A 229,558-nucleotide genomic window follows, 5' to 3' on the forward strand; every position below is an offset into this window, starting at 1 on the left:
AAAAGCTTATGACAGACATCTGCAAGATTGGACTTGTCCACTCCTGCAGGCGCCCGCACAAATTTCCTGCGCACACTGTCAAAGATCAATCGCTTGGAATGCTTTCCGCATCCCGCCCCAGAGGACCTTTCGTCCGAGGGAGCCGCACATTATACGGCGCTTTTGCCGAAGGTCAACACCCCAAAACCACCAGGATCTCCACCTCCCCCGCCCATCAATACCCGCCCGGCCGAGGGACGCGAATCCTAGCCCCTCGTCCCCTAAAGAAACAGTCTTGACGGCGGCGTCAGGCCGCAATAAGGCGAACGCGCTGGAAATTGCGCTTGCCGATCTGCAGCACACCTTCGAAGCCCGGCGCAAACAGGCGCTGCGAATCTTCGAACATCGCTCCGTCGATACGCACGGCCTTCTCGGCCAGCTTGCGGTTCGCTTCGCCATTGCTCGATGCCAGGCCCGCCGCCTTCAGTAGCGCGGCGATGCGCAGGCCCTCGGCCGGCACGGCAATCTCCATCTGCGGCAACAAGGACAAGTCGCCCTCGCCACTCACCGCCGCCTGCCAGCCCGCGATCGCCGTTTCAGCCGCTGCGGCGCCGTGGAATCGCGCGGCAAGCTCGCGCGCAAGCCGCAACTTCGCGTCACGCGGATGCAGGCTGCCGGCGGCGAAGTCGCTCTTCATGTGCGCCAGCTCGTCCAGCGAGACATCGAAACTCAGCAACTCGAACCAGCGCCACATCAGCTCGTCGCCGATCTTCATGGTCTTGGTGACGATGTCGATCGCCGGCTCGTTGATGCCAATATAGTTGCCTAGCGATTTCGACATCTTGTTGACGCCATCGAGCCCTTCGAGCAACGGCATCGTCAGCACGATCTGTGGCGGCTGACCGAAATGTTCCTGCAGGCCGCGCCCCATCAGCAGGTTGAATTTCTGGTCGGTGCCGCCGAGCTCGACGTCGCAACGCAGCGCGACCGAGTCGTAGCCCTGCACCAGCGGATAGAGGAATTCGTGGATGGCGATGGATTGTTGCGCGGCGTAGCGCTTGGCGAAATCGTCGCGCTCCAGCATGCGCGCCACCGTGTGCTGGCCGGCGAGCTTGATCATGTCCGCCGCCGACATCTTGCCGAACCACTCGCTGTTGAAGCGCACCTCGGTCCGGTCCTTGTCCAACACCTTGAACACCTGGTCGGAATAGGTCTGCGCGTTCGCGAGCACGTCTTCGCGCGTCAGCGGCTTGCGCGTGACGTTCTTGCCGGTCGGGTCGCCGATCATCCCTGTGAAGTCGCCGATCAGGAAGATGATGTGGTGCCCCAGGTCCTGGAACTGCCGCATCTTGTTGAGCAGCACGGTGTGGCCGAGGTGTAGGTCGGGCGCCGTCGGGTCGAATCCGGCCTTGATCCGCAATGGACGGCCGAGCTTGAGGCGAGCCTCCAACTCATCGAGCTTGAGAATTTCGTCGGCCCCGCGGCCGATCGTGGTTAGGGCTTCGTTCAGCTGGCTCATTCGTAGGTGTGTAAAAGAGGTGATTCTGTGACAGGGCTCACGCAACAAGAGTGCGGTCGAGGTTAATCCGAAGTTAAACGTCGCTGAACAAAAAAGCCAGTCCAGACAAGGGTTTGACGCGCGTATTTCGAGCTGGTTATGGTAGCGCATCTTCACTTGGCCTTGACCTGCCACGGAGTGCGTTTTGTCCCCCCACAGCCACCCCGACCATCCCCTCGCCCGCTGGACCCGTGAGCATTGGCTGCTCGCCGGCCTCGGCGCCTTCATCGGCACCGCCCTGATCGCGATCATTCCGGGCTTCGACCACGCCATGCGCGAACCGCTGGCGGCCACGAGCAAGGAGCTGGTCTCCCGGGACCTGCCGCTGCCCACGCCCTCGACCTCGACCGGGTCCCTCTCCGGCTGGCAGTTCGTCCGGGTCAAGCGCGGCCAGCACCTCGGTTCCATCTTCTCCGAACTGGGCGTGCCCGACAGCCTGATGCGCAAGATGCTCGCCGCGTCTTCCTCGTCGGCGCTAACCAAGCTGCGCGAAGGCCAGGAGCTGGCTTTCGAGTTCGGTGCCGACGGCGCTCTGCAGACGCTGCGCTACGACCGCGACGGCAGCAACCGGGTGAACCTGCGGGTCGACGGCGACGAGGTGCACGAGCAGGTGCAGCCGCGCGTGGTGGAAACCCGCGTCGAGCTGGCCGCCGGCACGATCACCAGTTCGCTCTATGCCGATGGCGCCCGCGCCGGCCTGTCGAACGGCGCCATCAACCAGATGGCGAACATCTTCAAGTACGACATCGACTTCGTCGAAGACCTGCGCGACGGCGACACCTTCCAGGTCGTCTACGACGAGTTGTGGCGCGACGGCCAACGCGTCGGCAACGGCGAGATCATCGGCGCCACGTTCACCAACCGCGGCAAGCGCTATACGGCGTTCCGTTTCGAACACAACGGCAAGGCCGAGTATTTCGACGAGAACGGCCGGCCACTGCGCAAGACGCTGATGCGCATCCCGATCGAATTCGCCCGCCTGAGCTCGACCTTCGGCATGCGCAAGCATCCTGTGCTCGGTCGCATGCGGGCGCACAAGGGTGTCGACTACGCCGCGCGCACCGGTACGCCGATCATGGCCGCCGGCGATGGCAAGGTCTCCTTCGTCGGTTGGCGCAATGGCTACGGCCGTGCCGTCATCATCGACCACGGACAGGGCCGCAGCACGCTGTACGGCCACATGTCGGCCTGGGCGAATATCCGCGCCGGCCAGCGCATCGGCCAGGGCAAGACGATCGGCTACGTCGGCGCCAGCGGCCTCGCCACCGGTCCGCACCTGCATTACGAATTCCGCATCAATGGCACGCAGGTCAATCCGTTGACGGTCACGATGCCGAAACCCGAACCCCTCGGGGGCGCCGAACTGGTGCGCTTCCGTGCGGCGACGGCGCCGGCGATCGCCAAACTGCAGATCGCCGAAAAGAACACGCGGCTGGCCGTGCGCTGAGTCATGGTTTCCAGCCCGTTCCACGATCGGGAGCCCGCCGGCGACGGCGGGCTTTTTCTTGGCCTGATTTCCGGCACGAGCGTCGACGGCATCGATGCCGCGCTGGTTTCTTTCGCCGGCGCGCCGAAGCTGGTGCATGCACGCACCTATCCGATGCACGTTTCGCTGGCCGAAGAAGTGCTAAGGCTGTCGCAAGCGCAACGCCCGCTGATGCTCGACGATCTCGGGCAACTGGACACGCGCTTGGGCCAGGCATTCGCGGAGGCGGCGAATGCGCTTCTGGGCGAATGCGGCATCGCACCGGCGCGCGTCGCCGCGATCGGCTCGCATGGACAGACTCTGCGCCATCTTCCGAGCGGAGATGCGCCCTTCACGATGCAACTCGCCGACGCCAGCCAGATCGCCGAACGAACCGGCATCACTACGGTGGCGGATTTTCGCCGCCGCGATGTCGCGGCGGGCGGCCAGGGTGCGCCGCTGGTGCCGGCGTTCCACGCGGCCGTGCTCTCGGATGCAGGCGAGTCCCGCGCCGTGCTCAATATCGGCGGCATCGCCAATCTGACGTTGCTGCCCGTCGAGGGCGCGGTCCGCGGCTTCGATACCGGCCCCGGCAATGGCCTGATGGATGCCTGGTGCCTGAAACATCGCGGCGAACGCTTCGATCGCGATGGCGCATTCGGAGCGCAGGGAACGATCATTCCTGAGTTGCTGGCAAGCTTGCTCGACGATGCTTGGCTGGCCCTGCCGCCGCCCAAGAGCACCGGTCGCGACCATTACCACCTGCCTTGGCTCGAAGCGCATTTATCCGGCTTCGGCGCACTCGCGCCGCAAGACGTGCAGGCCACTCTCGTCTCGTTCACGGCCGAAAGCATCGCGCAGGCACTGAAGCGGGAGATGCGCGACTGCCGGCGCGTCCTGGTTTGCGGGGGCGGCGTACACAATCCAGTGCTGATGCGCGAACTCTCGCGGCGACTGCCCGGCACCGATGTCGGCAGCACCCATACCTTCGGCATCGATCCGGATTTCATGGAGGCCATGGCCTTCGCCTGGCTCGCACGCGAAACCCTGGCGGGTCGTCCCGGCAATCTGGCCAGCGTCACCGGTGCCCATGGCCCGCGCATCCTGGGCGCCGTCTACCCGGCATGAACCGCCGACGCTATCGCGCGACTTCGTCGTCCTTCATATAGGCAGGCGCATCGTCGGGCAGATTCGAGAACGCGCGCATCGCGGCTTCGAACGCCTTCGATTCGTCATCGCCCCAGGCGCCCGCCAATCGTGCGATATCGCCCGGCACCGGCGGCGGATCGGGTTCCGCCAAGCCCAAGGCCTGACGAATGAGATGCAGGATGACGTCGTTCAACGGCCAGCCCTTCTGGCGCGCCATTTCCTTGACGCGCTCGGCCACTCGTTCATCGATGTCGCGAAGCAGGAAGTCGGCCATGGTCTCTACGGGCCCGGGGGGATGCCCAGAGGGAGAGAGTACCGTCCTGGCTGCCGGTCGGGAAGCCGGGTCAGGCCTGGCCCGTTGCCGACGGTTTACGGAAGCCCCGAGCCAGGCGGAACCAATCGGGTCGGTCGCCCGATCAACGATCTCCGGCAGCCGACGCGGCGGCGGCACCGGCCCGCCTGGCGTCGGCACGCATCACCCAAAGGATGAGCAGCACGGCAGGCAGCGCCACGACCGCCGTGTAGACGAAGAACGCCGGATAACCGATGGCGTCCACGATGCGTCCCCACTGACTGGCGATGGTCTTGGCGGGCAAGCTCCACAAGGTGCCGAACAGCGCGTATTGCGTCGCCGTGTACTGCTTGCTGGTCAGTGAGGACATGTAGGCGATGAACGCGGTGCCGGCGATGCCGTTGGCCACGTTGTCGAGACTGATCGCCGCCGCCAACCACCAGATGCTCGGTGCGACCTCGCCGGCCAGCGTGGCGACATGCGCGTAGAACAGGTTGGCGCCGCTCAGCAATACAACGCCCAGCAGCATGCTGCGCATGAAACCGAGGGCACGCACCAGCCAGCCAGCGAAGACCGCACCCACCAACGTGAGGATGACCCCGTAAACCTTCGACACGGCGGCAATCTGGTCGAGCGTATAGCCCATGTCGACGTAGAACGAATTTGCCGCGACGCCCATGGTCGTGTAGTTCAGGCGATAGGTAACGATCAGCAAGAGCATCGGCACGGCCAGGCGCCAGCCGAAACGCAAACCGATGTCGCGAATCGGCAACACGGTCGAGACCACCAGCTTCTCACGCAAGCCACGGAGGCCGGGCAGCAGCAGCACGGCGAGCAGCAACAACTCAACCAGGCCGACGGCGGCAAAAATGCTGTCGAGCGCCAGCGTGGAATCGCCCTTCGCGGCGAGCGGGCCGCGCAACAGCAACCAAAGCAAGGCGGTGGCGAGGAAAGAGATCACCAGTACCAGCGGACGCATGCGGGCGATGGTGTCCGCGACCAACTCGTGGTCTATCGAGGCGGCGACGGCCGTTCGTTCCGGCTCGCGAACACGCAGGGTCGTGAATACGCCGACCAGAAGCAATCCCGCGATGAGAAAGTAGGACTGCGTCCAATCGGCATGACTGGCGACCACCAACGCAAGAGCGCCGCTGCATATAAGCGCGACCTGATAGCCGACCTGATAGGCCGCCGACGAAGATCCTTGCAAGCTCGCGTCCACCGATTCGATTCGATAGGCATCCACGACGATGTCCTGGGTGGCCGAGCAGAAAGCCGTGAAGACCGCGAGAAGCGCGAATGCCTGCACGCCTTCGGTCGGCTCGTGCATGGCCATCAGCAGCAAGCCCACGATCACGCCAAGCTGCGCCAACAGCAGCCAGCCGCGTCGCTGACCCAGCCCGCCGACGCCTGGCAGGCGGTATCGGTCGACGATGGGCGACCACAGGAATTTCATCGAATAAGCGAGGCCGACTAGGCTGAACAAACCTATGGTGGTGCGATCGATGCCGTCGAGGCGCAATCGCGCCGAGAGCGTGGTCAGCACCATCGGCAGAGGCAGGCCGGACGCGAAGCCCAGGAAAAGCATTTCGCGCACACCGGGGCGCCAATAATCGGCCAACGATGCGAAAAAGCGCGGGCGCGCCGCTACCTCAGAACTCGTAGTCATAGTCGACCGTGTAGGGGGCGTGATCGGAGAAGCGCGGATCCTTGCAGATCGCGCATGCGCGCAGGCGATCGCGCAGCGACGGCGTGACCAACTGGTAGTCGATGCGCCAGCCGACGTCCTTCGCACGGGCCGCGCCGCGCTGGCTCCACCAGGTGTAGTCCTGTCCTTCCGGTCGCAGCATGCGATAGGTATCCAGCCAGCCCCTCTCATCGCGACACAACGCGTTCAGCCAATCGCGCTCGGGCGGCAGGCAGCCTGAGTTCTTCTGGTTCGACGTCCAGTTCTTGATGTCCAGGCGGCTGCGCACGATGTTCCAATCGCCGCAGAGCACGTAGTCGCGACCGCTCGCCAGCCATTGCTCCAGCACCGGTCCCAACCAGTCCATGACCTTGAACTTGAACGCCTGGCGCTCGTCGCCGGACGAACCGGAAGGGATGTAGAACGACACCACGCTCAGGTTGCCGAACCGCGCCTCGAGATAGCGGCCTTCGTCGTCGAACGGCGCCCAGCCCAGCGCCGTGCGCACTTCGTCGGGTTCGTTGCGGCTGTAGATCGCCACGCCGCTATAGCCCTTCTTGGTGCTCGCGTCGCGGAACCACGCGCGATAACCGGCCGGACGGAATGTCGCTTCGGCCAGCTGGTGCTCCTGCGCCTTGGTTTCCTGCACGCAGAGCACATCGGCGCCCTGCGTCCCGAACCAGTCGAAGAACCCCTTGGTCGCGGCTGAACGCAGGCCGTTGGCGTTGAAGCTGATGATGCGCATGGGGATCGGAATCGTCGGCCGGGACTCGCAGATTAGCCGAATCGGATGGCGAATGACTGTTGTCCCGGCCTGTCGCCGGGCCCGCCATGTTGCACAATCCACAAGTCCCGTCGCCGGCCTCGATCTCCATGCATCCTCATCAACGTCGTTTCCTCGATCTCGCGCTCGAACGCCGTGTCCTGCGCTTCGGCGAGTTCACCCTGAAGTCGGGACGGGTCAGTCCCTACTTCTTCAACGCCGGCCTGTTCGATTCCGGCGGCGCGCTGGCGCGCCTGGGCGAGTGCTACGCCGACGCGCTCGAACGCGCCGGGCTGGAATTCGACATGCTGTTCGGGCCGGCCTACAAGGGGATTCCGCTGGCCACGGCGCTGTCGGTCGCGTTGGCGGCACGCGGTCGCGACGTTCCCGTCGCCTTCAACCGCAAGGAAGCCAAGGCCCATGGCGAAGGCGGCACCCTGATCGGCGCGCCGGTCCGCGGCCGCGTCCTGATCGTCGATGACGTGATCACCGCCGGTACGGCCATCCGGGAAGCCCTCGAAATCATCCGCTCGGCGGGTGGCGAGCCCTGCGGTGTGGTGATCGCCCTCGACCGCCAGGAACGTGGCCAGACCGGAACGCGCTCGGCCGCGCAGGAGGTCACGGCCGAGTTCGGCCTGCCCGTGCATGCCGTGGCTGGGCTGAACGAACTGCTGCTGATGGCCGACGATCACGCCGACGTCGGCGCCCACAAGGCTGCCTTGTTGGCGTATCGTGCGCGCTATGGCAGCGCCTGAAAGGGGGGCGGCATGAAACTCTCTCGATTGATCCTCGTCCTGGTCGTCGCCGCGCTGGCCGCCGGCACGGTCGACGCGCAGCGCAAGAAGGAAAAGAAGCTCTATCGCTGGGTCGACAAGGAGGGCAAGGTCCATTACGTCGACGCCCTGCCGGCGGATGCGGTGGACCGTGCGCGCACCGAATACAACTCGCGGACCGGCAACACTACCGCCGAGGTTTCGCGCGCGCTGACGCCGGAGGAAAGAGTTGCATTGGCAGAACAAATGAAGTCCGAGGCCGAGGCAAAAGCATTGGCCGAGCAGCAGCATCGCAGCGAAGAAGCGATGCTCAGCAGTTATGCCACCGAGAACGACCTGCGCGGCGCCTACGATGAACGCATCTCGCTGCTGAAGCAGACGCTCGAGTCCACCGATGTCGGCATGAAGGCGTTGCGCGGCAGCCTCGCCAGCCTGCTGGCGGAGGCGTCGGAGTCGGAGTTGTCCAGTCGCGCGGTAAACAAGAAACGCGCCGGCACCATCCGCGACCTGCACAACGAGCTGGTCAAGCAGCAGGTATTCCAGAAGAATCGCCAGGCGGAACTGATGAGCCTGGATGCGGAATTCGTTCGTGTGCTCGCGCGTTATCGCGAACTGCGTGCCGTCCAGACTACGCCGCCGGCCACGTCGCCGGCAGCTCCTCCGGGCGGCATGCGCTGAGCTCGGAAAAGGAAAGGGCCGCATCGCGGCCCTTTCCTTTTCCAACCGTGGTCTGAGCGGCGTCAGAACGGCAAAGCCAATCCCGGATCGACCGCCAGCAACTGTTCGCGGAACAGTGCCTGCACGCGCTGCAGGGCCGCCGCATCCTTGGCGTCGAATCGCAACACCAACACCGGCGTCGTGTTCGAGGCGCGCACCAGACCCCAGCCGTCCGGCCAGTCGGCGCGCAAACCATCTACCGTCGCGATCCGCGCGCCTTCGAACCGCGCCTGGGCGACGAAACGTTCGACGAAAGCATGCTGCTCGCCTTCCTGCACCGGAATCTTCAGCTCCGGCGTGGAAACCGACTGCGGCAGCGACGCGAATACGGCCTCCGGTTCATCCGGCGATGCGGCCAGGATCTCGAGCAGGCGCGCGGCGGCGTACATGCCGTCGTCGAATCCGTACCAGCGCTCGCGGAAGAAGAAATGTCCGCTCATCTCGCCGGCCAGTTCCGCCTCCGTTTCCTTCATCTTGGCCTTGATCAGCGAATGCCCGGTCTTCCACATCAGCGGACTGCCGCCGTGGCGGAGGATGTGCGTGGCCAGGTGTCCGGTGCACTTGACGTCGTAGATCACGCAGGCGCCGGGATTGCGTTCCAACACGTCGGCGGCGAACAGCATCAGCAAACGGTCCGGATAAATCAGCTCGCCCGCCCGCGTCACGACGCCCAGTCGATCGCCATCGCCATCGAAGGCGAGGCCGATGTCGGCGTTGATCCGCTGCACCACGCTGACCAGATCCTTCAGGTTCGCCGGATCGCTGGGGTCCGGGTGGTGGTGCGGGAAGCTACCGTCGACTTCGCAGAACAGCGGCTCGACCTCGGCGCCGATCGATTCCAGCAGCTCCGGCGCGAAACCGCCTGCCACGCCGCTCCCGCAGTCGACCACGACCCGCAACTTGCGCTCGATCTGCACATCGCCCGAAATGCGGTTGATGTAGTCGGCCTTGATGTCGCGCGACGACAAGTTGCCGGGCGCGTCGGCGCGGAGAAGCCGGTTCTCGCTGATGCGCGCGTACAGCTCCTGGATCGCATCGCCCGCCAGCGTCTCGCCGTCCACCACGATCTTGAATCCGTTGTAGTCCGGCGGATTGTGGCTGCCGGTGACGGACACGCCGCAACCGGTGCGCAGATGGAAACAGCCGAAATAGACCACGGGCGTCGGAACTTCGCCGATATCGATCACTTCGCGCCCGGCCTTGCGCAGGCCTTCGATCAAGGCGGCCGATATCGTGGGCGAGGAAAGACGTCCATCGCGTCCGACGACGATGCTGCGCTGGCCCTTCTCCGCCATCACGCTACCGATGGCCTGGCCGATCATGCGGGCGATGGCGACGTCGAGCGAGGAACCGACGACGCCGCGAATGTCGTAGGCGCGGAAGATGCTGCGGTCCAGGCTCAGTTTGGGTGCGGCGGGTTGTTCGATCGTGACTTTCGCCGCCGCGCTGGCCGCGTGATCGGTTTCGCCCTGCTGCAGCTGCTGGGCCATGGTCGGCGCCGGCGCCGGCGCGGCCTGCGCCGTTGCGACGGCTTCCTGAGCCGCTGCGCCGCCGCGCCGCAGGCGCGGGAACAGCAGCACGCCGCCAGCCAACAGCAGCAGCAGGCCACCGATGCCCATTTCGGCGGTGCCGCGCAGGCCACCCAGGCCTTCCGCCGCCAACGGCGAGGTGGCGACCACGCGCATGGTCGTGCCGGCGAATTCGATCGCCCCGGCTTCGGCGCGGATCTTCAGCTCCTTGAGGTTGCCGTTTTCCTCGGCGAGGTTGTGATTGCCCTGGCGCAACGACAGATAGGCGCCCGACGGCGCCGAGTCCTTCACGGGCGCCAGCAAGGGCGCCAAGGCGGTGCGGACGTAAACGACCGTCAGCAATTGACCGTCTTGGGCCTGCACCGGCACGGCAACGGCCAGCACCTTCTTGCCCGCATCCTTGACGACGGCCGCATGCGCGCGGTCGTCCTGCAAGGCGCGTTCGATCACGCCGAGCTTGCCGTAACCAAACGCCTCTGGGTCGGCATAGGGCACGGTGAGGTCGGGTGGAATGAATTCGGTCGCTTCGATACCGCTCCAACCCTGGGAAACGACATCCTTGGCCGCGTTGATGTCCTGGCGCTGCAAGGCCGTGCTCAGCGCCGCGCGTTGTCGCAGGCTCTCGCCATGATCGAGCAACTTCTCCAGGATCGGCTCGATTTCGGCGGCGACCCGTCGCCGCGCGTCTTCCGTCTCGCGATTCAGGGCGTTGGTCGAATGCAGCTTCCAGCCATTCCATATCTGCCAGGCTCCCGCGAGGGCCAGCAAGATCGCGATGACCGGCAGGATGCCGCCCGGCTTCAACCCACCCATACTCGGTTTCATGCTTCCCCCTGTCGGAACCGAACGCATCGCATGCACTGCATCTTCAATGCTCTCATCGCAAGCCGGTGTGGCCGAATCCGCCCTCGCCACGGGCACTGCTCTCGAAAGCATCCACCACCCGGAACCCGGCCCGAACCACCGGCAGCAGGACCAGCTGCGCGATGCGGTCGCCCGGCGTAATGGTCTGCGGATTCTGCCCGCGATTCCATAGGCTGACCATCAAGGGCCCCTGGTAATCGGCGTCGATCAGTCCGACCAGGTTGCCGAGGACCAGGCCCTGCTTATGCCCCAGGCCGGAGCGTGGCAGGATGACCGCGCACAGGCTCGGGTCAGCGATGTGGATGGCCAGCCCGGTCGGCAGCAACTGGGCCTCGCCTGGCGCCAGCGACAGCGGCGCGTCGCACATGGCCCTGAGGTCCATGCCAGCCGAGTGGGCGGTGGCGTAGTCGGGCAGCGGGAAATCGCGACCGATCCGCGGGTCGAGCAACTTGAGTTCGATTTCGCGCTTCATGCCTTGCTTTCCAGGAAGTCCGCAACGAGTTCGAGCAATTGTCGCGCCACCAGCGACTTGCGTCCGGGACCGAGCTCGTGGCTCGCATCGGCGGAAAAAACGCTCAGCGCATTGTCGTCGCTTTCGAAACCGATGCCGGCGCGCGCTACATCGTTCGCGGCAATGAGGTCGAGGCCTTTGTCGCGAAGCTTGCCGCGTGCGTACTCGGCCAGTTGTTGCGTCTCGGCGGCAAAGCCGACGACGCAGCGCGGTCGCTGCGCATGACGCGCGACCTCGGCTAGGATATCCGGCGTGCGCCGCAGTTCGAGCGTCAATACTTCGCCGGACTTCTTCATCTTCTGCTTCGCCGTTTCCGCCGGCATGTAATCGGCGACGGCGGCGGTGCCGATGTAGCCGTCCTGGCCCGGCAAGGCCGCCAGGATCGCCTCGCGCATTTCCAGGGCTCGGCGCACGTCGATCCGGCGCACGCCGACCGGCGTGGCAAGACCCACCGGGCCGGCGACCAGGGTCACGTCGGCGCCCATCGCCGCAGCTTCGGCCGCCAATGCAAAGCCCATTTTTCCGGAGCTGCGGTTACCCAGGAATCGCACGGGGTCCAGATCTTCATAGGTCGGGCCGGCACTGACCAACAGCCTGCGTCCTGCGAGGCGACCGGTCTTGCCGCTCTCGCTCAAGCAGGCGACAAGCTCCAGCGGTTCGAGCATGCGCCCGGCGCCGACCTCGCCGCAGGCCTGGTCGCCCTCGGCCGGTCCGAATACCGCGACGCCGCGGGCGCGCAATGTTTCGATATTGGCTTGCATCGCCGCGTTCGCCCACATCAACCGATTCATCGCCGGCGCGATCGCGATCGGAGCATCCGTCGCCAGGCAAAGGGTCGTCAACAAGTCGTTGGCGAACCCGTGCGCCAGGCGCGCAATCAGGTCCGCGCTCGCCGGCGCGACCAGGACACGACTGGCCCAGCGCGCGAGTTCGATATGGCTCATCGCCGCTTCCGCCGCCTCGTCCCATAGCGAGCTGCGGACGGGTCGGCCGGAAAGGGCCTGGAAGGTGGTGGCGCCCACGAAATGCCCGGCGCCTTCCGTCATCACCACTTGCACCTCGGCGCCGGCATCCTGCAAGCGCCGCACCAGATCCGCCGCCTTGTAGGCCGCGATGCCCGCGCTGACGCCGAGGAGGATTCGTTGGCCGGCCAGGTCGCTCAAGGCGGTTTCCTACGTCGAAGTGGCGTCTAGCTTACCCGATGCCACGCGTTCTCCCGACGCCAGGAATGCGTTCCGCGAACGAGACTGAAACCGTGCAGATCCGCGATTGGCCCGCCGACGAAAGACCTCGCGAAAAGCTGCTCAGTCGCGGCGTCGCGACACTGTCCGATGCCGAGCTGCTGGCGGTGTTCATCGGCTCGGGCCTGCGCGGCGAATCGGCGGTCGCGACCGGTCAACGGCTGTTGCTTGAAGCCGGCGGCCTGCGCCCCCTGCTCGACCGTCCGCCGGGCGAACTGGCGGGCTTGCGCGGCCTGGGTCTGGCGCGGGCCTGCAGCCTGGCCGCTGCGCTGGAGCTGGGCACGCGCCACCTGGCCTCCCAGCTCGAGCGCGGCGAGGCGCTGGCCGATCCCGGGCAGGCGGGTCGCTACTTCGCCCGCAAGTTGCGCGCGCTTCCGCACGAGGTGTTCGCCTGTCTGTTCCTGGACACACGCCACCGAGTGCTGGCCTACGAAGAGCTGTTCCGCGGCACGCTGGATGGCGCCGAGGTGCATCCGCGGGAAGTGGCCCGGCGCTGCCTCGCGCTCAACGCCGCTGCGGTGATCTTCGGTCACAACCACCCGAGCGGGAACGGCGAAGCCAGTGCCGCCGACCGGGCGGTGACCAGTCGGCTCAAGCAGGCCCTGAACCTGATCGATGTACGGATGCTCGACCATTTCGTCATCGGCGACGGCCCGCCGTTGTCGATGGCGGCGCGGGGCTGGGTTTGAGGCCCGGGGCCGCCCGCCGGGTGCATTTGCGTATACTCGATGACACTCCTTCGCGAGACCGGCTTTTTGATCCTCGGTTACGCCAATCGCTACTCGCCCGATGCGATCGAGAGCGCCCTGCCCGATGTCGCCGCTGCGCGGGCGGCGTGGAAAGCCGCCGGAAGGGATATCGCCGAACGCCTGAGCCGGGTTGCCGGGACACTCGGTCTCGACGCACGCACGCTCGATGCCGCCATCCTGGCCTGCGCCCGGCTTGGCATGCGGCATGGCCGCCTGGGCCAGGACTTCCACGCCTATCACAACGAACTGCACGCGCTGGAAGTGGCGGAACGGCGATTGCTGCGCCTTTCCGGCGCGCTCGGTCCCGACGCGCTGCCGAAGGAAGACGCTGCCGCCCTGTTGCTGTTCGCCTGCGGGCACGACCTGCGCCAACGGGAATCCGTGGATGTCCCGGGCCCGGTAGGCGGCAACGAGGCAGCGAGCGTCGCCGAGACCTTCCGTGTGCTCGACGCCTGCGGTTTCGATCGCGACCAGGATCGCAACCAATACGTCGCGCTCGAGCTGATGATCGCCGGCAGCACTTTCGACGCCAGGCCCCAACCCCTGCCGGACCCGCACACGGACGACCTGCCGGTCGTGGCCGGCGGCGCCCTGGCGCGCGGCCTGGCGCTGTGGCTGGACAGCGAACATCCGCACTGGCGCGAGGACGCCGCGGCCCGCCGAGGCGAGCGGCTTTCGCGCCTGTCGGCAGACCTGGACACGGCCAATGTCGGCGAGGATTTCCCGCTGCTTTGCGAAACCGCGATCCGATTGTGTCGGGAACGCGAGATGCGCTCGGGCCGCGACACGGATTCGGCGGCCTCGGCGGCCCCCTGCCTCGGTTTCCTTGGTCCGGGCCAGCAATACTATTTCTTCGAACTGCACCACTTCAGCTCGCGCGAAGGCGAACGCGTCTTCGGTCCGCAGAAGGCGCTGAACGGGCCGCGCGTTCGCGAGACCACCGCCGCATTGCAGGCCCTGTTCGCCACTGAACCGCCGGAAAACGGCGAAGCGGTCATCCGGGCATTCGCGGGGCTCACGGGCGCCTGAAAAAAATTGCCGGCCAAGTCGCCCTGGCCGGCATTGCCCTGATCCGGCGTGTCGCCGTTGGTAAGCCTCTTTTCCGGGACCAGTATGTCCAGGCCAGATGACGACGGCGTGACAAGGCCGGTCCGCGACCGGATGCCCGCGCTACAATGGCAGGCTCGTTTCCCCGAAGCCCAACCGTGAAAGAACATCTCCGCGAACTCGTGGCCCAGGCCCTGCTGGATCTGCGCCGCCACGGGCGCCTGCCCCAGGACCTGCCGACCCCGGACTACGTGATCGAGCGCACCAAGTCGCGCGATCACGGCGACTACGCGACCAATATCGCCCTCCTGCTGGCCAAGCCGGCCGGCATGAAGCCGCGCGAACTGGCCGAGGCCCTCGTGGCGACGTTCGGCGACAGCCAGCATGTTTCGAAGATCGAGATCGCCGGTCCGGGCTTCATCAACTTCACCATCTCGCAACCCTGTCGCCTGGCCACGATCCGTCGCGTATTCGAAATGGGCGCCGAGTACGGACGCCAGGTCGCGGACTCGCGCGAATCGGTCACGGTCGAATTCGTCTCGGCGAACCCGAACGGGCCGCTGCACGTCGGCCACGGGCGCGGCGCCGCCTACGGCGCTTCGGTGGCCAACCTGCTCGAAGCCGCCGGCCACAAGGTGCAGCGCGAGTACTACGTCAACGATGCCGGCCGCCAGATGGACATCCTCGCGGTGTCGGTGTGGTTGCGCTACCACGAGCTCGGCGGCATCAACGTGCGTTTCCCCGACAACGGCTACAAGGGCGACTACGTCGTCGACATCGCGCGTGGCCTGCGTGCGAAGGAAGGCGACCGCCTGCGCCACAGCGCGCTGGAGATCAGCGACGGCCTGCCGGCGGACGAGTCGCAGGGCGGCGACAAGGAAACCCACGTCGACGCGCTGATCGCGCGCGCCAAGCAATTGCTTGGCGAGGCCGACTACCGCGTCGTGTTCAACGCCGGCCTCGCCTGGTGCCTGGCCGACATCCGCAACGACCTCGCCGGTTTCGGCGTACTGCACGACAATTTCTTCTCCGAACGCTCGCTGATGACCGACGGCTACGTGCAACGGGCCATCCAGACGCTGCGCGAGCGCGGCCATCTGTACGACGACGGCGGCGCCACCTGGTTCCGCGCCACCGAATTCGGCGACGACAAGGATCGCGTGGTCGTGCGCGAGAACGGCGTGACGACCTACTTCGCTTCCGACCTCGGCTACCTGCTGTCGAAGTTCGAGCGCAGCTTCGAGCGCGCGCTGTACATCCTCGGCGCCGACCATCATGGCTACATCGCGAGGTTGAAAGCGGCCGCCCAGGGACTGGGGCTCGACCCGGCGAAGATCGAGATCCAGCTGGTGCAGTTCGCCATCCTGTTCCGCGGCGCCGAGCGCGTGCAAATGTCGACGCGCGCCGGCAGCTTCGTGACCCTGCGCGAACTGCGCGAGGAAGTCGGCACCGACGCGGCGCGCTTCTTCTATGTGATGCGCGGCAACGACCAGCACCTCGACTTCGACCTCGAACTGGCCAAGAGTCGCTCGAACGACAATCCGGTCTATTACATCCAATACGCGCATGCGCGCGTGGCCAGCCTGTTCCGCCAGCTGAAGGAAAAAGGCCTGAGCTACAACGACAGCGCCGCGCTGTCGGCGCGCAAGCTGCTGACCGAAGCGCACGAGGACGCGTTGATCGGCGAACTGATGCGTTTCCCGGAAACGATCGAATCGGCCGCCGTCAACCGCGGTCCGCAGATACTGGCCAATGCGCTGCGCGAACTGGCGGCGGCTTTCCACGCCTTCTACAACGCGCAGCCGATCCTGACCGCGCCGGAAGAGCTGCGCAACGCGCGCCTCGGCCTGGCGAAAGCGACGCAGCAGGTGCTGGCCAACGGCCTGGCCCTGCTCGGCGTTTCCGCTCCGGAGAGCATGTGATGGCGGCGAAACGTTCGAAGAACCAGGCGCGACGCAACGGCGGCAGCCCGATGCCGGGCTGGATGTGGCTGTTGATCGGCCTGATCATCGGCGCGGTGGCGATCGGCGGCTGGCTGCTGCGCGATCGCTGGCAGCAGAACGGCAGCTTGCTGCCGCAGCCCGACCCGAACGCGAAAGCGCCGGCGGCGACCGATGCAGGCGTCGTGGCCCCGCCGGCCATCGAAAAACCGAAGCCGAAGTACGATTTCTACACGCTGTTGCCGGAGAAGGAGGTCGTCATTCCCGACGCCGAACTCGCCGAGCAGGCGCAGGCCGAAGCACGCAAGCAGGCCGAAGCGCAGGCCAAAGCCCAGGCTGCGGCGGCAGCCGCGGGCGATGCGCCGCCCGTCGCACCGCCGGCTGCACCGACAGCACCGGTCGCAACCACCGCCACGCAAAGCGACGGCAGTCGCTATCTGCTGCAGGCCGGCGCCTTCCGTGGCATCGACGAAGCGGAAGCATTGAAGGCGCAGATCGCATTGAGCGGCGAAATCGCGCGCATCGAGACTGCCGAGATCAAGGGCACGACGGTGTATCGCGTGCGCATGGGGCCGTATGCGAGCGCAGGCGCACTGGCGGCCGCCAAGCAGGCGCTGGTCAGCCACGGCATCGAAGGCGCGCAGGCGATCCGCGCGAAGTGACGATCGCATGGCGACTTCCGCTCCCGCGAGTTGGACGATCGTTCCGGAACGGAGTTTCGTGCGCGTCACGACGTCGGGCGTTCTGACGCTGGCCGATCTGCAGGCTTTCGGCCTGGAAGCCCTGGCCTGTGGCCGTCGTCATGGGCTGCGCAAATACCTGATCGATCACCGACTGGCCGTTACCGACCTCAACATCCTCGACGTGCTCGAGCTGCCGGCCTGGTACGAAAGCATGGGTGTCGGACCTGATCTGATGATTGCTTCGCTACTGGCCAAGGACGCATTGCGTCGCGAGGATTTCGATTTCTTCCATGCCCGCACCAGCAGTCGCGGCGAGCACGGCTACCGCCTGTTCGGCGAGCTCGACGAAGCCCTGCACTGGCTCGAACAAACCGCCTGACCCACGACCAGGAACGACGATGTCCACCCGAACTTTCCTTGCCGGCTGGGGCGACATGGATTTCAACTCGCACATGCGCAACACCGCCTATCTCGACAAATCGGCGGACATGCGCATGCTGTTCTTCGCCGAACAGGGTTTCTCGGCGGACACCTTCGCGCAACGGCGCTTCGGTCCGGTCGTGCGCAAGGACGAGATCGACTACTACCGCGAGTTCGGCTTGCTGGAGGAGATCCGGGCCAGCCTGTCGCTGGCCGGGCTGTCGGAAGACGGTTCGCGTTTCCGCCTGCGCAATGAGTTCCATCGTACCGACGGGCAGCTCGCGGCGCGCGTCACCAGCCTGGGCGGCTGGCTCGACTTGAACGAGCGCCGGCTTATCGCGCCGCCGGCGGAACTGCTCGCGGCGATGCGCAAGTTGCCGCGCAGCGAGGACTACCAGGACCTACCGTCGAGCTTGAAGTAGGCTGATGCGATCAGCCGCCGCGCTTGAGTGATATCAGCGCCGACGTGTCTTCGTCGCCGCGGCCCTGCTCCACCAGTTCGGCGTAGTCCGCCAGCGCCTGCTCGATGACGTTCGCACGGACCCCGACCTCGTTCGCCATCGCGCGAACGATGCGCAGATCCTTGAGCAGGTGCGCGCACTTGAATCCGGGCACGAACTCGTCGCGCATCATCGTTGCGCCGCGCTTGTCGAGGAACCAGTTGCCGGCCGCACCCGACATCAGGGTCGGCAGCAGCTTGTCGGCTTCCAGACCGAGTTTCTCGCCGAGAGCCAGGCCTTCGCAGACGGCTTCGTTGATGCCGGCCACCAACACTTGGTTCACCGCCTTTGTCGCCTGGCCAGCGCCGCTGGCGCCCATGTGCGTGATGCGCAGCGCATAGGCTTCCAGCGCGGCTCGGGCTTTTTCGAGATCGGATGCCTCGCCACCCACCATGATCGACAGCTTGCCGTTGCGCGCGCCTTCGACGCCGCCCGACACGGGCGCGTCGAGGAAGCCGATGCCGCGTTCGGCGAGCATCGCTTTCGCCGTGCGCGCGGTCTGCACCGACACGGTGGAATGATCGACGACCACGCTGCCGGGCTTCATCGCGGCTACCAGCATCGCCACGTTCTCCAGCACATCGGCGTCCATCGAGACGCAAAGCATCACGGCGTCGCAGTCTGCATAGGCTGCCGGAGAATTCGCCGCAACGACACTGCGCGCGAGCGCGAAAGCCTCTGCCTTCGACTGCGTGCGATTGCCGACCACGGCAAGCAAGCCCTTGTCCGCCAAATGCCCCGCCATCGAATGACCCATGGCGCCGAGGCCGATAAATCCAACTTTCATTCGGGTTACCCGGTTATGTTGTGGTTTCAGGGAACCGTCGCGAGCGATGGCAGGCCGTCGTCGGTGGAGCGCAGGAACCGGGGTGTATGTACGAGTACATGAGGATTCCGAGCACCGCACGGCGGCGGCCTGTCGAGCGCAGCAGGTTCCTACTCGTACGGCGTTTCGTGCAGATACGTGTAACCGGTCAACCCGGCTTCGAGGGCCTCGATCAACGCCGTCGATTCAGTTTCGCCAAGCGCAGCCGCCGCTACTTTCGCGGCGTACGTCTCGCGCAGCTCCTTCAGCGAATAGCCGACGTAATCGAGCATCACATCGGTCGTGTCGCCCTTGCGCTGGCGCACGAGCGTATAGGTTCCGTCGTCCTGCAGGCGCAGATTGGCGGTATCGGTATCGCCGAACAGGTTATGGATGTCGCCCAGCGTCTCCTGATAGGCGCCCACCAGGAAGATCCCGAGGCGATAACTTTCACCAACGCGCGGCGAATGCAGCGGCAGCGAACTGCCCAGCGCCTCCGCCTGCACGTAGGTGTCGACGCGACCGTCGGAATCGCAGGTCAGATCGGCGATCACGCCACGGCGATCCGGCATCTCGTCCAGGCGCGCGATCGGCACGATCGGGAAGACCTGGTCGATCGCCCAGACGTCGGGAATGGATTCGAAGACCGAGAAGTTGACGAAGTACTTGTCGACCAGGCGCTCGCTCAGTTCGTCCAGCGCTTCGCGGTGGCTCTTTTCCTCGCCGGTCAGGCGCGAACGCACCGCATGCGCGATCGCGTAGAACAGATCGTCGATGAGCGCGCGCTGCGCCAGGCTGATCTGGCCAAGCGAATACAGGGCATAGCCTTCCGAAAGCGCGTGCAGGGCTTCGTGATAGAGCTCGAGCGCCGGGCGCGAATCGAGGTCGGCATGGGTCTCGCGCAGATGGCGCACGACCGGAGGCTCCTGCGCACCGGGCGCCGGCACCGCGCCCATCGGCGCACGCTCGACCTCGGACACGTTGACCACCATCACCGCGTGATGCGCCGTCATCGCACGACCGGCCTCGGTGATCATCATCGGCGGCGGCAGCTTGTGTTCCTCGCAGGCCTCGGCCAGCGGCTGCACCAGCGTGTGGGCGAACTGGTCGAGCCCGTAGTTGATCGAGCAGAAGCCGCGCGAGCGCGTGCCTTCGTAGTCGACGCCGAGGCCGCCGCCGGAATCCATGTAGCGGATCGTGCAGCCCAGGCGCGAGAGCTCGACGAAATACCGCACCGCCTCGCGCATGCCGTTGGCGATGTCGCGTACGTTGGAGATCTGCGAGCCCATGTGGAAATGCAGCAGCTGCAAGGCATCGAGCATGTCGGCGGCCTTCAGGCGATCGACGAGATCGAGTACCTGGCGCGGCGAGAGGCCGAACTTGGCCTTGTCGCCGCCGCTGTTCTGCCACTTGCCGGCGCCGAGCGTCGCCAGGCGCATGCGCACGCCGAGGCCCGGACGCACGCCGAGCGCGTTCGCTTCCTCGATGATCAAGGCCAGCTCCGACGGCTTTTCGACGACGAGGAAGGTCTGCAGGCCGAGTTTGCGGCCGATCAATGCCAGTCGGATGAATTCGCGGTCCTTGTAACCGTTGCAGATCACCACGCTGCCGGGCCGCGCCAGTCCAAGCACGGCCATCAGCTCCGGCTTCGACCCGGCTTCCAGGCCGAAGCCCTCGCCGCCTTGGCGCGCCAGCTCGCCGGCCACGCCGTAGTGCTGGTTGACCTTGATCGGATAGACGGCGGTGTAACCGCCGGCGTAATCGAGCTCGTCCATCGCCTTGCGGAAGGCCGACTGCAGCTTGCGCAAGCGGTCGCCGAGGATGTCGGAGAAGCGCAGCAGCAGCGGCAGCTTGAGTCCCGCCGTCGTCGCCTGTTCGATGATCTCCGGTAACGGCAACACCGGGCCGCCGGCGCCGCGCGGCAATGCGCACATGCGGCCCTGCGCGTCCACGTCGAAGTAGCCGTCCGCCCAAAAGGGCACGGAATAGGTCTGGCGGGCGCGGTCGAGTGACCAGGCGGACATGGGCGGCTTTCCTGTCGGCAGGCTGAAAGGACGCGTATTGTAACCCCCGCGCGCGTCGCTTCCGCTACAATGCGCGCCCTCTCGACCCTCGGCCTGACGGAGATCCGCCATGACCCAGTCCACGTGGCTCCATGAAAATTTCGAACACACCGGCTCCGCCTTCGGCCTGCGCATCGTGCGCAAGCTCGACGAGGTGCAGTCGCCGTTCCAGAAGATCGAGATGTACGAGAGCAGCGACTGGGGCAATGTCATGCTGATCGACGGCGCGATGATGGTCACGACGCGCGACAATTTCTTCTATCACGAGATGATGGCGCACGCGCCGCTGTTCACCCATCCGGCGCCGAAGAACGTCGTCATCATCGGCGGCGGCGACTGCGGCACGCTGCGCGAAGTGCTCAGGCACACGAGCGTGCAGACGGCCGTGCAGTGCGATATCGACGAGCAGGTCACGCGCATGGCCGAGAAGTATTTCCCGGAGCTTTGCGAGTCCAACAACGACCCGCGCGCGACGGTCATGTTCGATGACGGCATCGCGTACATGGCGAACGCCGCGCCGGAGAGCATCGATGTGATCATCGTCGACTCGACCGATCCGGTCGGCCCGGCGGAAGGCCTGTTCAACCGCGCCTTCTACGAGAACTGCCTGAAGGCGCTGCGCCCGGACGGCCTGCTCGTGCAGCAGAGCGAAAGCCCGCTGGCCCTGATGCACCTGATCCTGGACATGCGCAACGCGATGCGCGACGCCGGCTTCAAGGACTTCCGCGTGCTGCCCTTCCCGCAGCCCTGCTATCCGACCGGCTGGTGGAGCTGCCTGATCGCTTCGAAGGGGTCGCGCGACCTCGCCTCGTTCCGCAAGGCCGATGCCGCGGCAAAACCCTTCGAGACGAACTACTACACCGCCGATGTGCACCAGGGCGCGCTGTCGATGCCGCCGATCATGAGCAAGGCGCTGGGCGATTGAACATCGATGCAATGCAGGAGCGACGCAAGTCGCGACCGTTCCAAGAACAGGAAGCCCCGCGATGCGGGGTTTTCTTTTTCGCGCCGTGCGGTGGCCGCTACAACGCATCCCCGTCCAATTCTCCGGTGCGGATGCGCATCACGCGTTCGAGTTCGTAGACGAAGATCTTGCCATCGCCGATCTTGCCGGTATTGGCCGCGTTCTGGATGGCTTCGACGACGCGGTCGAGCTGGTCGCCGGTCACCGCCACTTCCAGTTTGATCTTGGGCAGGAAATCGACGACGTATTCGGCGCCGCGGTAAAGCTCGGTATGGCCCTTCTGCCGGCCGAAACCCTTCACCTCGGTGACGGTGACGCCGGTGACGCCGACCTCGCTGAGCGCCTCGCGCACGTCGTCGAGCTTGAACGGCTTGATGATCGCCATGACCATTTTCATCTGTCGACTCCCGATTCCCTGATGCGAAGCATAACGCGTTGTGAGACCCCCCTTGAGTCAAGGGGGCGGCCGGCGTGCAACGACGGCCGGGGTTGTGGCGAACCGGACATGCAAGCCCTGAGCGGGCACCGCCCGTTCAGAGGTTGTAGCCGCGTTCGTCGTGCAAGGCCAGATCCAAGCCCTGCGTCTCCTCGTCCGCCGTCACCCGCAAGCCGATCGTCCAGTCGATCAACTTCAGCAGTACGAAGCTGACGATCGCGGTATAGACCATCGTGAAGCCGATGCCCTTGGCCTGGATCCACAACTGCGCCGGGATGTTTTCCACCGTACCGAAGCCCCCGAGCGCGGGCGCGGCGAAGACACCCGTCAGCAAAGCGCCGACGATGCCGCCGACGGCGTGCACGCCGAAGACATCGAGCGAATCGTCGTAACCCAGGCGGCGCTTGAGCGTGGTCGCGCTGAAGAAGCACAGGGCCCCGGCGATCGCGCCGATGACCAGCGCACCGCAGGGGCCGGCGGTTCCCGACGCCGGCGTGATCGCCACCAATCCCGCCACCGCACCCGAGGCGATGCCGAGCACGCTCGGCTTCCGATGGATCGCCCACTCCACGAACATCCAGGCCAGGGCCGCTGCCGCCGTAGCGATCTGCGTCACGAGCATGGCCATGCCGGCGGTGCCGTTCGCCGCGACGGCCGAGCCCGCATTGAAGCCGAACCAGCCGACCCAGAGCATGCTGGCGCCGATCAGGGTGTAAGCGAGGTTGTGCGGCGGCATCGCCGTGTTCGGATAGCCCTTGCGCTTGCCCAGCACCAGGGCGGCGACGAGGCCGGCGACGCCGGCGTTGATGTGCACCACCGTGCCGCCGGCGAAATCGATCACGCCCCAGTCCCAGAGCAGACCGCCATCGCCGCTCCAGACCATGTGCGCGACCGGCGCGTAGACCACGGTGAACCACAGCGCCATGAACAGCAGCATCGCCGAGAACTTCATGCGCTCGGCGAAGGCACCGACGATCAGCGCCGGCGTGATGATCGCGAAACTCATCTGGAAGGTCACGAAGACGCTTTCCGGAATGGCGTAGCTGAGGCTATCGACCTCCAGGCCAGCGAGGAAAGCCCTGTCGAACCCGCCGACGAAGGAGTGCCAGTTCAGCGTGCCCTTGGCCATGCCGGCCGTGTCGAAGACCAGGCTGTAGCCATAGGCGACCCACAACACGCTGACCAGCGCGGTGACCGCGAAACACTGCATCAACACCGACAACACGTTCTTCGAACGCACCAGCCCGCCGTAGAACAGGGCAAGGCCGGGAATGGTCATGAACAGCACCAGGGCGGTGGCCACGATCATCCAGGCGGTGTCGCCGGTGTTCAGCGTGGGCGTCTGCGCGAGTGCCGGCGTGGCCGGCAACAGCATGGCGAAGGCAAAGGCTCGGGCGGATGTCCGACGCATCGGCGAGTTCCTGGGCGGTTGAGGCAATGAAGCCCGATGACGCGCGATTGAAAGCTCGCCGCCGCCATGGTCTATTAATGCCCCCACGCTTCGGCGATGCGGCCGTCGGAAAAGTCCCACTTGCGGACGCGCCAGCCCCCGACAGCGTCGGAATCCCTGCACGGGCATGCTGGCCACGACCTTCCGGAGACGAATCCATGATCGACCTCAAGGCCATCGATGACCTCGCACGCCGACTCAGCGAACTCGTACCGCCGGGTTTGAAGGACGCGCGCGACGACCTTCAACAGAACATGAAGGCCACGCTGCAGGCCGGGCTCGCCAAGCTCGACCTGGTGACGCGCGAGGAGTTCGAAGTGCAGCGTGCCGTGCTGTTGCGCACGCGCGAAAAGATCGATGCGCTCGAGCGCGCGGTAGAAGTGCTGGAAGCCAGGCTAGCTTCGCCTCCGCCCGAAAAGCACTGATCGCGATCCACCGCAATGAGTCTGGCGCTGGCCCACAGCCGCGCCCGGACGGGCGTGCACGCGCCGGAAGTCCGGGTCGAAGCCTATCTTTCGCCGGGCCTGCCTGCGGTACAGGTGGTCGGCCTTCCGGAAGCGGCCGTGCGCGAGAGCCGCGATCGCGTGCGCGCCGCGATCCAGTGTTCGCAACTGGAAATGCCGCAACGGCGCATCGTCATCAATCTCGCGCCGGCGGACTTGCCGAAAGACGGGAGCCGCTTCGACCTACCCATCGCCATCGGCATCCTGGCGGCGCAGGGCGACGTCAGCCTGGACGCGCTGTCCAGGTACGAATTGCTCGGCGAACTCGCCCTGACCGGCGAACTTCGCCGCGTCGATGGCGTGTTGCCTGCCGCATTGGCGGCGGCGCGTTCGGGCCGCGCGCTGATCGTGCCGGTCGACAATGGCATCGAGGCGGCGCTCGCTGGCGAAGCCGAGGTCTATACCGCGCGCACGCTGCTTGAAGTCGTCGCGCATATCAACGGCGTGAAATCGTTGCCGCAGGTATTGCCGGAAACGGGCACGGCCGCTCCGCTCGCCTATCCCGATCTCGCCGACGTGCGCGGCCAACTGCAGGCGCGACGCGCACTGGAGATCGCCGCCTGCGGGCAACATCACCTGTTGCTGATCGGCAGTCCCGGCTGCGGCAAGACCCTGCTCGCCTCGCGCCTGCCCGGCCTGCTTCCCGATGCCAGCGAAGCCGAAGCGCTGGAGAGCGCGGCCATCGCGTCTTGCAGCGGTCGCGGCATCGACCTTTCGCGTTGGCGGCTGCGTTCATTCCGTTCGCCGCACCATTCGGCCAGTCCGGCGGCGCTCGTAGGCGGCGGCGCCGAGCCTCGTCCCGGCGAAATCTCGCTGGCGCACAATGGCGTGCTGTTCCTCGACGAATTGGCCGAATGGGACCGGCGTTCGCTCGAAGTGCTGCGCGAACCGCTGGAATCGGGCGTGGTGACGATTTCGAGAGCGGCGCGCGCCGCCGAGTTTCCTGCGCGCTTCCAGCTCGTCGCCGCGATGAATCCCTGCCCCTGCGGTTGGGCCGGCGATCCTTCGGGACGCTGCCGTTGCCCGGGAGAAACCGTGCAACGCTATCGCGCCCGCCTGTCCGGCCCTCTGCTCGACCGCATCGACCTACATGTCGGCGTACCGCGTCTGGCGGCGCACGAGCTGCGCTCCGACGCACCCCGTGGCGAGACCACCGCGATCGTACGCCAGCGGGTCCTGGCAGCCCGCGAACGCCAGCTGCGACGCGCCGGCAAGACCAATGCCCTGCTGGATCAAGGCGACCTTGAGAAATATTGCGCCTTGTCCGACGGCGACCAACGCCTGCTTGAGCGTGCGATGGACGGCTTGCAACTGTCGGCGCGCGCGACCCATCGCATCCTGCGCGTCGCCCGCAGCATCGCCGACCTGGAAGGCCATCCGAACATCGGCACCTCGCAGCTGACCGAAGCCATCGGCTATCGGCAACTGGACCGTGGTCAGGGGCTTGGCGCCTAGGCGCTCGCGCGGTTTTGCGAACGCGCGGCACCCGGTGTTCGGTAAGATCGGCAGAACCTCGCTCCGCGCCGATCCCCTGCCCATGAACGCTGCCCATGGCCGCTGTCTTTGCGGCGACGTCCGCTTCGCCGCGAGCCTGCCCAGTCGCTGGGTGGCGCATTGCCATTGCACGATGTGCCAACGCAACAGCGGTTCGGCCTTCGTCACCTGGGTCGGATTGGACGAAACGCAGTGCCGGATCGACGACCCGGACTCCCGTCTGCGCTGGTACGAATCTTCGGCCGGCGCGCAGCGCGGTTTCTGCTCGCGCTGCGGCTCGACCTTGTTCTTCCGTTCCGAACGCTGGCGCGGCGAGCTGCATGCGACGCTGGCCAACTTCGATGGACCGGTCGATCGCCTGCCGCAGGCGCACGTGTTCTGGGATACGCACGTCGACTGGGTCGTGCTGGACGAGAGCGATGGCTTGCCGCGCAAGCCCGCACCCGAGGTCGACTGAAGATCGTCAGCCGCGCGACGATTTTCCCAAAGGATCGAACTCGGTCGTCGCCTGATCCGCAGTACGGCGGCCGAAACCGCCGACGACGATGGCGCCGGTGGTGATGCCATCGATCTCGAATAGCCGCTCGGCGCATTCGTCGTTGATCGCGCCGGTGACGAAAGCGCCGTATCCCTGCTCGGTCGCCGTGAGATACAGGTTCTGCGACAGATGCCCGGCATCGAGCTGGATTACTTTCCAGGCCTTGCTGTGGTTGCGGTATTTCCAGTAGTTGCGACGGAAACGCGCCGCCATCAGCACTAGCACCGGCGCGTTCGCGAACCAATGCTGGCCGGCGACCAGTTCGTGCGCCATCGCGGCCAGCTCGTCCGTCGGCGGCAGGCGCATCGGCTCCAGGGCATGAGCGACGGGTTGATAGTGGTACAAGCCCGGGGCGAGGCCATGCACCCGTTGCACGAGCAGATAGGACTCGATCGGATGCAAGCCGCCGCCGGATGGGCTGTTCTTCTTCAGCGCGACGATGCCGGGCGCAAGCTCCTGCGCGGCCTGCGCGCCGAAGACACGATGCATCAGCGCACTGAGGTCTTCTAGTGGCAGGTCGAACGACGGGTCGAAGTTCCTGCAGGTCGCGCGCCTTTCCAGCAACTCGTCCAGCGCGGTCTTGCGCGGAACAGGCAAGTCGCGCCATGTCTCGCGCGGCCGCATCGCCACCGTTTCAGGCGGCGGCATGCCATTGTCCTCGACCATGCGCCGCAAGGTGCGCTTGCCTTCGCGCGCCTCGTCCTCGGCGATATCCACGCCTTGCCAGCGTCCCAGACGCTGCACCAAGGTCGCGATGCCCCACCATCCGTCCTGCTGCAAGTCCGCTTCCGACCGTCGGAGTGAAGCGTGTTCGTCATGGTCCCCGATCAGCAGTCCCGTCGATACCAGTCGCCTGATGCGCGCTGCACCGAACTTGGCCTCGAGCTCCGATGCCTGCACCGCTTCGCTGTCGACGGCGGAGAAGATCGCCAGATCCTCGGCGGCGATGACAATCTCCTCGCCAAGGTGCGGAGCCATCGCCAACCATTCGTCCTCGGATACCACGCCCGCACCGCCCCCGACGAGGTCTTCCAACGAAAACCGCGGATGCTCGCGCAACTGGAAGTAAAGCAGTCTGGGGCGTTTCAATCGCATGGCCACACAGGATCGGTTCGGACGGTTCCTACAGGATAGAGGTTAGCGGCGCTGTTGCGTTCGACTGGGACAGCCGTTAGCCTGCCCTCACCTCCATCCGGGGTTACAGGGGAATCCTCATGGCTAATGGTTTTTCGCCCGATGTCGCCGACAAGCTGCTCGACAAACTGTCCAGCGACGACGATTTCCGCGAGCTGTTCCAAAAGAACCCGCGCGCCGCGCTACGCCAGGTCGGGCACGAAACACCCGACAACACGCGCGACGTCAAAGGTTCCGATCCGGTGCTCTGCTGCTACAACCTCAATGGCTTGGCGAGCAAGGAGCAGATCCGCGCCGGACGGGAGAAACTGCGCGGCTTCCTGACTAGCGCGCTGCCGCAGGCGAGCTTCGACCTCTGCGCGACGCGCTGATCGCGTCCTTCAAGCGGCCCGCGCGCTTGGCGGCAAAGCCCGGCGCGCTCGGCCAAGCCTTCGTGAAGTTCGCCAGCCAGCGCTCGGCGACTTCGGGTTGCCCCTGACTCGCAGCGATCTCGGCCGCATGAAGCAAGGCGAGGTCGGTTTCCACGACGTTGATGGGCTGCAGCATGAACTGGCTGTTCCATTCCACATAGGATCGTCCACGCTGCTTGGCCAGCCATTCGGCTTCCTGCAAGGCCTTCTCTTCGTCGCTGCCGCGCAAGTAGGCGCGCAGCAGCGACGAATGCACCAGCGCCAGCTCACTTCCGTTGACGCGCCCCTTCATTAGCGCGACCGCGCGCGGCACATCGCCCGCGTTGAGCGCGAGCTCGGCCTTGACCACGTAGGTCAGGTCGGCGATGGCCGGATAGGCCAGGCGCTCGCCCGACTGGCCGATCGCATCAAGGACGCGCATCGCCAGCGCACCATCCCCATGTCTGGCCGCGAGCACCGCACCGTACAGGGCCGCTACGTGCGCGTGCACGATATCCGCATTGTCCTTGTCGTTGGCATGGCGCAGCTCTTCGTCGACAAAAGCGCCGAGTCCCGGCAGCGCAACGCCATTGCCCTTCTCGTAAGACTGCAGACCCAGGCGCGTGCCGCGATACACCCGCGCCATCAACGGCGCCGATGCGGCCGCTTCCGACTCGAGCGCATCGAGCGCCTTCATGCCCTGATCCCAGCGCCCCTGGTCGAGCGCGTAGGTCACTTCCGGCAGGCGCATATCGAGATCCAGGCCACTGGCGCCGCTGCGCTCCTGCTTCTTGAGTACCCGCGTCGCTTCGGCGAAGCGTCGTTGCGCGGCGTAGACATCGGCATAGTCGCGATTGAACCCGCGCCCACCGAGGCTCTCGTACTTGCCGAAGGCCGATCTGGCCTCCTCGTAATGGCCCAGGCCCAGGTGGCTCATGCCGACGTTGTACATGACCGAAGCCATCGCAGGGTTCTGCGCGTTGATGGCCGGCTGCAGGGTTTGCAAGGCCTTTTCGTAGCGTTGCAGGAAATAGATCTCGACCTGCGCAGCGCGCAGGTAAGCCACGTAGGCGTCGGGGTAAGAGCGAGCGAAGGTCAGCCATTGCTCGACCGCCGGCTCCGGCGGTCCGAGCGATGCCAGATTGGCATCGAGCTGCATCGCTTCGCGGGTGGACAAGCGCGAACGATGTTTTAAGGCGATCTCGTAGTTTTCCCGTGCCTTGCCGTTGTCGCTCCCGCGCAGATAGATCTGGGCACGACCCGAATAGGCCATCGCGAACGCCGGGTCCTTCTCGAGGGCCAAGTCCAGCAAGCGCATCGCCTCGGTCAAGCGCGACTTGCGCGCCGCCTCGTTGGCCAGCGTGTATAGACGCAAAGCATCGAGATTCGCCGTCGTGACCTGCGCCAACGGCTTGCCGCTGGCCTGGATGTCGTTCATCGACTCGCCGAGGCGCTCGCGCAGCTCGGTGTTGACGGTGTCGAGTGATGAAAGCGTCGATTCGACGCCGCGCCCTTCGGCCGACTCGGCATAAACGGTAACTTGCGTGGCCGGATCGACCACTTCGATGTTCACGCGCAGCCGACCACCGACTTCCGCCACCGACGGCAACAACAGCGCGCGCGCGCCTTCGCGCAGCGCGATCTCGCTACCGACGGCGCGGTCTATCGTGGTCTGACCATCGCGACCCATGCGTTGCAACGCGGCCTGTACCTTCAACTCCGGCACCAGGTTCACATGGCGCGATTGCTCAAGACTGATGCGAAGCGCCGTGTCCAGCGACTGCTCAAGGCGCGGATCGGCGGTGAAGTTGCTCATGTCGCCGACCACGACCCAGTCGCGCTCATGGAACGCGATCGCCGGCGGGCTCTTGAACACCGAATAGAGGGAGCCGCCGATCAGCCCGCAAACCAGGATCGCTTCGGCCGCCAGTACCGGCGGGCGACGCCAGAGCGGCACTTCGCGCCAGGCCTTCGCGCCGGATGGCGGCTGCCTCAGCGGCGCGACACCCGTCTCCCCGACCTCATGCACCACCATCGGCGCCGGGACGCCCTTGAAGCGATACCGGCCATGCACGAGCCAGCGCAGCTTTTGCGAGCGCTCGCCCAGTTCGGCCTGCGCACGTTGCGCCAGGGTCTGCGCCATGCCCGACAACAGGATCTGCCCCGGCATGGCCAAGGACATAAGGCGCGCCGCCACCGGCTTGGCCAATCCCTCCACTTCGAGCGGCTTGGCACCCGCCGCCACGGCCTGCGGCGGGTTTTCCCAGGTCATCACCTCGCCGACATGGATGCCGACCCGCGCCTGCAGGTTCAGGTTCTCCTGCCGCGCCACATCGGCGAGCGATCGCTGGTAGCGCAAGGCGAAATCCACCGCCTGCACCGGTCGCTCGAACAGGGCCAGCAGGCCATCGGCCTTGTCGATCAGGCGACCGCCGGTGAAAGCCAGCAGGTCGCGGACATGCAGGTCGAGCCGTTGCATCATCGCCGCCGCCGCCACATCGCCCAGGCGCTCGATCAACGCGGTCGAATCCGCGAGGTCGGCCATCACCAAAGTCCGCAGCACAGGCGTGACGACGGCACCGTTGCCGGAATCGGCTTGGCGGGGCATGGCGTTCATCGGCTCGTCGTGCACGTGGGCGGCATCATCATTGGCTGCAACGCAGCAAAGGCCTGCGGCAGGCCACGCAAGAACAGGGGTTCGGTCGACTCAGCGTCGCAGGCGCCACGCACCGCCGCCCTGAGCCTTGGCCTCGTAAAGCGCGGTGTCAGCACTGCTGTACCAAGCGGACCAGCCGCCGGGATCGGAGCAGAATGCGCCCCCGACGCTGACGCTGAGGCGGTGGTCGCGCAGGCTGGGCAGGCGCAACGCATTGATCGCCGCCATCAGGCCGAGCGCGCGGTTGGCCAGTTCGCCGTCGTCGGCGACGCGCAACACCACCGCGAACTCGTCCCCGCCGAGGCGGCAAGGCAATTCCATCGGTCCGGACAGGCGCCGCACTTCTTCGGCAACCGCGCGCAAGGCTGCATCGCCCGCCAGATGGCCGCAGCGGTCGTTGATCTTCTTGAAATGGTCGATATCGATCAGCAGCAGAGCCATCGTCTGCCCCGCCATCGGGAAGCGGCTGCTGTCGTCGAGGTAACGATACAGTCCCCGGCGATTCGCCAGGCCGGTCAGATCGTCGCTGCGCACCAGCTGCTGCGCCACCGACAATTCGCTGCGCGTCTGCCGCAGGGAATCCAGCGTCTGCATCAGGTCTTCGTTGCGGCGGCGCAAGCTTTGCACCAGTTGGTGCTCGCCGGCGACGAGGTAGGCGAAGCTGTGTTGCATGAAGCGCGCCACGATCGCCGGCTCGGCTTGGAACAGGCGCTCGAAGGCCTCGTGACTGACCTCGTAAAGCACGCCCGGCGTCTCGACCACGGCGCGCGCCGACCGCTGGTGCTGCCCAATGAACACCGCCAGCTCGCCGAAGTACTGCCCCGGTCCCAGCAGCTTGTCGGCCAGCCCGTCGTCGAAGCTCAAGCGCACTTCGCCGGTATCGATCAGATACATGCTGCGGGCGGCGTCGCCGCGCAGGAAAAGCTCTTCACCGGGCAAGACAGCGCGACTTACCGCCACGCTGGTGAGCACGCGCTGTTCTTCGGGCGTCAGGACGGCCGGCAGCCGGGCATCGCCGCTGCGCAGGGTCTGGCTTTGCGAAAACAGGTCGGCGGCGGCCACGCTGCGCTCACTGGCTGGGAAGGTGGAGTGTAACGAAACTTCGCCCGCCCACCAGCTACCAGAGTGCGAATTCGCACAAGGGCCGGACAAGCCGGCCCTTGTCTTTCGGTCAGGCCGCCTTGACCTCGGCGTCGCCGTGGAACTGCTCTTCTTCGGTGGAGCCCTTCAATGCCGTGGTCGAACTCTGACCGCCCTGAATCGCCTGGGTGACCGAATCGAAGTAGCCGGTACCGACCTCGCGCTGGTGCTTGACGGCGGTGAAGCCCAGTTCGGCGGCGGCGAATTCCGCCTCCTGCAGTTCCACGAACGCGCTCATCTGCTGACGCGCGTAGCCATGCGCAAGCTTGAACATCGAATAGTTCAGGGCATGGAAGCCGGCCAGGGTGATGAACTGGAACTTGTAGCCGTAGGAAGCGATTTCCTTCTGGAACTTCGCGATCGTCGCGTCGTCGAGGTTCTTCTTCCAGTTGAAGCTCGGCGAGCAGTTGTAGGCCAGCAACTTGCCCGGGTACTTCGCATGGATGGCTTCGGCGAACTTGCGGGCGAACTCCAGATCGGGTTTGCCGGTTTCGCACCAGACCAGGTCGGCCCAAGGCGCGTATGCCAGGCCGCGGCTGATCGCCTGGTCCAGGCCATTGCGCGTCTTGTAGAAACCTTCGACGGTGCGTTCGCCGGTGACGAAGGGCTTGTCGTTGTCGTCGATGTCGGAAGTCAGGAGGTCGGCGGCCTCGGCGTCGGTGCGCGCCACGATCAGCGTGGGCACGCCCATCACGTCGGCGGCCAGGCGCGCGGCAATCAGCTTCTGCACCGCTTCCTGCGTCGGCACGAGCACTTTGCCACCCATGTGGCCGCATTTCTTCACCGAGGCCAGCTGGTCTTCGAAATGCACGCCGGCGGCGCCCGCCTCGATCATCGACTTCATCAGCTCGAAAGCATTGAGCACGCCGCCGAAACCGGCCTCGGCATCGGCCACGATCGGCTGCAGCCAGTCGATGCTGTCGTTGCCTTCGGCATGATGCAGTTGATCGGCGCGCAGCAGGCAGTTGTTGATGCGCTTGACGACCTGCGGCACCGAGTTGGCCGGATACAGCGACTGGTCCGGATACATCTCGCCGGCGAGGTTGGCATCGGCGGCGACCTGCCAGCCGGAAAGATAGATCGCATTCAGCCCGGCCTTGACCTGCTGCATGGCCTGGTTGCCGGTCAGTGCGCCGAGCGCGTTGACGAAGGGCTTCTCACCCAGAGACTTCCACAACTTTTCGGCACCGAGGCGCGCGATGGAGTGATCGATGGCGACGGTGCCGCGCAGGCGCACGACTTCCTCGGCACTGTAGCCGCGCGAAATGCCCGCCCAACGCGGATCGGTCGCCCACTCGTTCTTCAGTTGTTCGGCGCTGGGGAGGGTCTTACTCATGGCGTTTTCCTTGGTGGATTGCTGCTTGTTTCCCTGCCCGATGTTCGGGAAGGGCCGGGGTGGGGGTTAGGGAGCCGATGCTCGACTACAAGCGCTCATAAGCGGCTTCCGTCAGGAAGTCGGCCAGTTCGTCGGCATGCGTCAACTGGTCGAGCAGGGCGATCGCATCGTTGATCTTCGCGCCGCCCGGCAGGCGCATGCGGTCGGCGAGCTTCGACGGCAACGACATCAGGGCGCGATCGAACAGGGACATGTCCACCGGCGTGCCATCGTCGAGGTGCAGCGGCTCGCGGCCATCGTCGGCGTAGTGCATCCACTGCCAGAGCTGGGCGCGGCAGATTTCCGCCGTCGCGGCGTCTTCCATCAGCCAATGGATGGGCACGCATCCCTGCCCATCCAGCCAAGCGGCGAGATAACGCACGCAGACTTCCACGTTGCCGTCGAAACCGGCGCGGGTGATCGTGCCGACGCTGGGGCGGATCAGGGTGTCGCGATCGGCGATCGCATCCTCGCGCAACACGTCGCGCTGGTTCGGCCCCGGCATATGCGCGTCGAAGATGTCCTTCGCCAGAGGTATCAATGCCGGGTGCGCGACCCACGTCCCGTCGTGACCGGCCGTGACTTCACGCAATTTGTCGGCACGCACGCGGTCGAGCGCGCGCTCGTTGGCCTCCGTGTCGCCGCTGATCGGGATCTGCGCCGCCATGCCGCCCATCGCATGCGCGCCACGACGATGGCAGGTGCGGATCAGCAGCTCGGAATAGGCCTTCAGGAAAGGCTGCGTCATCGTGACCTGGCCACGCTCGGGCAAGACGCGATCGCGATGCCGGCGGAAGGTCTTCAGGTAGGAGAAGACATAGTCCCAGCGCCCGCAGTTCAGGCCGGCGATCCGGCCGCGCAGCGCGTGCAGGATCTCGTCCATCTCGAACACGGCCGGCAGCGTCTCGATCAACACCGTCGCCTTCATCTGGCCGATCGGCAAGCCGAGGCGCACTTCGATGAAAGCCAGCGCCTCGTCCCACAGCGCGGCCTCCTCCATGCACTGCATCTTGGGCAGGTAGAAGTACGGGCCGAGATCGCGCGCCGCGAGCGCATTCGCGTTGTGGAACGCGAACAGGCCCAGGTCGAACAGGGAACCGGACATGTTTTCGCCGTCGACCGACACATGCTTCTCGTCGAGGTGCCAGCCGCGCGGACGCACCATCAGCACGGCGAGGCCATCGGTCTTCAGGACGTAATGCTTGCTGCCGTCCGGCGCCATCCAATCCAGCGAACCGGCGACCGCCTTGCGCAATGCGCGCTGTCCGGTCAGCAGATTGATCCAGGTCGGCGCCGTCGAATCCTCGAAGTCGGCCATGTAGCAATTCGCGCCCGAGTTCAGCGCATTGATGACCATCTTCGGCTCGACCGGCCCGGTGATCTCGACCCGCCGGTCCAGCAACGCCGCCGGAAGTTCGGCCACCCGCCAGTCGCCCTCGCGAATCGCCCGGGTGTCGGGACGGAAATCCGGCAGCTCGCCGGCATCGAATCGGGCCTGGCGCTCGCGGCGGGCGGCCAGGCGCTGCCGGCGCACCGGCTCGAAGCGGCGATGCAATTCGGCCAGGAAACGCAGGGCCTCGGGAGTCAGCAGGTCTTCCTGGCCGGCCATCGGCGGCGCGGTCAGGCGCAGGCCGGAGGCATGGGCGGCGTCGGACGGGAGTGGCGTGGAGTTCATGGTTCGACCGTAGTTCCTGTGGTTTTATTTGACAAAACAAATATTTGAATAGATTGTATTAACAATCAATATAAACAATCCGATCAACTGCTTAGGCAGGAGCGTTTGTTCTAATCACGGCCCCCCTGCCGGCTTGCCTGCTGCAAGCCCGGGCCTGCAACAGAGGCGACCCACCGCAGGCGAACCCATGGCCGATCGACCAGCACGTTTCTACTACAAGGGCGATCGGCTCAAGCCCCTGAAGGCCTTTTGCCAGGCGGCCCGCCTGGGCTCCGTATCGCGCGCGGCCGAAGCCCTGTTCCTGAGCCAGCCGGCGGTGACCCTGCAATTGCAGGCCCTGGAGCGCGATCTGGGGGTGGCCCTGTTCGAGCGCATCGGCCGGCGCCTGTCGCTGACCCGGGAAGGCGGCGTGCTCTACGAGTTGGCCCGGCCGCTGATCGAGGGCTTGGATGGGCTGGAAGGCGAGTTCCGCAGCCGACTGAAAGGCCTGCAAGGCGGCGAACTGCACGTGGCCGCCGGCAGCTCGACCATCCTCTACTTGCTGCCGCCCCTGGTGCAGGCCTACCGCGAAGCGCATCCGGAGGTGCAGTTGGTGCTGCACAACGTCACCGGAAAGGACGGCCTGGCCCTATTGCGCAGCGACACCGTCGACCTCGCGGTCGGTTCCATGCTCGATGTGCCCAGCGATCTGAGCTATGCGCCGGTGTATTCCTTCGACCCGATGCTGATCATGGCCAAGGACCACCCCCTCTCGCGCAAGCAGCCGCTGCGGCTGGAAGATCTGTCGCCGCACGGCCTGATCCTGCCGCCGAAACGCCTGACGACCTGGCGCCTGGTCGATCTCGTGTTCCAGCAGCGCCGCGTGCCCTACACCGTCGCGCTCGAGGTCGGCGGCTGGGAAGTCATCAAGCAATACGTCGCGATGGGCCTCGGCATCTCCATCGTCACCGGCATCTGCCTGACCGAAGCCGATCGCCATCGCCTGGAAGTGCGCAACTTGCGCGAGTATTTCCCGCCGCGCAGCTACGGCGTCGTCGTGCGCAAGGGCAAGTTCCTTTCGCCGCAGGCGCGCGCCTTCGCCGACCTGGTCAAGCCCGGCGTGTTCGAACGCCAGGACTATTTCGATTCGGGGCCATCCAATCGCTGAACGCCGCGCTCAGAACACGTCGCGATTGCGGCCGCGATACGGCCGGAACTGTTCGCGCGCGCGCAACAGGTCGGCCTCCAGATCGTCGCTGAGTTCGAGCAAGGGGCCGAGACCGATGGTCTTCTCCGCATAGTTCAACCAGGCGCAGAACACCGGTACGCCAGCGCCGCGCGCGATCTTCCAGAAGCCGGGCTTCCACTTCTGCACGCGGCGGCGCGTGCCTTCCGGCGCCAGCACGAACCACATGCGCTCGGACGCGATGATCTTCGCCACAGCCTGCTCGACGATGCCCGCCGGCGCGGCACGGTCGACGGGAAAACCGCCGAAGCGGCGCAACAGCCAGCCCAGCGGGCCCCAGAACGCTTCCTTCTTCGCCATGAAATGGATGTCCACGCCCATCGCGACTTTCGCAGCGATGCCCCAGATCGCATCCCATATGGAGGAATGCGGCGCGACGATGACCACCATCTTCGCCAGATCGGGCCATTGGCCCGTCACTTTCCAGCCGCCGATGCGCAGTACGCTACGGCCGATCCAGCGCGTGAACGCATTGCCGCCGCTGCGCGCCGCCTGCGGCGGAAGCTCCGGAACGACGGCGCTCATGCCTCGCTTTTCCAGCTGGAAGACGAACGCCCTTTCTTGACGCCCGAACGCTCCTTCTTGCCGGTGAGCCGGCGCTCCTTCGATGCGCGCGTCGGTTTCGTCGCAACGCGTTTCTTCGGCACGACGAGCGCGGCGCGGATCAGGTCCGCCAGGCGTTCGCGTGCATCTTCGCGGTTGCGTTCCTGCGTGCGGAAGCGCTGCGCATTGATCACGATCACGCCGGCATCGGTGATGCGTCGATCGCTCTTGGCCAACAACCGCTCGCGCACCGCCTCGCTCAACGCCGACGACGTCGCCGCATCGAAGCGCAGTTCGACCGCCGTCGATACCTTGTTGACGTTCTGGCCGCCGGGACCGGCGGAACGCACGAAGCGCTCGACGAGCTCGTGCGCAGGGATGATCAGCGATGGCGTGACGTGCAGCATGCGTACTTCGGCGTAGGGATGCCGGCATCTTAGCAAGCCGATCGGGGATACCGCGGTTCCGGGGCCGGCTTTTCGCGACAAAAGATCAGGGTCGGGGCAGGCCGAAGAACCGCCTCGCCGTCCCGGTCGTGATGGCGGCGGTCTGCGCCGGCGTCTCGCCGCGGTCGCGCGCCAGCTCCTCGACGATGTGGCGCAGGTACATGGGCTCGTTGCGCCGGTGCGACGGCGCCGGTTTGACCGTGCGTGGCAACAGATAGGGCGCATCGGTTTCGATCATCAGGCGATCGGCCGGGATGTGGCGGACGATCTCGCGCAGATGCAGGCCGCGACGCTCGTCGCAGAGCCAGCCGGTGATGCCGATGTGATAGCCGGCGTCCAGGCAGTCCCGCATCTCCTCGTAGGTACCGGTGAAACAATGCACGACGGCCGGGCCGAGACGGCCATCGAAGGACTTCATGATGGCCATGAAATCGGCATGTGCTTCGCGCTGGTGCAGGAACAGCGGCTTGCCGGTTTCGGACGCCAACTGCAGCTGGCGCTCGAAGGCGCGTCGTTGGGCGGGACGCGGGGAGAAATCGCGGAAGTAGTCCAGTCCGCATTCGCCGACCGCCAACACCTCCGGCGCCGCATGCAGCTCGCGCATCTCGGCATCGCCTTCGTCGGTGTATTCGAGCGCGTGGTGCGGATGCACGCCTGCCGTCGCATACAGGAAGCCGGGATGCGCGCGGGCGATTTCCAGCGCGTGGCGCGAGCCGGCGCGACTGGCCCCGGTCACCATCATCTGCACGATGCCCGCAGCGCGCGCGCGCGCTAGCATCGCGTCGAAATCGTGCGCGAAGCTTTCGTGGCCCAGGTTGGCGCCGATGTCGATGAGTTCGAGGGGAGCGGACATGCTTCTGATGCGTGCGGTGCGTGCCCGATTTTAGCAGGCGCATCGCCATAGGCGGACGGCAATGGCTTGCAGACCGTAGAATCCTCCGGTGCGTCCCGCCGATTTCCCCATCGCCCCGCTGCTGCCCGAAATCCTGCGCTCGCTCGACGCGCATCCCCGTCTCGTGCTCGAAGCGCCCCCGGGCGCAGGCAAGACCACGCAGGCACCGCTGGCCCTGCTCGATGCCGGGTGGCGCGGCGACGGCCGCATCCTGATGCTGGAACCGCGCCGCGTGGCGGCGCGCGCCGCCGCCGGCTTCATGGCCAGGCAACGCGGCGAGGCCCTGGGCGAAACGATCGGTTACCGCATCCGCTTCGAGAACAAGGTCTCGCCGCGCACCCGCGTCGAGGTCGTGACCGAAGGCATCCTGACGCGACTGATCCAGGACGACCCGACGCTCGAAGGCGTGGCGGCGATCGTCTTCGACGAGTTCCACGAACGCCATCTCACCGGCGATCTCGGCCTCGCGCTCGCGCTCGACGTTCAGGCGCAATTGCGCCCCGACCTGCGCCTGCTGGTGATGTCGGCCACGCTCGACGGTGAGAAGCTCGCGCGTTTCCTCGACGCACCGCGCCTGACGTCGGCCGGGCGCAGCTTCCCGGTGGTCGTTCGCCACTATCCGGCACGGCGCGACGAGGCCCTGGGATTCCAACTGCGGCGCTGCGTGGAATCCTCGCTGCACGAACACCCCGGCGACATGCTGGTCTTCCTGCCTGGCCAACGCGAGATCCAGGACGCCGAACGGCAACTCGGCGCGAACCTCGGCGACGATGTCGTGCTCGTGCCCTTGCATGGCGAACTGCCGGTGGAAAAGCAGGGCGAGGCCCTGGCGCCCGATCCGCAAGGTCGCCGACGCATCGTGCTAGCGACGAACGTTGCCGAATCCTCGGTCACCCTGCCCGGCGTGCGCGTGGTGATCGACAGCGGGCTCGCGCGCGAACCCCGCTTCGATCCGAACAGCGGCTTCTCGCGCCTGGAAACGGTGAACATCTCTCAGGCCTCGGCCGATCAGCGCGCCGGCCGTGCCGGCCGCGTCGCCGAAGGTTGGGCCTATCGCCTCTGGCCCGAATCGCAGCGACTCGAACCGATGCGCACGCCGGAGATCGCGCAGAGCGAGTTGTCGTCGTTGGCGCTGGAACTCGCGGCCTGGGGCAGCGACGCCCTGCGCTTCGTCGACGCGCCTCCCACCGGCGCGATCTCCGCCGCACGCGACCTGTTGCAGCGGCTGGGTGCGCTCGATGGCGATACGCGCATCACTGATTTCGGTCGCCGTGCATTGCGGATCGGCACGCATCCGCGCCTGGCCGCGATGTTGCTGTCGGCGCGGGGCGAGGACGAACAAGCGCTGGCCTGCGATCTCGCGGCACTGCTGGAAGCACGCGATCCGCTGAGACAACGAAGCGACGATTGGGCTTCGCGCTGGCGCGCCTTGGCTGCGTTGCGCCAAGGCCGCGCACCGCAAGACGCGAGTCGCGGGGCGCTCGCGGCGATCGACCAGGCGGCGAAGCAATGGCGCCGCCGCATTCGTTGCGAGCGAGCGCCTGCCGATTCGGTGCCGGCGCATCTGCTCGGCGATCTGTTGCTGCATGCCTTTCCCGATCGCATCGGTCGCCAGCACGCCGGCGATCCGCGTCGCTATCAACTCGCGAACGGCCGCATGGCCCGCATCGCCGACGACAGCGCGCTGTACGGCGAGCCCTGGATCGTCGCCACCGAGCTGCGTTATGAAGCGAAGGATTCCTTCGTACAGCGCGGCGCGCCCTTGGACGAAGCGCGACTCGAACGCGACTTCCCGGCGCGTTTCGTCGAACAGGACATCGTGCGCTGGGACGCCGACGCGCGCGCCCTGGTGTCGCGCCGCGAAAAGCGCTACGACCGCATCGTGCTGGAAAGCAAACCCGCGGGCCGACCGGATCCCGCCCTGGCGGCGAAGGCGCTCTGCGAAGCCGTCGTCGAACTTGGGCTGCAGGCCTTGCCGTGGACCGAGGCCCTGAAGCAGTTCCGTCAGCGCGCGATCTGCCTGCGCGAATGGATGCCGGAACTCGGACTGCCGGATTTCTCCGATGCCGCCCTGCTCGCCGCGCTCGGCGACTGGCTGGCGCCCGCTTTCGCCGGCAAGACGCGGCTCGATGCGCTAAGCGAACAGGAGCTCGGCGATGCGATGCGTTCACGATTGGACTGGTCGCTGCGGCAAAAACTCGACCAGTACGCGCCGACGCGCCTGAGCGTGCCTTCGGGCATGGAACGCAGCGTCGAATACCTGCTGGACGATCACGATCGCCCCGCCCCTCCGGTGCTGGCGGTGAAACTGCAGGAACTGTTCGGACTCGCCGATACGCCGCGCATCGCCGACGGGCGCGTGCCGGTGCTGTTGCATCTTTTGTCGCCAGGCGGAAAGCCGTTGCAGGTCACGCAGGACCTGCGGGGCTTCTGGGAGCGCACCTATCCCGAGGTGAAGAAGGAAATGAAGGGGCGGTATCCGCGGCACCCCTGGCCCGACGATCCTTGGACCGCCACCGCCACGCATCGAGCCAAGCCGCGCGGCACCTGATTCGCGACCCAGTGTTTACCTCCTGCCCTGTCCATCCGTCTGTGTATCAACACAGGCGAGGAAGGCGGATGCGGATGAAACGGTTCTTGATCGCGACGACGGTGCTGACCGTACTGCTGCTCGGTGGCGCGATCGCCGTCATCTATCCCGCGCAGCGCGCCGATCTCGGCTGGCGCCCGGCGGTACGACCCGCCAGTTTCGCCGGCGAGCATTCGCCGAACGTGGTGATCGACGCCGCGCATCACAACGCGTCGGATGCGCGTTGGTGGGGTCGCTACTGGCCGTTCGCAAAACTGCTGCGTTCCGACGGCTACCGCGTACGGACCGGCGAGAGCCGTTTCGATGCGTCATCCCTCGCCGCCGTCGATGTGCTGGTGATCGCCAATGCGTCCGGCGGCGCCAAGCCGCAGTTCTTCGGCATCAACCTGCCCGTCGGTGGCGCGTCCGATCGCGCGGCACCGGCGTTCACCGCGGCAGAGATCGCCGCACTGCGCACCTGGGTGGAACAAGGCGGCAGCCTGCTGCTGATCGCCGACCACGCGCCTTTCGGCGCCGCCAATCGCGAACTCGCCGCCGTGTTCGGCGTGACGATGGGCGCTGGTTTCGTCGAAGTGCCCGATGGAAAGTCCGATCCCTTGCCGTTCTCGCGCGGGAATCGTCGCCTCGGGTCGCACCCCATTCTCGACGGCGGCAGCGGCCTCAAGCGAATCGATCGGCTCGAAACCTTCACCGGCCAGTCGCTGCAGGGCCCGCCGGGCGCGACGATCCTGATGGCGCTGCCGCGCGGCAGCGAGGAATACATCGACGACGGCAGCGGCGCGCTGAAACCCGTGCCCGCGCTTCCGGCGCAAGGGCTTGCCTTCGCTTTCGGCCGCGGTCGCATCGTCGTGCTCGGCGAAGCGGCGATGCTGACCGCCCAGGTCGCCGAAGGCGTTCCTTTCGGCATGGATACGACGCGCAACGACAACGAGGTTTTCGCGCTCGCCGTGCTGCACTGGCTATCCGGCGCGGACAAAGAACACACTAGACAAGACGCCACGAGGTAATGCCATGAATCACGAAGAAATCATCGTTGCGCTGCTCATCGCCTTCGGCATCGTCGCCGTCGCCTTCGTGCAGCTCCGTCGCCACCGGCTGCGCGCCGAGGTGGCGGCGAAGAAGGCGCAGATGGTCGCGCGCCTGTCCGAGCGCTTCGGCAGCGACGCCGAATTCATCGCCTTCCTGCAGACGCCGGAAGGACAGCTGATGCTGGAAGGCGAATACTCGTCCGCCGCGATGGGGTATCGCCTGATCGGCCTGCTGCAGGCCGGCATCGTCGCCATCTTCATCGGCCTGGCCTTTCTCGCGAACTCGTTCCCGCCGCCGACGGGGGCCGACATCAACCTCGTGCGCGAAGCCGATTTCGCACGCTGGTGGGGCATCGTCCTGCTCGGCGTCGGCACCGGCCTGATCGTCGCCGGTTCGATGAGCGCGAAGATCGCGAAACGCTGGGGCGTGCTGGGCCGCTGAACGATGCGCGACTACGCGGCCTTCGCCGACGCTTACGCAAGCCATCGCCCGGCTGTGTGGGCCTACCTGCGCCGCCTGGGTGCCGGCCCCGAACTTGCCACCGACCTGGCGCAGGACAGCTTCCTGCGTTGGCTGGAACTGCCGCCCGACCATGGCGACATCGCCCATCCGCGCGCCTGGCTCTACACCACTGCTTCGCGCCTCTACGTCGATCATCGGCGCCGCCTCGGACGTGAAGTGGATTGGGAATCACAAGGGGCCGAACCGGTGATCGAAGAGGATCGCGAGGCGAAGATTCCCGTGGCGGTATGGTCGGTGCTCAGCGCGCGACAACGCCAGCTCTTGTGGCTGGCCTACGCCGAAGGTTTCGATCACGAGGAGATCGCGCGCATCGCCGGCGTCGCCGCGAGCAGCGTGCGCGTGCTGCTGGCGCGTGCCCGCGCGCGACTCGCCGAACTGCTCGCGCCGCCTGAAGGAGAACGGACATGAACATCGAAGATCGTTCGATCGAAGAATTGATCTCGGACGATGCAATGCGGCTGCGCGCGCAGGCGCCCGCATCCAGTCCCCTCATGGCCTGGCACGCGGTGCGCGAGCGATTGGCCTGGCGTCTGGCCCGCCGCTTGCGCTGGATCGGCTTCGGTCTGCTGGCGCTGGTCGCGATCGCGATGACGCCGATGCTGTTGCGCGCGCCCGCTACCATCTGGTGGTGTTTGCCGCTGGCGGCGATGCTTTGGCCCTTGCTCGCGCTCGCCGACGCTCCCCGGCGGCCTGACGGGGAACGCTCCTAGACCGTGCGCATCGCGGCTAGCGCGCAGGCCAGCAGGCAGACTTCACGACCATCGCGGGTGCCCATGCGACCGACTTCGGCAAATCCGATGCGTGCGTGGAAGGCCAACGATCCGGGATTGGGCGGCAACAGGTTCACCTCGCAGGCGAGCCCGACCTTGCCCTGTTCGCGCGCCCTGCTTGCCGCAACGCCGTAGATGCGACGGCCCAGGCCCCGTCCTCGCGCTTCGGGCGCGATGGCGATCTGGTCGATGTACAGGAACGGTTCGTGCAAGCTAGCGCGGAACCAGCCGAACTCCTCGCCGTCGTAGTCGGCCTTGTCCTCATACACGATGACATAGCCGGTACAGCGCTCAGCCTCGCGCCAGAGCAGAAGTTCGCCCTCGGAGGCGAAGATCGCCGCCAGATCGGCCTGTTCGAGCACCGCCACGCCCGGTCGCGCCGCCCGATTGATGCGAAGGACGGCGTCGAAGTCTGCTGCCGTTGCCGCAACCAACATTGAGGCTCTCATCCGATGCCCTTGCGCCGAGCTTCGCATGCGGTCGGATGAAGGGAAAGCATCCGCGGCATCCCGTGGGCGTAGAAGGACACCGACGGCCGCAATGACGGACCGTCGAATCCCACTTCCCGTTGTCCTCGCCTCGGGCGCTCGGCGATACTCATCCTCACTCGGGGCGGGGAGGATGCGGATGCATACCATCATGGTGATCGGCGCAGGCCTGGGCTTGCTGATCGTTTTCCTGTTGATCGGTCTCGCGATTGGCCGAACCCGCTACGCAACGGGTACGGGGGCCCTGTGGTTCATCCCGGCCTGGTTCATCGGCGCTGGCGTGAACCTTTGGATCGGGACCACCCATGGCTACAGCGTTGCTGACGAACTGCCGATCTTCGCGCTGGTGTTCGCACCGCCGGCCGCGCTCGCCGGCCTGCTGGGCTGGCGACTACGACGCTTCTGAGTGCCTCGCCCATGAGCCTGCTGCGCGAACGCGACAAGGCCGATAGCGGCCGGGTGGCCATGGTCGAACTGTTCTTCGACCTGGTCTTCGTCTTTGCCGTCACCCAGCTCTCGCATTCCCTATTGGGCGATCTGACGGCGCAAGGCCTGGCGAAAGTCGGTCTGTTGCTGCTGGCCGTCTGGTGGGTCTGGATCTACACCTCGTGGGTCACGAACTTCCTCGACCCCGAACGGCTGCCGGTGCGCATCTGCCTGTTCGCGCTTATGTTCGTCGGCCTCCTGCTTTCGGTGTCCATTCCGCACGCTTTCGACAAGCATGGCCTGGTGTTCGCGGCCAGTTACGCCTTCATGCAGGTCGCGCGTACCGGCTTCTTCCTGTGGGCCGCGCGCGGCGCGCCGGAACGCATGCGGCGCAACTTCCAACGCATCCTGGCCTGGCTGTCGGTATCGGCCGTCTGCTGGCTGATCGGCGGATTCGCCGCGGGCGAGACGCGCTGGCTGTGGTGGGCGTTGGCCCTGCTGATCGAATTCGCCGGGCCCTGGGCTTATTTCTATGTGCCCGGCCTCGGCGCGTCGACGACCGCGGACTGGAGCGTGGATGGCGGCCACCTGGCCGAACGCTGCGCCTTGTTCGTCATCATCGCGCTGGGCGAGTCGCTGCTGGTCACCGGCGCGACTTTCGGCGACCAGGCTTGGAACACGCAGAACATCGTCGCTCTGGTTTCCGCGGTATTCGGCAGCGTGCTGATGTGGTGGATCTATTTCGATACCGGGCAACAGCGCGCGCATCATCGCATCGCGCATTCGAAGGATCCCGGTCGCCAGGGCCGCAGCGCCTATACCTATGCGCATACGCTGATCGTCGCCGGCATCATCGTCTGCGCCGTCGCCGACGAACTGGTGATCGTGCATCCGCAGCACGGCGAGAATCCGGCGCTGATGGCCATCCTCGGTGGCCCGTTCTGCTATCTGCTGGGCGTCGCCTGGTTCAAGTGGCTGACGAACGACCGGCGCACGCCGCCGCTGTCGCATATGGTCGGCATCGGCCTGCTGGCCCTACTGGCCGTGCCGACCTTCCTGCACTGGCTGTCGCCCTTGGCGCTCGGATTGTCGACCACCGCCGTGATGCTGATCGTGGCGGTGTGGGAATCGCTGGCGATCCGTCGCGCCTGAGGTGAGCAGCGTACCGCGACTATCGCTGGTGATCCCGGCCTGGAACGAAGCCGAGCGCCTGCCGCGATTGCTCGATTCGATGGAAGCGGCGCGCGCGGCGTGCCCGGCCGTCATCGAAGTCATCGTCGCCGACAATGCCTCCACCGATGCCACCGCCGAGATCGCCCGCGCCCGCGGCTGCCTGGTCGTGCCGGTCGAGAAACGCTGCATAGCGGCCTCGCGCAACGGCGGCGCCGCGCAGGCGCGCGGCGAATGGCTGGCCTTCGTCGATGCCGATTCGGTGCTGCATCCGCAGGTGTTCAATGCATTGCTGAAAGCCGCGGATGATCCGCGCACGCTCGGCGGCGCCAGCCGCGTGACGATGGAACGCTGGTCGCTGGGCATCGCGCTGGCTTTCGCGTCGATGCTGCCGATGGTCTGGCTGACCGGTTTCGATACCGGCCTGGTGTTCTGGCGCCGGGAAGACCACGAAACGCTCGGCGGCTACGACGAAAGCAAGATGATCGCCGAGGACGTGGATATGCTCTGGCGCCTGCGCCGGCTCGGCCGCCCGCGCGGCCAGAAACTCGTGCGTCTGCAAGGCGTCAAGACGATCACCTCCTCGCGCAAGTTCGACCGCCACGGCGACTGGCACTGGTTCACGCAGATGCCGCGCATCGGCTGGCGACTGCTGCGCGACCCGCGTGGGATCACCGATTTCGCGAGAAGGTATTGGTATGAGGGGCGCTAGGGTCGCGGTGCTGTGATCAGAACGTGTGTTGCAGCAGGTAGTCCACCAGCTCTTTCGCGTTCATCGTCTTGCCGTCCGGGCCGAGGGTGATCAACGCCGCCAACGCCAGCGCCGGCATCGTTGCGAGGAACTGCTGGTAGCGCAGCAGCAGTTCGCGGATATGCCGGCGCATAGCGCGAATCGCATCGCGTTGCTCAGGAGTGGGAGCGTTCTCCTGCATTTTCACGATATCGGCGAACTTCCTGAAAAGGTCCACGATCGCTTGCGTCGCTTCCATTGCTTCGCGTGCCTGCAGGCCGTCCCGGAGCTGCAGTTGTCCGTCGCGCATCTTGGTCCAGATCAGGTCGTACGCCCCGACTTCGCGCTCGATGCGGTCGATGGCGATGAACTTCAGATCTTTCGGGACCTTCCCATCCATGTTCTGCGCCACATGCACGAGTTCGTGCAGCAGCAAAGCCACGAGCTGCTCGGGATCGGCGTCGAGCACGGCATCCCCGTTCAGCGTCATCGTGCTCTTGCCCTTGCCGGTCTCGGGATCGGGCCCGCCCTCGGGCCATGTCCGGCCATCGGCAGGCCGTATTTCTCCCTTGTCGCCCTGGATGCCGCCATGGATGTGGCGGTCCAGGTCGTCCGTGCTCGGGTTGCCGGGCAAGCCGCGCGTCAGTTCACGCTCGCGAATTTTGCGCCAGGCTTCGCGGATGCGCTGGTCACGCTCACGCTCCAGATCAGGCGTCCATTCGCGCTCAGCCACGATGGTGGGATCGCCCTGACGTTCGGCGCCCTCCAGCCCAAGCAGGAAGTATTCGCCGGCGACCGGTGATGGCCCGGGCCATTCGCGGCAATGACGCCACATCGCATTCGGTCCGTCGCAAAGATGCTCGAACCATTGTTGCCGATGCCACAAGGGCGCGTCGTCCGGCAGCGGCTGCGTCGGCAACGAGATGAATTCAGCTAGACCATCGCATTCGAGCAAGGAGCCGGAGGCCGGGTCCGGATCGACCCACTCGCCCCACAAGGGCAGCGGCTCGTCGTTCAAGCGCACCGGAATCCGTCCTTGCGCTGTCAGTCGCCAGGCATAGAGATCGAAGCCGCCAACGCCCGGCCTTGCCGGCCCTTGCCAGGACAGGCGCGTTCCGAATCGTCCGCGATGTGCATGAAGCCGCATAGACCCGGTGCTCGATTTCTTCGAAGCAAGCATGTCCTGTTCGCGCACGACGCTTCCTCCTTGCGTGCTAGTTCGTCAGACGTTGATAAAGTTTCAAGTCGTCGGCAGAAATCTGCGCCGGCGGGCTGAATACCGGTTCGCGCAGGTCGATCTTCGTGCCGGGTAACTGACCGCCTTTCGGCGGCGGTCCGTTCGGTATCAACACTTCGACCTTCAGGCTCCAGGTGAATTGGCCGAGCAGCGCCGGTGCCTGCAGGCACACCGCCCAGGTACGGAATTCCCAATGCACAACGAGGCGATCGCCCGGTCGCGGCGTGAGACGGCTGCCGTCCTCGAGCTGGAATGCGCCCCAGGGATTCACCAGACCCGGCGAGTCGTTCAATACGCGTCCGCCTTCGGGTCGGTCGCGCTGGTAGGCATAGCAACCGGGGCGTTTGTCTTGCTCCGGCAGCAGATCCAAGTGCCAGTCGCTGCTTGCCGCGATCTTGCGGCCGTTCAGGGTCACCGTGCGCCTCACTGCCTGGATGAAACAGAACTGCCGGCAGGCCGGTGGCGGGATGAAGAGCAGGAAGATGTGCGCACCGATGAAATGACCCTTGCCAGGCAGGTCCATTCCCGGGGACTTGCGGTACTCGTGACCATGGCCGCCGCCCGGCGCAAGTTGCGCGTCGCCCTCCGGACAAGGGCGCTCGGCGTCCAGCGCGACGATCTCCAGTACTGGAACTTCGCGTGGTCGCGTGGTCGCGCCCGGCGGCGGCGGCGCTGGCGTGGAGCGAAGGAGGTCGCCGCGCTGATGCGTGTGGCAGCAGACTTCGCGCGAAAGGATCTCGACCCATTCGCCGAGTGCATTCTGTATTTCTACCGTGATGGTGACGCATTGACCCAACCCGCCTGGAATGGTGATGCCGCCACCCTGCCCGTCATCGTCGTCGTTCGTCTGTTCCTCGGCCTTACGGCGCAAGCTGCGCCGCTCGTTCGGCGAGAAGATGTGCGTGGTCGTGGTACCGAGCGCACCGCTGGCGCGAACGCGCGCCGGCACCGCCAGCAGGTTGCGCAAGCGGATGCGCGTCATGCAACAAGGCAGGGGTGCGCGGCGCATTGGCCTACGCTCTTCACCCGGCGCTTCGTCGGCGATCGGACGACCGATCGCTGGATCGTCGATCACGCCCATCAGGGCCCGATCAAGCCCGGCGCTCAATCTGTCGGCATCCTCGTCCTTCGCCGCGTCCAGAACGTCGTATAAAGGCCCGGCGAGTCGCCACGCTTTTTTTGCCAGAGCCTCGCGCTGCGAATGCAGCGATTGACGCATCGCCTGTTGGCGCAGGTCCGTCAGCCCCGCTAACGCCTTCTCCCATCGACCCAGCAATGCGATGTCCAGGCGCGCAGACGCCCGACGACGCGATACCGTTTTCGTTTCCGAACGTTTCATGGCCATGACGACCCCTCGCTGGCGATGGCGGAGTGCGGCCCAGCCGGATCCGACGTCCCTATCGCTTCCGGCAAGGCGGCAGCGTTGCTGACGGCGCCATCGCGCGCATTGCGCGTTGGCGTGTCATCGACAAAAACGCAGCGATGCTCAGCCGCCGGCCATACGTCGAGTCAGCGCCTTCCCACCTTCACCGTCAGCGGCCAGGTGACGGCGCGCACGGAATCGGGATCGCCCCAGGCGGCCTGCATGTCGTCGGCGAATTCGCCGACGATGTCGCGGCCGGTCTGTTTCGCCAGTTTCTGCGAGGCCGACCAGCTGCGCAGGTAGGCGAGGTACTGCGGCAGCGTCCAGTCGCAGCGCAGTTCTAAAGGCGGCGAGTCGATGCGCTCGAACGGGAACGGCAGGGTCGCGTAGCCGGCTTCGACATGCCGGCGCTCCGGCGCCCAGTAGGGGTCGAGTTCGCCGCGATACAGGCGATAGAAAACCTCGTCCACTTGCGGATTCACCGACGAGCGTTCGTAGGTCCAGACGGCGATGCGGCCATCGGGTCTCATCACGCGCTTGGCTTCCGCAAAAAATCGATCGCAGTCGAACCAATGCATCGCCTGCGCGACGGTCACCAGATCGGCGCTGGCATCGGGCAGCGAGCACTGCTCCGCCGGCTCGACGGCATAGCGGATATTGTCGCGCGGCACGCCGGCCTCGATCTGCGTCGCGCTCGGATCGGTGGCGAAAACCTGGTCGAAATGAGCGGCCAGGGCGACGCTGGCCTGGCCGTTGCCACAACCGGCATCCCAGACGAGTCCTCGTTCCTTGCATTGGCTCGCCAGCCAGTCGAACAAGGCCGGCGGATAGGTCGGCCGCGCTTGCGCGTAGAGATTGGCGTGGCCGGAGAAATGATCCTTGAAGCTCATCGCGATGTTTCCTTGGAATAGACGCAAGGCGCCGCGATCCTTCGAACGTCAACGACCGGTGAAAGCGGTCGCCAGCAAGCTGGCTCCTACAACTTTTCTTCGCGCCACTGTCCGGAGGCGAGGCCGTCCAGGCGATGCGGCCCGATCGAGATGCGCACCAGGCGCAGGGTCGGCAGGCCCACTGCCGCGGTCATGCGCCGCACCTGGCGATTGCGGCCTTCGCGCAAGGTGATCTCGATGAAGCTGTCCGGCACCGTCTTGCGCACGCGGATGGGCGGATCACGCGGCCACAACCAGTCCGGCGCACGATCGAGTCGCTGCGCCTGCGTCGGCTGGGTCGGTCCGTCGTTGAGCAGCACGCCCTTGCGCAACTGCGCGAGCTGCTCGTCGGTCGCATTGCCTTCGACCTGCACGAGGTAGGTCTTCGGCCATTTGAACTTCGGCGAGCTGATCTGCGCGATGCGTGCGCCGTCGTCGGACAACAGCAACATGCCCTCGGAATCGAAATCCAGGCGCCCGGCCGCGTAGATGCCGGAAGGCAAGCCGAATTCGGCCAAGGTGCGCCGTGGCGGCTCGCCCTGGTCCGTGAACTGGCAGAGCACGCCATAGGGTTTGTTGAGGGCAACCAGCATCGGGCCAGTGTACGCCCATGCGAGAATGCGTGCTTTCCAACGCGGTTCCGCGCCATGCATCCGCTGCGCCGATTGTTCGATTTCGCCCGCCCCTATCGCCGCGATGCCGGTTTCGGCGTGCTGTTCTCGGTGTTGAACAAGGTCTTCGACGTCCTGCCCGAGTTGCTGATCGGCGTCGCCGTCGACGTGGTGGTGAACCAGAAGGCTTCCTTCCTGGCGCGAATGGGCCTGCCCGACCCGATGCATCAGCTCTATGCGCTGGTCGTGCTGACGGTGCTGGTCTGGGCCTGTGAATCGTTGTTCGAATATCTCTATGCGCTGCGTTGGCGCGGACTGGCGCAGAACCTGCAGCACGAGCTGCGCCTAGCCGCCTATGCGCACCTTCAGGCGCTGCCGCCGGACACGATCGCGCGCGAGCGAAGCGGTCGATTGATGGCGCTGCTGAACGAGGACGTGAACCAGATCGAACGTTTCCTCAACACCGGCGCGAACGACCTGATCCAGGTCTTCTGCTCTACCCTGCTGGTCGGCGCGGTCTTCTTCACCCTCACCAGCAGCCTCGCCGTGCTGGCCCTGTTGCCGATGCCGCTGATCCTGCTCGGCGCCTTCTGGTTCCAGAAGCGCTTGTATCCGCGCTATGCCGCCGCGCGCGAAGCCGCGGCGACGGTGTCGTCGCGCTTGAACAACAATCTCGCCGGCATGGCGACGATCCAGGCCTACACGGCAGAAACCTTCGAAGCCGATCATGTGCGCGCGGCCTCGGACCAGTTCCGCCAGCGCAATGCCGCCGCGATCCGTGTCGCCGCCGCGATCACGCCGGTGATCCGCATGGCGGTGCTCGCCGGTTTCGTCGCGACGCTGCTGTACGGCGGTTGGCTGACGCTGCAGGGCCAGCTCGGTGTTGGCAGCTATTCGGCGCTGGTGTATCTGACGCAGCGCCTGTTGTGGCCGATGACGCGCCTGGCCGACATGACCGATCTCTACCAGCGTGCGATGGCCTCGGTGAATCGCGTGATGGATCTGCTCGACACGCCGATGCCGACGCGCGGCGAAGCCAGGCTCGCCCTGCCCGTGCGCGGCGAGATTCGTTTCGAGAACCTGGTCTTTGCTTACGACACGCGACGTGCTGTAGATCAGGTCAGTCTCATCGTGCCGGCGGGCCACACGGTCGCCCTGGTCGGCGGCACCGGCAGCGGCAAGAGCACCCTGCTGAAACTGCTGCTGCGCTTCCTCGCGCCGGAACAGGGTCGCATCCTCGTCGATGGACAGGACATCGCGGGGCTCGACCCGGCCGATCTACGCAAGCATCTCGGTTACGTGGCGCAGGAACCCTTCCTGACCGACGGCAGCATCGCCGACAACATCGCTTACGGCGAGCGCCAACCCGACTTCGCGAAAGTCGAAGCGGCGGCGCGCGCCGCCGAGGCGATGGATTTCATCGAGGCGCTACCGATGGGGCTGGACAGCGAAGTCGGCGAACGCGGTGCGCAGCTCTCGGGCGGCCAACGCCAGCGCATCGCCCTGGCACGCGCCCTGTATCGAGAACCGGCCGTATTGATCCTGGATGAAGCGACTTCGGCGGTGGACAACGAAACCGAGGCGGCGATCCAGCGGTCGCTGGCGCGTATCGCGCACCAGCGGACCAGCCTCATCGTCGCGCATCGCCTGTCCACGGTGCGCCATGCCGATGCCATCCATGTGATGGAAGACGGTCGCATCGTCGAGTCCGGCACGCACGATCAGTTGCTGGAACGCGATGGCATCTATGCAGCGCTGTGGCGATTGCAGACCGGCGAGACAGTCGCGTAGCGAAACGCGGTGGGCCAAGGCCCACCCTACGATGGGACGCGTGCGCGGCGAAGACCGCGCAGGCCGAACACGAACAGAAGCAGCGACATCGGCAGCGCGATCGCCGCGACGACGCCTTCGCCGCCTTCGATGGGCATGCCGAGGGCGCGGGCGAGCACGCCAGCGTCGTAGGTCAGCAGGGCGAACAGCGCGACACCGGTCGCGACGAGGACGAGCGGCAAACTCGGGGAGTGTTTCATCGGAATCTCCAGCGTCAGGAAATGCAGGGAGTCGGCGAATGCTTCAGTGCATTCACTGGGTATTGGCGAGGCCAACGGACTTGCCGGCGTACTCGCGGAATTCGGGGCCGGCCAGGCGCAGGTTCTCGCGCAGGTAGGCGCGCAGGCGCTGTCCCGGCGGTTCCGGTACCGCGCCGCCCAGATGCTTCTGCAGCATCGCCTCCATGCCGTACAGGTAGGCTTCTCGCGGCACCGGATCGACCGGCGAATGGCCTCCGTTCGGTTCCACCAGCAGGCTCACCGGACGTTTCGCCGCTTTCAGGGTCGCCGTGTAGTTGACCACTTCACGGATGGCCACCGTTCGATCGGCGCCGCCAGCCATGATCAACAAGGGGCGCTGCATCTTCGCGGCATTCACCATCGGCGATTGCGCATGCAGTCGCGCGTAGGTCGCGGGGTCGGTGGAATCCAGCGACAACGCCGCCAGCGTGTGCTTGAGCGAACGATCCGGCATGTCGCCCTGCTCGCCGGCTTCGAGCAACCAGCGCATCGACCAGCCCAGATCCGCCGGCGGCGAACCGGCGACGCCGACCTTGAACAGCTCCGGCTGGAAGGTGAGACCGAGCAACGTCGAATAGCCGCCGAAGGAATGGCCGACGATGCCGACGCGGTCCTTGTCGCCGATGCCCTGCGCCAACAGCCAGCGCACGCCCTCGACGATGTCCTGCTGCACGCGGCCGTTGCCGTAGTCGCCGTTGGAGGAAAAGGTGTAGGTGCGACCGTGGCCGGTGGAGCCACGGAAATTCGACTGGAACACCACGTAGCCGCGATTGGCGAGGAACTGCGCGACGCCGTCGTAGCCGGGACGGAAATGGTTGATCGGTCCGCCATGCACATGCGCGACCATCGGCGCGCGCGCAGCGTCCACGCCCGGCGGAAGCAGCAGAAAGCCGTGAACGCGCACGCCGTCCGAGGCGAGATAGTCGATGGCGATCTTGCGCGCGAGGTTCGACTCCGGCGGCGAGTTCGCGGTGATGCCAGGATCGTCGAGGATGCGGCGCAGGTTCCCGTTGCGCGGATCGTACAACCACCAGCGCGGATCGCGCAGGGTCGGCGCGCGTTCGCTGACCAGCCAGTGCGCGGACGGGCCGCTGCCAGCCTGCAGGGCGATGTCGCGGCCCGGGAATTTCTTCGCGATGGCGGCAACCGTGCCCTGCGCTTCGCCGATGCCGTAGGTCGCGGCGACGGTGCTGCGGTAGCTCGCCGCCAACGGCTCCTGGGTACGCGGATCGAGCACCACTTCATCGAGATCGGCCTCGCCGCGCGGATCCTGGTGCAGGGTCTGCAATCCATCGTTCGCGTCCAAGCGCATCACGCGGCGGAAGTTCCCGTCGGAACCGTCGCCGGGATTGCCGGTCATCAGCAGGCTGCCGTCGGCGCGCACCGCCAGCAGATCCAATCGTTGCATCGGTTGCAGGCGCAGCACTTCGCGCAGGCTGCCGTCCGCGCGCAAGCGATACAGCGCGTCGAATGCGCCTTCGAAACGCGCCAGCGCGACGACGCGGCCCTGCGCATCCAGCGCGACGTCGTGGATCCAGCGCGCGTCCTCGCGCAGCAGGGTGCGCTTGCCCTGCGCATCCATGCGCACCACGCGCCAACGTTCGCCCTTGCCGGCGGCAACGCGTTCGCCCAGCAGCACTGCAGCAGGCTGCGAGGGATCGAGCTTGATCACCCGCCGCCGTTCGCTGCCGCCCAGCGGCACGCGTACACCGGTGCGACCGGCTGTATCGACGATGGTCAGCGAGCGCGACGAGCGCAGGAACAGCCAGCGCCCGTCGTGCGACCACATGAGCTGCTCGGCCTGGGTACTGCCGACCAACACGCGTGCAGGACCAACCTGCGTCGGCAGCAGCCACAGCGCGCGCGAGTCTTTCTGCTCGCGCAGATAGGCCACGAAATCGCCGGCCGGCGAAAGCTCGGCGGCCACCAGCGTGCGGTTTTCGAGGAAGGCCGTGCGCGGCAGGCGCGGCGCGGGCGGCAGGGCGCGCTGTGCGGCTTCCATGCTGCGCAGGCTTTCGACCGTCTGCGCCGGCAGGGCGCGCGACGCCAGCATGAGGGCGCACAGCGCCAGCGTGGCGCACAGGTTCCGGAACGTCGTCATCGTCTGATGTCCTCTGCGTTCCGGCTCAGGCGGCGACCGGCCGCGCACTCGGCGCGGGCATCGGCAACGTTTCGCGACGCGGTACCATCAGCCACAGGCTGGCCAGCGCCGGCAGGCCGATCACGCCGCACAGCAGCACCCAGCCCCAACGACCGCGCACCGAATGCGACTGCTTGCCGGTCATCCAGATCGCGCCGAGCAACGACAGCAGGCCGCACACACCGGCCAACCACAACACTTGTCGCGGCATCGGTTCCGGCTTCGCGCGCAGCGGATCGTTCGCCGCGAACAGATCCTGCGCGCCCAGGCAGATCGCGCGCAGCACCGGCGACAACCAGGTGTTTCGATTGGTGTAAGCGACCGGCAGGTCGATCGACAGCGCGCGGCGTGCGACTTCACGCGCCTGCCCCTTGCCGTCCACGCGCAGCACCTGCTGGTAAGGATGCTGCAGTTCGCCGCTCCACACGCCCCAGGTATAGGTGTACGACACCAGATAACCGTCCAGCAGTTCGATCACGTCCATCCGGCTGAGGTTGCCGACCGGACCCGGCATCGCCACCCGCATCAGCGGTTGCAGCAGGTCGAGTCCATGCATCGTCTCGCGGCCGGGATAGAAATACGCGGCGCGGTCGCTGAGCACCACGATGTTGTCGCCGGCCGGTTCCGGCGGGCTGGCCATCACCTCGCCCTGCGGCAGGCGGATGCGTTCGAACATGCGCTGCTGTTCGCTGTCGTACTGATAAGCCGCGTGCGCGTTGAACAGGTAGGTCGCGCCGTACGGCATGGTCGGCCCGGGGAATGCGGCTTGCGCCTCGCCCACACCCATCTCGCCACGGGCGCGCTGGTCGCGCAGGCCACGGGTGACGAAACGCGAACGGTCGTGGCTATACACAAAGAAGAGGTTGTTGTCGCCATCGCCGAACTCCAGCGGCGACAGGTTGGTCAGGCTGCCCTGCACCGGCAGGTTGCGCAGCGGATAGGTCGTGTACACATCGGACAGCGCGATCTGCTCACGCCACAGAGCCGCCTCGGCATCGCGACTGCCTTCGATGCCGAGCAGCAGCATCTCCTTGCCCTGGACGCGATCGGCCTCGATATGCCCGCCTTTCGGAGGCTCCGGCGTGTTGAGCGGATGGGTGCCGCTCGCCGTCCAGAACAACTCGACACCGAAACCCATCATCCAGATCAGGAAGTAGGCGCCCAGCTGAACCGGCAGTGCCACCGCCAGCGTCGCCAGCGGATTGCGCGAAGGCGCGGCAGGATCCGGCTTGAACGCGATCGCCAGCAAAAGCGCGAGGAACGCGATGACCACGCATTGCACGCCCAGCATCGCCACGCCGGACGCTTGTGCATACATGAACAGGTTCGGCAGCAGGAAGGCGGCGAACGAATAGCGGCGATTGCCGACCATCGCGTAGGCGCCGGCGAGATAACCGGACACCGCGATCAACCAGGCCGCCACCGGCAACAACCAATGACGCAGGTCGACCACGCGCGCGGTCATCGTGTCCTGGTAGAGGCAGATCAAAGCGATCGGCAACGCCGTCACGGCCAGCAACAGCACCACGCTGGCAAGGCTCAGCGCACCAGCGATCTGCAGGCGATGCATCGGACGATGCAGCAGGTTCAGCCATTGATTCGGCTTGCGGTAACTGCCCATCTGGTACAAGCCCAGCAGGATGCCGGCCACGGCGTACACGGCGCCGAAGACCTGGTAGACGATGGTGGGTTGCTGGGCCATGTCCACCATGCGGCTGAGGAACCCCAGCACGACCAGATTGATGACGCCGGCGATAATGGCCCAAAGGCGGAAGCGCAACAGCTCGCCCTTGAATAGATCGTTCATGTGTTTGTCCTCATGCCGTTGTCCGGCGTTTTTCGCGCTCAGGCGGCTGCCGGCGCGGCGTGGTTCTTGGCAAGGAAGGCGTTGACGGCGCGGTCCAGGCTGACCGGCATCGATTGCACGTTGCGGGCGCCGGCCTTGCGCAGGAATTGCTCGAAGCCGTCGTCCTGGTCCAGCACCAGGTAGTGGTGCAGGCCATCGAGGCGCTGCACTTCCAGCAGGCCCGGCACCGTGTGCAAGTCCGGGCCCTTGAACGGTACGTCGGCGACCCAGTGGCTGACCCGCGCGGTGAAGTCCTCCGGCGCCGACATGTTCTTGAGTTGGCCGCGCTCGAGGATGATGAGGTTGTCGGCGACGCGCTCGATTTCCTCCATCTGGTGCGAGCAATAGATCACCGTGCATTCGTCGGCGGCATTGCTGTACAGCAACGACTCCAGGAACGCGCGTTTGGCGACCACGTCCAGGCCCAGTGTCGGCTCGTCCAGCACCAGTAGCTCCGGCCCCTGCGCCAATGCCAGCGCCAGGTTGAAACCGGCGCGTTCGCCGCGCGACAGCTGGCCGACCTTCTGTTCCGGCAGCACGTGGTAGTGCCCGATCACGCTGTCGAACGCGCGCTGGTTCCAACGCGCGTACTGGTGCTTCTGCATCGTCGTCACCTGCGACACGCGCATCCAGTTCGGCAGGGTGTGTTCCTCGTTGACGAAGCCGATGCGGCCGCGATCTTCCGGCGTCAGCTTTTGGCTGTCGCGACCGAGAATGCGCGCTTCGCCCGCGGTCGGCGGCATGAAGCCCATCAAGATGCGGAACAGGGTGGACTTGCCGGCGCCGTTGGCGCCGACGATGGCATGGATGCGGCCGCGCGGGATGCGCAGGTCGAGATTGTCCAGCGCCAGCTTGCGGCCGTAGCGCTTGCTCAACGCGCGGGTCTCGATGACGTAGTCGTGGTGATTGCTCATGTGTGTGCTCAAAGTCGATTCGTTCGATGCGGATCAGTCGCGCTCAGGCGATCTTTCGGGGAACCAGCTGGCGAAACTCATGCTCGACACGCGCCTGCACCTCGTCAGGCGCGAAACCGAGCGGGATGACGTCGTGGACGAAGCGGCCGATAGCGTCGTCCAGCCGGCGCTCGCGCTCTTCATCGGAGAGGCGCTGGCGCGGCGCAGAGACATACAAGCCCATGCCCTGCCGCGATTCGAGCCAGCCCTCGGCGGTCAACTCGGCATAGGCCTTAGCCACCGTGTTCGGATTGATAGTCAGCTGCTGGGCCAGCCCGCGCACGCTGGGCAGCTGGTCGCCGGTCTTCAGATCGCCGGTGGCGATCTTCATCCGCACCGCATCGGCGATCTGCTTGCCGATCGGCCGCGGATCGCCGGTGGCGATCTGGATCATCAGGGCTTGGGTGCGGGCCATGGACCGTCCTAACTGTACTGTGTGTGCTGGTACAGTACAGACAGCTTTCCGGCCCTGTCAAGGCCATGCGACGAAACAGGGGTTTCGGGGTGCGAGACGACCCGGTTCCCGGCTGGGGCGCCTGCAGCCGACCGCCGAGCTCCGCTGCAATGAACGATGCATCGGCTCTGCGCCATTCACGCCTTTCGCGTGCCCCCGCGATCAGTGGGCCCGCGAACGCGGCGATATCATGCGAGTCTCAAAGGAGGCCCCGATCGCATGTCGCGAAACCTCGCCGGCGCGTTCTGCGCATTCTTCCTGCTGCTTTTCTCCACGATTTCGTGTGCAGCGCCATCGGGATGGCATCCGTCGCCCGGACACAAGCAAGAACCGATCTGGCCGGGCGCGATTCCCAATGCGCGCACACTGGACGGCCCCGAAGTCAGCGGCGAAGTGACGATCAAACCCGGCGGCACGGCAAGGAAATTGGTCGGCGGCAAGCCCTGGATATTCGTCGCGCAGGTCGCCACGCCGACGATGACCGTTTACCCGCCCAAGGGAAAAAACACCGGCGCCGCCGTCGTCGTGTTTCCCGGCGGCGGATACAACGTGCTGGCGATGGATCTCGAAGGCACGGAGGCCTGCGATTGGCTGACCTCGAAAGGCATCACCTGCGTGCTGTTGAAGTATCGCGTGCCCTGCGAGAAATCGGGCCCGTACCGGAATTGCCTGACGGCACTGCAGGATGCGCAGCGCACCGTGGGCCTGGTGCGCTTCCGCGCCGCCGAATGGAGGATCGATCCACGACGCATCGGCGTCATGGGATTCTCCGCCGGCGGCCACATGGTCGTCGCGATGAGCACGCAGTTCGAGAAGCGTCTGTATCCGTCCGTCGACGCGGCCGACCGGGCGAGTTGTCGCCCCGACTTCGCCATCGCACTTTATCCGGGCCATCTGGCCGTGCCGGCGACGAACTTCGCGCTCAATCCGGACGTGCGGATCACACGGGACACGCCACCGACCTTCCTGCTGCACGCCAGGGACGACCCGATCGATCCGGTCGAAAACTCGCTCGTCTACCATTCGGCGCTGAAGAAAGCGGGCGTGCCCGCGGAGCTCCAGGTTTTCGACAAAGGCGGGCATGCGTTCGGATTGCGTAAGACGCATTCGCCCATCGACGCGTGGCCACGGCTCGTCGAACGCTGGCTCGGTGGGATCGGGATGATCCCGCGCAGTTAGTCGCGCGGCTTGACGAAGCGCAAGGTCATGCGATCGCTTTCGCCGATCGCCAGGTACTCGTCGCGATTCTTGTCGCCTTCGCGCAGGGCCGGCGGCAGAGTCCAGACGCCGCCCGGATAGTCCTTGCGGTCCTTCGGATTAGCATTGACCTCGCTGCGTGCCTCAAGCTGGAAACCTGCGCGCAGCGCCAGGTTGATCACGTAGGCCTCGGGCAAATAACCGCTGTTCTTGATCTTCTCGAGCTCGGCGCCTTCGGCGGCGCGATGGTCGACCACGCCGAGTACGCCGCCCGGTTTGAGCACGTCGTAGAAGGCCGCGAACATTTCCTTCTCGGTGCCACCCATCACCCAGTTGTGCACGTTGCGGAACGTCAGCACCGCATCGACGCTGGCCGGTGCGCCCAGTTCCGGCGCGCGCGGATGAATGGGCCGCAGCTGCACGCGATCGTAGACATCGGGCCGGGCGCTGAGCTTAGCGCGCAGCGCATTGTTCTGGTCGGCGTAGAACTTCTCGCGCCCCGGCTCGACCAGCGACGCATCGTTGATCACGCCGACGTACCGGCCGCTCTCGCGCAGATAGGGCGCCAGCACCTCGGTATACCAGCCACCACTGGGCCAGATCTCGATCACGGTCATACCGGGCTTCACGCCGAAGAACTCCAGCGTCTCGCGCGGATGACGGTACTTGTCGCGTGCGGAATTCTTCGCTTCGCGCCAGTCGCCGGCGAGAACGGCATCGAAGGCGCTGCCTACCGGCGCGGCTGCGGGCGCAGGTGCCGGTGTGTCGGCCGGCACGGCTTCGGCGACATCGCCGCGATGGCGACAAGCGGCCAGGGACAAGGCGAGGCCGGCGAAAAGGAAGGATCTGGCGAGAATGTTCATACGGTCTCCGGGGGATGGCCGATCATAGCCCAGCGGCCGTCTGCTCGTTGACACCTCGGTCGCTCATACCCATCTGGCGTCTTGCGGCAGCAAGAGGAAAGAATGAAGAGAAATGAGGAACGAGACGAGGCATGACCCGCGCAACGCCATCTTTCTTAACTCGTTCCTCTTCACTCGTTCCTCGCCTCTCTCCCTGCGCGCGGCGAGGGTCACGTTGAGAAGCAGAGAATCAGAGCCTTGTGTGCTCCGGATACGGCGGCACGTCGGCGTAACCTCCGGCTCGCAGCCGCGCCTGCAACGCCTGCCACCAGGCTACGTCGAAGATCTCGCCATGCACGTCCAGCAAGGCCGCGCGCTGTTCGGGCGTCAAGCCGAGGAAGCGCGGGAACTGTTCGGGAAAGACGTCGTTTTCGGCGACGTAGTACCAGGCCCCGTGATGCATCTCCTCTTCCTCGTTGCGCGGCTGCGGCAAGGCGCGGAAGCGGCATTCGCTGACGAGGCAGAGCTCGTCGTAGTCGTAGAAGATCGCACGCCCATGCCGGGTCACGCCGAAGTTCTTCAGCAACAGGTCGCCGGGAAAGATATTACTGCGCGCCAGATCTTTGATCGCCTGTCCGTAGTCAAGTACGGCGGCCAATGCCGCTGCCTCGGAGACTTCCTTCACGTACAGGTTCAGGGGCCGCAGACGGCGCTCGACATAACAATGATGCACGACGACATCGTCGCCGTCGAGGCTGACCGATTCGCGGCATTCGCCGAGCAATTCATCCAGCAGCGCCGGCGCGAACTGCGAGCGCGGGAAACGCAGGAAGCGGTACTCCTGCGCATCGATCAATCGGCCAACGCGGTCGTGCTTGAAAACCAGCAGGTACTTTTCCCGCACTTGCTCGCGAGCGATGTTCTTCGGATAGGCGAACTTGTCTCGGATCAGCTTGAACACCAGCGGATAGCCCGGCAGCGTGAACACGGCCATCACCATGCCTCGTTCGCCCTCGGCTTGAATCAATCGCTGCTGCTCCTGGTCGCCCAAGTAGCGGAAGAAATGCCGATAGCGCTCCGTCTTGCCCTGCTTGGCGCGGCCGAGCACGGTATAGATCTCGTCCAACGGCTTGCCCGGCAACAGGATGCGCAGGAAGACGACGGCATCGCCGATGGTCGGCAGGTCGGCATGGAAATAGCTGTGCGTGTAACCGAACAACACGGCCACGTGCTGGCGCGTGCACAGCACCGCATCCACGCGCAGTCCAACGTCCTCGTTGACCAGCGCGATCACGCAGGGCGCATGCTGCTCGCGCCCGAACAGGCGGCCGACCAGGTAGGCGCGGCGCTCGCGATAGAACACGGTTTCGAGCAATTCGATGCCCAGCACGCCGGCCTCGCCCCAATCGGCCAGCCTTTCCTGCAGCGCGGCCGCGATACGCGCCGCATCGCCCTTGGCATCGGCGTACGGAGCGGCGAACGGGTAGTCGCCGAGCACGCGTTGGAACATCGCCGCCGCGTCGTCGGTCACCGCGTAGCTGTGGCGAGCGACGGGATGGGTGATGCGATCGGTCGGTTCGATATCGAGCGCGACGAACTCGATGTCCTCGGCGACGCCGCGCGTCCGGAAGAAGCGCCGCGTCAGCGTATTGAAAAAGGTCTTGAACAATTCCTGGTCGAGCTGATCGGCGATCAGCGTGGCGTAACGATCGCGTACGGCCGACCACAGGCCGCGGTCGGCGGCATCGGCCTGCAATCGCGACTCCAGCAAGGCCGAGGTTTCGGCCACGCAGCGGTCGTACAACTCGATGCGTTCGACCGCGTCCTCGCGCGAACCGGTCCAGTCGCGTCGCTCGAACCGCTGCCGGGCCCGGCGAGTGACCGCATCGAAACGCGCATCGTATTCGCTGAAACCATCGCGGATGAGACGCGCACAGGTTTCGGCAAGCGTGTTCGTGTCGAGCACTGGCGATGAGTCCATGCCCGCAGTCTAGCGCTGCCGGCGTGGGGCGGCCTATGCTGGCGCCGAACCCGCATTGGGAGTCGCTCATGCGTTGGCTGATGGCCTGCATCCTGTTCCTGGCGGCCTTCACGACGCGCGCCGATATCGTGGCCTTGGCCGAGACCGATGCCGGCATGCTCGAAGGCCGCGGCGAAGACGGCGTTTCGGTCTTCCGCGGCATCCCGTACGCCGCACCGCCGGTCGGCGGCCAGCGCTGGCGTGCGCCGCAAGCCGTCGTGCCCTGGAAAGGTTCGCGCAGTGCAGCCCGTTTCGGAGACGCCTGCGTCCAGGACCCTCAGCTTTCCACCGCCAATGGCGGCGATCCCGGCCGCGTGTCGGAAGACTGTCTTTATCTCAATGTCTGGACGCCGTTGAAGAAGGGCGTGCGTAACCGGCCGGTGCTAGTCTGGATCCATGGCGGCGCGCTGGTCTTCGGTTCCGGCGCCGTGCCCTTGTACGACGGTTCGGCGCTGGCACGCGAAGGCATCGTCGTCGTGACGATCAACTACCGGATGGGCGCGCTCGGTTTCTTCGCGCACCCGACCGTCACGGGACAGAACGGCCCGGTGAACTTCGGCCTGCTCGACCAGATCGCCGCGCTGCAATGGGTGCAGCGAAATATCGCAGCCTTCGGCGGCGACCCGAGACAGGTGACGATCGCCGGGCAATCGGCCGGCGCACAGAGCGTGCTGGCCCTGATGGTCTCGCCGAAAGCAAAAGGCCTTTTCCAGCGCGCGATCGCGCAAAGCCCGTACGGCGTGCCGAGTCATACGCGTTCGAAGGCGCAGTCCGTGTCGTACGCGGTCGCCGATGCCCTGGGCTTGCCGGGAAAAAATGCGGCGGCCGCGCAGCTGCGCGCGATTCCCGCCGATCGATTCGCGGCCCTGAAGTCGGCGGAGGTTTCGCTGGCGCCGTCGTTCATCGTCGGCGATGAGGCCGTCCCGCGCACGATCCTGCAATCCTTCCAGCAGGACCGGCAGGCGCGCGTGCCGCTGATCGTCGGTTCGACCGACGACGATGGCTCCGTGCTGGTCGCTTTCGGGGTTAACCCAGCCGCCCTGGTGCAGAAACTGCAAGGCGCGAAGATCGCGTTGAAACTGTCTTATCCGGACGCGAAGGACGATGCGCAGCTCGGGCGCGAGATCGGGCGCGATCTGGCTTTCACCGCCTTCGTTCGCCGCATCGCTTACTTGCAATCGCAACGCGCGCCGACCTGGCGCTATTGGTTCAGCTACCTCGCACAGAACCAACGCAGTGGCGCGGCTGGCGTCCCGCATGGCGGCGAGATCGCCTATGTCTTCGGCACCGGCGATTCCTGTCGCTGTCTCGACAAGCCCTTCGTCGACAAAGACCGCGAACGCTCGCGCGAAGTGCAGCAACGCTGGCTCGCCTTCATCCGCGGCGGCCCGCCCGATGGCGGCACCCTGCCCATCTGGCCGCGCGACAGCGCGCGGCGCGCAAACGTGCTGGATATCGGCGACACCAGCGAAGCGCGTCCGGGCTTCATGGCCGCGCGATTGAACACGTTCATCGCGTTGCTGCAGAACGCGGAGCGTTGGTTGGGGCGGTGAGCGCAGGTGGCCGAACTCGACTTCGTTCTCGCTACCAATCCAGGTTCACGGACCCACATTCGCAAACCGACTCCCCGCCACCGACAGGACGATCGCACTTGTGGCACACCCCGCGCGTTCGCGTGACATGCAGGACAAGTGCCTTGGCCTCTCTTGTACCGAGACCAAGAACTTCCGCAAATTTTGCGCCGTCGAGCCCATCGTTCCGGGTGATTGCGGCGATGGCTACTTTCTCTCGACCGGACAACGAAGCAGGCCAAGCGATGACGGTCCTGCACTTGCTGCACTGCAGGTTTGGGCGGCCCTGCGCATCTATCAGTGTCATGGTCATGCTCCCGCAAGCGAAAGGCAGTAGTTTTCGTTCCTTCTGGAACGGAGATTTGCTTCGCGGCTATACCGGACGCGCAAGCTCCTGGGCCAGCCCGATGAGTATCCCCTCCGGGCCGCGGATGTAACAGAGCCGGTAGATGCCCTCATAGTCAACGACCTCATCGACTACCGTCGCCCCGAGCTTCTTCAGCCTGGCCAAGGTATCCGCGATGTCGTCAACGGCGAACATCACGCGCAAGTAACCCAGAGAGTTCACCGGAGCGGTACGGTGATCGGACTCAATGGCCGGTGCGTCGAAACGCGAGAGCTCAAGGCGGCTATGCCCGTCGGGCGTTCGCAGCATGGCGATCTCGACGCGCTGATCGCGCACGCCGGTGACGCGGCCCGCCCACTCGCCTTCGATGGGCATGCGCCCCTCAAGGATCAAGCCGAGCTCGACGAAGAACCCGATCGCCGCGTCGAGGTTTTCCACCACGATGCCGACGTTGTCCATGCGTTTGACTGCCACAACATCTCCTTGGCGCCAGCCCCAGAAATGGCCCGGAGTGCATTCTCGCTTCGCGCGGGAATCTACTCTGCCTCCTAAATCCGGAAAAAGAAACGGGGCGCCGAAGCGCCCCGCGATCCTTCAACAATGCGGGCGGCACAGGGACGTGCCGTCGCCGCTTGCGTCGGAGCGAGTCGCAGGCCTGGCCTGAGGCTCGCGTGACGGCGCCTGCGGCAGGATGCCCGGTGCGCCGTCAAAGATGACGAATCAGCTCGTCCGCGAACTCCGAGCACTTCACTTCCGTCGCACCTTCCATCAGTCGGGCGAAATCGTAGGTGACGCGCTTGGAGGCGATCGCCGCATCGGTGGCCTTGATGATGGCGTCGGCCGCTTCGTTCCAGCCCATGTAACGCAGCATCATCTCGCCCGACAGGATCACCGAGCCCGGGTTGACCTTGTCGAGGCCGGCGTACTTCGGCGCCGTGCCGTGCGTGGCTTCAAACACCGCGTGACCGGTGACGTAATTGATGTTGGCGCCCGGCGCGATGCCGATGCCGCCGACCTGCGCAGCCAGCGCATCGGACAAATAGTCGCCATTGAGGTTCAGCGTGGCGACGACGTCGTATTCGGCCGGACGCAGCAGGATCTGCTGCAGGAAGGCGTCGGCGATCGCGTCCTTGATGATGAGGCCCGCGCCCGGCTTGCCTTCCGGAATGACGTGCCAGGGACCGCCGTCGAGTTCGACCGCTCCGAAGAAGTCGCGCGCGACCTGGTAACCCCAGTCGCGGAAACCGCCTTCGCTGAACTTCATGATGTTGCCCTTGTGCACCAGGGTCACCGATTTGCGACCTTCCTTGATCGCGTATTCGATGGCGCTGTGCACGAGGCGCTCGGTGCCGAGGTAGCTCACCGGCTTGATGCCGAGACCGACCTGCACCGGCAGCTCGCGATGCGGCGCACCGATGCCTTCCAGCGCTTTCTGCCACTCGGCGTTCTTTTCGGTCGTGCCGAAACGGATCTTGCCGAAGGCCTGCGGGAATTCCTTCGCGATGAAGTCGAGCACCTTCTGCGCGTCGGCGCTGCCGCCCTGCCATTCGATGCCGGCGTAGATGTCCTCGGTGTTCTCGCGGAAGATCGTCATGTCGACCTGGTCGGGACGCTTGACCGGCGAGGGCACGCCCTTGAACCATCTCACTGGCCTCAGACAGACATACAAATCCAGCATCTGCCTAAGCGCGACGTTCAAGGAACGGATGCCGCCGCCGACCGGTGTGGTCAGCGGGCCCTTGATGCTGACGAGGTAATCGCGGCAGGCCTGCACGGTCGAATCCGGCAGCCAGGTGCCGAACTGGTTGTTCGACTTCTCGCCGGCGTAGACCTCGAGCCAGTGGATCTTGCGCGCACCGCCGTAGGCTTTCGCCACGGCCGCGTCGAGCACGCGCACCGAAGCGCGCCAGATGTCCGGGCCGGTGCCGTCGCCTTCGATGAAGGGAATGACCGGGTTGGCCGGTACGTTGAGCTTGCCGTTCGCGATGGTGATCTTCGCGCCGCCGGCCGGTGCGGTGATGATGGGTTCTGCCATGACGCCTCCGTGGAATCCCGATTCGCATCAGGGTCGGCGCCGGGGTCCGGCGCTGGGGGCGCCATTGTCGCGTTTTGGGGCCCGGGGCGAAAGCGCCGGCAGGGGCCGAAACCGCCATGGCGCCGGGCTGCCCCTTCGCCGATCATGGCGGCATGAACCTGTATCTCCGGCTGATCTGGACCCTGCTGCGGGCGCATTTCATGCGTGCCCTGGCCTTCGGCGACACCCTGAGCCAGTTCTGGCGGGTATTACCGAACGACATCGACATCAACCTGCACCTCAACAACGGCCGCTACCTGACCATGGTGGACCTGGCCCTGATCGAATTCTTCAGCCGGACGGGTTTCCTCAAGGCGCTGGTGAAGCAAGGCTGGCAGCCGATGGCCGGCGGCGTGCTGATCAGCTACCGGCGCGACCTGAAACCGCTGCAGCGTTACGAGTTGCGTTTCCGCTGGCTGTGTTCGGACGAGCGCTGGAACTACATGGGTTTCGAATTCGTGCGCGGCGACAAGGTGCACGCGGCCGGCATCATGAAGGGCGGCGCGGTGAGCAAGGAGGGTTTGGTGCCGACGTCGGCGTATGCAGCGACATTCCCGGAAAACCTACGCGAGGAACTACAGCGCCGGCTCGCGCAACCGCTGACGCCGGATGTGATCGCCTGGCGCGATTCGGAAAAGGCGCTGATGCAGCGCGCGCAGAGCGCGTAATGTCGTAGGAGCGCTGTAGGAGCGATGGCAATCGCGACATCCGGCAGTCGCGATTGCCATCGCTCCTACATCCAAGTCTCCGGGGTCAATGGCGCCAACCCGTAGCGCGCACGCGCACGATCGCATTGTTGACTGTGCGTACCGTCCTCGTAACTGGCCTTGAGATCGCGACAGGGCGAGGGCCGCTGCGCATAGATGCGGCACGACGTGCGTTCGCCGACGACACCCTCGAGCGCGATGCAGTGCGGATCGCGCGCGTCGGTACCGCGCATCGCGAGGATGTTCGGACGCACCGGTGCCGTCAGTTCCTCCGGCACGCCATCGGCCTTGGCCGGCGTCGCTTCGGCCCAGTAGAAGGCCACGCGGAAGGCCGCGCAGCAGGCGCCGCAGCGCTGGCAGGGATGTTCGAGGTCGATATCCATCGCGTCGCGATTATCCCTCACCCCTGACCAATGGCCGATGGCGCCATCCGGCGTCGGGCCTAGGCTCCGGGTACCAGGCATGAAGGGGAAAGACCATGCGAATAGCCACTCTGCTATCCACCGCCCTGCTGGCAGCCTCGGTGCAGGCCCAGGAGACCGCGCCTTCCCCGCCGCGTCCACCCGCGCCGCCCGACTGCAAGGCGCCGGAACACCGGCAGTTCGATTTCTGGATCGGCGAATGGAACGTGCCTGCGCCGGATGGCAAACCGCCGGGTCATAGCCGCATCGAATCCATCCTCGACGGCTGCGTGATCCTGGAGAACTGGCAGGGCGGCAGCGGTTACACCGGCAAGAGCTTCAACATCTACAACCGCGACACCGGCCGTTGGGAACAGTTCTGGGTGGATACCACGGGCGGACGCCTGCATCTGATCGGCGGAATCGTCGACGGCAAGATGGTGCTCGAGGGCGTGCAGGCCAAACCGAACGCGCAGACCGGCAAAACTCAGCGCGAGCGCATCACCTGGACGCCGAACGCCGATGGCACAGTGCGCCAGCACTGGGAAACCTCGATCGACGACGGCAAAACCTGGAACACGAGTTTCGACGGGCTGTACCAGCGCGTGAAAGCGCCGTCGCCCTGAAGCGTAAGCTCAACACGTCTCGCCAGATTGTTCAGCGCACCTCGAAGGCGCGCTTTTCCATCGTCTGGTCGTCCAGCGCGATCGCGACTTCGTACTTTCCGACCGGCCAGCCGGCAGGATTGGCGATGCGGAACGTCGTCACGGTCGCCGAATCGGGCACCAGCGGCTGATCGCTTTCCGCCACGAGCCGACCGTCGGCCGTCGTCCAGCGCGCCGACACGCGCAGACCCTGGTGTTTGCCCTTGGTCAGCACGGCGGCGTGGATCGCATCCTTCGGCCCGAACACGTCCTGCTCGGCGACGACCTGGTTCTGCTCGTCCACCGCCTTGCCGAGCTTCACGCTGAGGATGGAGAACTCGCCGAGGTCCAGGGCCTTGCCCGGCGTCGCGGTGGCCGGGCTGGTCGGCTTGGCCGCCATCGCGGCCGGTTTGTCGGCCTTCGCCGTCGGTTCCGGCGTCTTCGGCGCATCGTCCTTCTTGCACGCAGCGAGCGCGAGGACAGTCAGGGCGAGCAGGACGGACAGATGGCGCAGGCGCATGGCTAGCCTCACTGGCGGGAGGTTCGGGTATTGCCGGGCATCATCCAGCCCGGCGTACAGCGGAACGGGTTGATGTCCAGGCCGCCGCGCCGAGTGTAGCGCGCATAGACGGACAATCGCGTGGGTTCGCATTGCTTCTGCAGGTCCAGGAAGATGCGCTCGACGCATTGTTCGTGGAACTCGGCGTGTTCGCGGTACGAAACCAGGTAGCGCAGCAGCCCGTCGCGGCCCAGGCGCGGCCCGACATAGTGGATCTGCAGGCTGGCCCAGTCCGGCTGGCCGGTGACCGGGCAATTCGACTTGAGCAGGTGCGAAACCAGGGTCTCCTCGACCACGGCATCGGGATTGGAGTACAGCAGGCTCGCATCCGGCGGCCCGTAGCGCGTGAATTCGATCGGCAGGTCGTCGATCACTTCGCCCGCGAGATTTTCGATGATGGCCGATTGCGGCGACGTCGGCGTGGACAGCACCACGCTGACGGGCGCGCCGGCCGCCAGCGACAGATCGTGCGACAGCTTGGTGCGCAACTCGTCGGTATCGTGCACGCGCGTCTGGTTGAAGCTGTTCAAGTACAGCTTGAAGCTCTTCGATTCGATCAGGTTCGGCGATTCGGCCGGCACGCGGAATTCGGCCAGGGCCACGCGCGGTTTGCCGCGCGCATCGAGCCAGCTCAACTCGTAGGCGTTCCAGACATCCACGCCGATGAACGGCAGCTCGTCGCCAAGGCCGAGCTCGGCGCGCTTGGCCGCGCGCGGGATCGGGAACAGCAACCCGGGATCGTAGGTTCCTGCATAGGCGACGGACTTGCCAAGCGGCGACTGTTCGGGGGTGCTCATGCCGGTATTGTGGCATGCGCCCTCGGCCCGGCAAGCGTCCGTCAACGGGCTTTCGCGTTCAGAAAGCCGCGTCGAACGCCACCTCGCCCTGGACACCCACCTGGTACGCCGAAACCCGTCGCTCGAAGAAGTTGGTCAGTTCCTGCACGTCCTGCAGATCCATGAAGGGGAAGGGATTGCGCGCACCGTACTGTCGGGGCAAGCCGAGCTGGGCAAGGCGCTGGTCGGCGACGTATTCCAGGTACTGGCGCATGTCGCGCGTCGACAGGCCGGCCACGCCGCCCGACAGCACGTCCTCGGCGAACACCATCTCGCAGGCGACCGCCTCGTCCAACATCGTGGCGATCTGCGAGCGCATATCCTCGTCGAACAGGTCCGGTTCTTCCTCGCGTACCACGCGGATCACCTCGAAGGCGAAAGCCATGTGCCCGCTCTCGTCGCGGAATACCCAGTTCGTACCAGCGGCGAGGCCGTGCAGAAGGCCGCGCGAGCGCAGGTAGTAGACGTAGGCGAACGCGCCGAAGAAGAACAGGCCTTCGATGCAGGTGGCGAAGCAGATCAGGTTCAGAAGGAACTGACGGCGATGTTCGCGCGTTTCGAGGCGTTGCAGTCCGGCGATCGAATCCATCCAGCGGAAACAGAACTGCGCCTTGTGCCGGATGGCCGGGATGTTCTCGATCGCGGCGAAGGCGCGCGCGCGCTGTTCCGGCTCCGGCAGATAGGTGTCGAGCAAGGTCAGGTAGAACTGCACATGCAAGGCTTCTTCATACAACTGGCGCGACAGGTAGAGGCGTGCTTCCGGCGCGTTGATGTGCTGGTACAGATTCAATACGAGATTGTTCGCGACGATACTATCGCCGGTAGCGAAGAACGCGACGAGCCGCTCGACCAGATGTCGCTCGGCCGGGCCGAACTTGTGTCGAAGATCGTTCAGGTCCAGCGAGAAATCGACCTCCTCGACCGTCCACGTATTGCGAATGGCGTTGCGGTACATCTCGTAGAAGGCCGGGTAACGCATGGGACGAAGGGTGAGTTCGAAGCCTGGACTGAGAAGCATGGTTGATAGTTGGTGGTTGGTGGTCGGTGGTGAGCTATCGGCGGACGTGTTCATAGGGATATTCCTTATGGCCTCGCAGTGAGCCTGCGCCGCAATCTGGCCCGAGACACCCGGGGCGCATCCATGGACTTCAGAAGGGCGGAAGTTTGGGAGGTGGCGATGGTGGTCGCGGCTGAAACCTGTCGGATCGCGAGCCGTCTTCCGCGCGAGGAACGGTTTGGCATGAGAAGCCAAGTAACGCGTGCGTCCATATCTGTACCAAGCAATATCGTAGAAGGATGGCGGCGTGAGTCGGCCAAGGAGAAGCTACAGTTCTTCGCCATTGCCCACGGCTCGCTAGCGGAGTTGCAAACCCAACTGATGCTTTGCCAGCGGCTTGGATGGGCGCCTGGCGCTGAGATCGACGACCTTCTGAACCTCACGGAACAAGTAAGTCGCATGTTGACTGTGCTGAAGCAGCGTTGGCGCCGATCGACCACACCTCGCCGATGACTCCCCCGCCCCACCATCAACCACCGACCACGCACCATCAACCTCACTGACACGCTTCGCAAGATTCAGGATTCTCCAACGAGCACATCACCGCCGCGCTGGCCTGTTCGCCGCTCACCGTGGTCTTGGCGATGCGCGTGGCCGGCCGCGAGCGCAGGTAGTACGTGGTCTTGATGCCTTTCTTCCACGCATACATGTACATCGAACTCATGGCGCCGATGTTCGGGTTCTCCATGAACAGGTTCAGTGAAGCCGACTGGTCGATGAAGGCACCACGGTCGGCCGCCATGTCGATCAGCGAGCGCATCGGCAGTTCCCAGACGGTGCGATAGGCCAGGCGTAGGGCTTCGGGAATCTCGGCGATGCCCTGCACGGAGCCTTCGGCCATCTTGATCCGGTCGCGCAGCTCCGGCGTCCACAGACCAAGCTGCTTCAGCTCTTCGACCAGATAGCGATTGACCTGCAGGAAATCGCCGGACAGCGTCTCGCGCTTGAACAGGTTCGAGACCTGCGGCTCGACGCATTCGTAGCAACCAGCGATCGAGGCGATCGTCGCCGTCGGAGCGATGGCGATCAGCAACGAGTTGCGCAGGCCCTGTTCGCGAATGCGCTCGCGCAATGCATTCCAGCGCGCCTCATCCGACGGCACGACGTTCCAGGCGTCGAACTGCAGGTCGCCGGCGGCCGCGCGCGTTTCGGCAAAGGCAGGGTGCGCGCCACGCTCCAACGCCAGCTCGGTCGACGTGCTCAGGGCATGGAAATAGATCTCTTCGGCGATGCGGGCAGACAAGGCACGCGCCGCGTCGCTGTCGAAAGCCAGGCGCTGGCGGAAGAACACGTCCTGCAGGCCCATCACGCCCAAACCGACCGGACGCCAACGCAGGTTCCCGCGCCGCGCCGAGCCGATCGGGTAGAAGTTCAGGTCGATCACGCGATCGAGCTGGCGCACCGCCAGGCGCACCGTTTCGGCGAGCTTGTCGAAATCGAAGACGCCGTCCTCGTCCAGATGCTGGCCAAGATTGATCGAGCCGAGATTGCAGACGGCGGTTTCGTCGTAGGTCGTGACTTCGAGTATTTCGGTGCACAGGTTCGACAGATGAATGACATTGCCGGCGCGCGCGGTCTGATTGCTGGCGCGATTGCAGCTGTCCTTGAAGGTCATCCAGCCGTTACCGGTCTGCGCCAGGGTGCGCATCATCTTCGCGTACAGATCGCGCGCCTTGATCGCCTTGCGCGCGAGACCGGCGGTTTCCGCCGCCTGGTAGGCCTGCTCGAACTCCTCGCCCCACAAGTCGACCAGTTGCGGCACATCCTTCGGATCGAACAGAGACCACGGCTGGTCGGTTTCGACGCGACGCATGAAGAGGTCCGGCACCCAGTTGGCGAGATTGAGGTTGTGCGTGCGGCGCGCTTCGTCGCCGGTGTTGTCGCGCAGCTCGAGGAATTCCTCGACGTCGGCATGCCAGGCTTCGAGATAGACGCACGCCGCTCCCTTGCGCTTGCCGCCCTGGTTCACCGCAGCGACCGATGCATCCAGCGTCTTCAGCCAGGGCACGATGCCGTTCGACAACCCGTTGGTCGAACGGATCAAGGACCCGCGCGACCGAATGCGCGAGTACGACAGGCCGATGCCGCCGGAGAATTTCGACAGCATCGCCACATCGCCATAGCGCGCGTAGATCGATTCGAGCGAGTCGTCGGGCGAGTCGAGCAGGAAGCAGCTCGACAGCTGTTCGTGCGTCGTGCCGGCGTTGAACAATGTCGGCGAACTCGGCAGGTAGTCGAGGCTAGCCATGCGGCGATACAACGCGAGCGCATCGGCCACGTCTTCGCTCAGGGCGCAGGCGATGCGCAGGAAGAATTGCTGCGGTGTTTCGATCACGGTGCGCGCCTGCGGATGGCGCAGCAGGTAACGATCGTACAGCGTGCGCAGGCCGAAATAGTCGAAGCGCTTGTCGAAATCCTGTTCGATCGAATCGTTGAGCTTGCGCGCATTCGCCTGCACGAAGGCCAGCAGACGCGCATTGATCAGGCCGATCTCGTGTCCGCGCGCGATCGATTGCGAAAAGGCATGGATCTCCTGCCCCGTCACTTCCTTTTCGATGAAACCGGCGAGCAGGCGCGCACCGAGGCGGCCGTACTCGGGTTCCTCCGCCGTCAACAGCGCGGCGGTGCGGATGGACAGCTCGTCGAGTTCGCGCGTCGTCGCGCCGTCGTACAGGCCGGAAATCGTGCGCGTCGCGACGCGCATCGGATCCACGGCATGCAGTCCTTCGGCGCAGCGCATCACTGCGCGCACGATCTTGTTCAGGTCCACGGGCTCGCGCCGGCCGTTGCGTTTGGTCACAGCCATCGCGGCCGCGTGGTGCGGCGGCGTCAGCCGGAACTCGCGGGTGGCGTTTTGATTGCCGCTCGTTTCAGGGGAAGGGTTGGATTCGGTGGACGCGGCGAAGCCTGCATCCTGGGTGGCGCTGTGGTTCATGGTCGCTCCGGTGCGTGTTAGCACGGGCCGCGCCTTTCCCTCGAAGGCGTGGACACGGGAACGAACGCACCGGCGATGAACCGTCAGTGCGACCTCGCCCCCGCGGGCGGTGGAATCAGGGAGGAAACAGGGTGGCGACTCCACGCGGATTCGCGCGGCGACGACACCGGCGATCTCCCCCCGGAGATTCCTGGGCCGGTACCGCGCGGCGTGCAAGGCGCGGCTGTCGGCAGGTCTTCGGGCTTATGGACGTGAAGCTAGGAACGAGTGGCGAGGAACGAGAAACGAGTGGAAGCGCCATGGCTCTTACTCGTTTTCTGCACTCTCAACTCGTTCCTGCTTCTCCTACTGGCCGTCGCTTCCCAGATGCAGGGCATCCAGTGCATTGACGGCGGTCGTTTCCACATACCGCTGCGGGGCAGCGCCGGAATCGCACCGGCTTCCCTATTAACCCGACCGTGAGGCCGGGACCGACGGACACAAGTTATCGGGATGCCGGCCGCAGGTCAACACAAGATGATGTGTCTCAGGGCTTGACGGTCTGATCGGCACCGAGATAGTCGAGACTGATCTGCAGCAAGGCGCGAACGCCGACAGGCAGGGAGGCTTCGTCGATGACGAAGCGCGGCGAATGATTCGGCGGCGCCGTCGCCAAGTCCACATTCGGCGCGATCGCGCCCAGGCGCAGGAAGACGCTGGGCACGCGGCGCGCGTACTCGGAAAAATCCTCGGACGCCGTCTGCAGCAGCGCGGTCTTCACATGCTCCGCCCCGGCGGCGCGCGCGAGGCTGGCGTTCACCCGTTCGACGAGGGCCGGATCGTTGACCAGGATCGGGTAGCCCTCGGCGCTAGGAATCTGCGCGTCGACGCTGGCACCATACGCGGCCGCGGTGTTCTCGGCGACGCGGCGCAATTCGTCGAACAACTGCTGGCGCATGGCGGCATCGTAGCTGCGGATCGTGCCGACCAGCTCCACTTGTTCGGGCACGATGTTCTCGCGATTGCCGCCCTTGATGATGCCGAAACTCAGCACCGCCGGTTGCAGGGTGATGTTCAGGCGTCGGCTGACGATGCTCTGCGCATTCGTGACGATGGCGGCCGCGGCGACGATCGGATCCACGCCCTGCCACGGTCTTCCGCCGTGCGCCTGCTTGCCTTTGACGACGATGCGAAAGGTATCAGCGGCCGCCATCATCGGGCCGGCGCGCGTACCGACATCGCCGGCATGCGAAGCCGAGTCCATGTGCAGGCCGAATACCGCTTCCGGCTTGAAGTCGTTGAACAGGCCTTCGGCCAGCATCTGCGCGGCGCCGCCGGTTTCGCCGGCCGGCGCGCCTTCTTCGGCCGGCTGGAAGATGAACATCACCTCGCCCGGAAGATCGGCGCGCATCGAAGCCAGCGCTTGCGCGACGCCCATCAGGATGGCGGTGTGCGCATCGTGTCCACAGGCGTGCATGACGCCGACGGTTTCGCCGTTGTAGTTCGTCGTGACTTTCGACGCGAAGGGCAATCCGGTCTGTTCGGTCACCGGCAGCGCATCCATGTCAGCACGCAGCGCGATCCGCGGGCCGGGCTTGCCGCCCTTCAGGATGCCGACGACGCCGGTATGCGCAATGCCGGTCTTCACCTCCAGCCCGAGCGCGCGCAGATGCGCGGCGACGAGCTTCGCCGTGCGGAACTCGCGATTGCCGAGCTCGGGGTTCTGGTGCAGGTCACGGCGCCAGGCAAGCACCTTGTCCTGCACGGTGGCGGTCAGGGCGGCGACATGATCGTCGCCCGCGGCGGCGGCGGACGAAACCAGCAACAGGCAACAGGCGATCAAGGGGCGCATGACGTCGATCCAATGGGATGTAGCGATATTACACGCCGCGTGCCGTTCGGCCCCTCAGGGCCGATGTTCGAGCGCGAGATACTCCGCGCTCTGCATCTCGATCAGGCGTGAACTGGTGCGCTCGAACTCGCGTTCGAGGCGATCGCCCTGGTACAGCGAGAGCGGATCGGCGGCCGCCGACAGCAGCAGGTTGACATGGCGGTCGTAGATCTCGTCGATGAAATGCACGAAACGGCGCGCCGGATCCTCGTTGCGCGCGTCGAAACGCGGCACGTTGGAAACGAAGACGGTGTGGAAATCGCGCGCGACCTCGATGTAGTCGGCGGCCGAACGCGGACCTTCGCAAAGCGCCGAGAACTCGAACCAGACCAGGCCATCGGTCATCGCTTTCACCGGGATATCGCGGTCGTGGACGCGCAACGGCCCCGCTTGCCGCGCCGCGTGGCCGGCCAGGAGATCGAACTGGGTCGCCAGCGCCGCCTCGCTCGCTTCGCCCAGGGGTGCGTGATAGGTACTGGCCTGGCGTAGTTGGCGGAGCCGGTAGTCCTGCGCGCTTTCGAGCTTCAGCACGGTGCAGTGGCTTTCCAGTAGCGCGATCGCCGGCAGGAAACTGGCGCGCTGCAGGCCGTCGCGATACAGCTCGGATGGCGGGATGTTCGAGGTCGTGACGAGCGTGACGCCGCGTCCGATCAATTGATCGAGCAGACGGCCGAGGATCATCGCATCGCCGATGTCGCCGACGAAGAATTCGTCCAGCAACAGCAGGCGCATGTCGGCCGCAAGCTCCTTCGCGACCACCGACAATGTGTCCGCGGTATCGGGCAGTGAGCGCAGGCGCGCATGTACTTCGCCCATGAAACGATGGAAATGCCAGCGCCGTTTCGGCACCGGCACGCTGTCGAACAGCAGGTCGGTCAGGAAGGTCTTGCCGCGACCCACGCCTCCCCACAGATAGAGGCCGCGCACCGCTTCGGCCTCGCGAAAACGCGCGGTGAGCTTTTCCCAGGCCGAGGACGGTGCGGCTTCGATCAGTTCGCGCTGGATGCGATCGAGTTCTGCCAGCGCCTCGGTCTGGGCCGGATCGGAATGCCAGCGCCCGGCGGCGACGCCGTCGGCGTACAGCTGCGACGGCGTGCGCGCGTCCGAAATCATGGCGGCCTAGCTGACGGCGCGCGGCGGCGGCAGGTTCTTGCGCACGCCGTTCTTGATCGCGCCGCGCAGGTCGAGCAGGCGGCGATGGAAAAAATGCCCGGTCTCGGGCATGCGCACGACGGTCGGCGCCGGTTCCTGCTTCTGCGCCCAGGCGAAGACGCCTTCGGCGTCGACGATCTCGTCCTTCTCGCCCTGCACGATCAACCACGGGCACGGCGGCGGCAGGACGCCGGAAAAATCACGCAGGCCGACCGGCGGTGCGATCGAGATCACCTGCTGCACCGGCAATTGCCGCGCCCCCAACAAGGCGACCCACGATCCGAACGAAAATCCTGCAAGCCAGAAGGCATCGTCCGGACGCGCCTGTCGGGCCCAGTTCGCCACTGCCATCAGGTCCAGCACTTCGCCACGGCCGTTGTCGAACGCGCCTTCGGAACGACCGACGCCGCGGAAGTTGAAACGCACGGCGATCAGGCCCGATTCGGTCAAGGCGCGCGACGTCATCGTGACGACCTTGTTCGTCATCGTGCCGCCGTCGGGCGGATTCGGATGGCAAATGATCGCAAGACCGTGCCTGGCCTCGTGCGCCTCCGGATGATCGACCGCGACTTCCAACGCACCCGCCGGGCCGGCGATCAGCACGGTCTCGGAGGTTTCGGGAAACGGCGTAGCGGGCGCGAGGATCTGGCTCATGGACAGATCATAGCCTCAACGGCGCAGATCGAAGCCGAGCAGCAAGGGATCGTGATCGGACGCACGGTACGGACTCGCGTCGCCCTGGTGCTGGTAGTCGAAGCGCTCCGATTCGTCGGCATTGTTATGCCATTCGGCGCCGCCACGCAGGCGTTTGGCCATGGCCGGGCTCGCCAATGCATGGTCCAGGCGACCGGACAGGCCGTTGAAGACGAAGGAGTAGAGCGGCTCGTCCTTGAAGTCGACTTCGATCAGATGCGCATTCGGGCTGGCCGCGATACGCGCCGCCGCTTTGCTCTTCGCCTCCTCGCGCGCGAGCTGCAGCGCATCCTGCCAGCCGGCGTCGACGAAGGCGCGAATCGGGTCTTCCATCGCATAGGCATTGAAGTCGCCGACGAGCACCTGCAGATCGGTCTTGCTTTTCGTGGGATCGGTCTTCAGCCAGGCCATCAGCTGCTTTGCCGATTCGACGCGCAGCGCATTCCAGCAACTCTGTTCGTCCTTCTGGTCGGCATCGAGGCCGGTCGCGGCCTCGGCGTCGCGACCGCAGCCTTTCGATTTGAAATGATTCGCGACGACGACGAAAGCCGGACCCTTGCCGGCGCGGAACGCCTGCGCCAACGGCACGCGCGAGCGCTCGGCGAATGGACCGCCTTCGAGTACGGCGGGTTTGCCCTGCGGTGTCGCACGCGAAGCGCGGTAAATCATTGCGACGCGAATCGGATTCACGCCCGGGCCTTTGCCGGCATCGACGAAGCGGTAGTCGCGGATCGGACCGACGGCATTCAATACATCGACGAACTGCGCGATCGCGGACTCGGGGCCATAACCGTCGTTCTCGATTTCCATCAGCGCGGCGATGTCGGGTTTCAACGCCTGCACCGAGGCGACGAGCTTGGCCTGCTGCAACTGGTATTGCTTGAACGATTCCGCGCCGCGTTCGGTCGGGAAGCCGCCGCCCTTGCCGTCGCCGTTGAACAGGTTCAGCACATTGAGGCTGGCGATGCGCAGATCGCCGGCGACGTCGGGGGCGGGCGGGCGTTCGACGAGGGAGACGCTCTTCAGCTTCTCGGTCAATTGCAAGCGATACTGGCCGCGGCGCTGCTCGACCACACCCTGAATGCCCTGAATGGTCGCGCCCACGCGAAGGGGATTCGTCTCACCGGAGCCTTCCGGCAAGAACCATAGACCCTTTGGATTCTCGCTCGTGCGTCCATCGTCGAGGATCAGCGCGCGCCGCGCATTGTCGTCGCGAACTTTCCTTATCGCCTCGGCGCCACGCGCAATCTCAGTCGGCTGGAATCCACGCCCACCGAAGCGCGCGGCGATCTCACCGAAACGTTGGAGTCCTTCGTTGCCCGTAATCGTCAGCGGCGCATCGACGACGAAGGACATGCCCTCGTAACGCTCCCACTCGGAACGCTGCGCCGGCGGCCCGGTCAGCTTGCGGGACTGGAAACGCACGGAAGGCTCGAGAAGTTCGATGACCGGCTCGGTCAATGTCGTCATCGTGTCCCGACCTGTGCCCGCTTCGGTCGCGATGCCGGAGACGCGCACGCGACTCGAAGTCGCCGGTGCGGGTGTGTTTTCGGCCAGCGCGACGAAGATCCCATCCGATGTCGCGTCATCGCCATCGCCGTCGATATCCTGCACGAAGAATCCGCCCAGGCCGCGCGCGAAATTGCCGACGACCACGCCTTCCACCGTCACCCGTTGCCCAACCATCGGGCTTTGCGGCCCGCTGCCCTGCACCGCGCCGATCGGCACGATCTTCGCGGCGCCTTCCTGCGCAGGACGCGAAGGCGTCGACATCGCACAACCGGCGACGATGAGCGATACGACGAAAACAGCAGGCAGGATCGGTTTCATTTGGACTCCGGAAACGACAACGCCGCCCGGAGGCGGCGTTTCGGCGCGAGCGGGACTCGCAGCTTACAGACTTACTTCAACTGGCCGAGCATCCAGTCGACGGTGGCGATGACCTGCTCGTCGGTGAGGGAGGGATTGCCGCCGCGGGCCGGCATCACGCCGCCGTCGGGACCGGTGTAACCCTCGATCGCATGCTTGTGAAGGGTCTCGACGCCCTGGCCGATGCGCGCGGCCCACGCCGCCTTCTCGAGCTTGGGCGCATTGCCGGCACCGGAGGTGTGGCAGCCGGTGCAGAGGTTGCCGTAGATGACCGAACCGTCCGTCGTGCCGCCGTAAGCGACCTGGCCCTTGGCGGCTTCCGCGGCCGCGGCCGCCGCAGCGGCTTGGGCGGCGGCACCGGTCTTGCCGGCATAGACCGCACCGATCGGCTGGATGCGCGCCTGGGTCGCGGCTTCGGCCGCCGGGTTCACTTCCGCCGGTTTCAGGCCGTTGATGTAGTGGCCCAGCAGGATCAGGCCGATTGTGATGCCCACCAGCACGGCGATCACCTGGGAGAAATGCTTGAGGAATACGAGGTCGTAGTTGCGCACTGTCGTCCCGGCAGGGCTGAGGCCCGGTGGCTAAGACGGCGATTATATCGGCCGGCCCGAGGGGGTGAAAGCCGGCCCTCGGGTCTTGCGGCATTCGGCCGTGATCGTACCAACGGCCCATCCCCTGCCCGGGCAGGCTTGTTATCCTGCCAGCAGGCCTGCCCGGGGATAGCAGCCGCCGATGAGTTCCGCTCCCGCCGCGATCGCGAGCTACCGATCGGGCCGCACGCCGGTCTGGCGACTGGCATTGGCGGGCCTGTGCTATGGCCTCGGCTGGCAGTTGCTGCTGCCCCTGTCGCATTCCCTGTGGTTCCTGCCCGCCGGCCTGCGCCTGGGATTCCTTTGGCTGGCCCCGGCGCGTTACTGGCCCTGGCTGGTGCTGGGCGAATGGACCGGCGCGACGGCGCTGGCGATCAGCCGTCAGGAGCCGATCTTCAGCCTCGGCTTCGTCGGCATGAACCTGATGCCGATGCTGACCTATATCGCGGTCATGTCGATCGTGCGCGGGGGCGATACCGACACGCGCATCGACAGTCCGCGCAGGATGTTCATGCTGCTCGGCACCGGCATGCTGAGCGCGACGGTCGTTTCGCCGATGTTGTCCTTCTTCCAGCCGGCCGATGGCGTGCCGCAGAGCAGCTGGGCCGGCACGTTCGCCTTCATGTACGGCGATTTCATCGGCCATCTCGTCGTGGCGCCGATCATGGTGCTGTTCTGGCAACGCGACTGGCGCCAGCGCCTGAACTGGTCCTTGTGGCGCGACCTTATCCTGCAACTGATCTTCTCGCTCGCGTTGCTGATCGTGCTGTACCACCGCACCGACCTGTCGCCTTACCTGCTGCTGCTCGCCTTCGCGCCGATCTTCTACTCCGGTTTCCGTCACGGCTGGGAGGGCGCGGCACTGTCGGTGGCGCTGACCGGCATGGTGGTCGAGGCCCTGGCGCAGGAAGCGCCGATGCCGATCGCGGTGATCCTGCTGCAACTGATGCTGGCGGTGATCGGCGTCGGCGGACTGATCCTCGGCACGGCGGTGAGCGAACTGCGCCGTAGCCACGCCGACCTGCACCAGCGCCATCGCGAACTCGGCCAGCTCAACCAGCACCTGACGCGCACAGCGGAAGAATTGCGCAACGTCAGCCAGCGCCTGGTGCGCTTGCAGGAACAGGGCCAGCGCGAACTCGCGGGCGAACTGGACTACGAACTCGGCCAGGCCATCCATGCGCTCGGCACGCATGTGAGCCTGGCCTTCCGCGATGTCCGCGACGAACAGACCTTGCGCCTGCTCGAATCGATGCGCGAGCAAGTGCGCGAAATGCAGGAAAGCCTGCGCCTGGTCCTGCGTCGCCTGCGTCCGCAGATGCTCGATACGCACGGCCTGCGCGAAGCCATCGGCGCCGGCCCGCTGCGCGACGCGCTGGAGGACGCCGGCATCGCCTTCGAAGCCAGTTTCTACGGCAACATCGAACTGCTCGGCGACGACGCGCAGACCGCGGCCTACCGCATCTGCCAGGCGGCGATCGCCGAAGCCACCCATCTCGAATCCGCCCGCGAAGTGCGGCTCAAGCTGAGCGTGCAACCGGGCACCGCGCAACGCGTGCTGGTCGAATTGCAGATCGACATCCTCGCCACGCCCTTCCTGGAAATGCCGGTCGAACCGCATCCGCTGCCGGTGATCTCGGATCGCGTGCTCGCGCTGGATGGCGTCTACGTCACCGAATCGCTGGCGCCGGGCATCCGCCACCGGATCAGTTTCGAGCAGGCCGTTCCCGACCGCTGGTAATCCCGGCCGGCGATCTCGCCGCGAGAGAGTCGGCTGCGGCATCATGCGCCGATGCCACCCGCCGACTTCCGTCTCCATCACGGCAACGACCTCGAGCTGCTCGCGGCCTTGCTGGCGGCCGAACTGGCGAAGCCGGCGCCGCAGGCCAGCCTGCTCGACGGCGATACGATCCTGATTCCGCAGCCGGCGATGCGGCGCTGGCTGCAGAAGACCCTGGCCGAAGCGCACGGCATCGCCGCCAACTTGCGCTTCCTGACGCCGGGCGAATTCGTCGCCGAAACGCTGGCCGCGAATACCCGGGACGCCAGGACCCATGGCAACGATGTCGGCGATGCCGCCGTACTGCGTTGGCGGCTGTGGCCGCTGTTGGTCGACGAAACGATGATGCTGGAGCCGGTTTTCGCGCCACTGCGGGCCGTGCTCGGCCAGGGCGATCGCGCACTCGCGGCCTGGGCCCTGGCCGGCGACCTGGCCGCAGCGTTCGAGAAATACCAGGCCTGGCGTCGCGACTGGCTGCTGCGCTGGGACCGCGGCGAAGACCGGCACGATTGGCAGGCCGAGCTGTGGCGGCGCGCGACGCAGGGCCTGCGCCATCGTGCGGCACGCCTGCAGGCCTATCTCGCGCGTTTCCATGGCGAGAGCGACGAGGTGCCGGCCGGAATGCCGGCGCGCTTGTTCGCTTTCGCCTGCCAGAACGTGTCGCCCGACGTACTGCGCGTGATCGCCAGCGCGGCACAGCGCGGCCCCTTGCATTTCTATTTCCTGTCGCCGGCCGAAACCTGGTGGGGCGATCTGCAGACCGTGCGCGAACGCCTGCTCGCCGACCCGGAGGGTTTCGTCGGCGAAGAAGAGAATCCGCTGCTGGCGGCGAACGGTGCGGCAGGGCGCGATTTCCTCCGACTGCTGTTCGGCGACGAGGCCGTACGCCCCTCGTTCGAGCAGGCGCTGTACGTGCCGCCCGATCCGGCCCAGCGCCGAGGCCTGCTGCACCGGCTGCAGCGAGACCTGCTCGCGCGCAAGCCGCCGCCGGCGACCGAAACCGGGCGTGTCCCCTTCGATCCGGACGATCGCAGCCTGCAGGTGCACGCCTGTCACACGCGATTGCGCGAAGTGCAGGTGTTGCACGATCGCCTGCGCGATCTGCTCGAGACGCATCCGCACATCGAGGCGCGCGACATCGCCGTGTTGACGCCCGATCTGCAGGAGTACGCGCCCTACGTGCGCGCGGTATTCGGCGACGGCGAAATCATTCCTTACTCGCTTGCCGACGGCAGCGCGACGAGGCAGCCGCTGGCCGAAGCCTTCCTCCGCCTGCTGGCCCTGCCCGACGCGCGTTTTTCGGTCAATGAAGTGCTCGAATGGCTGGCCGTGCCGGCGATCGCGCAGCGCTTCGGCCTCGACGACGCCAGCCTCGATCGCCTGCGCCCCTGGCTGCAGGAAGCCGGCGTTCGCTGGGGCCTGAATGCGGAACACCGCACGCGGTTCGGTGCGCCGGCCGACAACGCCTATACCTGGGCATTCGCCATCGATCGCCTGCTGCTCGGGCACGCCAGCGGCGAGACTGCCGAGATCCATGGCGTGGCCGCGTTGCCGCCTCCGGAAGGCGATGTCCTTCCCGCGCTGGACGCGTTGCTGACCGGCCTGCGTGCGCTGGCGCGCTGGCATACGCGACTGGCGCGTCGCCTGGAAGCGCCGCAATGGCCGGAGCAACTGTCGTTGCTGCTCGACGAACTGTTCGCGGCGCAACCTCCCGCAGATGAGGATCGGCGCACGCTCGATGGCCTGCGCCAGCAGATCAAGCATCTCGCCGCGCAGATCAAGGCCGCCGACATCGACCATCGGCTGCCGATCGAGATCGTGCGCGCCTGGTTCCAGCAAGCTCTGGCCGACGGCGATACGCGCCAGCCCCTGCTCACCGGCGGCATCACCTTCGCGCGCATGGTGCCGATGCGATTGATCCCGTACAAGGCGATCTGCCTGCTCGGCATGAACGATGGCGAGTTCCCGCGCCGCGACCCGGCCGGCGGACTGAACCGCCTGGCGGCGCAGCTCGGCACACGACATCGCCTGCCGGGCGATCGATCGTTGCGCGAGGACGATCGCTTGCTTTTCATTCAGCTCTTCGCCGCTGCCAGCGATTGTTTCTATCTGAGCTTCATCGGTCGCGATGCGCGCAGCGACGAATCGCGCCCGCCTTCGGTCGTGGTGGCGGAACTGGTGGAGCTGGCGAATCGCTATCTGCGCAACGAAGGCGAGGCCGCGCCTGGATTGATCATGCAACACCCCCTGCAACCCTTCTCGCCGGAGGCCTTCGGCCGCAGCGACGCGCGGCGCCGCAGCTTCCAGGCGCAGTGGCGCGCAGCCGCCGGGGGCAGCGAAGATCGCGTGCGCTTGCCGCGCTTCTCGACCGACGCGACCGGTCTTGCTCCCCTGCCCTCCCGCGTCACGCTCGAGCAACTGCAGCGCGGACTGGTGAATCCGCCGCGGACCTTCCTGCAGCAAGGGCTCGACCTGCGCCTGCCGCGCGACGAGGATCGCCTGCCCGATAGCGAGCCATTCGACGAAGCCGATGGACTGCAGCGGCAGGCCTTGCGGTCGCAGGTGTTCGCTGCCCTGGTTTCTCAACCCGATATCGAAGCCGAGAGCCTGCGCAGACGATTGCTGCGCGAAGCGCGCATCGCTCCCGGCGCCGTCGGCCTCGCCCAGGTCGCCGAGCAGATCGCACGATTGCGCCCGGCCGCGCGGCAATGGCGCGAATGGTCGCAAGGCGATGCGCAATCGCGCGTGTTCGAGATCGCGTTGCATGGCAGCTCGCTCAGCGGAAGATTGGCGCCGGTGCATGCCGGCGGCCTGTTGCAGTTCAGCGCCGGCCGCGCGCACGGACGCAACCGCTTGCCGCTGGACATCGACTGGCTGGTCTGGTCGGCCCTCGGCGAAACCCGACCCGTGCGTCGCCTGTTCGTCGGCGACGACACGACCATCGATACCCTGGCGCCCTTGCCGGCGGGCACGGCTATGACGCGACTCGGGGAACTGCTGCTTCTGTATCGGCGTGCGATCGCCGAAGCCCTGCCATTCATGCCGAAGACGGCGTCGGCTTATGCCGACGGACTGCGCACGCCGGAACACGAGGCCTCGGCCTGGAGCAAGGCGTTGGAGCAATGGCGAACGCGCGACGGCCGCGGCGAAGGCGAACGCGCCGACGTCAGGCTGGCCCTGCGCGCTCGCGACCCTTTCGACGACGCCGACGGCGACGACGCCCGATTGTTCCGCACGCTCGCTTCTCGCCTTTTCGCCAGCGACGGGATCTTCGCCCGTGACTGAAACGCCGCGCACCGACGATCTCGGCCTGTCCTTGCCCTTGCGCGGCGTGCAATGGATCGAGGCCAGCGCCGGTACCGGCAAGACCTTCCTGCTGGCGACGTTGTACTCGCGCCTCGTCGTGGAAGCGGGTTGGACTGTCGACCGGTTGCTCGCGGTCACCTTCACGGAAGCGGCGACGCAGGAGTTGCGCGAACGGCTGCGCGAGCGTCTGGTGCTGGCGCGCGACCTGGCGGCCGGCGATGCGGTGGCGGCCGCCGGCGACGACGCGCAACGGCTGACGTCGATGCTGGTCGCGAACGCGATCGAGCGCGAAGGCCGGGCATTCCTGTTGCGCCGGCTGCGGCTCGCGGTCGAAGCGATGGATGTCGCGCCGATTTTCACGATCCATGGCTTCTGCCGCCGTGCCCTGGCCGATCACGCGCTGGAAGCCGGCCAGTCGATGGTCCAGCGCGAGATCGTCGAGAACGAAACCGCCCTGCACGAAGAGATCGCCACCGACTTCTGGCGCCGTTGCAACGCCGACGCCGCGAAAACCGCAGGTCTTCGCAGCTTGTGGAAGTCGCCGCAGGCACTGGCCAAGGAACTGCGCGAGTTGCTGGCGATCGATGCACTGATGCCGCTTGCCGTGCCGTCAACGGAGGACGCCGCCGCAGGGAATGCCGAGGCGCAGGCGGTGTCGGAGCTGCTGCATGCGGCTCTCACGCACATCGACGACGCCTGGCAGGCCATCGCCACAGCGATCGCCGATGGAACGATGCACGGCAACAAGTTCCGCACGAATACGGCGGAAAAGAAGTGGGCCGCGCTCAAGGCTTGGCTGGAAGGCCAAGGCCGCGATGAGGTTCCCGAGGATGTCGCGTACTTCGCGGCTTCGTCCCTGAAGGAGAAGATCAAGAAGGGCACCGCTCCCGCCTCGCCCCTGTTCGACGCCATCGATCGCTGGCTGGTCGCTGCGCTGCGCAGCCGCGAGGCGCGACAGCGCGCACGCATCGCCCTCGTGCACGAGGCACGCGACTACGCCCGCGATCGACTCGATGCCATCAAACGCGAACGCGGCCTGATCGGTTACGACGACATGGTGCACGGCGTCGCCGCCGCGCTGGAGGGTCCGCAAGCGGCGCTATTCGCCCGACGTTTGCGCCAGCAGTACGGCGTGGCCCTGGTGGACGAATTCCAGGACACCGACCCGAGGCAATGGCGTATTTTCCGCCGGTTGTTCGCCCAGGCCGACGATCGCGCCAGCGAGGCGCCGGATCTGTTCGGCGACGATGCGCCTGTGTTGGAGGCGGCGGATGCAGGCAGACTTCGCCAACGTGCGCTGTTCCTGATCGGCGATCCGAAACAGGCCATCTACCGCTTTCGCGGTGGCGACGTGCACGCCTACCTGGAAGCGCGCGGCGACGCCGACGCCTGGCATGCGCTGTCGTACAACCATCGCTCGCGGCCTTCGGCCGTGGCCGTCGTCTCGGCCCTGTTCGGACGCAGCGGTCCACGGGCTTTCGCCGAGGACGGCATCGACTATCTTCGCGTCCTTCCCGGCGGTCGCATGGCCGACGAGGACTATCGCATCGCCGACACCGTGCCGGCCGCGCTCGAAGTGGCGCAGCTGGTCGGGCTGCAAGGAACGGGCATCGACGAGGCACGCGAGGCCGCCACCATCGCCTGCGTCGCGCGCATGCACGCGCTGCTCGAAGAGATGATCGCCGGCCGTGTCCTGCGACGTCGTGCGGACGGCGGCTGGCGCAAGCTCGGGCCTGGCGATATCGCCGTTCTGGTGGAACGCAACGACGAAGCGGAACGCATCCGCGATGCGCTCGCTCTGGCCGGCATTCCCTGCGTCGCCGCCGGTCGCCGCAGCCTGTACGAAACCGACGAAGCCGCCGACCTGCGCTGCCTGCTGCACGCACTGCTGGCGCCGGCCGACGAAGCTCGCCTGCGCGCGGCGCTGGCGACGCCCCTGCTCGGGCTGGATGCGTCGGCGATCCGCCGTTTCGGCGAAGACGAAGTCGAGCGACGCCTCTGGAACGATCGCCTGCAATCCTGGCGAGCGCGCATCGAGCGCCACGGACCGCTCGCCGCCATCGATGCGGCCTGCGCCGAGAACGCGTCGCGATTGCTCGCGCTGCTGGATGGCGAGCGTCGCCTGACGAACTACCTGCAGCTCGGCGAGGAATTGCAGGCCGGCAGTGGCGCGCGCCTCGGCCTGCGCGCCCTCCTGGACGAACTCGAGCGGCGCATGGCCGAAGCCGATGCGCAGAACGATGCCGAGCTGTTGCGGCTCGAATCCGACGCCGCCCGTGTCAAGATCCTGACCTTGCACAAGAGCAAGGGGCTCGAGTTCGACCTCGTCTTCCTGCCCTACGCCGGTATCCGCGCCGGAAGCCAGAAACAAGGCAGCCTGAAACTGGCGCGTTACCACGACGGCAACCGCAGCGTCGCCGAGCTTTTCGTCGACAAGGCGTCGGTCGCGGCGGACAAGGAGGACCGCGAGCAGTTCGCCGAAAAGATCCGGCTGATCTACGTCGGGCTGACGCGCGCAAGGCTGGCGACCTGGCTGGCCTGGGGTGCGGTGAAAGATGTCGAGCGCACGCCGCTGGCCTGGCTGCTGCATCGCGGCGAGTCCGCGCACAGACCCGATGCCCTGACGCCCGAGCAGATCGAAGCCGGCCTCCTTCGTTGGCAGCAGTGGGTCGCCGATGAGGGCAGGCCGCTGGCGATACGCATCCTGCCCGCCGCGGATGCCTTGCCATCGCAACGCCTGCGCTTCGATGCGCCCGCAGTTACGCCCGATGCGGCGATCGGGCGACGGCGATTCAGCCGCGACTGGTGGGTCTACAGCTTCTCCCAGCTCAGTCGCGAAGACGACGGCGCTGCGCACGACGAGATGGGCGGCGCGCGCGACGAGATGCCCTTGCCGCTGCCTTTGTCGCCATCGCGCTTCGTCGGCTCGCGATTCGGCAATACCCTGCATGCGGCGCTGGAGACCGTCGACTTCGCCGCTTGGCGCGAATGGAGCGGCGAGCTGCCGCCGCCCGGAGAGTTCGACAAACTCGTTGTCGCAATGGACGAACAGGGTTTCGCCGGCGAAGCCAACCACCGCGAAGGCCTGCCCTTGTTGACGCATCTGGTCGGTTCCACGTTGAATGCGCGCCTGCCGGAAGGCGTTCGCCTCTGCGAAGTACCGGCCTCGCAGCGACGCAGCGAGCTCGAGTTCCATCTCGCTTTCGCCGCCGTCGCGATGCCGGCGCTGCTGGCGATGCTGCATCGCCATGGCGTCGTCGCCGATCGCCAGGCGTTCGGCTTGCGCCAGCGCATCGAAGGACTGATGACCGGCTTCATCGACCTGGTCTACGAACACGAAGGGCGCTTCTACGTGCTCGATTACAAGTCGAACCAGTTGCCGGACTATGCGCCGATCGCGCTGCGGCAGTCGGTGCGCGACAACGAGTACGACCTGCAGTACACGATCTACACGCTGGCCTTGCATCGTTGGCTGCGGTTCCGTCTCGGCGTCGCTTACGACTACGATCGCCACATGGGCGGCGTGCGCTATCTCTACTGCCGTGGCCTCGACCGGGCAGCGCCCGATCACGGCATCCACGCATTGGTCCTGCCGCGGGAACTGATCGAGGAACTCGATGCCCTGTTCGCGCCGGCGCCCGGCCTGTTGGCGGAGCGCGCCGGATGAGCCTGCTGACGGCGCTCTATCGCAGCGCGTGCCTGCGCACGATCGACCATGCGCTGGCCGAGAGTCTTCGTCGTCTCGACCCCGAAACACCCGACGATGTCCTGGCGGCCCTGGCCCTCGCCAGTCGCGCCAGCGGCGAAGGGCATAGCTGTCTTCCGCTCGCGCAGGCGCAGGCCTGGCTGGCCGAGCTCGTGGTCGAACGCGATGCGCCCACCCTGCCCGCACTGATGGACTGGATACCCGTGCTGCAGGCATCGCACTGGATCGCGACGGGGCGGATAGCCACCTTGGAAGGCACGAACCTGTTCCTGCGGCGTTACTGGAACTACGAGACCTTGCTCGCCGCCGCCGTGCACGCGCGCGTGCGCGGCGAATCGCCGGCGGATCGCTTGCTGCTGATCACCGGCGGGCCAGGCACGGGCAAGACCACGCAGGCCGCGCGCGCCTTGGCCGAACGCGTCGCCCATCGCGTGCATCCGCCGCGCATCGCCCTGGCGGCGCCGACGGGCAAGGCCGCAAGCCGCCTCAATGAAGTCGTGCAGCAGCGTTTGGCCGAGCTGGCGGACGCCGGCGTGGCCGGCGCGGCGTTCGCGCGAACCCTGCCGATCGAATCCGCGACGCTGCATCGCCTGCTCGGCTGGCGCAGCGACGGCACTTGGGCGCGCAACGCGGACGATCCGCTGCCCTTCGATCTGATCGTCGTGGACGAAGCCTCCATGGTCGATCTGCCGATGATGCTGCGGCTCTTCGAAGCGACGCCGGTCGATGCCAGTCTCGTGCTGATCGGCGATCGCGATCAGCTGCCTTCCGTGCAGGCCGGCGACGTACTGGCCGCGATGTGCGATGCCTTTCCGATCGCGACAACGCAAGACGATGCGACGACGCCTCGCCTGCATCTGACCCGCGTCCATCGTCAGGCCGACGATACGGATATCCACGCGTTTGCGACCTTGGTGCGCGACGGCCGCATCGACGAAGGGCTGGACGGATTGCAGGCACAGGCCTTTCGCGGCGTGATTTGGCGCCCCGGCTCGGACCGCGACCTGGCCGACCACCTGCTTGCCGAAGCGGTGCCGGCCTATCGCGCACTGCAGCAGGCTTCGGATCCCGCCGAGGCGCTGGCGAAGGCGAACGCCTTCCGCGTGCTCACCGCCGTGCGCGACGGCGCCGCCGGCAGCATCGCATTGAATGCGCGGCTGGCGCAGGCGCTCGATCCGGGCAGGCGCGGCGATGCCTTGTTCCACGGCCGCTTGCTGCTGATCACGCAGAACAGCTACCGGCATGGCCTGTACAACGGCGATGTCGGCATCGCCTGGACCGACGAAACCGGCGACACGCGCGTCTGGTTCGATTCCGGTGGCGGATTGCGCGCCTGGCGCCCGTCCATGCTGCCCGGGCATGAAGACGCCTTCGCCTTGACGGTGCACAAGGCGCAGGGCTCGGAGTTCGATCGTGTATTGCTCGCCTTGCCGGAGCACGGCGCACGCGTGTTGTCGCGTGAACTGCTCTACACCGGCCTGACGCGCTGCCGGCGCGAGATCGTGTTGTGGGCGAGCGAACCGGTACTGCGCGCGGCTATCGAGCGCCGCGCACAACGCTGGAGCGGCCTGGCGAAACGGCTGTCCGACCGCACCTAGGTCGTGATGCGGTGCAGATGCCGGCGGAAGGGCACGTCGCCGGCCGGCGGCGCATGCAGCTCGCGCGCGTAGCGATGCCCCGAATACACCGCATGCGCGATCAGGCCGGGTGCCTCGGCATCGCCGATCGCGCGCACCGACAACACGCCGGCATCGGCCCATTCGTTTTCGCGCGCACGCAATGCCTGCAGCAAGCCATCTTCTGGCAGCCGCGAGGTGATCGCCACGATGGCGGCGCAATCGACACGGCGCTCCTGGTCCGACCAGGCATGGCGCAGCACGGCCCGGCCTTCGCCGAAGGACTCGATCGAATGGGCCGCGATCGGCACGATGCCCAGCGCGTGCATGCGTCTCTGGATGTAGCGATAGTCGAGCGTATTGACCGACCAGCTGGCGATCGTATCGTCCGGCGTGACATGGATGACCTCGCGGCCTTCCGCCCGCAACTTCTCGGCGATGACGCTGCCGAGGTAGAAGCCGTCGTCGTCGTAGACCAGCACCGGGCCGGGCGACGCGCGCTCGTCGAAGGCACCCGACATCACATCGTCCGGCGTGAAGATGCCGTTTCCGTCGAATCCGTGTATGGCTGATCCATGGCTGCGGCCGATGCCGTCGCGCCGCCAATGGCAGCCGGTCGCGATCACCACGTGCTCGGCGCCGAACGCCAGCACGTCGTCGGCCGCCAGCGGGCTTTCGCGATAGATCTGCACATGATTCATCTGCTGCAACTGGCCGATGCGCCAATCGCGCACGCGCGCCCATTCGGCCAGCCCGGGCAAGCGCGATTCGCGCGTGACGCGGCCACCCAGTTCGCGAGTGGCTTCCGACAAGTGCACTTCGTATCCGCGCTGACCCAGGGCACGCGCGGCTTCCAGTCCGGCCGGGCCGGCGCCGACCACCAGGACGCGCTGCTCGGCGGCTTTCGGCGCGATGCGCTCCGGATGCCAGCCCTTGCGCCATTCCTCGCCCATCGTCGGGTTCTGCGTGCAGCGGATCGGCGTGATCGTCATGTCGCCGGTCACGCAAATGTTGCAGCCGATGCACTCGCGGATATCGTCGCCACGCCCCTGCTCGATCTTGCGCGGCAGGAAAGGATCGGCAATGGACGGTCGCGCCGCGCCGATCATGTCCAGCACGCCGCGACGGATCTGCGAGACCATGCTGTCGGGCGAAGTGAAGCGTCCGACGCCGACGACGGGTTTGCTCGTTGTCTGCTTGACCCAGTGGATGAAGGGCTCCTGCGCGCCTTCGCCCGCGAAACGCGACGGGATCGAATCGTTGTACCAGGCGGCGATATTCACGTCCCACAGGTCGGGCAACTCGCCCAAGGCATGCATGACGTCTTTGGCTTCGGGCAGGGTGATGCCGCCCTCGCCCAGCAGTTCGTCGACGGCGAAGCGTACGGCGACCGCGCAGGTATCCCCGACAGCGTCCTTCGTATCCTCGATCACCTCGCGCAGCAGACGCATGCGGTTCTCGAGCGAACCGCCGTATTCGTCGCTACGGTGGTTGCGGCGCTTCTGCAGGAAGTGCATCGCCAGGCTCAAGTCGTGCGCGGCGTAGATGTAGACGATGTCGAAGCCGGCCCGCTTGGCGCGCAGCGACGCGTCGCGGTGCCAGCGTCGGTATTCGGCGATATCGCGCTTGTCCATCGCCCGCGCCTGATGCGGATAACCGTACTTGCTGGGCTGGTGCGACGGCGCCAGCAATACCTCGCGCGAATAGAGGTTGGACGCGGTCGGTCCGTTATGCGTCAGCTCCACCGCGGCCAGGGCGCCGTGCGCATGCACCTTCTCGCACATCAGCGCCAGCGCCGGGATGTCGTGGTCGTCCCAAAGCCGCGCTTCGACGTAAGGCGAAACGTCGCCGCTGGGATGGATCTCGCATTCTTCGGTGGACACCACCGCCCAACCGCCCTCGGCTTTCATTTCGCGCATGGCCGCATGCGCTTCGGGCATCGCATGGCCCATGCCGTTGCAATGCGGCACCTGGAAGAAGCGGTTCTTCGCCGTCACCGGTCCGATGCGGACCGGTTCGAACAGGATGTCGTAGCGAGGGTCTCGGGACATGCGGGCTCCGGCCGATCGCCCGATTGTGACCCAGTTGCGGCCTTCTGTGCGCTCAAGCCATGCGCCGCGTCACGCTTCGGCAAGCGGCGACGAAGGTCCTATGGCCTATCATTGCCTTCGATTGCCGGAGTTCCCATGCGACCCTTCCTCCTCCTAGCGCTGGCCCTGTCGTTTCCCCTGTCGAGCGTTGCGAAGGACGCGAAGCCCGTCGCGGCGGAAAGCCAGTTCATCGATCGAAGCGTGGTCAGCTACCCGAAGTTGCTGGGCGGCCACGCACTGATCGAGAGCAGCTACGATCCGGAGCACTTCGCCGGCGGCGTCGGTCTCAAGTACCAGATCGCCAACGCGCCGCCTGGCCTGATGTTCAACGTGTTCATCTATCCTCTGGGCGACATGCCGGCCGAGAAAGCCATGAAGACAGCCATGGATGAGCTGCGCGCTTCGTTCGACTACGCGCAGAAGCAAGGGCTGTACTCGGATGTGGTTGTCGGCGAACCGGTCGATTTCGAGGCGCCGCTCTCTCCCTCGACGATCATCAAGGACGAGTCCGGCAAGAAGCAGGACGCGCCGCCGCCGGCACCCAAGCCCGGCAACACGAAGGAACTCGATCCCCGGATGCGGGACGCGCTCGCCGAGCTGGTGGCGCCCGATCGCACGATCGGAAAGAAGTTGCCGCTGTCCTACACCTTTCATGAGGCGCCGAACCAATCCCTGGCCTATGTTTTCTATCACCAGCTTTTCCTGATCAAGTTCCGGATAACCCTGCCGAAAGCCGACATGGAAGCGGCGGATTTCGATGTACGCATGGACAAGGCCGTCCGCGATCTCGCCCCCGGGATGGTCGTGGAGAATTTCGGGGACTGCGGCACGATGACGATCGATGTCCCCGACAAGGGCGAGGCCGATCCAGGCGACACCGGAGCGCAGTTGATCCGGGAGATGGCCCGCATCCAGCGACTGAACTGCGCCAACAGCGATGGAGGCAAGACGAAACCGGGCCCGGGTCGCGAGCAGATCGTGATCGAGTTTCCGGCCGGGACCTGGCGCTAGGGCAGGCTCTTTCTCGCGCGCTCTGCTAGCTTGGCGACGACCCGACGCTGCGAAGCCGCCATGCCGCCAGCCACGCCTCTTTCCTCTGCAGCGCCCGCCTGGGCGCGTGCGCTACGCAGGCTCAACGTCTGGCTGTCCGAAGACTTCCTCGGTGGCCCGCGACCCTGGAAGCTGGCCTGGGTGGTCAACTTCCAGAAGGCCGGCACGTTCTTGTTCCTCGGCCTGCTGATGTGGTGGTACGGCAATACGTCCATGGCGGCGTGGATCTACCTGGCCCTGCACGGCAGCTACGGACTGGTCTGGATACTGAAAGACCTCGCCTTTCCCGATCCGAGCTGGCAGAAGCGCGTGACGATCGGCGGCGGCCTCAATGCTTTCGTCTTCGTGCTGGGCTGGTACTGGGTGTTCGGCTGGCTGCTGATTTCAGGCGCGGTACGGCCGGACTATCCGCTGGCCGACGGAGCCTGGTTCTGCCTGTGCATCAGCCTCTGCGTGATCGGCAGCGTGATCATGATCGCCGCCGATGCGCAGAAGTACTTCACGTTGCGCGCGCGCCCCGGCCTGATCACCGACGGCATGTTCCGCTACATCCGCCATCCGAATTACCTGGGCGAGATGATGATCTACGGCAGCTTCGCCCTGATGGTCTGGCATTGGCTGCCGGCGCTGGTGCTGGCCTGGGTCTGGGGCACGCTGTTCGCCACCAACATGGCGATGAAGGAAGCCAGTCTGTCACGGCATCCGGGTTGGACGCAGTACCGTCGGCGCAGCTGGTGGCTCGTTCCTTTTGTGGTCTGAAGATGGAACGGCGGGGCGCAAGCCCCGCCGTTCCGTTCGATCAGTCGATGCCGATGCTTACCAGATGCGTACGCGATCTTCCGGCGCCAGGTAGAGCTTGTCGCCCGCTTTCACGCCGAAGGCTTCGTACCACTCGTTGAGGTTCCGGAACGGGCCATTGATGCGGTAGTTCGGCGGCGAGTGCGGATTGGTCTTGATCAGGTTCACCAGGGCTTCTTCGCGATACTTGCCTTTCCATACCTGCGCCCAGCCCATGAAGAAGCGCTGATCGCCCGTCATGCCATCGATCACCGGTGCCGGCTTGCCCTTCAGGCTGAGCTGGTAAGCGGTATAGGCCATCGACAGGCCGCCCAGATCGCCGATGTTCTCGCCCATCGTCAGCTTGCCGTTCACGCAGGTGTTCGGCAGCGGGCAGAACGCGTCGAACTGCTTGCCGAGCATGTCGATCTTCTTCTGGAAGTTGGCGCGATCGGCATCGGTCCACCAGTTGCGCTGGATGCCCTGCCAGTCGGACTTACTGCCCTGGTCGTCGAAGCCATGACCCATCTCGTGGCCGATCACGGCGCCGATGCCGCCGTAGTTCACCGCCGGATCGGCATGCACGTCGAAGAACGGCGCCTGCAGGATCGCCGCCGGAAAGACGATCTCGTTGAACTGCGGGTTGTAGTAGGCGTTGATCGTCTGCGGCGTCATGAACCACTCGTCGCGATCGGTCTTCTTGCCGACGCGACGGTTGTCGTCGTCCGCGGCGAACTGGCGTAGGGCCGTCATGTTCGCCATCAGGTCGCCCGGCACGATGGTCAGCGCCGAATAATCGCGCCACTTGCTCGGATAGCCGATCTTCGGACGGAAACTGGCCAGCTTCTTGTAAGCCTCGGCCTTGGTATCGGCGCCCATCCAGTCGAGCCGCTCGATGTTCTGGCGCATTCCCGCGCGCAGGTTCTCGACCAGTTCGTCCATCGCCTTCTTCGATTCGGGCGAGAAATGCCGCTCGACGTACACCTTGCCGACCGCTTCTCCCAGGCCCTGCATGCCGCCGACCAGCCCGACCGCGCGCTTCCAGGGCTCGCGCTGCGCCGTCTGGCCGCTGAGCACGGTCCCGGTGAAAGCGAAGGCGGCCTCGTCGATCTGCTTGCTCAGGAAAGGCGCGTTGCCGCGCATCGCCCAATAGGTGAGGTAATCGCGCCAGACGTCCAGCGGCGTCTCGTTGACCACCTTGAGCACCGGCGCCACCGCGCTCGGCGTCGGCACGTTCACTTTGTCCGGAACCGGCATGCCCTGCGCCTTGAAATGCGCGGCGAAATCGTAACCGGGATAGAGCTTGGACAGGTCGGCGAACGCCGTCAGGTTGTAGGTCTTGTCGCGGTTGCGCCGCTCGGCACGCTCCCACTGCGGCGCCGCCAGGCGCGTTTCCAGCGCCAGCACCGCTTCGGCGCGCGAACGCGAATTGGACTGGCCCGCGAACTCCAGCATCTTGGCGATGTGGTCGACGTAGGCGGCGCGGATCTTGACGAAGCGTTCGTCCTGGTTGGTGTAGTAGTCCTTGTCCGGAAGGCCGAGGCCGCCGACGCCGACGCTGACCAGGTAGGCATCGGGATTCTTGCGGTCGATATCGACGCCGATGCCGACCGGCGAATTGCTGCCGTCGACGTCGGAATGGCCGAAGGCCTCGACGAGTTTGGCCATGGAATCGATCGCTGCGATGCGGTTCAGCTGCGGCGCGATCGCCGACGCGCCTTTGGCGTCGCGCGCGGCCTGGTCCATGTAGCTCGCATACAGGTCGCGGATCTTCTGCCCATCGCTACCCGCCGCCAGATTCTTGTTCGCGGCGATGTCCATGATGATCGCGCGCACCTGCTCTTCGCTGCGATCGCTCAGCCGGTCGAAACTGCCGTAGTCGCTCTCGTAATCCTTCAACTGGTAAGTATCGATCCAGTGGCCGTTCGCGTAGCGGGCGAAATCGTCGCCGGGCTTCACTGAGGTGTCGCGCGCGGTCAGATCGACGCCGAAAGCACCGAGCTCGGGCTTGTCGGCGGCGTGTGCGGAAGAAAGGAAGGCGGCCGGCGCGAGCAGCGCCAGGGTCAGGGCGAGGGAAAGCGAGGTGCGGTTCATGGCGCGTGTCCGTGGACGGGAAAGGCCCGAGGGTAGTGAATTGTCGGCCCCGGGGCCACTGCCATTGGTCGCGGTCTTCTGGTTCGCGTGTTAGGTTCGGGCCGGATAGCCGGAGACGACACGATGCGCGAACGACCCGCTTTTCTGCAGCGCAGCATGCTTGCGTTGCTCGCTCTCGCGCTGGTCGCTCTACCCGCCCTCGCGGCGATCAATCCGGCCGAGTACCAGCGCGTGGCCAGCGACGTGCTGCGCATCCACGAGACGGCGCGCATCGTCCATGAGTCGAACGTCGACGGCCAGCGCATTCGCCGGGTCACGATCGTCGGCGAAATCCTGGAAGACCGCAGCGATGCCTCGCAGAAACGTCTGGGCCGCACCGTGGTCATCGACTACAGCACCGACCTGAGCGCGCGTGAAGCGGCCGGCAAGCAGTGGGCCGCCGAGCGCGGTGCGATGCCCGGTCCGCAGTTCATGCACGACCCCGACCCGCCGAAGGTCGATGCCGAGGGAAACTTCTGGGCGCATCTTGCGCCGGTCGGCACGCGCCTGGGGAATGTGCAACGCCATGCCGGCGCCGTGGCGACGCTGGAACAGCCGGTGTACGAAGCGCACGGCGAGGTCTTCGTCCCCGCGGCGGGACAGTATTCGTTCGACGCACCGATGCGTTGAGCGTCGGCGCTACCGTCCGACGCGCCGGAGCACGAGGCAACGATTGTTGGCCGGCATCGGGATGTCGGCGACGAATGCCAGGCCCGCGCTTTCGGCGAGCTCGCGTACCGCTTCCAGGTCGCGGATGCCGCGTTGCGGATCGGCGGCACGCAACTGCGCGTCGAACGCCGCGTTGCTCGGCGAAGTGAACTCGCCACCGATATTGAACGGGCCGTAGATCACCACACTGGCTTCCGATGCGAGCGCAGCAGGCAGGTTCGCGAACAGGGCCCGCACCTGCGGCCAACCCATGATGTGCAGGGTGTTGGCGCTGAATACCGCATCGTAGCGTTGTGCCGGCCATTGCTCGGGCCGTTCGACAGCCAATGCGATCGGCGACAGCACGTTGTCCAGTCCGGAAGCGGCGATCCAGGCCGCGATGGCCTCGTGCCGGTCCGGCAAGTCGCTGGTCTGCCACTGCAGATCGGGCAGGGCTTCGGCGAAAAAGACCGCGTGTTGGCCGGTGCCGCTGCCGATCTCCAATACATGGCGGCGCCCTGCGAATGCCTCTCGCAGTACCGCGAGGATGGGTTCGCGATTGCGGCCGGTGGCCGGGGCATCGGGCAACGTATTCGTCATGCGGGCAGTGTCTCCGATCCGGAGTCTGCCTGCATTTTCCACGCCCGTTTGGCGTAAGGTAGCGCAGGGGTCGACATGGGGATCGTCGCGAATGCTGGGCAAGCTGATCGCCGAACTGCGACGCCGCAACGTCATCCGCATGGCCGGGCTGTACTTGGTGGCTGCCTGGCTCATCACCCAGGTCGCCGGCACGGTGTTGCCGATGTTCGGCGCGCCCGACTGGATCGCGCGCAGCGTGGTGGTGATGCTGGCGATCTGCTTCCTGCCGGCGCTGATCTTCGCCTGGGTGTTCGAACTCACGCCCGAAGGGCTGAAACGCGACGCCGAGGTGCCGGCCGAAGAATCCATCGCGCCGCAGACCGCGCGGCGCATGGACCGCATGATCATCGTCGTGTTGCTGTTGGCGCTGTCCTACTTCGCGCTCGACAAGTTCGTGCTGGCGCCGCACCGTGCCGAGGCGGATCGGCCAAGGTCGGCCGCGCCTGCGGTCCGCGAAACGACGGCGGCAGCGACCGCGCCGGCCATCCCGAGAAAATCGATCGCCGTACTCGCTTTCGCCGATCTGAGCCCCGGCAAGGACCAGGAGTACTTCTCCGATGGCATGGCCGAGGAAATCCTCAACGCGCTGGCGCAGGTCAAGGACCTGAAGGTCGCCGGCCGCACCAGTTCCTTCCAATTCAAGAATCGCAATGTCGACCTGCGCGAGATAGGTCGCACGCTCGGCGTCGCGCACGTGCTCGAAGGTTCGGTACGGAAACAGGACGACAAGGTGCGCATCACCGCGCAGCTGATCCAGGCCTCGGACGGCTCGCACCTGTGGTCGAAAGCCTACGACGGCGACCTGAGCGATGTCTTCGAACTGCAGGAGAATATCGCCCGCGCGATCACCGACGAATTGCAGGTAGTGCTGGAAGGCGAGCAGAAGAGCCGCCTCGTGCCGGTGGCGACGAAGAACCCGGAGGCGTACGGCCTGTTCCTGCAGGCGACGGCGATCTTCGACCGCCGCGATGGCACGCGCATGCAGGAGGCCGGGCAGATGCTGGAACAGGCGATCGCGCTCGATCCCGACTATGCGCGCGCCTATTCGCGCCTGGCTGCGGTGTACGGCATCCTGCCGACCTATTTCCCTGCGGCCGGCAACGCGCAAGCGACGCAGGCGAAGGTGGAGAAGTACGCGCAGCGCGCCATCGCGCTGGACCCCGCCCTCGCCGAACCCTGGGCCGTCATGGGCCTGGCCTCCAGCTTCGGCAAGGCCGACCTGCTGGCGCAGCGCGAGTACTTCGATCGCGCGCTGCAACTCGATCCGGACGACATCACGACCAACTTCTGGTCCGGGCTCACCCTGATGCGCTCGGGCTACTACCGTGAGGGCGTGGCGCGACTCGACCACGGCCTGGCAATCGATCCGCTGCTGCCGAACCTGACGCGCTGGCGCGCCGCCGCGTATCTGCGCGCCGGCGACGAAGCCACGGCCGAACCGATGCTCAAGCGCGCGCAGGCCGCTGGACTGAAGCTCGCCGGCCGCGAGCTGGCCGAGATCGAGGGGCGCCGCGGCCACACGGCCGAAGCACGTCGCCTTTGGATCGAAGGCTGCGGCCCCTTGTTCAATGGCCTGCCGCCGGAAGCGGCGACGGTGCTGGCAGCGGGGATGTACGGCGATGCGAGCGAGCGAGGCCGCGCCCTGGCCTTCATCGACGCACTGGTCGCCGATCCGAAGCAACCGATCCCCGGCCTGATCCCCTTGTTCCTGGCGCAGATGGGGCAGGAGGCGCGCGCCCTCGAGGTCGACCGCACGCGCCTGAGTCACGACAACAGCGATTTCATGGTCTATGTGTTCAGCCCGGCCGGCGCATCGCTGCGCGCCCGACCCGAGTTCCCCGCCTATCTCGACGCCAAGGGCTTTCCAGCGCTCTGGGCGAAGTACGGCCAACCCGACAGCCGCTGATCGCCGGCCGCGCATCGGCCGCCGACCCATGACTTGCGGCCCTTAAACCTTTGGCGAGGGGCTCGCATCCTAGTTCCGCCTTTCACTCCCGCCGGCGGTTCCCGATGCGTCCCTCCCCGTCCCGCCGCCGGCTTTCGCCGCGCCTCCATCCGCTGCTGCTGGCCTTGCTCGCTGCGCAAGCAGCGCCGGCCGTCGCGCAAGTCGTCGTCGATGGCCGCATCGATCCGGCCGAATGGCAGGGCGCCGAACACGTCACCGACTTCAAGCTGACCGAACCGCTGACCGGTGCGGCCTCGCCCTATCCCACCGAAGCCTGGATCCTGGCGACGCCGGAAGGCCTGGCGATCGGCTTCCGCAATACGCAACCGGCCAACGTGGCGCGCACGCGCACGCGCACGCAGCGCGACCAGGACGCGCCGGTCGACCGCGTGAACCTGATGATCGACTACGACGGCGACGGTCGCAGCGGCTACAACTTCACCCTCAACCTCACCGACGGCATCATCGACGCGACCATCACCAACGAGCGCAACTTCAGCAAGGACTGGGACGCCAGCTGGAAACACGCGGTCAGCGAGGACGGCGATACCTGGTCGGCGGAAATGCTTATCCCCTGGTACGTCGCGCCGATGCGCAAAGGCGTGGACGGCAAGCGCACCGTCGGCATCTATCTCGATCGCGTGATCGGCAGCACGGGCGAACGCGTCGCCTGGCCGGATGCCAGCTTCCAGCGTCCGCGCTTCCTCTCCGACTTCCACAAGCTGCAGGTGACCGAGTACAGCCAGTCGCTGCTGGCCTTCACGCCTTATGCGACGGTCGGCTACGACAACATCACCGGCGAATCGTATACCGATGCCGGCGTCGACATCTTCTGGAAACCGAATGGCCAGATGCAGCTCACCGCCACCATCAATCCGGACTTCGGACAGGTGGAGAGCGATAATCTCGTCGTGAACTTCGGCGCCAACGAAACCTTCTTCAGCGACAAGCGCCCTTTCTTCACCGAGAACCAGGGCATCTTCGAATTCGGCACGCCCAGCGACTTCTCCCAGCTGCTGTACACGCGTCGCGTCGGCGGACCGGCCGACGACGGCAGCGGCGCCGGCGACATCACCGCCGCGGTCAAGCTCAACGGCACGTTGGGCGATTACAAGTACGGTGTGTTCGTCGCCGAAGAAGCCGACGAGGTCGGACGCAGCTTCTCCGCATTGCGCCTGACGCGCGATTTCCGCAACCAGAACGCCGGCGTGATGGTCACCCAGGTCGACCGACCCTTCCTGGATCGCACCGCGACCGTGATCGGCGTCGACCACAACTGGCGTCCGACGCAACGCTGGAACATCCAGAGCCGCCTGATCTTCAGCGACATCGACCAGAACGGCAGCAGCACCACCGGCAGCGGCTTCACCACGCTGCTCGAACGCGAGGGCGACAACGGCTGGCGCAACCAGTGGCTGTTCATGCACTTCGGCGACAGCCTGCAGATCAACGATTTCGGCTATCTGTCGCGCGCCAACCTCAACTACGGGCACTGGCAGATATCGCATCGCCTGACCGGCCTGCCCGAGACCTCGAAGTTCAATTCGCACGACTGGCGCTGGCGCGTCAGCGCGACCGACAACGATCATGGCCTGGAACTGCAGCGACAGTTCCGCATGAGCCTGTTCAGCCAGCGCAAGGACGGCGGCAATCAGTTCGCCCAGATCAACGTGAACGCCGCGGGCTACGACGACCGCATCCTGCGTGGGCACGGCATCGTGCGTACGCCGCCGAGCTGGAACCTGTTCGCCGAGCGCTTCCGTCCGCGCCAGGGCAAGAGCCGCTGGGAGCTGTACGGCAACGTCAATGCCTTCCGTGGCGGCCTCGGCCCGAACCGCGGCGTCGGCTGGAGCTTCAATCTCAACCCGACCTACTACCTCACCGATTCGCTGAGCGTCTATACGAACTTCTACATGGAGTCGACGCCGCAATGGATGGTCTGGGACCACGACGACCTGTTCGGCACGTTCCGCGAACGCGCCGTGCAGCTCGACGCCGGCCTCAACTGGACGATCGGCGACAAGCAGGAGTTCCGCATCAAGATGCAGGCGCTCGGCCTCGACGCGCCGCTGCGCCAGGCCTGGCGCGTGACGCCCGGCGGCCAACCGGTACCGGTCAACGATCACATCGACGACTTCTCGCTGAGCACGCTCGGTTTCCAGATCCGCTACCGGCGCGAACTGGCCCCGCTGTCCGATCTGTACATCGTTTACGGCCGCGGCGGCTATCTGTTCAACGAGCTGAGCAATGACCAGTTCGACCTGCTCAACGACAGCTTCTCGCTGCGCGACAGCGAGCAGATCCTGGTGAAGGTCAGCTACCGTTTCGAGCGCTGAGGCGTTCGGAACGCGGTTTCAGTTCCTGGAAGCCGACGCAGAGCAGGCAAACGATCAGCAGCACGCTGTATTCCATGCCGTTGCGCCCGTGGCCGACGACGAACCATCCTGCCTGCATGTGCACGAGCAGGATGCCCATCGCGTAGATGCACGAAAACACCAGCGTCAACGGAACCACGAAGCGCCGCGCCGCCAGCAGGACGGTGCCGACGATTTCGACGAAGGTGATGCCGGCCGCGATCGCGAAGCCGAGCGGGAACCCTTGCTCGGTCAACCAATCGCCGAACGGCACCACGCCACCGATCAACAGGCGCGTCCAACCGTGCGCGGCGATCAGGCCGGCGAGCGCGAATCGAAGGACCATCCAGCCGAACTGGCGGCGTGTTTCGAGTGTGGCGAGCAACTCATGCATTCGGAACGGTGCGCAGACGTCGTTTGGGCGGCACCTGCGAGCATAGCCACACAGCCCCGCCATCCTTGGTGCGGGGGGACCAATGCACCGCGCACGGGGACGAATTGGTCGCCGGAAAAAACGGGGCGCCGATGCGCTGAAAAAAACCGGGGCGCCAAGGCGCCCCGGTGGTCCCACGATGAAGTCGGTGCTGAGGCTTACTTCAGGCTGACGTCGTCGATGAGGAACGAGGTGGCGACGGTGGAGCCCTCGACGCCTTCGAAATGCACGCGCATGGTCTGGCCCTTGTAGGCGCTCAGGTCGAAGCTGCGCTGCACGTAGCTGCTGCCCTTGTCCAGGTTCGAATACGTCGCCAGCGTGGCGATGACCGCGCCGCTGGTGCTACGCACCTGCACCTTCAACGTATCGTAGGCCGTGGTCGTGGTCGTTTCGTCGCTGGCGACCTTGAGCCAGAAGCTCAGTGTCGGCGCGGTGGACGACATCGGGATGCTGACCTGCTGGTAGACGCTGTCGGTGTGCGCGCTGCCGTAACCGTTCATCCATGCTTTCCAGCTGCCCGTGCGCGCGGCCTGGCCGGTGCCGTTGTCGATGACGCCGCTGCTGGCCGTCCACACCGTGTTACCCGATTCGAAGCCGCCGTTGCCGAGCAGCTCGGTCGCCGCGGCCGGCGTGTAGGTCAGCGTCAGCGTATAGGTCAGGGTCGTGCTCGAGCCCTTGTACGTGAGTACTTTCGCGTACACGGTCTGCGCGCTCGCGCCGTTCGTGTAGGTCAGCGACTCGTTGGCCGTGCCGCCCGTCGAGCTCTTCAGCGTGGCATCGCTGCCGTTGACCAGATAGAGATCGTAGTCGTAGGTGCTGCCGGTCGGGCCGACCATGTCGATCTTCAGCGTCTCGCCCGGGTTCAGCGTCAGCTTGAAATAGTCCTTGTCGGTCGTATTGCCCATCTTGCCGATGATGCGGCTGTACGTCCGCGTGACCGTGTTGGCGGCCGCGATGGTGCCGTTCGATTCGGCCTCGTTGAATGCCACCGATGCGCCGTTGCTGACCGAGAAATTCACCGTGCTCGACGTGCCTACATTGCCGGCGGCATCGTAGGCCCGGGCGACCAGCGCATGCGTGCCGTTGGCGACGGTGTTCGAATCGAAAGCCAGCGAATACGGGCTGCTCGTGTCCGTACCCTTCAGCACGCCATCGACGGAGAACTCGACACGACTGACGCCGACGTTGTCGCTGGCGGTCGCGGCGAAGTTGATCGTGCCGCTGCTGCCGGTGGCCGTGGCGCTGACCGTCGGCGCCGTGGTGTCCGGCGTCGTATTGCTGATGCTGAAGCTCACGGCGCTGGACGTGCCGACATTGCCGGCGGCGTCGTAGGCCTTGGCCGTCAACGAATGGCTGCCGTTGCTGAGCGCCATCGAATCGAAACTCACCGAATACGGCGCGCTCGGATCGGTGCCGCGCAGCACGCCGTCGATGTAGAACTCGACATTGGTCACGCCCACCGCGTCGCTGGCCGTGGCCGACAGCGTGATGTTTCCGCTGCTGCCCGATTCGCTGGCGCTGACTGTCGGTGCGGTGGTGTCCGGCGTCGTATTGCTGACGCTGAAGCTCACGGCGCTGGAAGTACCGACGTTGCCGGCGGCGTCGTAGGCTTTGGCCGTCAGCGAATGACTGCCGTTCGACAGCAGGGTCGAGTCGAAGCCCACCGAATACGGCGAGCTCGAATCGCTGCTACGCAGCACGCCGTCGATGTAGAACTCGACGTTCGTCACGCCGACCGCGTCGCTTGCCGTGGCCGACAGCGTGATGTTGCCGCTGCTGCCCGATTCGCTGGCGCTGACCGTCGGCGCGGTGGTGTCGCCGCCGCTCGCCGTCTGGTTCACCCAGATCGGCGCCGACCACAGGCGATCGCCGTCGGTTTCGGTGACGAGCGCGTAGTAGAAATGCGCGCCCGCGCTCGGCGTGATGGTGGTGGTGCCGGCGCCTTCGAACAGCTGCGTCACGGTGCCGTTGCGGCCGGGCACGCCCTCGAAGAACTGCACGCGCGAGGCCACCTGGCCGTTCGTGCTGAAGTAGTTCGCGGCCAGCGTCAGCGCACCGCTGTTGCCGATCGTCTGGCCCATCACCTGGCCGTTCGCCGTCAGCACGATCTGCGCCGTCTTGTCCTGCGTCGCGAAGGCGCGTCGCGCCTTCAGCGCGTCGATGAAGTTCGCGCGCGTCAGCGGCGTGCCGGTCGGCAGCAATACGCCGGTGCGATTGCGCGAGCTCAGGCCCCAGTTGGCGCAGTGGTTGTCCTGGTTGCTGGCCGGCGCGACCTTGTAACCGCGCTCGAGCATCAGGTTGAAGGCGCCGCCATAGGTGCTGTTGCCGGTCTCGCCTTCGTTGGTGCTGGTCGAGAACGCCGAGGTGTTCAGGATTTCGGCCATCACCATCACGTCGGCGCCGTTGGCATCAAAGGCGATGCCGGTGCCGCCGATGGCGAACTGGCTGCTGGAGGGATGGTTGAACTGGCCGATCCAGCCGCGCGCCTTCATCGTCGCGTACAGGTCGGCGTAGTTCGACTTGATCGTGGCGACGCCACCGATGAGCTGGTTGCTGCTGTTGTATTCCCAGCTCGGCAATACGTCCGGGTTGATGATGTTGAGATGGCCGCCGTTGCTGATCACGCCCCACTCGTTGCCGTACAGGGCGAGGAAGTCGGGATGCGCGCTGTTGTAGTTGGCCGCGGCGCTGACGCCGGAAGCGAACATGTTGTTGGCGGTGGCCGGGTTCGCCGACGCATTCGTGCCGGTGGAACCGTCGTACATGTGGTTGTGTTCGGAGGTCAGCAGGAAATCGCCGCCGGCCTGATCGTCCATCATCGCGTAGGCGTCGGCCGGACCCATCGTGCCGCCCTGCGGCACTTCCGAACCACCGCAGGAACCGACCGGCGTGCCGCCGTCGCTGTGGTTGGTCTGGCTGTGCATGTTGCCGTAATAGATGCTGTAAGGCAGCGTGCTCGCGTCGGTACGCTGCGTGGCGCCATGCGGCAATCCACGGAAAGCGGGCATGCGCGGCAGCGGCACCTGGCCGACGCGAACATCGTAGCTCTGCTCCATCAACTCGCTGGCGCCGAGGCGGAAGGAACGCTTGGCGCGTTCGAGCAGGCTCAGATTGCGCTCCGTCTCCAGGCGCACCGACGGCACCGCGCGCAGGCGCACGGTGTAGAACCCGGCCGCCAGGCTGCGTCCCGTTTCATCGCGGCCGTCCCAGGCGAAACGATAGCTGCCGCGACCTTCGCGCAGCCCGGTTTCGCCGATCCAGCGACGGATCACCTTGCCCTGCGGCGAAACCACGTCGATCTGCCAGGTGGACAGCGTGGCGTCGCCGGCGCCCGGGAAATCGAAACCCAGGCGAAGATTGAAATCGCCGCGCGCGTCGGGCCGGAAGTTCGCCGACAAGTGCGCGTCGAATTCGTAGTGATCGGGCAGACGGAACGCGGATTCGGCCTGGTGGGAGGTACCGGCGATCGTGGTGCCGGCGGCAGCCAAGGCGAGGCCCAGCGCCAGACGGCGCGGCCAGAGGCGGTGTGACATGGATTGTTTTTCCCCGGAGTGACGAAGAGCATCCATGCACGAAAAGCGGGGCATCCCGCCCCGCCGCGCATAATCTAGCCCAATCGCGTCAGTAATGTGACGGGATCGACAGGAATTCGACCAACTTTCGATGCGGCAGCGCAGCATTTCGACGCCCCGCTACCGCCTTCGGGCTCGCTTTTGAACGCCGCGCGGAAAGCGCGGGCGGGAACGCGCGATGTGCTGCGGCGTGCGCTGTGCGCCTATTGATAGTCCGCGTCGTCCACCCGCCAGCCACCGCCCTCGTTGCGCACCAAGGTGAAGTCGCCGGCATAACTGTCCTTGTCGCCGATCTTCACCGTCTCGAAGCGCTGCTCGGTGCCATGCCGCGACAGGGCGGCGGCGGCGGCCAGGGCCAGTTTCTCCAGCGCGGTGTCGGCGCGGCGCTTGGCCTTTTCCTGTTCGGCCTTCGATTTTTCCTTCAAGGCCGCGACGATGGTCTTGCCGTCGGCGGTATAGACGAAATCGAACTCGGCATGCACGCGCCAGAGGTCGCGCTCGTCGTCGGGCACCTGTTGCAAATCGCGGAAACGGAAGTTGTCCGACTTCATGAACTGCATCGGATAGTCCTCGGCCGTCGCGACATGGTCGGTAATGGCCTGGCGCATGGCCAGTTCGCCGGGGCGCAGGTTGCAGCCTGCCAGCAACAGTACAAGGGCGAACAGCGACAACCACCACCTACGCGACATGCATGCCTCCAGGTAAGGACGCTCAGCCTTTGTTGCGCGCGTCCACGATGATGCGCGCGATATGGGAGTCGCCTTTCTCGATCAGCTCGACCGGCGTGTACTGGAAACCGGACAGCACCATGGCCTCGCCCACCGACCATTCGCGCTGCTCCTTGCTGAAAGGACGCAACCCGTCGGCGACGGCTTTCAATATTTCCGGCGTCGGCATCGGCCCTTCCGGCGGCGGGCCGACGGGCGCAGCGCTTCCACCGGCAGCGCCTGCCGCCCCAGGTTTGGCGGCGCCGTGCTGGATCAGCCAGTCGATGCGCGCCAATGCCACGCCGACGCGGTCGCCGCTATCGGTCAGTTGCGGCACCGCGATGGCCAGAGCGCCAAGCAAGGTGTCGCGCTCGTTCTCCAGCGCCGTGCGCAACTTGGCGTCGGCGAAACTCTTGGCGCGCACGCCGGCCAGTTCGTCGCCGAGCTGTTTGAGCTCGGTCACCGGATCGACCATGGTCTTCTGTTCGAGCAGGCGCATGACCTTCTCGCTCAGCCGCTCGTAAAGCGGCGGATCGCTGAACTTCAGGTCGCGGGCCGCCGTCTGCCAGGCCAGGCCGACCTGGTTCGTCGTTGCGCTCTTCTCGCTCGGCGACGGATTGTCGTTGTCGGAATCGTCCCGCGTCTTGGCGGCCTCGGCCTTGGCCGGCGCCTGCATCTGGGTCACGGTCTGGATGGCGAGGTCCAGCCGTTCGCACAACTCCGTCTTCTGGAAATCGCGCACGAGCTTGCGCAGCTCGATGCGGCAATCGATCAGGAGGTCGCGCAGTTCCTTCATGCCCGCATTCTAGACTGAACGGAGCAGCCGGGAGCACCCGGCCGGCCCGGGAAGCGCGGCTCAGCGAACCAGCAGGAAATACAGCAGGTTGTCCTGGAAATTCGGGTTGCCGGTCAGGGAGGCGTGCGAGGCGCAGAGGAACATCGTCTGCGGATCGTCGAAGAAATGGAAATCCCGCCCGGACTGGCCGTTGCGCGCCGGCGCGCGGCCCAGCTGCGAAGCGCGCGTGACCAGGCCGTCGCCGGGCTCGGCCAGCAGGCCCTCGTAGTCGATGCGCTCGGACGGCCCCTTCTTCTTGCCCGGCGGATCGACGCGACTACGCGCCGTTTCGGCCGGACGGAAGATCAATTCGGAAACCGGGCCGGTTTCGACCAGCATCGCGCGCGATGCCGTCATCTCGCAGTCGCCGCCATACACGGCGACGTCCACCTTGCCGGGCATCGGCGTGTTCAGGACTTGCAGGAACTGCCGGGCGCGCTCGAGGTTCCGCTCGAACGCCGATTGCAGGCTGCGCACCGACGCCTCGCCGGCTTCGGGCGTTTCGGCTGATGCGCGCACGCGGCCGGTCACCTCGTCCGAATACACCGACCAGCGCCGCGCTTTCCACATCCGCGGATCGAACAGGTCGAGCGCGATCGTATTGCCGTGCTTGTCCACGATCGGTTGCAGCGCCGGGTTCGGCAAGGCCTCGAACGGCGTCGAGATCGTGGCCATCACTTCGACCGGAATGACGCGCAGCGCGATACGCATGCCGTACAACAGGCGTTCGACGCTGCGCACCGACCCGAGCATCGGCGTACCCAGCATCAGTACGCGCCGTACGCGCTGCTCGCCCTCGCTCCAGGGTTTTGGATCGGTTTCGCCGAGCACGTCGCGCGGGCCGTAACGCAGGTAGTAGCTGGCGATGAGGCCGCCATTGCTGTGCGCGACGATGTCCACCTTCAACCCGGGATCGCCGTAGTCGCGCCGGATCTGCTCGATCAGTTCGTGCAGCTTGGCCGCCGTCTGCACGTTGGCCTTGCGCCAGTCGTAGTTGAAGACATAGTAGCGGCGGCGATCGCCTTCGCCCTGCACCGCCTGGCCCGGTTGCGCGCGACGAAAACGCCCGACCTGCTCCAGCGTGCCAGTCAGTTCGGAATAGAAATCCACGCCGGCCACGCCGTAGAACAGGTCGCCGGGCACCAGGCCCTCGCCTTCGCGATCCTCTTCGCTCATCTGCGCCAGGCCACGATAGTCGCTGAAGGCCAACGCCCCCAGCGATCCGGGCCAGAATTCCTTGCCGGTGCTCTTGTCGATCAGGGTCGAGCCCATCAAGCCGGGAATCAGGATCACCGGCGGCTGGTCCGGCTTCTGCCCGACACTGGCGTACAGCCGCGCGAGATCCGGGCGCTTGTCGGCCAAGGCCGCGGGCGACAGCAGCAACAGGACAAGGAAGATCGGCAGGATCAGGACACGGGACACGGGGCGACTCGCGAACGACGGGCGGGCAATTGTAGCGACGGCACGTGACCGAATACGCAATTCGCGCGGCATCGCGGCCGCGACCGTGACTTTCTGCACCCCAAGCCCGCGGACCTGCGTGCGATGCTCCGTGCTTTCCCCCGGGACCGAAGCCCATGTCCATGCCGCGCCGCCTCGCACTCAGCGCCTTCATCGCCCTCGCGCTCGCCGCCAGCTCCGCGCAAGCGGACGAGAACGCCGTCTCCGATGCGCCCTATCCGGGCACGATGAAAGTCTCGGTGGACGCCACGGACCTGACGCGTCGCATCATCCGGGTCACACAAGACATCCCGGTGCGTCCCGGTCCGATGACCTTGCAGTATCCGAAATGGTTGCCGGGCGGCCACGCGCCGGAAGGTCCGATCGTGCAACTCGCCGGACTGATGCTCAGCGGCAATGGCCAGACCATCGGCTGGAAACGCGATCCGGTCGATGTCTACCGCTTCAACCTGCGCGTGCCCGAGGGCGTAGATACGCTGCGCGTCGAGTTCCAGTTCCTGTCGCCCACCGAACGCAACCAGGGTCGCATCGTGGTGACGCCGGAGATCGTCGGCCTGCAATGGAACGCGCTGCTGCTGTATCCGGCCGGCCATGCCGCCCGCGCGATCCAGGTCGAGCCGCAGGTCAAGCTGCCGATCGGTTGGAAGTTCGGCAGTGCGCTTGAAGTCGCCTCGCAAACCGGCGGCGATGTCATCTTCAAACCGCTGGACCTGGAAATGCTGGTCGATTCGCCACTGTTCGCCGGCAAGTACTTCCAGCAGTTCGACCTCGACCCGGGCGGCAAGGTGCCGGTGCGCTTGAACGTCGTCGCCGATACGCCGGAAGCGCTGGAAGCCAAACCGGAATTCATCGCCAAGCACCGCGAGTTGATCCGTCAGGCCGACAAGCTGTACGGCTCGCGCCATTTCGCCCACTACGATTTCCTGCTGGCGCTGTCGAACCGTTTCTCCGGCATCGGCCTCGAGCATCATCAGTCGAGCGAGAACGGCGTCGGCACCGATTATTTCACCGACGACAACGGCGGCGCACGCGATCTGCTCGCGCACGAGTACACGCATTCCTGGAACGGCAAGTTCCGCCGCGGCGCCGACCTCATCACGCCGAACTACAACGTGCCGATGCAGAACACCCTGCTCTGGGTCTACGAAGGCCAGACGCAGTACTGGGGTTATGTATTGGCCGCGCGCGCCGGCCTGCTCGACGCCGAACGCGTGCGCGACACGATCGCCTCGGTCGCAGCCAGTTACGACCATCGCGAAGGCCGCGCCTGGCGCGACCTGGAAGACACGACCTGGCAGCCGATCATCACCGACCGCGGGCCGATGGGCTGGCGTAGTTGGCAGCGCGGCGAGGACTACTATTCCGAAGGCCAGCTGATCTGGCTCGACGTCGACAGCCTGATCCGCGAGAAGAGCGGCGGCAAGCGTTCGCTAGACGATTTCGCCCGTGCTTTTTTTGGCGTCGAGAACGGCCGCGTGCGTCCGCTCGGCTACACCATCGAAGAGGTCGCGCAGGTACTGAACGGCGTGCAACCGCACGACTGGCTGGCCTTCCTGCGCGCGCGCGTCGACAGCCATGGCCCCGATGCGCCGCTGGACGGGTTGGCGCGCAGCGGCTGGAAGCTCGTCTACAACGACAAGCCCGGCCGCGCCTCGCGCTTCGGCGGCGCCGACTTCACCTATTCGCTGGGCCTGAGCCTGGGCAAGGACAACAAGCTCGGCGACGTTCTGTGGAACAGCCCCGCTTTCAAGGCCGGACTCGCCTCAGGTCAGACCCTGGTCGCGGTGAACGGCGAAGCGGCGAACGCCGACCGGCTCAAGCAGGCGGTGATCGACGGAAAGAAGTCGGGCAAACCGATCGTGCTGCTGGTCAACAACCTCGACCGCATCGATTCGGTGACGATCGTCTACAAGGACGGCCTGCGTTATCCGCATCTCGAACGTATCCCGAACACGCCCGATCGCCTCGCCGACATCCTGAAACCACGCAAGTAATGCTCGGCTGAGAAGCAAAGGCCGCGGCGCGAACCACGGCCTTTCTCTTTGCGCCAGGATCAGCGCGCAACCAGTTTCATCAGCGCGAACAAGCGCGCGCTGCGCATCCAGCCCAGGGCGGCACTGCCCGCCTGCGTCAGCAGCAGACCAAGGACGATGCCCGTCGCGCCCAGCGGCAGCACATTGATCCGTCCCCAACCGAACAGCGCAGCGGCCAGCAGGCCCAACGCGGTGAGTACGACGTAGACGCCCAGGGTCGAGAACGGGCGACGCAGTACCAGCTTCAGGCCGCGCCACCAGGCGCGGATGGCCGAGCGCAGCTGCGCATCGGCGGCGAACTGCGCGCGTGCCGCCTCTACCGTCGCATGCATCAGCACGAAGGCGAAAACGCCGACCAGCAAGGCAATGCGACTCGCATGCTCGGCCTCGGATTCGAGGATCGCATGATCGCCCTTGTCGGCCGCCCAGGACAGCATGCCGCCGATGGCGGCAAGCGCCAGCGCCAGCGGCAGGACCGACCACAGCATCAGCCGGAACATGCGGCCGTACTCGCCGAGGCCGCCTTGCAACAAGGCCGCGAAACCGAGCGGGCGCGGCGAACGCGCGGCGACCACGCTCATGCCGGTCAACCAGGGCGAGAGCATGACGGTGATCGCCAGGCCGAGCATGAACCCGCTGTTGAGCGTGTAGCCGGCCTGTTGCATCGCCGGTATGGCGTCGTAGAGCGCACCGAGATCGAGACGCGCAAGCCATTCTCCGGCATGCACCGAATGATCGATCTGTCCGGCCAGCGCCCGCCAGAACGGAATCGCCACGATCGCCGTCGGTACGCACAGGCCCAGTACCCACAACAGCAGCAGACGCCATTGCAGGGCGCCAAAAGCCCCGTACCAGAATGCGCCGAATCCCGAAGTCCTTTCCTGTGCGTTCATAGCGTGCCCACCAACGAATAGAAGCTCTGCAATACCGCGGCCAGATCGAGGCTCCAGCGACGCGACGCGCGGCCATCGGCCTTCAGGGTGCGGCTGTTGTCCAACAGGTTGGCGTCGAGATTGTGTTTCTGCGCCGGATCCAGCCGGACCGACACGGCCTTGCTCGGCGTGGTCCAGGTGAAACGCTGCCAGCGCCGGGCATCGTCGAACTTCACCGTCTGGCGGCTGCCGTCGGCGAACACCACCTCCAACGTCTGCGGCACGGTGGCGCCAGCGCGTCGCACATTGACGATCGTGCGATAGGGATAGGGCCCGGCCTTGGTTTCGTCGGCCTGCGGATGTTTCTTCTTCCACGCGGCGCGCGCTTCGGAAACTTCCTCGTCCACCTGGTCGCTGGTTCGCACCAGGCGACGGCCGTCCACCAGGTCCGTACCCGCCAAGGGCAATACCTCCTCGCTTTCGAACAGCACGATGCGGTCGTCCACCTTCTGCACCGAATAGACCTGCTGCGCGAAGGTGCGCTCGACCAGTTCACGTTGGCCCGACACGTCGGCCAGGGTTTCGCGCAGGTCGGCCACCGACGGATGGCGGAAGCGCCAGCGCCTGTAGTACTCCTTGAACGCCCGTTCCATCGTCTGCTTGCCGATCTGTTCCTCGAGATCGCGCATCGTGGTGGCCGTGCGCGAATACACCGTGCCATAGCTGCGGCTGGAGAAGCGGTCCCAGGAATTGAAGCCGACGCCGTCGGCCGGCTCCATCACGCTGGCGGCCATGCGCTGCATGTCGAACACAGGCAGTTTCGGCACCAGGCCCAGTCGCTTCATCATCGGCGTGGCGAGATCGAGGGTTTGCCCGCGCCCGCGGATCATGCGCGAGTTCCAGTATTCGTTCAGGCCTTCGTCCAGCATCGGCTCCTCGAACTCGTTCGAGCCGAGGATGCCGTAGAAATAGCCATGGCCGAATTCGTGGATGTTCACGAAATCGATCAGGTACTGGTTCAGGGTGCCTTCTTCCACTTCGGACACGGAGTCCGCGGTGTAGAAGGTCGGGTACTCCATGCCGGCGGCGCCATCGCCGTTGAATGGCGGTACGACCACCGTCACCGTCCTGTACGGATACGGGCCCAGCGTCTCGGAGAAGTACTTGAGCGAATCGATCGTCGCCTTCAGCGACGGCGCGGCGGCCGCTTCGTTCTCCGGCGGATACAGCACGGTCACCTTGACGACCGGACTGCCTGCGCCGCGGTATTCGCCGACCAGGGGCTTGGCGGTGCGATTGTCGGCGGTCCAGGCGAAATCATGCACATCGCCCTGCACGAAACGATGCGTGACCATGCCGTTCTTCTCGACCGGCGTACCGACTTCCTCGCCGGTGGCGCCGACCGTATAGCCCTTGGGCACCGTCAGGCTGACGTCGTAGCTGCCGAAGTCCGCATAGAACTCGCTGTTGACGTGATACTCGTGCACGTTCCAGCGCGGCTCGGTGGCGCCGCGCTCGCCCGGCAATTCCAGCACGCCCATCTTCGGGAACCACTGGGCGACGAGATGAAAGCTGCCGACATAGCCGGAACGCGCAACCGCGAAAGGCAGTTGATCGAAGAAGGAAATGTCGATCGTCGTGCTCGCACCGGCCGCGACCGGTTCGGGCAGGTCGAAGCGCACGACGCTGCGGTCGGTCGCCGGACCGCCATCGGGCTGGACATAGCGCCAGGCGACCTTCTTGCCGCCCTGACTGACCGAGCGCAGTTCGATGTAGCCCCATTCGCCATCGGCGATATCGATCTCGTCGCGCGAACCAAATCCCGGCACGCGCTGCTCGGTCATGTAAGTGCTGCCCGGGCCTTCGAAAGCGTTGAGGTAGGTATGCAGGTAGACGGTGCGGATCTCGCGGTCGCTGCGGTTGCGCCAGGTCAGGCGTTGCTGCGCCTCGATGGTGTGCTTGACCGGATCGAGCGTGGCCTGGATGACGTAGTCGACCACGCGATCGGACAGCGTTTGCTCGCTGCCGGTGCGCTCGCCGCCCCAGGCGCCGGGCGCGCTCGGAACCTCGACCGCCGCCGCACGCGGCGAGGCGAACGGAATCTCCTGGCTGGCGGCTGTCGTTTCGTCGGCGACCGCTTCTGTCGGCTCGAGCGCTGGCGCGGCCGGCTTGCTCGTCATCTGCGCCTGCGAACCCAGGCCGATCACCAGCAGCGCGGCGGCGCCACTCCATTGCATACGACGCATCCAAGGCGACATCAGGCGGGCTCCCCGAATTGGCAAAGCGCGAGAGTAGCCGCAGGCCCGGCCCCGAAGATAGGCCTGAGGTCACGGCTTCGGGCAAACTGTGCGGCAATCCTTCCTTTCCGGTGCGGAGCCTTCCAGCATGCGGCGTTCTCCCGGGCATTGGCTGCTGTTGGTGGGCATCGTGCTGGCGGTGGCATGGTGGACCTCGCAGGGGACGCGCGAGCCCCGCCCGCGCCGTCGTCGCCGACAGATGCGGCGGCGACGCGCTCCGTTGCAGACGATCGCGCGGCGCAGGTTGGGTCGCCCGCCGTTGAAGAAGCCAGGATCGACACCGACGATACCGATGCCCTGCCTGACGAAGCGCGGGAAATCCTGCGCCTGATCCATGCCCGCGGCCCCTTTCCCTACGATCGCGATGGCGTGGTCTTCGGCAATTACGAAGGCCGGTTGCCGAAACAGCGGCGTGGCTACTACCGCGAATACACCGTCCCCACGCCAGGGCTGTCGCATCGCGGCGCGCGCCGCATCGTGACCGGCGGCGAGCCGCCGCGCGAGTTCTGGTACACGGACGATCACTACGAATCCTTCCGCCGCATCGAGGCCACGCCATGAGCCTGCTCTGGTTCGATGGCCTGCTGACGCGCCACGAGGACGCCGGCGTCTATTTCCTGCCGCAGGCCGACATCGATGAATTGCGCGAGGCGGCGGCGGTGAACCAGTTCCCCTGCCTGGAAATCGACCTGCACGGCGTACGCGACAAAGGCGGCCTGCTGCAGCGTTTCGCCGACGCCCTGCACTTCCCGTCGCATTTCGGTTTCAACTGGGATGCCTTCGCCGATGCCTTGGCCGATTTCCGGCCCGGCGACACGCTCGGACTGGTGTTGCTGCTGGAAAACAGCGGGCGACTGCGTCGCGAGGGTGTCGAAGACTTCAAGATCGCGATGGAAGTGTTGCAGTCGGTCAGCGCCGAGTGGGCGGGACGGCAACGCCCGTTCTGGAGTTTCATCGCGATGTCCGACGACGAGTTCGACGCGCTCGACTGAGACCCGTAGCCCCGGCGGCATCGCCGACCCGTTCTTCCGCTAACATCGGCCCGACCCCGGGATGCGGAGCGCATGATGCGTCGATGGTTGGCGGCCTTGATGTTGGGAACCGTGCTGGTCGGCTGCGCCGGCCTGGGCGGACACGAATCCGAACCCGTTGGCGCGCCACCGCCTCCTCCTCCGCCGCCGCCGCCTCCACCACCACCACCACCTCCACCGCCGCCGGTGGAGCCGGCGCGTCCGCCGGTCGATCCGGACAAGAACTACGCGCGCATGCGCGTGTTCTACGCGACCGATCGCGAAGCCGCGGCCAACTTCGCCGCCACACCCGTGGCCGAGCGCTACGGCGTGCGCCGCGGCGCGATGAGCTACGGCCAGGCCTACGTCAGCATTCCGCGCAACCATGTGCCGGGTGAACTGGAGGCACCGTCGATCTGGCGCCTCGAGATCCGCGAGGACCCCTCGCGCCATGTCGTGCTGCTGGGCCTGCTGAAGCAGTCGAAGGAAAATTTCCTGGCGACCTTGCGCCAGCGTATCGCGGCGTCCGGTGGCAAGAACGCCTTCGTCTTCGTGCATGGCTATAACGTCAACTTCGCCGATGCCGCGCGACGCACCGCGCAGCTCTCGTACGACCTGTCCTTCGATGGTGCGCCGATCTTCTACAGCTGGCCCTCGCAGGGCGTGCTGAAGGGCTATACGGTGGACGAATCGAACATCGAATGGTCCACCTCGCACATCAAACGCTTCCTGGTGGATGTGGCGGAGAAATCCGGGGCCGAGAATCTCTATCTGGTCGGCCACAGCATGGGCAACCGCGGTCTGACGCGCGCGCTGGCGACGCTGATGCTCGAACGCCCCGATCTGCGCGGGCGTTTCCGTGAAATCATCCTGGCCGCGCCCGATGTCGATGCGGAAGTCTTCCGCAACGATCTCGCGCCGGCCCTGATGCAGGCCGGCCAGCGCGTGACCTTGTACGCCTCGTCGAAGGACCTCGCGCTGAAGGCCTCGAAGGAAGTGCATGGTTATCCGCGCGCCGGCGACAGCGAAGGCCTCGTCGTATTGCCGGGCATCGACACCATCGACGCCTCGCTGGTGGACGACAGCATCCTCGCGCATTCGTATTTCGTCGAATCGGTGCCCGTCATCCGCGATATCGCGCAGATGCTGCGGCTCAAGCAATCGGCGCAGGAGCGGCGACGACTGCGCCGGATGAAGACCGCCCAGGGCGACTACTGGCAGTTCCTGCCGAAAGAGTGAACGATTCCCGCCTCGGTCCGCGCAGGCCGAGGCGAATACGCGGATAATGCGGCTTCGACTCCCGCGAGAAGACCGCATGAATCCGCCCCCCTATCTCGACGATGCCGGCATCGAACGCCTCGGCGACCTGCTCGATCAGCGCGCCGTGCCCTTCCAGGGCTTCAATCTGGAAGCACTCGATGGTTTCCTGTCGGCCTTGGCCGTCAGTCCCGAGCAAGTGCCCGCCAGCGAATGGCAGCCGCTCGTCTGGGGCCCGAAGCCGCCGCGCTGGGACAGCGACGACGAGTTCGCCGAGGTGCAGCGTCTGCTGCTCGGCCACTGGAACGCTTGCGTGGCGCGCGTGCGTTACGGCGACGAAGATCTGCCGGAGCATCTGTCGCCGCTGATGTGGCTACCGGAAACCCCGGAGGGCGACCACCCGGACGACCTCGATATCGGTCATGACTGGACGCATGGTTTTTTCCGCGCCGTCGAGCTGCGCGGCGAGGCCTGGCAGCAATGGCTGGAGAAGCACGACTGGGTGGACGAGATCTTCGCCCTGCTCGAACAGCTCGCGACCGGCGACGCGCCGGTGGAACCGGGCGATGCGCCGGAGAAAACCACCTATCGCGAACGCATGGAAATCGTCGCCAGCCTGCCCGGCATGCTCAACGACCTGCACCAGCAGCGCATCGACGATGCCACACCGCGCGAACCGGTGCGCCGCGGCCAGACCACCGAACGCAACGCGCTCTGTCCCTGCGGCAGCGGCAAGAAGTACAAGCGCTGCCACGGGGCGATGTAAGCGCTAGCGGTTAGTCCAGCTGAAATAATCGCAGCGTTTCTTCTGCTCGTGGCAGAAGAAAACCGTGGTCTCCCTGCCCTCGTGAATCGAATGGGCGAGATAGCCGTCCTCGCAATACTCGACGACGGTATCGCTCCAAGAATCGAAGGGCGCGCTGGGCGGCGCGCCGGGTTCCAGGCGCATGAAGAAAGCCGGTGCATCGGCGGAGGCGAACCAAAACTCGCCCACCGAAAAACCCAGATCCATATTCGTGCTGACGTGGATGTCAGTCGCGGATGCCGGCACCACATCGGGTAACCAGCCACCCAGGCCGCCTGCCCTGGCCTCGGCCAAGGTTGCGTAGTCGGTGGTGACCGAGTTGGAGAGCATGTCGCAGCCCGACAGCAGCGATGCCGCCAGAATCAAGCCTGCCCAGGTCCTGAAGCCCGTTGTTCTTGCAAATGGAAGCGGATTGTCGGGCATGCCGCGATGTCTTCAGTTGGACATGGCGAACGCTATCACTTCTCGCAGACGCAGGTCGGGTAGCCGTTGTCGAACACCACTTTCCACTGCCCCGCCGCATCGCGACGCCAGGTCGAATAGAAGGTCGCGAAGGCCTTGCCGTCCGGCCCGCTGACCGGACCTTCGGTGTAACCAAGGTCGCCGGTCGATGTCGGTTCAGCGAGCTCGGGTTTCCACGAGAACGGGGCCTCCGGTTTTTCGAAGAACTTTTTCCAGTGCGCGAGGATCGCCGCCTTGCCGCGCAGCGGCTTGCCGCCGTTGATGAAGACCGCATCGTCGGCGACGTAGGCGGCGAAGGCCTCGAAATCGCGATCGGCCATCGTCTTGGCAAAACCCGTCTCGGCCGCACGCAGGTCGGCAGCGGTATCGGCTGAGGCCTGCATCGCCCAGGTGGTGGTGACGAAGAACAGCAAAGCCAGGATCAACGGACGAAACATGCAGCGCTCCTTGAGGAAGAGGTCGTGGAAGACATCAGGCCTCGTCGCGTCCGACCCGGCAAGGCCGGAAAGTCATGCGTGGCGAAGCAAGGCCGGCAAGGCGCTCGCTGCCGTCTCTTCGATCACGATGTCGCAGCGCGAGGACAATGGCGTGCGCTGCGGATTGATCTCGATCACGAAGGCGCCTGCGTCTTTCGCCAGCAAGGGCAGGCCGGCGGCGGGATAGACCAAGCCCGAGGTGCCGACCACGAGACAGACATCGCAGCTTGCGGCCAGGGCCTCGACGCGGCGCAGGGCGTCGACCGGCAGGTTCTCGCCGAACCAGACGATATCGGGTCGCAGACGACCGCCGCAGTCGTGCGCGAGCAGGCCGCCAGGATCCTGATCCGGCCAGAAGTTGTGCTCGCCACAAGCAACGCAGCGCAGGTGCGACAGGCGCCCGTGCAGTTCGACGACATCGGTCGCCGCGTTCGCATCGCGCATCGCCGCCGCGCGCTGATGCAGGCCGTCCACGTTCTGCGTCGCGATCGTGGTGTCAGTGTGTATTGCCTGCCAGCGTGCGATCGCCAGATGCCCGGCATTCGGCTGCGCCTTCGCGACGATATCGCGACGCCAGCGATACCAGTCCATCACGCGCTCGGGATTCGCCGCGAAGGCTTCTGGCGTCGCCAACTCTTCCGGCGAATAGCGCGCCCACAAGCCGGTCTGCGCTTCGCGAAAGGTCGGCACGCCCGATTCGGCGCTCATGCCGGCGCCGCTGAGGATCAAGACCTGACGCGCCGCGGCGAGGCGGTCGGCGGCCTCTACTAGCGATGTGGAACTAACATCCAATTGAGACTTTCTGATGGTCAACGTTCCATGCCGAATCTAGTCATAGGCAAGAGGCACAGAGAAAATCCCCCATCGGCCATCGACCCTTTTCGCGTACAGCAGCGCCCTGTCGTCCACGCAAAACAAAGCCTCCGTCCTGTTTGCATTGAACCCGACTCGCGAAAAATCGATCGTACTCGCGTCACCCGGCAAACTTGCAAGCGCACGATCGGCGGCGGACGGGTAGCGGTCAAGCAACCTCGCTTCGGCGGTCAGGAAGTGCCAACGCAAGCGAAAAAGGGAAATAGGCTCGGCATCGGGCCCGTTCGCCGCCAAGAAGCTGTCGAGCAAAGCATTGGGCACGCCATCGATTGGACCTTCTGCGTAGCATGTCGATGGGCGACTGACAAACACCTTTTCCGAGTCGCGATACGGCGCCATCAAGTCCAGAAAGACATCCGTCTCTCTCGTGTGAAGCAAGGACAACGCCGCCACGACGCCGAGCATCAGGGCGATAGAAACGGTGGCGATGGCCTTGCGCTTCGTCACGTGCGTCCTAGGGCTGCGAACAATTCATCACATCTGGCCCCCGCAGCGGCGGCAGGCATTGCGAGAACGATTGCGCCGTCAACGCCGGCGCGATCTTCGAGATCTTCAGGATCTTCGGCAGCTGGTCGGGGTCACTGTCCGGCGACTCATCACGCACCGTCAGCCGGCCGTCCGGATATTCGATCTCGGCCGACCACACCGCGTCGCGCGACGCGCTGTTCAATCCCCAGCTAATCAGGCGCGTCTGTTCGCGGCCGATCTCGAGACGGTAGGTCGTGCTGACGCTGGAGCCGGCGCCGCAGGCCGTATCCCGGACCAAGGTGATCGTGAGCGTCTGCCCTTCTGCTTGGAATTTCTCCACGCGGCGGACCGCACAGGGATCGTTTTCGATCGTTTCGCTCGCCACATCAATGACTTCGCGTCGTAACTGCGCTCGGGCGTCAGCCGCCAGTACCTCGATCACGAGCTGGCGTGTATTGGCGTTGGGCGGCATGCCGACGTTGCCGACCGGCTCGCCCTCGCGTTTCCCCGGCGCCTGTTCCTCGATCACGTGCGCGCGCCAGACGGCGTCCGCGTCCAGGGCTTGGGGGCCGACGGCTTCGAGCGTGCGCCACTCGTGCACGGACTCCGTCGCGAGGCAGATGCGCGGCGCCAGGAGAACGAGGAGCGCGCCGCCTACGGCAGTAAAAAGACTTCGCATCCAATCCTCCCGTCCGGCTCGTGCTATCGACCAGACCAATCCTACTCCGAACCATTGAGTGCGCCCGCCTACAGCCTCGCGTACTCGAGGATCTCCTGGCCCATCAACACGCACTGGTCTTTCATGCGGTAGTAGAGAAAGCGCATGCGGTATTCGCCCTTGTAGACGTAGCCCCAGACTTCGAGCACCGCGAACTTCTGTTTCGCATTGGCCGGATTGCTGACGGGTGGAAGTTCCTTGACCTTGTCGCTGATCGAAATGCGGCCATCGTCACCGAAATGGAAGGCCAGCAGCTTGTGCGCCTGGGCGACGGCGTCATTGGAACACCGGGGCGCCGCCAGCACCGAACCGGACAGTCCGAACAACAGAAGAATCGAGGCGAGTGGCAGGTTCACGGCAAGCCTTGGTTTGTTGGAGGATCGAAGTTGCGACTCAGTACGCGTCGCTCCAGAATCGTCGGGCGCGTTTGCACAGGAGCGGCCAGCCGCCGAGCTCCATCACGAGTCGCCCCGTGAAGCGCCAACCCATGCAGTCCTGGCTTCGCAAATGATAGGTCAGGAAGATATGTCCGGTGGCGTCCATTGATGCTTCGATGCGCAGCTCGCCTTCAAGCGACACCCAAGGCCCCACGCTGCGCCCGATCCCCGGGCGAGCTGCGACCGATTCGAGAAAGTCCGGCAGCGAGGGTGCCATGAACGTACGAACGCTGCCGGTCACTCGGTAGTCTATGCCCTCCGCCACCACCGCGAGCTCGCCGTCCTCCGACTCGGCGCACGACAGGCTCAAGGTCGCGCCATCCGTCGAGGTCAACATGAATACGCTTTCCGTCGTGTCGCTCGTGCTCATGAGGCTCCCTGCTTCGCCAAAAGACCGCCTGAACCAAAGGCCGCTTCCGCGTATCGATCCGACCCTAACCCGGCGCTCGCCCGCGCATCTCCTCCTCTGCGCGCATTCTGCGCTAGCCTAGGGCGCCTTCCACGCCGGAGCCGACATGAGCGACGACCGCTTCCGCCTGTACAACGCCGAGCAGCTGGCGCCGGTGATCGACGACATGGCGCGCCAGGCAGCGAACCTGCTCGACGGCACGCCGACGGTGATCCTCGGCATGCTGCGGCGAGGCGCGCCCTTGGCCGACCGCCTGTACGCCAGCCTTCAGGAGCACGTGCCCGGTGCGGATATCCGTCGGCTGGATGTGCTGGTCAAGCGCTATGCCGACACGCTGGAACTGCTGCATCCGGATACGCGCCTGGACGCGCCGGTCGATGCCCACCTGGTCGGCAGTCGGGTCATCGTGGTGGACGACGTGCTCTACCAGGGCTATTCGCTGATGCGCGTGTTCGAATGGCTGGCGGGCCAGCGGCCGGCGGCCGTGCATGCGGCCGTGCTGGTCGATCGCCAGCGCTATCGGATGCCGGTGCGCGCCGACATCGTCGGCTTGACGATGAAGATCGCGCCGACCGACGTGATCGAATGCAACGTGCCACCCTACGAGAGCGATTTCGCGGTCGACCTGTTGCGCCCGGGCGGCTGAGTCCGCGCGCGTGACCGAGGCATTCAAGCTGTTGATCAATCTTGCGCGCATTCGCGAGGCGGGCGCGCATCTGCAGCGCGTCTGGCGCGATTTCGATCGCCGCGGATTCGAGAAACAGGCCCTGGCCGGACTCGATGCACTGGAGTTCAAGGCGCGGGCGATGCAGGTCGCCGATGCGCTGGAGGCTTTCCTGCCCGAAGATTTCGATCGCGCCGCCGGCATCATCGAGGCTTCGTTAGGTCCGCCGGGCGAAGGCGACGCGTTGGGTTTTCGTACCACGCCGGCGGGGCTCGCCGGCTGGATCTGCTGGTCGCTGGGCGAATACGTTGCGCGACGCGGTATCGAAACGCCAGAACGCGCCTTCGCCGCGTTGCATGCGTTGACGCAACGCTTCACCGCCGAGTTCGCCATCCGTCCGATCCTGCTGCGGCACCCGGACTCGGGTTTCCGAATCCTGCAGGCCTGGACGCGCGATCCGAGCGCGCACGTACGCCGGCTCGTCAGCGAAGGCAGCCGTCCGCGCTTGCCTTGGGGACTGCAGCTGAAGCCCTTGATTGCCGATCCGTCGCCCTCGCTGCCGCTGCTGCGCGCCCTGCAGGACGACGGCAGCGCCTATGTGCGCCGCAGCGTCGCCAATCACCTCAACGACATCGCCAAAGATCATCCGGATCAGGTGGCCGACTGGCTGCGGGAACATCTGCCTGGTGCCAGCGCCGAACGGCGCGCCCTGCTCCGCCACGCCAGTCGCACGCTGATCAAGCAGGGCCACGCATCCACGCTGAAGGCCTGGGGACTGGGTCGACCGCTCAACGCTGAGCTGCATTTCCAGGTATCGCCGAAGCGCCTTCGTGTCGGCGAGACGTTGCGGCTGCAGGTCGAGCTGAAATCGCAAGCCCGGCAATCTCAATCACTTGCGATCGATTACCTCGTGCACTACCTCAAGTCGAATGGCGGCTCGTCGCCGAAGGTGTTCAAGGGCTGGACGCTTCAGCTCGGCGCTGGCGAGACGCGGCGACTGGAAAAAACACATTCCTTCCGGCCCGTCACCACCCGCACGCTGTATCACGGAACGCACCGGCTGCAGTTGCAGGTCAACGGGAAAGTGGTGGCGGAAGCGGCCATCATGCTCGTCGAAGAATGATCGGCGCTCTTTTTCAGGGATTTTTTGCGAAAAAACTGAAAAAACACTTGGCGTCGAGCGTTGCCTGTCCTACAGTCGCGCTGTCGGTGCACCGCATGGCGCCCGGCTTCATCCCATTCCAAATCATCCAGGCACAACGCCCATGAGCAAAGCAAAGAAAGCCCCCAAGAAAGCCAAAGCTGCGAAGAAGGCCCCGGCCAAAGCCGGCCCGGCCAAGCCGATCAAGACCGCCCTGAGCAAGTCGGGTCTCGTGGCCCACCTCACTGAAACTACTGCTGTCGCCGCGCGCGACGTGCGCGCCGTGCTGGCCGCGCTGGAAAGCGCCGTCGCCGGTTCGGTCAGCAAGAAGGGCGCGGGTTCCTTCACCCTGCCCGGCCTGCTGAAGATCACCGTGGTCAATGTGCCGGCCAAGCCCAAGCGCAAGGGCATCAACCCCTTCACCAAGGAAGAGCAGTGGTTCGCCGCCAAGCCGGCCACCGTCAAGGTGAAGGTGCGTCCGCTGAAGAAGCTCAAGGACGCTGCGGCCTGATGGCCGTCGCGGTATCCTGAGATGCAGACAGACCGCGCTTCGGCGCGGTTTGTTTTTGTGCCGTCCGCCTCGTCGCGCCATCGACCGGCGCATTCGCCGCAGGTCGCTGAACCCGCTCATACGCATGCCGGCATCGGCCTTCCGCGAGAATCTCGCCGTCGGCAACCGACGGCTCTTCGCCTGAGACCCGGCCATCGCGCCGACAACGCTGCTCTCGACGCCGCGCTATCCCGATCTGGTTTCCCGCCCCGCTCACCGGAATATCGGCTGCAATGGCAGGCAAAAAGAAACGCCGCCCGAAGGCGGCGTTCCCGTGCTGCGTCGAACAGTTGATCAGTTCTGCACGTTCAACTCGGTGCGGCGATTGCGCGCGCGACCTTCAGGATTGTCGGAACCGTCGGCATTGGTGTTCGGCGCGATCGGACGGCTTTCGCCGAAACCGTTCGGACCGGCCAGGCGCGAAGCATCGATGCCGTGACCGGTCAGGTAGTCGTACACCGCCTTGGCGCGGCGCTCGGACAGGCCCTGGTTGTAGGCGTCGGTACCGATGGCATCGGTGTGGCCCGCGACTTCGACGCGCAGTTGGTCGTACTTCTGCAGGATCGAAACGGCCTCGTCAAGGATCGCGATCGATTCCGGACGCAGCGTGTCCTTGTCGAAATCGAAGTTCACGCCGCGCAGGTCGATCGTCAGCGGCACCGCGCAACCATCGGGACCGACGGCCTGACCGGCCTCCGAGGTCGGGCACTTGTCGTCGCAGTTGTTGACGCCATCGCCGTCGTCGTCCAGATCGGAGCAGGTCTGCGCCGGCTCTTCGGTCTTCGGCTGCTCGACCGGCGCGGGCGCCGCACCGAAGGAATGACGATAGCCGATGTTCAACGCACCGCGATCCTGCGTGTCATCGTTGAAGCGACCACGATAGCTGAAGAGCAGCTCGCCGCTGTCGCCGACGGTGAAGGCCACGCCGGCTTCGGCCTCGTACCAGTCGCCGGAAGGCGTGAAGCCGGGCATCGTGAAATGACCGTTGAGGGTGGCGGAACCCGCCTGCACGTAGGTCGTGTTGTCCTCGCTTTCCGAGGCATAGGCCACGCGGAAATACGGGCGCACGTAGCTCTCGCCGAGCTTGCCGGAACCCGCCAGCTGGTAGCCGATGCGGCCGACCACGGATTCGCGCTCGACTTCGCCGAACCACATCGACGAGGACGTATTGCTGTCTTCGGTATAGCCGTCCATTTCGACGCGCTGCCAGGTGGCGCTCAGGAACGGGCCATGCTTGATGGCGCCCGATTCGAACACATAGCCACCGCCAAGCTCGAAACCGTAATGCAGGGCATTGGTGCTGCCGGTTTCGGTGCGCACCGACGGACCGAGCACGATCTCGCGCTCGATGTCGAGGCTGCTGCTGCCGATGGTGGCGATGGCGTTGATGTAGCCGCCGCCGAAGTTCCACACGCCGAAGACCGAACCCAGGGCTTCGATCGCGTCGATGCCGCCGCCGTTGGCGAAATCGCCATCGGAGGAGTTGACGCTCAATGCGGCACCGAGGCTGAAGGTCTCGCTCATGCGGTAATCGAGGCCGGCGGTGAGCGTCCAGACATCGTTTTCGGCCGACATCGTGTTGACGCTGGCGTTGATGTCGTTCTTTCCGTACTGCAGGTTGGCGAAGAATTCGGTATCGCCGGTTTCTCCACCGTTCTTGGCCTGGAAGATGTGGCCGTTGATCGTGGTGCCGTGGTCGTCGTACGCCGCCAGCGGCGCTTCGACCGCCAGTGAAACCTGGCCCGGCGCAACGATGGTGGAATACACGACACTGGCCAGCATGGCGTGCGCAGCGCCGGTCGGGTGCACGCCGTCGGCGAACAACCAGGTGCTGTTGGTGCCGCTGGCATAGTGCAAGGGGTAGTTCGGATCGCCGGCCGGGCCGCAGGCCAGCGAGCCGGACAGGGCGCCGCAAGCGGTGCCGGTGACATTGCTGAAGCCGTATTCGCCCGGATTGGCGACGATCTCGTTGAACAGGCCGTAGACGTCGATCGCGATGATGCCGTCGCCGAGCGTGCCGACCACGCCATCGAGCGTGCTGTTGTAGACGAAGCCCAGACCGGACAGCGAAGCCTGGGCGCTGGGGCCCGAAGCGATCGCCTGCGGTGTCAGGCCGAGGTCGGGCAGGTTGAGAACGACGATGTAATTGGCGCCGGCGTTCTGCAGCGTGCCGACCAAGCCGCCCATGGTCTGCGCCGACAGGCCCGTCAGCTGCTGCGCCTGCGCCGGGGTAATGAAACCACCGCCCGCGAGGCCGGCATAGGTGAAGATGTCGTTGGCGCCGCCCCACATCGTGTAGAGCGCGTCGCCGTCCGCCTGGCCGCCGTTGGCGCCGAGATAACCGGTCAGCTGCGTCGTCAGCGAGAAAGAGCTCGGCGACAGCGCGCAGGTGAAGCCGGCTGGCGGAGCGCCAGCGACGTTAGCGCGCACGCAGGCGCCGCCGAAGGCGTAGTTGCTGCCGCCTGCGGCCGAATAGGTCTGGTTGAAACCGAATGCTGCGGCGAGGACCTGCGCATACACTGGATCGGGATTCGTGGTGAAGCTGCTGCCCGGCAGCGTCGCGGGATTGCCGTCGACGGCGCCAACGTTGCCGGCATCCGTGAGGCTGTCGCCGAAGCTGATGACGTTGGTGAATTCCTGCGCCGAGGCGGTCGAGATGCCGGCAAGCGCCAGCGCGAGTGCTGCAGTCAAACGATGTTTGCGAAGCATGACGAACTCCTGATCAGGGTTTGAAACATTCCGGACCACCGATCAGACGGACGGCGATGCATGACGGGACCCCTCTCCCTGCCCTGCCCCTTCCCCCCGCGGTCCTGTCGGTCCGCCTCCGGTCGTCTGCGCGACCGGTTAGAGCCTTCACTTTAATGGATGTTTAACCGCCATACCACTGCGTAGGTGGTGGGCCCCGGCCACGCCGGCGGGGGCAGCAAGGCTGTCATCGCTGGGTTTCAGGACTCCATGGGCTGTCCGGCCAAGGCGTGCCGCCGCCGCCGAAACCGGTCGGCCTCCCAGGCCAGGCTGCGCCAGAGCAGGTCCACCAGGAAGGCCAAGCCCAGCCCACAGACCACGGCCCCAACGATCAGGGCGTTGAAGTGGGTACCGACCGTGTTGAGCCCATAGCCGACGCCGGTTTCGACGATAAGCCACATGCCGACGAAATCGGTGGCCAGATAGATCGGGGCGGCCGTCAGCGGGTTGTTGATCAGTTGCAGACCGGCCATCACGGTGAGATTGGCGCGGAACAACAAGGCCGCCGCGAAAGCGATGATGAACTGGATGCCGTAGGTCGGCATCAGGGACAGCACCGTGCCGACATACACGGCCGGCAGGATCTGGGCGCGTTTGAACGACCACAGGAACGGCCGTTTGCGTGCCGAGGCCGCGAAACGACGAATGCCGGGATAACGATGCAGGTTGGCGCGACGCGGCAGTTTGCGCAGGAGCCAGCGCAAGCGACGGCGGCGCGCGCGCCAGCGATGCAGATAGCGCTCGAGCAGCGCGTCGCCGCTCATGCGCGGCGACGGCGCTTCGCCAGATGCACGAGCAGCAGCGAGATCGCCGCTGGCGTCATGCCGGGAATACGCTGTGCCTGGCCAATGGTCTGCGGCCGTACCTGCGTCAGCTTGCCCTGCAGTTCGGCCGACAGGCCCGAAATGCCCGCGAACTCGAAGCCCTCCGGGATTCCGGTGTCCTCGTGCCGGCGCTGCTTCTCGATCTCTTCGTGCTGGCGCTCGAGGTAGCCCGAATATTTCACGCCGATCTCGACCTGTTCGGCCACTTTCGCATCGTCCGTGCCGGGGCCGAGACCGGGCACGCGCATCAATGCGCGGTAGTCGAGCTCGGGACGCTTGAGCAGATCGAGCGCAGTGCACTCTCGACTCAAGGCAATGCCGGTGCTCTGTTCGATGTCGCGACCAAGCGCATTGTTCGGTGCGGCCCAGATGGCGCCGAGGCGCGCATTCTCCTGCCCGACCGCCTCGGCCTTGCGCGAATAGGTCTGCCAGCGCGCCTCGTCGACAATGCCGAGCTCGCGACCGATCGGCGTCAGCCGCGCATCGGCGTTGTCCTCGCGCAACTGCAGGCGGTATTCGGCGCGCGAGGTGAACATCCGGTAGGGCTCGCTGGTGCCGTGCGTGATCAGGTCGTCGATCAGCACGCCGATATAGGCCTGGTCGCGGCGCGGCGACCAAGCCTCCTGTTCCTGCACGGAACGCGCGGCATTCAAGCCGGCAACCAGGCCCTGCGCCGCGGCCTCCTCATAGCCGGTCGTGCCGTTGATCTGCCCGGCGAAGAACAGGCCGGAAACGGCCTTCGTTTCCAGCGACGCCTTCAGGCCGCGCGGATCGAAATAGTCGTATTCGATGGCGTAGCCGGGGCGCGTGATATGCGCGCGCTCGAAGCCCCTGATCGAATGCACGAGTTCGATCTGCACATCGAAAGGCAGGGAGGTGGAAATGCCGTTCGGGTAGATCTCGAAGGTGTCGAGGCCTTCGGGCTCGATGAAGATCTGGTGCGATAGCTTGTCGGCGAAACGCACGACCTTGTCTTCGATGCTCGGGCAATAACGCGGGCCGACGCCTTCGATGACGCCGGAGTACATCGGCGAGCGATCGAGGCCGCCACGGATGATCTCGTGCGTGCGTGCGCTGGTATGCGTGATCCAGCACGAGACCTGTCGCGGATGCAGCGAGGCGTCGCCGACGAAACTGAAGGTCGGGATCGGATCGTCGCCCGGCTGCTCGGCCAGATCGCTGTAATCGATGCTACGTCCGTCGATGCGCGGCGGCGTGCCGGTCTTCAAGCGGTCGACGACGAAAGGACCGTCGCGCAGCTTCTCGGCCAGGCGCGTCGCCGGCGGGTCGCCGGCGCGGCCGCCGGCATGGTTCGTCAGTCCCACATGGATCTTGCCGGCGAGGAAGGTGCCGGCCGTCAGCACGATGGCCGGCGCATCGAAACGCAGGCCCGTGTTCGTCACCACGCCGCGCACGCGATCGTTCTCGATGACGATGTCGTCGACCGCCTGCTGGAACAAGGACAGGTTCGTTTGCGTCTCGACCCTGCGGCGGATGGCCGCCTTGTAGAGAACGCGATCGGCTTGGGCGCGCGTCGCGCGCACGGCGGGGCCCTTGGACGCGTTCAGGGTGCGCCACTGGATACCCGCGCGATCGGCCGCCAATGCCATCGCGCCGCCGAGCGCATCGATCTCCTTGACCAGATGCCCCTTGCCGATGCCGCCGATAGCGGGGTTGCAGCTCATCTGCCCGACGGTTTCGATGTTGTGCGTGAGCAGCAGGGTACGCGCACCGGCGCGCGCCGACGCGAGTGCGGCTTCGGTACCGGCATGGCCGCCGCCGATCACGATCACGTCGAATTGGAACTGCTTGTTCGCCATTGGAAATCCGCTCATGCCATCACCATCGGCGACTAAACGCGCGCGTCCTGCGCTCGCCGGGTCACCCAGCCCGCTTCAGGCTGCAGATCGCAAGTCTCGCCAAATCGCATCGTCACGGGGTGCGTAGTTTAGCGGCTCGCCCACGATCGCCTTGCCTTGTGATCGATTTCACAATTCCGATCTTGGTGCGTCAGCCATCCGAAAAGTTGGCACACATCCTGCATTGGCCTACCTCGCACCCATCGCGGCCGACGCCGGGGGGCGTTGACCAGACTGAACAGGGGCTGGTCGGGCGCGCGAGGGGGATGCCAGCGGGGAGTTCCGGGGGGAACTCCCCGCTTTTTTATTCCGATCCGGTCAATGGCGCGCAATGCGCCTGTCGCTTGAAGAATGGCGGCGCCCGGAGAGCATTGGTGGAACAGGGGGGATCCAGAGAACGCCGCCCCGGGCGCCGCGCAAGCGTGATTTTTTCCGTACAGCGTCACTTAGCGACGCTACGTGTCAGTTCAAAGCATGCGGCCAAGTTCCCGGGACTGCAAGTACCGGGTTCTCAGTTCCCGCGATCTCGCGATCTGCTGCGGCCGCCACCGCGCGATTCACCGCGTGCCGGCGAGTCGGAGGAGCGCGATTCCGACCTCGAACCGGAACGCGGCGACGCCTCCGGGCGGTAATTCGGTCGCGACTCCCTCGGCCACTGTGCCCGCGGCGTAGCGGCCTCGTTTTCCTCCCAGGGGCGCGGCGTCACGCGTGGGCGCGGCTCGGCGCCGTCGCTCTGGCGCGGGTAGGCCCTGGGTCGACCCGTGTCGCCGCGCAGCTCCTGCCAGCGGCGCCAGTCCGGACGTTCCTGCGGGCGTATCGACTCGGTCTGGACGTCTTGCGGATCGCGATCGCGCCCCAGGGCTTGGCCGATCCCGTGCTCGCCCAGTTCGAAACCAGCGCGAGGTTCGCGCTCCGGCCGCGGGTTGTGCGGCGGACGCGGACGGAAGATGTCGCTGCCATCGGACGACCCACCCTCGTTGCCAGCCTGATGTCCATCGTGATCGTCGTCGTTCCCGTGACCATCATGGTGGTCGTCGTGATCGTGCCCGTCGCCATCATGGTGGTCGTCGTGATCGTGCCCGTCGCCATCATGGTGATGGTCGTGTCCGTGACCATGGTGCGGCCAACCCCAACCGCCCCAACCACCCCAGCCGTAATAGTTCCAATAGCCGCCGTAGCCGTAGGTGTAGCCGAAACGCCAGTACGGGTCGTAGCCGGTGCCGTACCACCACGGCAAGCACGCCCGATATTCGACCGAACAATAGCCACCGAAGGTTTCGATACCGATCGACGAGAAGCCGAAATAGACCGGGCCGTAGCCATATGCGCCATAGCCATAGCCGCGGTAATACGGGTCATAACCGTAGTAGGCGTCGTAGGGCGACACCGAGTCGTAGTAGGCCGGGCCGCTGCCATGGCCGTAGGCGACGCCGCCACGGTATGAACTGGTACTCGCGCAGCCAACGAGCGAAGCGCCGACGACAAGAGCGATGGCGGTACGTACGAACATGGGACACCCCCGGCTAGGACCTCAGTCTGGTCGGCCCGCCGTGAATTGTCGCTTAAGGATTCACGCCCGGATGAACGCCGCTAGGCGCACCGGTGCGCCGGTGCTAAGGTGCCGCCTCCTCCTGTTCTGCGGAACCGATCGCGATGGCGCTGCACCAGGCCTCGGGGCGCTGGAAACTCGGTCTGTTGCTGGCCCTGGTCACGGCCGCCTGCTGGGCGACCCTGCCGGTGGCGCTGAAGATCACGTTGGAACAGGTCGATCCGATCACCCTCACCTGGTTCCGCTTTCTCGTCGCCTCCCTGGTGATGTTCGCCTGGCTGGCCGTGCGCGGCGGGCTGGCCCAGTTCGCCGCGCTCGACGGCCGGCGCTGGGCCTTGCTGGCGATCGCCGGGGCGATGCTGATCGGCAACTACGTCTTCTATCTGCTCGGCGTCGAACACACGTCGCCTGCGAACGCCCAGCTGCTGATCCAGCTCGCACCCCTTCTGATGGCCTTGGGCGGCATCTTCGTGTTCCGCGAACCGTACCGGTTGGGCCAATGGATCGGTCTCGGCATCATCGTGCTCGGACTCTGCCTGTTCTTTCGCGACCAGTTGCAGGCCGACAGCACGTCCGCCGGCGGCTACCTGCTCGGCTCAGCGTTCGTGCTGATAGCCGCCGTCGTGTGGGCGGTCTACGCCCTGATCCAGAAGCAGTTGCTGCTGCGCCTGAGCTCGCCGGCGATTCTGCTCTTCATCTATGCGTTGGCGTCGATCGCGCTGCTGCCGTTCTCGCACCCGTCCCGGTTGTCCGGCCTCGATGCAGGTCACTGGGCCTTGCTGGGCTACTGCGCGCTCAACACCCTGATCGCCTATGGCGCGTTCGCCGAAGCCCTGGCGCATTGGGAAGCCTCGCGCGTGTCGGCAATACTCGCCACCACGCCCCTGCTCTGTCTGGCCACGGTCGCAGGCGTGCATGCTCTCTGGCCGCTGAGCATCGCTTCCGAGGCCGTTACCGCACTGGGTTATGCCGGCGCTGTCCTGGTGGTGATGGGTTCGACCGCGAGCAGCCTGCTCGGCAACCGAAAGGCAACGACGACATGAGCGCAATCCCCGTATTCGACGACGTACTCGCGGCGGCGGCCCGTATCGCTGCGCATGCGCAGGTCACACCGGTGCGTCGCTCACGATCGCTGGATGCGCTCGCCGGCTGCGAGCTGTACTTCAAGTGCGAAAACCTGCAGCGTGCGGGCGCCTTCAAATTCCGCGGCGCTTGCAATGCCGTATGGTCGTTGGACGACGAGACCGCCGCGCGCGGCGTCCTGACGCATTCTTCCGGCAACCATGGCGCTGCGCTCGCGTTGGCGGCGAAGACGCGCGGCATTCCCGCCCACGTCGTCGTACCGGAAGGCGCAGTGCGTTCGAAGATGGCCGCGATCGAAGCCTTCGGCGCCACCTTGCATGTTTGCGCGCCGACATTCGCCGCTCGCGAAGCGACGGCCGAGCGCCTGCGCCAGGAAACGGGCGCACGGCTCGTGCATCCGTATCACGATCCGGCCGTCATCGCGGGACAGGGCACGGCGGCGATGGAACTGCTGAAGGAAATCGGCGAACTCGACATCGTCATGACGCCGGTCGGCGGCGGCGGCCTGATTTCCGGCACGGCCATCGCCACCCGTGGATTGGCGCCGAACGCGCGCGTCATCGGCGCCGAGCCATCAGGCGCTCCGGACGCCTGGGAGTCGCTGCGTGATGGCGAACGGCCGACCGAAATGACGGCGAACACGATCTGCGATGGCCTGCGCGGCATCATTGGCGCGATGAACTTCGACCTGATGCGCCAGTACGGAGTCGAAGTGCTGTTGGCCGACGACGACGAGATTCGTCGGGCGATGCGCCTGATGTGGGAGCGACTGAAGCTGCTGGTCGAACCGTCGAGCGCGACCGTGCTCGCCGCCGTGCTGCGCAATCCGGACCGTTTCGCCGGTCGCCGTGTCGGCCTGGTGCTGTCGGGCGGCAACGTCGACCTGGACGACCTGCCGCTGTAATCTTTGCGCGGGCGCAGCGTCGCCGCGAAAACCCATGAGGACACCGGCATGACCGACGAACGCATCGAATGGACCGGACGCCCATCGCAATGGCAGAACCTGGGCTGGTTCGTTTCCTGCCTGTTGGTGCTGCCGATCCCGTACGCGATCTGGCGTTGGCTGGTGGTCAGCAGCACGGTCTATACGCTGACCGATCAACGCCTGAAATTCAGCCGCGGCGTGTTCAACAAGACCGTCGACGATCTGGAGCTCTACCGCGTTCGCGACACCAAGTTGCAGCAGAACGTATGGGAACGCATGCTCCGCCTCGGCGAACTCACGTTGTTCACGACCGATGCCTCGACGCCGGAAGTGAAGCTCGGGTGGATCGCCGACGCCGAATCGGTACGCGAGAAGATCCGACACCTGGTCGAGGCGCGTCGCGACGCCAAACGCGTGCGCGCGCTGGAAGGCGGTCACGACCTGCACGACCCGCTGCTGTAGATCCCCTCATGAATGCCTTCGCATCGGCCCTGACCTTGCTTGTCGCTGCTGCCGCGACGCTGCCGCCGGACGTCCTCGTGCTCGATCGCGTCAGCGTCGTGGCGGTGTTCACTCCGGACTCGGAGATCGGCGAGGCCGAACGCGATGAAGAGGGGTTCGCCGATTTCGTCGACGACTTCGAGCACTACCGCCGCGAAACGGCCCAGGCACTTCGCGACAACCCCAAGGTGTTCTACGCCGACTCGAGCGCGAAGGAGTTCCGCTTCAAGGGTTCGTCGCAGCCTGTCTCGCGGCAATCGCTTTCCGGCTACGGCTTCATCGTCTATGCGCCAGGGCACGACCCGGTACTGTTTCGCGGGGTTGCCACCGACGATGACGTGTTGTGCGCGCTCAAGCGCCTCGCGCCCTCGTCGGGCGTGACGCACCGCTGCGAGTAAGCGGGGCGCGAAACGATCGCTCAGCGCCGCCGAAGCGGGATACGGTCGGCCGGGAAACTGGCGATCTCGGCGCCGTCTTCGCGGCGCGGCGCGCCCGGTCCGGGCGCCCAAGCCATCGCTCCGATCACTTCCCAGGTGCTGGGCAGGACGCCATCGCGTCGCTGTGCCTCGTAGGCCTCGCGCATGCGCGACTGCCGCTGCTTGCCGCCAAGGCCGCGCGGCCGCGTGGCGCGGGCGTCGCCAGCGCCGATCGCGCGCAGTTCCTGTTGCAGGCTACGCACGTCCGGATAGGTCAGGGTGTAGTGATCGCGATCGATCACCGGGTTGCGGAATCCCGCCGCCATCAATGCATCGCCGACTTGCTGGATCGCGGCGAACGAGGACAGGGGCGGATCCTGCTCGCCGCCGGCGAGATAGGCTTCGCGCAACTCGACCAGGGTGTCGGGGCCGAAGGTCGCGAACAACAGCAACCCATCCTCGCGCAGCACGCGCCGGAACTCGTCCAGCGCTCGCGGCAGATGCGCGACCCATTGCAGGCACAGGCTGGAGAAGATCACGTCCACGCTGGCATCGGCGAAGGGCAGTTGCGAGGCATCGGCGCAGACGCGACGCACCGGCCGCCAGAAGCGCGTGTGTTTCGGCACCTGGCGCAGCATCGGCAGGGCCAGGTCCAACGCGATCACGTCGGCTTTCGGCCAGCGCTTCTTCATCGCACCGCTGGCACGCCCCGGGCCACTGCCGACATCGAGGATACGCGCGGGCTGTTTCTCCTCGAGATAGTCCAGCTGCTCGAGCAGTCGCGCTTCGACTTCGCGTTGCAACACCGCCGCCTGCGCATACACGGGCGCTGCGCGTCCGAAACTGAACTGCAGGCGCCGTCGATCGAACGCGCCCGGATTCATGCCGGGCATTCCTGTTCGACGAACTCGCGGATCGCCTGCACGACTTCTTCGGCATGGGTGAGGAACGGGGCGTGCCCGCCGTGGGCGATTTCGACGAAGCGCGAGTTCGGCGCGACTTCGGCCGCTGCGCGCATCGACGCCGGCGACACCAGCCGATCGCGCCGACCGGCGATCCACAGACTCGGCATCGACAACTCCGCCAGACCGGCGCGCAAGTCGGTGGCTTGCAATAGTTCCAGGCCGTCGCACAGCGATTGCCGCGGCGGTTCGCCGCGTGCGAACACCTGGTCGCGCAACAGGCGCAGCTCCTCGCGCATGCGATCCGAGCCCTGCGCTTCAAGCATCATGAAACGATCGAGGGTGGCGCGGTAATCGCTTTCCAGATCGCGGGCAAAGCCTTCGAAAATCGTCGCGGGCATGCCTTGCGGCCAGGCCTCGCTTCGCACGAAGCGCGGGTTGGCGCCGAGCATGATCAGGCCGCGTACCGCGGCGGGTCGCCGCTGCGCGGCGTGCAACGCGACCAGGCCGCCGAGCGACCAGCCCAGCCATAGCGCGCGCGGAACCCGTTCGGCGACCGCCTCGGCAACGGCGTCCAGCGCCAATGGCACGGCACTGTCGCGGCTATGGCCGTGCCCGGGCAGGTCGACCAGATGCACCGTATGGCTTGCCGCCAGCAGCGCGGACAGCGGCGCGAACAGGCCGGAGTGCATCGCCCAGCCATGCAACATCACCAGCGCAGGGCCAGTACCGACAGGTTCGATGGAAAGCTTCAAGGCGCGGGAAACGACGGCGAGCGACGCGGAATTATCGCATGCGTCCGCGTTCAGGCGGTGACGGGCGCCGGTGCGCAAACACGCGCCAGCGCCGCGACCAGGGCGTCCACGTCCTGCTCGCTATGCAGCGTGCTGATGGTGATGCGCAGGCGCGCCTGCCCATCGGGCACGGTCGGCGGACGGATCGCGCCGACGAGAAAGCCAAGCGCCTCCATACCGCGCGAGGCGGCCAAGGCGCGCTCGTTGTCGCCGAGCACCAGCGGTTGGATGGGCGTGTACGATTCCTGGATGGGCAGGCCGGCGCGCACCGCGCCGCGGCGGAACCGCGCCACCAGGGACGCGAGTTTCGCGCGGCGCCAGGATTCGTTGCGCAGTAGTTTCAACGACGCGCGCATCGCCGCCGCCATCGCCGGCGCAGGCGCCGTCGTGTAGAGATAGGGCCGCGCCGTCTCGGCGATATGGCCGATCAGCGCATCGCTGCCCAGCAGCATCGCGCCCTGTCCGCCGAAGGCCTTGCCCAGCGGCAACACCAGCAGCGGCACTTCCTTCGCCGTGAGACCCGCGACCGCCGTACTGCCGCGGCCCTGCGGCCCGAGCACACCGATGCCGTGCGCGTCGTCGACATAGAACAAGGCGTCCTGCGACCGCGCCAGCAGGGCGAGATCGCGCAGCGGCGCCAGATCGCCATCCATGCTGAAGACGCCGTCGGTCGCCAGCATCGCCGCGCCTTCGCGCTCGCTCAACAGCTGGCGCATCGCCGCTTCGATGTCCAGGTGCGGATAGCGCTTGAGTTCGCAGAACGCCAAACGGGCGCCATCGAGCAGGCAGGCGTGGTTGAGCTTGTCCTGCACGCAGACATCGCCCGGCTCGAGCAAGGACTGCATGACGGCGAGATTGGCCAGATAACCGCTGCCGAAATACAGGCCGCGCTCGTAGCCCATCCATTCGGCGCATTCGCGCTCGAGCGAGGCGTGTTCGAACTGGTAACCGCTGACCAGCGCTGAGGCGCCGCTGCCGACGCCTTGCCACGCCGCGCTTTCCTGCAGCGCGCTGACGACGTCGAGGTGTTGCGACAGGCCAAGATAATCGTTGCTGCAGAAGTTCACCAGCTCGCGACCGTCGAGCTTGACCCGCATGCCCTCGCGCGCCTCGATCAAACGCCGCGTGCGCAACAAGCCCTTCGCCGCGCGTTCGGCGCGGGCGGCATTCACTCGGTCGAGCAGGCGGGGGCGGGGGGCCATCGTCGGGAGTTTACGCGGCGCAACTGGACGGATGTGCGTGCTCGATCACATCGGCATGCACGGTGCGGCTAACCTCCTCGACCGGCATCGGCACCAGGCCGAGGCGCACGAACAGGGCCTGGTCGGCCTCCACATCGGGGTTGCCGGTCGTCAGTAGCTTCTCGCCGTAGAAGATCGAGTTGGCGCCAGCCAGGAAACACAGGGCCTGCAGTTCCTCGCTCATCTCGGCCCGGCCGGCCGACAGGCGCACCATCGACTGCGGCATCAACAGGCGGGCGGTGGCGACGGTGCGGACGAACTCGAAGGGGTCGAGCAAGGCCGTGCCGTGCAGCGGCGTGCCCTGCACCTGGACAAGGCGATTGATCGGCACCGAACCTGGATGCTCCGGCAGGTTGGCCAGCGTCTGCAGCAGGCCGGCGCGCTGTTCGCGCGACTCCCCCATGCCGACGATGCCGCCGCAGCAGGTCTTCAGCCCGGCCTGGCGCACGTGCGCCAGCGTGTCGAGGCGATCCTGGTATTCGCGGGTGTGGATGATCTCGCCGTAAAAATCCGGCGCGGTATCGAGATTGTGGTTGTAGTAGTCCAGGCCGGCGGCCTTCAGCGTATCGGCCTGCTTGCCGTCGAGCATGCCCAGCGTCGCGCAGGCTTCCAGGCCCAGGGCCTTCACGGCGCTGACCATCTCGGCCACTTGGGCCACATCCTTGTCCTTCGGCGAACGCCAGGCGGCGCCCATGCAGAAGCGCGTCGCGCCGGCATCCTTGGCCTGCTGCGCCTTCGCGACGACTTCCTCGACCGTCAGCAGCTTGTGCGCCTTCAGCCCGGTATTGAAGCGGGCGCTCTGCGGGCAATAAGCGCAGTCCTCCGGGCAACCGCCGGTCTTGATCGACAGCAGGGTCGAAACCTGCACTTCGCGCGGATCGAAATGCTCGCGGTGCGTTTCCGCGGCGCGATGCATCAGCTCCGGAAAAGGCAGCGCCATCAGCGCCAGCACTTCCTCCCGGGACCAGTCATGACGGATGACGGCAGGCATGGGACAGTTCCGACAGCGCCCGGGGCGCGAGACGGGCAGTCTGGTCAGCATGCTTGGGCCTGTCAACCGCGGCTGGTTCGGAAAAGTGGACGGCTGGCTGCGAAGCGCCGCGAATGGCCTGTTCGCGGGCGTCTGCGTGGTCTGCAGCGAGGCGGCTGATCCGGGGCAAGGCCTCTGCGACGAATGCGCGGCCGCCCTGCCTTGGAACCGTATCTGCTGCGCTCGCTGTGCCCTGCCGCTCGGCGCCGACGCCGCGCTTTGCGGCGACTGCCTGCGCGATCCGCCGCCGTTCGGGTCTGCCCGGGCCATCTGGCGCTATGCCTTTCCGCTGGACCGACTGCTGCCGCGATTCAAGTTCCACGAAGATCTGGCCGCTGGCGTCGTCATCGCACGAGGCATGGCTGAAGCCCTGCGAAAAGCGCCGCGACCCGACGCATTGATCCCGGTGCCGCTGCACCGACGCCGCTTGCGCGAACGCGGCTACGACCAGGCGCTGGAACTGGCGAAAATCCTCGCCCGCGAACTCGACTTGCCGCTGATCGTCGATGGATTGCGTCGCGTGATTCCGACGAAAGCGCAGACCGGGCTCGATGCCCGCGCGCGCCGACGCAACCTGCGTGGCGCGTTCGAAGCGCGCACGTTTCGGCCCTGGCTGCGACATGTCGCCTTGATCGATGACGTGATGACGACCGGCGCGACCCTGCGCGAAGCCACCCGCGCCTTGCGCGCGGCCGGCGTCGAGCGCGTGGATGTCTGGGTGGCGGCGAGGGTGCAGTGACGTCTGCGCCGCGCGGGTCGGTCAATCATCCAAATTGTCGCCCGTTCCCGCTTTGGCGATTCCGATGACTCGGCGCGAAATCCCTGCTCGTCGCGAAGGACGGAACCCTACAGAGAATGCTCCGCGCGCGGACGCGCGCTTGATGCGAGAGAGCGGTTCTACAACTACCTCTGCGTCACCGTCGTCACGGCGATGCCGAGGAAAACGCAAAGCCCGACCCAGTTGTTGTTGAGGAAGGCTTCGAAGCAGTGCTCGCGCCTGCGGCTGCGCCCGATCGAGAACTGGTAGGCGATGAAACCGGCGGCGACCAGCAGGCCGGAGTAGTAGATGAAACCCAGTTCCGCGCGGCGGCCGAGCAGGAACATCGTGACAAGGAACCCGCCGAACAGCACACCGAGTGCGACCAGGTCCAGGTCGCCGAACAGGATCGCGGTCGACTTCGCGCCGACGCGCCGATCGTCCTCGCGATCGACCATCGCATACCAGGTGTCGTAACCGGTGGTCCACAGCAGGTTGCCGAGGAAGAGCAGCCAGGCGATCTCCGGCACCGTGCCTTGCACCGCGGCGAAGGCCATCGGAATGCCCCAACCGAAGGCGAGGCCGAGATAGACCTGCGGCAGATAGGTGTAACGCTTGAGATACGGATAGCTCGCGGCGAGAAACGCGCCGGCGACGCTGAGCCAGATCGTCAGCTTGTTGGTCAGGCAAACCAGGCCGAAGGCGACAAGCATCATCGCGACGAACAGCCACAAGGCTTCGCGCGAGGAAACCAATCCGCTCGCCAGCGGCCGTCCCTTCGTGCGCTCGACCTGCGGGTCGAGCCAGCGGTCGGCGTAGTCGTTGATGATGCAACCGGCCGAGCGCGTCAGCCAGACGCCGAGCGTGAAGATGACTAGCGTGCCGAGCGGCGGCCAGCCGTCGGCCGCCAGCCACAGCGCCCACCAGGTCGGCCACAACAGCAGCAACCAGCCGATCGGACGATCGCCGCGGATCAGCAGCCAGTAGCGCGGCAGACGCTCGCGCCAGTGCGGGGGCAGGGCATCGAGCAGGGAGGAACGCGAGGGAGGCATGCGCCTAGGTTAACAAGCGCCCACCCCTTCCGGCACTTGAGTCGCCGCTCCACCGGCCGCATCTTTGACCCGTCACCCAGGAGGAAACATCGATGAGCGAAGGTCAGGGTTCCACCGGCAATGTCATCGCCGCGTTGTGCAGCCTGTTCATTCCGGGGCTGGGCCAACTCGTCCAGGGCCGGATACTTTCGGCCATCTTCTGGTTTCTGACGGCCTGCGTCGTCGGCGCGCTGGTCTTCGTATTCTCGCTGGGCCTGTTCGGCGGTTTCGGCTGGGCGTTGGTATCGATCCTGTCCTGCATCAGCGCGGCGGTTTACAAGCGCGGCTAGGGCCGGATTGCCGCCTCTGGTACACTGCGCGCCCGGCGGAGTCGGCTTTGGCCTGATTCCGACCGGCCGCAGCCTCGCTGCCGACACGCGCCCGTAGCTCAGCCGGATAGAGTAGTGGCTTCCGAAGCCATTGGTCGGGGGTTCGAATCCCTCCGGGCGCGCCATTCTTCGTTTCGAAGCCCACAGGTCGGGATTGCCGGCCGAGCGCGCCATTGCTGTCGAACGTAAAGCGACGCTCCGAGCCGTCCTTGGCGCAGCGCTCCAGTCGCCATCCATGGCTCCTCCTCGACCGATGCGCGAACAGCCCCTGCTGTTCGCAAACGCATCGCTTAGACCCCGCGTTTACCGCTCAACGCCGCTCGTTGCCGTAGCCGAGTTCGAGGAAGAAGGTGCCGCGCCCGCCGAAGCGATGGCCGTAGCCGAGCAGGAAACGCCCCAGCCAGGAATCGAACCCGAAGAATAGGCTGGCATGCGTTTCGCGCGAATGCGCGGTCGAGCCGAAGGACTTGCTCCACAAGTCGCCGTATTCGATCGTGCCTCCCAGGATGGCCGGACGATCGACGACGCGACCCAGCTCGTAGGTGTAGCCGGCATAAGCCATCGCGTAGTTCGGCGTCAGGATCTCGTTCGGTCGGTAACCGGCGAGGTTGGTCACGCCACCCAGGCGGTACTGGGCGTAGATCGGCGGCGCGTCTTCATTCGTCGCGTGATAGCGGAATCCGGCGTAGGCCGAATGCATGCCCACGGCCTGCGCATGGATCAGATCGAAGTCGGTCTGCGTGTACGCCTCGTCGGCGCCGATCGCGCGTGCGGAGTAGGTCTGTCCGATCGAAAAGTAGGTGCCGGCGCGCGGCAACTGGAAACTGTCGAGGCGATCGAAGGTGATGTTCCAGCGCGCTTCGCCTTGGTCGAAGGACAGGTCGGGCAGGGCGGGATCGCCGATCAGGCGCTCGGCCCGGCCATGTCGCCGGGCGAGGCCGAGGGTGACCGCGCCGTAGTTGCCGAACTCGCGACCTGCATAGATTTCCGCGCCCCAGGACGGAAGCTCGTATTCGGCGAAGCGTCGCCCTTCGTCGTAAAGGCGGAACTTCGGGTTGGTGTAGCCGCCGCGTGCACCGACGAAATAGCGGCCACGTGCGTCGAGCGGCTGGTAGTACTCGCCCAGCAGGAAGGGGTCGTTGCCGAGTTGCAGGATCGCGCGCAATTCGCCGCCAAGCGCATTGACTGGCGCATGCAGGACTCCGGCGCGCACGTTGAAGGAGAACTCGCCGTCGAAGTCGGAATGCACGCTCAACCCCGTCTCCAGATACGTCGGGCCGTACGCATGCGGTCGCACGTGGACCAGCAAGCCGGCCTTGCCGTCCTCCTCGATCACGTCGTAGGTAACGGTATCGAGCGTGCCGAGTTCGTAGACGCGGCGGATGCCCGCTTCCAACCGGTCGGCATCCAGCGGATGGCCGGTCTTGAAGTCCAGCCTGGCCAGCAGGGCGGCATCGGAATAGGTCGAGCGGTTGTCCAGGCGAACGAAGTCTATGATCAAGGGCGCGGCGGCGGCGATGACGGTGGCGCTCGCGAGCTCGGTTCGCGATACCGTCGCCAGCCGTGACTGCAGTGAGGGCAAGGCTTCGGCGCCGAGACGCAACGCCAGTTCGATCTTGTCCCGGGCGAAGTCGGCGGTCTTCACCTGGTCGCCCAAGGCGGGCTGGATCAGCACATCGCGTGGTCCGAGACTTTCGATCGACTTCTTGGTATTGCTCACCGTCATGAAACCGGAAAGCTGGTCGGCCAGCGCGAGCACCGACGCCCCTTGTTCGATCTTGCCCAGCGGCGTGCCGACATCGACGGCGATGACGATGTCGGCGCCCATCGCACGCGCGACATCGACCGGCAACTGGTTGGCGATGCCGCCATCGACCAGCAGGTGGTCGCCGATCGCCACCGGACGGAAGGCACCGGGTATCGACATGCTCGCGCGCATTGCCTCGGCCAGGTTGCCTTCGCTCAGTACGACGGCGTCGCCGCTGTTGATGTCGGTGGCGACGGCGCGGAAAGGAATCGGTAATCGGTCGAAATGATTCACGCGCGCTACCGGCAAGGTAAGGCGCTGCAACAGCAGGCTGATGGATTCGCCGGCCAGCAAGCCCGGCGCCAGCTTGATGCCCTGGCGGCCGATGCCCGGCTTGGCCGACAGCAGGTTCAGATCGTCGTCGCGCTTGCGGCGGAAGGAACGCTCCGGGCGATCGAGCGAATCGTTGAACGCGGCGTTCCAGTCCAGTTCGAGCACGAGCTTCTCGAGCTCAGCACTGGACATGCCCGATGCATACAGGCCGCCGATCAGCGAACCCATGCTGGTGCCCGCCACGCAGTCGATCGGAATCCGCAGGCGTTCGAGCTCGCGGATGACCGCGACATGGGCGACGCCGCGGGCGCCACCGCCGCCGAGCACCAGACCGACGCGCGGACGTTGCGATCCCGGGTCATGCTGCCGACAGGGCTGGGTCTCGGCCTGCGCCGCCGTCGCGGCCAGACAGGCCAGTGCGACGAACATCCTGATGATCGTTTTCATCGTCCCGCTCCCCGTCGCGGCCCGATGTCGGCCGCATCCGTCACTTTTCCTTGCGCCAGTTCAGCGACGCGCTGCTCTCGTTGCCGGTCTCGATCGAAATGTCGAGGCCGCGCCGGATCAGGTACTTCAGTGTAATGACTTGTCCGGTGCCGATCAGCGATACGCCATAACTGACGAACAACCGCGGCGAGATGCGTTTGCCTATGGACAGCGTCGACCCGCCCAGCGCGCGACTCTCGGTGATGCCGGCTTCGTCCAGGCCCAGGCGCGTACCAAGACGTTGCGCCAGCAGGTTGCTGCCGGCGCTCAAGGCCAGCGCGCTGGCGTTGAGGGACTGCGCTTCGCTGCCGCTGGCGGTGGATAGCGGACGACCCAGCACCAGCCAGGACAGCGCCTCGCTCGGCGGCAGGGCCGGACTCGAATACACGGTCGTCTCGGGCGCCAAGGCCGTGCCGCGCACGCGCACGCCGGCGGTGACCTCCTCGAATTCGCGCTCGGCGCGGATATCCAGCACGGGGTTGTCGAAGTCGGCGTTGGAATAGCTGAGACGGCCCTGCGTGATCGTCAGGTTCTGTCCATAAGCCGCGTACCTGCCGCGCACGGTCAGCGTGCCGGTGGCCTTGGCGCTATGACCCGGCCGGTCGCGCAGGCGCAGGTTGCCGCCGATGCGACCGTCCAGTCCGAACCCGCGAAGGCGCACGTCGTCGCCAAGACGGATGTCCACGTCGCTGTCGACCTGGAAGCGATCGGCGCCCGCCTTGCGCTTCGGATCGAGCACGACCACGTCCGGCGACGGATCGACGCTGTTGTCCAACCTTTCCAGGTCGACCCGCGCACGCGGCACCGTCACGCTGCCACGCAAGGTCAGCACGTCCTTCTCGTAGGAAAGATCCAGGTCGGAGCCGACCACGGCGTCCAGATCGGGCGTGTCGGCGATCGTGATGTTCTCGCCCTGCAGCTTCAGGCGCAGCGGACTGTCGGCGCGCGACAGGTCGAGCGAACCGTCGACATTCAAACGTCCTTCGCCGGAGTCCACATGGCCGGTGAGGCGCGTCTGGCCATCGGCACCGCCACGCAGCACGAACTCGCCCTGCTTCATCGTCACGCCGAGCGCAGGCAATTCACCAGCGAAGTCCGTCAGCCGCGCTTCGCCGCTGAGCACGGGCGCATCGCGGCGACCGCCGAATTGCAGCTGGCCGACGAGTCGTCCGGTCGGGCTGGCAAGATCGATCGAGAACAGTTCGAGCCAGCTGATGTCGCGCATGTCGAGGTCGAGCTCGCCGGACAACGCCGAGTCGGCGGCCAAACCCGTGCGCAGGCGTCCGCGCAGATGGCCTTCCTGCGCCAGCGCCGCAGACAGGGACAGGTTCATCTCGCCACCACGCAATTCGGCGTCGAGCGAAAGATCGCGATAAGCAGCGATCTCGCGTGGAGACTGCGGATCGATGCGCAGACCGCCATTGCTCGAACGAATTTCCGCGCTACCGCCCCAGGCACCACCGCTGCGGACGAAGTCACCGTGCAGCGAGAGTTCACCGAACGGCAGGAAGCCCGCTTCGTTGCGATCCAGCCAGGGCTGCAGCAAGGCTAGTGGCAAGCGCTCGCCGTCGATGCGTGCGCGATCGCCGTCGGCTTGCGCGCAGATTTCGCCACCCGGTTGTCCGGCGCGGAAGCAGGCCGGCGACAAGTTGAAGGCGCCGTTGTGCCAGCGATAGTCGGTTGGTGCGCGCAAGGTCCAGTCCGGCCCCAGCGCGGGCTCGAGATGCAGGGACTGCAAGGTGCCACGACGATTCCAGCCTTCGCCCTCCGCATTGCCCACCAGTTGCAGGCGACCCGGTTCGCCGGTCACGTCGGCACTGACTTGCAACTTCGCCACGCTGCCGGCGAGACGAAGATCTACGCGTTCTAACGACTGGCCGCCCGCCTGCAGCTTCTCGGCGAAAACGTTCAGTTGCCCCTGCGAACCACGTGCCGGCAACTCGCCTTGCAGACTCAATCGATCGACCTGATTTTCGCCCCAACGCAAGGCCGTGCCCTGCAGTTCGGCGCGATAGGAGGGTTGATTGCGCGAACCCCGGATTTCGACGTGCCCCTGCAGTCGCCCGGCGGCATCGGCGAACAGGTCGGAAAGCTCAAGCGGCGAGAACTGCGCGCGCAGGTCGAGCACGGCGCCGAAGCGACCGCGCGCGTCGACCCGGCTATCGCCCAGGCTCAACCGCGCTTCGCCATTGCCCGCATCGCCATTCCAGGCGAAGCGCCCTTCGCCCGACAGCGCCCGTCCACGCAGCTTGCCGCGCAAGTCGTTCGCCTGCCCATGTCCGCGCCAACGGCCCTCGCCCAGGCTTTCGCCTTGCAGCGACAACGCGCCGCTGATCTGTCCGGGATAGTCGGGAAGGAAGTAGCCCGGGTCGAAACCGGCGAGATCCGCGTCGAGCGAACCACCGAGTGCCGGCGACCATTGCACGCGACCCTTGCCGTTCAGGCGTCCGTTCGGCGTCTGCGCCCTCAACGTGGACAGCGACAACTGATCACGATCGCCACGCCCTTCCAACGTCACGGTCGCTTCCTGTCCGTCGCGGCGGAAGTTCGCGGTGCCGCGAAGATTCCAGTCGGCCAGCAATCCTGCGACCTGCAGGTCGGCGCCGGCTTCGACGACCGTCGCGCCCTTCTCTGCCGGCACGAAACGCAGGCTGTCGCTGCGCAGGCGCAGATCGACGCGCGGGTCCTCGCCCTCCAGATGCAGCTGCCCGTCGATGCGCGCCGGACCTTGCGCGAGTTCCAGCATCAAGGGCTCGAAGGAGACGACGCCGTCTTCCAGGCGCAGGCGCGAGGGTGCGATGCGAATCTTCAGTTCGTCGCGCTGCAGTTCGCCCAACCATTGCGAACGGCCGCCGGTGCCGCTGCCGTGCAGATCGACGACGTAAATCGCTTCATCGTCGATGCCGAACTCCTGCAGGCGCAGGCGTTCGCTCTTCGCATCGAAACTCCAGCGCGGCGTCGTACCGCCATCGCGCAAACGTAGCGTCGCCCACAAGGGCGCCGGCGCATTGCCGCGCAGTTGCAGACTGAAATCGTCGAGATGGCCAGCGGCGGTCACCGTCACGCGGCTCGGTGCGCTGTTCGCGTCCAGGCGAAGCTCGGCTTCGCCGCGCATCCGGGTGCGGTAGTTGTCGCTTGGTCGATAGAAGCCGGCGAAACGCATCGGCCCGCGGTCGCTGTCGACACGCAGTTCCGGCAGGTCGAGCGCGCCGTCGGCCAGCGTGAACCGGCCTTTCGCGTCGTTGACTCGCAGCCAGGGCCTGCCCTCGTCGATGACCGCCAATCGGCGCACCTGCAGGGATTCCACGATCAGCGTGACCGGCATCTCCAGCGCCGGCAGCACTTCCGGCCAGCGCGGCAGTTCGAAGGGTTCGTCCGAGGGCGCGAGATTCACCGTCGCGTCGTCGATCTGCACGCGGGCAATGCGCAGGCGACCGCTGAGCAGGGGCCACAACGTCTGCTCCACGTGCACGTGTTTGGCGTCGATGCGCAGGTCGTCGTGCACGAAGCGCAGGCCGTAGACGTCGAGGCTCTCCGACAAGCGCCCGTCCATGCGATTCCATTCGAGACTGGAACCGGCCGGCAACAGGGCGATGACGCGCGCGAGCAACCAGTCGCGGCCGCCGTTGCTGTTCAGTATCCAGGTCGCCATGCCGGCGATCAGCACGCCGAGAATCAGCCCGAGCAGCAACAGCCAACGCAGGCTGCGCCATAGGTACCGTGCGCTGCGGGCGAGTCGGCTCACAGATCGGGCCCGATGCTGATGTGCAAGCGTAGACCTTTGTCGGGGCCATCGAGTCCGCGCGCAAGGTCCACCCGCACCGGACCGACCGGCGAGCGCCAGCGCAAGCCGAGGCCCACGCCTTTCTTCGCGTCGAACTTGTCGGTGAAGGCGTCGCCGACGTCGACGAAGACCGCGCCGCCCCAGGTCGGGGTGAACATGCGCTCGAATTCGACGCTGGCGACCGCCAGGTGCTTGCCGCCGTAATTGGTGTCCCCGATGCGTTCGCCGATCGCCTTGTAGCCGTAGCCGCGCACGCTCTGGTCGCCGCCGGCGTAGAAACGCAGCGAGGGCGGGAACAGTTCGAAATCGTCGGTCAGCGTCGTCCCGAGCTCGCCGCGCAGCAACAACCGATTCGCATCGCCCAATCCGCGGATGTACTTGGCTTCGGCACGCAGTTGAGTGAAACCGAGATCGGAACCGAGCCCGGCCGGACCGCCGCGCACGGTGAAAGCGAACTTCTTGCCGTTGCGCGGCGTCACCGGATCGTCGAACCAGCGCCGCTCCGCCGACACCGACAGGAAGCTCAGGCTGACGAACTCGTTTTCCGGCACGACGTTCTGCAGCGAATCGAAACGTTCGCGCCGATGGGTCAGCCCGGCGAGCAGGCTCCAGCCGCGCCAACGCCCGCTGCGGGTGAAGCTGGCGTCGGCGTATTCGGTGTCGATGTCGTTGATGCGTTCGCGCCGCGCGGACAGGCCGATGCCATACCATCCGTCGAGCCAGGCGAAGGCGGGAAGGCGGTATTCAGCCGTGAAATGGCTCTTCTCTTCCGCCAGGCCGAGGCTCAGCAGCATCTTGTGGCCGCGCGCATTCAACCAGCGACGTTCGAGCCCGAGATCGATACCGGCGCCGCTGTCGCTGCCGTAGCTCACACCCGCGCGATAGATGCTGCGCTTGGCCGGCGACAGGCTGATGCGGATCGGCACGCGACCGTCGACGCGCTTGTCGGTTTCCGGCAACAGGCTGATACCGGCGAAATAGTCCAGATCGGTCAGCGAGGTCTGCAAACGCAGCAGTTTCGCCTGGTCGAAGGGGTCGCCCGGTTTCCAGGGTACGAGCTTTTCCAGCAAGCCCGGCCGGAAAGGATGGCCTTCGAATGTCGCTTCGCCGAAACCGTAGCGCTCGCCGCTGTTCCATCCCAATGCGATGTCGGCCGCTTTCTCGGCGCGCGTGACTTCGACGCGGTGCTTCTCCAGCTCGGCGTCGAAATAGCCGCGATCTTCCAGTCGGCGCGTGATCGCGAGCTTGCCGGTCTCGTAATCGCCGTGGTGCATGGCCTCGCCCGGCCGTGGGTGGAACCCGGCCAGCAGCATCGCGACTTCGCCGTCCTCGCGCGCCGGGCCGTCCATCGTCAGGTCGAGCTTGCGCACCCGCACCGGTTCGCCGGGCTTCACCGTCACCACTACCGTGACGTTTTCGCCGTTGCGTTCGATCGAGGCTTCCGCCTCGGCATCGTAGTAGCCGAAGGGCTCGAGACCCGCCTCCACTTCGTCCGGCGCGGCACGCAGGTAGTACGACAATCGCGTCTCGGTCAATCGTGCACGCCGTTCAGGATCGAGCTTCTCGATCGACAGACGCGCGCGCACATTGGCCTCAAGCACGGGGTCGAGGCCATCGATACGGATCGCACGCAGCTCCAGCGCCTGTGCCGGTAAGGCGAACGCGCAGGCGATGAGGGCAGCGAGTCGATGCATGGCCCAAGCTTAACCGAGGGCCGCCGCCTTCATGTAAGCCTCATGTGAGGTCGCTGCGGCGCGATTCAGGCGGCGTCGCGTGGAGAATCCGGATCAGGCGAGTAGCGCCACTTCCGCGACGGTGGCGAAACGATCGGCCAGGCGCTTGAGCAGGGCGAGACGATTGCGCCGCAGGTCGGCATCGTCGGCCATCACCATCACGCCATCGAAAAAAGCGTCCACCGGCGCGCGCAACTGCGCCAGACGCTTGAGCACGCCGACGTAATCGCGATCGGCCAGCAGCGGATCGGTCGCGGCGACGGCGGCGTTCACCGCGTCGTTGAGCTCGCGTTCGGCACTCGCTTCCAGACGCTGCGGATCGACCTCGGCCGGAATCGCTTCGTCGGTCTTCTTCAGGATGTTGCGGATGCGCTTGTTCGCGGCCGCCAGCGCTTCCGCCTCCGGCAGCGCGGCGAACTCGCGGATCGCGCGCAGGCGTCGGCCGAAATCGAGCAACGAAGCCGGCCGCAGGTCGGCGACGGCATCGAACTGCGCACCGGTGAAGCCCTGGTCGGCGTAATAACCGCGCAGGCGATCGAAGACGAAGTCCTGGATCTCGGCGATACGCTGCTCGCGACGCTGCGGCGTGATCTCATCGGCCGCCTTGTCGAAGGCTTCGCGGATCTTCGCCTTGTCGCCATCCTTGTGCCGCACGATCTCGCGTTGCACGTGATGATCGATCAGGTCGTTGGCGCGGGCGACGGCTTTCGGCAAGTCGATCTCGAGCCCGCCTTCGACGATCGTGCGCGCCAGGCCCAGGGCGTTGCGGCGCAGCGCGAACGGGTCCTTGTTGCCGGTGGGCTTCAGGCCGGCGGCGAAACCGCCCGCCAGCGTATCGAGGCGTTCGGCGATCGCCAGCACCTGGCCCAGCGGCGACGCGGCGATGGAGTCACCGGCGAATCGCGGCTGATAGGCGTGGTCGATCGCGTCGGCCACGATGCCCATTTCGCCGGCGGCGCTGGCGTAATGACGGCCGGCGATGCCTTGCAGCTCGGGGAATTCGTTGACCAGGCGCGATTGCAGGTCGGCCTTCGACAATTCAGCCGCGCGCCGCGCCAGGTCCTCGTCGGCCGCGACTTCGCGCGCGATCGCATCGGCCAGGCTGGCCACGCGCGTCGTCTTGTCGGCGTAGCTGCCGAGTTTCTGCTGGTAAGTGACCGTCTTCAGGCCGTCGGCCATCGACGAAAGCCCCTGCTTGCGGTCTTCGTCGAAGAAGAACTGCGCATCGGCGAAACGCGGCCTGATCACGCGCTCGTAGCCCTTGCGCACTTCGGCTTCGTCGCGCGATTCGATGTTGGCCACGCCGATGAAGTGTTCGGTCAGGCGGTGTTCCGAATTCAGCACCGGAAAGAATTTCTGGTTCGCTTCCATCGTCGAGATCAGGGCTTCCTGCGGCACGCGCAGGAACTCCCGTTCGAAGGAGCACAACACGGCCTTCGGCCATTCGACCAGGCAATTCACTTCCTCGAGCAGCGATTCCGGTACGCGAGCGATGCCGTCGGCCTCGGCCGCCGCCGCATCGATGCCGGCGCGCACGCGCTCGCGCCGCTCCACCGGGTCGACCAGCACATGCGCGCCGCGCAAGGAATCGACGTAGTCCTCCGGGCGCGATATCCATACCGGCTTCGGCGAGTGGAAGCGATGGCCGCGGCTCATGCGATCGGCTTTCAGGCCGAGGATCTCGCAATCGACGACATCCTTTCCGAGCAACAGCACGAGCCAGTGCACGGGTCGCACGAAGCTGATGTCGCGACTGCCCCAGCGCATCGGTTTCGGTACCGGCAGCGCCTTCAAGGCTTCGCCGACGATCTCGGGCAACAGGGCCGAGGTCGCCGCACCAGGCTTTTCGCTGCGCGCGACGAAACGCTCGCCCTTGTTGTCGCTCGTGCGCTGCAACTGTTCGACCGCCAGGCCGTTCTTCGTCGCGAAACCCAGCAGGGCCTGCGTCGGCTGGTCGTTCGCGTCCAGGCCGATATTCAGGTACGGGCCGAGGACTTCCGACGACTGCGTCGGCTGCTGTAGGGCAACTGCTTCGACCAGCACGGCCAGGCGGCGCGGCGAGTACAGCATCCGCGCGCTGTCGCGTGCGAAGCCGAGGCCGCGTTTCTCCAGTCCGGCCAGGACGCTGTCGTAGAAAGCCTGCGCGAGGTCGGGCAGGGCTTTCGGCGGCAGCTCTTCGGTGCCGAGTTCGATAAGAAGGGAAGCGTGAGTACTCATGAACGATCCTGATTCGTCGCTTCGCCGCCATCGGGTCCGTAGAAGAACACCCAAGCGGAGAAGTCGGCGCTGAAATCCTCGAAACGGTGCTCCATGCCGGCGGGCACGAACAGCGCCTCGCCCGTCACGAAGGGACGGCGTTCGCCGTCGCAGAAAAACGTGCCCTGGCCGGCCGCGATCACGTACAGCTCATCGCGGCGATGCGGTTGTTGTTTGTCGCTACCGACCGGGCGGTAGATCTCGACTTCCAGGCTGCCATGGCGGAACAACGTGACGAAGCGCGCCTCCACGGGAATGGCGGCGAGCGCGGTATCGACCGTCAGACGCGAGGGCAAGGGGTTCATGTCGTCGGCACCGGTGCGTCGAAAGGCACGTGGTAGCGCGCGAACAAGGGCAGGGTCTGATAGCGGTCCAGCCGCGCCGACAAGGCCGGATACGGCGAAAGATCGAAGGGCACGGCTTCGCGAACATAGGCCAGGAAGCAGGCGAAGGTGATGTCGGCCTGCGTCATCGTCTCGCCGATCAACCAACCCCGCGCGCCACGGGCCGCGCAAAGCGACTCGATCGCCGCCAATGCGCCCTGCAACTGCAGGCGGCAGCGCGCGACGAAAGGCTCGTGGAATTTTTCCGCCGGCCGGAATACCCGCTCCATGACGATCAGCAGGGCCTTGTCGACCGCGCCGGTGGCCAGGGCCATGACTCGCAGCGCGTCGCCTCGCGCTGCGCCCCGCATCGGCAGCAATGCGCGATCCGCGCCGACCTGATGATCGATGTGGTCGAGGATCATCGAGGACTCGATCAGGGCCTCGCCCGAGTCGAGCACCAGGGTCGGCACACGCCCGAGCGGATTGAATTCGCGGATGCGATCGAAATCGCGACCCACGGACCAGTTGCGATGTTCGAACGGCAGACCGAGCGCGTCCAGGCTCACCGCGATGCGGCGAACGAAGGGCGAATCGAACATGCCGATCAGGAAGGTCATCGCGCCCGACTCAGGCCTCGGCGCTCGCGCGGCGCAAGCCCGGGAAGCCGAGCTTCTCGCGCTGCGCGTGATAGGCCTCGGCGACCGACTTGGCCAGGTTGCGCACGCGCAGGATGTAGCGCTGGCGCTCGGTGACCGAGATCGCGCGGCGCGCATCGAGCAGGTTGAAGCTGTGCGAGGCCTTGCAGACCTGGTCGTAGGCCGGCAGCGGCAAGCCGAGTTCGATCAGTTTCAGGGCTTCGGCTTCGCATTCGTCGAAACGGCGGAACAACACCTCGACGTTGGCATGCTCGAAGTTGTACGCGCTTTGCTCGACTTCGTTCTGGTGGTAGACGTCGCGGTAGTAGACCGGCCCCTGCGGGCCGACCGTCCATACGAGGTCGAAGACGTTGTCGACGTTCTGCAGGTACATGCACAGGCGCTCGAGACCGTAAGTGATCTCGCCGGTGACCGGGCGGCATTCGAGGCCGCCGGCCTGCTGGAAGTAGGTGAACTGCGTGACTTCCATGCCGTTGAGCCAGACCTCCCAACCCAGGCCCCAGGCGCCGAGCGTCGGCGATTCCCAGTTGTCCTCGACGAAACGCAGGTCGTGCACCAGCGGATCGACGCCCAAGGCCTTCAACGACTCCAGATACAGATCCAGGATGTTGTCCGGATTGGGCTTCATCACCACCTGGTACTGGTAGTAGCGCTGCAGGCGATTCGGGTTCTCGCCGTAACGGCCATCGGTCGGACGGCGACAGGGCTGCACATAGGCAGCGTTCCACGGCTCCGGGCCGAGGGCGCGCAGGAAAGTCGCCGGGTGGAAGGTGCCGGCGCCGACCTCGAGGTCGAGCGGCTGGATCAGCACGCAGCCCTGGTCGGCCCAATACTGGTTGAGCCGAAGGATCAGTTGCTGGAATGTCGGTGCGTTCATCGGGAAAACCGGGGATGCAAACCCGGCTAGTATAACGGGGCCTCCCTGGCCTCCCCGGCGTTTGCGCCGCGTTCTTCCGTCCCATGAAGCCATTCCTCATCCTCGAAACCGGTCTGCCGATCGATACGCTGCGGCGTCACGGCAGCTTCGGGCACTGGATCCGGGTCGCGGCCGGCCTGCATGGGCGCGAGGTACGCGAGTGCCGGGTCGCTTCCGGCGAGGCCTTGCCGGAGGCGGCGGACTACGCCGGTGTCTTCATCACCGGCTCGGGGGCCATGGTCAGCGATCGCGAAGCCTGGAGCGAACGCAGCGCCGACTGGCTGCGCGACGCGGCGGAGGCCGGCAAACCCCTTTTCGGCATTTGCTACGGGCATCAGCTGCTCGCGCATGCGCTCGGCGGCGAGGTGCACTACAACCCGCGTGGGCGCGAAATGGGCACAGTGCCTTTGGACCTGGCGGCTAACGCCGCCGACGACCCCCTGTTCGCTGGCCTGCCGCGCCGGATCCCGGCACAGACCACGCATCTGCAGACCGTGCTGAAACCGCCGTCCAGCGCACAGGTGCTGGCGAGTTCGGCGAAGGACGATTGCCAGGCTTTCCGTTGGGGCGAACAGGTCTGGGGCGTGCAGTTCCATCCCGAGTTCAGCGCGAACATGATGCGCGGCTATATCCATGCGCGCCGCGATGCGCTCGAGCGCGAAGGCATCGCGCATCACGAGCTGCTGCAATCGGTCAAGCCCTCGCCGCAGGCGCGCCGCGTGCTGAAGCGTTTCGTGCATCGTGCGCGCCGCCACCGCTGAGGCGATCCGTTCTCAGTAGAACGCGTCCATCAGGAACGCGGCCGCAATCAGCGCGCAGATCAGGGCGAAGAACAAGAACAGCGCGACATTCGCGCCGACGATCACCCAACCCCAGAGCGGCATTCTGGCCTGCGCAGGATCGACGTTCTCCACGCGCGTGCCGGCGACGTAGTCGTGCATGGCGCGACGCTCCGGCGTCCAGGCGGCCAGGGCATGGCCCAGGTTCAACGTCGCCCACGACAAGGCGGCCGCGAAGAATCGGCCGAGCACCTGTGCCCTGGTCGGGCGGGCGCCCTGCGCATCTGTGACCTTGATGCCGATCAGGCGCTTGCCCAGCGTCGCCTGATGCGGCGAGGCCTCGCAGTAGACGAAGTAGGCGCCCGCCACCAGCGCATAGGCGAGGGTGGATATCAGCATCAGCCCGCCCAGCCACTGGCCCAGCAGCAGCATCGCACCCAGCGCGTCGTCGCTGGCCAGGGCCGGTTTCACCGCCTGTTCGACCATCGCTTCGATCTTCTTCGGGTCGCTGAAACCCAGGACCAGCACCACTGGCGTGGTGAGGATCTGCACGACGAAAGACACCAGCATCACGTCGATGAAATAGGCGACGTAGCGTTTCCAGAAACCGGCCGGCGAGCCGCGATACGGCGGGTTCATCGCGAGGCGGCCGTCGCGTCGGAACGTTTCGCCACCAGGCGCGCGGCGACCAGGCCGATTTCGTACAGGATCATCATCGGGATCGCCAGCATCAGCTGCGAAACAGCATCCGGCGGCGTGATGATGGCGGCGACGATGAAGATGCCGACGATGACGTAACCGCGGGCTTCGCGCAGCTGCGCCGGCGTCACGATGCCCAGCAACACCAACACGACCACCGCGACCGGCACCTCGAAGCTGGCGCCGAAGGCGAGGAACAGCACCAGTACGAAATCGAGGTAGCGGCTGATGTCGGTCGTCATCGTCACGCCTTCCGGCGTGACCTTGCTCAGGAAAGCGAAGACCATCGGCAGCACGAGGAAGTAGGCGAAGGCGCAGCCGGCGTAGAACAACAATACGGTCGCGACGAGCAATGGTTTCGCCAGGCGCTTCTCGTGCCGGTACAGGCCTGGCGCCACGAAGGCCCAGGCCTGGTAGAGAAGATAGGGCATCGCCAGCATCAGGGCGGCGAAAAAGGCGAGCTTGATCGGGGTGAAGAACGGCGAGGCGACCTCGATCGCGACCAGATGCGATCCGGCCGGCAGTTTCGCCAGCAAGGGTTTCGCCAACCAGGCGTACAGCTCATTGGCGAAGGGCAACAAGGCCAGGAATACCAACAACAAGGCGATCGAGGCACGCAACAGGCGCGCGCGCAATTCGATCAGGTGCGCCAGCAGGCTTTCGGAACGCGGCCCTTCCGTCGTCATGGCACGGGACGACCGGGTTCGTCCGCCGTCGTGTCCGATGGCGTCGCCGGAGATGCCGTTTCCGTGGTGGTGTCGCGGACGATCTTTTCGATCTCGCCCACTTCATCCAGCGGCCCGCGGATCTCGCGGCGCATTTCTTCCGCCGCCAGCTCGCTCTCGAGTTCGGCCCGCACCGAATACCATTGCGCGCGTGCCTTGCGTACCCACAGGCCGGCGAAACGCGCGGCCTTGGGCAGACGCTCGGGTCCGAGCACGATCAGGGCGACGAAGCCGATCAGCAATAGCTCACTGAAGCCGATGTCGAACATCGGTAGGCTCCGGGATCAGCGCCCGTCGGATTTTTCGTCCGGCTTCTTGTCTTCGTCCTTGCCGAGTTGCTTGTCGGCCGGCGGCGGGTCTTCGCCCTGCATGCCCTTCTTGAAGCCGCGCATGGCATCGCCAAGGTCCTTGCCGATGTTCGGCAGGCGCTTGGTGCCGAAAATCAGCAGCACGATCACCAGGACGATGATCCAGTGGATGAGGCTCATGCTGCCCATGGCGGCTTACCTGTCTCGTTCGCGAAGGCGCCCATGATACCGCAGGGCGGGTTTTACCCGACTTACTGTGCCGCTTCCGGCTGTTTCAGCGTGCTTTCCTCGAGGCGGTCCCGGAAGCTCACGACGGCGTCTGAGGGACGCTCGCTGCGGCCTTCGAAAATCGCGCGCGGCGTGGTGCCGGCGCCGTAAACCGCTTCGTTGGAGTGGTTGTCGATGCGCAACGCGGTGCCGTCCAGCGAAACGCCGGCGAACAGGCCGCGGGCGCGCGAATAGCTGTAGATCTCAGCCTTGAGCTGCTCGTCCGTGCTGGCCTGCGCGCTGCGGCCGACCGGACCGGCCGCGGCGCTCGCGTCGGCGCCCAGGGTGAACTTGCCGCCGACGATGGAATCGACACCCCGCGAACTCTTGAACACCAGCACCACGTCGGCCGACTGCACGCCGGCCTGGAAGCCGACGCTGCCGCCGGTCAGGGTGATGAAGCTCGGGTTCGACCAGCTGCCATCGGCGCCGCGCACGGCGATCAAGCCGCGCCCGCGGCGACCGGCCGCGACGAAGCCGACCTTGACCACGTTCGGGATGACGGCGATGGCCTGGGCTTCGCTGAGCAACTTGGTGGGAATCGATTCTTCCGGAATGCGCAGGATCTCCCCGAGCACGCGACTGGCCTCGCCGGCGCGCTCGTCCTCGATCCGTCCGGCCGAGGCGGGCAGGGAGATGCTGAGCAGGGCAAGCAGGGCGAAAATCAGACGACGCATGGGAAATCTCCAGGGGACATGGCGGCAGTATTGCGCAGGGCGATGAATCGCGGTCGAACCGCGACGCCCGGGACGATGATAATTTGACGGCCTTGCCCGCGAACAGTTCCCGCGCCCACCGATGAGCTCCCGATTCCGCGACGGCGTGGCCGCCGATGCCCCTGCCCGCCCGGCCCTGTTGCTGGCCAACCTCGGCACGCCGCAGGCGCCAACGGCGCGTGCGGTCCGGCGCTACCTGGGCGAGTTCCTGCACGACTACCGCGTGGTCGAGACCAGCCGCTGGCTGTGGTGCCCACTGCTGCACTTCGGCATCCTGCCGCTGCGCGCGCGCAAGGTCGCGCACGCCTATGCCTCGATCTGGACGCCGCAGGGTTCGCCCCTGCTGGCGCATAGCCGCGCACTGGCGACGGCACTGCAGGCGCAGCTGCCGGATTTCGATGTCCGCCTCGGCATGCGTTACGGCGAACCCTCCATCGCGTCGGCCCTGCGCGAACTGCAGCCGCGCGGCGTGCAGAAGCTGCTGGTGCTGCCTTTGTATCCGCAGTATTCCGCCAGCACCACGGCGGCGGTGTTCGATGCGGTGGCGAACGAGCTCGGTCGCTGGCGACGCGTGCCGGAGCTTCGGCTGGTCGGCGACTATCACGACGACGAAGGCTGGATCGATGCGTTGACCGCCAGCGTGCAGTCGCATTGGGACCTGCACGGTCGCGCGGAGAAACTGCTGCTCTCCTTCCACGGTCTGCCCCAGCGCTTCGTGACGGCCGGCGACCCGTACGCAGCGCAATGCGAAGCGGGTGCGCGCAAGTTGGCGACTCGCCTGAATCTCACGCCCGATCAATGGCAGCTTTCCTACCAGTCGCGCTTCGGGCGCGAAGCCTGGTTGGCGCCTTACACGGACCACACGCTGCGCGATTGGGCTGCCCAGGACATCCGCCGCGTCGATGTGCTCTGCCCGGGCTTCGCCGCCGATTGCCTGGAAACGTTGGAAGAGATCGCGATCCAGAATGCGCGGCTCTTCGCCGGGTTCGGCGGCGAATTGCGCTACATCCCGGCCCTGAACGCCGGTGCGGCGCACGTCTCGGCGCTCGCCGCGCTGGCGCGCCGACATGCACAGGGCTGGTCGCCATGAAGGAGATCGTTCTCGCCTGCGCGCGCGGCCGCATCACGGCCCTTCGCGGCGGCGATCCCGGTGGACCGCGAGTGCTGGCCCTGCATGGCTGGTTGGACAATGCGGCGAGTTTCCTTCCGCTGTCGAAGCATCTGGAGCACTGCGACCTGGTCGCGCTCGACTTGCCCGGTCATGGCGGCAGCGAGCATCGCCAGCCGGGTTACGACTATGCGTTCGTCGACTGGATCCACGACGGTTTCGACGCGCTCGATGCCCTGGGCTGGCAGAAGGCTTCGCTGCTCGGCCATTCGATGGGCGGTGCGATCGCCTGCATGATGGCCGCCTCGCTGCCGGCGCGTATCGAACGCCTGGCGCTGATCGAAGCGCTCGGTCCGGTCTCGGGCAAGGCCGAAGACGCCGGCGCGCGCCTGCGCCAGGCGGTGGTGGCAAGACGTGCGCTCGATCCGGCGCGTGCGCCGCGCACGATCGCCGATCTCGACCAGGCGATCGCCGCGCGCCTCGCGGTATCGAACATGAGCCGCGAGGCGGCGAAGCTCATCGTCGAACGCAATCTGCGCGTCGTGTCCGGCGGCTTCGCCTGGCGCAGCGATCCACGCCTGACCCTGCCGGCCCACGTGCGCACAGACGAGGCCTTCATTCTCGACTGGCTGCGCGCGATCGAAGCGCCGACCCTGGTGATCGCCGCCGAGCCGGCACCGCCGTACTTCACGGCCGAACAGCGCAGCGCGCGTGCCGCACAACTGCGCGACGGTCGCGTCCTGGCGCTGGCAGGCAGCCATCACCTGCATATGGAACAACCCGACATCGTCGGGCCGCTGATCCGCGAGTTCCTGGCTTCTACATAAGCGCGCTCACGGTCTTCCGACGCTCGCGAGCGACTACGCTGGAAACAAAGAACCCGGCGGTTTCCCGCCGGGTTCGATGCGTTCTGTCGATGCAACTAGCGGCGCATCAGTTCTGCACGTTCAGCTCGGTACGACGGTTCGGTTCGCTCTTGCAGCCAGGGAAAGCATCGCCCTTCTGCTCCAGCGGACGGCTCTCGCCGTAACCGTTCGGGCCCGACAGGCGGCCGGCAGCGACGCCGTGACCCGTCAGGTACTCGTACACGGCCTTGGCGCGACGATCCGACAGACCCTGGTTGTAGCCGTCGGTACCGCACTCGTCGGTGTGGCCGGCGACTTCGAGACGCAGCTCCGGATACTTGTTCAGGATCGACACGGCCTCGTCGAGGATCGCGATCGAATCCGGACGCAGCGCATCCTTGTCGAAGTCGAAGTGCACGCCACGCAGGTCGATCGTCAACGGCACCGGGCAACCATCCGGACCCACCGCCTGGCCGGCGGTCGAGTTCGGGCAGGTGTCGTTGCAGTTGTTGACGCCGTCGCCGTCGTCGTCGAGGTCAGCGCAGGTCTTGGCCGGCGGCGGAGCCACCGGGGCCGGGGCCGGCGCGGCCTTGCCGAAGGTGTAGCGCACGCCGATCTGGCCGCCCATCGTGCTGCGATAGGCACCGCCCTGCTGCCAGTTCACGCCGCCGAAGATCGTCCAGTTGCCGATCTTACCGGTCACGCCGCCTTCGACCAGCGTGCTCATTCCATCCATGCTGGCATCGCCGTAGAACGTGTTGTTGTCGATGCCGAAGCGGTTGCCGCCTTCCATCTCGTTGATCGCGTTGACCGACAGGTACGGCGTCCAGCTGTTGTCGCCGCTGGTCTTGAAGGTCTTGCGCAGCGAGACGCCGGCGCGCACGCGGGCCGAGTCGGTTTCTTCGTAGGTGAACTCGCCCCAGCCGCTGCCGATCGGCTCCAGGCCGTCGACGGTGAGCGTGCTGTACTGCAACTGCGGCTCGATCTTCCAGCCGCTGGCGGTGGCGAACGAATAGCCGACTTCGAGCGACCAGCCCTTGGCATCGCCGTCCTGGGTGAAATCGCCGCCGACGACGCGCGCGTCGAGATCGAAGCTCATCTGGCGATAGGACAGGTCGGCGTAGAAGCCGTTGCCCGGCACCCAGGTCACGTAGGCGCCCCAGGTGTTGCCGTCGCCTTCGGCGCGGCCGCCACCGGCGGTGCGGATCTCCAGGTCCTGCGTGCCGAGCATGATGCCCGCGCTCCAGGCCTCGTTGAAGTTGTAGGCCACGCCCACTTCTCCGCCCGAGGTATCGGCGTTGAAGCGACGATCGTCGTCCGTGCCGAAGTTGGTGTCGCCGTGGTCGGTTTCGAGCTTGGCGTCGCTCTTGAACACGCGCGCCCAGGGGCTGACGCCCTGCACGCGACCATCGCGGTCGGTGCCTTCGCGCTGGAACAGCGTGCCGTTGATCGTGTGCCACGCGCTCTGCAGGGCCGGCGCCATGCTATGCGCCAGCAGGCCGCGCGCATTCAGGCCGGTCAGCTCGATGCCGAGACCATGCTGGTCGGGCGAGGTGTTGGCGGCGTTGATGTGCGAGACGATGGCCACGTCGAGCGAAGTGAACAGGTCGGTCGGGATGCCCGTGATCGAACCGAGCACGAAGTCGCCGTCGGCGCTGGTGCCGTCGACATCGACGATCGGCACGAACTCGATGGCCTCGTCCGGCTTGCCGACCATCACGATGTTGATCGTGTGTTCGGTCGGCTGGACCACGTCGCCGGTGATGTACAGGCGATCGGAGGCTTCGGTGCTCAGGTTCAGGTCGACATTGAGTGCGCCGTCGCCCTGGAAGCTGCCGACGATCGTCATGCTGTCGTTCGGCACGCCGTCGAGCATGGTGATCACGCCGCCGTTGTAGAACGGCAGCGGGTTGTCGCCCGGGGCCAGGGTCAGCGCGAACGGCGCGAGCGGCGCGTCGTTGTCGCCCATGTCGATCAGAGCGTCGCCCAGCACGACGATCATGCCGTAGTTGTAGAAGGCATTGCCGCCGTCGTAGCCGCCCAGGTGGATTTCCGAGCCGGGCATGACGATCAGGCCGTCCTCGCTGTTGACGATGACATCGTCGCCATCGCCGAAGTCCGAGGACTGTAGGGCCAGCCAGTACTCGTCGTTGTACAGCGAATCGGCGTAGTTGCCGGTCTGGATCGAACCGATGATGTCGCCGTAGTTCACGATGTCGGCGATGCCGTACGGGCCGGAGGAGATGGCCACGCGGGCGCCGTTGCCGTAGGCGGCGATGAGGCCGTTGTTGATCACCGTGTTCAGGCCGTAGGAATCCATCTGCACGGCGATAGCGGCCGCACCGTCGTCGCCGAGGGCCTGGGCGATGATCTCGTTCTCGTTGTAGACGTTGATGTCGCCGACGTCCGAGCTGGCCGACAGGCCGACCGCGTAGGCGAAGCCGCCTGCGGCGTCGGCGTCGGCGATGATGCGGCCTTCATTGGTGATGTCGGCGCCGTAGTAGCCGTTCACGATGGCCGCGTAGGCGATGGCGTCGTAACCGTCGGCTTCCGCATAGATGCCAGCGCCGTTGTACAGGTTGGCATAGCCCTGGCCGGCATTCGTGACGCTGCCGATGGCGATGGCCGTGCCGTCCGAACTTGCTTCGGCGCGGATCTCGTCGTAGTTGTTGGTGTAGGCACCGTAAACGCCGGAGACGAAGGCGCCGCGTGCGAACGCGTAGTCGTCGCCATTGGCATAGGCGGCGATGAAGCTCTCGTTGAACAGGTAAGCCTGGTCGCCGGCTTGCACCGAGACGCCCATGCTCTGCGCCGAGTAGCCGAAGCTGGTGGCGACGATGCCGCCGTAGTTATGTGCGGCGGCATTGCCCTGGTTCGAGAACACGTTCAGGCCGGCAGCGATCGCCGTGCCTTCGCTATACGCGTCGGCCTGGGCGGTGATGGAGGCTTCGTTGTAAGCGAAGGCACCGTACTCGCCGGAAACGATCGCGCCGCGCGCGAGGGCGTAATCGCCGCCGAGTGCATCGGCACCGATATAGCCATCGTTGTAGAACAACGCGGTGCCGTAGTCCGCCTCGGTCGTGCTGCCCAGCGCCAAAGCGACGCCGTAGAAGCCGGCATCGGCGGTGGCCTGGATGTTGCCCGTGTTGGTGGTGGTGGCGAGGTAATAGCCCAACGCCGCCGCGCCCGTGGCCGAGGCGGTGCCGTCTTCGGCATAGGCGCCAGCGTGGATATCGCTGCTGTTGGTCAACGCCGCTTCGCCGTAAACGCTATTGGCCACCGCACCGAATGCCATGGCCGCGCCGTACTCGGCATAGGCCAGCGCGGAGATCTCGCCGCTGTTGGTCAGCACGCTGTCGTACCGGTAGGCCAGAGACGACGCGCCCATGGCCTGCGCAACGCCGTCGTAAGCCATCGCATAGGCATCGACGTAACCACTGTTGTCGACGAAGGACTGGTAGTAGCCGTAAGCGTCGATGCCGGTCGCGATGGCGGTGCCGGAATCGGCGAAGGCCGAGGCGTCGACGTATCCGCTGTTGTCGACATCGGAATAGGCGCCTTCGTTCTGCAGGCCCGTCGCGATCGCGATCCCGTCGTAGGCATGGGCTTCCGCCACGATCCCGTTGGTGTTGACCGTGTCGGCGTAGTAGCCGGCCGTGTAGGAACCGGTCGCGCGGGCGTAGTAGCCAGCACCGGCCTCGGCGAACGCACCGATATAGCCGCTGTTGTACAAGCTGGCGCCGGATGCAGCAGCAGTCACCGCACCAGCCGCCGTGGCGTTACCGCCCTGGTCCGAGCCGGCGGCGGCGCCGATATGGCCGGCGTTATACGTGCTGGCCGCGATGCCGCCCAACGACAAGGAGCCCGTTGCCGTCGCCACCCCGTCCTCGGTGTGGGCATAGGCGCTGATGTTGGCGTCGCCGTAGCTGTATACGGTGGCGTACGAGGTACCGATCGTCATCGCGCCGTTGGCGGAAGCATCACCGTCGACGGTGCTCACCAGCGCGTTGATCGAGCCTTCGTTGTAGGTATAGGCGAGATTGGCGGTCGTCAGTGAACCGATGCCGGTGGCATTGCCGGTGACGGCGTGCGCCGCGACGTCGATAAAGCCATCGTTGGTCAGATAGGCATAACCGTCGCCGATCGTCAGCGCGCCGTAGGCCGAAGCGCCGTAATAACCTTCGGCGTAGGCGATCACATAGCCGGTGTTGTCCAGCGATGCGGTGCCATTGGCGCTGTCGGTGCGAATGCCGAGGGCGGAAGCCAGGCCGTAATCGGCATGGGCTTCGGCTTCGATGTTGCCGGTGTTGATCGACGTGGCGTCACCGTAAGCGAGCACGTTCGCACCCGCAGCCACGGCGCTGTCGCCGGCTTCCGCGTAGGCGTAGATACCGCCCGCGCCGCTGTAGAGGTAGGCATCGCCGAGCGACGAATACGTGATGCTGCCGATGGCCTGTGCCGTGCCGTCGTAACCCGCCAGCGCGAGCGCGTCGATGGTGCCATCGTTGATCGTTTCGGCGCCGTAGGGGCCGACGACCTGGGCCGCGACCGCGAGCGCGTCGCCGTCGTAACCGGATAGCGCGTAGGCGTAGATCAGCTCGCTGCTGTACAGGCTGGCGTAGCCCTCGACCGCGAAGACCTGGATACCGCGCGCGTCGGACGTGCCGTAGTCACCCGACCAGGCCACGGCTTCGATCGTGCCGGTATTCACGGCATCGGCGCCGTAGTAACCGAACACGACCGCACCCAGCGCCGCGGAATCTCCGTCGTAGCCGGAGGTGGCCCAAGCCGAGATCAGGTAGCTGCTGGACAGGGTGGCATAGCCGGCCGAAGCCAGGGTCTGGCTGCCGACCGCACTGGACTGACCGAAATCGCCGCTGTCGGCATCGGCCTGCACGTTGGCGTCGAAGGTGGTGGAAGCGCCGTACGTGCCGACCACCAGGGCCGCCTGGGCGATGGATACGCCGTCGTAGCCGGACTCCGCCGTCGCAAAAACATAGCCGTTGGCGACCAGGGACGCATCGTCGAGCGACGCCAGCACCATGATGCCGTGGGCCTCGCTCGTGCCGTAGTCGCCGGCGGAAGCGTAGGCGTCGATGCCGCCGTAGGACACGGCGTCGGCGCCGTAAGGCGCCAGCACCAGGGCGGCACGCGCGTACGCGTCGCCGTCGTAGCCGGTGACCGCCCTCGCGAGGATGGAGTCACCGTTGTACAGATAGGCCTGGCCCAGCGTGGAGGACGTCGTGCTGCCGTACGCATAGGCCGTGCCGAAATCGCCGGAATGCGCATAGGCATGGATGTAGGCATAGCTCAACGTCGTCGCACCGGCCGGCCCGATCACCGTGGCGCCGTTGGCGACGGAGTCGCCGTCGAAGCCGGTAGCCGCTTCAACGTCGATGTCGCCCGTGCTGTAGAGATAGGCCGCGCCCACGGAAGCGACCGTCACGTTGCCGGTCGCCGACGCCGTACCGAAATCGCCGGCGCTGGCATAGGCCAGGATGTCGCCGATGTTGATGGTGTCCGCACCGTCCTGACCGCTGACGAAGGAAGCGATCGCTTCGGCATCGCCGTCGTAACCGGTCGTCGCCGTCGCCGAGATCGAGTAACCGCTGAAGAGCAGGGCATAACCCTGCGGCGTGACCGTGCTGTTGCCGAGCGCGAAGGAATAGCCGTAATCGCCGGAATCGGCGATGGCGGTGATCGCCCCCGGGCTGATCGTCGTCGCGCCGAGCAGGCCGTACACCTGCGAGGCCAGCGCGATCGAGTTGCCGTTCTCGCCGGTGTAGGCCGTGGCGGTGATCGTGTTGGCCGCGTTGTACATGTAGGCGTAGCCGAGCGTGGACTGCGTTAGGCTGCCCATGGCGAAGGCCGTGCTGTCGTCGCCGGCAAGTGCGTAGGCATCGATTTCGCCGTAGTTGATCGTGTACGCGCCCGCGGGGCCGATCGAGATCGCGGCCTCGGCGTACGCGATCGAATCGTCGCCGGCGATCGCCGTGGCGTAAACGCCGCCACCGATGGCAATCCCGAGCGTGGAATAGGTATCCACCGATTCGACCGTCATGCCGGTCGCGATCGCCGCGCTGTTGTCGCCGGCCGTGGCGTTGGCGATGACATGGTCGAACGTGACACCGACGGCGTCGTAATAAGCCTGGGCGCTCACACCCAAGGCCAGGGCGATGCTGTTGTCGCCGGCACTGGCGTTGGCAGTGACGTTGTAGCCGAAGAACGTGGCGTAGCCGTAGTAGGCCAGCACCTCGATGCCGGTCGCGCTGGCGTAGCTGCTGTTGCCGGCTTCGGCATTGGCGTAGATGTCGCCGGAGTTGAAAGCAAAGGCGTCGTAGTAAACGCTTTCGACCAGGGCCGCCTGCGCGATCGCAGCCGACGTGTCGCCGGCCAGCGCGACGGCGCTGATGTCCGCGCCGCCATTCATGACGGCATTGCCGAACTGCGCCTCGGTGAAGCTGCCGTAAGCCACGGCGAGACCGCTGTCGCCGACTTGCGCGTAGGCAGTGATTTCGCCGCCGCCGAGGTAGGTTGCGGCGCCGAAATAGCCGTACACCATCGCCGCCTGGGCGACGGCGGTGCCGTTGTAGTCGGCCGTGGCGCTGGCCGAGATGCTGTCGGCGCTGTACAGGATGGCAATACCCTGCGCCGACGTGGTGATGTTGCCGATGGCGGTGGAAACGCCGTTGTCGTAGGAGTCGGCGATCGCGGTGATGACGCCAGGACTGAAGGTGTAGGCGCCATACTGGCCGATCACCTGCGATGCCACGGCCGTCGAAACACCGTTGTTGCCGGAATAGGCGGTGGCGGTGATCGTGTTGGCGGCGTTGTACAGGTAGGCAACGCCGGCATTCGCCTGCGTCACGCTGCCGATCGCGGTGGCGGTGCCTTCGTCGCCGACCAGCGCATACGCGCCGATCTCGCCGAGGTTCGTCGTGCTCGCGTAGTAGGGGCCGATCACGACCGCGCCGACGGCGATGGCGTCGGAATCGTAACCGGCGGTAGCGGCGGCGTAGATCGAATTGCTGCTGTACAACTGGGCGGTGGTCTGGTCGGAAATCACCGACATGGCGTAGGCGCCCACCAGGCTGTATCCGCCGGCGGCGGCGCCGGCGAAGACGGTGCCGTAGTTGTCGGCGGTCGCCGTATACAGGGCGTGCACGTCCGCGCCGGTGGCGATGGCGACGCTGAAGTAGCCGGCGTCGGCGTAGGCACCGATATGCTCGCTCTCGAGATAGGCGTTGCCGTTGTAGGCCAGGACTTCGATGCCGGTGGCGACGGCGGTGCTGTAGTGGCCCGCGGACGCCTGCGCGACGATGGCTCCCGTGCTGTACGCAGCGGCATCGTAGTTGCCGCTCTGCACCAGGGCGCCTTGCGCGATGGCGATCGAATTGTCGGTGCTGTAGTAACCGACGGCCGCGGCGTAGGCGTAGATGTTGCCCTCGCTGTTCAGCGTGGCATCGCCCATCGGGCTGGTGGTGATGTTGCCGATCGCCAAGGTGTAGCCGTAGTAGCCGCTGATCGCCGTGGCGTAGATGTCGCCGGTGCTCGTCGTCGTGGAGCCGTACTGGCCGGTCACCTCGGAGGCGATGGCGATGGCCACGCCCTGCGTAAAGGCGTAACCATAGGCCTGCGCGGCGGCGTAGATCGTGCCGCTGTTGTACAGCTCGGCCTCGCCGAAGTCGGAGTTCGTGCTGGTTCCCAGCGCATAGGCCGTGCCGTACTTGCCGGCGATGGCGACGGCGGTGATGTCGCCGGTGCTGGTCGTCGATGCGCCGTAGTAACCATCGACGATGGCGCCGAGCGCGGTCGCCGAGGTGCCGGCGCCATACTTGCCGGTCTGCGCGATCGCCGTGATGGCGTAGCCGCTATCCAGCGTGGCGTAGCCCTGCGGGGCTGTCGTGCTGTTGCCGAGCGCGACCGACTGGCCGTAGTCGCCGGAGACGGCGAGGGCGTAGATCTCGCCCGGGCTGTCCGTGTACGCGCCGAGGAGGCCGTAAACCTGCGAGGCCAGCGCCATGGACGTACCGTACTTGCCGGAGTAGGCCACGGCCTCGATCGTCGTCGCCGCGTTGTACAGGTTGGCGACGCCCTGGCTGGCGCTGGTGATGTTGCCGATCGCGGTCGCATAGCCGTAATCGCCGACCTGCGCGACCGCGAGGATGTCGCCCATGTTGATGGTGGTCGCGCCATAGGGGCCGGTCACGACGGAAGCGGCAGCGACCGCCTGCGAATAGTCGCCGGCATACGCGCCGGCACCGATCAGGCCGATGTCGTTGTACAGATAGGCCGTGCCGTTGGCCGAATTGACCTGCATCGCGTAGGAAATGGCGGTGCTGTAATTGCCGGCATCGGCGATCGAAATGATGTTGCCGTAGTTGACCGCGGCCGCCGTATACAGGGCCTGCACGTTGGCACCGTAGGCCAGCGCCAAGCTGGTCTCGCCAGCGTAAGCGAAGGCGCCGATGTCGCTGCTGTACAGGACGGCGTTGCCGTTGTAAGCCAGCACGTCGATGCCGGTGGCAACGACGATACTGTTGTCGCCGGCCTCGGCATAGGCATAGAGCTCGCCGAAGCTGAGGGCGATCGCATTGTAGTTGGCGCTCTCCACCAGCACCGCCTGCGCGAAGGCCTGCGAATCGTTGCCGGCCAGGGCAACAGCGTAGACGTCGCCCAGACTGCCGAAACCGGCGGTGCCGTTGTTCGCGAGCGTCAGGTTGCCGTAAGCAACTGCAGTGCTGTTGTCGCCGGCCAAGGCATAGGCATAGATATCGCCGTAGTTGATCGTCGTGGCGTCGTCGTAGCCGCTGACCACCGAGCCGATCGCCACGGCCGTGCTGTCGTAGCCGGCCGTCGCCTCGGCCAGGATGCCGTAGCCGCTGTACAGATAGGCATCGCCATCCGCGGCAACGACGGTCATCGCATACGCCAGGGCCGTACTGGTGTTGCCGACGCTGGCGTCGGCGACTACCAGGCCATAACTGAAGGCGGAGGCCGAATCCAGCCCCTGCACGTTCGCGCCGGTGGCGCCGGCATAGCTGTTGTCGCCGGCGGTGGCGTAGGCGCCGATGTTGTCGCTGTACAGCGTGGCCTCGCCGTTGTACGCCAGCACTTCGATGCCGGTCGCGCTGGCGGTGCTGTCGTTGCCAGCCTCAGCGACAGCGGCGATGTTTCCGTAGATGTAAGCCGACGCGTCGTAGTTACCGCTCTGGACCAATGCGGCTTGCGCGATGGTCTGCGAGGCGTCGCCGGCAAGCGCGACCGCATAGATGTAGCCGTTGCCCTGGAGCAGCGCATCGCCGTAGAGCGCGGTGGTGAAGCTGCCATAGGCGACCGCCAGGCCGCTGTATTCGACCGCGGCATAAGCGAAAACGCCGCCGCTCTGCAGGGTGGTCGTCGCGCCATAGTAGGCATCGACCATCGCGCCGAGCGCGATCGCCGTGCCGTCGAACCCGTCGGTGCCGGTGGCCGTCGCCACTGCGGTGATATAGCCGGTGCTGTCGAGGCTGGCATAGCCCCCCGAGGAATTCGTGCTGCTGGCCAACGCGTAGGCCGTGCCGGCGTACTTGCCGGCCGTCGCGGTCGCCGTGATGTCGCCGACGCTGGTCGTGTAGGCCCCGTAAGGACCATCGACGAGCGCGCCAAGCGCCGTGGCGTCGCCGGAGCCGTAGATGCCGGAGGCATTCGCGCTGGCACTGATATTGCCGGTGCTGTCGAGCACGGCGTAGCCGTAGGTCGCCGAGGTGCTGCTGGCCAACGCGTACGCGTTGCCGTACTTGCCGCCGGTCGCCGTCGCGCTGATGTCGCCGACGCTGGTCGTATAGGCGCCGTAATAACCATCGACGATCGCACCGAACGCAGTCGCCGTACCGTTCGAGTAGTACCCGGTGGCGCTCGCGCTGGCGCTGATGTCGCCGGTGCTGTCGAGCACCGCAATGCCATCGGCGGCCGTGGTGGCGCTGGCCAGCGCGTAGGCGCTGCCGTACTTGCCGCCGGTCGCCGTGGCGCTGATGTCGCCGACGCTGGTCGTGTACGCGCCGTAATAACCATCGACGACGGCGCCGATGGCCGTCGCGGTGCCAATGGAATCGTACTTGTACGTGGCGCTGGCATTGGCGCTGATGTCGCCGGTGCTGTCGAGCGACGCGATGCCATAGGCGGCGGTCGTGCGGCTCGCCAGGGCATAGGCGCTGCCGTACTTGCCGCCGGTCGCCGTCGCACTGATGTCGCCGACGCTGGTCGTGTACGCGCCGTAGTAGCCATCGACGATCGCGCCAATGGCGGTCGCCGCACCGTTCGAGTAATAGCCCGTCGCCGTGGCATTGGCGCTGATGTTGCCGGTGCTGTCGAGCTCGGCGATGCCATCGGCCGCGGTCGTGCTGCTGGCCAGGGCAAAGGCGCTGCCATACTTGCCACCCGTCGCCGTCGCGCTGATGTCGCCGACGCTGGTGGTGTACGCGCCGTCGTAGCCCGAGACGACCGCGCCGAGGGCGATCGCATCGCCCGTGCTGAAATACTTGCCGGTCGCCGAGGCGGTCGCGGTGATGTCGCCGGTGCTGTCGAGCTCGGCGATGCCGTTGGCTGCGCTCGTGCTGCTGGCCAGGGCATAGGCGGTACCGTACTTGCCGGCCGTCGCCGTCGCGGTGATGTCGCCGACGCTGGTCGTGTACGCGCCGTAGGTGCCCTCGACGATGGCGCCCTGCGCGATCGCCGTCGTGCCGCCGTCATAACCCGTGAACGCCGTCGCCGTGATGCCATAGCCGCTGTACAGAGTGGCAACGCCCTGTGGCGAAGTCGTCTGGCTTGCGATCGCCAGCGAGTAGCCATCGTTGCCCGACCCGGCCGTGGCCGTGATCGCGCCAGGGCTGTTCGTCTCGGCGCTGAACTGGCCGTACACCGTCGAGGCGATGGCGATGGAAGTACCGTTGTCGCCCGAGTACGAGGTGGCGGTAATCGTGTTGGCCGCGTTGTAAAGATAGGCGTAGCCCGCCGTGGCTACCGTCAGATTGCCTTGCGCAAAGGAGTAGCCGTTCTGGCCGGTCGAGGCGTAAGCGTCGATTTCGCCGTGGTTGTACGTATAGGCGAAGGTCGAAGCAAACGTCACCGCCGCTTCCGCGTAAGCGGACGAATTGTCGCCGCCGATCGCTGTCGCGTCGATCTGGCCGCTGTTGTACATATAGGCGAAGAGATCCGTGAACACCGACAGGCCGCTGGCCGAAACCACGCTGTTGTCGCCGGCGAACGCGTAAGCCGTCACATCGCCGACGCTGACCGCCCCGGCGTAGCCAACGCCCTGAACGACGGCGCCCGTCGCATACGCGAAGCTGTTGTCGCCGGCGGTGGCCGAAGCCGAGATCGAGTCGCCGCTATAAAGGGAGGCGTATCCGCCCAACGAGAAAGTGACGCTGCCGGTCGCGGTAGCGTAGCCGTTGTCGCCGACGATCGCGGTCGCGGAGATGTAGGCCGGGCTGTTCGTTTCGGCGCCGTACTTGCCGTACACGCCGGCAGCGAAGGCATCGGCCGAACCGTTGTCGCCGGCGCTAGCGTAGGCGCTGATGCCCGTGCCGTTGTACAGATACCCGTCATAGAAGGCCTGAACGAGGATGCCGGTCGCGGAGGACTCGCCGTAATCGCCCGTGATCGCCGAGACGTGCATCTCGCCGGTGTTCATCACGGTTGCGTTGTACGTGCCGTTGACAATGGCGCCGGTCGCCGTGGCGATGCCGCCGTCCGCATCCGGACTGGCGGTCGCAGAAACATTCGTCACGCCGCCATTCAGCAGGTAAGCATCGCCGTTGTCGGCAGCGACGATGAACCCGGTCGCGTTCGCTTCGCCAAAGTCGCCAGCGGTAGCGCTGACGTCCACGTTGCCGTAGCTGGTCGCGCTCGCATAGTCACCGTAAACGCCGGCGCCGAGGGCTACCGCGAGGCCATAGGCTCCGTCGCCGACCGTGGCGCTGGCGCTGATGCCGCCGCCGTTGGACAGAACCGCGTCGTAGTTATACGACGTGACGATGACGCCGGTGGCGGAAGCGTAGCCGTCGTAGCCGGCCTCGGCGATAGCGCTGAAGCTGCCCGCGCCCAAGGCCTGCGTGTAACCGAAGCCATCGACCATCGCGCCTTGCGCGATCGCGGTGCCTTCGTTGCCCGTGTAGGCGCCCGCCGAGGCTGCGCCGCCGTTATAGAGATAGGCCTCGCCGGCGTAGGCATAGACACTGATGCCCATCGCGCCGGAGAACCCATAAAGGCCCGTCGTCGCCGTCGCCGCGGTGTCGCCGAACAGGCTGGCCGATGCGTCGAAGTAACCGAAGACGTTGCCGCCGATCGCCTGGGCTTCGCTGTAATCACCGGCGCTGGCGAAGCTGTCGATGCCCTCGCTGATCAGCGATGCGTCGCCGTAGCCCGAATAGACCGAGATGCCGCTGGCGCCGGCGAAGCTGTCGTTGCCGGCGGTCGCCGTCGCTGTGACCATGCCGTAACTGATCGCATCGGCGTCGAAGTAGCCGTTGACGTTCGCAGCCGAGGCCTGGGCAAAGCCGTAATTGCCGGCCGTCGCGGTGGCGTCCATCGTGCCCGAGGAATACAGATAGGCCGAGCCCAGCTCGGAATACACGCCGATACCGGTGGCGATCGCCATGGCCGGATTCTGGCTGTTGCCATAACCCGTGGTGGCCACGGCGCCGATGCTGCCCGTGTTGTAGGCGTCCGCATAGTACAGGCCGGCGACGAGCGCGCCCTGCGCGTAGGAGCGCGAGTAGTTGCCGGTGATCGCGGTCGCACCGACGACGCCGTAACTGAAGAGCGTGGCGCTGCCGCTGTTGCTGGCATCGGCATAGATGCCGCCGGCGACGGCGAGGCCGTCGTTGCCGGCGACCGCCGTGGCGTAGACGTTGCCCGTGCTGTCGACGCTGACGTCGCCGAAATAGCTGTACACGACCATGCCATTGGCGAAGGAATAGCCGGAGTCGCCGGAAATCGCGCTGCTATCGACATTGCCGACGCTGGTGAGCGTCGCATCGCCGTCGTAAGCATAGATGTCGAAACCGGTGGCGCTCGAGTAACCGAAATAGCCGGTGATCGCCGAGGCGGTGACGTTCGTGCCGCTATCGGCCGTTACGCCGAGGTAGCCATAGACCGTCACACCATCGGCGATCGCGACGCCGGAATTGCCCGTCGCCATCGCCGACGCATCCACGCCGCCGCCGATGTCGAGCGTGGCGTAACCCGTCTGTGCGTCGACATCCAGGCCCGTGGCGATGGCCGTGCCGTCGTAATCGAACGCCGTGGCGCTGGCGGTGATGTAACCGACGCCGCTCGCGGAAGCATCCAGGTATGCATCGACTTCGGCGCCCGCGGCGAGCGCGAAATAGCCCGCCGTCGCGGTGGCGGAGATGCTGCCCGTGTTGTTCAGCGTTGCCAAGCCGTTGTAGGCGAAGGCGCGAATGCCAGAGGCTTCGGAATAACCGCCGTAGCCGGAGATCGCGGTGGCATCGACATACCCACCACTGGTGACGTCGGCATTGCCGTAGGGGCTGACCACCGTCACGGCGCGCGCCAGGGCGTCGCCGTAGTCGCCGGTGAGTGCGTAGGCACTGGTGTTGCCGGTGCCATAGGCGCTGGCCGAACCGTTGCCCGAGAAGACGATCAGGCCGTAGGCCTCGGAAACGCCTTCGTATCCGGAGACGGCGGAGACGTCGATATCGCCATTGTGCGTGGCGTAAGCGCCGGTGTAACCGTCGAGGATCGCGCCGTACGCATACGAGTAACCGAAGTTGCCGGTGGTCGCGCTGGCGTTGATGTCGCCATCGACGCCATTGATCAAGGACGCAGCCCCCTGCGCCGACTCCGTCACGCTTGCGTAGGCGATGGCCACGCCGAAATAACCGGCGGTGGCGTAGGCGCCGATCAGGCCATCGTTGTCGCTGAACGCAGAGTACTGGCCGGTGACGATCGAGGCGCCCGCGGTGGCGTTGCCGAAATCGGGCGCGGTCGCCGTGGCGATGATGCTGTAACCACTGTTGTCGAGCGACGCGCTGCCGCCGTAGGAGGTCGTCTGGCTGCCGAAAGCGTAAGCGTAGCCGCCGTAGCCGGCATAGGCCGTCGCTTCGATATGGCCCGGGTTGTAGGTGCTGGCCGTGCCGTTGGCCGAGACAACCGTGCCTTCCGCGAGGGAGTAGCCGATGAGACCGCTGTTGGCCGTCGCGTAGATATCGCCGCTGTTGTTCAGCGAGGCGATGTAGTCGCCGGCCACGATGCTGCCGGTGGCGTAGGCATAACCGTATTCGCCGACATTGGCGTTGGCCACGATGCTGCCAGCATTCGTCGTGAACGCCATGTCGTTGCCGTAGGCGGCCGTACCGATGGCGGTAGCACTGGCTTCGTTGTAGCCCGAGGCGCTGGCGCTGATGTAACCGTAGTAACCGTTCGACACGCTCGCGGTCCAGGCGCTGCTGGCGATCACGCCGGTCGCGCTGGCGATGCCGCCGGTCTGCACGCCCGCGTCGACGTTCATGTAGCCGTCGTTGCTCGCGTAAGCATTGTTGTAGGACGAAACGCTCAGGCCGACGGCCGTCGCGTAATAAAACCCATCCTCGAATACCTGGGCATTCGCGCTGATGAAGCCGTTGTTGTTGGCGCTGGCGCCGCCAGCATTGCTGTAGACCTCGACGCCGGTCGCGCCGGCATTGCCGTAATAGGTGGTGGCGTTGGCGCCGACGGAATTGTATTTGCCCGACTCGAAGCTGGCGTTGCCGTAGTTGGCCTGCGTACTGCTGCCCGTCGCGTAGGCATCGCCATATTTTTGGACCTGGGCGGTGGCGCCGATATTGGCGTATCCGCTCATCGTCGTCGATGCGCTGTACCCGCCGTACACCTGGGCGCCGACGGCGGTCGCGCTGCCGCCAAGATAGGTCCTCGCATACGCGCCGATGCCGCCGTAGCCGGAAACTTCCAGCTCGGCGTAGGCCGCCCCGTTGACGGACGCGCCTGTCGCATAGGCCGGACCATCGAAGGTCGTCGCCGACGCGTTGATCACGGTGTCGTCGCTGGACAGGCTCGCGTAGAGACCCCCGGTTTGCACCTGCACACCAGTGGCGGAGGCGTAGTCGCTGCCGTAAGCCGTCGCGCCGACAAATCCGCCATACGAAACGAAGCTGGCGCCGGCGTTGCCATCGACGAATACGCCCGTCGCGGAGACGTTGATGCCACCCGCGTAGGCCTCGATGTTGCCGTCGTTATAGACGCTCGCCGATCCGTAGAAGCTGAAAGCGCGGATGCCGGTGGCGCTGCCGTAATCGCCATACGCGCTGGCGGTAATGTCGCCCGTGTTGGTCGCATTGGCGTCGTAAGCGGCGTCGACATTCGCGCCCGTGGCTACGCCGTTCTGGCCATAGGTAATCGCGTCGACATTGCCCGCGTTGTTGAACGAGGCATCGCCGAAAAAGGAATAGGCGGTTGCGGCCGTGGCGTTGCCGCCCACCGCAGTGCCAACGGTCGCGGTCACATCGGCGCCGGCGACGACGGTGACGTCCGCATCTCCGAGATAAGCGTAGGCGTACACGCCGAACGCCTGGCCTTCCTGGGTTTCGGCGTCGATGCTGCCGCCCTGGATGCCGATCGATGCGTCGTAATAGGACGAGGCGAAGGCGCCTGTGGCGACGGCGCCGGTGCCGTTGGCCGAAGTCGCTTCAACCTGGCCGGAATACTGGGTGATGGTGGCCGATTCCAAGCCGATGGCGGCGATGCCGATCACGTTCTGGTCGGATACCGCAGCAGCACTGGCCGCAACGGCGCCGGTATTGGTGACGCTGACGTCATCCACGGCGCTATAGGCGCTGATACCGTCGCCATCGATCGCGGTGACCACGCCCGAGTTGTAGACGTTGACCGCGTACTGGGCGTCGACGCTGATGGCATCGGCGGTATTGCTGACGATGATCGCGTCGGTATAAAGGTTGATGTAGCCGTTGGCGGCGTCCAGGTCGATACCGGAACTCCCCGCGCCAGGCAGGATCGTGGTGGCCGAGTTGCTACCGACGACGACGGTGACGTCGTCGACCGCGTAGGTCACGTTCGTCCCTATGAACAGGCCGTCGCATTCGATCAGGTTCGCATTGACGACCGTGCAGGCCGACATCGCAGGCCCTGCCGCGCCCATGACCGCAAGTCCGAGAAGCGCGCTTCGAATCGCGTGGGTCGTCGGGTTGAGCTTCATCCGGGTGGAGCGGAGGCGGTTGAAGCGCGACGGGGACTTGCGGCTCATACGAATGTCCTTTTCTCGAAAAGCAGTAGGGCCCGGAGCAATGTCTCTCCAGGGGTCGCGACTGAAACCGAGAAAGGATGAAGATCGACTATTGCCCTGCGATTACAGGACAAGCCGATGGAAAACAGTTCTAGCGCCTCAGATGAATCGGCACACGAACGGAAGCCCCCTTCCCCGAAAACGTTGCCGCAACCGATAGTTACAACGTTCGAACTTTAAGTTTTGTGACGCAGTTCCGTCAAATGGCCGGACATCGCCAGCCCGTCGTTCAGCCTGGCTGACCCGCCGCGCGGCCTATGGTTTGGGCTGGACGTTGACGACCATCGTGGTCGCGCCGTTCTCGGCGACGAAATGGGTCAACACGGTCTGCTGGCCTTTTTCCATCGTCAGCAGGCCCGACGTTGCATCTTGCATGGCCATCGTCTCCGTCCAGCCGTCGCTGGTCTGCGCCTTCCTATATGTCTCATAGGTTGCCGACAGGGTCTGTTGCGAGGTCAGGGTCACGGACAGGGCTTGGCCCATGCTCATGGCCGACATCAACTTGGCATCGGCCGGCAGATGCACATCCTTGGGGAAAGAGGGCGGCAGAGCGACGTTCTCGCCAGAACTCGCCGTGTACGTGCCCTTATCGGTCTCGATCGTCACCGATTGGCGGCCGTCCTCGTTGTTAATGTCGACCTTCTTGCCGGTGCTGGCTTCGATCGCCTTTTCGGCCGCCGCTTCCGAGGCCGCCTCCTGGAACTTGCCGCAGCCGGCGAGCAGGGTCGCGGTGGCGATAGCGATCAACAGGGCGGAACGGTTCATGCGAAGTCTCCATCAAGAGGGAATGGTTCAGGCGTAAAAACGGCGCAGGCCGCCTTTCAGGGCCAGGCCTTCCCCATGCAGGTAGTCGCGTTCCTCCCGCCACTGCGGGCAACGCGCCTCGACCTCGCGCCAGAACCGACGCGAATGGTCGCGGTGGATCAGATGGCAGAGTTCGTGCACCAGCACATATTCGAAAGCCGATGGCCGGCCCAGGACCAGGGCCAGGTCCAGCATCAATGCATCGGTCGCGCTGAGCGAACCCCAAAGCGAAGACAGGGCGCGGAAGCGCAGCGAAGCCGGCGGTCGCGGCAGCCCCGGCGACCAGGCGGGCAGCCAACGACCGACGTCGGCCTCGGCTTCGCGCTGGTAGAACGCACGCATTGCCGCGCGCAGCTGCTTGTCGCTGCTGCGGGCCGTGCGGGTGATGGTCACGGTCGCGTCCGTCCGCTCGACCCGCAGGAAGCGGCCCTCGCGCCAGTCGATCGGCAGCGCCTCCCCGCGCAGCCTCAGCTCGCGATCCTCGCTGCCGAACGGGCGCGTGTCGACCGGCGGCAGGCGCGCCAACTGTTCGGCCAGCCAGTCGCGATTCTCGAACAGAAAGGTTTCGGCCAGGCGCACCGAGGCCGTCCGGGGCAAGGTCAGACGCACGCCCTTCTCGCCCAGCATCAGGCGCAAGCGGCGCGCACGCTTGTCGCGCACCCAGCGCACCGGCACGGAGCTTCCGTCCCTCAGCACGAGGTTGCGCCATTCTTCCAGCGGCAGGGGTTCCTCGAACCGCAGCCAGCTGATCATCCGGTGCGGCCGGCCCGGAACGCGGCGAGGTTCTTCGCCGCCTGCGTGCGCACCTTCTTCCGCAACATCGGCGACCAACCCAGCAGGACGCCCGGCGCCCCGAGGGCCTGGCGCGACCAACGCCAGAAATCGAAACGATCGTGGTGGGCGACGATCAGGCCATCGCGGAACTCGAACGTGCCGTCGATGCGGTTGTGCACCAGCCGACCCGTGGCGCTGAAGCGGTAGTGCGCTTCCCAGTGCGCACGCCCACTGCGGTCGTCGGCTTCGACGCCGGAGAACTCCAGCGACCACGCGTCCCGGCCCTTGCTGCGGGTCGCGGCGCAGAGCATGCCCCACATCGCCGCGACCTCGTCGCGCCCGGCGAGTTCGAAGACCTCGTCGCGGAAGCGCGCGTCCGGCGCGTAACAGGCCGCCATCGTCGCATCGTCCAGCGCGGCGAAGGCCGTGTAGAAACGCGTCAGCAGCGCGGCGTTGGGATGCATGCGCCGATTCTAGCGCTACCGCCTGGATTTGCGAGGCCTTTCGCTCAGGCCTCGGGCTGGCTCAACTGCAACGCCTTCTCCAGCACCGCGAACAGGCGCGAGAGTTCGCCCGACAGCAGGGCGAAGCGGGCATCGAGTTCGGCGTTGAGCGAATCGCGTTCGGTGTTCTCCAGCGAATCGACCGCGCCGTCGAGGAACTTGAGCTTGCGCACCACCAGGTCTTCGCCCAGCACGAAGCTCAGATGGTCGTCGAGCGTCAACGCCAGCCGCGTGACCTGCTTGCCGGCTTCTAGGTGCTGGCGGATCTCGTCGCCCTGGAGCTCCTGGCGCTGGCAGCGCACGATAGCGCCGCCATCGATCGGATCCTTCATCTCGCATTCGTCGCCGAGCGCCAAGCCCTCCGGCAAGGGCTCGCCGGCGATCCAGCCGGTAAGCACGTTGCGCGGCGAAACTTCGGCGTTCAGCGGCACGGCCGGGAAGCTGCCCAGCGCATGCCGCAATTCGCTGGCAAAGCTTTCGGCCGACTTGCGCGACGAAGTATCGACGACGAGGAATCCGTGCTTCAGGTTGAGGCTGGCGTTGAGCCGCATCGGCTTGACGAAGGCCTTCGGCAGCATTTCGTGCACGAGGTCTTCCTTCAGGCGCTTGCGCGCGCGACCGCCGAGCTTGCGCCCCTCCTTGTCCTCAAGCTCGACGATCTTGCGACCGAGCGCATCGTTGATCACCGATGCCGGCAAGATACGATCCTCGCCGCCGAGCGTGAGCCAGATCGCCTGGCCGATGCGATGCGACATGGCTTCCTCGTCGCGGCCGAAGGGCGAGACGAAACCGCGCGAAGACGGCTCAAGCGGGCCGACCGGCTTCAGGCGCGCCTCGGCGAGGGCGTCGTCGAGATGATCGAAGGCTTTCTTTTTTGGAGCGGGGAAGCGGAAGAACGTCAGGTTTCGAAAGAACATTCGCAGGGCTATGGAAAGAAGTTTCGGAAAGCGACCGCCTGCGGTCGCGCGTATCAGTCTTGCTCGGCAGCGGCCGCCGATTCGCCGGACAGCCAGGCATGGGCATCGGGCAAGGGCGTTTCGCCGAGACGGCCGAGCCCGAGGAAATCGAAGAGCTTGTTGTCGGCCAGTTGTGCAGGCCGCACGTCGGACAGGGCTTTGGCGATATTGTCCAGGCGACCGGGCGCATCCTTCTCCCAAGCGTCCATCATGCGCTTGACGATCTTGCGTTGCAGGTTTTCCTGCGAGCCGCACAGGTTGCAGGGAATGATCGGGAACTCCTTCGCGCGCGCGTAATCGGCGATATCGTCTTCGCGCACGTAGGCCAGCGGTCGGATCACCACGTGCTTGCCGTCGTCGCTGCGCAGCTTCGGCGGCATCGAGGCGATCTTGGCGTGGAAGAACAGGTTCAGGAAAAGCGTGGCTATCAGGTCATCGCGGTGGTGGCCGAGCGCGATCTTGGTGAAACCCTCGGCCTCGGCATGGTTGTACAGGGCGCCGCGGCGCAAGCGCGAGCACAGCGAGCACAGGGTCTTGCCTTCCGGCACGACCCGCTTGACCACCGAATAGGTGTCCTGCTCAAGGATGGTATGCGGCACACCGAGCGAGCGCAGGTAATCTGGCAGCACGTGCCCGGGGAAATCCGGCTGCTTCTGGTCCAGGTTCACCGCCACCAGTTCGAAGCGCACCGGCGCCTTCTTCTGCAGCTGCAACAACACGTCGAGCATCGTGTAGCTGTCCTTGCCGCCGGACAGGCAAACCATGATCTTGTCGCCGTCTTCGATCATGCCGAAATCGGCGATCGCCTGCCCGACCTGGCGGCGCAAGCGCTTGGCCAGCTTCTGTCGGTCGACCGAGGGCTTGCGCGCCGACGGCTTCGGCGACGGATCGGCGAGCGGACGTTCGATCACGGGCAGCGGGAGATTCATTCCGCCATTTTACCTGCTGGCGGCGTCGCGCAGGACGTGTAAGCTGGTCGCTGGCCGCCGGAGAAACGCATGACGCAGCCGCCCGACCCCGCCCGCATCGCCGCCCAGCTCATCGAGCTGCGCACGGAGCACCGCGATCTCGACGACGCGATCGAGCGGTTGGCGGAAAGCATCCAGGCCGACGAGCTGGCAGTGAAGCGGCTGAAGAAGCGCAAGCTGCGCATCAAGGACATGATCGCCTACCTCGAGAACCAGCTGATCCCGGATCTCGATGCCTGAGCCTGGGTGCGCCGGCCTCAGGGGGCCGGCGGCGGCGAGGCGGTCGCTTTGCCCACCGCTTCCGGCGAAATCTTGGTGATGGTGTGGCGCAGTTCGCGACTGAGCACGAGCTTGGCGTCTTTTTCCCAAACCGTCAGGCGCTCGTCGAAATCGAGCTTGCCGTCAGGACAGATCCAGACGAGCTTCAGTTCGCGCAACTTGCCGATGAAACCGCGGAAAAGGGACTTGTCGAAGAACTCCGGCGCCGCCGGCGCATACAGCAGGCTCAGGCGCTGCGCGGCGAGCTGGCACAGGGTTTCGAGTTCGCCGGCGCTGATCGTGCGCGGGCCGTTCTTGACTAGGGTCGTGATGGCGATGAAGTAGCGCTCGAAGGCCTGTTGCAGGCTGTGCGCGATCGCGCGCAGCCGGAACACTTCATCGGTCTGGCCCGGGCCGCGCGCGAGGATGCCGCCCTCCTCGTCGTTGGCCATCGCCAGCAGTCCTTCGGCGATGAACAGCTCGACCGTCGCATCCAGGCGTTCGGCGAACGCGTCCGCGGTCCATGGCAGGAAGAGTTCTTCCTGGATGAAGGGATAGATGTTGCGACCCAGGCGCAGCAAGCCGCCGCGCGACAGGCGCCGGTTGTTCTGGAAGCACAGCGCCACCCAGGCCGCGGCGGCGAACAGGTGCAGCACGTTGTTGCGCGAATAGCTCTGCAACACGGCGGTTTCGCCTTCGACGCTGAGCACGTCGCCGAGCGGATGCTTGCGCCGGGTCAGCTCGCCGATGCGTTCGCCGTAGGCGATGATCTCCGAGGGCTCCAGCGGCGTCACGGTAACGCGATCCGAATAGGGCAAAGCGGCAAGCAGTTTCTTCGACAGCGCCAACTGCGCCAGCAAGTCGGCTTCGCCCATCGCGTGCTTGGGCGTGGACAGCAGCGAGATCGCCAGCAGGTTGATCGGATTGACGTCGGCGGCGCGATTGATGTTGATCTGGATGCGTTGCGCCAGGTCGTCGACGGCATCGCCCACCCAGGTCGGTTTGTCGTCGGGATCCTTCAGGCGCTCGCGCCAGTCCGGCGCATGCGCCGCCAGCACGTCGTCGAGCGCGATCGGCTCGCCGAAGTTCACCGTGACCCGGCCGTAGTGCGAGCGCAGTATCTCGAACACGCCGCGGATCAGCGCCCAGATCGTTTCCTTCTGCTTGGGTTGGCCGGTGAGTTCGTCGAGATAGCTCTTGCCCTCGATCAGCTTTTCGTAACCGATGTACACCGGCTGGAATACCACCGGGCGCTTGGGCGCGCGCAGGAAGGCCTTCAGCGTCATCGCGATCATGCCGCCCTTGGGCGCCAGCAGGCGGCCTGTGCGCGAGCGTCCGCCCTCGATGAAGTACTCGATCGAGAATCCTTCGCCCAGCAGCTGCGCCACGTATTCGGAGAACACCGCCGAATACAACGCATTCGCCTTGAAGCTCCGGCGCAGGAAAAACGCGCCGCCGCGACGCAGCACCGATCCGATCACCGGCAGGTTGAGATTCACGCCCGCGGCGATATGCGGCGGCACGACGCCGTTCTGGTAGAGCAAGTAGCTCAGCAGCAGGTAATCCATGTGGCTGCGATGGCAGGGCACATAGATGATCTCGTTGCCGGGCGTCACCTGCTTGAGCTTGTCCAGGTGATGGATGCTGACGCCGTCGTAGATACGGTTCCAGAAGCCGGTGAGCGCGAACGACAGCGAGCGCACGACGGGGTTGGAATAGTCCGCGGCGATTTCCCAGGCGAAACCGTGCGCTTTTTTCCAGGCTTCCAGGTACTCGCTCTTGTCGCGCCGCGCCTGTTCGGTGATGGCCTTGCGCACCGGCTCGGCATCGAGCACGCGATCCACCAGCAGGCGCCGCGTCGACAGGTCGGGGCCGATGACGGCGGCGCGGATCTTGCGGAAATGCGCGCGCAACAGGCGCGAGACCTTGCGCACGGTGCGTTCGTGCGACAGGTCCTCGCCGAGGATGTCGCGCACGCGCACGCTCGGCGAGAACTGCACGCTGGTGTCGCGGCCGTTGAGCAGGATCGCCAGCAGGCGACGGAAGCGGCCGACGATCACCCAGTTTTCCGAGAACAGCACCGAGAACCAGCCCGATTGCCGGCTCGGCGCGCGGCCGACGAAGATCGAGACGGGCACCAGCTGCACATCCTGATCCGGGTACAGACGATGCGCCATGAGCAATCGCGACAGGCCGTCGGAATGCGTGCGGTTGCGTGGTCGGCTCAGACTGCCGCCACGCCGCGACAGCGCCACGTAGGCGCGTTTGCGTCCGAGAGGATCGCCCGGCAGCGGCGCCAGCGGCGAGGGCAGGCCGGCTTCGCGGCAGGCGCGATCGAGAATCAGCGTGTTCGAGAATCCGTAGTCTTCGAGCACGTAACACACCGGCCGGTCGAGGGTGAACGGCGGCACCGTCGGTTCGCGCTTGATCTCTATCCAGGGCGCAAGGAAACGACCGATCAGTTTCGCCCACCAGGGGCGCGAACGCGTGGCGGGGTGCGCAGCGGGCGCGGTCGGCGGCGGCAGGGGCAGCGGCGGTTGTTCGGTCATGCCGGCGTCAGGCGCCCTTCGCGCTCAAGGGCAGGGCCAGCTCGCGCTCGGCCTCGCGCACGGCGTCGGCGCGGTACCAACGGCCGTCGCGACGGATCAGCTCGATCTCGAACTCGACCTTGCGGCCCAGCAAGGGATAGGTGACGACCATCGTCGCGATATCGCCATCGACGGCCTTCACGCGCGTCTGCACGCCGGCCAGGGCCGCATCGGCATCGACGCCATAGAGGCGACCGATGCGCTTGAGCCCGGCCAATGCGATGCCGCCTTTTTCCAGCGCCGGAATCATCTCCAGGCGTCGCGAATCCTCCAACGTCGGCAGCTCGATCTCGCGCGCGGTTTCCACGACCACGGCGATGGCCTGCCGGGCGTGCGCCCGGTCGGTGATCATCTGTGGCTTGAGCCAGGCGAGAAAGACTTCGCCCAGTGCCTTGGCGTGCGCCTTCTCGCCCTGGCTCAGCTTCGAATTGGTCTGGATCAGCCCGTTGACGAAGATGCCGGCGGTCGCCTGCATCAAGGGCCATTGGGTGCCGACCTCGGATTCGAACTTCTTGAGCTTCGGGTCGAGCGACTTGTACAACTTCGCTTCCGCGTCCGGCGCGGTGAGCCGTGCCATCCAGCGCGCATAGTCCTTGCGCTGCTCTTCGGTCGGCGCTGGCGCGACCTTCAGGCGGTCGGACCAGCGCCGCTCCATTTTCGCGTGCAGCTCGGGCGGCAGGCTCAGGCGCGAATAGCGCACGAGGTCGTTGTCGCGAATCGCGTCGGCCAGGCCCTTGACCGCCGCGACCGGATCGCCCGGCGCGACGACGTCGCGACGACAGGCGTTCAGGCCGAGCAGGCTCAGGCACAGCAGGATGAGGGCGACGCGGGAGAGAAACCGGGGCATCGTCGGTTGGACAGCGAGTGGGAGGGGAAATTTATCAGATCGGCCAGGCCAGGCCGCCGCAACGCGGCGAGCCAGCGTCGGCCGAATGGGCCAAGCCGTTGATCGGGCGAAAAAAAGGGAGGCCGGGGCCTCCCATCAAATCCGGTATTCCGGAGGACTGAACGTGTTGTGGATTCGTCGGATCAGGGATCTCGAACTCGCGAACAGCGCCAGCTTACTCCGGGCCTTGAGTTAGTTCAATACTTTAATCAATCATTATAAATAATTGATTTTAATCAGTAATGCAGCGCTTCCTGCTTCTGGCGTCGGCGCTCGATCTCCGGCTGGGACCACTCATTATTGAAAAGCGCCGGCTCCCAACTGCCATAGCTCGGGTTCGGCAAGACGAACCAGCGCTCGCCGACCCAGCCCAGGTAGGGGCGGATGGCTTGTTCGCGACCGTCCAGGGTGTTGGCCAGCACGCTGACCATGTCGCCGAGCTGGTCGCCGAACTGCAGCAACACCCGGTGCGTGCGCCCGACCAGGCGGCGGCGACAGCCTTTCTCGGAGCCGCTGTCCTCGCAGCCTTCCACGACCGTGCCCAAACCCAGGAACTGGCTCTCGTCCTTGATCGGGAACCCGGCCTTGCGCAGGTTCGACAAGGTCGCCGGGCTCAGATCCTGCACGCGGTTGGAGACGTAGAAGATGGTGACGCCGCGCGAGGCGGCCGCGCGCGCGAACTCGAGGGCGCCCGGCACCGGCTTGGCCGCCTCTTCCTTCACCCATTCGCTCCAGGTGAATTCGTTGTAGGGCTTGCCGTCGCGAATCAGGCGCGCCTGGTACGGCGAGTTGTCGAGCACCGTCTCGTCCACGTCCACGATCACCGCAGGCGGCAGGTTCTTGATCGGCGTATCGCGTTCTTCCGGTACCAGCGCGTCCCAGGTCGGCGTCTTCAGCGCGCGATCGAGCTGGCCCAGCGCCAGTCGGTAAGTCTGACCAGCGATCAATCGGTATTCGACGGACGTCTGAATCCAGGCGACGGCGTTGAGATTGTCTTGCGCCGCCGGACCCGCGGGCGCTTCGGGCTGATCGTCGACCGGCGGCGGCGGCGGTCGCGTCTGCGTCGGCACGCAGGCGGCGAGTGAAAGGGCGAGCAGGGAAAGCGGGAGCAGTCGGAGTGCGTTCATGGCATCGGTCGGTGGATGAGTGGCGGCATTGTCGCAGACCCACGGGCATCGGCGGGCGTCGACCGGCTCACGAATCGAACAGGGCCGCGATCGCGTCCATGTGGGCACGCCCGCGTTGTTTCTTCTCGGCCGAATCGCGTTCGGGATCGGCGCCATCCCGCAACAGATCGCCGGCCGGCAATTCGTCGAAGAAGCGGCTGGGCAACAGGTGCTGGCTTTCGCCCCAGCGTTTGGCCTCGGCCGAATGCGAGAGGTACAGGCGCTGGCGCGCCCGCGTGATGCCAACGTACATCAGCCGTCGCTCTTCCTCCAGCCGTCCTTCTTCCAGGCTGGCTTCGTGCGGCAGATTGCCATCCTCGCAACCGACGATGAAGACCGCGTCGAATTCCAGACCCTTGGCCGCATGCAGGCTCATCAAGCGCACCTGATTGCCCGGTTCGCCGCGGTCGGCATTGGACAGCAGGGCCAGTTGCGCCGCCAGTTCGCCAGGGCCGCCGCCTCTTGCCTGCTCGAACCATTGCGCGAGTTCGTCGAGATTCTCCTTGCGCCGCAGATAAGAAGCCTCGTCCTTGCATTGCGCCCGGATCATCGCCAGCAATCCGGTTTGCTGCAGCAGTTCGCGCGTCAGCTCGGCCGGCGTCAGGCGTTCGCTGGCAGCGCGCAACCTATGCACGATCGCGCTGAACTCGTTCAAGCCGTTGGCCGCGCGCGGCGTCAGCTGCTTGAGCAAGGAGATACTGTCGGCCGCCTTCGACAGGGGAAGCTGCGCCTGCTGCGCCAGGCCGGCGAGTTTTTCCAGCGTCGTCGCTCCGACGTCGCGCTTGGGCGCGGCGATCGCGCGCAGGAAGGCCGCGTCGTCGTCGGGATTGGCCAGTACGCGCAACCACGCCAATGCGTCCTTCACTTCGCCGCGATCGAGGAAGGCGGTACCGCCGGTCAGGTGATACGGGATGCGCAGGAGCTGCAGTGCCTTTTCCAGCGCACGCGACTGGTGATTGCCACGGAACAGGATGGCGAATTCGCCCCAGGGGATTTCCTTGGCCTGTTTCAGGTAATGGATCTCCGCCGCGACGCGTTCGGCCTCGTGCTCGTTGTTGCGGCATTCCCAGACGCGCACCGGCTCGCCGTCGCCATGCTGGCTCCAGAGCTCCTTAAGGTGCGCATGCGGGTTCTTCGCGATCAGCGTGTTGGCGCAGCGCAGGATGCGGCCAGAACAGCGGTAGTTCTGCTCGAGCTTGATCACTTTCAAGCTGGGATAATCCTGCGCCAACTGGTCCAGGTTCTCCGGCTGCGCGCCGCGCCAGGCGTAGATGCTCTGATCGTCGTCGCCGACGCAGGTCATCGCGCCGCGTGGGCCGGCGAGTTGTTTTAGCAATCGATACTGCGCGCCATTGGTGTCCTGGCATTCGTCCACCAACAGGTAGCGGATGCGCTCCCGCCAACCGGCGGCGAGATCGGCATCGGCTTCGAGCAGCTGCAGCGGCAACCGGATCAGGTCGTCGAAATCGACAGCGTTGAACGCCTGCAGCCGCGCCTGATAACGCGAGTACAAGGCTGCGCCTTCGCGTTCCCGGGCCGAACGCGCGGCCTCGGCCGCCTGTTCCGGGGTCAGGCCGTTGTTCTTAGCGGTCGAGACCAGGTTCTGCAGCGCGTACAGCGCATCGTTCTTCAGCCCCGCCGGCGACAGATCCTTGACGATGGCGAGCTGGTCGTCGCCGTCGAAGATGGAGAATCCGCGGCGCAAACCGGCGCGCGCGTGCTCGATCTGCAGGAAGCGCAGTCCAAGCGAATGGAAGGTGCTGATGGTCAGCCCCTCGGCCTTGTCGCCTTTCACGCGCTTGGCCACGCGCTCGCGCATCTCGCGCGCCGCCTTGTTGGTGAACGTGATGGCGGCGATGTGTTTCGCCTCGTGCCGTCCACGCGCGATCAGGTGGGCGATCTTCTCGGTGATCACCCTCGTCTTGCCGCTGCCGGCGCCGGCGAGCACGAGCAAGGGGCCGTCGCAATATTCGACGGCGGCTTTCTGCGGGGGATTCATTGCGGACATGCGGCGCATAGTCTAGCCGCTGCGCCGCCTTTTTTCGCTCAGCGTTTCCGTTTCGTGGGGGCTTGTTTTTTTGCCGCGGCCCTGCGTGGCGGGGCTGCGGTTTCCGCGCCGTCCTTCTCGTCTTTGGCCAGCGACTGCAGGTTGTCGCGACAACGGCGGATCAGGCGCAGGAATTCGTTGCGATCGGCGCGCGTCATGCCGGCCTGCATGTCTTCGATCAACTGGTCGCCCAGCGATTCGCAGCGGCGGTTTTCCGCCTGGCCTTTCGCGGTCAGGAAGGTTCGCAGGATGCGGCCGTGCTCGGGATCGGGTTCCCGGCGGATCAGGCCGTCGCGTTCGAGCCCGGCCAGAATCTGGTTCATCGTCTGCGGCGTGACCATGGCCCAACGCGCCAATTGCGCACCCGACAGGCCGGGCGTCTCTTCCAGGAAGGCCAGGGCCGCCGCCGCCGGATAGCTGGTTTCCACGCCCTGGGCGCGCAGGCGCGCGCTCATGACGATTCGGCATAAGTTGTCGAGCTGCTTGAGCGCGAGGTTCAACGGATCGGATTTGTCGGCGGCTGGCATGCGCTGGCTCGGGACGTCTGGCACATATTGTCAGGAGGCTGATATCATATCATGCCCCTGATATCTGTATCGAGCCCCCACCATGGCTTTACCCCTTCATCGCGCCGCCGTCGCGCTCGCGTTTGCATTCGCCCTTTCCGCCTGCGGATCGAAACCCGAGGCGGAAAACAACGCCGCCGCGCCCGCCGCCAGCCTCGCGGTCAGCCTGACGCGCGCGCAGACGACGACGATCGAACGCAGCCTGCTCGCCTCCGGCCCGGTGTCCGCCTGGGAGGAAATGCAGCTCGGCGTCGAGATCAGCGGCGTGCGCGTCACCGCCTTGAACGTCGACGTCGGTCAGCAAGTGCGGAAAGGGCAGGTCCTGCTCGAACTCGACCATCGCACGCTCGACAGCGAACTGCGCCAGGCGCAGGCCGCCGCGAACGAAGCCGATGCCGGCGTCGTGCTGGCGAAAACCAATCTCGCCCGCGGCCAGATGCTGGCGAAGGAGAAACTTATCAGCGCCAGCGCCTTCGACGAACTGCGCGCGGCGATGGTGCAAGCCGAAGCCCGACAGGCGACGGCGCGCGCGCAACGCGACGGCGTGCAGCTGCGCCGCGATTTCGCTTCCTTGCGCGCACCAGACGATGGCGTGATCGCCAAGCGCATGGTGCAGCCCGGTCAGGTCGTGATGGCCGGCGCGGAACTGCTGCGCCTGATCCGGCAGGGTCGGCTGGAATGGCGTGCGGAGCTGTCGGAAGCCGAACTCGCCCGGGTTCGCCCCGGCGCGATCGTCCGCATCCTCGCGACCGATGGCGCAATGATCGAAGGCCGCGTGCGCGCGGTGACCCCGGGACTGGACGCGCAGACGCGCACCGGCACCGTATACGCCGACCTGCCCGATCCCGGCGCATTGAAGGTCGGCGCTTTCGTGCAAGGCCGCATCCTCACCGGCGACAGCAGCGGCGTCACCGTGCCGACGGCCGCCGTCGTCCAGCGCGATGGCTATCCCTACGTCTTCACCGTCGATGCGAAGAACATCGCGCACCGCCTGCGCGTGCGCGCCGGTGCCACGCAGGACGGTCGTACCGAGATATTGGAAGGCATCAAGGCCGGCGATCGCGTGGTCGAACGCGGCGCCGGTTTCCTTGGCGACGGCGACGTCGTGCGCATCGTCGGCGACACGGCAGGTCCGGAACGATGAATTTCTCCGCCTGGGCCATCAACCGGCCGCTGCCGGCGCTGATGCTGTTCTTCGTGCTGTGCGTCGCCGGTCTCTGGGGCTTCCACCAGCTGCCGGTGTCGCGCTTCCCCGACATTTCCTTCCCGATGGTCACCGTGACGGTGCCACTGCCCGGCGCATCGCCGAGCCAGCTGGAAACCGAAGTCACGCGCCGCGTCGAAGACGCGGTGGCGACGATCCCCGGCATCAAACGCACGATGTCCAGCGTCACCGAAGGCGCGAGCACGACGACCATCGAATTCCTGCTCGATACGGACCTGGCCACCGCGCTGGACGATACGCGCGACGCAATCACCCGCATCCGCGCCGATCTGCCGCAGGACATCCAGGAGCCGATCGTCGCCAAGGTGAACATCGGCGGTTCGCTGATGACCTATGCGGTCGCGGCGAAGGACATACAGCCCGACGAACTGAGCTGGTTCGTCGATCGCGAAGTCAGCAAGGCGCTGTACGGCGTTCCCGGCGTCGCCCAGGTCACGCGCTCCGGCGGCATCGAACGCCAGGTGCGCGTCGACCTCGACCCGCGGGCGCTGCAGGCCTGGGGCATCACCGCCGGACAAGTCTCGCAGCAATTGGCGCGCAGCCAGGTCGAGCGGCCCAGCGGCAAGGCCGAGCTGCATGGCGAGCAGCAGGTGATTCGTACCGTCGGCACGATCGCCGATGCCGATGCCCTGCGCGATTTCAGCATCACGCTCGGCGACGGGCGCTCGGTGCGCTTGTCGTCGCTGGCGACCGTCAGCGACGGCGCGGCCGATCCGAGCCAGGTCGCCCTGCTCGACGGAAAGCCCGTCGTCGCCTTCTCGTTGTCGCGCACGCGCGGTTCGAGCGAAGTCGAGGTCGCGGAGAAAGTGCGCGCGGTGCTGGCGCAACTGGAGACCGCCCATCCCGGCGTGAAGTTCCAGCTGGTGAGTTCGGTCGTGGAAGAAGCGGAACGGTCCTACGATTCGTCGATGACCATGCTGTGGGAAGGCGCCGCCCTGGCGCTGCTGGTCGTCTGGTTGTTCCTGCGCGACTGGCGTGCGACCTGGGTCTCGGCCGTCGCGCTGCCGCTGTCGATCATCCCGACCTTCGCGGTGATGCACTTGTTCGGCTTCAGCCTGAACCTCATCACCCTGCTCGCGCTGTCGGTCGTGGTCGGCATCCTGGTGGACGATGCCATCGTCGAGATCGAGAACATCGTGCGACACCTGCGCATGGGCAAGTCGCCGATCGACGCCGCTCGCGATGCCGCCGACGAGATCGGCACTGCGGTGATCGCGACCTCGCTGACGCTGGCCGCGGTGTTCGTCCCGGTCGCCTTCATGCCGGGCATCGCCGGCAAGTTCTTCCGCGAGTTCGGCTGGACGGCAGCGACCGCGGTGGTGTTCTCGCTGGTCGTCGCGCGCCTGCTAACGCCGATGATGGCGGCCTACCAATTGAAGGCGCATCCAGAGAAGAGCGGCGAGTCGCGCATGATGACCTGGTATCTCGGTTGGGTGGACGCGGCGTTGCGTCATCGCTGGTGGACGCTGATCATCGCCACCGTGATGTTCTTCGCCTCGCTGGCCATCGTGCCCTTCATTCCAGCGACTTTCATTCCCTTCACCGATCTTGGCCATAGCAACCTGAGCATCGAGTTGCCTCCGGGCACACCCTTGCGGGACACCGTCGCCGCGTCCGAGCAGGCCCGCGCGAAGCTGAAGGCAATCCCCGAACTCAAGCAGGTCTACACCACCGTCGGCAGCGTGCTCGACATCGGCGATCCGACCAAGACCGGTGTCGGCGAGGTGCGCAAGTCCACGCTCGTGCTCGATTGGGGCAAACCCGAAACGCGCGAACGCGACCAGAAGGCGCTCGAACGCGAAGCGCGCGCGAAGCTCGCCGATCTGCCCGGCGCACGCGTTAGCTTCATCAGCACCGAACCCGGCGAACTGATGCAGCTCGTGCTCGCCGGCGACGACGCGCGCACCCTGCTCGAAGCCGGCCAGGCGCTGGAGCGCGATCTGCGCACGCTGAAAGGTTTGGGCAGCATCACCTCTTCCGCCTCGTTGCTGCGACCCGAACTCGTGATCGTGCCGAACGATGCACGCGCGGCCGAACTCGGCGTGGCCAGCGCCGACATCGCCGAAGCCGCGCGCATCGCCACCGCGGGCGACTACGCGCAGCGTTTGGCCAAGCTCAACCTGCCCGAGCGCCAGGTGCCGATCCGCGTCGGTTTCGACGAAGGCACGCTGGCCGATCCCGCACTGATCGGCAGTCTGCGCGTGCCGAGCAAGAACGGCTCGGTGCCGCTGGCGGCCGTCGCCGATATCCGCGCCGACAGCGGGCCGGCGCAGATCTCGCGTTATCAGCGCCAACGCAACATCACCTTCACCGCCGAACTCAACGGGCGGCCGCTCGGCGAAGTGATGACCGAAGTGCAGAAACTGCCGAGCGTGCAGAAACTTCCGGCCGGCGTCAGTTTCCTCAATACGGGCGATGCGGAAGTCTTCGTCGAGCTGTTCGTCGGGTTCCTGTTGGCGATGGCGGCGGGCCTGGCATGCATCTACATGGTGCTGTTGTTGCTGTTCAACCACGCCCTGCAGCCGCTAACCATCCTGACGGCCGTGCCGCTCTGCGCCGGCGGCGCGTTCGGTGCCCTGCTGGTGACGCAGAACATGCTGTCGCTACCGGCGTTGATCGGCCTGCTGATGCTGATCGGCATCGCAACGAAGAACTCGATCCTGTTGGTGGACTACGCGGTCATCGCCGAACAGGAAGGTCATATGAGCCAGCACGATGCGCTGGTCGATGCCTGCCGTAAGCGCGCGCAACCGGTCATCATGACAACGCTGGCGATGGGCGCCGGCATGCTGCCGATCGCGATGGGTTTCTCCGGCGATTCGAGTTTCCGTGCGCCGATGGCGATCGCCGTCATCGGCGGCCTGATCACGTCGACGTTATTGAGCCTCGTGGTGATTCCGGCGGCCTATACGGTGTTGGACGACCTGGGAGAATGGTTCAAGCGGCGCGGCCTGCGCATGGGCAAGGAGCAAGCGGCCTGAGCCGTCGCCGTTCTGGTCCGCGGCGCGCGAAAGGCGCCGCGGCCCTCGATCAACTCCGCAATCCCACGCCCTTCGTCAACAGACGCAGGCCGAGCCAGCCGAGCGCGACGACGAAGCCGAGCATCACGGCATACGCCATCCACAAGGGCATGTCGATCGCGTCTTCGCCGAGCAGGCCGTAACGGAACGCGTTGACCATGTAGAAGATCGGATTGGCGTGCGTGGCCGTTTCCGCCCAATCCGGCAGCATCTTCACCGAATAGAACACACCGCCGAGGTAGGTCAGCGGCGTCAGGATGAAGGTCGGGATGATGGCGATATCGTCGAATTTTTTCGCATACACGGCGTTGACGAAGCCGGCCAGCGAGAAGATCGTCGCGCCCAACAGCACCGTCGTGAACGTCACCAGCGGATGCGGCAGCTTCACCGTGGTGAAGAACATCGCAATCACCAGCACGATCGCGCCGACCATCAGTCCGCGCAGTACGCCGCCGGCGACGTAGCCGCCGAGGATCACCCAGTTCGGCATCGGCGAGACCAGCAGCTCTTCGACATGCCGACCGAACTTCGCGCCGAAGAACGAAGAACTGATGTTGCCGTAGGCATTCTGGATGACCGCCATCATGACCAGGCCGGGCACGATGAAATCCATGTAGGTGATGTCGCCGATGTTGCCGACCTGGCGGCCGATCAGTTTGCCGAAGATCAGGAAGTACAGCGTCATCGTGATCGCCGGCGGCACCAGGGTCTGGCCCCAGATGCGCAGGATGCGCGCGACTTCGCGCCGGGCGATGGTTTTCAGGGCGACGACGTTCGGATTGCTCATGCCTGCTGCTCCTGCGCCTGGCCGGTGAGGCGCACGAACAATTCCTCGAGGCGATTCGTCTGATTGCGCAGCGAACGCACGCGGATGCCGGCGCCGTCGAGCGCGGCGAACACGCCGTTCATGTCGCGACTGCGCGGCATCTCCAGCACCAGCGTATGGTCGTCGCTGGCTTCGAGTTTCAGGCCGTCGATTTGCGGCAGGGTCGATGGCAACTGGCCGTCGACGTCGAGTACGAAAGCTTCGACGTCGAGTTTGGCCAGCAAGGACTTCATCGGGCCCTGCTCGATGATGCGGCCCTTGTCGATGATGGCGAGGTTGCGGCACAGGCTTTCCGCTTCCTCGAGGTAATGCGTGGTGAGAATGACGGTCGTGCCGGCGGCGTTGACTTCCTTCAGCGTGCGCCACATGCTGCGGCGGATCTCGATGTCGACGCCGGCGGTCGGCTCGTCGAGGATCAACAGCTTCGGCTGCGTCATCATCGCCCGCGCGATCATCAGGCGTCGCTTCATGCCGCCCGACAGCGTGCGGCTCATCACCCGTGCCTTGTCCCACAGCTGTGCCGCTTTCAGTTCGCGCTCGGCGCGCTGTTCGGCTTCGGCGCGCTCGATGCCGTAGAAGCCGGCGTAGTTCACGCAGATGTCGAACGGCTGCTCGAACATGTTGAAGTTGATTTCCTGCGGCACCAGGCCGACCAGGCGCATGGCTTCGCTGCGCCTGGCCTGCAGGTCGACGCCGAACACGTCGATGCGCCCCGCGCTCGGATTGACCAGCGAACTGACCGCGCCGATCAGGGTGGACTTGCCGGCGCCATTGGGGCCGAGCAGGGCGAAGAAGTCGCCGGGCTTGACGGTCAGGGAAACGCCCTTGAGCGCTTCGACGCCGTTGTCGTAGGTCTTGCGCAGATCCTGGATTTCCAGGGCGGGAGTGGTCGACATTCCGTCTTCGTCTCGGCAAGCGAGCGCCGTAGGCGCAACCCCATTAGTATATCGGGCTTGCCGGGCGCGCTTTTCGCCCGTTCGCCGTTTCCCGGATTCCCCGATGCCCGTGCATTTCCCGCTCAAACTGGTCGGCAGCCGCATGCTGGCGCCTTCCGTCCGCCATCTCGAATTCACCCGCGACGACGGCCAGCCGCTGGACTTCATCCCGGGTCAGTTCATCCAGGTGCATTTCGCCGCGCCGGACGGGCAACCGGCGCGACGCAGTTATTCGCTGGCGACGATGCACGACCACGCGCTCGGCCCAGGCGAAGCCGTGGAGATCGCCGTGAGCTACGTGCCGGGCGGCGCCGCGACGAACCTGTTTACCGCGCTCGACCAGGGCCAGCAGATCGAGGCCAGCGGGCCTTATGGCCGCTTCTGCCTGTCGCCGAAGGACGAGAACCGGCGCTATCTGCTCATCGGCACCGGAACGGGCGTCACGCCCTATCGCGCGATGCTGCCGCAGATCGCGCAGCTGTTGCGCGAGCGCGATCTCGAGGTCGTGCTGCTGTTCGGCGCGCGCACCGGCGACGAACTCATCTATGGCGACGACTTCGCCGATTTCGCCGCGGCCAATCCGCGCTTCCGCTTCATGCCGTGCTTTTCGCGCGAGCTTCCGGTCACATCGGGACCGGACGCCCGTCGAGGTTATGTGCAGGACGCCCTGGCGGACCTGGCTCCCGACCCCGAGCGAGACATTGCCTACCTATGCGGCAACCCGAACATGGTGGACACCAATTTCGAACTGCTGAAGGCGGCGGGGCTGCCGATCCCGCACATCCGCCGGGAAAAATACGTCAGCAACAAGTAGGCCGCCTCATCCTGTCAAGGATGCTTGACAGGCCGTTCGGGCCTGGGCTATTTTCGTTGTCAAGCATCCTTGACAGACCAGAATGTCCGCGCAGCCTCTCTCCCCGCCCATGCCGGGTCAGTTCGCCGAGACCGGCGTATGACGGCCTGCCGTCGCAAGGCCCTGTGGCTCTTGCTCGCTGCGCTGGCCTGCCTGGGACTGCCCTCCCTCTCGGCCGCCTTGGGCTGGCCGCTGGCCGACATGACGCGCGGCCTTTGGGTTGGCTTGGGCGTCGGCGGCATCATCGGCGCCCTGCTGGTTTGGTGGCTGCCGGACATGAGCGATTCCGTGCCGCGTGCGTTGTCGCGCCGCTATCTGCGCGAACTGATGCCCGCGATGGGGGTTTACGTCGGCGTGATGCTGGTCTGGCGTCGATTGCTGGGCATGGTGGACGCCGCCTGGCTGCGCGTCGTCGTCGCCCTGCTTCCGGTGCTGCTGGTCGCCTGGGTCATGCGTGCGTTCGTGCGCTACGTGCGCGACTCGGACGAAATGCAGCGCCGCATCGAACTCGAATCGGGCGCGATCGCCGCCCTGCTGCTCAGCGGCGGCTACATGGCGGCGGGTTTCCTGCAAACCGCCGCGATCATCGACGTGTCGGCGAAAGTGGCGATGCTTTGGGTATTCCCTTTGCTGAGCGTGTTGTACGGCGTAGTCAAGGTTTTCATCGCCCGGCGCTACGGATGAACAACCGGCTGCGCGAACTGCGCGAAGCGCGCAACTGGTCGCAGGGCGCACTGGCCGAACAGCTGGTGGTCTCGCGACAGACCGTGAATGCGCTGGAAACTGGCAAGTACGATCCGAGCCTGCCGCTGGCTTTCAAGATCGCGCGATTGTTCGAACTGCCCATCGAAAAGATATTCATCGAAGACACTCCATGAGTCCGAAGCCATGAACCGGAAAATCCGCTTCCTGATCGCCCTGGCCCTGGTGGCCGGCATCCTGGGATACAAGCATCTGTACAAACAGGCGCCAGCGCGCACCGCGGCCTCCACCGAAACGACGACAGATGTAGTGCGGCGTTATGGCCAGATCGATTTCAGGCCCTGTTCGCTGTCGCCCGATTTCGGCACGCAAAGCCTGCAGGCGCAATGCGGTTCGCTCGAGGTCCCGGAAAATCATGCGGCGCCGGGCGGTCGCAAGATCCGTCTCGCCATCGCCTGGATCCCCGCCAAAGGCGAGGCCGAACCCGACCCGATGTTCATGCTCGCCGGCGGTCCGGGCCAATCCGCGCTCGAATCGTTTCCCGGCATCGCGCCGGCCTTTGCCGACATGGGCAAGCGCCGCCATGTGATCCTGGTGGACCAGCGCGGCACCGGCAGTTCGAACAAACTCGTATGCAAGGACAGCCAGGGCAAGTCGGCGGTGCTTGAGGAGGGCGACGAGAGCCTGGAAGACGCCACCGCTTTCGCGGCGCGTTGCGCCAAGCAGCTGCAGAAGACCGCCGACCCGCGTTTCTATTCCACCACCGACGCCATCCAGGATCTCGACGCGGTGCGCGCCGCGCTCGGCGCCGACCAGATCAACCTGATGGGCGTTTCCTACGGGTCGCGCGTCGCCCAGCAGTACGCCAAGCGTTATCCGCAGCATACGCGGACCGTGACGATCGACGGCATCGTGCCGAACTCGCTCGTGCTCGGCAACATGCATGCGAAGAACCTCGAACGTTCGCTCGATCTGCAGTTCGCCCGCTGCGCGCAGGACAAGTCCTGCAATCAGAACGTCGGCAATCCTCGCGAACGACTGAACGCGTTGATGACCAAGCTGCAGACCGATCCGCCGCTGGTGCGCTATCGCGATGCGACCACCGGCGACGCGAAGGAAGAGCGCATGCGCCCCTCCGACGTCGGCATGCTGGCGCGCATGTTCGCCTATTCGCCGGCGGCGGCCAGCGTATTGCCGTTGCAGCTGCGCGAGGCCACCGAGGGCCGCTACGAACCGCTGATGGCCTTGTCGAAGCTGCTGTCGGGCACCTTGGGCGAACAGATCATGCATGGCATGCAGCTGTCGGTGATCTGCACCGAGGACGCCGGCGAACTGAAGTCCGATCCCGCCGATGCCGACAGCCTGATCGGCATCGGTCTCATCGAAGTGCTGAAGGCGCAATGCGGCGCCTGGCCGCACGGAGAGCGGCCGACCGGCTTCCGCGAACCGCTGCGTGGCGATGTGCCGGTGCTCATCCTCTCGGGCGAATTCGACCCGGTCACGCCGCCGCGTTACGGCGACGCCGTGTTGTACGGCCTGGCCGATCCGGAAGCGGCGGTCCCGAAGGATGCCAAGCCGGTGCTGAGTCGTGCACGCCACCTGGTCGTGCGCGGCCAGGGCCACAACGTCCTGCCGATCGGCTGCATGCCGAAGCTCTTCGCGCGCTTCGTCGAAACGCGCGACCCGAAGGCGCTCGATGCCAGCTGCCTCGACACCGTGCCCTATACGCCGGCCTTCACCGGTTTCTACGGCTGGGAACCCTGAGCCCCGGCTCGGTTCCCGCCTCCCTCACATACTCAGGCCCTTCTCATGATCGAAGCCCTCGACCTGCAGAAATCCTTCAAGACCAAGACCGGTGCGGTGCATGCCGTGCAAGGCGTCAGCTTCAGCGCGCAGGACGGAGAGATCACCGGCCTGCTCGGGCCGAACGGTGCCGGCAAGACGACGACCCTGCGCATGCTCTACACGCTGATGTCGCCCGATGCCGGCAGCGTGCGCGTGGATCGTTTCGATGCCGTGCGCGATGCCGAAGCCGTGCGCCGCCGTCTCGGTGTGTTGCCGGATGCGCGCGGCGTGTACAAGCGACTGACCGCGCGCGAGAACATCGCCTACTTCGGCCGCCTGCATGGCATGTCCGAAAAGGACATCGCCGAACGCACGCGCGAACTCTCCGCCGCGCTGGACATGGACGAGATTCTCGACCGGCAGACGGAAGGCTTCTCGCAAGGCCAGCGCACCAAGACCGCCATCGCCCGCGCCCTGGTGCACGACCCGAAGAACGTCATCCTGGACGAGCCGACGAATGGCCTGGACGTGATGACGACGCGCGGCCTGCGCGAGTTCCTCCGCCAGCTCAGGGCCGAGGGGCGCTGCGTGATCTTCTCCAGCCACATCATGCAGGAGGTCGCTGCGCTGTGCGATCGCATCGTCGTCATCGCCCACGGTCGCGTGATGGCCGCGGGCACGCCGGACGAGCTGCGCGCGCAGACCGGCGAGAGCAACCTCGAAGAAGCCTTCGTCAAGGCCATCGGTTCGGAAGAAGGACTGCACGCATGAAAGCCCTGTACACCGTCATGGTCAAGGAATTGACCGATCTCTTCCGCGATCGCCGCAGCGTGATGGTTTCGCTGCTGATGGGACCGATCCTGTTCCCCATCCTGATCCTGGGCCTGGCCAAGCTCGCCACCGATCGCATCAGCACGCAGCTGGAGAAGCCGCTGACGCTGTCGGTGATCGGCGCCGAACGCGCGCCCAACCTGGTGTCCTGGCTGGAAGGCCAGAACATCGTCGTGCAGAAGCCGCCTGCCGATGCCGACGCCGCCATCCGCAGCCAAAGCGAGGACGTGATCCTCCGCATCGACGACAAGTTCGGCAAACAGTGGCGTGGCAGCGAGCCGGCGATGGTGGAGATCGTCTACGACAGCTCGCGCCAGGATTCCGACATCCCGGTCAAGCGCGTCGAGAACCTGCTGGAAAACTACAGCCGTACCGTCGGTTCGTTGCGTCTGGTCGCCCGCGGAGTCAATCCGGCGGCGATGCAGCCGCTGCGCGTCGGGCATCGCGATCTCGTCACGCCGGAAGCGCGCATCGGCCAGGCGCTGGCGTTCCTGCCCTATCTGTTGATCCTCAGCGGCTTCCTCGGCGGCGCGGCCCTGGTCATCGACGCCACCGCGGGCGAGCGCGAACGGCAATCGCTCGAGCCCCTGCTCGCCACGCCGGCGGCGCGCGCGATCATCATGAGCGGAAAGATCGCCGCCGCCACCGCCGTCGGCTTGCTCGGCCTGGTGCTGACGCTGGCCTCGTTCAAGCTGGCGTTCGCCTTCGCGCCGACCTTCGGCATCAAGATCGATCTCGGCCTCTGGACCATCGTGCGCATCCTCGTCGTGCTGACGCCGATCGTGCTGATCGGCACCTGTCTGCTGACCCTGATCGCCGCCGGCGCGAAATCGGTGAAGGAAGCGCAGAGCTACATGAGCCTGCTGATGCTGCTGCCGATGATCCCGACCATCGTGCTGATGGTGAATCCGATCAAGAACCAGTTGTGGCAGTTCGCCGTCCCCTTCCTCGCTCAGAACCAGATGATCCTGAAACTGGCGCGCAGCGAGCCTATCGCCGCGACGGAATGGGGCATCTATATCGCCTGCGGATTCGGCCTGGGCCTGGTGTTGTGGTTTCTCGCCGCACGCCGCTATCACGACGAGCGTCTGGCGATCTCCGCCTGAGTCCAGGCAGCGCTCGCTCAAACAAAAAGGCCCGGCGAAAGCCGGGCCTTTTCTTTCTCCACCGCCCTCTTACGGACGGAAGGTGAAGGTGCGCGTGACCGTCTGCGCCGAATCGGTCGGCTGGAAACGCCAGCGGCGCACCGCGCCCTGCACGCTGCGATCGAACACGCCGCGCGGCTTGGCGCTGACCAGTTCCACGTCGCTGACCGAACCGTCGGTGTTCACGGTGAAGCTGACCGTGACTTCGCCGCTGGCGCCGGCGCGGCGCGCTTCCGGCGGATAAGCCGGTTGCGGTGTCGAGATCGGGACCAGGCCGCCGCTCGGGCGGGCAGGTGCCGCAGCCGTCGGCTGCGGTGCGGCGGGTTGCGGCTGTGCCGCGACGGGCTGCGGCGGCGGTTCGCTGCGGGTTGGCTGGGGTGCGGCGGGTTGCGGCGCCGGGGCCGCCGGCTGGGCGGCTGTGCGAGCGGCAGCGGCGGCGGCCGCAGCCTGCTCGGCCGCGCGCGTCTTGGCTTCTTCCGCCGCCTTGGCCTGCTGTTCGGCCCGCGCGGCTTCTTCGGTCACGCGGTTCGCCGCCGCGACCTTGCCCTTGGCGATCGCGTCGGCGATACGCGGCAGCGCGGGGGCCTGTGCATCGGCCGATTCGATCAGCCCGCGCAGGCGTTCGGCTTCGACGAAATCTTCGCGACCGATCGCCTGTTCGGCGGCGATCACCGCGTACGGCTGCAGGTCGATCAGAGCGCTTTCGGCCGAGGCGTCCGGTTTTTCGGTCTTCTTGCGCAGGGCGATGAAGTACTCCATCGCGTTGTCGCCGGCGGGCGCATAGAGGCGCTGTTCGCGCAGGGCTTCGTTGCCGCGCTTTTTCAGCTCTTCCGGCGTCAGGGCGGCCAGGGCAGCGGCCTGTTGGGCGGCCGCCTGCTTGGCGGCGACTTCCTCGGCGGTGGGTCCGGCCGGCGCGGCCGGCTTGGCGGTGGTATCGGCCTTGTCTCCGCCGCAACCGGCGAGGCCCAAGCCCAGCGCCAGCACGATGGCCAGGGGAAGATATTTGGAGCTGGGACGGTGCGGTGACATGGCGGCAACACTCTCCGGAAGGGCCTGACTTTCAGCACATAAGAGTTTGGCCGAGTTGTCAAGCCATTTCCGTTGTGTGCGTCACTTTCCGATGCAGAAGCTCGAAAATATCCGTCCGAGCAACGCGTCGGCATCGAAGCGGCCGGTGATCTCGCCGAGCGCATCGTTCGCCTGGCGCAAGTCCTCGGCCGCCAGTTCGCCCTGACGCTCCGTCAGACGCGCCTCGGCCGCGCTCAGGAATCCCGCGGCCCGAGCGAGTGCGTCCAGGTGGCGCAGGCGGGCGCTGAAGCCGCCGGTTAGCGCTGACTCCGAACCGGCTTGCGCGCGAAGGCTGTCGTGCAACAGCTCGATGCCTTCGCCGGTGCGCGCCGAAAGCCAAAGGTGAAGTCCGTCTTCGCGTTGCTCCTGACGGGGCTCCGCCCCCGCGAGATCGATCTTGTTGTGCAGCCAGATCACCTTCGGGACGCCAGCCAGTGCCGGGGCCAGGGCCTGTGCCTGATCCAGCCGGGTGTCGTCGATGACGGCCAGCGCCAGATCGGCGCGCGCGAGCTCGGCGTGGGCCCGGCGTATTCCTTCCGCTTCGACGCGCTCATCCGAGTCGCGCAGGCCGGCGGTGTCGACCAGGGTCAGGACGAACCCGTCGAGATTGATGGTTTCGCGCAGGAGATCGCGGGTGGTGCCCGCTATTTCGGTCACGATGGCGCGGTCCTCGCCGGCGAGCGCGTTGAGCAAGGAAGACTTGCCGGCGTTGGGCGCACCGACCAGCACGGCATGCAAGCCATCGACAAGACGCTTGCCGCGTTCGGCTTCCGCTCGCAAGCTCGCCAAGGCATGCCGAGCCTGCTGCAAGCGCTGCGTGAGTTCGGGCGCCGCGAGGAAATCGATTTCTTCCTCTGGAAAATCCAGCGCCGCCTCCACCCAGACGCGCAGGCCAACCAGTTGCTCGCCGATGGCATGCACGCGCCGGGAGAACTCGCCGTCGAGGGAACGGCGCGCCGCCCGGGCCGCGGCCTCGCTTCCGGCCGAGATCAGGTCGGCCAACGCCTCGGCCTGCGCCAGGTCGAGCTTGTCGTTGAGGAACGCGCGCTCGGTGAATTCACCGGCGCGCGCGGCGCGCGCGCCTAGCGCCAGGCAGCAACGCAACACCCGCGCCAGCAACAAGGGGTTGCCATGCGTCTGCAGTTCGACGACGTCTTCGCCGGTATAGGAATGCGGTGCGGGGAAACAGATCGCAATGCCATCGTCGATCAGTTCGCCGTCGCTATCGCGCAAGCGAACGTAGTGCGCTTGCCGGGCCAGCAACGACCGCCCGGCTAGCCGAGCCGCGATGGTCGCGGCCTTTGGGCCCGACAGTCGCACGATGCCGACGCCGGCCGCGCCGGCGGCCGTGGCGATCGCTGCGATGGTGTCGCCCGTCTGCGGCATGCGCCGAGTCTAGCGCGTACCGCCCGCGCCGATGATCAGCGCGCGGCGACCGTCTTGCCGTCGCCGTGACGGCGCGTCATCCACCACTGTTGCAACAGGCCCAATGCGCCGTTGGTCAGCCAGTACAACACCAGGCCGGAGGGGAAGAAGGCCATCATCACGCCGAACACCAGCGGCATGAATTGCATCATCTTCTTCTGCATCGGATCCATGCCCGGCATCGGCGTCAGCTTCTGCGTCAGGTACATGACGGCGAGATTGAGCACCGGCAGCACGAACCAGGGATCGGCGGCGGTCAGGTTCTGGATCCAACCGATCCACGGCGCATGACGCAGCTCGACGGTCTCGAGCAACACCCAGTACAGACCGAGGAAGATCGGGATCGGGATCAGCATCGGCAAGCAGCCGCCGATGGGATTGATCTTTTCCTTCTGGAACAACTCCATCTGCGCCATCGCGAACTTCTGGCGATCGTCGCCGTAACGTTCCTTGAGCGCTTCCAGGCGCGGCTGGATGGCGCGCATCTTCGCCATGTTCTTGTACTGCGCCGCCGACAGCGGATACAGCAGCAGCTTCAACAGTACGACGATGGCGATGATCGCCCAACCCCAGTTGCCGAGCAGCGCATGCAGCTTGGCCAGCAACCAGAACAACGGTTCGGAGATGAAGGTCAGCTTGCCGTAGTCGACCGAGCGCTTGAGCGTGGGCGAAAGTTTCTGCATCGGCGCCTGCAGCTTCGGCCCGACCCACAGCTGCGAGCTGCGGCTGGCGCTGGCGCCGGGCGCCAGGGCGACCGGTGCGGCGACGCTGCGGATTTCGTACAGCGCGACGCCATCGTGCGATTTGGTCGAGGTCTGGAACAGCTGCTGCTCGTTCGTCGCCGGCACCCAGGCCGTGACGAAATGATGCTGCAACATCGCGATCCAGCCGCCGACGACCTGGCAGCTCTCCGGCTTGTCGCCGGCGGCGCAGGCAGGCGGCAACTCATCGGTGAAATCGCTCAGCGGCGCCTTCTCGTAACCGTTCTGCGGCGAGAACCACGCGGCGCCGACGAAACTGAAGGTTTCCGGATTGCTCATGAACGCGTGGGTCGGCGGCGACGGCGGCGCGACGCGATCGAGCGAGACATACGGATACAGCTGTTGCGGCGCCGTTCCGCCGTTGGCCATCGTTTCGTCGAGCTTGAGCACGTAGCTGCCACGTTCCAGCGTCAGCGTGCGACGTACCGTCAGACCGGTGCCGGCTTCGATCCAGGTCAGCGGCACCGAAATGGCGGCCGCGCCATCGGCCAGCTTGAACTCGCGCGTATCGCCTTCGACGGTGAAACGCTCGGCCAGCACTTGTTGCTGCTGCCCGGCCACGCGAATCAAGCCCGCGTCGGCGGTGAAGTAAAGCGTGGGTTGGCTGCTGAGCAGGGACACGTTCGGACTGTCGTCGTGCTTCTCGACGCGGTATTGCAGCAGTTGCGAACTGGTCAGGCGACCACCCGCGAGATCGATCGTCAGACGGAGCACGTCGTTTTCGATCACGATCGGATCGGCTGCGGCCTCCACGCCCGCCGGGGCCGCGACGCCCGGCAACGGAGCCGGCGCCACGTTGGATGCAGGCAACGGGGCCGTGCCCGCGTTCGCAGCGGCGGTGTCCGTCGTCGTCGGTGCGGCCGGCTGCAAGGTCTTGCCCCATTCCATCCACAGCAGTGCGGCAACGAACAACCAGGCGATCAATAAAAAGGAGCGGGTCTGATTCATGGACGAGGAGGACTCGGCGCCGCAGGCGCCATCAGGCTTCGGTGGAATGGCGCCCATCGGACGCAATCGAGGGCGGCATTGTGCCGGGCGAGGTCATGGGCTTCAACGTGCGGGCGCGCTCGAAGAGAGACAAGAGCTCGGCGCGAGCTTGAGGATTGGCTGCTTTCGCGGCGTCGGGTTTGGCGGTGAGCACGTAGTCGGCAGGCGGCAAGTGCGGGCGCAGCCGACGAAAGACTTCGCGCATCTGTCGGCGCAATCGATTGCGTTCGACCGCTGATTTGGACACGCGCTTGGAGATCGTCAGTCCTAGGCGCGCCTGGTCGGCCTCGGCGAAAAAGCGCACCTGCAGGCGAAAGCAGGCGCCAGAAACGCGTTTTCCCTCGCCAAACACGGCCTGGAATTCGGCCGAGGCGCGCAAATGCGCGCGGCGAGGGAAACGGAGCGGGGTCGTGGTGTTCACGGCCCGTCAGGGACGCCGCCGGAGCGGCGTCGGGTCACACGCAGAGGCGCGCGCGGCCCTTGGCGCGACGGCGGGCAAGGATCTTGCGGCCATCGGCAGTCTTCATGCGGGCGCGAAACCCGTGGTCGCGCTTACGCTTGAGGTTGCTGGGCTGGTAGGTACGCTTGGTGGCCATGACGGCACCCCGAATAAATGGGCGGAAAAGACTTGAAAGTCTAACGAATACCGGGCTGGCGGGTCAAGTCGCGCAGCCATGGCAGGAAAGCAGGAGGAAGGCTAGACTGCCCTCCCCTGTACTTATCCACAGGCCGCGCGACCGCGGCCCTGAGTCTGCCCGGAATGGATTCTCTTTGGCCCCGCTGCCTCGAACGCCTGGAAGCCGAGCTTTCGGCCGAGGACGTGCACACCTGGCTCAAGCCCTTGCAGGCGACCTCCCAGGGCGAGGGCATGACCCTGTTCGCGCCGAATGCTTTCGTCGTCGACACCGTTCGCGAACGTTATCTGGCCCGGATTTGCGAGCTCATCAGTCATTACGCCGGCCTGCCGACGCCTGTGAGCGTGGAAGTCGGTTCGCTGCGACGTGAGGTCGCCACGGTCCCGCCGCCGCTGCCGCCGGGCCGGGCTGGCGCCACCGAATTCCAGACCAACCTCGACAACCAGTACACCTTCGACAACTTCGTCGAAGGCCGCAGCAACCAGTTGGGCCTGGCGGCCGCCCGCCAGGTCGCGCTCAGCCCTGGTCGCGCCTACAACCCGTTGTTGCTCTACGGCGGCACTGGACTCGGCAAGACGCACCTGATGCATGCCGCCGGCAATCTGATGCGCGCCAACAACCCCGGCATGCGCGTGCTTTACCTGCGCTCGGAACAGTTCTTCAGCGCGATGATGAAGGCGCTGCAGGACAAGTCGATGGACCAGTTCAAGCGGCAGTTCCAGCAGGTCGACGCGTTGTTGATCGACGACATCCAGTTTTTCGCCGGAAAGAACACCACGCAGGAAGAGTTCTTCCATACGTTCAACGCGCTGTTCGACGGCAAGCAGCAGATCATCCTGACCTGCGATCGTTATCCGCGCGAAGTCGAAAACCTGGAACCGCGCCTGAAATCGCGCCTGGGTTGGGGTCTGTCGGTGGCGATCGAACCACCGGATTTCGAAACGCGCGCCGCCATCCTGACGGCAAAGGCGAGCGAGCGGCGCGTCAGCCTGCCCGACGATGTCGCCTATCTGATCGCCAAACGCATGCGTTCGAACGTGCGCGACCTGGAGGGCGCGCTCAATACCCTGGCGGCAAGATCCAACTTCATCGGCCGGCCGATCACCCCGGAGTTCGCGCAGGAAACCCTTCGCGATCTGTTGCGGGCGCAAGCGCAGGTGATTTCCATCAGCAATATCCAGAAGACCGTGGCAGACTACTATCAGCTACGCATGGCGGACCTGTTGTCGAAGCGACGGACGCGCTCCTTGGCGCGTCCGCGGCAGATGGCGATGGCTCTGGCCAAGGATTTGACCGAGCACAGCTTGCCGGAAATCGGGGATGCCTTCGGCGGCCGGGATCACACGACAGTGCTGCATGCCTGCCGGGTGATCCGGGAGTTGATCGAAACGGACGGTAAGCTGCACGAGGATTGGGACAAGCTGGTACGCAAGCTCACCGAATAGTTCGAGTTCTGCGGAACAGCTTGTGGATAAGTTGCGGAAAAAAATCAGGCCTAGAAGTTATCCACATGTTTTCCCGCCGACAGGCGCGCTGTCACGCACAGGAAATATCCTGTGTTTTTCTTTATATTTCATAGTATTAGCGTTGTTTTTCTGGCCTTTGGCCGCGCTCTACCACCACCAGATAGATTTCTATCCACTTAGGCTCTTGGGATCCCTGCATGCGTTTCAGCCTGTCGCGAGAAGCTTTCCTAAAACCTTTGCAGCAGGTCGTGAACGTCGTCGAGCGACGCCAGACCTTGCCTGTCCTGGCCAACCTGCTGGTGCAGGTTCAGGACGGCAAGCTTTCGATGACGGGTACCGATCTGGAAGTCGAAATGATCGCCCGGGCCCAGGTTGATGACGCCCAGAACGGCGAGACGACGATTCCTGCCCGCAAACTGTTCGAGATCGTTCGTGCCTTGCCGGATGCTGCCCGGATCACCTTGAGTCTTTCCGGGGACAAGACGACGGTGCAGGCAGGACGCAGCCGTTTCACGTTGGCCAATCTGCCCGCCAACGATTTCCCCGCCATCGAAGACCTCGACCTGGTCGAGCGTTTGCGAGTGCAGGAATCGACGCTGAAAGAACTGATCGAGCGCACGGCCTTTGCGATGGCCCAGCAGGATGTGCGCTATTACCTCAACGGCCTGTTGCTTGATCTGCGCGAAAGCTCCCTTCGTTGCGTGGCGACCGACGGCCATCGCCTCGCCTTGTGCGAAGCCGAATTGACCCTGGGTGCGCAGACCCGCAAACAGATCATCCTGCCGCGCAAAGGCGTGCTGGAACTCCAGCGTTTGCTCGAGGGTGGCGACCGCGAGATCGAGCTCGAAATCGGCCGCAACCACCTGCGCATGCGCCGCGAGGACGTCACCTTCACCTCGAAACTGATCGATGGCCGTTTCCCCGACTATGAGGCGGTGATCCCGATCGGCGCCGACAAGGAAGTGAAGGTGGATCGCGAGGTGTTGCGAGCGGCCTTGCAGCGTGTCGCCATCCTGTCGAACGAAAAATATCGCGGCGTGAAGCTGGAAGTCTCACCGGGGCAGTTGCGCATCGTGGCGCACAACCCCGAACAAGAAGAGGCGCAGGAAGAGATCGAGGCCCAGACGCGAGTCGATGGCTTGTCGGTCGGCTTCAATGTTACCTACCTGCTCGATGCGCTAACGGCGCTTCGCGAGGAGCAGGTCGTGCTGAACCTTCGGGACGGCAATTCGTCCGCCTTGGTCCGCGAACTCAGCCACGAGCGCAGCCGACATGTAGTGATGCCGCTGCGACTGTGACGCAACAGCTACTCCCCGGCGGCTACCCACAGGCCCGGTCAGTCCGGGCCTGTTTGCTGCAACGGCCGGCATGATCCTTCGGCGGCTGAAGGCAAGCAACTTCCGTTGTTTCGCCGAGATTGATCTTGAGTTCGGGTCTGGCCTGAACCTGGTGACCGGCGGCAATGGCGCGGGCAAGACCAGCCTGGTGGAGGCAGCTCATCTGCTCGGCTATGGCCGTTCGTTCCGCGGCCGCGTCCGCGACGGGCTGATCCGTACGGGCGCTTCCGAGCTGGAGCTGTTCGCCGAGTGGATGGACGGCAAGGGGCAGGGACATCGCGCCGGCCTTCGTCATACCGGGCAATCCTGGGAGGCGCGGATGGATGGCGCCAATGTCGCCAGCCTTACCGAATTTTGTGCCGGGCTGGCGGTGGTGACCTTTGAACCCGGCAGCCATGAACTGATTGCCGGCTCGGCCGACCAGCGCCGGCGCTACCTGGACTGGGGCTTGTTCCACGTGGAACGAAGCTTCCTTCCCGTCTGGCGTAGGTATGGCCGCGCCCTGAAACAACGCAACGCCCTGCTCAAGAGTCGCCCGGATGCCAGCAGCCTGAGCCTATGGGATCGGGAGTTGGCTGAGGCGGGTAAACCCCTGCATCGGTTGAGGCAGGCCTATCTCCAGGGGATTGAACCCACGTTGGCGGCGGCTGCGAGCGAATATCTGGGGGAGCTAGGGGCGTTCGCCGTTGATTATCTTGCTGGGTGGCGCCGCCAGGACATGAGCCTGGAAGATGCCTTGCTGCTCAATCGCGAACGCGATCTGGCCTTGGGGTACACCTCCGTCGGACCCCACCGGGCCGACTGGTCTTTCCGTTTCGAGGGTCTGCCGGGGCGGGAATCATTGTCGCGCGGGCAGGAGAAGCTGACCGCCTTGTCCTGCATCCTGGGGCAAGCCCGAGCCTTCGAAGCGAGCCAGGGAGAATGGCCGTTGTTGTGCCTGGACGACTTGGCTTCCGAGCTTGACGCGGCGCACCAGCAGCGAGTGCTGGAGTCCGTTCTGGCCAGTGGCGCCCAGGTCCTGCTGACGGGCACGGAAGCACCAGCGGCACTGCCGGTAGCAACGAACCTGCAGATGTTTCACGTGGAACGACAACAGATCAGGGCGCGTTGAGCGCTGGCTGGCGCATCTCTTCGCCCCGGCGGCGAGCTATAATCCGGATGCCTTTAAATAAAGCTCGTTCCCGCCGGCCGGCGGAGCCACGAGCCGTCCGCGACCACCCCCGATGACCGATCCGCAAACGCAAGCGCCAACTTCCCCCAACACCTACGACTCCAGCAAGATCACCGTCCTGCGCGGCCTTGAGGCTGTCCGCAAGCGCCCCGGCATGTACATCGGCGATGTGCACGACGGGACGGGCTTGCACCACATGGTGTTCGAGGTGGTCGACAACGCCATCGACGAGGCCTTGGCCGGCCATTGCGACCATGTCGTCGTGACCCTGCACAACGATGGCTCCTGTTCGGTGTCGGACAACGGGCGCGGCATTCCGACCGACATCCACAAGGAAGAAGGCCGGTCTGCGGCCGAAGTCATCCTCACGGTATTGCACGCCGGCGGTAAGTTCGACGACAACAGCTACAAGGTGTCCGGCGGCCTGCATGGCGTCGGCGTGTCCGTCGTCAACGCGCTGTCGTCGAAATTGTGGCTGGACATCTGGCGCGACGGCGCGCATTTCCAGCAGGAATACGCGCTTGGCGAGCCGAACTATGCCTTGAAGGAAGTCGGTCGCTCCACCAAGCGCGGTACAACCTTGCGCTTCTTGCCCAGCACCGAAACCTTCACCGATGTCGAATTCCATTACGACATCCTGGCCAAGCGCTTGCGCGAGCTGAGCTTCCTGAACTCCGGCGTCACGATCGAGCTGATCGACGAACGCGGCGAAGGCAAACACGATGTTTTCAAGTACGAGGGCGGCATCCGCAGTTTCGTCGAACATCTCGCGGCACTGAAGACGCCTCTGCACGCCTCGGTGGTTTCGGCCTCGGGCGAAAAGGACGGCATCACCGTCGACATCGCTCTCCAGTGGACCGACGCCTACCAGGAAACGATGTTCTGCTTCACGAACAATATTCCGCAGAAGGACGGCGGCACGCACCTGGCCGGTTTCCGCGCCGCCTTGACGCGCACGCTGACCAATTACATCGAGCAGAACGGTTTGGCCCGTCAGGCCAAGATCGCCCTGTCCGGCGACGATATGCGCGAAGGCATGATTGCCGTTCTGTCGGTGAAGGTCCCGGATCCCAGCTTCTCCAGTCAAACGAAAGAGAAACTGGTCAGTTCGGAGGTAAAGCCAGCGGTTGAGGCCGTGATCGGCGCGAAATTGGAGGAGTTCCTGCAGGAGCGGCCGCTTGAGGCCCGCGCGATCGCCGAGAAGGTCGTGGAAGCTGCCCGCGCCCGCGAGGCTGCGCGCAAGGCACGCGAACTGACACGTCGGAAAGGCGCGCTGGATATCGCTGGCCTTCCCGGCAAGCTCGCCGATTGCCAGGAGAAAGATCCGGCATTGTCCGAGCTTTTCATCGTCGAGGGCGACTCGGCCGGTGGTTCCGCCAAGCAGGGTCGCAACCGCAAGACGCAGGCGATCCTGCCGCTCAAGGGCAAGATCCTCAACGTCGAGCGCGCGCGTTTCGACCGCATGCTGTCGAGCGCCGAAGTCGGCACGCTGATCACCGCACTGGGCTGTGGCATCGGCAAGGACGAGTACAACCCGGACAAGCTGCGTTACCACCGCATCATCATCATGACCGACGCGGACGTGGACGGTTCGCATATCCGAACCTTGTTGCTGACGTTCTTCTATCGCCAGATGCCCGAATTGATCGAGCGCGGCCATGTCTATATCGGTCTGCCGCCGCTGTACAAGATCAAGCAGGGCAAGACCGAGCTGTACCTGAAAGACGACGGCGCGCTGAACGCCTACCTGGTGAACAACGCCGTCGAGGGCGCCGAACTGCAGCCCGCCGAAGGCGCGCCGGCGATCAGCGGCGTCGCGCTGGAAAAGCTGATGCTTGAGATGGTCGCCGCGCAGGAAGTGATCGAACGCCACGGTTATCGCATCGATCGTGCGGTGCTCGAAGCCATGCTGGAGGCGGGTCCGCTGCGCAGCGAAGATTTCGCCACGGCCGACGCGCTGGCCGATTGGTCGCGCGCGGTCGAAAGCCGCCTCAACAACGCCGGCCTCGGCCGGCCGCAGTACGCGCTGCGCGTGCAGCCGATGCACGAAGGGCAGGGCGGAGCCCTGTTGGTCGAAAAGAAGCATCACGGCTTGACCAGTGTGCAAACGGTGGCGGCCAACCAGTTGCTGCAGGGCGAACTGCGCCAGGTCAACGAAGTGGCCATCCTGCTTCGCGATCTGTTGCAAGCCGGCGCCAGCGTTTCGCGCGGCGGCAAGACGCAAGCCGTCTCCAGTTTCCGCGATGCGCAAACCTGGCTGCTCGAAGAAGCCAAGAAAGGCCGCCAGATCCAGCGCTTCAAGGGTCTGGGCGAAATGAATCCCGAGCAGCTGTGGGAGACGACGGTGAACCCGGAAACGCGACGCCTGCTCAAGGTGCGCATCGAAGACGCCGTCGCCGCCGACCAGATCTTCTCGACGCTGATGGGCGACGTGGTCGAGCCCCGCCGCGAATTCATCGAGGACAACGCCCTGCGCGTCGGCAACCTCGACGTCTGAGGCGCTCCTGGCGGATCGCTACGATCCGCCGGCCAGGACGGGGTTGAAACCCTGCGCCGGGTGTTGACGCCGCATTAAGCCGAAGTGTCCTAAAACGGAAGCCGAATGGCAGGCGAGGCGAAGGCCCCGCTCACTTGAGCCTGAAAGCCAAGCCCCGTACGCTTCAACCCCCGCTTTGAACGGCGTTCGCGCCACCCCCTTTGGAGTGCTGTCATGAAGAAGACCCTGCTGCTGTCGGCGATGCTCACCACCCTGCTGGCGCCTCTCCCGATGGTCGTTGCCCATGCGCAGACCCAGTCGGGCGGTATCGACGATCGTCGCGCCAATACGCGCGCCAATCGTCGCGCAGCCCAGGAGTCGAAGGCGAAAGCCGCCGAGCAGTTGTTCCCGCAGGCCACGCGCCAGGAACCGAAGGCGAGCGACTCCGTGTTGCACAAGGAGCTCGACAAACTGCAGAAGCTGGCCGAAGACCAGAAGAGCGACGAGGTCATCGCGCTGGCCGACCAAATGCTGGCCAATCCGAAGGCCAGCGCCGTCGATCGTTCGTACGCGGCGTATTACGCCTCCAACGCCTGGCTGGACAAGGGCACCGATGCGGCCGCTGACCGTCAGGCGGCGCAGTACCTCAAGCGCGCCATCGACGAGAACGGCCTGCCCAACAACGCGCACTACCAGAACATGCTGCAGCTCGCCGCGCTGCTGAAGAACGACGAAAAACTCGCCGACAGCGTGGTCTATGTCGATCGCTTCCTGAGCGAAACCAAGACCAACGACGTCAAGGCATACCAGATCAAGGCCGAAGCCGAGTACTTCGGCAATCGTTACGCCGAAGCGGCCGCCACGGTGCGCAAGGCGATGGAGTTGGGGCTGGGCAACGACTCGTTGACCAAGCTGCTGGTCGCGTCCTATCAGGAAATGGACAAGCCGGCGGAAGCGGCCAAGATCCTGGAGGAGCTGGTTGCGAAGAAGCCGGGCGACAAGGCCCTGCTGCAGAACCTCGCTTCGGCCTACCAGCAGGCCGATCAGGACGCCAAGGCCGGCGAGGTCATCGACCGCATGCGCAGCCAGGGCCTGTTGACCGACACCAAGGATTACGAGTCCGCCTACCGTCTGATGGCCAACATCGCAGGACGTGAGAAGGACGCGGTCGCATTGATCAACGAAGGCTTGCAGAAGGGCATCCTGCAGCCGAACCACGATGTCTATGCTTACATCGGCAACGCGTATTACAACGCCGACCAGATTCCGTTGGCGATCGAGGCGTGGAGCAAGGCCGCACCGCTGGGCAAGGACGGGGAGACCTACCTCAACGTCGGGAAACTCCAGGCCTCTGAAGAGCGATGGAACGACGCCAAGGCGGCGGCCCAGCAGGCCCTGGCGAAAGGCGTGCGGAAGCCGGGCGATGCCTGGATCGTGATCGCCCGCGCCGAGTTCGGCCTGGGCAACAAGAACGCGGTTCTGGCTGCCTACCGCGAGGCGGCGAAGTATCCCGAGACCAAGGCGGCGGCCGAGAAGGCGCTGCGCCAGGCCGCAGGAAAGTGACGCGGGTCACTGGTTGGTAAAGCCCTAGGGTTCGTATAAGCTAACAAGTTCCCGCCGCCGGATTGCGGCGGGTCGCGGTGCGTCAGCCCGCGTCGACAATGATGAGCCGCCACCGCATGACGGATTACAACGACAACCCGGATTACGAAAGCCGGACGCTGAGCTGGCCGCGCGTCGCGGGCACCTCGTTCGCCATTGCCTTGCACGTGGCCGGTTTCATGATGCTGATGGCGCCGGTCTCGGCGCCGCACAAGGCTGAAGAGAAGGATGAGGTGACCCTGGTCAGCTTCATCGAACCGCCGCCACCCCCGCCGCCGCCGCCGCCGCCGCCGCCGGAGCCGCCGAAGACGATCACCAAGGTTGTCGAAACGCCGAGACCTACGCCGGTCCCGCCGCCGCCGGAAGCGCCGCCGATCGTGTACGACGATCCGAGCCCGGTTTCCACGCCGGCTCCGCCGCCAGCTCCGCCGGCGCCCTCCGTTCCGGCGGATTTCGCCGGCGGCGAAGTCGACGCCACCGCCCGCTCGCTCAACCCGCCGCAGTACCCGCGCGAAGAACAGCGTCGCGGCGTCGGCGGCACCGTAACCCTCATCCTGACCTACGACGCCAGCGGTACCGTGACGGACGTGTCGGTCGAAAAATCCAGCGGAAACCGCAACCTCGATCGCGAAGCGATGAAGGCCGCGAGGCGCTGGAAGATCAACCCCGGCATGCGTGGTGGCCAGCGAGTGGGCGGCCTTGCGCGCGTGCCGGTAACCTTCACCCCATAACGAGCAACAAAAAGGTCCTTACTTATGCTGCATAACCTCCTCCTCTCCGCTGCCGCCGCCGCGCCGGCTGCCGCAGGCGGTACCGCCAACAACGCCGAAGCCCTGCAGCAGATGGGCTTCAGCCACATGATCCAGAACTTCGACGCGGTGGGCTACGCGGTCTTCATCATTCTGTGCGTCATGTCGGTCGGCTCGTGGTGGTACACGGTCGTCAACTTCATCAAGAACATGGTCATCGCTTCGCGCGCCGACCGCGTCGTCCGCACGTTCTGGGAAACCCCGAACGCCCAGGACGCCATCCGCTTCATGGAAGAGCAGCCGGCCAACGAGCCCTTCTCGAAGATCGCGCTCGACTGCGCCCAGGCCGCCGCGCACCACCAGCGCCACGAAGGTTCGCGCCTGGTCGAAGCCCTGAACCGCTCCGAGTTCATCGATCGCGCCCTGCGCCAGGCGGTCACGCGCGAAAGCGCCCGCATGGAAAACGGCCTGACCTGGCTCGCCACCGTCGGCGCCACCGCGCCCTTCGTCGGCCTGCTCGGCACCGTGTGGGGCATCTACCACGCCCTGATCCGCATCGGCCAGACCGGCCAGGCCTCGATCGACGCCGTGGCCGGCCCGGTGGGCGAAGCCCTGATCATGACCGCCTTCGGTCTGTTCGTGGCCATCCCGGCGGTGCTTGCGTACAACTTCTTCGTGCGCAGCAACCGCAACACCTACGCCAAGTTCGACACGTTCGCGCACGACCTGCACGACTTCTTCGCCACCGGTTCGCGCGTCGGCGAAGTCAAGCGCTGAGTCGGCACCGCAATCGAAAGGTAGGCAGCCATGGCTTTCAGTTCCAACTCCGGTGGTGGCCCGATGGCCGACATCAACGTCACGCCCCTCGTGGACGTGATGCTGGTATTGCTCATCATCTTCATGATCACCGCGCCGCTGGCGGCGCATAAGGTGAAGGTGGAACTTCCGGACGCCACACTTCGCGTGAAACCGCCGATCGAAGTGCCGCCGATGACGCTGGCGATCCAGGCCAACGGCGCCATGTTCTGGAACGATGCGCCGGTGACCCAGGCCCAGCTCGAGCAGAACCTCGCCGTGACCGTGCAGAAGACGCCGCAGCCGATGGTCAACGTGCGCGCCGACGCCAACACCAAGTACGGCATCATCAACGATGCCGTGCAGACGGTGCGACGCGCGGGCATGCGCAAGGTCGGCTTCGTGTCGACGCCGGAACGCTGAGACGGAAAGGAACAGACCATGGCATTCACCTCCAACTCCGGTAGCGGCCCGATGGCCGACATCAACGTCACGCCCCTCGTGGACGTGATGCTGGTGCTGCTCATCATCTTCATGGTCACCGCGCCGGCGATGTCCTATCCGACCGAAGTCGATCTGCCGCAACCGACCGTCACGCCGCCCACTCCGCCGGTCGATCCGCCGGAGCCGATCCGCATCCGCATCGACGCGGGCGGCACGGTCAGCTGGAACGGCAGCCCGACGCCGATGTCGACGCTGCAGGCGCAGTTCGACGTCGAAGGTGCGCGTGGCGACGTCGGTACCGGTACGCCGGACGCGTCCAAGCAGCCCGATATCGAGATCGAAACGGATCGCGACGCGGAATACGAAGTCCTCGCCAAGGTCCTGTCGCGGGCGAAGAACGCGCAGTTGGCCAAGATCAAGTTCGTCAACGCGGGCGAGTAAGCCCACGCCTCAAATCGCAACACCCTTAGCAGCAACGCCGCCCTTGGGCGGCGTTTTTTTTGGCGGCGCAACGGCCCGGGATGGACTTGCTGTCGGGCCAGGCGTAGAACGGAAGGCAAGCCCCGACGAAGGAGACGCGCCATGGCCTTGCTTGCCGCCCGTTCCGACCAGATGGCCGAAATCAACATCACTCCGCTGGTCGATGTGATGCTGGTCCTGCTGGTGATCTTCATGATCGCCGCGCCGACCCTTACGCACTCCGTTCCGCTCGACCTGCCCCAGAAGGGGCCCAGGCCTCCGGTCGAGGCGCGTACCCTCGAACTGGTCGTCACGGCGGGCGATGAATACGTTCTCGCCGGCGAAGCCATGAGCCCCGCCCAGCTCGAATCGCGCCTGCATGCCGAGCTCTCGGCGACGGAGCAGCCGCTCAAGCTCGCGGTCATTACCGAGCGCGATACCGAATACCAGACGGTTGCCCGAGCCGTGGCCGCAGCGCGTAACGCCGGGGCCGACAATCTGGAGTTTTCGGTACGCTAAGCGACCGGGCCGGTCGCGGCAGGCATCGCGCGAGTTCAGTCTTGCGCGATGATCTCCAGGTAGGCGCGAACGGTCGCCGCCAGACCGGCGTGCAGGGCTTCGCCGATCAGGGCGTGGCCGATCGAAACCTCGAGAACGCCGGGCACTTTGCGCAGGAACAGGCCAAGATTGGCTTGGCTCAGGTCGTGGCCGGCATTGACGCCGAGACCGGCCGCCTGCGCCTCAATCGCGCTTCGCGCGCATAGCGCCAAGGCGGCAGACGCCTCGCCTTGCGCCTGGGCCTCCGCGTAAGGCCCGGTGTAGAGCTCGATGCGGTCGGCGCCGATCTCCGCAGCGCGGGCGATATCCGGCGAGCCGGCGTCCATGAAGAGGGACACGCGAGTGCCGAGCGCGCGCAGGTCGGCAATGATGGGCCGCAGGCGCGGGCCATCGCGAACAAGATCGAAACCGTGGTCCGAGGTGAGCTGGCCGTCGCCGTCCGGCACCAGGGTGACCTGCTGCGGACGCGCATCGCGTACCAGAGAAAGCAGCCCGGGATACGCGCCACGCGCCGGTGCGAACGGATTGCCCTCGATGTTGAATTCGCCCCGGCCGCGCACGCGCTCCGCCAGCGCCAGCACATCGTCCGGCCGGATGTGACGCTGGTCGGGCCGCGGGTGTACGGTAATGCCGCCGCCGCCCGCGGCCAGCGCGGCATCGGCGGCAGCCAGTACGCTTGGTTCATGGCCGCCGCGGGAGTTGCGCAGGACGGCCACTTTGTTCACATTGATGCTCAACAGGGTCATCGCCGCAAGTCCGGAACTGGGAGTACTGTTGTCGCCGACAGGGCAGGGGAGAAGTTCTGTGGGAGTGCGCACATTACCTCGTCCATTCGTTCACGCATACTGAAACGATGCTTCGATACCTGCGCCCGTTCATCCTGATCGCGACCGCCGCGCTGAGCCTGCTGTCGGCTTTCGCCAGCGCCGAAACCCTGCGCGGCAGCCCGCTGTTGCGCCGCTACCTGCCGGAAGACTACAACGCCACGCCGCAGCATCTTTCGATCGCCGCGGATCGCGACGGCCGGTTGTTCGTCGGCAACGCCGAAGGCGTGCTGCGGTACGACGGCGAACGCTGGCAGCTGATCAAGCTGCCCGGCAACCTCAATGCGCGCGTCGTCGTCGCTGGCCAGGACGGCCGCATCTACGTCGGTTCGTACGACAGCTTCGGTTGGTTGCGCGCCACGCGCGATGGCGACATCCGCTACGAGGAGTTGCTGACGGCGGTCGGGCTGAAAGAGCGCGAGCGGAGCATCGGCACGGTCTGGCAGATCCTGCCGACGTCGAAAGGCATCTATGTCCGGGCCGAGCACCAGCTGTACTACCTCGACTATGCCCATCGCGAACATCGGCAATGGCCGTTGGCCGACAACGTGCGCATCTTCTACAACCAGGGCGACGAACTTTTCGCGCGCGTGAACGGCGTGGGGTTCTGCCGCTTCGTCGATGGCCGCTTCGTCCTGGAGCCTGGCGGCGAGATGTTCGCGAACCAGCCGCTGCCCGGCATGATCGTGCGCGACGGCTGGCGACTGCTGGTCGGCGACCAGGGCTTGTATCGCGCCGACGCCAGCGGCATCCAGCCCCTGCCGGACAACGCCGGCAGCGAGTTCCGCGATTCCGATGCCTACGAGGCGCTGGGCTTGAGCGACGGCAGCTTCGTTATTGCGACGCGCAGCGGCGAGATCTTCCGCTACGGTGCAGACTACAAACTGCGCGAGCGCGTCAGCCTGGGCAGTTTCGCCATCAGCGCGCTCGGCACCGACCACGAAGGCGGTCTGTGGGCGACCACCGAGGGCGATCTGGTGCGCATGGCCCTGCCCTCGCCCTGGTCCTTCCTGGGTCCGGAACAGGGCGTTCGCGGCAATGTCTTCGATTTCGAGTGGTACGACGGCGCCCTGTGGCTGGCCACCTCGCGCGGTTTCAGTCGCATGCGCACCGGCGCGGACGGCAAGACGCAGGCCGAACGCCTCGACTGGGACGGCGTCGAGCTCGAGGGTTATACGCTCGCCGCGACCGACCAGGGCCTGTTGCTCGGCTTCCGCAACGGATTGCTGGTTCTCGACCCCGGCGCCACCGCCCCGCGCTTCCTGTTCAAGGGAGAGGCCGAAGGCGTTTTCGATGTGCGCCAATCGCGTTTCGATCCGCAGATCGCTTATGGCCTCGCCGACCAGCACCTGTTCGTCCTGCGCGTCCTGGAAGGGCGCTGGCAGGTCGATTTCAGCCTCCCTCTCGATGGCGCCAGCGCCGCGGCATTGGTGGAAACGGGCAAGGGCGAAATCTGGTTCGGCGATTCGCGCGGCGGACCCCAGCGCTGGCGACTGGACCTGGAAAACCGCAAACGCCTTCAGCGCGACGTTTTCGGAAAACGCGACGGCATCGAACTCGATCCCAACAGCGGCAGCCTCCTGTTCCTGCTCGATGGCCAGGTGCACGTGGTCAGCGGCGAAAAAGGTTTTCGCTACGGCGGCTCGCGGTTCGAGCCCGATACCGGGCCGCCTTTCACGCTGGTGGATCGTCCGCATGAGCTGAGCGTGGAGAAGACGCCGCTCGGCGACTACGCATTCTCCAGCCGGCAGTTGTGGTTCCGTCCGGCCAAGCAGAAGGAATGGCAGCCCCTGCACCTGGGCTCGCAACTGGCCGCCGGTTATAGCCGCCTACGCTACAACCGCGATGGGGTCCTGCGCGTGGCCACCTGGAGCGGTCTGCTGCAGTTCAATCCTGGCGAAAAACAGCCGGCGCCGGCGCCTTTGACGCTGGGCTTCGAACGCGTGACCGCGGAACCGCCCGGTGGCGGCCAGCCATTGCACCTGCCGATCGTCAGCGGCGACAAGGCGGTCGAGATTCCGTCGGGCTCGCGCCTGCATTTCCGCTATGGCTTAGTCAGCATGGAAAGCGGACTGGAGTTCCGCTATTTCATCCATGGCGTTACCGACGAATGGAGCGAGTGGACGGACCGGGACTTGTTCCTGCGCGCGATGACGCCGGGCGAATATCTGCTGGAAGTGCAGGCGCGGACCAAGGGCGGCCGCTTGGCCACGCCGACCTCGTATCGTTATCGCGTGCTGCCGCAGTGGCACGAACACTGGTGGGTTCGCTTGCTGGCCCTGCTGGCCTTGTTGGGCGTGCTGGCCCTGGTGGTGCGCGAGCTGATCCAGCGCCGTACCCAACGTTATCTCGAGACCAACCGCAAGCTCGAAGCGCGCATCGCCGAACGCACGCACGAGCTCGAAGAGGTCAATCGCAAGCTGGCCGAACTGGCGACCGAGGACTCCCTGACCGGCGTCAACAATCGGCGTGCGCTCGAGCAGGGCTTGCAGCGCGAGTGGTTCCGCGCGCTCGACCAGCGCCGACCGCTGTCGGTGCTGATGATCGACGTCGACAACTTCAAGCGCTACAACGACCAGCACGGCCATCTCGAGGGCGACGTGCTTCTGCGCAACATCGCCCAGCTGCTGCGCGCCCAGCACGACAGCAAGCGCGAGCTGCTGGCGCGCTACGGCGGCGAGGAATTCGCCTTGCTGTTGCCGGGCGTGCACGCCGAGGAAGCGAAGCGCCGGGCGGAGGAAATCCGCGTGAAACTGCAGCAGGACGTGCCGGGCAATACGGTGAGTATCGGTGTCTGCGGTTTCGTGCCGAGCGTGCAGGCCGAACCGACCCAGCTGTTGCGCCGCGCGGATGCCGCGCTGTATCGGGCGAAGCGAGCCGGACGCAATCGCGTCGAGGTCGACGAAGAGCAGTAGGCGAAGGCCTAGCGTTCGCTTTGCGCGAGGACGAAGCAGTTCAGGCGCAGCGAGGGCGCATCTTGCAAGGCCAGCACCACCGTATGCTGGTTTCCCGGCATCGTTATCCGGCGATGCTGCCAATGCGACAGCGTGCCGGCATCGTCCGGCAAGGCGAGCAGCTGCGGTTGTTCTTCATGCGCGTCGAAGCGCCATCGCGGCAGGTAGCCGAAAATCCCGGTACCGGTCGCCTTGCAACTCGCTTCCTTGGCGGTCCACAGGCGCAGGAAGGCCGGGGCGCGCTGCTCGGCCGATAGCGCGGCCAACGCCGTCGCCTCTTCGGGCGAGTACCAGCGTCGCGCCAAACGCACGACCGGCGGCACACGGTCAAGCCGTTCGATATCGACGCCGACCCGCCCGCGCATGCAGATCGCCACGGCACTGCCACCCGCGGTGTCGGTCAGGTTGAAATCGGGCGCATTCGGGTGGCGCAGGAAAGGCCGACCCTTGGCCTCGCGTGCGAACGACAGGTCTTGCTGGGCCAGGCCGAGCAATGGTGCGAGCAGCGCACGCAGCAGGCGGTCGACGCGCGCGCGCCGGGCCGAGGGGCGGCTGTCTTCATGCGGACACCACCACAGCCGCAACTCGTCGGCCAGCAAGGGCGGCGAGGCTTCGGCCGCCAGCGGCGACCACGAGCTCAGGGCGAAGCGTCCTCGTTCTTCTGCGCGGCCTTGCGCGCCTCGGCCTGCTCGCGCAAGAGGCGCAGTTCTTCCGGGCTGATGATGTGCATTTCGTCGCGCGAGTTGCGCGACACCCGCGAATTCAGCCAGCCGAGCATCCAGGCGATCATCAGGCCGAGCGTCAGCAACAGCAGCAGGACCGCCACCAGGCCCGGCATGGGCAGCGTGAAGGCGATCGCCATGCAGACAGCTGCGCCGAGGAGATAGAGCCAGTGCATATGCCACCTCATGCCAGAAGTCGGCAGTCTAGCGCAGACCCGCTCGGCCTTGCGCCTGCCCGTTCACAACAGGGGCGAAAGCAGGCGGGCGACCGCTTCCGCCAGTCGGGACGGCAGCCCGAGCACGCGCGGTACCGGCACCGGGCAGGCACGGGCGAAATCCTCGTGCAGGATGGCCCCCAGATCGCCGGCGACGCCCTTGTCCTCGAACAGCACGCAGAGCTCGAAATTGAGCCGGAAGCTGCGATTGTCGAAATTCGAGCTGCCCAGGATGCTGATGTCGTCGTCCACCAGCAGCGCTTTCGTGTGCAGCATGCGCGGGTATTCGAAGACCTTGATCCCGACCGCCTGCAGCTCATCGAAATACGAGCGCGCGGCCGCACTGACCAGGCGCGAGTCGCTCTGCATCGGCACCAGCAACCGAACCTCAACGCCGCGCAGGGCGGCCGAGGTCAGCGCCATGCGCGCCGCTTCGCCGGGCACGAAATAGGGCGTCGCCAGCCAGACGCGATGTTTCGCCTGGGCGATCGCCGCGATCATCGTGCGGTGGATCGACTCCCAGGGCGAATCGGGGCCGGCCGGCAGCACCAGGCAGGGTATCGGGCCAACGGCCAGTTCCGGCCACATGTCGGGGCCTTGCGGGACGCGGTTGCCGGCGTAAACCCAGTCCTCGAAGAAAGCCAGCTGCAGCCAGCGCACGGCTTCGCCTTCGACGCGTACGTGCAGGTCGCGATAGGCGTCCTGGCGCAAGCGTTCGTTTTCCTCGTCGGTGATGTTGATGCCGCCGGTGAAGCCGATACGCCCGTCGACGATGACGATCTTGCGGTGGTTGCGCAGATTGATCTTCGGATGCCAGAGCCGGCGCAAGCGGATGCGCGTGCGATGGAAGAACAGCACCTCGGCGCCGGCGGCGCGCAGGGGCTGCAGGAACTCGCGCGAGATCCGCGACGAGCCGATGGCATCGAGCAATAGACGCACCTGCACGCCGGCACGCAGTCGTTCGCAAAGCGCATCGCGCAGCATCGTGCCGGTGCGATCTGGCTCGAAAATGTAGTACTCCAGGTGCACGTGCCGCTGCGCTACCGCGATCGCGGCGAGCAGCGCGTCGTAGGTCGCGCCACCATCGCTGAGCAGCCGCACGGGGCCCGCCGAACTGGGGCCGTAGCCGGAACTGGCGGCGCCCAGGCGCATCAGGGCCGAACAACTGCGCTCGTCCAGGCCATCGGCGCGCTGCTCGAGCCGAGCGCGCGCACGGACGCGACGAAGACGTTGGCGCCGGATGCGTTGCGGTCCGAGGAAGTGATAGATCAGGAAGCCGAGTACCGGCAACAGGGCAAGGGACAGCAGCCAGCTCAAGGTCGCGATCGGCTCGCGCTTCTGCAGCACGATCCAGCCGGCCAACACGAGCAGGTAAAACAACCACAGCACCCACAGCACCCACAGCAGGTGCGGCATCAGGGTCTGCAATTGGTGGAACCACGCGCTCATGCCCCGATTGTATGCGCGGCCGACGCAAAGTTGCGTCGGCGCGGCATGGCTAGAACAAGTCGCCCTGGGGCGAGGCGGCGCGTGGCGGCGTAAAGCGGCTCGCATCGAGACCCGGCAATCGGCCGAAGCCGAGGCGAGCATGCGCCCGGGCGAAACGTTGCGCCAGCAGATCGGCGAACGGCCCCTCGCCACGCATGCGCTTGCCGAACGTGTTGTCGTAGTCGCGGCCGCCGTGCATCTGTTGCAGCAGGCTCAGCACGTGCGCCGCGCGCGCGGGGTAGTGCAGTTCTAGCCACTCGCGCCAGACCTGCTTAAGCTCGTGCGGCAAGCGCAGCAGGACGTAACCGGCGGCGCGGGCACCATGCTCGTGCGCGGCTTCGAGGATGTGTTCGATCTCGTGATCGGTGATCATCGGGACGACCGGCGCCACCATCACGCCGACCGGCACGCCGGTCTCATGCAGTCGACGCATCGCCCGCAGGCGCGCATGCGGAGCGGCGGCCCGCGGTTCCATCCTCGCCGACAGCCGGTTGTCGAGCGAGGTCACGGAAAAATAGACGTGCACGAGGCGCTGCTTCGCCATTTCCGACAGCAGTTCGGCATCGCGTTCGATCAGCGCGCTCTTGGTGATGAAACTGACCGGGTGCCGGGTCTCGGCCAGCACTTCCAGGCATTCGCGGGTGATGCGATAGCGGCGCTCGATCGGTTGATAGGCATCCGTGTTGATGCCGAGCGCGATCGTCGAGCAACGATAGGAGGGTTTGCCAAGCTCGGCGCGCAAACGTTCGGCGGCATTGGTCTTGGCGAAGAGCCGGGTCTCGAAATCCAGGCCTGGCGACAGGTCGAGGTAGGAGTGACTGGGTCGGGCGAAACAATAGACGCAGCCATGCTCGCAGCCGCGATAGGGATTGACCGATTGGGCGAAGGCGATATCGGGCGAATCATTGCGACTGACGATGCTGCGCGCGCGTTCTTCGGTGACCGTCGTTTCCGGTTTCGCCGGCGCATCTTCGTAGACCGAGCCCCAACCATCGTCCTCGCCCCGGCGAATCCGCTTTTCGAAGCGACCAGGGAGACGGGTGGCGGCGCCGCGCCCCTTGATCGGCGCGGTCGGTTTGCGGGCATCGTCCATGCGGCGAGCTTAAGCCCGCCGCGTCTCATGTTGGTGAGACGCGCGGTGCTGCCGCGCCTGTTCAGGCCTTCTTGATCAGTCCGATCAGGGCCAACAGGATCACGGCGCCGATGAAGGCATTCAGGATGGCGGCGATGATGCCGCCGCCGATCGCGATCCCGACCAGGCCCAAGACCCAGGAACCGACGAAGGCGCCGATGATGCCGACGATGATGTTGCCGAGAATGCCGAAACCACGGCCTTTCATGGCCAGGCCGGCAAGCCAGCCGGCGATGCCGCCGATAAGCAGGGTGATGAGCAGCGATTCCAGCGACATGGCGAATCTCCCTCGGTTGTGCCGCTTCGGGCGGACGTCAGCGGCACCCTAGCACAGCCGTGCGCGAACGCGACGCCGTCGTGCGCTCACTTCCCGGCGTCGTGCTCCAGGTGATAGCGCACGGCGGCCTCCACTTCCCGTTTCGAACCCAGGAACACCGGCACGCGCTGGTGCAAGCCGCTTGGCTGCACTTCGAGCATGCGTTGTCGCCCGGTGCTCGCGGCGCCGCCGGCTTGCTCGACCAGGAAGCTCATCGGGTTGGCCTCGTACATCAGCCGCAGCTTGCCGCCCTTGTCGCGGCACTTGGCGTCGAGCGGATAGGAAAAGATGCCGCCGCGCGTCAGGATGCGATGCACGTCCGCGACCATGCTCGCGACCCAGCGCATGTTGAAGTCCTTGCCGCGCGGGCCTTCTTTGCCCTGCAGCAGATCGCCGACATAGGCCTGCATCGGCGCTTCCCAGAAGCGCTGGTTCGACATGTTGACGGCGAATTCCTTGGTCTCTTCCGGAATGCGCAGGTCGCGCTGGGTCAGCATGAAACTGCCCTGCTCGCGGTCGAGCGTGAAAGCATGCGTGCCGCGACCGATCGTCAACACCAGCATCGTGCTCGGGCCGTAGGTGGTGTAGCCGGCGCAGACCTGCGCCGTGCCAGGCTGCAGGAAATGTTCGTCGCCGGGTTCGGTGATGCCGTCCGGGCAATGCAGCACCGAAAAGATCGTGCCGACGGAGATATTCACGTCGATGTTCGAACTGCCATCGAGCGGATCGAACAACAGCAGGTAATTGCCTTTCGGGTAAGCGTTCGGGATCGGGTGCGAATGATCCATCTCTTCCGAGGCCAACCCGGCCAGGTGCCCGCCCCATTCGTTCGCCTCGAGCAGGATCTCGTTCGACAGCACGTCGAGTTTCTTCTGCGCTTCGCCCTGGATGTTGCCCGTCCCGGCTTCGCCGAGCACGCCGCCCAGCGCCCCCTTGCCCACGGCGGTGGAGATCGATTTGCAGGCGCGCGCGACGACCTCGATCAGCAGGCGTAGATCGGCATTGATGTGGCCGCGGTGCTGTTCCTCGATGAGGAAGCGGGTCAGCGAGATCGGTTTCATGCGGGATCCAGGGGTCGGCAAGGCGGCCATTTTACCGGGCATGGCAGAATCGGCGCAGAGGATTCGATATGCCCGAGACGCAGGCGAACCTGTTGCCGCTGTTGACCGCCCTGGGCCTGGGCTTGCTCATCGGCGCGGTGCGCCAACGCCAGCATCCCGATGCCTTGGCCGGGCTGCGCACGCATGCGCTGGCCGCCTTGCTCGGTGCCGTGGCTTTCAGTCTCGGGACGACCGTCTTCCTGGTGTTGTTGTTGTTCGGTGCTGGCCTGATCCTGATCGGCTATTGGCGCGAATCCGATCGTGATCGCGGCCTGACAGGCGAGATCGCCCTGTTCCTGACCCTGCTGCTCGGCGCCCTGGCCTGCCGACAGGCGCAGCTGGCGGCGGGGTTGGCCGTGGTGACGGCCGGCCTGCTCTACGCGAAGGCGAGCCTGCATCGCTTCACCCAGCAGGCGCTCAGCGAAGGCGAGGTGCACGACGGCCTGCTGCTGTTGGCAGCCGCTCTGGTGGTGCTGCCGCTGGTACCGGACCGCGACTTCGGCCCGTTCGCCGGTTTCAATCCGGCGACGTTATGGAAACTGGTGGTGCTGGTGATGGCCATCGGTGCGTTGGGCCATGTGGCGTTGCGCCTGATCGGCAATCGCTGGGGCCTGGCGGTCGCCGGTTTTTTCGCCGGTTATGTGTCTTCGACCGCTGCCATCGCCGGTTTCGGTCAACGCGCGCGTCAGACACCGACCCTACTGCGCGCCAGCGTCGGCGCGGCGATGTTGGCGAACCTGGCTTCGCTAAGCCTGGTCGTGCCGATCGTGCTGGCCGTTTCGCCCACGCTATTGCCGACCTTGTTGCCGGAACTGGCTGCTGGCGGCGCAGTCCTGCTTGTCGGCGGACTGTTCGGGATGCGCGGGGGCGACGCGGCCGATGTTCAGGCACCGACCGCGCAGGCACGCATGTTCCGCTTCACGCACGCGTTGGGCATGGCGGCATTGATAGGCGCGGTGCTTTTCTTCGCGGCCGCGATGAATGCTTGGCTCGGCGCACGCGGAGCCCTGATGGCTGCGGTGGTCGCGGCCCTGGCCGAACTGCACGCGGCCGTCGCGTCGCTGGCGCAGCTGTCGCTGGATGGCGTGCTCGATGCGCGTCAGGCGCGCTGGGGTTTACTCGGCCTTCTCGTCGCCAGCGCGTCGGCGAAGACGGTGGTCGCTTTCGTCAGTGGCGGTCGCGGCTTCGGAATGCGCGTCGGCCTCGGGTTGGGCGCGATGCTGGCGGCGGTCCTCGCGACGCAACTGCTGTTACCGCCGCTCAAGTCCGGCGACGCGCCGGCGCTCAGCGCTTCACCATCTGGTCCGCGCGCTTGAACAGGATCCAGCTCGTGGCGATGTACTTGTCGCCACCCAGGGGGCGGTTGCCGCGATGCGTATGGGTGAAGGCGGTCGGTGCGATCAGCAAGGCGCCGGTTTGCGGGACGATCTTGCGTTGCTGGTAGAGGAACTCGGTTTCGCCTTCCTCGAACCCGTCGTTGAGGTAGATCGTCCACAGCACGGCGCGATGCAGGGCTTCGGTTTGCGGGGCGAGCGGCGATTGTTCGCAGTGCCAGCGCGGATAGCCGCCGATGCCGGCGCGATAGCGTTGCAGGTTGATCTTGCCGGGGCGCAGGGATTCCGCCAGGACTTCGGTGAGGGCCTGATCGCTGAGCGCGGCGAAGTCTTCCGCGCGCATGGATCGGGTGACGCCACCGGGTTCGGTCCAGTCGTATTCGATCGAGGCCAGCAACAGGTGCGGGTACTTGCGGGCGTAGGCGCGCAGCCCCGGGATGACGGCGCGATACAGCTGTTCTTCGGCGTCGCGCCATTGCGGAAGGATCGACACGCAAATATCGTCGCTGCGTTTCACTTCCGGCTGTACCGCCGTGCCGGCGATGCCCGGCGACGCCTGGCCGCACGCTTCGAAGCGCGACACCAGCGCCGCGCAGGCTTCGCGCGACAGCGCGTCGGGGAAAATTTCGATGAAATCGGGCGTGTCCATGTCGCCATGATCGCCGAAGCGGCCGGCGAAGGCGATATCCCGGAACGCCTAGATGATCCGCAACGTGATGGCTTTCAACACCGCCCGGGTGCGGTCGCGCGTGCCGAGCTTGTCCAGGATCTCGGAAACGTAGTTCTTCACCGTGCCTTCCGACAGGAAGACGGCACGGGCGATTTCCTTGTTCGAATAGCCGCCGGCCAGCAGGCGCAGGATGGCCACTTCGCGCTCGTTGAAGGTGTCGGTCGGGGGCGCCTGGTCGCGAAAGGAATAACGCGCGCGGACCGGGTCGGTGGAGACCGGCGCGAGCAGGGTCTCGCCGCGCGCCACGCGCGTGATCGCGTCCAGCAAGTCCTCCGGACTGGCGTCTTTGAGCAGGAAACCTTGGGCGCCCGCCGCGCTGGCGCGCAGGGGCAGGTCGTTTTCGTCGAAGGTCGTCAACAGGATGACCGGCGTCGCATCGCCGCGCTCGCGCAATCGCCGCAGCATGGCGAAGCCGTCTGTTCCCGGCATGCGGATGTCAGACAGGACGACATCGACGCGTGCCGCCTCCAGCGCGAGCAACAGGGCTTCGCCGTCTTCGGCTTCGATCGCGACCTGCAGTTGCGCGAACCCGGACAGCAAGGCCTTCAGTCCGCCGCGCACGAGCGCCTGATCGTCGGCGAGGGCGAGACGGATGCTCATGCGCGCGCCGGCAAGGTCGCAAGAAGCTGCACGCCGCCATGTTCGCCGCGTTGCACGCGCAGCAAGCCGCCGAGGTTCTGCCAGCGCTCGCGCATGCCGGCCAGGCCGTTGCCGAATACCAGTTCGCCGGCGCCGCGACCGTCATCGCGGATGTCCAGCGTCAGTGCGCCATCGACCCGTCGCAGGACGATCCAGAGGTTGTCGGCGTTCGAATGCCTCGCCGTATTGGTCAACGCCTCCTGCACCGTGCGCAGCACCGCTTCGGCCTGGCCGAGATCGGCGACGCGCGCTTCGTCGGCCAACTCCAGATGCACGCGCGGTTTCGGGAACGGCGCCGCCAACGCCTGCAGCACTTCGCGCAACGCGATGCCGTCGTGCAAGCGCAACTGCTGCACCACGCTACGGATATCGGCCAGCAGCTCGTCCGCGAGCTGGGCGCACAGGGCGACGGCCTGCTCGTCGCGCCAGCGCGGGTCGCGCGCGAGGGCCGACAGATTGAGCTTCAGGGCCGTGAGCTTGTGTCCGGCGATGTCGTGCAGCTCGCGCGACAGGCGCAAGCGCTCGGAATCGCGCACCGATTCTGCCAACAGCGAACGCGTGGCAAGCAGATCCACGTTCACGCGCGCCAGTTCGTCGCGATCGCGTTCGGCGCGAACCGTCATGCCCATCACCAGGGTGGCGAACGCCTGGAAGCTGGCGAACCCCAGGAGAAACATCGACGCATCGCGCAGATCGTGACCCCAGTACCGCATCAGCAACAACAACAACGCGCCGTTCACCGCTGTCAGGATCAACAACAGCCGCCAGCCCTGCGTGTTCACCGCCAGCACGCTGGCCCAGAGAACGAAAAGGATGCCGGCGAGACCGGCCGGGCCGCGACAGAAGATGGCGAAGGCCGCCAACAGCATGATCGCCAGCACGAGCCGGCTCAGGCGGAGGTCTTCGCATTCGCCGCGCACCATGATCGTGGCGAAGCCGAGGGTGAAGACGGACAGGGAAACGATCGTCAGCCACAAGGGCGCGACGCCGACCGGCGCCGGTCGCAGGGCCGACAGCGCGACCACGAGGATGGCGAGATAGGCCGCCAGCGCCAGGGGCGTGAACAGCGCCCGCCAGTCGTTGCCCCGCAACAAGTCCATCGCAATGCGCCTCGTGGCTCGCGTCGCGATATTGCGGCGCGCGTACAGAGTGCGACCGCCGAGCCGCCGCAACAAGATGGCGACCGAAGAAAGTGACTTCCGGCAGGTCGGGGCGATGACCGTCGGCACCTGTTCATGACGAAGGAGGCGCCGACACTGGCCCGGCACGAATCGCCGTGCATCGGTGGAGACGAAGGCCATGAGCCTGTATGCCATTCTCGCGCTGTTCCATGCCGGTCTCGGCACGCTGGCGTTGGCGACGTTCTGGATCGCCGGTCTCTCGCGCAAGGGCAGCCCGTTGCACAAAGGCGCGGGCAAGCTCTATCTGCTGGCGATGGCGGGATTGCTCGCGGCAGCCCTGCCGATGAGCCTGCGCATCATGGCCAGCGGGCGCATCGTCATCGGATGCTTCCTGCTCTACCTGCTGGTGATCTCGGTCACGGCAGTCTGGAACAGTTGGCGCGCGATCCGCGACCGCCGCGACTGGCGCGGGTACACCGGCCCGGTCTATCGCGGCCTGATGTGGCTCAATCTCGCCAGCGGCCTGGGCATCGCCTACGTCGGCCTGTTCGAGGCCAAGGCGATGCAACTCATCATCACGGCGTTCTCCGGAATCGGTCTCGCGGGCTTCGTCGGCATGTGGCGGTTCGCCCGTCGCGCGCCGGAAGATCCACGCTGGTGGTTGCGCGAACACCTGACGGCGATGTTGGGCAATGGCGTGGCCACGCACATCGCCTTCCTGTCGATCGGACTGCCGCGGCTCTTTCCGGAACTGGGCGGCAGCAGCTTGCAGAACATCGCCTGGCTCGGACCGCTGCTGGTGGCTTTCGTCGCCGGCGCCTGGCTGACGCGCAAATACTTGCCCAAGCGATCGCCGCGTGTCGCCGGTGCCGTCGGCTGATCAGAACGAACACCGGGCCGATCGCCATGTCGTTTCCGTAACGCAGGCTGTCCGCAGGCGCAGCCGAAGCCGAGGCTCATGTCGTCCTGCCTGAAGCCAGGGTTATGCTGTGGCCGGGATGGAGGTGAGCCATGGCCTATCTGGAACAGGCGGAACTGTTTTCCGAGCTCGTGCGGGGTGGCCGGGTGGAGCAATACGCGGGTCCGGTGACCCTGTCCGGCGTTCGTGGCGTGCGCTGGCTGGAGCTGCGGGCCACCTTGCATGGCATCGAGCTGTGGGTGTTCGACGTGCAGGACGTGGGCGCGCCCGGGCATGCCGATCTCTACGGGTTCCCGCGGCTCGACGAAGACGAGACGCCATTCGCGGTGGCGACCTTCGACGTCAGCCGCAAGGCCGTGCAGTACGCGCAGGACCAGTACGGGGCCGATCCCCTGCGTTGGGCCCGGCCCGGCCAAGCGAAGGCCGAATACGACGAGTTCCTCAATCAGCAACGCTCCCCCCGCTGGTCCAGCCTCGGCGAACCGAACGACGACGCGGACGGCAGCGGCAGTTTCGGCGGTACCTGAGGCAGGACCGTCAGGGCGCCGGCACGAACTCGACGATTTCGCCGGTATCCACCGTCGCCTGTTGCCGGGCCATGCGCGCGGTGCCGATCACCCGCGAAAAGCCGTCGAAATAGGAGGGCAGCCCTTCCGCATCGATGCCTGGCGCGGACTGCAGCTGGAAATGCAGATGCGGGAAGAACGCACTGCCGGAGGCGCCGATCGCGGCCAGCGTTTCGCCACGCGCCACGCGCTGGCCGGGTCGTACGCGCACGCTGCCCTGCCTGGCATGGGCGTACACGCCGAATTCGCCATGGCCATGATCGACCAGCACGTAGTTGCCGAAAAGCACCATCGGTTCGGCCGCGAGTCGCGACTGGTCGAAGCTGCGATTGTCGGGCTCGTCGTTCGCGACGGCGACCACGACGCCGTCACCGACGGACAGGATGGGCCGGCCGAAACCGAACCAGTCTTCGTTGCGGGCGAAACTGCCGGCGAACATTTCGCCGGACTTGTCCACCGTCACGAAGTCGTAGCTGTAGCGCATGAAGTTTCGCGTGAAACCCATCGCCGCGATCGGGGCGAAATGCACGTCGAAACGGCGATGATGACCGAGCAGGTCGTGCCCGTCGTAGTTGATCATGCGACCGGCCAGGGGCAAACGCAGCGACTGGCCGTTGCGATAGTCGCTCGGCGCGACGTCGATGTCGCGCGCGGCCTTGCGGCTGCCGTCTTCGTTCGACAACTCGACGCGATAGCTCAGGCGCGCGATCGGCAGTTCGGCCGGAAAGCGTTCGAACGGATTGAATACGGTCAGGCCATCGCCAGCGGCGATGTCGCGCCCACCCAAGGTCTGCACGCTGGGGCGCACGCCATTGCCATCGACGAAGCGGCGCAGCAACAGCTCGCCCTTCGCGTCGTAGGCGCTGACTTGCAGGCGATCGATCGCTACGGCGACGTCGCTGCGATTGTCGATGCGCAGCTCGAAGTTCAGAGCGCGATGATCGCCGAAACGTTCGAAACGGATCGTCGCCGGCTCGGCCGCGATGCGCACATCGGGGCCGTCATCGGCCGCCAGGGCGGCGAGAGGGAGCAGGGACAGCAGGAGAAAGCGGTAGCGCATCGGCGGTATTCCATCGGGCAATGCGACGATGGATACCGGCGGGCGCCGTTCCGTTGCAGCGCTCCGCGCTAGACGTCGCCGTCGGCGAGCCAGCCCTCGCCGGTGCCGCGATTGAACACCGTGTCGCCGGGCTGGACATCGCCGGCGGGAATGCTGTCCTGCAGCGCCAGCTCGGCGTACAGCGGCCGGAAATCCGGCTCGGTCGCGCGCATCAGCTGATCGAAGCCGTCGATGACGAAATAGGTCTTCTGATAGGTGTCGATGCGGTAACGCGTACGCATCACGCGCGCGAGGTCGAAACCGATGCGGTTCGGCGCCGGCGATTCGAGGCAATGGATGGACTCGCCTTTCGAACTGACGATGCCCGACCCGTAGATGCGCAGTCCCCGCGAGGTCCTGATGAGACCGAACTCCACCGTGTACCAGTACAGCCGCGTCAGTTGCGCCAGGGCTTCGGGCCCGATGCCATGGGCCTTCACGCCGCCGCAGCCGTAGGCCTGCATGTAGTCGGCGAACACCGGGATCATCAGCAGCGGCACATGACCGAACAGATCGTGGAAGAGATCCGGTTCGCTGAGGTAGTCGAGCTGCTCGGGCTTTCGGATCCACCAGGTCACCGGAAAGCGCCGATTGGCCAGGTGCTCGAAGAAAGTCAGCTCCGGCAGGAGGCCCTCGACGCCGACCAAGGTCCAGCCCGTCTTCTTCTGCAGCATCCGATTGAGTTCGGAGAACTTCGGGATGGCCGATTCGCCCATGCCCATGGCGTCCTGCGCAGCCAGGAACTCGTCGCAGGCGCGATCGACCAGGATCTCGCGCTGGCGTCGATACAGATCGCCCCAGACGGCATGGTCGATCGCGGTGTAACTGTCCCAGGGCTGTTCGACGACAGCGGTCGTATAGACCGGCACGAAACCCTTGTCGGTCATCTGGTGCTCGAGACGCTGGGGATTGGACATGGCGGTCGGTCGGAAGGAGGCGGAAACGATTTTAGGCGCCTTCCAGCGCAACGAGCTTGCAAACTTGCGCTTGAACGACCGAATGGCGCAAGATTATTCGATCAGATAGGACTATCGCGCAACGATGGACGAAGTTCGTCTCGATCGCACCGATCTTGCCCTGTTGGCCGTGTTGCAGGCCGAAGGGCGGATCAGCAATGCCGACCTCGCCGAACGGGTGAATCTTTCGGCCTCGGCCTGCCTGCGCCGCGTACAGCGCCTGGAGCAGGCCGGCGTGATCGCCGGCTATTCGGCGGCGGTGGATCCCGCGCGGGTCGGGCTCGGCCTGCAGGCCTTCGTGCGCGTGCAGCTGGCGCGGCACGACGCCGATGCCATCGCCGAGTTTTCCCGCCGCGTGAATGCCTGGGACGAAGTCGCCTCCTGCCATGCGCTGACCGGCGACATGGATTATCTGCTGCATGTCATCGTGCAGGATCTCGATCATTTCTCCCGCTTCCTGCTTGATCGCCTGCTCAACGACGGCGGCGTCGCCGACGTGAATTCGAGCTTCGTGCTGCGCGCCGTCAAACAGCGGCGCCGCCTGACGCTGGACCATCTGACCTGAGGAGCGAGCCATGATCGGCAACGACGGCATCCAAGCGCCCGCGCCGGCGGAACGCAAGATCCTGTTCTTCGGCGTTCTGGCGGTCCTGCTGATTTCCGGGCTCGCGCCGCACGACCGCCTGACCTGGGCGATGGAAGTGATCTGGGTGGCGGCGGGATTGCCGCTGATCGCGTGGGCTTGGGGGCGGTTTCCGTTGACGCGACTGCTGTGCTGGCTGCTGGCGCTGCACGCATTGATCCTGATCTACGGTGGCCACTACACCTATGCCGAAACGCCGCTGGGCGATTGGGTTCGCGAGGTTTTCGATCTCAAGCGCAACCACTACGACCGGCTCGGTCATTTCGCGCAGGGCTTCATCCCGGCGATCCTCGCGCGCGAACTGTTGCTGCGGCGCACGCCCTTGCAGCGCGGCGGCTGGTTGTTCTATCTCGTCGCCAGCGCCTGCCTCGCGTTCAGCGCGTTCTTCGAATTCATCGAATGGTGGGCGGCATTGCTCATGGGCGGCGACGCCGACGCCTACCTCGCGACCCAGGGCGATGTCTGGGACACGCAATGGGACATGTTCCTCTGTCTTTGCGGCGCCATCGTCTCGCAGCTGATGTGGTCGAAGCTGCACGACCGACAGCTGGGCGTCGTGCGCAACTAAGCTCGGAATCCGATATCAGGTTTCCGTTTCCATCGGCGAACCGCCATCGAGCATCACCTGGTTGCGGCCGGCGTTCTTCGCCGCATACATCGCCCGGTCGGCGCGCCGCAGCAGGTGGCTGAACTGCTGGTCGCCGGGCGCGAGCAGGGCCACGCCCGCCGAGATGGTGACGGTCATGGCGTCGTCCTCGAACTGCATCGGCGTCTCGGCGAAGGCGATGCGCACGCGTTCGGCGGCGGCCAACGCACTGGCCGCATCAGTATTGGGCAGGATGGCGACGAACTCCTCGCCGCCGAGGCGGCCGACCAGATCTTCGCTGCGCAGGCTCTCGCGCAGGCGCCGCACCGTCTCCATCAGGGCCTGGTCGCCGGTTTCGTGGCCGAACTGGTCGTTGATGCGTTTGAAGTGATCGACGTCGACGATCATCATCGCCATCGGAATGCCATGCCGGCGCGAGGCCGCGATCGCGCGGCGCGCGAGGTCCTCGATCGCGCGTCGGTTGTAGATGCCGGTCAGGTAGTCGAGCTGGGCGGCGCGCTCGAGTTCTTGCTGGCTGCGTTCGGTGCACATGAGCAGGAAGCCGACCGTGCTCAGCACGGGCAGCAGGCCGAGCAGCACGAAGGCCCAGTTCTGTCCGGGCGGCAATTGGAAGAAGGAATCGACGAGCAGGGGCGTAGCCAGTTCGTAAATGGCGCGATAGGCGATCAGCGCGGTGCCGCCGACGAAGATAACCGCCGTGGTCAACGGGATCGCGCCGCGCGGGCCATGGCGGCGCAGGATGGCGCGCGCGCTGCTGCCGATCAGCAGGGCCATCAGCAGCGAAGTGGCGACGATGCGCCAATGCAGGCTGGGCCAGGCGTAGACGAACCAGGCCGAACTCGCCATCACCAGGACGGTGATGATGGCCAGCCGAAGGATGCGGCGTGGCACGCCGTAGAACAGACGCAGCGCGATCGCATTGCAGCTCATCGCGGCGGCGGCCAGGGTATTGGCGAACACTACCGAGACCAGATCGGGCACTTGACCGCGCAGGCCCAGCAGGGCGAACGCGAACGGATAGATCAGCATCGCCGCCAGCCACCAGCGCAGGCTGGGCCGCACGGCGCGCGGCAGGCTGCGCCAGACCACGAGCAGCAGCACATCGATCAGCGCCGTCAGCAGGGCACCGAGTACCAGGAACGTGCGGATGTCCAACTGCCAGGCCACGCGACCCCCTATCGGGGAAAACGATGCAAAGCTCGCACCAGCTTACGCCCGGAAAACGTGCGCTACGTCACGGATCGCCTTCGTTACGCCGGCGGAAGGGCAGTACTTGTCCACGGATCTCTTCGGGACGCTGCCAGAGGACCGGCACATCGTCCGGTCGCGGCGGCTCCAGCGTCTGCGCCTCGTCGTCGTTGGCGGCCTCTTCTTCGTCTTCCCAGCTGTAACGGCGCCGGGGAGGCATCGGGTCTGCACGGCGCCAGAGTACGCCCGCCAACAGGCCCATCAGGGCGCCCGACAAGTGGTATTCCCAGGACACCCCGAGCTCCTGCGGCAACACCGTCAGCAGCATGCCACCGAAGAAGAAGAAGGCGATCATCGCCGCCGACAGCGAAGCGCGATCGCGTCGCAGC

At 65.9% G+C, this 229,558-nt stretch carries 191 protein-coding genes, 1 tRNA gene, 4 pseudogenes and 1 riboswitch (1 of these 197 cut by a window edge); of the genes and pseudogenes, 82 read left to right on the forward strand and 114 right to left on the reverse strand.

From position 1 onward, the window contains the following. Positions 1–286: 286 nt before the first annotated feature. Positions 287–1,498: a tyrosine--tRNA ligase gene (gene tyrS / locus QM707_RS12840; protein ID WP_415002272.1), complete on the reverse strand. Its 1,212-nt coding sequence runs from the start codon at positions 1,496–1,498 to the stop codon at positions 287–289. A 694-nt stretch (positions 1,499–2,192) separates the two neighbouring features. On the opposite strand from tyrS, the pseudogene QM707_RS12845 reads away from it, so the two are divergent. Together QM707_RS12845 and QM707_RS12850 are read left to right on the forward strand one after the other, a co-directional pair. After that, positions 2,193–2,984: pseudogene (locus QM707_RS12845) on the forward strand (peptidoglycan DD-metalloendopeptidase family protein); the annotation flags it as partial. A 3-nt stretch (positions 2,985–2,987) separates the two neighbouring features. Then, positions 2,988–4,130 carry an anhydro-N-acetylmuramic acid kinase gene (locus tag QM707_RS12850; protein WP_415002273.1) on the forward strand — a complete coding sequence of 381 codons (1,143 nt, stop codon included), beginning with the start codon at positions 2,988–2,990 and terminating at the stop codon, positions 4,128–4,130. A 10-nt stretch (positions 4,131–4,140) separates the two neighbouring features. Here the strand turns inward: QM707_RS12850 and QM707_RS12855 are convergent, their stop codons facing one another. From QM707_RS12855 to QM707_RS12865, 3 genes are all read right to left on the reverse strand, one after another. Next, entirely contained in the window at positions 4,141–4,425 is a 285-nt protein-coding gene (locus QM707_RS12855; protein ID WP_415002274.1) for a hypothetical protein, read from the reverse strand. A 142-nt stretch (positions 4,426–4,567) separates the two neighbouring features. Then, positions 4,568–6,031, reverse strand: a complete 1,464-nt coding sequence (locus tag QM707_RS12860; RefSeq protein WP_415002275.1) for an AmpG family muropeptide MFS transporter — start codon at positions 6,029–6,031, stop codon at positions 4,568–4,570. A 64-nt stretch (positions 6,032–6,095) separates the two neighbouring features. Next, entirely contained in the window at positions 6,096–6,875 is a 780-nt protein-coding gene (locus QM707_RS12865) for an exodeoxyribonuclease III (protein WP_415002276.1), read from the reverse strand. A 128-nt stretch (positions 6,876–7,003) separates the two neighbouring features. Between QM707_RS12865 and pyrE the strand changes: the two genes are divergently transcribed. After that, a complete protein-coding gene (gene pyrE / locus QM707_RS12870; protein ID WP_415002277.1) occupies positions 7,004–7,648 on the forward strand; it encodes an orotate phosphoribosyltransferase in 645 nt (214 codons plus the stop codon). A 12-nt stretch (positions 7,649–7,660) separates the two neighbouring features. After that, on the forward strand, positions 7,661–8,344 hold the full coding sequence (locus QM707_RS12875) for a hypothetical protein (protein ID WP_415002278.1): 684 nt from the start codon (positions 7,661–7,663) through the stop codon (positions 8,342–8,344). A 62-nt stretch (positions 8,345–8,406) separates the two neighbouring features. Here QM707_RS12875 and QM707_RS12880 read toward each other — a convergent pair whose 3' ends face one another. Genes QM707_RS12880 through coaBC form a run of 3 tightly spaced genes read right to left on the reverse strand, consistent with a single transcriptional unit; the run spans position 8,407 to position 12,450 of the window. Continuing rightward, complete coding sequence (locus QM707_RS12880) at positions 8,407–10,737, reverse strand: phosphomannomutase/phosphoglucomutase (RefSeq protein ID WP_415002279.1); 2,331 nt, start codon at positions 10,735–10,737, stop codon at positions 8,407–8,409. A gap of 52 nt (positions 10,738–10,789) precedes the next feature. After that, positions 10,790–11,248, reverse strand: coding sequence for a dUTP diphosphatase (dut, locus tag QM707_RS12885; protein ID WP_415002280.1), 459 nt, complete (start codon positions 11,246–11,248; stop codon positions 10,790–10,792). Then, positions 11,245–12,450 (reverse strand): bifunctional phosphopantothenoylcysteine decarboxylase/phosphopantothenate--cysteine ligase CoaBC, encoded by a 1,206-nt coding sequence (gene coaBC / locus QM707_RS12890; RefSeq protein WP_415002281.1) that lies wholly within the window; start codon positions 12,448–12,450, stop codon positions 11,245–11,247. Before coaBC ends, dut begins: the two co-directional genes overlap by 4 nt. 92 nt (positions 12,451–12,542) lie before the next feature. Between coaBC and radC the strand changes: the two genes are divergently transcribed. The 6 genes from radC to QM707_RS12920 all read left to right on the forward strand — a co-directional run bounded on the left by radC (position 12,543) and on the right by QM707_RS12920 (position 17,789). Further along, entirely contained in the window at positions 12,543–13,217 is a 675-nt protein-coding gene (gene radC, locus QM707_RS12895) for a RadC family protein (RefSeq protein WP_415002805.1), read from the forward strand. Between the two features lie 39 nt (positions 13,218–13,256). Further along, positions 13,257–14,306: a hypothetical protein gene (locus QM707_RS12900; protein ID WP_415002282.1), complete on the forward strand. Its 1,050-nt coding sequence runs from the start codon at positions 13,257–13,259 to the stop codon at positions 14,304–14,306. A 176-nt stretch (positions 14,307–14,482) separates the two neighbouring features. Next, positions 14,483–16,246, forward strand: a complete 1,764-nt coding sequence (gene argS, locus QM707_RS12905) for an arginine--tRNA ligase (RefSeq protein ID WP_415002283.1) — start codon at positions 14,483–14,485, stop codon at positions 16,244–16,246. Then, positions 16,246–16,926: an SPOR domain-containing protein gene (locus QM707_RS12910; protein ID WP_415002284.1), complete on the forward strand. Its 681-nt coding sequence runs from the start codon at positions 16,246–16,248 to the stop codon at positions 16,924–16,926. The genes argS and QM707_RS12910 overlap by 1 nt, the downstream gene beginning before the upstream one ends. Positions 16,927–16,933: 7 nt before the next feature. Further along, entirely contained in the window at positions 16,934–17,326 is a 393-nt protein-coding gene (locus tag QM707_RS12915; protein WP_415002285.1) for a hypothetical protein, read from the forward strand. 19 nt (positions 17,327–17,345) lie between these two features. After that, positions 17,346–17,789 carry a thioesterase family protein gene (locus QM707_RS12920; protein WP_415002286.1) on the forward strand — a complete coding sequence of 148 codons (444 nt, stop codon included), beginning with the start codon at positions 17,346–17,348 and terminating at the stop codon, positions 17,787–17,789. A gap of 10 nt (positions 17,790–17,799) precedes the next feature. Here the strand turns inward: QM707_RS12920 and QM707_RS12925 are convergent, their stop codons facing one another. Together QM707_RS12925 and speA are read right to left on the reverse strand one after the other, a co-directional pair. Continuing rightward, the gene (locus QM707_RS12925; RefSeq protein WP_415002287.1) at positions 17,800–18,774 is read right to left on the reverse strand and encodes an NAD(P)-dependent oxidoreductase; all 975 of its coding nucleotides are present in this window, start codon (positions 18,772–18,774) and stop codon (positions 17,800–17,802) included. A 29-nt stretch (positions 18,775–18,803) separates the two neighbouring features. Beyond that, on the reverse strand, positions 18,804–20,696 hold the full coding sequence (gene speA, locus QM707_RS12930) for an arginine decarboxylase (RefSeq protein WP_415002288.1): 1,893 nt from the start codon (positions 20,694–20,696) through the stop codon (positions 18,804–18,806). A 109-nt stretch (positions 20,697–20,805) separates the two neighbouring features. Between speA and speE the strand changes: the two genes are divergently transcribed. Continuing rightward, positions 20,806–21,660 (forward strand): polyamine aminopropyltransferase, encoded by an 855-nt coding sequence (speE, locus tag QM707_RS12935; RefSeq protein ID WP_415002289.1) that lies wholly within the window; start codon positions 20,806–20,808, stop codon positions 21,658–21,660. 97 nt (positions 21,661–21,757) lie between these two features. On the opposite strand, the gene glnK is transcribed toward speE, so the two are convergent. Both glnK and QM707_RS12945 read right to left on the reverse strand, forming a co-directional pair. Next, complete coding sequence (glnK, locus tag QM707_RS12940) at positions 21,758–22,096, reverse strand: P-II family nitrogen regulator (RefSeq protein ID WP_415002290.1); 339 nt, start codon at positions 22,094–22,096, stop codon at positions 21,758–21,760. A gap of 136 nt (positions 22,097–22,232) precedes the next feature. Beyond that, positions 22,233–23,546 carry an ammonium transporter gene (locus tag QM707_RS12945; protein WP_415002291.1) on the reverse strand — a complete coding sequence of 438 codons (1,314 nt, stop codon included), beginning with the start codon at positions 23,544–23,546 and terminating at the stop codon, positions 22,233–22,235. 197 nt (positions 23,547–23,743) lie between these two features. Here QM707_RS12945 and ubiK point away from each other — a divergent pair, with 197 nt between their 5' ends. From ubiK to QM707_RS12960, 3 genes are all read left to right on the forward strand, one after another. After that, positions 23,744–24,010, forward strand: a complete 267-nt coding sequence (gene ubiK, locus QM707_RS12950; protein WP_415002292.1) for a ubiquinone biosynthesis accessory factor UbiK — start codon at positions 23,744–23,746, stop codon at positions 24,008–24,010. Positions 24,011–24,025: 15 nt separating this feature from the next. Beyond that, on the forward strand, positions 24,026–25,543 hold the full coding sequence (locus QM707_RS12955) for a YifB family Mg chelatase-like AAA ATPase (RefSeq protein WP_415002293.1): 1,518 nt from the start codon (positions 24,026–24,028) through the stop codon (positions 25,541–25,543). An 82-nt stretch (positions 25,544–25,625) separates the two neighbouring features. Continuing rightward, positions 25,626–26,039 (forward strand): GFA family protein, encoded by a 414-nt coding sequence (locus QM707_RS12960; RefSeq protein ID WP_415002294.1) that lies wholly within the window; start codon positions 25,626–25,628, stop codon positions 26,037–26,039. A 6-nt stretch (positions 26,040–26,045) separates the two neighbouring features. Here QM707_RS12960 and QM707_RS12965 read toward each other — a convergent pair whose 3' ends face one another. Then, entirely contained in the window at positions 26,046–27,209 is a 1,164-nt protein-coding gene (locus tag QM707_RS12965) for a putative peptide maturation dehydrogenase (protein WP_415002295.1), read from the reverse strand. A 125-nt stretch (positions 27,210–27,334) separates the two neighbouring features. On the opposite strand from QM707_RS12965, the gene QM707_RS12970 reads away from it, so the two are divergent. Continuing rightward, a complete protein-coding gene (locus QM707_RS12970; RefSeq protein WP_415002296.1) occupies positions 27,335–27,625 on the forward strand; it encodes an NHLP-related RiPP peptide in 291 nt (96 codons plus the stop codon). Here the strand turns inward: QM707_RS12970 and QM707_RS12975 are convergent. From QM707_RS12975 to aceB, 4 genes are all read right to left on the reverse strand, one after another. After that, positions 27,579–30,260: a putative peptide modification system cyclase gene (locus QM707_RS12975; protein WP_415002297.1), complete on the reverse strand. Its 2,682-nt coding sequence runs from the start codon at positions 30,258–30,260 to the stop codon at positions 27,579–27,581. The genes QM707_RS12970 and QM707_RS12975 overlap by 47 nt on opposite strands. Positions 30,261–30,350: 90 nt before the next feature. Continuing rightward, positions 30,351–31,361, reverse strand: coding sequence for a diguanylate cyclase domain-containing protein (locus QM707_RS12980; protein ID WP_415002298.1), 1,011 nt, complete (start codon positions 31,359–31,361; stop codon positions 30,351–30,353). Positions 31,362–31,470: 109 nt separating this feature from the next. After that, positions 31,471–32,775 (reverse strand): isocitrate lyase, encoded by a 1,305-nt coding sequence (gene aceA, locus QM707_RS12985; RefSeq protein ID WP_415002299.1) that lies wholly within the window; start codon positions 32,773–32,775, stop codon positions 31,471–31,473. A gap of 85 nt (positions 32,776–32,860) precedes the next feature. Beyond that, on the reverse strand, positions 32,861–34,489 hold the full coding sequence (aceB, locus tag QM707_RS12990; RefSeq protein ID WP_415002300.1) for a malate synthase A: 1,629 nt from the start codon (positions 34,487–34,489) through the stop codon (positions 32,861–32,863). A 187-nt stretch (positions 34,490–34,676) separates the two neighbouring features. On the opposite strand from aceB, the gene QM707_RS12995 reads away from it, so the two are divergent. After that, positions 34,677–35,636 carry a LysR family transcriptional regulator gene (locus tag QM707_RS12995; protein ID WP_415002301.1) on the forward strand — a complete coding sequence of 320 codons (960 nt, stop codon included), beginning with the start codon at positions 34,677–34,679 and terminating at the stop codon, positions 35,634–35,636. Positions 35,637–35,645: 9 nt separating this feature from the next. Here the strand turns inward: QM707_RS12995 and QM707_RS13000 are convergent, their stop codons facing one another. From QM707_RS13000 to QM707_RS13010, 3 genes are all read right to left on the reverse strand, one after another. Continuing rightward, positions 35,646–36,239 (reverse strand): 1-acyl-sn-glycerol-3-phosphate acyltransferase, encoded by a 594-nt coding sequence (locus QM707_RS13000; protein ID WP_415002302.1) that lies wholly within the window; start codon positions 36,237–36,239, stop codon positions 35,646–35,648. After that, positions 36,236–36,664 (reverse strand): alternative ribosome rescue aminoacyl-tRNA hydrolase ArfB, encoded by a 429-nt coding sequence (arfB, locus tag QM707_RS13005; RefSeq protein WP_415002303.1) that lies wholly within the window; start codon positions 36,662–36,664, stop codon positions 36,236–36,238. The genes QM707_RS13000 and arfB overlap by 4 nt, the downstream gene beginning before the upstream one ends. 85 nt (positions 36,665–36,749) lie before the next feature. Beyond that, on the reverse strand, positions 36,750–37,556 hold the full coding sequence (locus QM707_RS13010; protein WP_415002304.1) for a TatD family hydrolase: 807 nt from the start codon (positions 37,554–37,556) through the stop codon (positions 36,750–36,752). Positions 37,557–37,644: 88 nt separating this feature from the next. Between QM707_RS13010 and hrpB the strand changes: the two genes are divergently transcribed. The 5 genes from hrpB to QM707_RS13035 all read left to right on the forward strand — a co-directional run bounded on the left by hrpB (position 37,645) and on the right by QM707_RS13035 (position 42,446). Continuing rightward, positions 37,645–40,146 (forward strand): ATP-dependent helicase HrpB, encoded by a 2,502-nt coding sequence (hrpB, locus tag QM707_RS13015; RefSeq protein WP_415002305.1) that lies wholly within the window; start codon positions 37,645–37,647, stop codon positions 40,144–40,146. A gap of 74 nt (positions 40,147–40,220) precedes the next feature. Beyond that, complete coding sequence (locus QM707_RS13020) at positions 40,221–41,192, forward strand: hypothetical protein (protein WP_415002306.1); 972 nt, start codon at positions 40,221–40,223, stop codon at positions 41,190–41,192. 4 nt (positions 41,193–41,196) lie between these two features. Then, positions 41,197–41,655, forward strand: a complete 459-nt coding sequence (locus QM707_RS13025; RefSeq protein WP_415002307.1) for a hypothetical protein — start codon at positions 41,197–41,199, stop codon at positions 41,653–41,655. 3 nt (positions 41,656–41,658) lie between these two features. Continuing rightward, positions 41,659–42,144 carry an RNA polymerase sigma factor gene (locus tag QM707_RS13030; protein WP_415002308.1) on the forward strand — a complete coding sequence of 162 codons (486 nt, stop codon included), beginning with the start codon at positions 41,659–41,661 and terminating at the stop codon, positions 42,142–42,144. Continuing rightward, positions 42,141–42,446: a hypothetical protein gene (locus QM707_RS13035; RefSeq protein ID WP_415002309.1), complete on the forward strand. Its 306-nt coding sequence runs from the start codon at positions 42,141–42,143 to the stop codon at positions 42,444–42,446. The genes QM707_RS13030 and QM707_RS13035 overlap by 4 nt, the downstream gene beginning before the upstream one ends. On the opposite strand, the gene QM707_RS13040 is transcribed toward QM707_RS13035, so the two are convergent. Beyond that, a complete protein-coding gene (locus QM707_RS13040; RefSeq protein WP_415002310.1) occupies positions 42,443–42,943 on the reverse strand; it encodes a GNAT family N-acetyltransferase in 501 nt (166 codons plus the stop codon). The genes QM707_RS13035 and QM707_RS13040 overlap by 4 nt on opposite strands. 190 nt (positions 42,944–43,133) lie before the next feature. Between QM707_RS13040 and QM707_RS13045 the strand changes: the two genes are divergently transcribed. From QM707_RS13045 to QM707_RS13055, 3 genes are read left to right on the forward strand one after another with little or no spacing between them, the layout of a single operon-like run. Further along, positions 43,134–43,400, forward strand: a complete 267-nt coding sequence (locus QM707_RS13045) for a hypothetical protein (protein ID WP_415002311.1) — start codon at positions 43,134–43,136, stop codon at positions 43,398–43,400. Between the two features lie 11 nt (positions 43,401–43,411). Then, positions 43,412–44,572 (forward strand): low temperature requirement protein A, encoded by a 1,161-nt coding sequence (locus QM707_RS13050; RefSeq protein WP_415002312.1) that lies wholly within the window; start codon positions 43,412–43,414, stop codon positions 44,570–44,572. A gap of 1 nt (position 44,573) precedes the next feature. Further along, positions 44,574–45,302, forward strand: a complete 729-nt coding sequence (locus tag QM707_RS13055) for a glycosyltransferase (RefSeq protein ID WP_415002313.1) — start codon at positions 44,574–44,576, stop codon at positions 45,300–45,302. Positions 45,303–45,318: 16 nt separating this feature from the next. On the opposite strand, the gene QM707_RS13060 is transcribed toward QM707_RS13055, so the two are convergent. The 4 genes from QM707_RS13060 to QM707_RS13075 all read right to left on the reverse strand — a co-directional run bounded on the left by QM707_RS13060 (position 45,319) and on the right by QM707_RS13075 (position 49,442). Beyond that, complete coding sequence (locus QM707_RS13060) at positions 45,319–46,338, reverse strand: hypothetical protein (protein WP_415002314.1); 1,020 nt, start codon at positions 46,336–46,338, stop codon at positions 45,319–45,321. 196 nt (positions 46,339–46,534) lie between these two features. Further along, a complete protein-coding gene (locus QM707_RS13065) occupies positions 46,535–47,896 on the reverse strand; it encodes a hypothetical protein (protein WP_415002315.1) in 1,362 nt (453 codons plus the stop codon). 170 nt (positions 47,897–48,066) lie between these two features. Beyond that, complete coding sequence (locus QM707_RS13070; protein ID WP_415002316.1) at positions 48,067–48,810, reverse strand: class I SAM-dependent methyltransferase; 744 nt, start codon at positions 48,808–48,810, stop codon at positions 48,067–48,069. 86 nt (positions 48,811–48,896) lie between these two features. Beyond that, positions 48,897–49,442: a pseudouridine synthase gene (locus tag QM707_RS13075; protein ID WP_415002317.1), complete on the reverse strand. Its 546-nt coding sequence runs from the start codon at positions 49,440–49,442 to the stop codon at positions 48,897–48,899. A 54-nt stretch (positions 49,443–49,496) separates the two neighbouring features. Between QM707_RS13075 and QM707_RS13080 the strand changes: the two genes are divergently transcribed. Next, positions 49,497–51,251, forward strand: coding sequence for an ABC transporter ATP-binding protein (locus QM707_RS13080; protein WP_415002318.1), 1,755 nt, complete (start codon positions 49,497–49,499; stop codon positions 51,249–51,251). A gap of 26 nt (positions 51,252–51,277) precedes the next feature. Here the strand turns inward: QM707_RS13080 and QM707_RS13085 are convergent, their stop codons facing one another. The 5 genes from QM707_RS13085 to QM707_RS13105 are packed head-to-tail and all read right to left on the reverse strand — an operon-like array spanning position 51,278 to position 56,883. Next, on the reverse strand, positions 51,278–51,490 hold the full coding sequence (locus QM707_RS13085; protein WP_415002319.1) for a hypothetical protein: 213 nt from the start codon (positions 51,488–51,490) through the stop codon (positions 51,278–51,280). Positions 51,491–51,542: 52 nt separating this feature from the next. Further along, on the reverse strand, positions 51,543–53,630 hold the full coding sequence (locus QM707_RS13090) for a S9 family peptidase (RefSeq protein ID WP_415002320.1): 2,088 nt from the start codon (positions 53,628–53,630) through the stop codon (positions 51,543–51,545). A 25-nt stretch (positions 53,631–53,655) separates the two neighbouring features. Next, positions 53,656–55,476, reverse strand: a complete 1,821-nt coding sequence (locus QM707_RS13095) for a hypothetical protein (RefSeq protein ID WP_415002321.1) — start codon at positions 55,474–55,476, stop codon at positions 53,656–53,658. Between the two features lie 38 nt (positions 55,477–55,514). Beyond that, positions 55,515–56,429, reverse strand: coding sequence for an ABC transporter ATP-binding protein (locus QM707_RS13100; RefSeq protein ID WP_415002322.1), 915 nt, complete (start codon positions 56,427–56,429; stop codon positions 55,515–55,517). Positions 56,430–56,472: 43 nt separating this feature from the next. After that, positions 56,473–56,883 (reverse strand): GntR family transcriptional regulator, encoded by a 411-nt coding sequence (locus QM707_RS13105; RefSeq protein WP_415002323.1) that lies wholly within the window; start codon positions 56,881–56,883, stop codon positions 56,473–56,475. A gap of 258 nt (positions 56,884–57,141) precedes the next feature. Here QM707_RS13105 and QM707_RS13110 point away from each other — a divergent pair, with 258 nt between their 5' ends. Continuing rightward, positions 57,142–58,101: an alpha/beta hydrolase gene (locus QM707_RS13110; protein WP_415002324.1), complete on the forward strand. Its 960-nt coding sequence runs from the start codon at positions 57,142–57,144 to the stop codon at positions 58,099–58,101. Here the strand turns inward: QM707_RS13110 and QM707_RS13115 are convergent. Continuing rightward, on the reverse strand, positions 58,098–58,982 hold the full coding sequence (locus tag QM707_RS13115; RefSeq protein ID WP_415002325.1) for a class I SAM-dependent methyltransferase: 885 nt from the start codon (positions 58,980–58,982) through the stop codon (positions 58,098–58,100). The genes QM707_RS13110 and QM707_RS13115 overlap by 4 nt on opposite strands. Before the next feature lie 229 nt (positions 58,983–59,211). Next, positions 59,212–60,942, reverse strand: coding sequence for a bifunctional isocitrate dehydrogenase kinase/phosphatase (gene aceK / locus QM707_RS13120; RefSeq protein WP_415002326.1), 1,731 nt, complete (start codon positions 60,940–60,942; stop codon positions 59,212–59,214). 68 nt (positions 60,943–61,010) lie between these two features. On the opposite strand from aceK, the gene QM707_RS13125 reads away from it, so the two are divergent. Beyond that, positions 61,011–62,534 (forward strand): carboxylesterase/lipase family protein, encoded by a 1,524-nt coding sequence (locus QM707_RS13125; RefSeq protein WP_415002327.1) that lies wholly within the window; start codon positions 61,011–61,013, stop codon positions 62,532–62,534. A gap of 391 nt (positions 62,535–62,925) precedes the next feature. Here the strand turns inward: QM707_RS13125 and QM707_RS13130 are convergent, their stop codons facing one another. Both QM707_RS13130 and icd read right to left on the reverse strand, forming a co-directional pair. Further along, a complete protein-coding gene (locus QM707_RS13130) occupies positions 62,926–63,357 on the reverse strand; it encodes a VOC family protein (protein WP_415002328.1) in 432 nt (143 codons plus the stop codon). Positions 63,358–63,604: 247 nt separating this feature from the next. Continuing rightward, positions 63,605–64,933 (reverse strand): isocitrate dehydrogenase (NADP(+)), encoded by a 1,329-nt coding sequence (icd, locus tag QM707_RS13135; RefSeq protein WP_415002329.1) that lies wholly within the window; start codon positions 64,931–64,933, stop codon positions 63,605–63,607. Positions 64,934–65,049: 116 nt separating this feature from the next. Here icd and QM707_RS13140 point away from each other — a divergent pair, with 116 nt between their 5' ends. Further along, on the forward strand, positions 65,050–65,640 hold the full coding sequence (locus tag QM707_RS13140) for a thioesterase family protein (protein WP_415002330.1): 591 nt from the start codon (positions 65,050–65,052) through the stop codon (positions 65,638–65,640). A 65-nt stretch (positions 65,641–65,705) separates the two neighbouring features. Here the strand turns inward: QM707_RS13140 and QM707_RS13145 are convergent, their stop codons facing one another. Next, positions 65,706–66,062: a YkgJ family cysteine cluster protein gene (locus QM707_RS13145; RefSeq protein ID WP_415002331.1), complete on the reverse strand. Its 357-nt coding sequence runs from the start codon at positions 66,060–66,062 to the stop codon at positions 65,706–65,708. A 95-nt stretch (positions 66,063–66,157) separates the two neighbouring features. Between QM707_RS13145 and QM707_RS13150 the strand changes: the two genes are divergently transcribed. Beyond that, positions 66,158–66,706 (forward strand): hypothetical protein, encoded by a 549-nt coding sequence (locus QM707_RS13150; RefSeq protein ID WP_415002332.1) that lies wholly within the window; start codon positions 66,158–66,160, stop codon positions 66,704–66,706. 31 nt (positions 66,707–66,737) lie between these two features. Here QM707_RS13150 and QM707_RS13155 read toward each other — a convergent pair whose 3' ends face one another. Genes QM707_RS13155 through QM707_RS13165 form a run of 3 tightly spaced genes read right to left on the reverse strand, consistent with a single transcriptional unit; the run spans position 66,738 to position 69,137 of the window. Continuing rightward, a complete protein-coding gene (locus QM707_RS13155; protein WP_415002333.1) occupies positions 66,738–67,244 on the reverse strand; it encodes a hypothetical protein in 507 nt (168 codons plus the stop codon). An 8-nt stretch (positions 67,245–67,252) separates the two neighbouring features. Continuing rightward, entirely contained in the window at positions 67,253–68,080 is an 828-nt protein-coding gene (gene queF / locus QM707_RS13160) for an NADPH-dependent 7-cyano-7-deazaguanine reductase QueF (RefSeq protein ID WP_415002334.1), read from the reverse strand. Between the two features lie 58 nt (positions 68,081–68,138). Next, entirely contained in the window at positions 68,139–69,137 is a 999-nt protein-coding gene (locus QM707_RS13165) for a ribonucleotide-diphosphate reductase subunit beta (RefSeq protein ID WP_415002335.1), read from the reverse strand. A gap of 123 nt (positions 69,138–69,260) precedes the next feature. On the opposite strand from QM707_RS13165, the gene QM707_RS13170 reads away from it, so the two are divergent. Then, a complete protein-coding gene (locus QM707_RS13170; protein ID WP_415002806.1) occupies positions 69,261–69,629 on the forward strand; it encodes a four helix bundle protein in 369 nt (122 codons plus the stop codon). A 43-nt stretch (positions 69,630–69,672) separates the two neighbouring features. On the opposite strand, the gene QM707_RS13175 is transcribed toward QM707_RS13170, so the two are convergent. The 6 genes from QM707_RS13175 to QM707_RS13200 form a co-directional block, all read right to left on the reverse strand. After that, positions 69,673–71,982, reverse strand: coding sequence for a ribonucleoside-diphosphate reductase subunit alpha (locus QM707_RS13175; RefSeq protein WP_415002807.1), 2,310 nt, complete (start codon positions 71,980–71,982; stop codon positions 69,673–69,675). 339 nt (positions 71,983–72,321) lie between these two features. Next, a riboswitch (cobalamin riboswitch) is annotated at positions 72,322–72,601 on the reverse strand. 36 nt (positions 72,602–72,637) lie between these two features. Then, a complete protein-coding gene (locus tag QM707_RS13180; RefSeq protein WP_415002336.1) occupies positions 72,638–73,942 on the reverse strand; it encodes an amidohydrolase in 1,305 nt (434 codons plus the stop codon). A gap of 54 nt (positions 73,943–73,996) precedes the next feature. Beyond that, positions 73,997–75,094 carry a cell division protein ZapE gene (zapE, locus tag QM707_RS13185; protein ID WP_415002337.1) on the reverse strand — a complete coding sequence of 366 codons (1,098 nt, stop codon included), beginning with the start codon at positions 75,092–75,094 and terminating at the stop codon, positions 73,997–73,999. 6 nt (positions 75,095–75,100) lie between these two features. Then, on the reverse strand, positions 75,101–75,787 hold the full coding sequence (locus tag QM707_RS13190; RefSeq protein WP_415002338.1) for an alpha/beta hydrolase: 687 nt from the start codon (positions 75,785–75,787) through the stop codon (positions 75,101–75,103). Between the two features lie 15 nt (positions 75,788–75,802). Beyond that, the gene (locus QM707_RS13195; protein ID WP_415002339.1) at positions 75,803–77,656 is read right to left on the reverse strand and encodes an ExeM/NucH family extracellular endonuclease; all 1,854 of its coding nucleotides are present in this window, start codon (positions 77,654–77,656) and stop codon (positions 75,803–75,805) included. Between the two features lie 71 nt (positions 77,657–77,727). Further along, positions 77,728–78,246, reverse strand: a complete 519-nt coding sequence (locus tag QM707_RS13200) for a c-type cytochrome (RefSeq protein ID WP_415002340.1) — start codon at positions 78,244–78,246, stop codon at positions 77,728–77,730. 181 nt (positions 78,247–78,427) lie between these two features. Here QM707_RS13200 and QM707_RS13205 point away from each other — a divergent pair, with 181 nt between their 5' ends. From QM707_RS13205 to recD, 4 genes are read left to right on the forward strand one after another with little or no spacing between them, the layout of a single operon-like run. Further along, positions 78,428–80,026: an MASE1 domain-containing protein gene (locus QM707_RS13205; protein ID WP_415002341.1), complete on the forward strand. Its 1,599-nt coding sequence runs from the start codon at positions 78,428–78,430 to the stop codon at positions 80,024–80,026. Positions 80,027–80,077: 51 nt separating this feature from the next. Beyond that, positions 80,078–83,350: an exodeoxyribonuclease V subunit gamma gene (gene recC / locus QM707_RS13210; protein ID WP_415002342.1), complete on the forward strand. Its 3,273-nt coding sequence runs from the start codon at positions 80,078–80,080 to the stop codon at positions 83,348–83,350. Next, positions 83,343–87,038, forward strand: a complete 3,696-nt coding sequence (gene recB, locus QM707_RS13215) for an exodeoxyribonuclease V subunit beta (protein WP_415002343.1) — start codon at positions 83,343–83,345, stop codon at positions 87,036–87,038. Before recC ends, recB begins: the two co-directional genes overlap by 8 nt. Next, positions 87,035–88,675 carry an exodeoxyribonuclease V subunit alpha gene (gene recD, locus QM707_RS13220; RefSeq protein ID WP_415002344.1) on the forward strand — a complete coding sequence of 547 codons (1,641 nt, stop codon included), beginning with the start codon at positions 87,035–87,037 and terminating at the stop codon, positions 88,673–88,675. Before recB ends, recD begins: the two co-directional genes overlap by 4 nt. Here recD and QM707_RS13225 read toward each other — a convergent pair. Then, positions 88,672–90,744 carry an NAD(P)-binding protein gene (locus QM707_RS13225; protein WP_415002345.1) on the reverse strand — a complete coding sequence of 691 codons (2,073 nt, stop codon included), beginning with the start codon at positions 90,742–90,744 and terminating at the stop codon, positions 88,672–88,674. The two genes, recD and QM707_RS13225, sit on opposite strands and share 4 nt — an antisense overlap. A 135-nt stretch (positions 90,745–90,879) precedes the next feature. On the opposite strand from QM707_RS13225, the gene QM707_RS13230 reads away from it, so the two are divergent. Continuing rightward, positions 90,880–91,794 (forward strand): hypothetical protein, encoded by a 915-nt coding sequence (locus tag QM707_RS13230; protein WP_415002346.1) that lies wholly within the window; start codon positions 90,880–90,882, stop codon positions 91,792–91,794. A gap of 60 nt (positions 91,795–91,854) precedes the next feature. Then, positions 91,855–92,592, forward strand: coding sequence for a methyltransferase family protein (locus tag QM707_RS13235; RefSeq protein WP_415002347.1), 738 nt, complete (start codon positions 91,855–91,857; stop codon positions 92,590–92,592). A gap of 57 nt (positions 92,593–92,649) precedes the next feature. Here the strand turns inward: QM707_RS13235 and QM707_RS13240 are convergent, their stop codons facing one another. After that, positions 92,650–94,704: a M13 family metallopeptidase gene (locus QM707_RS13240; protein ID WP_415002348.1), complete on the reverse strand. Its 2,055-nt coding sequence runs from the start codon at positions 94,702–94,704 to the stop codon at positions 92,650–92,652. 123 nt (positions 94,705–94,827) lie between these two features. Between QM707_RS13240 and QM707_RS13245 the strand changes: the two genes are divergently transcribed. Continuing rightward, entirely contained in the window at positions 94,828–95,373 is a 546-nt protein-coding gene (locus QM707_RS13245) for a hypothetical protein (RefSeq protein WP_415002349.1), read from the forward strand. A 9-nt stretch (positions 95,374–95,382) separates the two neighbouring features. On the opposite strand, the gene QM707_RS13250 is transcribed toward QM707_RS13245, so the two are convergent. Further along, on the reverse strand, positions 95,383–95,991 hold the full coding sequence (locus QM707_RS13250; RefSeq protein ID WP_415002350.1) for a DUF938 domain-containing protein: 609 nt from the start codon (positions 95,989–95,991) through the stop codon (positions 95,383–95,385). Positions 95,992–96,082: 91 nt separating this feature from the next. On the opposite strand from QM707_RS13250, the gene QM707_RS13255 reads away from it, so the two are divergent. Continuing rightward, positions 96,083–97,936 (forward strand): tetratricopeptide repeat protein, encoded by a 1,854-nt coding sequence (locus QM707_RS13255; protein WP_415002351.1) that lies wholly within the window; start codon positions 96,083–96,085, stop codon positions 97,934–97,936. Positions 97,937–98,040: 104 nt separating this feature from the next. After that, positions 98,041–100,311 carry a DUF5916 domain-containing protein gene (locus QM707_RS13260; RefSeq protein WP_415002352.1) on the forward strand — a complete coding sequence of 757 codons (2,271 nt, stop codon included), beginning with the start codon at positions 98,041–98,043 and terminating at the stop codon, positions 100,309–100,311. On the opposite strand, the gene QM707_RS13265 is transcribed toward QM707_RS13260, so the two are convergent. From QM707_RS13265 to QM707_RS13285, 5 genes are all read right to left on the reverse strand, one after another. Continuing rightward, on the reverse strand, positions 100,289–100,723 hold the full coding sequence (locus QM707_RS13265; protein ID WP_415002353.1) for a DoxX family protein: 435 nt from the start codon (positions 100,721–100,723) through the stop codon (positions 100,289–100,291). The genes QM707_RS13260 and QM707_RS13265 overlap by 23 nt on opposite strands. 197 nt (positions 100,724–100,920) lie before the next feature. Beyond that, positions 100,921–104,295: an Ig-like domain-containing protein gene (locus tag QM707_RS13270; protein ID WP_415002354.1), complete on the reverse strand. Its 3,375-nt coding sequence runs from the start codon at positions 104,293–104,295 to the stop codon at positions 100,921–100,923. A gap of 242 nt (positions 104,296–104,537) precedes the next feature. Continuing rightward, complete coding sequence (locus QM707_RS13275; protein WP_415002355.1) at positions 104,538–105,023, reverse strand: hypothetical protein; 486 nt, start codon at positions 105,021–105,023, stop codon at positions 104,538–104,540. 22 nt (positions 105,024–105,045) lie between these two features. Then, the gene (locus tag QM707_RS13280; RefSeq protein ID WP_415002356.1) at positions 105,046–105,837 is read right to left on the reverse strand and encodes a hypothetical protein; all 792 of its coding nucleotides are present in this window, start codon (positions 105,835–105,837) and stop codon (positions 105,046–105,048) included. A gap of 60 nt (positions 105,838–105,897) precedes the next feature. After that, positions 105,898–107,298, reverse strand: coding sequence for an esterase/lipase family protein (locus QM707_RS13285; RefSeq protein WP_415002357.1), 1,401 nt, complete (start codon positions 107,296–107,298; stop codon positions 105,898–105,900). Positions 107,299–107,453: 155 nt separating this feature from the next. On the opposite strand from QM707_RS13285, the gene QM707_RS13290 reads away from it, so the two are divergent. Beyond that, positions 107,454–109,331 (forward strand): M61 family metallopeptidase, encoded by a 1,878-nt coding sequence (locus tag QM707_RS13290; protein WP_415002358.1) that lies wholly within the window; start codon positions 107,454–107,456, stop codon positions 109,329–109,331. 59 nt (positions 109,332–109,390) lie between these two features. Here QM707_RS13290 and QM707_RS13295 read toward each other — a convergent pair whose 3' ends face one another. Together QM707_RS13295 and QM707_RS13300 are read right to left on the reverse strand one after the other, a co-directional pair. After that, positions 109,391–110,263, reverse strand: a complete 873-nt coding sequence (locus QM707_RS13295; RefSeq protein ID WP_415002359.1) for a hypothetical protein — start codon at positions 110,261–110,263, stop codon at positions 109,391–109,393. Continuing rightward, a complete protein-coding gene (locus tag QM707_RS13300) occupies positions 110,260–112,500 on the reverse strand; it encodes a M1 family metallopeptidase (protein ID WP_415002360.1) in 2,241 nt (746 codons plus the stop codon). The genes QM707_RS13295 and QM707_RS13300 overlap by 4 nt, the downstream gene beginning before the upstream one ends. Positions 112,501–112,683: 183 nt before the next feature. On the opposite strand from QM707_RS13300, the gene QM707_RS13305 reads away from it, so the two are divergent. The 4 genes from QM707_RS13305 (at position 112,684) to QM707_RS13320 (ending at position 115,572) form a co-directional block, all read left to right on the forward strand. Continuing rightward, complete coding sequence (locus QM707_RS13305; protein WP_415002361.1) at positions 112,684–113,100, forward strand: ribonuclease domain-containing protein; 417 nt, start codon at positions 112,684–112,686, stop codon at positions 113,098–113,100. Next, the gene (locus tag QM707_RS13310; protein WP_415002362.1) at positions 113,097–113,531 is read left to right on the forward strand and encodes a barstar family protein; all 435 of its coding nucleotides are present in this window, start codon (positions 113,097–113,099) and stop codon (positions 113,529–113,531) included. Before QM707_RS13305 ends, QM707_RS13310 begins: the two co-directional genes overlap by 4 nt. A 75-nt stretch (positions 113,532–113,606) precedes the next feature. Next, a complete protein-coding gene (locus QM707_RS13315; RefSeq protein WP_415002363.1) occupies positions 113,607–114,788 on the forward strand; it encodes an alpha/beta hydrolase in 1,182 nt (393 codons plus the stop codon). A 76-nt stretch (positions 114,789–114,864) separates the two neighbouring features. Further along, positions 114,865–115,572 (forward strand): UPF0149 family protein, encoded by a 708-nt coding sequence (locus QM707_RS13320; RefSeq protein WP_415002364.1) that lies wholly within the window; start codon positions 114,865–114,867, stop codon positions 115,570–115,572. A gap of 3 nt (positions 115,573–115,575) precedes the next feature. Here the strand turns inward: QM707_RS13320 and QM707_RS13325 are convergent, their stop codons facing one another. The 7 genes from QM707_RS13325 to QM707_RS13355 all read right to left on the reverse strand — a co-directional run bounded on the left by QM707_RS13325 (position 115,576) and on the right by QM707_RS13355 (position 119,415). Continuing rightward, positions 115,576–116,034: a hypothetical protein gene (locus QM707_RS13325; protein ID WP_415002365.1), complete on the reverse strand. Its 459-nt coding sequence runs from the start codon at positions 116,032–116,034 to the stop codon at positions 115,576–115,578. Positions 116,035–116,069: 35 nt separating this feature from the next. Further along, complete coding sequence (locus tag QM707_RS13330) at positions 116,070–116,510, reverse strand: YybH family protein (RefSeq protein ID WP_415002366.1); 441 nt, start codon at positions 116,508–116,510, stop codon at positions 116,070–116,072. Between the two features lie 72 nt (positions 116,511–116,582). After that, a complete protein-coding gene (locus tag QM707_RS13335; RefSeq protein ID WP_415002367.1) occupies positions 116,583–117,362 on the reverse strand; it encodes an SIR2 family NAD-dependent protein deacylase in 780 nt (259 codons plus the stop codon). Between the two features lie 15 nt (positions 117,363–117,377). Beyond that, positions 117,378–117,869, reverse strand: a complete 492-nt coding sequence (locus tag QM707_RS13340; RefSeq protein WP_415002368.1) for a hypothetical protein — start codon at positions 117,867–117,869, stop codon at positions 117,378–117,380. Between the two features lie 7 nt (positions 117,870–117,876). Then, positions 117,877–118,491 (reverse strand): hypothetical protein, encoded by a 615-nt coding sequence (locus QM707_RS13345; RefSeq protein WP_415002369.1) that lies wholly within the window; start codon positions 118,489–118,491, stop codon positions 117,877–117,879. Between the two features lie 146 nt (positions 118,492–118,637). After that, entirely contained in the window at positions 118,638–118,964 is a 327-nt protein-coding gene (locus QM707_RS13350; RefSeq protein WP_415002370.1) for a hypothetical protein, read from the reverse strand. Positions 118,965–119,001: 37 nt separating this feature from the next. Beyond that, positions 119,002–119,415 (reverse strand): DUF6228 family protein, encoded by a 414-nt coding sequence (locus tag QM707_RS13355; RefSeq protein ID WP_415002371.1) that lies wholly within the window; start codon positions 119,413–119,415, stop codon positions 119,002–119,004. A 145-nt stretch (positions 119,416–119,560) separates the two neighbouring features. On the opposite strand from QM707_RS13355, the gene QM707_RS13360 reads away from it, so the two are divergent. The 3 genes from QM707_RS13360 (at position 119,561) to QM707_RS13370 (ending at position 121,770) form a co-directional block, all read left to right on the forward strand. Next, positions 119,561–120,100, forward strand: coding sequence for a phosphoribosyltransferase family protein (locus tag QM707_RS13360; protein WP_415002372.1), 540 nt, complete (start codon positions 119,561–119,563; stop codon positions 120,098–120,100). A 10-nt stretch (positions 120,101–120,110) separates the two neighbouring features. Next, entirely contained in the window at positions 120,111–121,241 is a 1,131-nt protein-coding gene (locus QM707_RS13365; protein WP_415002373.1) for a hypothetical protein, read from the forward strand. Between the two features lie 142 nt (positions 121,242–121,383). Beyond that, a complete protein-coding gene (locus tag QM707_RS13370) occupies positions 121,384–121,770 on the forward strand; it encodes an HU family DNA-binding protein (protein WP_415002374.1) in 387 nt (128 codons plus the stop codon). A gap of 333 nt (positions 121,771–122,103) precedes the next feature. Here QM707_RS13370 and QM707_RS13375 read toward each other — a convergent pair whose 3' ends face one another. The 5 genes and pseudogenes from QM707_RS13375 to QM707_RS13395 all read right to left on the reverse strand — a co-directional run bounded on the left by QM707_RS13375 (position 122,104) and on the right by QM707_RS13395 (position 128,750). Beyond that, complete coding sequence (locus QM707_RS13375) at positions 122,104–123,591, reverse strand: autotransporter domain-containing protein (protein WP_415002808.1); 1,488 nt, start codon at positions 123,589–123,591, stop codon at positions 122,104–122,106. Beyond that, a pseudogene (locus tag QM707_RS13380) lies at positions 123,592–124,518 on the reverse strand (SGNH/GDSL hydrolase family protein); the annotation flags it as partial. A 239-nt stretch (positions 124,519–124,757) separates the two neighbouring features. Next, positions 124,758–125,321, reverse strand: coding sequence for a DUF2062 domain-containing protein (locus tag QM707_RS13385; protein WP_415002375.1), 564 nt, complete (start codon positions 125,319–125,321; stop codon positions 124,758–124,760). Beyond that, the gene (gene mnmG / locus QM707_RS13390) at positions 125,318–127,201 is read right to left on the reverse strand and encodes a tRNA uridine-5-carboxymethylaminomethyl(34) synthesis enzyme MnmG (RefSeq protein ID WP_415002809.1); all 1,884 of its coding nucleotides are present in this window, start codon (positions 127,199–127,201) and stop codon (positions 125,318–125,320) included. Before mnmG ends, QM707_RS13385 begins: the two co-directional genes overlap by 4 nt. A gap of 550 nt (positions 127,202–127,751) precedes the next feature. Continuing rightward, positions 127,752–128,750 carry a hypothetical protein gene (locus QM707_RS13395; protein WP_415002376.1) on the reverse strand — a complete coding sequence of 333 codons (999 nt, stop codon included), beginning with the start codon at positions 128,748–128,750 and terminating at the stop codon, positions 127,752–127,754. Positions 128,751–128,893: 143 nt separating this feature from the next. Between QM707_RS13395 and QM707_RS13400 the strand changes: the two genes are divergently transcribed. The 4 genes from QM707_RS13400 to QM707_RS13415 are packed head-to-tail and all read left to right on the forward strand — an operon-like array spanning position 128,894 to position 131,696. Continuing rightward, entirely contained in the window at positions 128,894–129,832 is a 939-nt protein-coding gene (locus tag QM707_RS13400) for a DMT family transporter (protein WP_415002377.1), read from the forward strand. Further along, positions 129,829–130,776: a pyridoxal-phosphate dependent enzyme gene (locus tag QM707_RS13405; RefSeq protein ID WP_415002378.1), complete on the forward strand. Its 948-nt coding sequence runs from the start codon at positions 129,829–129,831 to the stop codon at positions 130,774–130,776. The genes QM707_RS13400 and QM707_RS13405 overlap by 4 nt, the downstream gene beginning before the upstream one ends. Before the next feature lie 48 nt (positions 130,777–130,824). Next, complete coding sequence (locus QM707_RS13410; protein WP_415002379.1) at positions 130,825–131,259, forward strand: PH domain-containing protein; 435 nt, start codon at positions 130,825–130,827, stop codon at positions 131,257–131,259. A gap of 8 nt (positions 131,260–131,267) precedes the next feature. Then, positions 131,268–131,696, forward strand: coding sequence for a hypothetical protein (locus tag QM707_RS13415; RefSeq protein ID WP_415002380.1), 429 nt, complete (start codon positions 131,268–131,270; stop codon positions 131,694–131,696). 20 nt (positions 131,697–131,716) lie between these two features. On the opposite strand, the gene bioC is transcribed toward QM707_RS13415, so the two are convergent. The 4 genes from bioC to bioB are packed head-to-tail and all read right to left on the reverse strand — an operon-like array spanning position 131,717 to position 135,642. Then, complete coding sequence (gene bioC, locus QM707_RS13420; protein ID WP_415002381.1) at positions 131,717–132,598, reverse strand: malonyl-ACP O-methyltransferase BioC; 882 nt, start codon at positions 132,596–132,598, stop codon at positions 131,717–131,719. Then, positions 132,595–133,371 (reverse strand): pimeloyl-ACP methyl ester esterase BioH, encoded by a 777-nt coding sequence (bioH, locus tag QM707_RS13425; RefSeq protein WP_415002382.1) that lies wholly within the window; start codon positions 133,369–133,371, stop codon positions 132,595–132,597. Before bioH ends, bioC begins: the two co-directional genes overlap by 4 nt. A 50-nt stretch (positions 133,372–133,421) precedes the next feature. Beyond that, the gene (bioF, locus tag QM707_RS13430; RefSeq protein ID WP_415002383.1) at positions 133,422–134,612 is read right to left on the reverse strand and encodes an 8-amino-7-oxononanoate synthase; all 1,191 of its coding nucleotides are present in this window, start codon (positions 134,610–134,612) and stop codon (positions 133,422–133,424) included. A gap of 10 nt (positions 134,613–134,622) precedes the next feature. Further along, positions 134,623–135,642 carry a biotin synthase BioB gene (gene bioB / locus QM707_RS13435; RefSeq protein WP_415002384.1) on the reverse strand — a complete coding sequence of 340 codons (1,020 nt, stop codon included), beginning with the start codon at positions 135,640–135,642 and terminating at the stop codon, positions 134,623–134,625. Between bioB and QM707_RS13440 the strand changes: the two genes are divergently transcribed. After that, positions 135,641–136,420 carry a double zinc ribbon domain-containing protein gene (locus tag QM707_RS13440; RefSeq protein ID WP_415002385.1) on the forward strand — a complete coding sequence of 260 codons (780 nt, stop codon included), beginning with the start codon at positions 135,641–135,643 and terminating at the stop codon, positions 136,418–136,420. The genes bioB and QM707_RS13440 overlap by 2 nt on opposite strands. Positions 136,421–136,584: 164 nt before the next feature. Here QM707_RS13440 and ubiA read toward each other — a convergent pair whose 3' ends face one another. Further along, positions 136,585–137,490 carry a 4-hydroxybenzoate octaprenyltransferase gene (gene ubiA, locus QM707_RS13445; protein WP_415002386.1) on the reverse strand — a complete coding sequence of 302 codons (906 nt, stop codon included), beginning with the start codon at positions 137,488–137,490 and terminating at the stop codon, positions 136,585–136,587. A gap of 92 nt (positions 137,491–137,582) precedes the next feature. Here ubiA and QM707_RS13450 point away from each other — a divergent pair, with 92 nt between their 5' ends. Both QM707_RS13450 and QM707_RS13455 read left to right on the forward strand, forming a co-directional pair. After that, the gene (locus tag QM707_RS13450) at positions 137,583–137,819 is read left to right on the forward strand and encodes a hypothetical protein (protein WP_415002387.1); all 237 of its coding nucleotides are present in this window, start codon (positions 137,583–137,585) and stop codon (positions 137,817–137,819) included. An 87-nt stretch (positions 137,820–137,906) separates the two neighbouring features. Beyond that, a tRNA-Arg gene (locus QM707_RS13455) sits at positions 137,907–137,983 on the forward strand. 185 nt (positions 137,984–138,168) lie between these two features. Here QM707_RS13455 and QM707_RS13460 read toward each other — a convergent pair. The 7 genes from QM707_RS13460 to glyQ all read right to left on the reverse strand — a co-directional run bounded on the left by QM707_RS13460 (position 138,169) and on the right by glyQ (position 150,056). Next, complete coding sequence (locus QM707_RS13460; RefSeq protein WP_415002388.1) at positions 138,169–140,385, reverse strand: patatin-like phospholipase family protein; 2,217 nt, start codon at positions 140,383–140,385, stop codon at positions 138,169–138,171. Between the two features lie 40 nt (positions 140,386–140,425). Next, positions 140,426–144,169, reverse strand: coding sequence for a translocation/assembly module TamB domain-containing protein (locus tag QM707_RS13465; RefSeq protein WP_415002389.1), 3,744 nt, complete (start codon positions 144,167–144,169; stop codon positions 140,426–140,428). Then, entirely contained in the window at positions 144,166–145,902 is a 1,737-nt protein-coding gene (locus QM707_RS13470) for an autotransporter assembly complex protein TamA (protein WP_415002390.1), read from the reverse strand. The genes QM707_RS13465 and QM707_RS13470 overlap by 4 nt, the downstream gene beginning before the upstream one ends. A gap of 93 nt (positions 145,903–145,995) precedes the next feature. Beyond that, positions 145,996–148,158 carry a glycine--tRNA ligase subunit beta gene (gene glyS, locus QM707_RS13475; protein ID WP_415002391.1) on the reverse strand — a complete coding sequence of 721 codons (2,163 nt, stop codon included), beginning with the start codon at positions 148,156–148,158 and terminating at the stop codon, positions 145,996–145,998. After that, complete coding sequence (locus QM707_RS13480) at positions 148,155–148,502, reverse strand: cupin domain-containing protein (RefSeq protein WP_415002392.1); 348 nt, start codon at positions 148,500–148,502, stop codon at positions 148,155–148,157. Before QM707_RS13480 ends, glyS begins: the two co-directional genes overlap by 4 nt. Next, complete coding sequence (locus QM707_RS13485; protein WP_415002393.1) at positions 148,499–149,140, reverse strand: glutathione S-transferase family protein; 642 nt, start codon at positions 149,138–149,140, stop codon at positions 148,499–148,501. Before QM707_RS13485 ends, QM707_RS13480 begins: the two co-directional genes overlap by 4 nt. Before the next feature lie 10 nt (positions 149,141–149,150). Then, positions 149,151–150,056, reverse strand: coding sequence for a glycine--tRNA ligase subunit alpha (glyQ, locus tag QM707_RS13490; RefSeq protein ID WP_415002394.1), 906 nt, complete (start codon positions 150,054–150,056; stop codon positions 149,151–149,153). An 83-nt stretch (positions 150,057–150,139) separates the two neighbouring features. Here glyQ and QM707_RS13495 point away from each other — a divergent pair, with 83 nt between their 5' ends. Further along, positions 150,140–150,856, forward strand: coding sequence for a glutamine amidotransferase (locus QM707_RS13495; RefSeq protein ID WP_415002395.1), 717 nt, complete (start codon positions 150,140–150,142; stop codon positions 150,854–150,856). 12 nt (positions 150,857–150,868) lie between these two features. Here the strand turns inward: QM707_RS13495 and QM707_RS13500 are convergent, their stop codons facing one another. The 5 genes and pseudogenes from QM707_RS13500 to QM707_RS13520 all read right to left on the reverse strand — a co-directional run. Beyond that, positions 150,869–151,513, reverse strand: coding sequence for an RDD family protein (locus QM707_RS13500; RefSeq protein ID WP_415002396.1), 645 nt, complete (start codon positions 151,511–151,513; stop codon positions 150,869–150,871). Next, positions 151,510–152,259 carry a twin-arginine translocase subunit TatC gene (gene tatC / locus QM707_RS13505; protein ID WP_415002397.1) on the reverse strand — a complete coding sequence of 250 codons (750 nt, stop codon included), beginning with the start codon at positions 152,257–152,259 and terminating at the stop codon, positions 151,510–151,512. Before tatC ends, QM707_RS13500 begins: the two co-directional genes overlap by 4 nt. Positions 152,260–152,383: 124 nt before the next feature. Further along, positions 152,384–152,567: pseudogene (gene tatB, locus QM707_RS13510) on the reverse strand (Sec-independent protein translocase protein TatB); the annotation flags it as partial. Between the two features lie 15 nt (positions 152,568–152,582). Further along, entirely contained in the window at positions 152,583–152,795 is a 213-nt protein-coding gene (gene tatA, locus QM707_RS13515) for a Sec-independent protein translocase subunit TatA (RefSeq protein ID WP_415002398.1), read from the reverse strand. Positions 152,796–152,884: 89 nt separating this feature from the next. Next, positions 152,885–153,550: pseudogene (locus QM707_RS13520) on the reverse strand (lipid-binding SYLF domain-containing protein); the annotation flags it as partial. A 121-nt stretch (positions 153,551–153,671) separates the two neighbouring features. Between QM707_RS13520 and hemH the strand changes: the two are divergent. Beyond that, positions 153,672–154,679, forward strand: a complete 1,008-nt coding sequence (hemH, locus tag QM707_RS13525; protein ID WP_415002399.1) for a ferrochelatase — start codon at positions 153,672–153,674, stop codon at positions 154,677–154,679. Then, positions 154,676–155,524, forward strand: coding sequence for an alpha/beta fold hydrolase (locus tag QM707_RS13530; protein WP_415002400.1), 849 nt, complete (start codon positions 154,676–154,678; stop codon positions 155,522–155,524). Before hemH ends, QM707_RS13530 begins: the two co-directional genes overlap by 4 nt. 106 nt (positions 155,525–155,630) lie before the next feature. Here the strand turns inward: QM707_RS13530 and QM707_RS13535 are convergent, their stop codons facing one another. The 6 genes from QM707_RS13535 to ttcA all read right to left on the reverse strand — a co-directional run bounded on the left by QM707_RS13535 (position 155,631) and on the right by ttcA (position 175,811). Further along, positions 155,631–171,806, reverse strand: a complete 16,176-nt coding sequence (locus tag QM707_RS13535) for an OmpA family protein (protein WP_415002818.1) — start codon at positions 171,804–171,806, stop codon at positions 155,631–155,633. Positions 171,807–172,100: 294 nt separating this feature from the next. Then, positions 172,101–172,610 (reverse strand): hypothetical protein, encoded by a 510-nt coding sequence (locus tag QM707_RS13540; protein ID WP_415002401.1) that lies wholly within the window; start codon positions 172,608–172,610, stop codon positions 172,101–172,103. A 27-nt stretch (positions 172,611–172,637) separates the two neighbouring features. Then, positions 172,638–173,402, reverse strand: a complete 765-nt coding sequence (locus tag QM707_RS13545; protein WP_415002402.1) for a M48 family metallopeptidase — start codon at positions 173,400–173,402, stop codon at positions 172,638–172,640. Further along, positions 173,399–173,887, reverse strand: a complete 489-nt coding sequence (locus QM707_RS13550) for a nuclear transport factor 2 family protein (protein ID WP_415002403.1) — start codon at positions 173,885–173,887, stop codon at positions 173,399–173,401. The genes QM707_RS13545 and QM707_RS13550 overlap by 4 nt, the downstream gene beginning before the upstream one ends. 44 nt (positions 173,888–173,931) lie before the next feature. Continuing rightward, positions 173,932–174,843: a recombination-associated protein RdgC gene (locus QM707_RS13555; protein WP_415002404.1), complete on the reverse strand. Its 912-nt coding sequence runs from the start codon at positions 174,841–174,843 to the stop codon at positions 173,932–173,934. A gap of 53 nt (positions 174,844–174,896) precedes the next feature. Further along, complete coding sequence (ttcA, locus tag QM707_RS13560) at positions 174,897–175,811, reverse strand: tRNA 2-thiocytidine(32) synthetase TtcA (protein WP_415002405.1); 915 nt, start codon at positions 175,809–175,811, stop codon at positions 174,897–174,899. A 69-nt stretch (positions 175,812–175,880) separates the two neighbouring features. Here ttcA and QM707_RS13565 point away from each other — a divergent pair, with 69 nt between their 5' ends. After that, the gene (locus QM707_RS13565) at positions 175,881–176,090 is read left to right on the forward strand and encodes a YdcH family protein (RefSeq protein WP_415002406.1); all 210 of its coding nucleotides are present in this window, start codon (positions 175,881–175,883) and stop codon (positions 176,088–176,090) included. 17 nt (positions 176,091–176,107) lie between these two features. Here QM707_RS13565 and plsB read toward each other — a convergent pair whose 3' ends face one another. From plsB to QM707_RS13590, 5 genes are all read right to left on the reverse strand, one after another. Then, on the reverse strand, positions 176,108–178,657 hold the full coding sequence (gene plsB, locus QM707_RS13570) for a glycerol-3-phosphate 1-O-acyltransferase PlsB (RefSeq protein WP_415002407.1): 2,550 nt from the start codon (positions 178,655–178,657) through the stop codon (positions 176,108–176,110). A gap of 7 nt (positions 178,658–178,664) precedes the next feature. Further along, a complete protein-coding gene (locus QM707_RS13575) occupies positions 178,665–179,543 on the reverse strand; it encodes a hypothetical protein (protein WP_415002408.1) in 879 nt (292 codons plus the stop codon). A 275-nt stretch (positions 179,544–179,818) separates the two neighbouring features. Further along, positions 179,819–180,709 carry a 5'-nucleotidase, lipoprotein e(P4) family gene (locus QM707_RS13580; protein ID WP_415002409.1) on the reverse strand — a complete coding sequence of 297 codons (891 nt, stop codon included), beginning with the start codon at positions 180,707–180,709 and terminating at the stop codon, positions 179,819–179,821. 67 nt (positions 180,710–180,776) lie between these two features. Beyond that, positions 180,777–182,756 (reverse strand): UvrD-helicase domain-containing protein, encoded by a 1,980-nt coding sequence (locus tag QM707_RS13585; RefSeq protein ID WP_415002410.1) that lies wholly within the window; start codon positions 182,754–182,756, stop codon positions 180,777–180,779. Positions 182,757–182,794: 38 nt separating this feature from the next. Next, complete coding sequence (locus tag QM707_RS13590; RefSeq protein ID WP_415002411.1) at positions 182,795–183,322, reverse strand: MarR family winged helix-turn-helix transcriptional regulator; 528 nt, start codon at positions 183,320–183,322, stop codon at positions 182,795–182,797. An 82-nt stretch (positions 183,323–183,404) separates the two neighbouring features. Here QM707_RS13590 and QM707_RS13595 point away from each other — a divergent pair, with 82 nt between their 5' ends. Both QM707_RS13595 and QM707_RS13600 read left to right on the forward strand, forming a co-directional pair. Then, positions 183,405–184,505, forward strand: coding sequence for an efflux RND transporter periplasmic adaptor subunit (locus tag QM707_RS13595; RefSeq protein WP_415002412.1), 1,101 nt, complete (start codon positions 183,405–183,407; stop codon positions 184,503–184,505). Next, on the forward strand, positions 184,502–187,567 hold the full coding sequence (locus QM707_RS13600) for an efflux RND transporter permease subunit (RefSeq protein WP_415002413.1): 3,066 nt from the start codon (positions 184,502–184,504) through the stop codon (positions 187,565–187,567). The genes QM707_RS13595 and QM707_RS13600 overlap by 4 nt, the downstream gene beginning before the upstream one ends. A gap of 49 nt (positions 187,568–187,616) precedes the next feature. Here QM707_RS13600 and QM707_RS13605 read toward each other — a convergent pair whose 3' ends face one another. Both QM707_RS13605 and QM707_RS13610 read right to left on the reverse strand, forming a co-directional pair. Continuing rightward, complete coding sequence (locus tag QM707_RS13605) at positions 187,617–188,393, reverse strand: ABC transporter permease (RefSeq protein WP_415002414.1); 777 nt, start codon at positions 188,391–188,393, stop codon at positions 187,617–187,619. Then, the gene (locus tag QM707_RS13610; RefSeq protein WP_415002415.1) at positions 188,390–189,328 is read right to left on the reverse strand and encodes an ABC transporter ATP-binding protein; all 939 of its coding nucleotides are present in this window, start codon (positions 189,326–189,328) and stop codon (positions 188,390–188,392) included. The genes QM707_RS13605 and QM707_RS13610 overlap by 4 nt, the downstream gene beginning before the upstream one ends. A 103-nt stretch (positions 189,329–189,431) precedes the next feature. On the opposite strand from QM707_RS13610, the gene QM707_RS13615 reads away from it, so the two are divergent. The 6 genes from QM707_RS13615 to QM707_RS13640 all read left to right on the forward strand — a co-directional run bounded on the left by QM707_RS13615 (position 189,432) and on the right by QM707_RS13640 (position 194,644). Beyond that, entirely contained in the window at positions 189,432–190,181 is a 750-nt protein-coding gene (locus QM707_RS13615; RefSeq protein WP_415002416.1) for a ferredoxin--NADP reductase, read from the forward strand. A 138-nt stretch (positions 190,182–190,319) separates the two neighbouring features. Next, entirely contained in the window at positions 190,320–190,904 is a 585-nt protein-coding gene (locus QM707_RS13620) for a hypothetical protein (RefSeq protein ID WP_415002417.1), read from the forward strand. Then, the gene (locus QM707_RS13625) at positions 190,901–191,098 is read left to right on the forward strand and encodes a helix-turn-helix transcriptional regulator (RefSeq protein WP_415002418.1); all 198 of its coding nucleotides are present in this window, start codon (positions 190,901–190,903) and stop codon (positions 191,096–191,098) included. The genes QM707_RS13620 and QM707_RS13625 overlap by 4 nt, the downstream gene beginning before the upstream one ends. A gap of 10 nt (positions 191,099–191,108) precedes the next feature. Then, positions 191,109–192,686 (forward strand): alpha/beta fold hydrolase, encoded by a 1,578-nt coding sequence (locus QM707_RS13630; protein WP_415002419.1) that lies wholly within the window; start codon positions 191,109–191,111, stop codon positions 192,684–192,686. 45 nt (positions 192,687–192,731) lie between these two features. Further along, positions 192,732–193,478: an ATP-binding cassette domain-containing protein gene (locus tag QM707_RS13635; protein WP_415002420.1), complete on the forward strand. Its 747-nt coding sequence runs from the start codon at positions 192,732–192,734 to the stop codon at positions 193,476–193,478. Further along, a complete protein-coding gene (locus QM707_RS13640; protein ID WP_415002421.1) occupies positions 193,475–194,644 on the forward strand; it encodes an ABC transporter permease in 1,170 nt (389 codons plus the stop codon). Before QM707_RS13635 ends, QM707_RS13640 begins: the two co-directional genes overlap by 4 nt. 69 nt (positions 194,645–194,713) lie before the next feature. On the opposite strand, the gene QM707_RS13645 is transcribed toward QM707_RS13640, so the two are convergent. From QM707_RS13645 to rpmH, 5 genes are all read right to left on the reverse strand, one after another. Further along, the gene (locus tag QM707_RS13645) at positions 194,714–195,712 is read right to left on the reverse strand and encodes an energy transducer TonB (protein ID WP_415002422.1); all 999 of its coding nucleotides are present in this window, start codon (positions 195,710–195,712) and stop codon (positions 194,714–194,716) included. A gap of 81 nt (positions 195,713–195,793) precedes the next feature. Continuing rightward, the gene (gene mnmE, locus QM707_RS13650) at positions 195,794–197,137 is read right to left on the reverse strand and encodes a tRNA uridine-5-carboxymethylaminomethyl(34) synthesis GTPase MnmE (protein ID WP_415002423.1); all 1,344 of its coding nucleotides are present in this window, start codon (positions 197,135–197,137) and stop codon (positions 195,794–195,796) included. A 35-nt stretch (positions 197,138–197,172) separates the two neighbouring features. Then, entirely contained in the window at positions 197,173–198,885 is a 1,713-nt protein-coding gene (gene yidC, locus QM707_RS13655) for a membrane protein insertase YidC (RefSeq protein WP_415002424.1), read from the reverse strand. 31 nt (positions 198,886–198,916) lie between these two features. After that, the gene (rnpA, locus tag QM707_RS13660; RefSeq protein WP_415002425.1) at positions 198,917–199,345 is read right to left on the reverse strand and encodes a ribonuclease P protein component; all 429 of its coding nucleotides are present in this window, start codon (positions 199,343–199,345) and stop codon (positions 198,917–198,919) included. A 34-nt stretch (positions 199,346–199,379) separates the two neighbouring features. Continuing rightward, a complete protein-coding gene (rpmH, locus tag QM707_RS13665; protein WP_415002426.1) occupies positions 199,380–199,520 on the reverse strand; it encodes a 50S ribosomal protein L34 in 141 nt (46 codons plus the stop codon). 164 nt (positions 199,521–199,684) lie between these two features. On the opposite strand from rpmH, the gene dnaA reads away from it, so the two are divergent. The 10 genes from dnaA to QM707_RS13715 all read left to right on the forward strand — a co-directional run bounded on the left by dnaA (position 199,685) and on the right by QM707_RS13715 (position 210,577). Beyond that, complete coding sequence (dnaA, locus tag QM707_RS13670) at positions 199,685–201,004, forward strand: chromosomal replication initiator protein DnaA (RefSeq protein ID WP_415002427.1); 1,320 nt, start codon at positions 199,685–199,687, stop codon at positions 201,002–201,004. A gap of 218 nt (positions 201,005–201,222) precedes the next feature. Then, entirely contained in the window at positions 201,223–202,323 is a 1,101-nt protein-coding gene (dnaN, locus tag QM707_RS13675) for a DNA polymerase III subunit beta (protein WP_415002428.1), read from the forward strand. 70 nt (positions 202,324–202,393) lie between these two features. After that, the gene (gene recF / locus QM707_RS13680; RefSeq protein WP_415002429.1) at positions 202,394–203,473 is read left to right on the forward strand and encodes a DNA replication/repair protein RecF; all 1,080 of its coding nucleotides are present in this window, start codon (positions 202,394–202,396) and stop codon (positions 203,471–203,473) included. 112 nt (positions 203,474–203,585) lie between these two features. Further along, positions 203,586–206,030, forward strand: a complete 2,445-nt coding sequence (gene gyrB, locus QM707_RS13685; RefSeq protein WP_415002430.1) for a DNA topoisomerase (ATP-hydrolyzing) subunit B — start codon at positions 203,586–203,588, stop codon at positions 206,028–206,030. A 213-nt stretch (positions 206,031–206,243) separates the two neighbouring features. Beyond that, entirely contained in the window at positions 206,244–207,572 is a 1,329-nt protein-coding gene (locus tag QM707_RS13690; protein WP_415002431.1) for a tetratricopeptide repeat protein, read from the forward strand. Between the two features lie 116 nt (positions 207,573–207,688). Next, positions 207,689–208,342: an energy transducer TonB gene (locus QM707_RS13695; RefSeq protein ID WP_415002432.1), complete on the forward strand. Its 654-nt coding sequence runs from the start codon at positions 207,689–207,691 to the stop codon at positions 208,340–208,342. Between the two features lie 24 nt (positions 208,343–208,366). Next, the gene (locus tag QM707_RS13700; protein WP_415002433.1) at positions 208,367–209,137 is read left to right on the forward strand and encodes a MotA/TolQ/ExbB proton channel family protein; all 771 of its coding nucleotides are present in this window, start codon (positions 208,367–208,369) and stop codon (positions 209,135–209,137) included. A gap of 30 nt (positions 209,138–209,167) precedes the next feature. Beyond that, positions 209,168–209,578, forward strand: coding sequence for an ExbD/TolR family protein (locus QM707_RS13705; protein WP_415002434.1), 411 nt, complete (start codon positions 209,168–209,170; stop codon positions 209,576–209,578). Positions 209,579–209,596: 18 nt separating this feature from the next. Further along, positions 209,597–210,040, forward strand: coding sequence for an ExbD/TolR family protein (locus tag QM707_RS13710; RefSeq protein WP_415002435.1), 444 nt, complete (start codon positions 209,597–209,599; stop codon positions 210,038–210,040). A gap of 141 nt (positions 210,041–210,181) precedes the next feature. Continuing rightward, positions 210,182–210,577 carry an ExbD/TolR family protein gene (locus tag QM707_RS13715; protein WP_415002436.1) on the forward strand — a complete coding sequence of 132 codons (396 nt, stop codon included), beginning with the start codon at positions 210,182–210,184 and terminating at the stop codon, positions 210,575–210,577. A gap of 35 nt (positions 210,578–210,612) precedes the next feature. Here QM707_RS13715 and QM707_RS13720 read toward each other — a convergent pair whose 3' ends face one another. After that, positions 210,613–211,362 (reverse strand): pyridoxine 5'-phosphate synthase, encoded by a 750-nt coding sequence (locus QM707_RS13720; RefSeq protein WP_415002437.1) that lies wholly within the window; start codon positions 211,360–211,362, stop codon positions 210,613–210,615. Positions 211,363–211,469: 107 nt separating this feature from the next. On the opposite strand from QM707_RS13720, the gene QM707_RS13725 reads away from it, so the two are divergent. Next, complete coding sequence (locus tag QM707_RS13725; protein ID WP_415002438.1) at positions 211,470–214,355, forward strand: diguanylate cyclase; 2,886 nt, start codon at positions 211,470–211,472, stop codon at positions 214,353–214,355. Between the two features lie 8 nt (positions 214,356–214,363). On the opposite strand, the gene QM707_RS13730 is transcribed toward QM707_RS13725, so the two are convergent. The 6 genes from QM707_RS13730 to QM707_RS13755 form a co-directional block, all read right to left on the reverse strand. Beyond that, positions 214,364–214,993 (reverse strand): 4'-phosphopantetheinyl transferase family protein, encoded by a 630-nt coding sequence (locus QM707_RS13730; protein WP_415002439.1) that lies wholly within the window; start codon positions 214,991–214,993, stop codon positions 214,364–214,366. A 38-nt stretch (positions 214,994–215,031) separates the two neighbouring features. Further along, positions 215,032–215,304, reverse strand: a complete 273-nt coding sequence (locus QM707_RS13735) for a hypothetical protein (RefSeq protein WP_415002440.1) — start codon at positions 215,302–215,304, stop codon at positions 215,032–215,034. Between the two features lie 51 nt (positions 215,305–215,355). Beyond that, positions 215,356–216,780: a cardiolipin synthase gene (cls, locus tag QM707_RS13740; protein WP_415002441.1), complete on the reverse strand. Its 1,425-nt coding sequence runs from the start codon at positions 216,778–216,780 to the stop codon at positions 215,356–215,358. A gap of 49 nt (positions 216,781–216,829) precedes the next feature. Next, complete coding sequence (locus tag QM707_RS13745; RefSeq protein WP_415002442.1) at positions 216,830–217,912, reverse strand: PA0069 family radical SAM protein; 1,083 nt, start codon at positions 217,910–217,912, stop codon at positions 216,830–216,832. A gap of 61 nt (positions 217,913–217,973) precedes the next feature. Then, a complete protein-coding gene (locus QM707_RS13750; RefSeq protein ID WP_415002443.1) occupies positions 217,974–218,228 on the reverse strand; it encodes a GlsB/YeaQ/YmgE family stress response membrane protein in 255 nt (84 codons plus the stop codon). Positions 218,229–218,314: 86 nt separating this feature from the next. Continuing rightward, positions 218,315–219,328 carry a class 1 fructose-bisphosphatase gene (locus tag QM707_RS13755; protein ID WP_415002444.1) on the reverse strand — a complete coding sequence of 338 codons (1,014 nt, stop codon included), beginning with the start codon at positions 219,326–219,328 and terminating at the stop codon, positions 218,315–218,317. 68 nt (positions 219,329–219,396) lie between these two features. Here QM707_RS13755 and QM707_RS13760 point away from each other — a divergent pair, with 68 nt between their 5' ends. Next, entirely contained in the window at positions 219,397–220,683 is a 1,287-nt protein-coding gene (locus QM707_RS13760; RefSeq protein WP_415002445.1) for an MgtC/SapB family protein, read from the forward strand. Here the strand turns inward: QM707_RS13760 and QM707_RS13765 are convergent. Genes QM707_RS13765 through QM707_RS13775 form a run of 3 tightly spaced genes read right to left on the reverse strand, consistent with a single transcriptional unit; the run spans position 220,652 to position 223,386 of the window. Further along, a complete protein-coding gene (locus QM707_RS13765) occupies positions 220,652–221,350 on the reverse strand; it encodes a 2OG-Fe(II) oxygenase (RefSeq protein ID WP_415002446.1) in 699 nt (232 codons plus the stop codon). The genes QM707_RS13760 and QM707_RS13765 overlap by 32 nt on opposite strands. Positions 221,351–221,398: 48 nt before the next feature. Further along, positions 221,399–222,031, reverse strand: coding sequence for a response regulator (locus QM707_RS13770; RefSeq protein ID WP_415002447.1), 633 nt, complete (start codon positions 222,029–222,031; stop codon positions 221,399–221,401). Beyond that, a complete protein-coding gene (locus QM707_RS13775; protein WP_415002448.1) occupies positions 222,028–223,386 on the reverse strand; it encodes a sensor histidine kinase in 1,359 nt (452 codons plus the stop codon). The genes QM707_RS13770 and QM707_RS13775 overlap by 4 nt, the downstream gene beginning before the upstream one ends. On the opposite strand from QM707_RS13775, the gene QM707_RS13780 reads away from it, so the two are divergent. Both QM707_RS13780 and QM707_RS13785 read left to right on the forward strand, forming a co-directional pair. Beyond that, positions 223,370–224,071, forward strand: coding sequence for a hypothetical protein (locus QM707_RS13780; RefSeq protein WP_415002449.1), 702 nt, complete (start codon positions 223,370–223,372; stop codon positions 224,069–224,071). The genes QM707_RS13775 and QM707_RS13780 overlap by 17 nt on opposite strands. 131 nt (positions 224,072–224,202) lie before the next feature. Further along, positions 224,203–224,637, forward strand: coding sequence for a hypothetical protein (locus tag QM707_RS13785; RefSeq protein ID WP_415002450.1), 435 nt, complete (start codon positions 224,203–224,205; stop codon positions 224,635–224,637). Positions 224,638–224,647: 10 nt separating this feature from the next. Here the strand turns inward: QM707_RS13785 and QM707_RS13790 are convergent, their stop codons facing one another. After that, on the reverse strand, positions 224,648–225,736 hold the full coding sequence (locus tag QM707_RS13790; protein WP_415002451.1) for a M23 family metallopeptidase: 1,089 nt from the start codon (positions 225,734–225,736) through the stop codon (positions 224,648–224,650). Positions 225,737–225,804: 68 nt separating this feature from the next. Further along, positions 225,805–226,692 carry a phenylalanine 4-monooxygenase gene (gene phhA / locus QM707_RS13795; RefSeq protein WP_415002452.1) on the reverse strand — a complete coding sequence of 296 codons (888 nt, stop codon included), beginning with the start codon at positions 226,690–226,692 and terminating at the stop codon, positions 225,805–225,807. A gap of 124 nt (positions 226,693–226,816) precedes the next feature. On the opposite strand from phhA, the gene QM707_RS13800 reads away from it, so the two are divergent. Together QM707_RS13800 and QM707_RS13805 are read left to right on the forward strand one after the other, a co-directional pair. Next, entirely contained in the window at positions 226,817–227,296 is a 480-nt protein-coding gene (locus tag QM707_RS13800; protein WP_415002453.1) for an Lrp/AsnC family transcriptional regulator, read from the forward strand. 10 nt (positions 227,297–227,306) lie between these two features. Next, positions 227,307–227,942 carry a DUF2238 domain-containing protein gene (locus QM707_RS13805; protein WP_415002454.1) on the forward strand — a complete coding sequence of 212 codons (636 nt, stop codon included), beginning with the start codon at positions 227,307–227,309 and terminating at the stop codon, positions 227,940–227,942. 15 nt (positions 227,943–227,957) lie between these two features. Here QM707_RS13805 and QM707_RS13810 read toward each other — a convergent pair whose 3' ends face one another. Together QM707_RS13810 and QM707_RS13815 are read right to left on the reverse strand one after the other, a co-directional pair. Next, positions 227,958–229,148 (reverse strand): GGDEF domain-containing protein, encoded by a 1,191-nt coding sequence (locus QM707_RS13810; protein ID WP_415002455.1) that lies wholly within the window; start codon positions 229,146–229,148, stop codon positions 227,958–227,960. A gap of 67 nt (positions 229,149–229,215) precedes the next feature. Next, positions 229,216–229,558 carry the 3' end of a rhomboid family intramembrane serine protease gene (locus tag QM707_RS13815; RefSeq protein WP_415002456.1) on the reverse strand. 428 nt of this gene lie beyond the right edge of the window, so the window shows 343 of its 771 coding nt (coding positions 429–771); its start codon lies off the right edge, out of view; it ends in the stop codon at positions 229,216–229,218.

This window comes from Arenimonas sp. (assembly GCF_047602345.1).
GTDB lineage: Bacteria > Pseudomonadota > Gammaproteobacteria > Xanthomonadales > Xanthomonadaceae > Arenimonas.

What these genes read in the sequence shown, in the direction of transcription:
- tyrS (WP_415002272.1), bottom strand. Translation starts at nt 1,498, where the DNA reads ATGAGCCAGCTGAACGAAGCCCTAACCACGATCGGCCGCGGGGCCGAC.
- QM707_RS12850 (WP_415002273.1), top strand. Translation starts at nt 2,988, where the DNA reads ATGGTTTCCAGCCCGTTCCACGATCGGGAGCCCGCCGGCGACGGCGGG.
- QM707_RS12855 (WP_415002274.1), bottom strand. Translation starts at nt 4,425, where the DNA reads ATGGCCGACTTCCTGCTTCGCGACATCGATGAACGAGTGGCCGAGCGC.
- QM707_RS12860 (WP_415002275.1), bottom strand. Translation starts at nt 6,031, where the DNA reads ATGCTTTTCCTGGGCTTCGCGTCCGGCCTGCCTCTGCCGATGGTGCTG.
- QM707_RS12865 (WP_415002276.1), bottom strand. Translation starts at nt 6,875, where the DNA reads ATGCGCATCATCAGCTTCAACGCCAACGGCCTGCGTTCAGCCGCGACC.
- pyrE (WP_415002277.1), top strand. Translation starts at nt 7,004, where the DNA reads ATGCATCCTCATCAACGTCGTTTCCTCGATCTCGCGCTCGAACGCCGT.
- QM707_RS12875 (WP_415002278.1), top strand. Translation starts at nt 7,661, where the DNA reads ATGAAACTCTCTCGATTGATCCTCGTCCTGGTCGTCGCCGCGCTGGCC.
- QM707_RS12880 (WP_415002279.1), bottom strand. Translation starts at nt 10,737, where the DNA reads ATGAAACCGAGTATGGGTGGGTTGAAGCCGGGCGGCATCCTGCCGGTC.
- dut (WP_415002280.1), bottom strand. Translation starts at nt 11,248, where the DNA reads ATGAAGCGCGAAATCGAACTCAAGTTGCTCGACCCGCGGATCGGTCGC.
- QM707_RS12900 (WP_415002282.1), top strand. Translation starts at nt 13,257, where the DNA reads ATGACACTCCTTCGCGAGACCGGCTTTTTGATCCTCGGTTACGCCAAT.
- QM707_RS12910 (WP_415002284.1), top strand. Translation starts at nt 16,246, where the DNA reads ATGGCGGCGAAACGTTCGAAGAACCAGGCGCGACGCAACGGCGGCAGC.
- QM707_RS12915 (WP_415002285.1), top strand. Translation starts at nt 16,934, where the DNA reads ATGGCGACTTCCGCTCCCGCGAGTTGGACGATCGTTCCGGAACGGAGT.
- QM707_RS12920 (WP_415002286.1), top strand. Translation starts at nt 17,346, where the DNA reads ATGTCCACCCGAACTTTCCTTGCCGGCTGGGGCGACATGGATTTCAAC.
- speA (WP_415002288.1), bottom strand. Translation starts at nt 20,696, where the DNA reads ATGTCCGCCTGGTCACTCGACCGCGCCCGCCAGACCTATTCCGTGCCC.
- speE (WP_415002289.1), top strand. Translation starts at nt 20,806, where the DNA reads ATGACCCAGTCCACGTGGCTCCATGAAAATTTCGAACACACCGGCTCC.
- glnK (WP_415002290.1), bottom strand. Translation starts at nt 22,096, where the DNA reads ATGAAAATGGTCATGGCGATCATCAAGCCGTTCAAGCTCGACGACGTG.
- QM707_RS12945 (WP_415002291.1), bottom strand. Translation starts at nt 23,546, where the DNA reads ATGCGTCGGACATCCGCCCGAGCCTTTGCCTTCGCCATGCTGTTGCCG.
- ubiK (WP_415002292.1), top strand. Translation starts at nt 23,744, where the DNA reads ATGATCGACCTCAAGGCCATCGATGACCTCGCACGCCGACTCAGCGAA.
- QM707_RS12955 (WP_415002293.1), top strand. Translation starts at nt 24,026, where the DNA reads ATGAGTCTGGCGCTGGCCCACAGCCGCGCCCGGACGGGCGTGCACGCG.
- QM707_RS12960 (WP_415002294.1), top strand. Translation starts at nt 25,626, where the DNA reads ATGAACGCTGCCCATGGCCGCTGTCTTTGCGGCGACGTCCGCTTCGCC.
- QM707_RS12970 (WP_415002296.1), top strand. Translation starts at nt 27,335, where the DNA reads ATGGCTAATGGTTTTTCGCCCGATGTCGCCGACAAGCTGCTCGACAAA.
- QM707_RS12975 (WP_415002297.1), bottom strand. Translation starts at nt 30,260, where the DNA reads ATGAACGCCATGCCCCGCCAAGCCGATTCCGGCAACGGTGCCGTCGTC.
- aceA (WP_415002299.1), bottom strand. Translation starts at nt 32,775, where the DNA reads ATGAGTAAGACCCTCCCCAGCGCCGAACAACTGAAGAACGAGTGGGCG.
- aceB (WP_415002300.1), bottom strand. Translation starts at nt 34,489, where the DNA reads ATGAACTCCACGCCACTCCCGTCCGACGCCGCCCATGCCTCCGGCCTG.
- QM707_RS12995 (WP_415002301.1), top strand. Translation starts at nt 34,677, where the DNA reads ATGGCCGATCGACCAGCACGTTTCTACTACAAGGGCGATCGGCTCAAG.
- QM707_RS13000 (WP_415002302.1), bottom strand. Translation starts at nt 36,239, where the DNA reads ATGAGCGCCGTCGTTCCGGAGCTTCCGCCGCAGGCGGCGCGCAGCGGC.
- arfB (WP_415002303.1), bottom strand. Translation starts at nt 36,664, where the DNA reads ATGCTGCACGTCACGCCATCGCTGATCATCCCTGCGCACGAGCTCGTC.
- QM707_RS13010 (WP_415002304.1), bottom strand. Translation starts at nt 37,556, where the DNA reads ATGTCCGCTCCCCTCGAACTCATCGACATCGGCGCCAACCTGGGCCAC.
- QM707_RS13020 (WP_415002306.1), top strand. Translation starts at nt 40,221, where the DNA reads ATGAAACGGTTCTTGATCGCGACGACGGTGCTGACCGTACTGCTGCTC.
- QM707_RS13025 (WP_415002307.1), top strand. Translation starts at nt 41,197, where the DNA reads ATGAATCACGAAGAAATCATCGTTGCGCTGCTCATCGCCTTCGGCATC.
- QM707_RS13030 (WP_415002308.1), top strand. Translation starts at nt 41,659, where the DNA reads ATGCGCGACTACGCGGCCTTCGCCGACGCTTACGCAAGCCATCGCCCG.
- QM707_RS13035 (WP_415002309.1), top strand. Translation starts at nt 42,141, where the DNA reads ATGAACATCGAAGATCGTTCGATCGAAGAATTGATCTCGGACGATGCA.
- QM707_RS13040 (WP_415002310.1), bottom strand. Translation starts at nt 42,943, where the DNA reads ATGTTGGTTGCGGCAACGGCAGCAGACTTCGACGCCGTCCTTCGCATC.
- QM707_RS13045 (WP_415002311.1), top strand. Translation starts at nt 43,134, where the DNA reads ATGCATACCATCATGGTGATCGGCGCAGGCCTGGGCTTGCTGATCGTT.
- QM707_RS13050 (WP_415002312.1), top strand. Translation starts at nt 43,412, where the DNA reads ATGAGCCTGCTGCGCGAACGCGACAAGGCCGATAGCGGCCGGGTGGCC.
- QM707_RS13065 (WP_415002315.1), bottom strand. Translation starts at nt 47,896, where the DNA reads ATGAAACGTTCGGAAACGAAAACGGTATCGCGTCGTCGGGCGTCTGCG.
- QM707_RS13070 (WP_415002316.1), bottom strand. Translation starts at nt 48,810, where the DNA reads ATGAGCTTCAAGGATCATTTCTCCGGCCACGCCAATCTCTACGCGCAA.
- QM707_RS13075 (WP_415002317.1), bottom strand. Translation starts at nt 49,442, where the DNA reads ATGCTGGTTGCCCTCAACAAACCCTATGGCGTGCTCTGCCAGTTCACG.
- QM707_RS13080 (WP_415002318.1), top strand. Translation starts at nt 49,497, where the DNA reads ATGCATCCGCTGCGCCGATTGTTCGATTTCGCCCGCCCCTATCGCCGC.
- QM707_RS13085 (WP_415002319.1), bottom strand. Translation starts at nt 51,490, where the DNA reads ATGAAACACTCCCCGAGTTTGCCGCTCGTCCTCGTCGCGACCGGTGTC.
- QM707_RS13090 (WP_415002320.1), bottom strand. Translation starts at nt 53,630, where the DNA reads ATGACGACGTTCCGGAACCTGTGCGCCACGCTGGCGCTGTGCGCCCTC.
- QM707_RS13095 (WP_415002321.1), bottom strand. Translation starts at nt 55,476, where the DNA reads ATGAACGATCTATTCAAGGGCGAGCTGTTGCGCTTCCGCCTTTGGGCC.
- QM707_RS13100 (WP_415002322.1), bottom strand. Translation starts at nt 56,429, where the DNA reads ATGAGCAATCACCACGACTACGTCATCGAGACCCGCGCGTTGAGCAAG.
- QM707_RS13105 (WP_415002323.1), bottom strand. Translation starts at nt 56,883, where the DNA reads ATGGCCCGCACCCAAGCCCTGATGATCCAGATCGCCACCGGCGATCCG.
- QM707_RS13110 (WP_415002324.1), top strand. Translation starts at nt 57,142, where the DNA reads ATGTCGCGAAACCTCGCCGGCGCGTTCTGCGCATTCTTCCTGCTGCTT.
- QM707_RS13115 (WP_415002325.1), bottom strand. Translation starts at nt 58,982, where the DNA reads ATGAACATTCTCGCCAGATCCTTCCTTTTCGCCGGCCTCGCCTTGTCC.
- aceK (WP_415002326.1), bottom strand. Translation starts at nt 60,942, where the DNA reads ATGGACTCATCGCCAGTGCTCGACACGAACACGCTTGCCGAAACCTGT.
- QM707_RS13125 (WP_415002327.1), top strand. Translation starts at nt 61,011, where the DNA reads ATGCGTTGGCTGATGGCCTGCATCCTGTTCCTGGCGGCCTTCACGACG.
- QM707_RS13130 (WP_415002328.1), bottom strand. Translation starts at nt 63,357, where the DNA reads ATGGACAACGTCGGCATCGTGGTGGAAAACCTCGACGCGGCGATCGGG.
- icd (WP_415002329.1), bottom strand. Translation starts at nt 64,933, where the DNA reads ATGGCAGAACCCATCATCACCGCACCGGCCGGCGGCGCGAAGATCACC.
- QM707_RS13140 (WP_415002330.1), top strand. Translation starts at nt 65,050, where the DNA reads ATGGCGCCGGGCTGCCCCTTCGCCGATCATGGCGGCATGAACCTGTAT.
- QM707_RS13145 (WP_415002331.1), bottom strand. Translation starts at nt 66,062, where the DNA reads ATGGATATCGACCTCGAACATCCCTGCCAGCGCTGCGGCGCCTGCTGC.
- QM707_RS13150 (WP_415002332.1), top strand. Translation starts at nt 66,158, where the DNA reads ATGCGAATAGCCACTCTGCTATCCACCGCCCTGCTGGCAGCCTCGGTG.
- QM707_RS13155 (WP_415002333.1), bottom strand. Translation starts at nt 67,244, where the DNA reads ATGCGCCTGCGCCATCTGTCCGTCCTGCTCGCCCTGACTGTCCTCGCG.
- queF (WP_415002334.1), bottom strand. Translation starts at nt 68,080, where the DNA reads ATGAGCACCCCCGAACAGTCGCCGCTTGGCAAGTCCGTCGCCTATGCA.
- QM707_RS13165 (WP_415002335.1), bottom strand. Translation starts at nt 69,137, where the DNA reads ATGCTTCTCAGTCCAGGCTTCGAACTCACCCTTCGTCCCATGCGTTAC.
- QM707_RS13170 (WP_415002806.1), top strand. Translation starts at nt 69,261, where the DNA reads ATGGACTTCAGAAGGGCGGAAGTTTGGGAGGTGGCGATGGTGGTCGCG.
- QM707_RS13175 (WP_415002807.1), bottom strand. Translation starts at nt 71,982, where the DNA reads ATGGCTGTGACCAAACGCAACGGCCGGCGCGAGCCCGTGGACCTGAAC.
- QM707_RS13180 (WP_415002336.1), bottom strand. Translation starts at nt 73,942, where the DNA reads ATGCGCCCCTTGATCGCCTGTTGCCTGTTGCTGGTTTCGTCCGCCGCC.
- zapE (WP_415002337.1), bottom strand. Translation starts at nt 75,094, where the DNA reads ATGATTTCGGACGCGCGCACGCCGTCGCAGCTGTACGCCGACGGCGTC.
- QM707_RS13190 (WP_415002338.1), bottom strand. Translation starts at nt 75,787, where the DNA reads ATGAGCCAGATCCTCGCGCCCGCTACGCCGTTTCCCGAAACCTCCGAG.
- QM707_RS13195 (WP_415002339.1), bottom strand. Translation starts at nt 77,656, where the DNA reads ATGAAACCGATCCTGCCTGCTGTTTTCGTCGTATCGCTCATCGTCGCC.
- QM707_RS13205 (WP_415002341.1), top strand. Translation starts at nt 78,428, where the DNA reads ATGAGTTCCGCTCCCGCCGCGATCGCGAGCTACCGATCGGGCCGCACG.
- recC (WP_415002342.1), top strand. Translation starts at nt 80,078, where the DNA reads ATGCCACCCGCCGACTTCCGTCTCCATCACGGCAACGACCTCGAGCTG.
- recD (WP_415002344.1), top strand. Translation starts at nt 87,035, where the DNA reads ATGAGCCTGCTGACGGCGCTCTATCGCAGCGCGTGCCTGCGCACGATC.
- QM707_RS13225 (WP_415002345.1), bottom strand. Translation starts at nt 90,744, where the DNA reads ATGTCCCGAGACCCTCGCTACGACATCCTGTTCGAACCGGTCCGCATC.
- QM707_RS13230 (WP_415002346.1), top strand. Translation starts at nt 90,880, where the DNA reads ATGCGACCCTTCCTCCTCCTAGCGCTGGCCCTGTCGTTTCCCCTGTCG.
- QM707_RS13235 (WP_415002347.1), top strand. Translation starts at nt 91,855, where the DNA reads ATGCCGCCAGCCACGCCTCTTTCCTCTGCAGCGCCCGCCTGGGCGCGT.
- QM707_RS13240 (WP_415002348.1), bottom strand. Translation starts at nt 94,704, where the DNA reads ATGAACCGCACCTCGCTTTCCCTCGCCCTGACCCTGGCGCTGCTCGCG.
- QM707_RS13245 (WP_415002349.1), top strand. Translation starts at nt 94,828, where the DNA reads ATGCGCGAACGACCCGCTTTTCTGCAGCGCAGCATGCTTGCGTTGCTC.
- QM707_RS13250 (WP_415002350.1), bottom strand. Translation starts at nt 95,991, where the DNA reads ATGACGAATACGTTGCCCGATGCCCCGGCCACCGGCCGCAATCGCGAA.
- QM707_RS13255 (WP_415002351.1), top strand. Translation starts at nt 96,083, where the DNA reads ATGCTGGGCAAGCTGATCGCCGAACTGCGACGCCGCAACGTCATCCGC.
- QM707_RS13260 (WP_415002352.1), top strand. Translation starts at nt 98,041, where the DNA reads ATGCGTCCCTCCCCGTCCCGCCGCCGGCTTTCGCCGCGCCTCCATCCG.
- QM707_RS13265 (WP_415002353.1), bottom strand. Translation starts at nt 100,723, where the DNA reads ATGCATGAGTTGCTCGCCACACTCGAAACACGCCGCCAGTTCGGCTGG.
- QM707_RS13270 (WP_415002354.1), bottom strand. Translation starts at nt 104,295, where the DNA reads ATGTCACACCGCCTCTGGCCGCGCCGTCTGGCGCTGGGCCTCGCCTTG.
- QM707_RS13275 (WP_415002355.1), bottom strand. Translation starts at nt 105,023, where the DNA reads ATGTCGCGTAGGTGGTGGTTGTCGCTGTTCGCCCTTGTACTGTTGCTG.
- QM707_RS13280 (WP_415002356.1), bottom strand. Translation starts at nt 105,837, where the DNA reads ATGAAGGAACTGCGCGACCTCCTGATCGATTGCCGCATCGAGCTGCGC.
- QM707_RS13290 (WP_415002358.1), top strand. Translation starts at nt 107,454, where the DNA reads ATGTCCATGCCGCGCCGCCTCGCACTCAGCGCCTTCATCGCCCTCGCG.
- QM707_RS13295 (WP_415002359.1), bottom strand. Translation starts at nt 110,263, where the DNA reads ATGAACGCACAGGAAAGGACTTCGGGATTCGGCGCATTCTGGTACGGG.
- QM707_RS13300 (WP_415002360.1), bottom strand. Translation starts at nt 112,500, where the DNA reads ATGTCGCCTTGGATGCGTCGTATGCAATGGAGTGGCGCCGCCGCGCTG.
- QM707_RS13305 (WP_415002361.1), top strand. Translation starts at nt 112,684, where the DNA reads ATGGTGGACCTCGCAGGGGACGCGCGAGCCCCGCCCGCGCCGTCGTCG.
- QM707_RS13310 (WP_415002362.1), top strand. Translation starts at nt 113,097, where the DNA reads ATGAGCCTGCTCTGGTTCGATGGCCTGCTGACGCGCCACGAGGACGCC.
- QM707_RS13315 (WP_415002363.1), top strand. Translation starts at nt 113,607, where the DNA reads ATGCGTCGATGGTTGGCGGCCTTGATGTTGGGAACCGTGCTGGTCGGC.
- QM707_RS13320 (WP_415002364.1), top strand. Translation starts at nt 114,865, where the DNA reads ATGAATCCGCCCCCCTATCTCGACGATGCCGGCATCGAACGCCTCGGC.
- QM707_RS13325 (WP_415002365.1), bottom strand. Translation starts at nt 116,034, where the DNA reads ATGCCCGACAATCCGCTTCCATTTGCAAGAACAACGGGCTTCAGGACC.
- QM707_RS13330 (WP_415002366.1), bottom strand. Translation starts at nt 116,510, where the DNA reads ATGTTTCGTCCGTTGATCCTGGCTTTGCTGTTCTTCGTCACCACCACC.
- QM707_RS13355 (WP_415002371.1), bottom strand. Translation starts at nt 119,415, where the DNA reads ATGAGCACGAGCGACACGACGGAAAGCGTATTCATGTTGACCTCGACG.
- QM707_RS13360 (WP_415002372.1), top strand. Translation starts at nt 119,561, where the DNA reads ATGAGCGACGACCGCTTCCGCCTGTACAACGCCGAGCAGCTGGCGCCG.
- QM707_RS13370 (WP_415002374.1), top strand. Translation starts at nt 121,384, where the DNA reads ATGAGCAAAGCAAAGAAAGCCCCCAAGAAAGCCAAAGCTGCGAAGAAG.
- QM707_RS13375 (WP_415002808.1), bottom strand. Translation starts at nt 123,591, where the DNA reads ATGCTGGCCAGTGTCGTGTATTCCACCATCGTTGCGCCGGGCCAGGTT.
- QM707_RS13385 (WP_415002375.1), bottom strand. Translation starts at nt 125,321, where the DNA reads ATGAGCGGCGACGCGCTGCTCGAGCGCTATCTGCATCGCTGGCGCGCG.
- mnmG (WP_415002809.1), bottom strand. Translation starts at nt 127,201, where the DNA reads ATGGCGAACAAGCAGTTCCAATTCGACGTGATCGTGATCGGCGGCGGC.
- QM707_RS13395 (WP_415002376.1), bottom strand. Translation starts at nt 128,750, where the DNA reads ATGTTCGTACGTACCGCCATCGCTCTTGTCGTCGGCGCTTCGCTCGTT.
- QM707_RS13400 (WP_415002377.1), top strand. Translation starts at nt 128,894, where the DNA reads ATGGCGCTGCACCAGGCCTCGGGGCGCTGGAAACTCGGTCTGTTGCTG.
- QM707_RS13405 (WP_415002378.1), top strand. Translation starts at nt 129,829, where the DNA reads ATGAGCGCAATCCCCGTATTCGACGACGTACTCGCGGCGGCGGCCCGT.
- QM707_RS13410 (WP_415002379.1), top strand. Translation starts at nt 130,825, where the DNA reads ATGACCGACGAACGCATCGAATGGACCGGACGCCCATCGCAATGGCAG.
- QM707_RS13415 (WP_415002380.1), top strand. Translation starts at nt 131,268, where the DNA reads ATGAATGCCTTCGCATCGGCCCTGACCTTGCTTGTCGCTGCTGCCGCG.
- bioC (WP_415002381.1), bottom strand. Translation starts at nt 132,598, where the DNA reads ATGAATCCGGGCGCGTTCGATCGACGGCGCCTGCAGTTCAGTTTCGGA.
- bioF (WP_415002383.1), bottom strand. Translation starts at nt 134,612, where the DNA reads ATGGCCCCCCGCCCCCGCCTGCTCGACCGAGTGAATGCCGCCCGCGCC.
- QM707_RS13440 (WP_415002385.1), top strand. Translation starts at nt 135,641, where the DNA reads ATGGGACAGTTCCGACAGCGCCCGGGGCGCGAGACGGGCAGTCTGGTC.
- bioB (WP_415002384.1), bottom strand. Translation starts at nt 135,642, where the DNA reads ATGCCTGCCGTCATCCGTCATGACTGGTCCCGGGAGGAAGTGCTGGCG.
- ubiA (WP_415002386.1), bottom strand. Translation starts at nt 137,490, where the DNA reads ATGCCTCCCTCGCGTTCCTCCCTGCTCGATGCCCTGCCCCCGCACTGG.
- QM707_RS13450 (WP_415002387.1), top strand. Translation starts at nt 137,583, where the DNA reads ATGAGCGAAGGTCAGGGTTCCACCGGCAATGTCATCGCCGCGTTGTGC.
- QM707_RS13460 (WP_415002388.1), bottom strand. Translation starts at nt 140,385, where the DNA reads ATGAAAACGATCATCAGGATGTTCGTCGCACTGGCCTGTCTGGCCGCG.
- QM707_RS13470 (WP_415002390.1), bottom strand. Translation starts at nt 145,902, where the DNA reads ATGCATCGACTCGCTGCCCTCATCGCCTGCGCGTTCGCCTTACCGGCA.
- glyS (WP_415002391.1), bottom strand. Translation starts at nt 148,158, where the DNA reads ATGAGTACTCACGCTTCCCTTCTTATCGAACTCGGCACCGAAGAGCTG.
- QM707_RS13480 (WP_415002392.1), bottom strand. Translation starts at nt 148,502, where the DNA reads ATGAACCCCTTGCCCTCGCGTCTGACGGTCGATACCGCGCTCGCCGCC.
- QM707_RS13485 (WP_415002393.1), bottom strand. Translation starts at nt 149,140, where the DNA reads ATGACCTTCCTGATCGGCATGTTCGATTCGCCCTTCGTTCGCCGCATC.
- glyQ (WP_415002394.1), bottom strand. Translation starts at nt 150,056, where the DNA reads ATGAACGCACCGACATTCCAGCAACTGATCCTTCGGCTCAACCAGTAT.
- QM707_RS13495 (WP_415002395.1), top strand. Translation starts at nt 150,140, where the DNA reads ATGAAGCCATTCCTCATCCTCGAAACCGGTCTGCCGATCGATACGCTG.
- QM707_RS13500 (WP_415002396.1), bottom strand. Translation starts at nt 151,513, where the DNA reads ATGAACCCGCCGTATCGCGGCTCGCCGGCCGGTTTCTGGAAACGCTAC.
- tatC (WP_415002397.1), bottom strand. Translation starts at nt 152,259, where the DNA reads ATGACGACGGAAGGGCCGCGTTCCGAAAGCCTGCTGGCGCACCTGATC.
- tatA (WP_415002398.1), bottom strand. Translation starts at nt 152,795, where the DNA reads ATGGGCAGCATGAGCCTCATCCACTGGATCATCGTCCTGGTGATCGTG.
- hemH (WP_415002399.1), top strand. Translation starts at nt 153,672, where the DNA reads ATGAGCTCCCGATTCCGCGACGGCGTGGCCGCCGATGCCCCTGCCCGC.
- QM707_RS13530 (WP_415002400.1), top strand. Translation starts at nt 154,676, where the DNA reads ATGAAGGAGATCGTTCTCGCCTGCGCGCGCGGCCGCATCACGGCCCTT.
- QM707_RS13535 (WP_415002818.1), bottom strand. Translation starts at nt 171,806, where the DNA reads ATGAGCCGCAAGTCCCCGTCGCGCTTCAACCGCCTCCGCTCCACCCGG.
- QM707_RS13540 (WP_415002401.1), bottom strand. Translation starts at nt 172,610, where the DNA reads ATGAACCGTTCCGCCCTGTTGATCGCTATCGCCACCGCGACCCTGCTC.
- QM707_RS13545 (WP_415002402.1), bottom strand. Translation starts at nt 173,402, where the DNA reads ATGATCAGCTGGCTGCGGTTCGAGGAACCCCTGCCGCTGGAAGAATGG.
- QM707_RS13550 (WP_415002403.1), bottom strand. Translation starts at nt 173,887, where the DNA reads ATGCATCCCAACGCCGCGCTGCTGACGCGTTTCTACACGGCCTTCGCC.
- QM707_RS13555 (WP_415002404.1), bottom strand. Translation starts at nt 174,843, where the DNA reads ATGTTCTTTCGAAACCTGACGTTCTTCCGCTTCCCCGCTCCAAAAAAG.
- ttcA (WP_415002405.1), bottom strand. Translation starts at nt 175,811, where the DNA reads ATGAATCTCCCGCTGCCCGTGATCGAACGTCCGCTCGCCGATCCGTCG.
- QM707_RS13565 (WP_415002406.1), top strand. Translation starts at nt 175,881, where the DNA reads ATGACGCAGCCGCCCGACCCCGCCCGCATCGCCGCCCAGCTCATCGAG.
- plsB (WP_415002407.1), bottom strand. Translation starts at nt 178,657, where the DNA reads ATGACCGAACAACCGCCGCTGCCCCTGCCGCCGCCGACCGCGCCCGCT.
- QM707_RS13575 (WP_415002408.1), bottom strand. Translation starts at nt 179,543, where the DNA reads ATGCCCCGGTTTCTCTCCCGCGTCGCCCTCATCCTGCTGTGCCTGAGC.
- QM707_RS13580 (WP_415002409.1), bottom strand. Translation starts at nt 180,709, where the DNA reads ATGAACGCACTCCGACTGCTCCCGCTTTCCCTGCTCGCCCTTTCACTC.
- QM707_RS13585 (WP_415002410.1), bottom strand. Translation starts at nt 182,756, where the DNA reads ATGTCCGCAATGAATCCCCCGCAGAAAGCCGCCGTCGAATATTGCGAC.
- QM707_RS13590 (WP_415002411.1), bottom strand. Translation starts at nt 183,322, where the DNA reads ATGCCAGCCGCCGACAAATCCGATCCGTTGAACCTCGCGCTCAAGCAG.
- QM707_RS13595 (WP_415002412.1), top strand. Translation starts at nt 183,405, where the DNA reads ATGGCTTTACCCCTTCATCGCGCCGCCGTCGCGCTCGCGTTTGCATTC.
- QM707_RS13600 (WP_415002413.1), top strand. Translation starts at nt 184,502, where the DNA reads ATGAATTTCTCCGCCTGGGCCATCAACCGGCCGCTGCCGGCGCTGATG.
- QM707_RS13605 (WP_415002414.1), bottom strand. Translation starts at nt 188,393, where the DNA reads ATGAGCAATCCGAACGTCGTCGCCCTGAAAACCATCGCCCGGCGCGAA.
- QM707_RS13610 (WP_415002415.1), bottom strand. Translation starts at nt 189,328, where the DNA reads ATGTCGACCACTCCCGCCCTGGAAATCCAGGATCTGCGCAAGACCTAC.
- QM707_RS13615 (WP_415002416.1), top strand. Translation starts at nt 189,432, where the DNA reads ATGCCCGTGCATTTCCCGCTCAAACTGGTCGGCAGCCGCATGCTGGCG.
- QM707_RS13620 (WP_415002417.1), top strand. Translation starts at nt 190,320, where the DNA reads ATGACGGCCTGCCGTCGCAAGGCCCTGTGGCTCTTGCTCGCTGCGCTG.
- QM707_RS13625 (WP_415002418.1), top strand. Translation starts at nt 190,901, where the DNA reads ATGAACAACCGGCTGCGCGAACTGCGCGAAGCGCGCAACTGGTCGCAG.
- QM707_RS13630 (WP_415002419.1), top strand. Translation starts at nt 191,109, where the DNA reads ATGAACCGGAAAATCCGCTTCCTGATCGCCCTGGCCCTGGTGGCCGGC.
- QM707_RS13635 (WP_415002420.1), top strand. Translation starts at nt 192,732, where the DNA reads ATGATCGAAGCCCTCGACCTGCAGAAATCCTTCAAGACCAAGACCGGT.
- QM707_RS13640 (WP_415002421.1), top strand. Translation starts at nt 193,475, where the DNA reads ATGAAAGCCCTGTACACCGTCATGGTCAAGGAATTGACCGATCTCTTC.
- QM707_RS13645 (WP_415002422.1), bottom strand. Translation starts at nt 195,712, where the DNA reads ATGTCACCGCACCGTCCCAGCTCCAAATATCTTCCCCTGGCCATCGTG.
- mnmE (WP_415002423.1), bottom strand. Translation starts at nt 197,137, where the DNA reads ATGCCGCAGACGGGCGACACCATCGCAGCGATCGCCACGGCCGCCGGC.
- yidC (WP_415002424.1), bottom strand. Translation starts at nt 198,885, where the DNA reads ATGAATCAGACCCGCTCCTTTTTATTGATCGCCTGGTTGTTCGTTGCC.
- rpmH (WP_415002426.1), bottom strand. Translation starts at nt 199,520, where the DNA reads ATGGCCACCAAGCGTACCTACCAGCCCAGCAACCTCAAGCGTAAGCGC.
- dnaA (WP_415002427.1), top strand. Translation starts at nt 199,685, where the DNA reads ATGGATTCTCTTTGGCCCCGCTGCCTCGAACGCCTGGAAGCCGAGCTT.
- dnaN (WP_415002428.1), top strand. Translation starts at nt 201,223, where the DNA reads ATGCGTTTCAGCCTGTCGCGAGAAGCTTTCCTAAAACCTTTGCAGCAG.
- recF (WP_415002429.1), top strand. Translation starts at nt 202,394, where the DNA reads ATGATCCTTCGGCGGCTGAAGGCAAGCAACTTCCGTTGTTTCGCCGAG.
- gyrB (WP_415002430.1), top strand. Translation starts at nt 203,586, where the DNA reads ATGACCGATCCGCAAACGCAAGCGCCAACTTCCCCCAACACCTACGAC.
- QM707_RS13690 (WP_415002431.1), top strand. Translation starts at nt 206,244, where the DNA reads ATGAAGAAGACCCTGCTGCTGTCGGCGATGCTCACCACCCTGCTGGCG.
- QM707_RS13695 (WP_415002432.1), top strand. Translation starts at nt 207,689, where the DNA reads ATGACGGATTACAACGACAACCCGGATTACGAAAGCCGGACGCTGAGC.
- QM707_RS13700 (WP_415002433.1), top strand. Translation starts at nt 208,367, where the DNA reads ATGCTGCATAACCTCCTCCTCTCCGCTGCCGCCGCCGCGCCGGCTGCC.
- QM707_RS13705 (WP_415002434.1), top strand. Translation starts at nt 209,168, where the DNA reads ATGGCTTTCAGTTCCAACTCCGGTGGTGGCCCGATGGCCGACATCAAC.
- QM707_RS13710 (WP_415002435.1), top strand. Translation starts at nt 209,597, where the DNA reads ATGGCATTCACCTCCAACTCCGGTAGCGGCCCGATGGCCGACATCAAC.
- QM707_RS13715 (WP_415002436.1), top strand. Translation starts at nt 210,182, where the DNA reads ATGGCCTTGCTTGCCGCCCGTTCCGACCAGATGGCCGAAATCAACATC.
- QM707_RS13720 (WP_415002437.1), bottom strand. Translation starts at nt 211,362, where the DNA reads ATGACCCTGTTGAGCATCAATGTGAACAAAGTGGCCGTCCTGCGCAAC.
- QM707_RS13725 (WP_415002438.1), top strand. Translation starts at nt 211,470, where the DNA reads ATGCTTCGATACCTGCGCCCGTTCATCCTGATCGCGACCGCCGCGCTG.
- QM707_RS13735 (WP_415002440.1), bottom strand. Translation starts at nt 215,304, where the DNA reads ATGAGGTGGCATATGCACTGGCTCTATCTCCTCGGCGCAGCTGTCTGC.
- cls (WP_415002441.1), bottom strand. Translation starts at nt 216,780, where the DNA reads ATGAGCGCGTGGTTCCACCAATTGCAGACCCTGATGCCGCACCTGCTG.
- QM707_RS13745 (WP_415002442.1), bottom strand. Translation starts at nt 217,912, where the DNA reads ATGGACGATGCCCGCAAACCGACCGCGCCGATCAAGGGGCGCGGCGCC.
- QM707_RS13750 (WP_415002443.1), bottom strand. Translation starts at nt 218,228, where the DNA reads ATGTCGCTGGAATCGCTGCTCATCACCCTGCTTATCGGCGGCATCGCC.
- QM707_RS13755 (WP_415002444.1), bottom strand. Translation starts at nt 219,328, where the DNA reads ATGAAACCGATCTCGCTGACCCGCTTCCTCATCGAGGAACAGCACCGC.
- QM707_RS13760 (WP_415002445.1), top strand. Translation starts at nt 219,397, where the DNA reads ATGCCCGAGACGCAGGCGAACCTGTTGCCGCTGTTGACCGCCCTGGGC.
- QM707_RS13765 (WP_415002446.1), bottom strand. Translation starts at nt 221,350, where the DNA reads ATGGACACGCCCGATTTCATCGAAATTTTCCCCGACGCGCTGTCGCGC.
- QM707_RS13770 (WP_415002447.1), bottom strand. Translation starts at nt 222,031, where the DNA reads ATGAGCATCCGTCTCGCCCTCGCCGACGATCAGGCGCTCGTGCGCGGC.
- QM707_RS13780 (WP_415002449.1), top strand. Translation starts at nt 223,370, where the DNA reads ATGAGCCTGTATGCCATTCTCGCGCTGTTCCATGCCGGTCTCGGCACG.
- QM707_RS13775 (WP_415002448.1), bottom strand. Translation starts at nt 223,386, where the DNA reads ATGGCATACAGGCTCATGGCCTTCGTCTCCACCGATGCACGGCGATTC.
- QM707_RS13785 (WP_415002450.1), top strand. Translation starts at nt 224,203, where the DNA reads ATGGCCTATCTGGAACAGGCGGAACTGTTTTCCGAGCTCGTGCGGGGT.
- QM707_RS13790 (WP_415002451.1), bottom strand. Translation starts at nt 225,736, where the DNA reads ATGCGCTACCGCTTTCTCCTGCTGTCCCTGCTCCCTCTCGCCGCCCTG.
- phhA (WP_415002452.1), bottom strand. Translation starts at nt 226,692, where the DNA reads ATGTCCAATCCCCAGCGTCTCGAGCACCAGATGACCGACAAGGGTTTC.
- QM707_RS13800 (WP_415002453.1), top strand. Translation starts at nt 226,817, where the DNA reads ATGGACGAAGTTCGTCTCGATCGCACCGATCTTGCCCTGTTGGCCGTG.
- QM707_RS13805 (WP_415002454.1), top strand. Translation starts at nt 227,307, where the DNA reads ATGATCGGCAACGACGGCATCCAAGCGCCCGCGCCGGCGGAACGCAAG.